Annotated in this window: 240 protein-coding genes, 16 pseudogenes, 2 riboswitches and 2 other annotated features (1 of these 260 cut by a window edge); of the genes and pseudogenes, 133 read left to right on the top strand and 123 right to left on the bottom strand. The window is 32.6% G+C overall.

Annotated elements, in window-relative coordinates; translation table 11 throughout:
• The 8 genes from BAQ44_RS20795 to BAQ44_RS20760 all read left to right on the top strand — a co-directional run.
• Window positions 1-1358: the 3' portion of an aldehyde dehydrogenase family protein gene (locus tag BAQ44_RS20795; RefSeq protein ID WP_061679720.1), read on the top strand. 127 nt of this gene lie to the left of the window's left edge; only the last 1358 of its 1485 coding nucleotides appear in the window; the start codon falls outside the window, past its left edge; it ends in the stop codon at window positions 1356-1358.
• Between the two features lie 130 nt (window positions 1359-1488).
• Window positions 1489-2979, top strand: a complete 1491-nt coding sequence (locus tag BAQ44_RS20790; protein WP_071723457.1) for an alanine/glycine:cation symporter family protein — start codon at window positions 1489-1491, stop codon at window positions 2977-2979.
• A gap of 102 nt (window positions 2980-3081) precedes the next feature.
• On the top strand, window positions 3082-3447 hold the full coding sequence (locus BAQ44_RS20785; protein WP_071723455.1) for a carboxymuconolactone decarboxylase family protein: 366 nt from the start codon (window positions 3082-3084) through the stop codon (window positions 3445-3447).
• Between the two features lie 218 nt (window positions 3448-3665).
• Window positions 3666-4169 (top strand): GNAT family N-acetyltransferase, encoded by a 504-nt coding sequence (locus BAQ44_RS20780; RefSeq protein ID WP_071723454.1) that lies wholly within the window; start codon window positions 3666-3668, stop codon window positions 4167-4169.
• Between the two features lie 399 nt (window positions 4170-4568).
• Window positions 4569-5084: a DinB family protein gene (locus BAQ44_RS20775; protein ID WP_071723453.1), complete on the top strand. Its 516-nt coding sequence runs from the start codon at window positions 4569-4571 to the stop codon at window positions 5082-5084.
• Window positions 5085-5331: 247 nt separating this feature from the next.
• Entirely contained in the window at window positions 5332-5997 is a 666-nt protein-coding gene (locus tag BAQ44_RS20770; RefSeq protein WP_071723451.1) for a lytic polysaccharide monooxygenase, read from the top strand.
• Window positions 5998-6158: 161 nt separating this feature from the next.
• The gene (gene ppaC, locus BAQ44_RS20765) at window positions 6159-7088 is read left to right on the top strand and encodes a manganese-dependent inorganic pyrophosphatase (protein WP_000416841.1); all 930 of its coding nucleotides are present in this window, start codon (window positions 6159-6161) and stop codon (window positions 7086-7088) included.
• 103 nt (window positions 7089-7191) lie between these two features.
• Window positions 7192-8838, top strand: coding sequence for a M3 family oligoendopeptidase (locus BAQ44_RS20760; protein WP_071723449.1), 1647 nt, complete (start codon window positions 7192-7194; stop codon window positions 8836-8838).
• Window positions 8839-8857: 19 nt separating this feature from the next.
• On the opposite strand, the gene BAQ44_RS20755 is transcribed toward BAQ44_RS20760, so the two are convergent.
• On the bottom strand, window positions 8858-9055 hold the full coding sequence (locus BAQ44_RS20755; RefSeq protein WP_063259916.1) for a DUF4017 family protein: 198 nt from the start codon (window positions 9053-9055) through the stop codon (window positions 8858-8860).
• A gap of 161 nt (window positions 9056-9216) precedes the next feature.
• On the opposite strand from BAQ44_RS20755, the gene BAQ44_RS20750 reads away from it, so the two are divergent.
• The 3 genes from BAQ44_RS20750 (at window position 9217) to BAQ44_RS30510 (ending at window position 11203) form a co-directional block, all read left to right on the top strand.
• Window positions 9217-10422 carry a peptide ABC transporter permease gene (locus tag BAQ44_RS20750; protein WP_071723447.1) on the top strand — a complete coding sequence of 402 codons (1206 nt, stop codon included), beginning with the start codon at window positions 9217-9219 and terminating at the stop codon, window positions 10420-10422.
• 20 nt (window positions 10423-10442) lie between these two features.
• Entirely contained in the window at window positions 10443-10892 is a 450-nt protein-coding gene (locus BAQ44_RS20745) for a DUF6884 domain-containing protein (protein WP_071723445.1), read from the top strand.
• Window positions 10893-11017: 125 nt separating this feature from the next.
• Window positions 11018-11203, top strand: coding sequence for a hypothetical protein (locus BAQ44_RS30510; RefSeq protein WP_002085081.1), 186 nt, complete (start codon window positions 11018-11020; stop codon window positions 11201-11203).
• 51 nt (window positions 11204-11254) lie between these two features.
• On the opposite strand, the gene BAQ44_RS20735 is transcribed toward BAQ44_RS30510, so the two are convergent.
• The 4 genes from BAQ44_RS20735 to BAQ44_RS31180 all read right to left on the bottom strand — a co-directional run bounded on the left by BAQ44_RS20735 (window position 11255) and on the right by BAQ44_RS31180 (window position 13797).
• A complete protein-coding gene (locus BAQ44_RS20735; RefSeq protein ID WP_061679728.1) occupies window positions 11255-11707 on the bottom strand; it encodes a hypothetical protein in 453 nt (150 codons plus the stop codon).
• Window positions 11708-11845: 138 nt separating this feature from the next.
• On the bottom strand, window positions 11846-12202 hold the full coding sequence (locus tag BAQ44_RS20730; protein WP_000606238.1) for a hypothetical protein: 357 nt from the start codon (window positions 12200-12202) through the stop codon (window positions 11846-11848).
• A 129-nt stretch (window positions 12203-12331) separates the two neighbouring features.
• Window positions 12332-12955, bottom strand: coding sequence for a hypothetical protein (locus BAQ44_RS20725; RefSeq protein WP_061679729.1), 624 nt, complete (start codon window positions 12953-12955; stop codon window positions 12332-12334).
• A gap of 680 nt (window positions 12956-13635) precedes the next feature.
• On the bottom strand, window positions 13636-13797 hold the full coding sequence (locus BAQ44_RS31180; protein ID WP_168216106.1) for a hypothetical protein: 162 nt from the start codon (window positions 13795-13797) through the stop codon (window positions 13636-13638).
• Window positions 13798-14081: 284 nt separating this feature from the next.
• Between BAQ44_RS31180 and recQ the strand changes: the two genes are divergently transcribed.
• The 3 genes from recQ to BAQ44_RS20710 all read left to right on the top strand — a co-directional run bounded on the left by recQ (window position 14082) and on the right by BAQ44_RS20710 (window position 17535).
• Window positions 14082-16199, top strand: coding sequence for a DNA helicase RecQ (recQ, locus tag BAQ44_RS20720; RefSeq protein WP_071723444.1), 2118 nt, complete (start codon window positions 14082-14084; stop codon window positions 16197-16199).
• Window positions 16200-16224: 25 nt separating this feature from the next.
• Complete coding sequence (locus BAQ44_RS20715; protein ID WP_063259912.1) at window positions 16225-16605, top strand: gamma-glutamylcyclotransferase family protein; 381 nt, start codon at window positions 16225-16227, stop codon at window positions 16603-16605.
• A 186-nt stretch (window positions 16606-16791) separates the two neighbouring features.
• A complete protein-coding gene (locus tag BAQ44_RS20710; RefSeq protein WP_063259911.1) occupies window positions 16792-17535 on the top strand; it encodes a class I SAM-dependent methyltransferase in 744 nt (247 codons plus the stop codon).
• A gap of 20 nt (window positions 17536-17555) precedes the next feature.
• Here the strand turns inward: BAQ44_RS20710 and BAQ44_RS20705 are convergent.
• Window positions 17556-18421, bottom strand: a pseudogene (locus BAQ44_RS20705) (CPBP family glutamic-type intramembrane protease).
• A 355-nt stretch (window positions 18422-18776) separates the two neighbouring features.
• Between BAQ44_RS20705 and BAQ44_RS20700 the strand changes: the two are divergent.
• From BAQ44_RS20700 to BAQ44_RS20660, 9 genes are all read left to right on the top strand, one after another.
• A complete protein-coding gene (locus BAQ44_RS20700) occupies window positions 18777-20852 on the top strand; it encodes a HelD family protein (protein ID WP_071723440.1) in 2076 nt (691 codons plus the stop codon).
• A gap of 82 nt (window positions 20853-20934) precedes the next feature.
• Window positions 20935-21267 carry a DUF952 domain-containing protein gene (locus tag BAQ44_RS20695; protein ID WP_061679734.1) on the top strand — a complete coding sequence of 111 codons (333 nt, stop codon included), beginning with the start codon at window positions 20935-20937 and terminating at the stop codon, window positions 21265-21267.
• Between the two features lie 169 nt (window positions 21268-21436).
• Complete coding sequence (locus BAQ44_RS20690) at window positions 21437-21784, top strand: PadR family transcriptional regulator (RefSeq protein ID WP_071723438.1); 348 nt, start codon at window positions 21437-21439, stop codon at window positions 21782-21784.
• A complete protein-coding gene (locus BAQ44_RS20685) occupies window positions 21771-22772 on the top strand; it encodes an HAAS signaling domain-containing protein (protein ID WP_071723436.1) in 1002 nt (333 codons plus the stop codon). Before BAQ44_RS20690 ends, BAQ44_RS20685 begins: the two co-directional genes overlap by 14 nt.
• Window positions 22773-22815: 43 nt before the next feature.
• Window positions 22816-23328 (top strand): GNAT family N-acetyltransferase, encoded by a 513-nt coding sequence (locus BAQ44_RS20680; RefSeq protein ID WP_063259907.1) that lies wholly within the window; start codon window positions 22816-22818, stop codon window positions 23326-23328.
• A 162-nt stretch (window positions 23329-23490) separates the two neighbouring features.
• Window positions 23491-24267, top strand: a complete 777-nt coding sequence (locus BAQ44_RS20675; RefSeq protein WP_071723434.1) for a serine hydrolase — start codon at window positions 23491-23493, stop codon at window positions 24265-24267.
• Window positions 24264-24635 (top strand): hypothetical protein, encoded by a 372-nt coding sequence (locus BAQ44_RS20670; RefSeq protein WP_063259905.1) that lies wholly within the window; start codon window positions 24264-24266, stop codon window positions 24633-24635. Before BAQ44_RS20675 ends, BAQ44_RS20670 begins: the two co-directional genes overlap by 4 nt.
• A gap of 32 nt (window positions 24636-24667) precedes the next feature.
• Entirely contained in the window at window positions 24668-25084 is a 417-nt protein-coding gene (locus BAQ44_RS20665) for a GNAT family N-acetyltransferase (protein ID WP_071723432.1), read from the top strand.
• 285 nt (window positions 25085-25369) lie between these two features.
• Complete coding sequence (locus BAQ44_RS20660; protein ID WP_071723430.1) at window positions 25370-26176, top strand: GH25 family lysozyme; 807 nt, start codon at window positions 25370-25372, stop codon at window positions 26174-26176.
• 62 nt (window positions 26177-26238) lie between these two features.
• Here the strand turns inward: BAQ44_RS20660 and BAQ44_RS20655 are convergent, their stop codons facing one another.
• Together BAQ44_RS20655 and BAQ44_RS20650 are read right to left on the bottom strand one after the other, a co-directional pair.
• Window positions 26239-26451, bottom strand: a complete 213-nt coding sequence (locus BAQ44_RS20655) for a DUF3006 domain-containing protein (protein WP_071723428.1) — start codon at window positions 26449-26451, stop codon at window positions 26239-26241.
• Window positions 26452-26453: 2 nt separating this feature from the next.
• A complete protein-coding gene (locus tag BAQ44_RS20650) occupies window positions 26454-27839 on the bottom strand; it encodes an S-layer homology domain-containing protein (RefSeq protein WP_071723426.1) in 1386 nt (461 codons plus the stop codon).
• A 299-nt stretch (window positions 27840-28138) separates the two neighbouring features.
• Here BAQ44_RS20650 and BAQ44_RS20645 point away from each other — a divergent pair, with 299 nt between their 5' ends.
• The 9 genes from BAQ44_RS20645 (at window position 28139) to BAQ44_RS20605 (ending at window position 35278) form a co-directional block, all read left to right on the top strand.
• The gene (locus BAQ44_RS20645; RefSeq protein ID WP_071723424.1) at window positions 28139-28543 is read left to right on the top strand and encodes a GNAT family N-acetyltransferase; all 405 of its coding nucleotides are present in this window, start codon (window positions 28139-28141) and stop codon (window positions 28541-28543) included.
• A gap of 15 nt (window positions 28544-28558) precedes the next feature.
• Window positions 28559-28912 (top strand): MmcQ/YjbR family DNA-binding protein, encoded by a 354-nt coding sequence (locus tag BAQ44_RS20640; protein WP_063263098.1) that lies wholly within the window; start codon window positions 28559-28561, stop codon window positions 28910-28912.
• Between the two features lie 21 nt (window positions 28913-28933).
• The gene (locus BAQ44_RS20635) at window positions 28934-29641 is read left to right on the top strand and encodes a class I SAM-dependent methyltransferase (RefSeq protein WP_071723422.1); all 708 of its coding nucleotides are present in this window, start codon (window positions 28934-28936) and stop codon (window positions 29639-29641) included.
• 65 nt (window positions 29642-29706) lie between these two features.
• Window positions 29707-30093: a ribosomal maturation YjgA family protein gene (locus BAQ44_RS20630; RefSeq protein ID WP_071723419.1), complete on the top strand. Its 387-nt coding sequence runs from the start codon at window positions 29707-29709 to the stop codon at window positions 30091-30093.
• A 26-nt stretch (window positions 30094-30119) separates the two neighbouring features.
• Entirely contained in the window at window positions 30120-31049 is a 930-nt protein-coding gene (locus BAQ44_RS20625) for a phosphotransferase enzyme family protein (RefSeq protein WP_071723417.1), read from the top strand.
• Window positions 31046-31564 carry a DNA topology modulation protein gene (locus tag BAQ44_RS20620; RefSeq protein ID WP_063263090.1) on the top strand — a complete coding sequence of 173 codons (519 nt, stop codon included), beginning with the start codon at window positions 31046-31048 and terminating at the stop codon, window positions 31562-31564. The genes BAQ44_RS20625 and BAQ44_RS20620 overlap by 4 nt, the downstream gene beginning before the upstream one ends.
• Before the next feature lie 32 nt (window positions 31565-31596).
• Window positions 31597-32274 (top strand): formylglycine-generating enzyme family protein, encoded by a 678-nt coding sequence (locus tag BAQ44_RS20615; RefSeq protein ID WP_169833834.1) that lies wholly within the window; start codon window positions 31597-31599, stop codon window positions 32272-32274.
• Between the two features lie 85 nt (window positions 32275-32359).
• Window positions 32360-33553, top strand: coding sequence for a macrolide family glycosyltransferase (locus tag BAQ44_RS20610; protein WP_071723415.1), 1194 nt, complete (start codon window positions 32360-32362; stop codon window positions 33551-33553).
• Between the two features lie 357 nt (window positions 33554-33910).
• Entirely contained in the window at window positions 33911-35278 is a 1368-nt protein-coding gene (locus BAQ44_RS20605; RefSeq protein ID WP_071723413.1) for a lytic polysaccharide monooxygenase, read from the top strand.
• 117 nt (window positions 35279-35395) lie between these two features.
• On the opposite strand, the gene BAQ44_RS20600 is transcribed toward BAQ44_RS20605, so the two are convergent.
• From BAQ44_RS20600 to BAQ44_RS20590, 3 genes are all read right to left on the bottom strand, one after another.
• Window positions 35396-35830, bottom strand: coding sequence for a GNAT family N-acetyltransferase (locus BAQ44_RS20600; protein ID WP_061679749.1), 435 nt, complete (start codon window positions 35828-35830; stop codon window positions 35396-35398).
• Between the two features lie 106 nt (window positions 35831-35936).
• Window positions 35937-36599 carry a ribose 5-phosphate isomerase A gene (rpiA, locus tag BAQ44_RS20595; protein ID WP_071723829.1) on the bottom strand — a complete coding sequence of 221 codons (663 nt, stop codon included), beginning with the start codon at window positions 36597-36599 and terminating at the stop codon, window positions 35937-35939.
• Window positions 36600-36603: 4 nt separating this feature from the next.
• The gene (locus BAQ44_RS20590) at window positions 36604-36924 is read right to left on the bottom strand and encodes a 2Fe-2S iron-sulfur cluster-binding protein (protein ID WP_063263086.1); all 321 of its coding nucleotides are present in this window, start codon (window positions 36922-36924) and stop codon (window positions 36604-36606) included.
• A 143-nt stretch (window positions 36925-37067) separates the two neighbouring features.
• Here BAQ44_RS20590 and BAQ44_RS20585 point away from each other — a divergent pair, with 143 nt between their 5' ends.
• Both BAQ44_RS20585 and clpP read left to right on the top strand, forming a co-directional pair.
• The gene (locus BAQ44_RS20585; RefSeq protein WP_071723410.1) at window positions 37068-37754 is read left to right on the top strand and encodes an RNA polymerase subunit sigma-70; all 687 of its coding nucleotides are present in this window, start codon (window positions 37068-37070) and stop codon (window positions 37752-37754) included.
• A 21-nt stretch (window positions 37755-37775) separates the two neighbouring features.
• A complete protein-coding gene (gene clpP, locus BAQ44_RS20580) occupies window positions 37776-38357 on the top strand; it encodes an ATP-dependent Clp endopeptidase proteolytic subunit ClpP (protein ID WP_071723406.1) in 582 nt (193 codons plus the stop codon).
• Between the two features lie 44 nt (window positions 38358-38401).
• Here clpP and BAQ44_RS20575 read toward each other — a convergent pair whose 3' ends face one another.
• On the bottom strand, window positions 38402-39259 hold the full coding sequence (locus BAQ44_RS20575; protein ID WP_061679754.1) for a glycine betaine ABC transporter substrate-binding protein: 858 nt from the start codon (window positions 39257-39259) through the stop codon (window positions 38402-38404).
• Between the two features lie 171 nt (window positions 39260-39430).
• Here BAQ44_RS20575 and BAQ44_RS20570 point away from each other — a divergent pair, with 171 nt between their 5' ends.
• Both BAQ44_RS20570 and BAQ44_RS20565 read left to right on the top strand, forming a co-directional pair.
• Entirely contained in the window at window positions 39431-40636 is a 1206-nt protein-coding gene (locus BAQ44_RS20570; RefSeq protein ID WP_071723404.1) for a quaternary amine ABC transporter ATP-binding protein, read from the top strand.
• Window positions 40629-41465 (top strand): ABC transporter permease, encoded by an 837-nt coding sequence (locus tag BAQ44_RS20565; RefSeq protein ID WP_063263082.1) that lies wholly within the window; start codon window positions 40629-40631, stop codon window positions 41463-41465. The genes BAQ44_RS20570 and BAQ44_RS20565 overlap by 8 nt, the downstream gene beginning before the upstream one ends.
• Window positions 41466-41513: 48 nt before the next feature.
• Here BAQ44_RS20565 and BAQ44_RS30500 read toward each other — a convergent pair whose 3' ends face one another.
• Window positions 41514-41750, bottom strand: coding sequence for a hypothetical protein (locus tag BAQ44_RS30500; protein WP_002147404.1), 237 nt, complete (start codon window positions 41748-41750; stop codon window positions 41514-41516).
• 217 nt (window positions 41751-41967) lie between these two features.
• Here BAQ44_RS30500 and BAQ44_RS20555 point away from each other — a divergent pair, with 217 nt between their 5' ends.
• The 7 genes and pseudogenes from BAQ44_RS20555 to BAQ44_RS20525 all read left to right on the top strand — a co-directional run bounded on the left by BAQ44_RS20555 (window position 41968) and on the right by BAQ44_RS20525 (window position 45294).
• Window positions 41968-42135, top strand: a complete 168-nt coding sequence (locus BAQ44_RS20555; RefSeq protein WP_071723402.1) for a glycine zipper domain-containing protein — start codon at window positions 41968-41970, stop codon at window positions 42133-42135.
• Window positions 42136-42235: 100 nt separating this feature from the next.
• Window positions 42236-42727 carry an HIT family protein gene (locus tag BAQ44_RS20550; RefSeq protein ID WP_312754010.1) on the top strand — a complete coding sequence of 164 codons (492 nt, stop codon included), beginning with the start codon at window positions 42236-42238 and terminating at the stop codon, window positions 42725-42727.
• Window positions 42711-43547: a PP2C family serine/threonine-protein phosphatase gene (locus tag BAQ44_RS20545; RefSeq protein WP_084669592.1), complete on the top strand. Its 837-nt coding sequence runs from the start codon at window positions 42711-42713 to the stop codon at window positions 43545-43547. Before BAQ44_RS20550 ends, BAQ44_RS20545 begins: the two co-directional genes overlap by 17 nt.
• 17 nt (window positions 43548-43564) lie before the next feature.
• Entirely contained in the window at window positions 43565-43927 is a 363-nt protein-coding gene (locus BAQ44_RS20540; RefSeq protein ID WP_063263078.1) for a DUF4181 domain-containing protein, read from the top strand.
• A 61-nt stretch (window positions 43928-43988) separates the two neighbouring features.
• Window positions 43989-44429 (top strand): NUDIX domain-containing protein, encoded by a 441-nt coding sequence (locus tag BAQ44_RS20535; protein ID WP_063263077.1) that lies wholly within the window; start codon window positions 43989-43991, stop codon window positions 44427-44429.
• Window positions 44430-44448: 19 nt separating this feature from the next.
• A complete protein-coding gene (locus BAQ44_RS20530) occupies window positions 44449-44829 on the top strand; it encodes a DUF4181 domain-containing protein (protein ID WP_063263076.1) in 381 nt (126 codons plus the stop codon).
• A gap of 85 nt (window positions 44830-44914) precedes the next feature.
• A pseudogene (locus BAQ44_RS20525) lies at window positions 44915-45294 on the top strand (DUF4181 domain-containing protein).
• 215 nt (window positions 45295-45509) lie between these two features.
• Here the strand turns inward: BAQ44_RS20525 and BAQ44_RS20520 are convergent.
• Together BAQ44_RS20520 and BAQ44_RS20515 are read right to left on the bottom strand one after the other, a co-directional pair.
• Window positions 45510-46016 (bottom strand): GrpB family protein, encoded by a 507-nt coding sequence (locus BAQ44_RS20520; protein ID WP_071723397.1) that lies wholly within the window; start codon window positions 46014-46016, stop codon window positions 45510-45512.
• Between the two features lie 39 nt (window positions 46017-46055).
• Window positions 46056-46901, bottom strand: a complete 846-nt coding sequence (locus BAQ44_RS20515; RefSeq protein WP_211274099.1) for an oxidoreductase — start codon at window positions 46899-46901, stop codon at window positions 46056-46058.
• A 136-nt stretch (window positions 46902-47037) separates the two neighbouring features.
• On the opposite strand from BAQ44_RS20515, the gene BAQ44_RS20510 reads away from it, so the two are divergent.
• The 7 genes from BAQ44_RS20510 (at window position 47038) to lpdA (ending at window position 54667) form a co-directional block, all read left to right on the top strand.
• On the top strand, window positions 47038-47997 hold the full coding sequence (locus BAQ44_RS20510) for an AraC family transcriptional regulator (RefSeq protein ID WP_071723393.1): 960 nt from the start codon (window positions 47038-47040) through the stop codon (window positions 47995-47997).
• A 110-nt stretch (window positions 47998-48107) separates the two neighbouring features.
• Window positions 48108-49304, top strand: a complete 1197-nt coding sequence (locus BAQ44_RS20505) for an MFS transporter (RefSeq protein WP_071723391.1) — start codon at window positions 48108-48110, stop codon at window positions 49302-49304.
• 41 nt (window positions 49305-49345) lie between these two features.
• Entirely contained in the window at window positions 49346-49825 is a 480-nt protein-coding gene (locus BAQ44_RS20500) for a DinB family protein (RefSeq protein ID WP_071723389.1), read from the top strand.
• Between the two features lie 169 nt (window positions 49826-49994).
• Window positions 49995-50993: an acetoin:2,6-dichlorophenolindophenol oxidoreductase subunit alpha gene (gene acoA / locus BAQ44_RS20495; RefSeq protein WP_071723387.1), complete on the top strand. Its 999-nt coding sequence runs from the start codon at window positions 49995-49997 to the stop codon at window positions 50991-50993.
• A gap of 17 nt (window positions 50994-51010) precedes the next feature.
• Window positions 51011-52045 (top strand): acetoin:2,6-dichlorophenolindophenol oxidoreductase subunit beta, encoded by a 1035-nt coding sequence (gene acoB, locus BAQ44_RS20490; RefSeq protein WP_061679768.1) that lies wholly within the window; start codon window positions 51011-51013, stop codon window positions 52043-52045.
• 27 nt (window positions 52046-52072) lie between these two features.
• Window positions 52073-53272 carry a dihydrolipoamide acetyltransferase family protein gene (locus BAQ44_RS20485; protein ID WP_071723385.1) on the top strand — a complete coding sequence of 400 codons (1200 nt, stop codon included), beginning with the start codon at window positions 52073-52075 and terminating at the stop codon, window positions 53270-53272.
• 15 nt (window positions 53273-53287) lie between these two features.
• Window positions 53288-54667 carry a dihydrolipoyl dehydrogenase gene (gene lpdA / locus BAQ44_RS20480; RefSeq protein WP_071723383.1) on the top strand — a complete coding sequence of 460 codons (1380 nt, stop codon included), beginning with the start codon at window positions 53288-53290 and terminating at the stop codon, window positions 54665-54667.
• 81 nt (window positions 54668-54748) lie between these two features.
• Here the strand turns inward: lpdA and BAQ44_RS20475 are convergent, their stop codons facing one another.
• On the bottom strand, window positions 54749-55345 hold the full coding sequence (locus tag BAQ44_RS20475; RefSeq protein WP_071723381.1) for a hypothetical protein: 597 nt from the start codon (window positions 55343-55345) through the stop codon (window positions 54749-54751).
• Window positions 55346-55566: 221 nt separating this feature from the next.
• Here BAQ44_RS20475 and BAQ44_RS20470 point away from each other — a divergent pair, with 221 nt between their 5' ends.
• Window positions 55567-56193 carry a DUF4085 family protein gene (locus BAQ44_RS20470; RefSeq protein ID WP_071723379.1) on the top strand — a complete coding sequence of 209 codons (627 nt, stop codon included), beginning with the start codon at window positions 55567-55569 and terminating at the stop codon, window positions 56191-56193.
• Window positions 56194-56242: 49 nt separating this feature from the next.
• On the opposite strand, the gene BAQ44_RS20465 is transcribed toward BAQ44_RS20470, so the two are convergent.
• Window positions 56243-56734 (bottom strand): hypothetical protein, encoded by a 492-nt coding sequence (locus BAQ44_RS20465; RefSeq protein WP_063263065.1) that lies wholly within the window; start codon window positions 56732-56734, stop codon window positions 56243-56245.
• 250 nt (window positions 56735-56984) lie between these two features.
• On the opposite strand from BAQ44_RS20465, the gene BAQ44_RS20455 reads away from it, so the two are divergent.
• The 6 genes from BAQ44_RS20455 (at window position 56985) to BAQ44_RS20430 (ending at window position 61460) form a co-directional block, all read left to right on the top strand.
• The gene (locus BAQ44_RS20455) at window positions 56985-57755 is read left to right on the top strand and encodes a DeoR/GlpR family DNA-binding transcription regulator (RefSeq protein ID WP_071723377.1); all 771 of its coding nucleotides are present in this window, start codon (window positions 56985-56987) and stop codon (window positions 57753-57755) included.
• 12 nt (window positions 57756-57767) lie between these two features.
• Window positions 57768-58310: a GNAT family N-acetyltransferase gene (locus tag BAQ44_RS20450; protein WP_071723375.1), complete on the top strand. Its 543-nt coding sequence runs from the start codon at window positions 57768-57770 to the stop codon at window positions 58308-58310.
• 27 nt (window positions 58311-58337) lie between these two features.
• Window positions 58338-58676, top strand: a complete 339-nt coding sequence (locus BAQ44_RS20445) for an NIPSNAP family protein (RefSeq protein WP_071723373.1) — start codon at window positions 58338-58340, stop codon at window positions 58674-58676.
• 314 nt (window positions 58677-58990) lie between these two features.
• Window positions 58991-60841 carry a sigma-54-dependent Fis family transcriptional regulator gene (locus BAQ44_RS20440; protein WP_071723372.1) on the top strand — a complete coding sequence of 617 codons (1851 nt, stop codon included), beginning with the start codon at window positions 58991-58993 and terminating at the stop codon, window positions 60839-60841.
• 112 nt (window positions 60842-60953) lie between these two features.
• Window positions 60954-61199 (top strand): DUF3977 family protein, encoded by a 246-nt coding sequence (locus BAQ44_RS20435; protein WP_071723370.1) that lies wholly within the window; start codon window positions 60954-60956, stop codon window positions 61197-61199.
• Window positions 61200-61220: 21 nt separating this feature from the next.
• Window positions 61221-61460 carry a DUF3953 domain-containing protein gene (locus tag BAQ44_RS20430; protein ID WP_071723368.1) on the top strand — a complete coding sequence of 80 codons (240 nt, stop codon included), beginning with the start codon at window positions 61221-61223 and terminating at the stop codon, window positions 61458-61460.
• A gap of 266 nt (window positions 61461-61726) precedes the next feature.
• Here the strand turns inward: BAQ44_RS20430 and BAQ44_RS20425 are convergent, their stop codons facing one another.
• Window positions 61727-62338 carry a TetR/AcrR family transcriptional regulator gene (locus BAQ44_RS20425; RefSeq protein WP_071723366.1) on the bottom strand — a complete coding sequence of 204 codons (612 nt, stop codon included), beginning with the start codon at window positions 62336-62338 and terminating at the stop codon, window positions 61727-61729.
• Between the two features lie 159 nt (window positions 62339-62497).
• Between BAQ44_RS20425 and kynU the strand changes: the two genes are divergently transcribed.
• From kynU to BAQ44_RS31850, 5 genes and pseudogenes are all read left to right on the top strand, one after another.
• Window positions 62498-63784, top strand: coding sequence for a kynureninase (gene kynU / locus BAQ44_RS20420; RefSeq protein ID WP_071723364.1), 1287 nt, complete (start codon window positions 62498-62500; stop codon window positions 63782-63784).
• A 2-nt stretch (window positions 63785-63786) separates the two neighbouring features.
• Entirely contained in the window at window positions 63787-64416 is a 630-nt protein-coding gene (gene kynB, locus BAQ44_RS20415) for an arylformamidase (protein ID WP_071723361.1), read from the top strand.
• A 32-nt stretch (window positions 64417-64448) separates the two neighbouring features.
• Window positions 64449-65288: a tryptophan 2,3-dioxygenase gene (kynA, locus tag BAQ44_RS20410; RefSeq protein WP_063263054.1), complete on the top strand. Its 840-nt coding sequence runs from the start codon at window positions 64449-64451 to the stop codon at window positions 65286-65288.
• A 117-nt stretch (window positions 65289-65405) separates the two neighbouring features.
• The gene (locus BAQ44_RS20405; protein ID WP_071723359.1) at window positions 65406-66323 is read left to right on the top strand and encodes a serine hydrolase domain-containing protein; all 918 of its coding nucleotides are present in this window, start codon (window positions 65406-65408) and stop codon (window positions 66321-66323) included.
• Between the two features lie 38 nt (window positions 66324-66361).
• Window positions 66362-66445, top strand: a pseudogene (locus tag BAQ44_RS31850) (Pr6Pr family membrane protein); the annotation flags it as partial.
• Between the two features lie 96 nt (window positions 66446-66541).
• Here BAQ44_RS31850 and BAQ44_RS20400 read toward each other — a convergent pair.
• Window positions 66542-66874: a DUF3889 domain-containing protein gene (locus BAQ44_RS20400; RefSeq protein ID WP_071723356.1), complete on the bottom strand. Its 333-nt coding sequence runs from the start codon at window positions 66872-66874 to the stop codon at window positions 66542-66544.
• 144 nt (window positions 66875-67018) lie between these two features.
• Between BAQ44_RS20400 and sleB the strand changes: the two genes are divergently transcribed.
• From sleB to BAQ44_RS20365, 7 genes are all read left to right on the top strand, one after another.
• Window positions 67019-67798, top strand: coding sequence for a spore cortex-lytic enzyme (sleB, locus tag BAQ44_RS20395; protein WP_071723354.1), 780 nt, complete (start codon window positions 67019-67021; stop codon window positions 67796-67798).
• A 15-nt stretch (window positions 67799-67813) separates the two neighbouring features.
• The gene (gene ypeB, locus BAQ44_RS20390; protein ID WP_071723351.1) at window positions 67814-69154 is read left to right on the top strand and encodes a germination protein YpeB; all 1341 of its coding nucleotides are present in this window, start codon (window positions 67814-67816) and stop codon (window positions 69152-69154) included.
• Between the two features lie 26 nt (window positions 69155-69180).
• Window positions 69181-69777 (top strand): YhcN/YlaJ family sporulation lipoprotein, encoded by a 597-nt coding sequence (locus tag BAQ44_RS20385; RefSeq protein WP_063263049.1) that lies wholly within the window; start codon window positions 69181-69183, stop codon window positions 69775-69777.
• Between the two features lie 107 nt (window positions 69778-69884).
• The gene (locus tag BAQ44_RS20380; protein WP_061679796.1) at window positions 69885-70241 is read left to right on the top strand and encodes a hypothetical protein; all 357 of its coding nucleotides are present in this window, start codon (window positions 69885-69887) and stop codon (window positions 70239-70241) included.
• 26 nt (window positions 70242-70267) lie between these two features.
• Window positions 70268-70765 (top strand): GNAT family N-acetyltransferase, encoded by a 498-nt coding sequence (locus BAQ44_RS20375; RefSeq protein ID WP_071723349.1) that lies wholly within the window; start codon window positions 70268-70270, stop codon window positions 70763-70765.
• A gap of 195 nt (window positions 70766-70960) precedes the next feature.
• Complete coding sequence (locus tag BAQ44_RS20370; protein WP_063263047.1) at window positions 70961-71419, top strand: GNAT family N-acetyltransferase; 459 nt, start codon at window positions 70961-70963, stop codon at window positions 71417-71419.
• A gap of 153 nt (window positions 71420-71572) precedes the next feature.
• Window positions 71573-72109 (top strand): DUF1697 domain-containing protein, encoded by a 537-nt coding sequence (locus BAQ44_RS20365; RefSeq protein ID WP_071723347.1) that lies wholly within the window; start codon window positions 71573-71575, stop codon window positions 72107-72109.
• 44 nt (window positions 72110-72153) lie between these two features.
• On the opposite strand, the gene BAQ44_RS20360 is transcribed toward BAQ44_RS20365, so the two are convergent.
• Complete coding sequence (locus BAQ44_RS20360; protein ID WP_063263045.1) at window positions 72154-72555, bottom strand: hypothetical protein; 402 nt, start codon at window positions 72553-72555, stop codon at window positions 72154-72156.
• A 209-nt stretch (window positions 72556-72764) separates the two neighbouring features.
• On the opposite strand from BAQ44_RS20360, the gene BAQ44_RS20355 reads away from it, so the two are divergent.
• Window positions 72765-73934, top strand: coding sequence for a ParM/StbA family protein (locus tag BAQ44_RS20355; RefSeq protein ID WP_063263044.1), 1170 nt, complete (start codon window positions 72765-72767; stop codon window positions 73932-73934).
• A gap of 11 nt (window positions 73935-73945) precedes the next feature.
• A complete protein-coding gene (locus tag BAQ44_RS20350) occupies window positions 73946-74281 on the top strand; it encodes a hypothetical protein (protein WP_061679806.1) in 336 nt (111 codons plus the stop codon).
• A gap of 117 nt (window positions 74282-74398) precedes the next feature.
• On the opposite strand, the gene mleBCA is transcribed toward BAQ44_RS20350, so the two are convergent.
• Window positions 74399-75253: a BCA family alpha/beta fold macrolide esterase gene (gene mleBCA, locus BAQ44_RS20345; protein ID WP_071723345.1), complete on the bottom strand. Its 855-nt coding sequence runs from the start codon at window positions 75251-75253 to the stop codon at window positions 74399-74401.
• A 197-nt stretch (window positions 75254-75450) separates the two neighbouring features.
• Here mleBCA and BAQ44_RS20340 point away from each other — a divergent pair, with 197 nt between their 5' ends.
• On the top strand, window positions 75451-76380 hold the full coding sequence (locus tag BAQ44_RS20340) for an NADP-dependent oxidoreductase (protein ID WP_071723342.1): 930 nt from the start codon (window positions 75451-75453) through the stop codon (window positions 76378-76380).
• A gap of 99 nt (window positions 76381-76479) precedes the next feature.
• Here BAQ44_RS20340 and pdxR (BAQ44_RS20335) read toward each other — a convergent pair whose 3' ends face one another.
• Window positions 76480-77910: a MocR-like pyridoxine biosynthesis transcription factor PdxR gene (gene pdxR, locus BAQ44_RS20335; RefSeq protein ID WP_071723340.1), complete on the bottom strand. Its 1431-nt coding sequence runs from the start codon at window positions 77908-77910 to the stop codon at window positions 76480-76482.
• A gap of 146 nt (window positions 77911-78056) precedes the next feature.
• On the opposite strand from pdxR (BAQ44_RS20335), the gene BAQ44_RS20330 reads away from it, so the two are divergent.
• Both BAQ44_RS20330 and BAQ44_RS20325 read left to right on the top strand, forming a co-directional pair.
• Window positions 78057-78974 (top strand): DMT family transporter, encoded by a 918-nt coding sequence (locus BAQ44_RS20330; protein ID WP_071723339.1) that lies wholly within the window; start codon window positions 78057-78059, stop codon window positions 78972-78974.
• 134 nt (window positions 78975-79108) lie between these two features.
• Entirely contained in the window at window positions 79109-80146 is a 1038-nt protein-coding gene (locus tag BAQ44_RS20325; protein ID WP_071723336.1) for a DnaA N-terminal domain-containing protein, read from the top strand.
• An 18-nt stretch (window positions 80147-80164) separates the two neighbouring features.
• On the opposite strand, the gene secY is transcribed toward BAQ44_RS20325, so the two are convergent.
• Window positions 80165-81469: a preprotein translocase subunit SecY gene (gene secY, locus BAQ44_RS20320; RefSeq protein WP_000490104.1), complete on the bottom strand. Its 1305-nt coding sequence runs from the start codon at window positions 81467-81469 to the stop codon at window positions 80165-80167.
• Between the two features lie 491 nt (window positions 81470-81960).
• The gene (locus BAQ44_RS20315; RefSeq protein WP_071723334.1) at window positions 81961-82233 is read right to left on the bottom strand and encodes a spore coat protein GerQ; all 273 of its coding nucleotides are present in this window, start codon (window positions 82231-82233) and stop codon (window positions 81961-81963) included.
• A gap of 233 nt (window positions 82234-82466) precedes the next feature.
• Here BAQ44_RS20315 and BAQ44_RS20310 point away from each other — a divergent pair, with 233 nt between their 5' ends.
• The 6 genes from BAQ44_RS20310 to BAQ44_RS20285 all read left to right on the top strand — a co-directional run bounded on the left by BAQ44_RS20310 (window position 82467) and on the right by BAQ44_RS20285 (window position 91560).
• Entirely contained in the window at window positions 82467-82997 is a 531-nt protein-coding gene (locus BAQ44_RS20310; RefSeq protein ID WP_071723332.1) for an RNA polymerase sigma factor SigX, read from the top strand.
• Window positions 82998-83984: a DUF4179 domain-containing protein gene (locus tag BAQ44_RS20305; protein WP_071723330.1), complete on the top strand. Its 987-nt coding sequence runs from the start codon at window positions 82998-83000 to the stop codon at window positions 83982-83984.
• Between the two features lie 450 nt (window positions 83985-84434).
• On the top strand, window positions 84435-86138 hold the full coding sequence (locus BAQ44_RS20300) for a M4 family metallopeptidase (RefSeq protein WP_071723328.1): 1704 nt from the start codon (window positions 84435-84437) through the stop codon (window positions 86136-86138).
• Window positions 86139-86623: 485 nt separating this feature from the next.
• A complete protein-coding gene (gene pulA / locus BAQ44_RS20295; protein WP_071723326.1) occupies window positions 86624-89200 on the top strand; it encodes a type I pullulanase in 2577 nt (858 codons plus the stop codon).
• A 465-nt stretch (window positions 89201-89665) separates the two neighbouring features.
• Window positions 89666-90265, top strand: a complete 600-nt coding sequence (locus tag BAQ44_RS20290) for an undecaprenyl-diphosphatase (protein ID WP_071723324.1) — start codon at window positions 89666-89668, stop codon at window positions 90263-90265.
• A 284-nt stretch (window positions 90266-90549) separates the two neighbouring features.
• On the top strand, window positions 90550-91560 hold the full coding sequence (locus BAQ44_RS20285; RefSeq protein ID WP_071723322.1) for an aminoglycoside phosphotransferase family protein: 1011 nt from the start codon (window positions 90550-90552) through the stop codon (window positions 91558-91560).
• Window positions 91561-91621: 61 nt separating this feature from the next.
• On the opposite strand, the gene BAQ44_RS20280 is transcribed toward BAQ44_RS20285, so the two are convergent.
• A complete protein-coding gene (locus BAQ44_RS20280; RefSeq protein ID WP_063263032.1) occupies window positions 91622-91804 on the bottom strand; it encodes a hypothetical protein in 183 nt (60 codons plus the stop codon).
• 244 nt (window positions 91805-92048) lie between these two features.
• Entirely contained in the window at window positions 92049-92585 is a 537-nt protein-coding gene (locus BAQ44_RS20275; RefSeq protein ID WP_071723320.1) for a DinB family protein, read from the bottom strand.
• A gap of 245 nt (window positions 92586-92830) precedes the next feature.
• On the opposite strand from BAQ44_RS20275, the gene BAQ44_RS20270 reads away from it, so the two are divergent.
• The 6 genes from BAQ44_RS20270 to BAQ44_RS20245 all read left to right on the top strand — a co-directional run bounded on the left by BAQ44_RS20270 (window position 92831) and on the right by BAQ44_RS20245 (window position 97666).
• The gene (locus BAQ44_RS20270; protein ID WP_071723318.1) at window positions 92831-93523 is read left to right on the top strand and encodes an HAD family hydrolase; all 693 of its coding nucleotides are present in this window, start codon (window positions 92831-92833) and stop codon (window positions 93521-93523) included.
• A gap of 202 nt (window positions 93524-93725) precedes the next feature.
• The gene (locus BAQ44_RS20265; protein ID WP_061679051.1) at window positions 93726-94094 is read left to right on the top strand and encodes a DUF4180 domain-containing protein; all 369 of its coding nucleotides are present in this window, start codon (window positions 93726-93728) and stop codon (window positions 94092-94094) included.
• A gap of 108 nt (window positions 94095-94202) precedes the next feature.
• The gene (locus tag BAQ44_RS20260; RefSeq protein WP_071723315.1) at window positions 94203-94706 is read left to right on the top strand and encodes a MepB family protein; all 504 of its coding nucleotides are present in this window, start codon (window positions 94203-94205) and stop codon (window positions 94704-94706) included.
• A 138-nt stretch (window positions 94707-94844) separates the two neighbouring features.
• Window positions 94845-95612, top strand: a complete 768-nt coding sequence (locus tag BAQ44_RS20255; protein WP_071723313.1) for an arylamine N-acetyltransferase family protein — start codon at window positions 94845-94847, stop codon at window positions 95610-95612.
• A 158-nt stretch (window positions 95613-95770) separates the two neighbouring features.
• Window positions 95771-96424, top strand: coding sequence for a YdeI/OmpD-associated family protein (locus tag BAQ44_RS20250; RefSeq protein ID WP_071723311.1), 654 nt, complete (start codon window positions 95771-95773; stop codon window positions 96422-96424).
• Window positions 96425-96550: 126 nt separating this feature from the next.
• Complete coding sequence (locus tag BAQ44_RS20245; protein ID WP_071723309.1) at window positions 96551-97666, top strand: NAD(P)/FAD-dependent oxidoreductase; 1116 nt, start codon at window positions 96551-96553, stop codon at window positions 97664-97666.
• Between the two features lie 67 nt (window positions 97667-97733).
• Here the strand turns inward: BAQ44_RS20245 and BAQ44_RS20240 are convergent, their stop codons facing one another.
• From BAQ44_RS20240 to BAQ44_RS20230, 3 genes are all read right to left on the bottom strand, one after another.
• Window positions 97734-97913 (bottom strand): hypothetical protein, encoded by a 180-nt coding sequence (locus tag BAQ44_RS20240; RefSeq protein ID WP_071723306.1) that lies wholly within the window; start codon window positions 97911-97913, stop codon window positions 97734-97736.
• Between the two features lie 84 nt (window positions 97914-97997).
• Entirely contained in the window at window positions 97998-98447 is a 450-nt protein-coding gene (locus BAQ44_RS20235) for an NUDIX hydrolase (RefSeq protein WP_071723304.1), read from the bottom strand.
• 154 nt (window positions 98448-98601) lie between these two features.
• On the bottom strand, window positions 98602-98859 hold the full coding sequence (locus BAQ44_RS20230) for a hypothetical protein (protein WP_071723302.1): 258 nt from the start codon (window positions 98857-98859) through the stop codon (window positions 98602-98604).
• Window positions 98860-99061: 202 nt separating this feature from the next.
• Here BAQ44_RS20230 and BAQ44_RS20225 point away from each other — a divergent pair, with 202 nt between their 5' ends.
• The 4 genes from BAQ44_RS20225 to BAQ44_RS20210 all read left to right on the top strand — a co-directional run bounded on the left by BAQ44_RS20225 (window position 99062) and on the right by BAQ44_RS20210 (window position 102259).
• Complete coding sequence (locus tag BAQ44_RS20225) at window positions 99062-100492, top strand: PQQ-dependent sugar dehydrogenase (protein ID WP_071723300.1); 1431 nt, start codon at window positions 99062-99064, stop codon at window positions 100490-100492.
• A 133-nt stretch (window positions 100493-100625) separates the two neighbouring features.
• Window positions 100626-101198 carry a hypothetical protein gene (locus BAQ44_RS20220; protein WP_071723298.1) on the top strand — a complete coding sequence of 191 codons (573 nt, stop codon included), beginning with the start codon at window positions 100626-100628 and terminating at the stop codon, window positions 101196-101198.
• A gap of 39 nt (window positions 101199-101237) precedes the next feature.
• On the top strand, window positions 101238-101801 hold the full coding sequence (locus BAQ44_RS20215; protein ID WP_071723296.1) for a GNAT family N-acetyltransferase: 564 nt from the start codon (window positions 101238-101240) through the stop codon (window positions 101799-101801).
• Between the two features lie 77 nt (window positions 101802-101878).
• Window positions 101879-102259: a nucleotide excision repair endonuclease gene (locus BAQ44_RS20210; RefSeq protein WP_061679041.1), complete on the top strand. Its 381-nt coding sequence runs from the start codon at window positions 101879-101881 to the stop codon at window positions 102257-102259.
• A gap of 50 nt (window positions 102260-102309) precedes the next feature.
• Here the strand turns inward: BAQ44_RS20210 and BAQ44_RS20205 are convergent, their stop codons facing one another.
• Entirely contained in the window at window positions 102310-102516 is a 207-nt protein-coding gene (locus BAQ44_RS20205) for a hypothetical protein (RefSeq protein ID WP_063263425.1), read from the bottom strand.
• Window positions 102517-102648: 132 nt separating this feature from the next.
• Between BAQ44_RS20205 and BAQ44_RS20200 the strand changes: the two genes are divergently transcribed.
• From BAQ44_RS20200 to BAQ44_RS20180, 5 genes and pseudogenes are all read left to right on the top strand, one after another.
• Complete coding sequence (locus BAQ44_RS20200; RefSeq protein WP_071723293.1) at window positions 102649-103428, top strand: undecaprenyl-diphosphate phosphatase; 780 nt, start codon at window positions 102649-102651, stop codon at window positions 103426-103428.
• Window positions 103429-103499: 71 nt separating this feature from the next.
• Window positions 103500-104817, top strand: a pseudogene (locus tag BAQ44_RS20195) (FAD-dependent oxidoreductase).
• A 63-nt stretch (window positions 104818-104880) separates the two neighbouring features.
• Window positions 104881-105379, top strand: a pseudogene (locus tag BAQ44_RS20190) (GNAT family N-acetyltransferase).
• Between the two features lie 16 nt (window positions 105380-105395).
• Complete coding sequence (locus BAQ44_RS20185; RefSeq protein ID WP_061679037.1) at window positions 105396-105917, top strand: YfiT family bacillithiol transferase; 522 nt, start codon at window positions 105396-105398, stop codon at window positions 105915-105917.
• Window position 105918: 1 nt separating this feature from the next.
• Window positions 105919-106392: a GNAT family N-acetyltransferase gene (locus BAQ44_RS20180; protein WP_071723291.1), complete on the top strand. Its 474-nt coding sequence runs from the start codon at window positions 105919-105921 to the stop codon at window positions 106390-106392.
• A gap of 121 nt (window positions 106393-106513) precedes the next feature.
• Here the strand turns inward: BAQ44_RS20180 and BAQ44_RS20175 are convergent, their stop codons facing one another.
• Window positions 106514-106891 carry a PH domain-containing protein gene (locus BAQ44_RS20175; RefSeq protein WP_000522465.1) on the bottom strand — a complete coding sequence of 126 codons (378 nt, stop codon included), beginning with the start codon at window positions 106889-106891 and terminating at the stop codon, window positions 106514-106516.
• Window positions 106892-107069: 178 nt separating this feature from the next.
• Here BAQ44_RS20175 and BAQ44_RS20170 point away from each other — a divergent pair, with 178 nt between their 5' ends.
• The 6 genes and pseudogenes from BAQ44_RS20170 to BAQ44_RS20145 all read left to right on the top strand — a co-directional run bounded on the left by BAQ44_RS20170 (window position 107070) and on the right by BAQ44_RS20145 (window position 111531).
• On the top strand, window positions 107070-107918 hold the full coding sequence (locus BAQ44_RS20170) for a patatin-like phospholipase family protein (RefSeq protein ID WP_071723289.1): 849 nt from the start codon (window positions 107070-107072) through the stop codon (window positions 107916-107918).
• Between the two features lie 15 nt (window positions 107919-107933).
• Entirely contained in the window at window positions 107934-108305 is a 372-nt protein-coding gene (locus BAQ44_RS20165) for a YxiJ-like family protein (RefSeq protein WP_071723287.1), read from the top strand.
• A 261-nt stretch (window positions 108306-108566) separates the two neighbouring features.
• Complete coding sequence (locus BAQ44_RS20160; protein ID WP_071723825.1) at window positions 108567-108932, top strand: hypothetical protein; 366 nt, start codon at window positions 108567-108569, stop codon at window positions 108930-108932.
• Between the two features lie 79 nt (window positions 108933-109011).
• Window positions 109012-110207: pseudogene (locus BAQ44_RS20155) on the top strand (alpha/beta hydrolase).
• Window positions 110208-110229: 22 nt separating this feature from the next.
• Entirely contained in the window at window positions 110230-110637 is a 408-nt protein-coding gene (locus tag BAQ44_RS20150; RefSeq protein ID WP_071723284.1) for a DnaJ family domain-containing protein, read from the top strand.
• 78 nt (window positions 110638-110715) lie between these two features.
• Window positions 110716-111531 (top strand): YwqG family protein, encoded by an 816-nt coding sequence (locus BAQ44_RS20145; protein ID WP_071723282.1) that lies wholly within the window; start codon window positions 110716-110718, stop codon window positions 111529-111531.
• A 709-nt stretch (window positions 111532-112240) separates the two neighbouring features.
• Here BAQ44_RS20145 and BAQ44_RS20140 read toward each other — a convergent pair.
• From BAQ44_RS20140 to BAQ44_RS20125, 4 genes are all read right to left on the bottom strand, one after another.
• Window positions 112241-112606: a RidA family protein gene (locus BAQ44_RS20140; RefSeq protein WP_071723280.1), complete on the bottom strand. Its 366-nt coding sequence runs from the start codon at window positions 112604-112606 to the stop codon at window positions 112241-112243.
• Window positions 112607-112674: 68 nt separating this feature from the next.
• Complete coding sequence (locus BAQ44_RS20135; protein WP_071723278.1) at window positions 112675-113262, bottom strand: histidine phosphatase family protein; 588 nt, start codon at window positions 113260-113262, stop codon at window positions 112675-112677.
• A gap of 36 nt (window positions 113263-113298) precedes the next feature.
• Entirely contained in the window at window positions 113299-114381 is a 1083-nt protein-coding gene (locus BAQ44_RS20130; protein WP_071723276.1) for a hypothetical protein, read from the bottom strand.
• Window positions 114382-114534: 153 nt separating this feature from the next.
• On the bottom strand, window positions 114535-115530 hold the full coding sequence (locus BAQ44_RS20125) for an LAGLIDADG family homing endonuclease (RefSeq protein WP_071723274.1): 996 nt from the start codon (window positions 115528-115530) through the stop codon (window positions 114535-114537).
• 296 nt (window positions 115531-115826) lie between these two features.
• Here BAQ44_RS20125 and BAQ44_RS20120 point away from each other — a divergent pair, with 296 nt between their 5' ends.
• A complete protein-coding gene (locus BAQ44_RS20120; protein ID WP_071723272.1) occupies window positions 115827-116789 on the top strand; it encodes an MBL fold metallo-hydrolase in 963 nt (320 codons plus the stop codon).
• Window positions 116790-116877: 88 nt separating this feature from the next.
• On the opposite strand, the gene BAQ44_RS20115 is transcribed toward BAQ44_RS20120, so the two are convergent.
• The 14 genes from BAQ44_RS20115 to BAQ44_RS20050 form a co-directional block, all read right to left on the bottom strand.
• A complete protein-coding gene (locus BAQ44_RS20115; protein ID WP_071723270.1) occupies window positions 116878-117390 on the bottom strand; it encodes an NUDIX hydrolase in 513 nt (170 codons plus the stop codon).
• Window positions 117391-117412: 22 nt separating this feature from the next.
• Window positions 117413-118543, bottom strand: a complete 1131-nt coding sequence (gene dnaN / locus BAQ44_RS20110; RefSeq protein WP_071723268.1) for a DNA polymerase III subunit beta — start codon at window positions 118541-118543, stop codon at window positions 117413-117415.
• A 30-nt stretch (window positions 118544-118573) separates the two neighbouring features.
• Window positions 118574-119017, bottom strand: a complete 444-nt coding sequence (locus tag BAQ44_RS20105) for an NUDIX hydrolase (protein WP_071723264.1) — start codon at window positions 119015-119017, stop codon at window positions 118574-118576.
• Window positions 119018-119273: 256 nt separating this feature from the next.
• Window positions 119274-119789, bottom strand: coding sequence for a DinB family protein (locus BAQ44_RS20100; protein WP_071723261.1), 516 nt, complete (start codon window positions 119787-119789; stop codon window positions 119274-119276).
• Between the two features lie 214 nt (window positions 119790-120003).
• On the bottom strand, window positions 120004-120420 hold the full coding sequence (locus BAQ44_RS20095) for a GNAT family N-acetyltransferase (protein ID WP_071723259.1): 417 nt from the start codon (window positions 120418-120420) through the stop codon (window positions 120004-120006).
• Between the two features lie 132 nt (window positions 120421-120552).
• Complete coding sequence (locus tag BAQ44_RS20090; RefSeq protein WP_061679022.1) at window positions 120553-121761, bottom strand: L-lactate MFS transporter; 1209 nt, start codon at window positions 121759-121761, stop codon at window positions 120553-120555.
• A gap of 283 nt (window positions 121762-122044) precedes the next feature.
• A complete protein-coding gene (locus tag BAQ44_RS31175) occupies window positions 122045-122188 on the bottom strand; it encodes a hypothetical protein (protein WP_061679021.1) in 144 nt (47 codons plus the stop codon).
• A 30-nt stretch (window positions 122189-122218) separates the two neighbouring features.
• The gene (locus BAQ44_RS20080; RefSeq protein ID WP_071723257.1) at window positions 122219-123235 is read right to left on the bottom strand and encodes a serine hydrolase domain-containing protein; all 1017 of its coding nucleotides are present in this window, start codon (window positions 123233-123235) and stop codon (window positions 122219-122221) included.
• A gap of 98 nt (window positions 123236-123333) precedes the next feature.
• A complete protein-coding gene (locus BAQ44_RS20075) occupies window positions 123334-123609 on the bottom strand; it encodes a heterocycloanthracin/sonorensin family bacteriocin (RefSeq protein ID WP_071723255.1) in 276 nt (91 codons plus the stop codon).
• Window positions 123610-123808: 199 nt separating this feature from the next.
• Complete coding sequence (locus BAQ44_RS20070; protein ID WP_071723254.1) at window positions 123809-124255, bottom strand: NUDIX domain-containing protein; 447 nt, start codon at window positions 124253-124255, stop codon at window positions 123809-123811.
• 25 nt (window positions 124256-124280) lie between these two features.
• On the bottom strand, window positions 124281-124619 hold the full coding sequence (gene cutA, locus BAQ44_RS20065) for a divalent cation tolerance protein CutA (protein ID WP_071723252.1): 339 nt from the start codon (window positions 124617-124619) through the stop codon (window positions 124281-124283).
• Between the two features lie 30 nt (window positions 124620-124649).
• Window positions 124650-125108, bottom strand: a complete 459-nt coding sequence (locus BAQ44_RS20060) for a GNAT family N-acetyltransferase (RefSeq protein ID WP_071723250.1) — start codon at window positions 125106-125108, stop codon at window positions 124650-124652.
• 76 nt (window positions 125109-125184) lie between these two features.
• The gene (locus tag BAQ44_RS20055) at window positions 125185-126108 is read right to left on the bottom strand and encodes a nucleoside hydrolase (RefSeq protein WP_071723247.1); all 924 of its coding nucleotides are present in this window, start codon (window positions 126106-126108) and stop codon (window positions 125185-125187) included.
• A gap of 195 nt (window positions 126109-126303) precedes the next feature.
• The gene (locus BAQ44_RS20050; protein ID WP_071723244.1) at window positions 126304-127215 is read right to left on the bottom strand and encodes a DMT family transporter; all 912 of its coding nucleotides are present in this window, start codon (window positions 127213-127215) and stop codon (window positions 126304-126306) included.
• A gap of 151 nt (window positions 127216-127366) precedes the next feature.
• Here BAQ44_RS20050 and norG point away from each other — a divergent pair, with 151 nt between their 5' ends.
• Window positions 127367-128800, top strand: coding sequence for an efflux pump transcription regulator NorG (gene norG / locus BAQ44_RS20045; protein WP_071723242.1), 1434 nt, complete (start codon window positions 127367-127369; stop codon window positions 128798-128800).
• A 212-nt stretch (window positions 128801-129012) separates the two neighbouring features.
• Here the strand turns inward: norG and BAQ44_RS20040 are convergent, their stop codons facing one another.
• Complete coding sequence (locus BAQ44_RS20040; protein ID WP_071723240.1) at window positions 129013-130251, bottom strand: family 8 glycosyl hydrolase; 1239 nt, start codon at window positions 130249-130251, stop codon at window positions 129013-129015.
• A gap of 75 nt (window positions 130252-130326) precedes the next feature.
• Entirely contained in the window at window positions 130327-131712 is a 1386-nt protein-coding gene (locus BAQ44_RS20035) for a sugar phosphate nucleotidyltransferase (RefSeq protein ID WP_071723238.1), read from the bottom strand.
• A 130-nt stretch (window positions 131713-131842) separates the two neighbouring features.
• Here BAQ44_RS20035 and BAQ44_RS20030 point away from each other — a divergent pair, with 130 nt between their 5' ends.
• Window positions 131843-132652 (top strand): GT-B fold glycosyltransferase domain-containing protein, encoded by an 810-nt coding sequence (locus BAQ44_RS20030; protein WP_071723236.1) that lies wholly within the window; start codon window positions 131843-131845, stop codon window positions 132650-132652.
• 39 nt (window positions 132653-132691) lie between these two features.
• Here BAQ44_RS20030 and galU read toward each other — a convergent pair whose 3' ends face one another.
• Window positions 132692-133564, bottom strand: coding sequence for a UTP--glucose-1-phosphate uridylyltransferase GalU (gene galU / locus BAQ44_RS20025; protein WP_071723234.1), 873 nt, complete (start codon window positions 133562-133564; stop codon window positions 132692-132694).
• 29 nt (window positions 133565-133593) lie between these two features.
• Entirely contained in the window at window positions 133594-134448 is an 855-nt protein-coding gene (locus tag BAQ44_RS20020; RefSeq protein WP_071723232.1) for a glycosyltransferase family 2 protein, read from the bottom strand.
• Window positions 134449-134635: 187 nt separating this feature from the next.
• On the opposite strand from BAQ44_RS20020, the gene BAQ44_RS20015 reads away from it, so the two are divergent.
• Genes BAQ44_RS20015 through BAQ44_RS20000 form a run of 4 tightly spaced genes read left to right on the top strand, consistent with a single transcriptional unit; the run spans window position 134636 to window position 137640 of the window.
• Window positions 134636-135823 (top strand): glycosyltransferase family 4 protein, encoded by a 1188-nt coding sequence (locus tag BAQ44_RS20015; RefSeq protein WP_249024751.1) that lies wholly within the window; start codon window positions 134636-134638, stop codon window positions 135821-135823.
• 32 nt (window positions 135824-135855) lie between these two features.
• Window positions 135856-136491, top strand: coding sequence for a DUF1796 family putative cysteine peptidase (locus BAQ44_RS20010; protein ID WP_071723230.1), 636 nt, complete (start codon window positions 135856-135858; stop codon window positions 136489-136491).
• Between the two features lie 18 nt (window positions 136492-136509).
• Window positions 136510-137073, top strand: a complete 564-nt coding sequence (locus BAQ44_RS20005) for a class I SAM-dependent methyltransferase (protein WP_071723228.1) — start codon at window positions 136510-136512, stop codon at window positions 137071-137073.
• Window positions 137074-137115: 42 nt separating this feature from the next.
• Window positions 137116-137640, top strand: a complete 525-nt coding sequence (locus BAQ44_RS20000; protein WP_071723226.1) for a PIG-L family deacetylase — start codon at window positions 137116-137118, stop codon at window positions 137638-137640.
• A gap of 167 nt (window positions 137641-137807) precedes the next feature.
• On the opposite strand, the gene BAQ44_RS30690 is transcribed toward BAQ44_RS20000, so the two are convergent.
• The gene (locus tag BAQ44_RS30690; protein WP_071723224.1) at window positions 137808-137999 is read right to left on the bottom strand and encodes a hypothetical protein; all 192 of its coding nucleotides are present in this window, start codon (window positions 137997-137999) and stop codon (window positions 137808-137810) included.
• Window positions 138000-138269: 270 nt separating this feature from the next.
• Here BAQ44_RS30690 and BAQ44_RS19990 point away from each other — a divergent pair, with 270 nt between their 5' ends.
• Window positions 138270-138713 carry a hypothetical protein gene (locus BAQ44_RS19990; protein ID WP_071723221.1) on the top strand — a complete coding sequence of 148 codons (444 nt, stop codon included), beginning with the start codon at window positions 138270-138272 and terminating at the stop codon, window positions 138711-138713.
• Window positions 138714-138757: 44 nt separating this feature from the next.
• Here BAQ44_RS19990 and BAQ44_RS19985 read toward each other — a convergent pair whose 3' ends face one another.
• Window positions 138758-139288, bottom strand: coding sequence for a DUF4269 domain-containing protein (locus BAQ44_RS19985; RefSeq protein ID WP_071723220.1), 531 nt, complete (start codon window positions 139286-139288; stop codon window positions 138758-138760).
• Between the two features lie 174 nt (window positions 139289-139462).
• Here BAQ44_RS19985 and BAQ44_RS19980 point away from each other — a divergent pair, with 174 nt between their 5' ends.
• Complete coding sequence (locus BAQ44_RS19980) at window positions 139463-139924, top strand: DUF2306 domain-containing protein (RefSeq protein WP_061679012.1); 462 nt, start codon at window positions 139463-139465, stop codon at window positions 139922-139924.
• 270 nt (window positions 139925-140194) lie between these two features.
• On the opposite strand, the pseudogene BAQ44_RS19975 reads toward BAQ44_RS19980, so the two are convergent.
• Window positions 140195-141058: pseudogene (locus BAQ44_RS19975) on the bottom strand (glycerophosphodiester phosphodiesterase).
• Window positions 141059-141103: 45 nt separating this feature from the next.
• A complete protein-coding gene (locus BAQ44_RS19970; protein ID WP_071723218.1) occupies window positions 141104-141904 on the bottom strand; it encodes a GNAT family N-acetyltransferase in 801 nt (266 codons plus the stop codon).
• A gap of 496 nt (window positions 141905-142400) precedes the next feature.
• Here BAQ44_RS19970 and BAQ44_RS19965 point away from each other — a divergent pair, with 496 nt between their 5' ends.
• Window positions 142401-143114, top strand: coding sequence for a hypothetical protein (locus tag BAQ44_RS19965; RefSeq protein WP_097863557.1), 714 nt, complete (start codon window positions 142401-142403; stop codon window positions 143112-143114).
• Window positions 143115-143163: 49 nt separating this feature from the next.
• On the opposite strand, the pseudogene BAQ44_RS19960 reads toward BAQ44_RS19965, so the two are convergent.
• The 3 genes and pseudogenes from BAQ44_RS19960 to BAQ44_RS19945 all read right to left on the bottom strand — a co-directional run.
• Window positions 143164-143460, bottom strand: a pseudogene (locus BAQ44_RS19960) (methyltransferase family protein); the annotation flags it as partial.
• Window positions 143460-144758 (bottom strand): MFS transporter, encoded by a 1299-nt coding sequence (locus BAQ44_RS19955; protein ID WP_071723216.1) that lies wholly within the window; start codon window positions 144756-144758, stop codon window positions 143460-143462. The gene BAQ44_RS19955 and the pseudogene BAQ44_RS19960, both read right to left, overlap by 1 nt.
• Before the next feature lie 111 nt (window positions 144759-144869).
• The gene (locus BAQ44_RS19945) at window positions 144870-146093 is read right to left on the bottom strand and encodes a MerR family transcriptional regulator (protein ID WP_063263431.1); all 1224 of its coding nucleotides are present in this window, start codon (window positions 146091-146093) and stop codon (window positions 144870-144872) included.
• 260 nt (window positions 146094-146353) lie between these two features.
• Between BAQ44_RS19945 and BAQ44_RS19940 the strand changes: the two genes are divergently transcribed.
• Entirely contained in the window at window positions 146354-146926 is a 573-nt protein-coding gene (locus BAQ44_RS19940) for a DJ-1/PfpI family protein (RefSeq protein ID WP_071723213.1), read from the top strand.
• A gap of 133 nt (window positions 146927-147059) precedes the next feature.
• Here BAQ44_RS19940 and BAQ44_RS19935 read toward each other — a convergent pair whose 3' ends face one another.
• From BAQ44_RS19935 to BAQ44_RS19870, 13 genes are all read right to left on the bottom strand, one after another.
• Entirely contained in the window at window positions 147060-147866 is an 807-nt protein-coding gene (locus BAQ44_RS19935; RefSeq protein ID WP_063263396.1) for a DegV family protein, read from the bottom strand.
• Between the two features lie 200 nt (window positions 147867-148066).
• A complete protein-coding gene (locus BAQ44_RS19930; protein WP_071723211.1) occupies window positions 148067-148573 on the bottom strand; it encodes a DUF3189 family protein in 507 nt (168 codons plus the stop codon).
• Window positions 148574-148652: 79 nt separating this feature from the next.
• Window positions 148653-149108 carry a CcdC protein domain-containing protein gene (locus BAQ44_RS19925; protein ID WP_071723209.1) on the bottom strand — a complete coding sequence of 152 codons (456 nt, stop codon included), beginning with the start codon at window positions 149106-149108 and terminating at the stop codon, window positions 148653-148655.
• A 152-nt stretch (window positions 149109-149260) separates the two neighbouring features.
• On the bottom strand, window positions 149261-149854 hold the full coding sequence (locus BAQ44_RS19920) for a GNAT family N-acetyltransferase (protein WP_071723207.1): 594 nt from the start codon (window positions 149852-149854) through the stop codon (window positions 149261-149263).
• Between the two features lie 4 nt (window positions 149855-149858).
• Window positions 149859-150881: a serine hydrolase domain-containing protein gene (locus BAQ44_RS19915; RefSeq protein WP_071723205.1), complete on the bottom strand. Its 1023-nt coding sequence runs from the start codon at window positions 150879-150881 to the stop codon at window positions 149859-149861.
• A 104-nt stretch (window positions 150882-150985) separates the two neighbouring features.
• On the bottom strand, window positions 150986-152224 hold the full coding sequence (locus BAQ44_RS19910; RefSeq protein WP_071723203.1) for an MFS transporter: 1239 nt from the start codon (window positions 152222-152224) through the stop codon (window positions 150986-150988).
• Between the two features lie 65 nt (window positions 152225-152289).
• Window positions 152290-152548: a binding site (T-box leader), on the bottom strand.
• A 177-nt stretch (window positions 152549-152725) separates the two neighbouring features.
• Window positions 152726-154864 (bottom strand): penicillin-binding protein, encoded by a 2139-nt coding sequence (locus BAQ44_RS19905; RefSeq protein ID WP_071723201.1) that lies wholly within the window; start codon window positions 154862-154864, stop codon window positions 152726-152728.
• 708 nt (window positions 154865-155572) lie between these two features.
• Complete coding sequence (locus tag BAQ44_RS19895; RefSeq protein WP_071723199.1) at window positions 155573-156172, bottom strand: undecaprenyl-diphosphatase; 600 nt, start codon at window positions 156170-156172, stop codon at window positions 155573-155575.
• A gap of 249 nt (window positions 156173-156421) precedes the next feature.
• Complete coding sequence (locus BAQ44_RS19890) at window positions 156422-157408, bottom strand: zinc-binding dehydrogenase (protein WP_071723197.1); 987 nt, start codon at window positions 157406-157408, stop codon at window positions 156422-156424.
• 104 nt (window positions 157409-157512) lie between these two features.
• Window positions 157513-158931 carry a HAMP domain-containing sensor histidine kinase gene (locus BAQ44_RS19885; RefSeq protein ID WP_071723195.1) on the bottom strand — a complete coding sequence of 473 codons (1419 nt, stop codon included), beginning with the start codon at window positions 158929-158931 and terminating at the stop codon, window positions 157513-157515.
• A complete protein-coding gene (locus BAQ44_RS19880) occupies window positions 158928-159602 on the bottom strand; it encodes a response regulator transcription factor (RefSeq protein WP_071723193.1) in 675 nt (224 codons plus the stop codon). The genes BAQ44_RS19885 and BAQ44_RS19880 overlap by 4 nt, the downstream gene beginning before the upstream one ends.
• A 12-nt stretch (window positions 159603-159614) precedes the next feature.
• Window positions 159615-160145, bottom strand: coding sequence for a hypothetical protein (locus tag BAQ44_RS19875; protein ID WP_071723189.1), 531 nt, complete (start codon window positions 160143-160145; stop codon window positions 159615-159617).
• 117 nt (window positions 160146-160262) lie between these two features.
• Entirely contained in the window at window positions 160263-160772 is a 510-nt protein-coding gene (locus BAQ44_RS19870; protein ID WP_071723187.1) for a GrpB family protein, read from the bottom strand.
• A 127-nt stretch (window positions 160773-160899) separates the two neighbouring features.
• Between BAQ44_RS19870 and BAQ44_RS19865 the strand changes: the two genes are divergently transcribed.
• Both BAQ44_RS19865 and BAQ44_RS19860 read left to right on the top strand, forming a co-directional pair.
• On the top strand, window positions 160900-161781 hold the full coding sequence (locus tag BAQ44_RS19865; protein ID WP_071723185.1) for a protein kinase family protein: 882 nt from the start codon (window positions 160900-160902) through the stop codon (window positions 161779-161781).
• 86 nt (window positions 161782-161867) lie between these two features.
• A complete protein-coding gene (locus tag BAQ44_RS19860) occupies window positions 161868-163136 on the top strand; it encodes a sensor histidine kinase (RefSeq protein ID WP_063263383.1) in 1269 nt (422 codons plus the stop codon).
• A gap of 92 nt (window positions 163137-163228) precedes the next feature.
• On the opposite strand, the gene BAQ44_RS19855 is transcribed toward BAQ44_RS19860, so the two are convergent.
• The 4 genes from BAQ44_RS19855 to BAQ44_RS19840 all read right to left on the bottom strand — a co-directional run bounded on the left by BAQ44_RS19855 (window position 163229) and on the right by BAQ44_RS19840 (window position 166524).
• Complete coding sequence (locus BAQ44_RS19855; RefSeq protein WP_000120182.1) at window positions 163229-163336, bottom strand: YjcZ family sporulation protein; 108 nt, start codon at window positions 163334-163336, stop codon at window positions 163229-163231.
• A 135-nt stretch (window positions 163337-163471) separates the two neighbouring features.
• Entirely contained in the window at window positions 163472-164272 is an 801-nt protein-coding gene (locus tag BAQ44_RS19850; RefSeq protein ID WP_071723183.1) for an energy-coupling factor transporter transmembrane component T family protein, read from the bottom strand.
• Complete coding sequence (locus tag BAQ44_RS19845) at window positions 164265-165965, bottom strand: ABC transporter ATP-binding protein (protein WP_071723181.1); 1701 nt, start codon at window positions 165963-165965, stop codon at window positions 164265-164267. Before BAQ44_RS19845 ends, BAQ44_RS19850 begins: the two co-directional genes overlap by 8 nt.
• A gap of 10 nt (window positions 165966-165975) precedes the next feature.
• A complete protein-coding gene (locus BAQ44_RS19840) occupies window positions 165976-166524 on the bottom strand; it encodes an ECF-type riboflavin transporter substrate-binding protein (RefSeq protein ID WP_071723179.1) in 549 nt (182 codons plus the stop codon).
• Between the two features lie 139 nt (window positions 166525-166663).
• Window positions 166664-166779: riboswitch (SAM riboswitch) on the bottom strand.
• A 150-nt stretch (window positions 166780-166929) separates the two neighbouring features.
• On the opposite strand from BAQ44_RS19840, the gene BAQ44_RS19835 reads away from it, so the two are divergent.
• Window positions 166930-167613, top strand: coding sequence for an aspartate/glutamate racemase family protein (locus BAQ44_RS19835; protein WP_116758395.1), 684 nt, complete (start codon window positions 166930-166932; stop codon window positions 167611-167613).
• 49 nt (window positions 167614-167662) lie between these two features.
• Here the strand turns inward: BAQ44_RS19835 and BAQ44_RS19830 are convergent, their stop codons facing one another.
• From BAQ44_RS19830 to BAQ44_RS19805, 6 genes are all read right to left on the bottom strand, one after another.
• Window positions 167663-168841, bottom strand: a complete 1179-nt coding sequence (locus BAQ44_RS19830; RefSeq protein WP_063262049.1) for a macrolide family glycosyltransferase — start codon at window positions 168839-168841, stop codon at window positions 167663-167665.
• Window positions 168842-169229: 388 nt separating this feature from the next.
• On the bottom strand, window positions 169230-171356 hold the full coding sequence (locus BAQ44_RS19825; RefSeq protein WP_071723177.1) for a peptidoglycan D,D-transpeptidase FtsI family protein: 2127 nt from the start codon (window positions 171354-171356) through the stop codon (window positions 169230-169232).
• 224 nt (window positions 171357-171580) lie between these two features.
• A complete protein-coding gene (locus BAQ44_RS19820; protein ID WP_071723175.1) occupies window positions 171581-173368 on the bottom strand; it encodes a PAS domain-containing sensor histidine kinase in 1788 nt (595 codons plus the stop codon).
• 414 nt (window positions 173369-173782) lie between these two features.
• Window positions 173783-174634 carry a Cof-type HAD-IIB family hydrolase gene (locus tag BAQ44_RS19815; protein WP_063262052.1) on the bottom strand — a complete coding sequence of 284 codons (852 nt, stop codon included), beginning with the start codon at window positions 174632-174634 and terminating at the stop codon, window positions 173783-173785.
• 162 nt (window positions 174635-174796) lie between these two features.
• The gene (locus BAQ44_RS19810) at window positions 174797-175375 is read right to left on the bottom strand and encodes a cysteine dioxygenase family protein (RefSeq protein ID WP_071723173.1); all 579 of its coding nucleotides are present in this window, start codon (window positions 175373-175375) and stop codon (window positions 174797-174799) included.
• A 322-nt stretch (window positions 175376-175697) separates the two neighbouring features.
• Entirely contained in the window at window positions 175698-176000 is a 303-nt protein-coding gene (locus BAQ44_RS19805) for a hypothetical protein (protein ID WP_063262054.1), read from the bottom strand.
• Between the two features lie 257 nt (window positions 176001-176257).
• On the opposite strand from BAQ44_RS19805, the gene BAQ44_RS30485 reads away from it, so the two are divergent.
• Both BAQ44_RS30485 and BAQ44_RS30480 read left to right on the top strand, forming a co-directional pair.
• The gene (locus BAQ44_RS30485) at window positions 176258-176488 is read left to right on the top strand and encodes a DUF664 domain-containing protein (protein WP_249024750.1); all 231 of its coding nucleotides are present in this window, start codon (window positions 176258-176260) and stop codon (window positions 176486-176488) included.
• A 29-nt stretch (window positions 176489-176517) separates the two neighbouring features.
• A pseudogene (locus BAQ44_RS30480) lies at window positions 176518-176598 on the top strand (PadR family transcriptional regulator); the annotation flags it as partial.
• A gap of 100 nt (window positions 176599-176698) precedes the next feature.
• Here the strand turns inward: BAQ44_RS30480 and BAQ44_RS19795 are convergent.
• From BAQ44_RS19795 to BAQ44_RS19760, 7 genes and pseudogenes are all read right to left on the bottom strand, one after another.
• The gene (locus BAQ44_RS19795; RefSeq protein ID WP_000046092.1) at window positions 176699-176854 is read right to left on the bottom strand and encodes a DUF1540 domain-containing protein; all 156 of its coding nucleotides are present in this window, start codon (window positions 176852-176854) and stop codon (window positions 176699-176701) included.
• Window positions 176855-176924: 70 nt separating this feature from the next.
• Window positions 176925-177557 (bottom strand): Vat family streptogramin A O-acetyltransferase, encoded by a 633-nt coding sequence (locus tag BAQ44_RS19790; protein WP_061678516.1) that lies wholly within the window; start codon window positions 177555-177557, stop codon window positions 176925-176927.
• The gene (locus BAQ44_RS19785) at window positions 177547-178830 is read right to left on the bottom strand and encodes an MFS transporter (RefSeq protein ID WP_071723171.1); all 1284 of its coding nucleotides are present in this window, start codon (window positions 178828-178830) and stop codon (window positions 177547-177549) included. Before BAQ44_RS19785 ends, BAQ44_RS19790 begins: the two co-directional genes overlap by 11 nt.
• Before the next feature lie 267 nt (window positions 178831-179097).
• Window positions 179098-180333, bottom strand: coding sequence for a cytochrome P450 family protein (locus tag BAQ44_RS19775; protein ID WP_061678514.1), 1236 nt, complete (start codon window positions 180331-180333; stop codon window positions 179098-179100).
• A 157-nt stretch (window positions 180334-180490) separates the two neighbouring features.
• On the bottom strand, window positions 180491-180895 hold the full coding sequence (locus tag BAQ44_RS19770; RefSeq protein WP_071723169.1) for a hypothetical protein: 405 nt from the start codon (window positions 180893-180895) through the stop codon (window positions 180491-180493).
• Between the two features lie 147 nt (window positions 180896-181042).
• Window positions 181043-181327 (bottom strand): annotated as a pseudogene (locus BAQ44_RS31470) (hypothetical protein); the annotation flags it as partial.
• A gap of 175 nt (window positions 181328-181502) precedes the next feature.
• The gene (locus tag BAQ44_RS19760) at window positions 181503-182504 is read right to left on the bottom strand and encodes a DUF1835 domain-containing protein (protein WP_071723165.1); all 1002 of its coding nucleotides are present in this window, start codon (window positions 182502-182504) and stop codon (window positions 181503-181505) included.
• 231 nt (window positions 182505-182735) lie between these two features.
• Here BAQ44_RS19760 and BAQ44_RS19755 point away from each other — a divergent pair, with 231 nt between their 5' ends.
• The gene (locus BAQ44_RS19755; protein ID WP_071723163.1) at window positions 182736-182948 is read left to right on the top strand and encodes a hypothetical protein; all 213 of its coding nucleotides are present in this window, start codon (window positions 182736-182738) and stop codon (window positions 182946-182948) included.
• A gap of 248 nt (window positions 182949-183196) precedes the next feature.
• Here BAQ44_RS19755 and BAQ44_RS19750 read toward each other — a convergent pair whose 3' ends face one another.
• The 3 genes from BAQ44_RS19750 to BAQ44_RS19740 all read right to left on the bottom strand — a co-directional run bounded on the left by BAQ44_RS19750 (window position 183197) and on the right by BAQ44_RS19740 (window position 184853).
• On the bottom strand, window positions 183197-183400 hold the full coding sequence (locus tag BAQ44_RS19750; RefSeq protein WP_061678510.1) for a hypothetical protein: 204 nt from the start codon (window positions 183398-183400) through the stop codon (window positions 183197-183199).
• Window positions 183401-183535: 135 nt separating this feature from the next.
• Window positions 183536-183952: a DUF3995 domain-containing protein gene (locus tag BAQ44_RS19745; protein ID WP_071723161.1), complete on the bottom strand. Its 417-nt coding sequence runs from the start codon at window positions 183950-183952 to the stop codon at window positions 183536-183538.
• Between the two features lie 127 nt (window positions 183953-184079).
• Window positions 184080-184853, bottom strand: coding sequence for a DUF3959 family protein (locus tag BAQ44_RS19740; RefSeq protein ID WP_071723159.1), 774 nt, complete (start codon window positions 184851-184853; stop codon window positions 184080-184082).
• Between the two features lie 1225 nt (window positions 184854-186078).
• Between BAQ44_RS19740 and BAQ44_RS19735 the strand changes: the two genes are divergently transcribed.
• Window positions 186079-186987, top strand: a complete 909-nt coding sequence (locus tag BAQ44_RS19735) for a VanZ family protein (protein ID WP_071723157.1) — start codon at window positions 186079-186081, stop codon at window positions 186985-186987.
• Between the two features lie 398 nt (window positions 186988-187385).
• On the opposite strand, the pseudogene BAQ44_RS31845 reads toward BAQ44_RS19735, so the two are convergent.
• Window positions 187386-187487, bottom strand: a pseudogene (locus BAQ44_RS31845) (replication-relaxation family protein); the annotation flags it as partial.
• A 2-nt stretch (window positions 187488-187489) separates the two neighbouring features.
• Between BAQ44_RS31845 and BAQ44_RS31465 the strand changes: the two are divergent.
• A pseudogene (locus BAQ44_RS31465) lies at window positions 187490-187630 on the top strand (YolD-like family protein); the annotation flags it as partial.
• Between the two features lie 96 nt (window positions 187631-187726).
• On the opposite strand, the gene BAQ44_RS19725 reads toward BAQ44_RS31465, so the two are convergent.
• Complete coding sequence (locus tag BAQ44_RS19725; protein WP_071723155.1) at window positions 187727-188713, bottom strand: S-layer homology domain-containing protein; 987 nt, start codon at window positions 188711-188713, stop codon at window positions 187727-187729.
• A 367-nt stretch (window positions 188714-189080) separates the two neighbouring features.
• On the opposite strand from BAQ44_RS19725, the pseudogene BAQ44_RS29875 reads away from it, so the two are divergent.
• The 3 genes and pseudogenes from BAQ44_RS29875 to BAQ44_RS19705 form a co-directional block, all read left to right on the top strand.
• Window positions 189081-189689, top strand: a pseudogene (locus tag BAQ44_RS29875) (S-layer homology domain-containing protein); the annotation flags it as partial.
• Between the two features lie 215 nt (window positions 189690-189904).
• A pseudogene (locus BAQ44_RS19710) lies at window positions 189905-190906 on the top strand (WXG100 family type VII secretion target).
• Window positions 190907-190920: 14 nt separating this feature from the next.
• Entirely contained in the window at window positions 190921-191199 is a 279-nt protein-coding gene (locus tag BAQ44_RS19705; RefSeq protein ID WP_071723819.1) for a hypothetical protein, read from the top strand.
• 90 nt (window positions 191200-191289) lie between these two features.
• Here the strand turns inward: BAQ44_RS19705 and BAQ44_RS19700 are convergent.
• The 8 genes and pseudogenes from BAQ44_RS19700 to BAQ44_RS19665 form a co-directional block, all read right to left on the bottom strand.
• Window positions 191290-191652, bottom strand: a pseudogene (locus BAQ44_RS19700) (GH25 family lysozyme); the annotation flags it as partial.
• Between the two features lie 12 nt (window positions 191653-191664).
• Window positions 191665-194052: an RNaseH domain-containing protein gene (locus tag BAQ44_RS19695; RefSeq protein WP_071723151.1), complete on the bottom strand. Its 2388-nt coding sequence runs from the start codon at window positions 194050-194052 to the stop codon at window positions 191665-191667.
• 306 nt (window positions 194053-194358) lie between these two features.
• Window positions 194359-194838, bottom strand: coding sequence for a homoserine dehydrogenase (locus tag BAQ44_RS19690; protein WP_116758393.1), 480 nt, complete (start codon window positions 194836-194838; stop codon window positions 194359-194361).
• Between the two features lie 328 nt (window positions 194839-195166).
• Entirely contained in the window at window positions 195167-195481 is a 315-nt protein-coding gene (locus tag BAQ44_RS19685) for a heterocycloanthracin/sonorensin family bacteriocin (protein ID WP_071723146.1), read from the bottom strand.
• A gap of 453 nt (window positions 195482-195934) precedes the next feature.
• On the bottom strand, window positions 195935-196624 hold the full coding sequence (tenA, locus tag BAQ44_RS19680; RefSeq protein WP_063260582.1) for a thiaminase II: 690 nt from the start codon (window positions 196622-196624) through the stop codon (window positions 195935-195937).
• A 122-nt stretch (window positions 196625-196746) separates the two neighbouring features.
• A riboswitch (TPP riboswitch) is annotated at window positions 196747-196852 on the bottom strand.
• Between the two features lie 72 nt (window positions 196853-196924).
• Window positions 196925-197839: a D-alanine--D-alanine ligase gene (gene ddlB, locus BAQ44_RS19675; protein WP_071723817.1), complete on the bottom strand. Its 915-nt coding sequence runs from the start codon at window positions 197837-197839 to the stop codon at window positions 196925-196927.
• 4 nt (window positions 197840-197843) lie between these two features.
• The gene (gene pdxR, locus BAQ44_RS19670) at window positions 197844-199292 is read right to left on the bottom strand and encodes a MocR-like pyridoxine biosynthesis transcription factor PdxR (protein WP_071723144.1); all 1449 of its coding nucleotides are present in this window, start codon (window positions 199290-199292) and stop codon (window positions 197844-197846) included.
• Window positions 199293-199416: 124 nt separating this feature from the next.
• The gene (locus tag BAQ44_RS19665; RefSeq protein ID WP_063260580.1) at window positions 199417-200460 is read right to left on the bottom strand and encodes a homoserine dehydrogenase; all 1044 of its coding nucleotides are present in this window, start codon (window positions 200458-200460) and stop codon (window positions 199417-199419) included.
• A gap of 308 nt (window positions 200461-200768) precedes the next feature.
• On the opposite strand from BAQ44_RS19665, the gene BAQ44_RS19660 reads away from it, so the two are divergent.
• Window positions 200769-201110 carry a DUF3914 domain-containing protein gene (locus tag BAQ44_RS19660; protein ID WP_063260579.1) on the top strand — a complete coding sequence of 114 codons (342 nt, stop codon included), beginning with the start codon at window positions 200769-200771 and terminating at the stop codon, window positions 201108-201110.
• A 65-nt stretch (window positions 201111-201175) separates the two neighbouring features.
• Here the strand turns inward: BAQ44_RS19660 and BAQ44_RS19655 are convergent, their stop codons facing one another.
• From BAQ44_RS19655 to abc-f, 6 genes are all read right to left on the bottom strand, one after another.
• The gene (locus BAQ44_RS19655) at window positions 201176-201847 is read right to left on the bottom strand and encodes a lipoprotein BA_5634 family protein (RefSeq protein ID WP_063260578.1); all 672 of its coding nucleotides are present in this window, start codon (window positions 201845-201847) and stop codon (window positions 201176-201178) included.
• Between the two features lie 66 nt (window positions 201848-201913).
• Window positions 201914-203845 carry an ABC transporter permease gene (locus BAQ44_RS19650; RefSeq protein WP_071723142.1) on the bottom strand — a complete coding sequence of 644 codons (1932 nt, stop codon included), beginning with the start codon at window positions 203843-203845 and terminating at the stop codon, window positions 201914-201916.
• Window positions 203820-204590 carry an ABC transporter ATP-binding protein gene (locus BAQ44_RS19645; RefSeq protein WP_071723140.1) on the bottom strand — a complete coding sequence of 257 codons (771 nt, stop codon included), beginning with the start codon at window positions 204588-204590 and terminating at the stop codon, window positions 203820-203822. Before BAQ44_RS19645 ends, BAQ44_RS19650 begins: the two co-directional genes overlap by 26 nt.
• A gap of 268 nt (window positions 204591-204858) precedes the next feature.
• A complete protein-coding gene (locus BAQ44_RS19640; protein ID WP_063260576.1) occupies window positions 204859-205401 on the bottom strand; it encodes a DUF3267 domain-containing protein in 543 nt (180 codons plus the stop codon).
• A gap of 397 nt (window positions 205402-205798) precedes the next feature.
• Window positions 205799-206392 (bottom strand): GNAT family N-acetyltransferase, encoded by a 594-nt coding sequence (locus BAQ44_RS19635; RefSeq protein ID WP_071723139.1) that lies wholly within the window; start codon window positions 206390-206392, stop codon window positions 205799-205801.
• A 20-nt stretch (window positions 206393-206412) separates the two neighbouring features.
• Window positions 206413-208041 carry a ribosomal protection-like ABC-F family protein gene (gene abc-f, locus BAQ44_RS19630; RefSeq protein WP_071723815.1) on the bottom strand — a complete coding sequence of 543 codons (1629 nt, stop codon included), beginning with the start codon at window positions 208039-208041 and terminating at the stop codon, window positions 206413-206415.
• A 499-nt stretch (window positions 208042-208540) separates the two neighbouring features.
• Here abc-f and BAQ44_RS19625 point away from each other — a divergent pair, with 499 nt between their 5' ends.
• The gene (locus BAQ44_RS19625) at window positions 208541-209530 is read left to right on the top strand and encodes an aldo/keto reductase family protein (protein WP_071723136.1); all 990 of its coding nucleotides are present in this window, start codon (window positions 208541-208543) and stop codon (window positions 209528-209530) included.
• A 72-nt stretch (window positions 209531-209602) separates the two neighbouring features.
• On the opposite strand, the gene BAQ44_RS19620 is transcribed toward BAQ44_RS19625, so the two are convergent.
• Entirely contained in the window at window positions 209603-210502 is a 900-nt protein-coding gene (locus tag BAQ44_RS19620) for a LysR family transcriptional regulator (RefSeq protein ID WP_071723134.1), read from the bottom strand.
• Window positions 210503-210869: 367 nt separating this feature from the next.
• Between BAQ44_RS19620 and BAQ44_RS19615 the strand changes: the two genes are divergently transcribed.
• On the top strand, window positions 210870-211496 hold the full coding sequence (locus BAQ44_RS19615; RefSeq protein ID WP_063260572.1) for a DUF6518 family protein: 627 nt from the start codon (window positions 210870-210872) through the stop codon (window positions 211494-211496).
• A 317-nt stretch (window positions 211497-211813) separates the two neighbouring features.
• Here BAQ44_RS19615 and BAQ44_RS19610 read toward each other — a convergent pair whose 3' ends face one another.
• The 3 genes from BAQ44_RS19610 to BAQ44_RS19600 form a co-directional block, all read right to left on the bottom strand.
• Entirely contained in the window at window positions 211814-212797 is a 984-nt protein-coding gene (locus BAQ44_RS19610) for a sensor histidine kinase (protein ID WP_063260571.1), read from the bottom strand.
• Window positions 212794-213501, bottom strand: a complete 708-nt coding sequence (locus BAQ44_RS19605; protein WP_061680220.1) for a response regulator transcription factor — start codon at window positions 213499-213501, stop codon at window positions 212794-212796. Before BAQ44_RS19605 ends, BAQ44_RS19610 begins: the two co-directional genes overlap by 4 nt.
• Window positions 213502-213628: 127 nt before the next feature.
• On the bottom strand, window positions 213629-214543 hold the full coding sequence (locus BAQ44_RS19600; protein ID WP_071723133.1) for an acetamidase/formamidase family protein: 915 nt from the start codon (window positions 214541-214543) through the stop codon (window positions 213629-213631).
• Window positions 214544-214700: 157 nt separating this feature from the next.
• On the opposite strand from BAQ44_RS19600, the gene BAQ44_RS19595 reads away from it, so the two are divergent.
• Window positions 214701-215129: a cell wall hydrolase gene (locus BAQ44_RS19595; RefSeq protein ID WP_071723130.1), complete on the top strand. Its 429-nt coding sequence runs from the start codon at window positions 214701-214703 to the stop codon at window positions 215127-215129.
• Between the two features lie 51 nt (window positions 215130-215180).
• Here BAQ44_RS19595 and lysS read toward each other — a convergent pair.
• Both lysS and BAQ44_RS19585 read right to left on the bottom strand, forming a co-directional pair.
• Window positions 215181-216729 (bottom strand): annotated as a pseudogene (gene lysS / locus BAQ44_RS19590) (lysine--tRNA ligase).
• Between the two features lie 83 nt (window positions 216730-216812).
• Window positions 216813-217069, bottom strand: a binding site (T-box leader).
• Between the two features lie 66 nt (window positions 217070-217135).
• Entirely contained in the window at window positions 217136-217306 is a 171-nt protein-coding gene (locus BAQ44_RS19585) for a DUF2197 domain-containing protein (protein WP_064774857.1), read from the bottom strand.
• Window positions 217307-217446: 140 nt separating this feature from the next.
• Here BAQ44_RS19585 and BAQ44_RS19580 point away from each other — a divergent pair, with 140 nt between their 5' ends.
• Entirely contained in the window at window positions 217447-218349 is a 903-nt protein-coding gene (locus tag BAQ44_RS19580) for an SMP-30/gluconolactonase/LRE family protein (protein ID WP_071723128.1), read from the top strand.
• Window positions 218346-219047 carry a class I SAM-dependent methyltransferase gene (locus tag BAQ44_RS19575; RefSeq protein ID WP_071723126.1) on the top strand — a complete coding sequence of 234 codons (702 nt, stop codon included), beginning with the start codon at window positions 218346-218348 and terminating at the stop codon, window positions 219045-219047. Before BAQ44_RS19580 ends, BAQ44_RS19575 begins: the two co-directional genes overlap by 4 nt.
• Window positions 219048-219202: 155 nt before the next feature.
• On the opposite strand, the gene BAQ44_RS19570 is transcribed toward BAQ44_RS19575, so the two are convergent.
• From BAQ44_RS19570 to BAQ44_RS19555, 5 genes are all read right to left on the bottom strand, one after another.
• Window positions 219203-220681 carry a UDP-N-acetylmuramoyl-L-alanyl-D-glutamate--2,6-diaminopimelate ligase gene (locus BAQ44_RS19570; RefSeq protein ID WP_071723124.1) on the bottom strand — a complete coding sequence of 493 codons (1479 nt, stop codon included), beginning with the start codon at window positions 220679-220681 and terminating at the stop codon, window positions 219203-219205.
• Window positions 220682-220967: 286 nt separating this feature from the next.
• The gene (locus BAQ44_RS19565) at window positions 220968-221591 is read right to left on the bottom strand and encodes a class I SAM-dependent methyltransferase (RefSeq protein ID WP_071723122.1); all 624 of its coding nucleotides are present in this window, start codon (window positions 221589-221591) and stop codon (window positions 220968-220970) included.
• A gap of 237 nt (window positions 221592-221828) precedes the next feature.
• Window positions 221829-222326, bottom strand: a complete 498-nt coding sequence (locus tag BAQ44_RS19560; protein WP_071723120.1) for a DUF421 domain-containing protein — start codon at window positions 222324-222326, stop codon at window positions 221829-221831.
• A 177-nt stretch (window positions 222327-222503) separates the two neighbouring features.
• Window positions 222504-222677 (bottom strand): hypothetical protein, encoded by a 174-nt coding sequence (locus BAQ44_RS31165; RefSeq protein ID WP_081110398.1) that lies wholly within the window; start codon window positions 222675-222677, stop codon window positions 222504-222506.
• Window positions 222678-222894: 217 nt separating this feature from the next.
• Entirely contained in the window at window positions 222895-223821 is a 927-nt protein-coding gene (locus BAQ44_RS19555; RefSeq protein WP_071723118.1) for a zinc-binding dehydrogenase, read from the bottom strand.
• A 110-nt stretch (window positions 223822-223931) separates the two neighbouring features.
• Between BAQ44_RS19555 and BAQ44_RS19550 the strand changes: the two genes are divergently transcribed.
• The gene (locus BAQ44_RS19550; protein ID WP_071723115.1) at window positions 223932-224174 is read left to right on the top strand and encodes a hypothetical protein; all 243 of its coding nucleotides are present in this window, start codon (window positions 223932-223934) and stop codon (window positions 224172-224174) included.
• 27 nt (window positions 224175-224201) lie between these two features.
• On the opposite strand, the gene BAQ44_RS19545 is transcribed toward BAQ44_RS19550, so the two are convergent.
• The 3 genes from BAQ44_RS19545 to BAQ44_RS19535 form a co-directional block, all read right to left on the bottom strand.
• Window positions 224202-224405, bottom strand: a complete 204-nt coding sequence (locus BAQ44_RS19545) for a hypothetical protein (protein ID WP_071723114.1) — start codon at window positions 224403-224405, stop codon at window positions 224202-224204.
• Window positions 224406-224556: 151 nt separating this feature from the next.
• The gene (locus BAQ44_RS19540; protein ID WP_063259899.1) at window positions 224557-224904 is read right to left on the bottom strand and encodes a hypothetical protein; all 348 of its coding nucleotides are present in this window, start codon (window positions 224902-224904) and stop codon (window positions 224557-224559) included.
• A 29-nt stretch (window positions 224905-224933) separates the two neighbouring features.
• Window positions 224934-226292, bottom strand: a complete 1359-nt coding sequence (locus BAQ44_RS19535; RefSeq protein ID WP_071723112.1) for an aminotransferase-like domain-containing protein — start codon at window positions 226290-226292, stop codon at window positions 224934-224936.
• Between the two features lie 127 nt (window positions 226293-226419).
• Between BAQ44_RS19535 and BAQ44_RS19530 the strand changes: the two genes are divergently transcribed.
• The 3 genes from BAQ44_RS19530 to BAQ44_RS19515 form a co-directional block, all read left to right on the top strand.
• Window positions 226420-227358 (top strand): DMT family transporter, encoded by a 939-nt coding sequence (locus tag BAQ44_RS19530; protein WP_071723110.1) that lies wholly within the window; start codon window positions 226420-226422, stop codon window positions 227356-227358.
• A gap of 17 nt (window positions 227359-227375) precedes the next feature.
• Complete coding sequence (locus tag BAQ44_RS19525) at window positions 227376-229067, top strand: M3 family oligoendopeptidase (protein ID WP_071723107.1); 1692 nt, start codon at window positions 227376-227378, stop codon at window positions 229065-229067.
• Window positions 229068-229390: 323 nt separating this feature from the next.
• On the top strand, window positions 229391-230686 hold a 1296-nt coding region (locus tag BAQ44_RS19515), incomplete at its 3' end, for an RNA-guided endonuclease TnpB family protein (protein ID WP_071723106.1).

Raw genomic sequence — 230686 nt, 5'->3', positions numbered from 1 at the left:
CAACAGAAGATGTTCTAGCTGTCGTATGCGAAGCGCAAGAAGGGGATATTGATGTAGCAGTAAAAGCGGCAAGATCTGCATTTGAATTAGGACCTTGGGCAGAAATGACCACTGCTGAAAGAGCGCATCTTATTTATAAATTAGCAGACTTAATTGAAGAGCATGGAGAAGAATTAGCACAGTTAGAAGCATTAGATAACGGGAAACCATATCAAGTTGCACTGGATGATGATATTGCAGCGACTGTAGAAAATTATCGTTATTATGCGGGATGGGCTACAAAAATTATCGGGCAAACTATTCCGATTTCAAAAGATTACTTAAATTACACACGCCATGAACCTGTTGGGGTTGTAGGTCAAATTATTCCTTGGAATTTTCCACTCGTTATGTCTTCTTGGAAAATGGGAGCAGCATTAGCAACAGGTTGTACAATCGTATTAAAACCAGCAGAACAAACGCCTTTATCGCTATTATATACAGCGAAACTATTTAAAGAAGCAGGTTTTCCAAACGGTGTTGTAAACTTTGTTCCAGGTTTTGGCCCTGAAGCAGGAGCTGCAATCGTAAACCATCATGATATTGATAAGGTAGCCTTCACAGGTTCAACTGTTACAGGGAAATATATTATGCGTCAATCTGCAGAAACAATTAAACATGTAACGTTAGAACTTGGTGGTAAATCTCCAAATATTATTTTAGAAGACGCTGATTTAGAAGAAGCGATTAACGGTGCATTCCAAGGCATTATGTATAATCATGGCCAAAATTGTAGTGCCGGTTCTCGCGTGTTCGTTCACCGGAAACATTACGAAACAGTCGTAAATGAACTAGTAAAAATGGCGAATAACGTGAAACTTGGAGCAGGTATGGAGAAGGAAACGGAAATGGGTCCACTTGTATCTAAAAAGCAACAAGAGCGTGTGCTACATTACATTGAACAAGGAAAAGCAGAAGGCGCTACTGTTGCTGCTGGTGGTGAACGGGCATTTGAAAAAGGATATTTTGTACAGCCAACAGTATTCATAAATGTTACTGATGATATGACAATTGTGAAAGAAGAAATTTTTGGACCAGTTGTCGTTGTACTTCCATTTGATTCAACAGAAGAGGTCATTGAAAGAGCGAATCGCTCTTCATACGGACTCGCTGCAGGCGTATGGACACAAAATATTAAAACAGGACATCAAGTTGCCAATAAATTAAAAGCAGGAACAGTATGGATCAATGATTATAACTTAGAAAATGCAGCTGCACCATTTGGTGGCTTTAAACAATCTGGTATCGGTCGTGAGTTAGGTTCATATGCGCTTGATAACTATACAGAAGTGAAAAGCGTTTGGGTAAATATAAAGTAATAGAGAACCTAACTGTTATTAAATAGCAGGATGAAATAATGAGAGATACGGACAACTGTAAGGTTTAATAATAGTTGTCCGTTTTCTTATATATAAAATAGTTTTCAAAAGAATGTTAAGGGGGATTTGGATGGAGCAATTAGTAGAGTGGTTAGTAGGGCAAGTATGGAGTATTGGGTTAGTTGTATTTGCATTAGGAGCAGGTGTGTATTTTACAATTGCAACTCGTTTTCTACAAATTCGTTATTTTAAAGAGATGATTAAACTATTATTTGAAGGGAAGAGCTCGGAGACGGGAATTTCATCCTTTCAAGCATTTTGTTTAGCGTTATCTGGTAGGGTTGGAATAGGTAATATTGCAGGGGTCGCGACAGCTATCGCTTTTGGCGGACCTGGAGCTGTATTTTGGATGTGGGTAATGGCACTTTTAGGTGCAGCGAGTGCATTTGTTGAATCAACATTATCTCAAGTATATAAAAGTAAAGTCGGAAATGAATACCGTGGTGGTACACCATATTTTATTGAAAAAGGCCTGAAAATGAAATGGTTTGCAGTCATTGTAGCGGTCGTTGTAACACTTTCATATGGCGTTTTATTACCAGGTATTCAATCTAGTAGTATCGCAGTTGGTTTTGAAAACTCTAATGGCATTAGCAAATATATAACTGGTATATTGTTAGTCGTATTATTAGCAGCGATCATTTTTGGCGGCGTAAAGAGAATTGCTGGCGTTTCGCAAATGCTTGTTCCATTTATGGCAATAGGTTATGTAATTGTTACATGTATCGTATTACTTGCGAATGTAACAGAGATTCCAAGTATGTTCGCTTTAATTTTCTCTAGTGCTTTTGGTGTAAATGAAATGTTTGGCGGAATCGTCGGCGCAGCAATCGCATGGGGAGTAAAACGCGCTGTATTTTCAAATGTTGCTGGCGTTGGAGAAGCGACGTATAGCTCTGCTGCCGCTGAAGTATCTCATCCTGCAAAACAAGGGTTAGTTCAAGCATTTTCTGTTTATATTGATACAATTGTTGTTTGTACAGCGACAGCTCTTATGATTTTAATAACAGGTATGTATAATGTTATACCGGAAGGGAAAATCGCTATTGTAAAAAATATAGGGAATGTTGATGCAGGTCCGATCTATACACAACAAGCAGTTGAAACTGTTATGACAGGGTTTGGTCCATTATTCATTTCAATTGCAATTTTCTTCTTCGCATTTACAACATTACTCGCATATTACTATATCGCTGAAACGACACTTACTTATTTAGATCGTGAGCTTAAACATAGATGGTTAAAACCAGTTTTAAAAATTGGATTTTTAATTATGGTTTACATTGGTAGCGTAGAATCAGCGTCGCTTTTATGGAATCTTGGAGATTTAGGAATCGGTAGTATGGCATGGTTAAACTTAATTGCGATTCTACTATTAAGTAAAATCGCTTTAAAAGTGTTAAAAGATTATGAAGCGCAGAAAAAAGAAGGGAAAGATCCTGTATTTGATCCTAAAAATGTGGGAATTGAAGGATTAACATTTTGGGAAGAAAGAAGTAAAGAGATTGAAAGGAAAAACTATAAGGAACAATCAGTAGTGGATGATAGTCTGAAATTGTAGTTACAATAAACTGAATATTCATTCTTTTCGTCAAGGTATATTGCCTTCTTTTCATCACATACTACAATAGGTACACATAATTTGAATGGGGGTAATAATAAGATGGAACACGAACAATATAGTTCAGTAAATGATGTTCTACATCATTATAAAGAAGGAATTGGTAGTTTTACAAACCAAATTCCTGAAATTGCTGAAACGTATAATGCATTCACGCAAGCTTGTTTTCAAGAGGGTTCTTTAACAAAAAGAGAAAAACAACTTATTGCATTAGGAATTAGTCTAGCAACGCAAGACGAATACTGTACTATTTATCATACAAAAGGTTGTCTGGATCAAGGATGTTCAGATAAAGAAATTCTGGAAGCATGTGGTGTATCAGCAGCATTTGCTGGTGGAGCTGCAATGAGTCAAGCTGTAACTTTAGTGCAGGAATGTTTAACAGAACTGAAAAATCAAAATCATTGAATGTAAAAAAACGTTTTAAACTTTATGTTTAAAACGTTTTTTATGTGAAATTAAATTTGTACTCACTTTAATATTCTATGTCTTTATAAATTGATTTCTCTACATCAGAAAGAACTTTGTATATGCTCTAACCAATTATAGATTCTAATAATTTCATCTTAGTATTTCATTGTTCCTTCGTTTAAAATTGGTACAATGAAACAAAAGGGGGATTAGTAATGCAAAATGTAGGAATTGAAGAGATTAAGCAAATAGAAGATGATGTGGAAGAGCTTTCTAAACTTTTGAAAACGGTTGTAGATGATGGGGCGTCAATTGGTTTTTTACCTCCATTGGAACTAAAAGAATCCGCGAAGTATTGGGGAACTGTATTAGCACCAGAAGTGATCTTGTATGTTGCTAAAATAAATAATGAAGTGGCAGGGAGTATTCAATTACATTTAGTTACAAAGCCGAATGGGATTCATAGAGCTGAAATTTGCAAGTTAATGACTCACCCGAACTTTAGACGTAACGGCATTGGACGTTCGCTTATGCAAAAAGCAGAGGAGCGAGCAAAGCAAGAAAATAGGTTTCTTATAGTGCTTGATACGAGAGAAGGAGACCCTTCTAATAGATTGTATAAATCATTAGACTATAAAGAAGCTGGAAAAATACCAGAATACGCAATTTCTCCGAATGGTGAGTTAGATGCAACGGTAATTTATTATAAGATGATTTAGTTTTTTTGTTTGGAAAGGTAAATAATTCCAAATAGAACATTTGTTATTATGTTTGTGTGTTGATTTATAAAAAATATTGATAATTTAAAACAATGTTTGATAAAACCTTGTAACTTCATCTGGAACGTTCAATTAAAGGGCTAGTTTGTAGGGGGGATAACAGGTTTTTTAGAGTTATTATTTAACGTATTATCCAAAAGAAGTCTCCTTCCTCAAGCGTGTTAGATCGACTGTCTGCCCTATGACAAATTCGTTAGCTGTCAAAAGTAGCGATGAACCGAGACGCCCCCACTTCGGGGTAAGCTCGTAAGTGATACTAAGTGGGTGGTAGTTCACATAGGAATTTTGAAGTCTTTTGGTGAATAGTAAATGTTAATCTAAAAGATGGAGGTTCCTGTAATGTTGAAACTGTTTCAATATAACTGGCAAGTTCGTAATGATTGGTTTATTTGGTGCGAAGACATCTCAGCCGAAGAACTGGTAAAGAAACGGGTCGGTGGGTTCGGCAGTATACTACATACTCTATTTCACATTGTAGATGTGGAATATATGTGGATCTTAGGGTTGCGTGGTGAATCAGTGCCTGAGGAGCCATCGTTTGAAGAGTATGCTAGCTTACAAAAAGTGAAAAATCTTTCAGCTCAATACCACGGGAAAGTGAAGCCATTTGTGACATCTTGGACAAATGAAATGGATTCTCGAAAACTTTCAAAAGCTGACTTCAATGAAGAGCCAATTAGCTCAAGAGACGCATCAATTAGGCGCCGAGTCATTGAATGTACACACGGAGAGTTAATACGTCATGTCATTGTCCACGAAATCCACCATATCGGCCAGTTATCTATATGGGCACGAGAGGTAGGAAAGGAGCCAGTTTCCGCAAATCTGAGAGGGAGAGGGCTATTTGATAACTAGACTAGCTTTGCCGATAGCGTAATTTATTTATAAATGAATAGTTTAATTGAGTATATTTAACACCGCCTATATTTCTCTAGCGGTGTTATTTGAATGTATCAATAAAATTTATTTAATGTACTAATTGAATTTGAGAAAGTTTTTAGAGGGTTCATTTCGTTATGCTACTCGACTTATAATGAATGTAGAGGAGATGACTAGGCAACTATAGTTGTTTTCGCTTTATTATGCGAAAGGGGATGTCGGGATGAAAGCGAAAGGTTTACAAAAGGTGAAGAAAGTTATATTAAGTGGTGGTATATTACTTACGGGATTGTTAACTTTCGGTTTTTCAGAAAAAGCTTCAGCTCATGGATATGTAGAATCACCAGCGAGCCGTTCTTATTTATGTAAGCAAGGGGTAAATGTGAATTGCGGTCCGATTCAATATGAACCGCAAAGTGTAGAAGGAATAGGTGGATTCCCTCTATTAGGACCTTCTGATGGACAAATCGCAGGAGCTGGCCATTTTCCTGCTTTAGACGTTCAAACAGTAGATAGGTGGAAGAAAGTTACGTTAAACGGCGGGACGAATACATTTAAGTGGAAACTAACCGCACCTCATAGTACGAAAGAATGGAAATATTATATTACGAAAAAAGATTGGAATCCAAATAAACCATTATCACGATCTGATTTAGATTTAGTACCATTCTATGTGAAAAATGACGGAGGAGTTAAACCAGGAACTTCCGTAACACATGAAGCGAATGTACCTACTGATAGAAATGGATATCACCTTATTTTAGCTGTATGGGAAATTGCAGATACGGGGAATGCATTTTATCAAGTTATAGATGTTAACCTTGTAAATAATGGTTTGGCATCGGATTTCGCGCTAAATCATGTAGTGCAAGTTCCTACACTATTTTAAATAAAATATACATTTTGATCATCTAATTCATTTTAGATGATCTTTTTTACGAAAAACGATGAAAAATATAGAAGAAAGTGCAATTATTTATAAAAAATTGGGCTTTAAATATTGTCATATTTGCTTCTTTAAGATATCCTTTTCATGAAGAGGTGGAAAACATGGAAAAAGTACTAGTTTTCGGGCATAAAAACCCAGATACAGATGCAATTTGTTCTGCAATTGCTTATGCAGAATTGAAAAAAGAATTAGGAATGAATGCTGAGCCTGTACGTTTAGGCGAAATCAGCGGTGAAACTCAATTTGCGTTAGACCATTTTAAAGTAGAAGGACCGCGTTTTGTTGAGACAGTTGCAAGCGAAGTGGACAACGTTATTTTAGTTGATCATAACGAGCGTCAACAAAGTGCTAACGATATCGAATCTGTTCGTGTGTTAGAAGTTATTGACCATCACCGTATTGCTAACTTTGAAACAAGCGATCCTATTTACTACCGTTGTGAGCCAGTTGGTTGTACAGCTACAATCTTAAACAAAATGTACAAAGAAAATGGCGTTACAATTCGTAAAGAAGTTGCAGGTTTAATGTTATCTGCAATCATTTCAGATTCTTTACTATTCAAATCTCCAACTTGCACAGAGCAAGACGTAGCAGCAGCTCGTGAATTAGCAGAAATCGCTGGTGTAGATGCTGATAGCTACGGCTTAGAAATGTTAAAAGCTGGTGCTGACTTAAGCGGAAAAACAATGGAGCAATTAATCTCTCTTGACGCTAAAGAATTCCAAATGGGTAATGCGAAAGTTGAAATCGCACAAGTAAACGCTGTTGATACAAACGACGTTCTTGTACACCAAGCGGAACTTGAAAAAGTTATCTCTGCAGTAGTAGAAGAAAAAGGTTTAGACCTATTCTTATTCGTTGTAACTGATATCTTAACTAACGATTCTGTCGGTCTTGCGATCGGTAAAGCAGCAAACGTTGTTGAGAAAGCATACAACGTATCTCTAGAAAACAACACGGCTACTTTAAAAGGTGTTGTATCTCGTAAAAAACAAATCGTACCAGTATTAACAGAAGCATTCCAAGCTTAATATTATTGAGTATGGTTTAACAAAAAAGGACAAGTAGTCAGATTGGCTACTTGTCCTTTTTTTATCTTCAAAAAACAGAAAATTAAAAACGGGAGGATTGTGTATGTTAAATGGTTTAGAAAGTAAATTACAGTCTCTTTTAGAGCGAAATATTAATTCTATTTCAGAGTTAGAGCGTTGGCTTTTAGAGGAACTGCGTGTAAACGCTGAAGTAGAAGAGGAGATAACAAGTAGTTTAATTGCCACTTATAGAGATACAAATGACAGAAATAAACGTAATTTACATATGTATAATCAAAATACAATTCAACCACTTTTAAAAAGATACAATGCAAAATTTGACCAGAAATTTAGAGAGTCCCCGTTTTCCGACTTATTAGATGAGCAGAAATACGGTTTTATGAAAAAAGCAAGATTGGTAAAAAATAAAATGTTTAATGAAAAGAACATTGCTCTTTCCATTAAAGAGCAAGAACTTATTACGAAATATAGAGAAATAATGTCTAATATTGTTATTAATTGGGAAGGCGAGCAAAAGACGTATGCATACATAAAAGCAAAGTTAGATAACCCTAATAGAGCTATTCGCGAAAAAGCTTGGTACGCTTTATGTGAAGCAAGAAGTGTAGTGAAAATAGAAATAGATTGTATTATGAATGAACTTATACAATTGCGGAATGAGATAGCTTTATATGCAGGATTTAATAATTATAGTGAATATGCTTTGAAACAAAAAAACAGAGATTACAGTATTGATGATTGCTATAAGCTCCATGAATCTATAGAAAAGTATGTTGTACCAATATGGGAACAGTTAGGAAGTCTTTCTAAAAAGAATCTCGGTGTAAAAACGTATCGCCCTTGGGATCTTACCCCATGTTATTTACTAAAAGCCCCGTTTCAAAATACCATTGATTTATTGAATGGGGTGGAAGAAATGTTTCAGAAGACGGATTTATATTTTTATGAGCAATTTGTTCATATAAGGAAAGCTGGATTCATTGACGTAGAAGAATGTGAAAATAAAGCGCCAGGAGCCGCTTGTTTTACTTTGCCTCATAGTAAAGAGGTTTTTGTTTATTCTAATTTTAGTCCATCATTTTATGCAATTAATGCACTCATACATGAAGTGGGACATGCCTTTCATTTTTATAAACAATTTAACAATGATAGTAGTATGCAAGAAAAATATCTTCGTGAAGAGGTGGCTGAGCTTTATTCCCTCAGTCTTGAGTTACTAGTAATGGATAAGCTGGATATCTTTTATAAGCAAGAGGGTGAATACAAAGAAGTGCAGCGCGTACAATTATATCGTGCTTTGTCTTTATTAATGTCGTCAATTGCAGGAGATGTATTTCAGCACTGGCTCTATACAAATCCAAATCATACACCAGAAGAACGTGATAAGAAATACGCTGAAATATGCAAAAGGTATCAATATTCATCAGTCGATATTACAGGATTAGAGAATGAAACCGGTGCAAGCTGGATAGAGTCATTTCACTATGTTCAGTTTCCTTTTTATAAAATTGAATACGCCATTGCACAAATAGGAGCAATGCAATTGTTTCAAATTTATCGGAAAGACCCAGAAAAAGCGATTGCTTTCTTTAAAGAGGGAGCGAGTGCAGATTGGAATTTACCTATACAAGAAATATATGAAAAAACAGGTGTCACGTTTGATTTTTCGGAAGAAAGGATAGAAAGTACTGCAAGTGTTATTTTGGATCTGATTAGCGAATTAAAATAAGGATAGCATTTAGCTATCCTTATAACTGTTTATTCGTAGATTTTTTCTTGTTTATATAAAATGTAATAATAGCTGCAATGATGAAAATAGGTATGGCATACGCTTGCCCAACAAACAACTTCCAGCCAATATGATTATAACCTTGGGATGCTGGAGCAATCATAGCGATTATGCAAACAATAATATAGAGTACTAGTGCAGGAATTATATTTCTCACTTGTTCACCTCCTTTTCATAAAATCATCACATGTATATTTATATAATACATTATAGTTTAAGAAAAGATATATACTTTTCTAACATTTATGTAAATAAAAGGGTTGTTTTTAAGTGGAATAGAATAGATGTATGTAGAATGATATAGGGGTGTTACATATAATGAACAATATATTAAATCGAATAAAGAAAGATGTAAATATAGAATTATTGAATACGCTATGGCCTGGTTTCAATAGGACTGCATTTGCATTATATGATGATAAGCATGTGTATGTATTTCATCATCCATTATTTTTGAAACCTGATAATGAGTACACTGTTTTAAAGTGGGATGAACAATTTAAGGGTGATACATTTATCCTATTCAAAGATTATCCGACTGCCATTGTGAATATGAATAGGCATAGAAATTATGAAAATTTACATGCAGTTGTGGTGCATGAACTTTTTCATTGCTATCAATATTTGAATAAAGAAAGTAAATTTCCAAATGAATCTTTAGGATTTCAATATCCTATAACAGAAGAAAATATAGAGTTGCGAAATAAAGAGCGAATTTGTTTATATAATGCTGTGCATTGTAAGTCACAAGCTGAGAAAAATAATTATATTAAGCAATTTATCGAATTAAGAGAACAAAGAACTCATTTTATAAAAGAAGAGTTTATAACTTATGAGTGTATGGTTGAAAGTATAGAGGGGCCTGCTTGGTATGTTGAAATGAACGCCCGCATTGAAGTATGTATAAATGATGAAAGTGAAACATTACGAAAATATAGCGGACTTATTTTAGATACATATGATGCTAATTATAACATTAGGAAGAGCTGCTATAGCTCAGGAATGCTTTTATGTTTATTATTAGATGAAATCCATCCTGAATGGAAAACGAACTTCTTTAATAGTGATAAATCGTTATATGCTTTTTTAAAACAAAATATGAATGTTGTTTTAAGTTTAAATAATGAATTTGCAATAAGCAAAGAAACGAAGCAAATCCTTCATTTTGTTCAAAACGAAAGAGACAAGGAATTTAAACAATTTTATAAGGAAAAAGGATATCATTTGTATATTGTAGGGAATATACAATTAAATTCGTTTAATCCAATGAATGTAAAATTAAACAAAAATAAAGCGTTACATAAAACCTTTTTAAGTGTAAGTATACATAATAAAACATATATGATAAATCAACCTGTTTTAGCATCTTTTGAAGAAGATTTTAAAAATATGACACAAGTTCATATTATAATGAATGAAAAGCCGATAGAAACCAATAATGGTTGGAACATAGTGGGTATTGGAGATATAGAAGCTGAGTATGAAGAAGTAGGGAATTCAATATTTTTATATTTAAAAAGTTAGAATTGAGGTAAGAAATAACGATGAAAAGGTTATGCATAATTCCATGCGGAAAAAAGAAAATTTGGGATAAGTATCCAGATTACGGGCCGATGGAGGCAAAAGATGTATATGTTAGCCCATTCGGAAAAGCATGTCAGGCGTATGCAACTATGTTTTTTGAGAATTGGGTTATATTATCAGCGAAGCATGGATTTTTAAGACCAAATGATATTGTACTAGAAAACTATGATCTTGCCTTTGATTCAAAGAGCGATGAAATTATTAGTATGGAACAATTACAACAACAATTGATTGAAAAAGACTTACTTCAGTATGATGAAATTGTTTTACTTGCAGGCAAGAAGCATAAGAAAGTAGTGACACAATTGTATCCAGTAGAAATCATTACGTACCCATTAGCTGGGTGTAAAGGAATTGGATATATGTTGCAGAGATTGAAGCGGGCAGTGGAGGCGCAGAAGGAAGTATAGGGATAAATTAGTAATATAGATTCAAATTATACCAAATGAATACATTTAAAATAGACTAGTAAACAAGCCTTTTTCGTTTTTAAACATAGAATATGATGAACGCTATAGAGGGGAGAGTCATATTCATGTGTAATAATTGTGGTTGTAGACGTAGAGATTGTAATAGATTTTGGGATGATTTAATGTTTGGAAGATGCAGACGCAGAGATTGTGATGATTGTGGTTGTAGACGTAAACGTGACTGTGATTGTGATGATTGCCGTCGTAATCGTAAACGTGACGACGATGATGATAAATGTCGTAAGTGGTAATATTTTCAAAAGAGTACTTTGAAGTAAAGTACTCTTTTTTGTATGAACCTTTTAAATTCCATCTTGAACAGATTTTTTTACGATTTCCCATGTGTCTTGTTTTTTAATCTGTATAGCTACATTAGTTCCGGTAGACTCCGTATAAAAGATATATCCATTGTTTTCATCCACATATGTTAATGGTTCACCTATGCAATCTCGCGAACAAGAAGTATTAATTAGCTCGATTAATGTTAGTTGGCTCGGATCGGTTTTACTTGAATCTATAATAGTATCAAGGTCTGTTTTACGATAACCTTGTAAGTTCACATGGAAATTCTGTTCAATTTCTCCTGTAATACTAGTATTCATTACTTCAACAGAATGTTTCTTTTCTTGAAGAAATCCGTTTTCATAAAGTAATTTTGTATATCCAAGCCATCCAATTAAAACTAGCATAATAAACATACTACATATTTTAAGTGTTCGAAGCCGTTTACTAACAATCGTTTCTGAGTATTTCATTCAGTTTAATCCTCCAATGTTTTTAATTAAAAGTATGCCTAGATACATACTTTTAGAAGAAAGATAGAAGTTAACGAGCCCTTGAACCAAAAAAGAAAGCATCCGAAGTTAGATGCTTTCTTTTTTGCGTATTATTCACTATCTGTTCGTTACTTGTTTCATAAGTGGTCTTATTTCTTTAACGGGTGGTTTTTTATCATAAGCATCAACGTAAGAGAAATAGTAATTTAAGTTTCTGAGAAGGCCTTTTCCTATTTTAGCGCTTAAGAATGGAAATACTTGTCCAGTATAATCGTCGAGAGATTTACAGTAGTATTTTTCATCTAAATATATACTGTATTTACATGTTAGTTCTACTAACGAGTTACCTTCATCATCAATTACTTCCTTAGAATCAATAATGTCTATTAATGCGAATTTTTCATTTAGATAAACTTTCTTTTTTTTCTCGTGTTTATTTGTGAGTATAAATACAAGTCCAATTGCGTTAATCAAAAGATTTCCTCCTATAAAAAACGGATATAAATAAAATATATCGATATACGTTAAATGTAAAGAGGAGAGGTGAAATTTCATTGACAGAAAGTTTAATAAGCCGATTTGTTTTTTCAAATCGGCTTATTATTATTGAAATACTTGCGGGAATTGCTTTACGATTGCATTTGTTATCATATCGGCCATTTCTAATGCCTCTTTTTCAATTTTATCGTATAGTTTTACGCTTGCTTCAAAATCTTTATTTAGGAAGGCAAGTGCTTCTGCTTTTGTTAAGGCTAAATGTTCATAAAACATTTTCCGAAATGCTTCTTTTTCTATATATGGGTTGATACTGTTAAGAAAATCGACAATTTGATCAGCGTTAGCGTACCATTTCTTCTCTATAGCGGCAGCGGCATTTTGGTCACCAGCTTTTGCGGCTTTAACAAGATCTGCTGCAATGACTAAGTGGTCTTTAATTAAAGCACTATATTTTTTTACAGCATCTTCACCATAGAATGGTTCAAGTGATAGTCCCATATGTGTTGCGTTTTGAAGAAGTCGCCCAACCGTAACGTTAACGTCTGGTAAATTAAAGACAATACTTATAATAGCTAATCTCGTCCAAGCAACGTGTTGTTCCCATAAAGAACGCATATAACCTTTTAAAAAGTTCTCGTTTTTACTAATTCGGTAATTACGGACAGATGTATCAAAGTGCACATAAGGATTATGATAGGGGGAATAATACGATTGCCAATAAGTATACATAAACGGTAACACTCCTTTGAACATGTATAACTCAAAGTATGATGGGAGTTTATTTTTAGTTACGCGTCCTAGATTAATTTCAAAAATTGACATGGAAAAAGATGAAGAATTTCATTGTGGTATATATAAATAAAATGAATATAAAGTAAAAGAGGCTCTGCAAGGGAAGTTGCAGAGCCTCTAAGGGTATTGCCGAGATGTCGGACTCGACTAAGTAATATTATCATAAAATTCTTTTAAAAAAACCTGGTAAATGTGTCCAAATGAAAGTGAATCTTTAATAAAGTCAAAGGGATCCGCTTCCCGCAGCAGATCCCTTTAACTAGATAATGTTGATGAGCAAAAACTTATCTGGAGTACTTTTATAGTAACAAGTGAAAACCGTTTTGTGTATTGAGAAAAAAAGAATTGAGTAATTAAATGTTCAGAATTTATATTTTACCTTTTGTGATTATCACCATTTGTGGCGAGTGGAGTTTGGTAATAAAATGGAGAAAAGACTTGCAAGCATTTACAAGTGTACTGAAATATATAATATTCAAAAAAAGACCTGCTAATATAGGCAGGTCAACTTAAGGGGTTTATAAAAGCAGAATATTTCATATGATAACAGCTGTATTATAGTAAGTCTATAAGGTATATATTGAGAAAATTATTATGAATGATATATCACACACACATTAACGTTTAAAAAGTTGAGAAAGAAAATGAAAAAGTTTTCTATAAGAAAATAATGGCTGGTATTTATAATACGATTCATATTTCCACGCATCATGATTTGAGAATTGGAGTTGGTTCGGTACTGTTTTCTGCTTGATGGAACTAATATTCTGTTCCTTCATATAGTAACCTCCTGAATTCATATGTATAAGATTAGTAGTATTCAAGGAAGAGTAATAAAATGTATAATTATTTTGTAATTCATCTTAGATGTGGTTGATTCAGGTTTTAAAATTTATAGACATAAATAGCAATTAAAACACCGCTGCTAAACAACATTTAAAACGTAGAGAAGCGTAAAATAATGAAAAGCAAGCTGTTAGTCATGTATTCATCACTTTCAAGACGCTTAAGTGATGATATAATAGGAATAGATGAAAGATATAGAAAAGCAGGTGACTCTTTTTTGTTTACAAAAGCACAAGAACTTTTAGCGTCTTATTTCGGTTATTCGTCATTCCGAAGAGGACAAGATGAAACAATTAAAAATGTATTAGATGGGAAAGATACAGTTTGTATTATGCCTACGGGCGGTGGTAAGTCAATTTGTTATCAAATTCCCGCATTAGTATTCGAAGGAACGACATTAGTTATTTCACCTTTGATTTCACTTATGAAAGACCAAGTAGATACATTAGTACAAAACGGTATTTCAGCTACTTATATTAATAGTTCTATTTCTATTACAGAAGCAAATCAACGTATTCAATTAGCGAAACAAGGTCATTATAAGTTACTTTATGTGGCGCCTGAGCGTCTTGATTCAATGGAGTTTGTTGACCAACTTATCGATATGAAAATCCCGATGATTGCAATTGATGAGGCGCACTGTATTTCGCAGTGGGGACATGATTTCCGTCCAAGTTATTTACATATACATCGCATATTAGATTATCTTCCAGAAAAGCCGCTTGTACTAGCATTAACTGCGACGGCAACACCGCAAGTTCGTGAAGATATTTGCAACACACTTGGAATTAATCAAGAAAATACGATTATGACAACGTTTGAGCGCGAGAACTTATCATTTTCTGTTATTAAAGGACAAGATCGTCATGCATATTTAGCGGATTATATTCGTCAAAATCAAAAAGAATCTGGGATTATATATGCAGCTACTAGAAAAGTAGTTGATCAATTATATGAGGATTTAATGAAAGCGGGTGTTTCGGTATCAAAATACCATGCTGGTATGAGTGATACCGATCGAAATGAACAGCAAGAACTCTTTTTACGTGATGAAGTGAGTGTAATGGTAGCGACATCTGCATTTGGGATGGGGATTGATAAATCGAATATTCGTTACGTAATCCATTATCAACTGCCAAAAAATATGGAAAGTTATTACCAAGAAGCAGGACGTGCCGGACGTGACGGATTAGATAGTGCATGTATATTGCTATATTCTTCTCAAGATGTGCAAGTACAGCGCTTTTTAATTGATCAATCGACAGGAGAGTCTCGTTTTTCAAACGAACTTGAAAAACTGCAAAATATGACTGACTACTGTCATACAGAACAATGTTTGCAATCATTTATTTTGCAATACTTTGGAGAAGAGCCGAAAGAAGATTGTGGCCGCTGCGGTAATTGTACGGATGACCGCGAGAGTATCGATGTGACGAGAGAATCACAAATGGTTCTATCTTGTATGATTAGAACGAACCAACGATTTGGTAAACAAATGATTGCACAAGTGCTAACTGGATCTAAAAATAAGAAAGTTATTGAATTTAATTTTCATACTTTACCAACATACGGATTACTATCAAATCGTAGCGTAAAAGAAGTCAGTGAATTTATTGAGTTTCTAATTTCAGATGAGTTAATTGCAGTTGAACATGGTACGTATCCGACATTAAAAGTAACGGAAAAAGGGAAAGAAGTGTTACTTAGTAAAGTGAATGTTTTACGTAAAGAACGAGTAGAGACAAGACAAATTGTTCAAGATCATCCTTTATTTGAAGTACTTCGTGAAGTACGTAAAGAAATTGCGCAAGGAGAAGGTGTACCTCCATTTGTTATTTTCTCTGATCAAACGTTGAAGGATATGTGTGCAAAAATGCCGCAAAGTGACTCTGAACTTTTAACTGTAAAAGGGATTGGTGAACATAAACTTGTGAAGTATGGCTCTCACTTCTTACAAGCAGTTCAGCACTTTATAGAGGAAAACCCAAACTATGCTGAAACAGTTAAAACAGAAGTGGTGACAGAGCGGAAAAAGTCAGGGAAAGCTTCAGCAAATTCTCATTTAGAAACGTATGAAATGTACAAGAAAGGCATTGATCTAGATGAAATTGCGAAAGAACGTGGCTTATCAAGACAAACGATTGAAAATCATTTAATCCGCTCTTTTGAAGATGGAATGGAAGTAGATTGGAACAGTTTTGTTCCTGCCAAATATGAACAAATGATTGAAACTGCTGTGCAAAATGCAGAGGGCGGCCTGAAATCGATTAAGGAACAACTTCCAAATGAAGTGAGTTACTTTATGATTCGTGCTTATTTACAAATTAGAAAATAGAGACATATAAAGGGGATAGGGATATATGCATCACGTTTTCGTGTATGGCACGTTAAGAAAAGAGCAAACGAATGCTCATTTTATGCAAGGTGCAATATGCATCGCAGACGGAGCATGGATGTATGGGAAATTATTTGATACAAACGAAGGGTATCCGGCGATGATTTGTTCAAATGAAGACAAAGTATATGGAGAAGTTTACGAAGTAAATGATGATGTTCTGCAAAAATTAGATGAACTTGAAGAATACACAGGTAATGCAGAGAGTGACCTATATGACCGAATCACCGAAACGATTTATTTAGCTGATAGAGAAATACGTGCATTTGTGTATGTTGCTCAAGATAAAGAGATGCTGAAGGAAGTTATCGTTTCTGGTGATTGGGTGAAGTATCAACAAGGATAATAAAGGCAGCGTAGAAGCAGATAGTGGGAACATCCATTATCTGTTTTTTTAAATTGATACTTTCAAAATTCTGATTATTTTGATAAACTGTAAATAAAGGGAAATCAAAAGGAGGATTTTTCATGGGGATCAGAAATTTAGTTTCTCACCTGTAGCAGAAAAATAATATACAGGAGGAGAATATTAATGAACGAATTAAATGTAAAAGAATTTTATAAAAAACAATTTGAACTACTAAGCTATGATGTAAATAATGAAGATTGGTTACAGGAAGTTGCTAAAGAAGTACAAGAACAAGTTGGATATACATTTCAGTCGATGTTAGAACTAGGAGCAGGAAATGGTGGATTTGCAAGAGCGATGTCTAATTTGAATGTAAAGATGACTACAGTTGAGCTAGTACGAGAGTTAGTTATGTTTGCGAAAGAACATTCTACTAATGATATTGTTATTCACTGTGCTGACTTTTATAAAATTAATTTTGAAGAAAAGTTTGATGTCGTTACTTATTTGGACGGATTTGGTGTAGGAACGGATGCAGAACAATTATTTTTATTAAAACGCATCCATAGTTGGTTGAAAGATGATGGGTGTGCACTTATTGATATTTATCAACCTTTATATTGGGAAAAAGCAAATGGACAAGAAATGCCGATTTATTCTGCAATGCGAAAATATGAATATGATAGTGAAAATGCTAGAATGCTGGACCATTGGTGGGAAACGGATTCTTCAAATGATATTGTGACACAATCTTTACGTTGCTATACTATAGATGAGATTAATAATTTATGTGCAGAGGCTCGCTTCAGTATAGTTGGGATTTTCCCAGGAGGGGCGTATGACTTTGAAGAGAGAGCGTATAAAGAGCAAGCGTCATTAAATGAATGTTTATCATATCGTATAAAAGTAAAAAAGAGTAAGGATTAATTCCTTACTCTTTTTTACTTTTATAGTGTGAATAATTGACTGTCTTTCGTATTTAATTGCCGTTCTTTTTTATCCTTATGGACCTTAGTACAATCCCGATGCCAAGAAATAAAACAGTGGCAACGAAACCATTAATAGGATTTAACCAAAAATCACTACTATTTGTAAGCGTAATAATACCGGTTATAGTTATTAAAACAGTAGGAACGGCATCTTCAATCGCATGCATGATAACACATGGCCATACTGACTTTGTAAGTCTATATATTTCAACATACATAATAGACCAAGAAACCATAAGTATGCATCCTGATAAAAGCATATTTAACCTGGAAATAGATTCAAAATATTCATTTGGTAAAAAAACTAAATAATAAGCGGCATGCCAAAGAGCCCAAATTAAACCAGAAATAATATAAATAAACCAATCGTTTAACTTTAGTTCAATCAGTTTTGGAGTTAAATAACCGCGCCAAGAGAACTCTTCGAAAATATTTTTAATAAAATTACCTATAGTAGACATGAGTATAAGAGAACATAATGAGGACATCTCAAAGTTAGATATGTTAACGACTCCGAAAAATAGAGCTAAGCATATAGTTATTAGTGTAACGAATGGATAAATAAGTATTGCTACGAAATACCATTTAAAGTTTCCTTTTAAATTTGGTTTGATACCAAAATCATTCCAATCTCGACCAATAATTCTAAGTAAGATACTTGCGAGAAAGGGTAATATTAGCCATAATCCCATACCTAAAGAGTTTCCTTCAGGCTGATCTATTAGAAGAGAATCAAGAAATACACCAATCCAGCCACTTGCTAGCACAATTAACACAAAAATAATTAAATGTAACTTTACATGCTTTCTATTGGTTGTAGTCATTTCGAATAAACTCCTTTTTTATTTTTGGTATTTATCTATTGACACTTCTCATTATTTTACAAGTGAAAGGAGGAAATCGATAGAAAGGGATATGAGAACTTTAGTAAGTTAGTGTATAATCGTTATTATTAATAGAAATAGCATTTATATGCATTATTTTATTATATGTAAAGTGTTGTAATTTAGATGTTTTATATTCTTATAATGTAAAAATAACAATAAGATTTCAAAATTAGAAAGATGAAAAGTGAGTTTTTTCGGAAAATTTAAATTGAAACTATTGACTTTATAAACGGGTTTTTAATACAATTGTATCTCGACTGAAAAATTAGAACGGACAGGAGGGAATCATCAAATGAACAACATTTTTGAAGAAGAGTTACAAAAAATGAAAGATACATTAAGTACGATGGATGATCAATTAGAACAGCTCGAAAACATTCCGGTTTATTATGGAGATGATTTTAAAGAACAAATTTTAGAAAGTATGAGAGAATCTAATAGACAAAACTTACGTATTGGAGTGCAAGAACCGTACTTTGGAAGATTAGATTTTCAAGAGGACGGCAAGGAAGATGTTATGCCGATCTACATCGGTAAAGTAGGTGTTTCACATAAAGACACAATGAAACCAATTGTAATTGATTGGCGGGCACCTGTCGCAAGTATGTTTTATTCATTTACCGGTGGGGAGGAATTAGCGTTTTATCAATCACCAGACGGATTAGTAGAAGGTGATGTATATTTAAAGCGAAACATCTCTATTCGAAAAAGAGAACTAGAACGTGTTGTTGATACATATGTAAAAGGAAATGAAGATGTCTCGCATGCCGATGATTTTCTTCTATATCGATTAGGTGAGAATAAAGATAATAAACTAAAGGATATTGTTTCGACGATACAATCGGAGCAAAATGATATTATTCGTGCGGAAAGAAACTTACCACTACTTATTCAAGGGGTTGCAGGGAGCGGAAAAACAACGATCGCTTTACATCGCCTTGCTTTTTTAATTTATGAATACCGTGAGCAATTAGAAGCTGAGAGAATGATTGTATTCGCTCCGAATAGTCTGTTTTTAGACTATATTTCGAGTGTGCTTCCGGAATTAGGTGTAGGGAATATTAGTCAAACAACATTCGCAGATTGGGCATTACGTACGTTAGATGATTCGGTGAAATTAAAGCAAACAGAAGAAAAGTTGAAAGAAGCATTTTCTATTAATCGTGATGAAGAAAAGGTAATGCTCGGTAAATTGAAAGGCACGCTGGAATTTAAGTCCTTTATTGAAGAGAGAATGGTCCAATTTGAAAAAGAATTGGTACCAACAAGTGATTTTGAGGCATGGGACAAAGCTATTATTCCAATAGAAGACATAAAAAAATGGATGCAGGTTGAATATAAACATTATCCATTAAAGAAAAGAAGAGAAAGATTAGTCGGCCGAATGAAGCGCTGGATTGAAATTGAACTGAAAAAGTATGGAGAAACAAACGAGAAGAAATTACTAAAAAAAGAAGCGACAAAGAGATTGAACACATATATGAAGTTTTGGCCGAAAATGAGCTCACTTTCACTATATAGTTCAATATTGAAAAGTAAAGAAATACTCGAAGTATTACCTGAAGATCTTGTGAAAGAAACTGAAAAGAATTGTCGTAAAAAAGAAGTGTATGTAGAAGATTTACCAGCTTTAATTTACATACATCACCGAATAACAGGTATTGAAATCGGACAGAAATTCCATCACGTCGTTATTGATGAAGCACAAGATTTCTCACCATTCCAAGTGTATGTATTAAAAGAAATTACACTAGGTAATTCTTTCACTATATTAGGTGATTTATCTCAAGCGATTTATGATTATCAAGGAATTGAAGATTGGAGTGCTTTTAAGGAAGTATTTCAAGAAACAGGTTATTATGAATTAACGAGAAGTTATCGTTCTACAAAAGAAATTATAGAATTTGCGAACGAAATAATTAAAAATGCAGAGATTCCAGTTGGACTCGCAACACCAGTTTTTCGTAGTGGTGAAAAGGTTAAAGTAATCCATGTAGAGGATCAATTTAATGAGATTATGAAGACGTTAAAACATCTACAAAATGAAGATGTGAAAACAATTGCGGTAATAGGAAGAACAGATGATGAATGCCGCGATATATATGAGAAATTAACAAATGCAGGATTAGCTGTAAACGTCATTGAAGCAGATCAAAGTAAATATGAAGGTGGTATTTCAGTAGTACCTGTATACTTGGCGAAAGGGCTAGAATTTGATGCGGTTCTACTAATCGACGTTGATGAAGAACATTATAAAAATACAAAACACGATGCGAAGTTATTGTATGTCGGATGTACAAGGTCGCTTCATGATTTATGGATTTTCCATAGCGGAGAAGCATCGCCTTTAATTAAAGGATTAAAATAAATATGAAAAACAAGAGGATTTTCTAGTAACAAAAAGAAGAACCTCTTGTTTTTCTATATAAAGACATGGGAAGAAACTAACTATGATTACAAAGGTAATAGCAAAAAGAAATTGGGAAATTGCAAAGATAAATGGAGAAATTAATGAAATGTCACTAAAAGAAGAGGGATTTATTCATTGTTCATTTTTAAAACAAGCTTTAGAAGTTGCTGAAAAACATTTTAGTCATGAAGAAGATGTTTTATTACTGACAATTGATCCATCCTTAATAAAAGCAGAAATAAAATATGAACTTGCTTCTAACGGTCTAGAATATCCGCATGTATATGGAGTAATTCATATTGAGGCGATTGTAGATGTTACCCCATTTATTAAAGAAAGTGGAGAGTTTATATTACAAGAGGTACAAAATTAAGATTGTTGTAAGTATTTAAATTAGCTAAAAAAGCACAAATAAGAAGTTTGTGTTTTTTTATTATCTATTTTTTGGTAATTAGTTATTGTTTTTATCACAACAATACTGTATGATACATAGTATAAAACACATACTGTATGACATATAGTAATGAAAATGAGGTGAGTGAATGGATGCTTTATTAAATTCGTTAATTACCGAACTAAGAAGAGGTACATTAACATTAGCGGTTTTAAGCCAGTTAAGAACACCGCAGTATGGGTATTCACTTGTCCAATTATTGGAGAAATCAGGGATTACAATCGATCAAAGTACGTTATATCCACTACTTCGCCGATTAGAAAAGCAGGAGCTAGTGACGAGTAGTTGGGATAAAACGGAGAGTAGACCTCGTAAGTATTATGTTTTAAGTGAATACGGATTAGAGATATTTTTACAGTTGAAGAAGGAATGGATAAAGGATTCGAAAGAACTTTATAAATTATTAAAGGAGGAGGACAAGAATGAATTTGATTGATATTTACGTCGAGGAAGTAGCGAAGAGATTACCTGAAAAAAATCGTGAAGATATTATTCTTGAACTACGGTCAACAATCGAGGATATGTTACCTGATGATTATAATGAAAACGACGAAAAAAGAGTTCTTGAAAAATTGGGAAGTCCCGTTTCATTGGCTAATGGATATTTGGATAGACCGATGCATTTAATTGGACCACGTTATTTTGATGTATATACGACATTATTAAAAATGATCATACCAATTGCAGCTGTTATCGCACTCATTGCAATGGTTGCAGAAAATTTTGTAGGATATAATGGTGAGCAAGCAGTATTAAATGTTATTTTAAATGTGATAGGTAAAGGAATTGGGGAAATTATCGAAGTAGGCCTCCATGTGTTTTTCTGGTTGACACTTGTATTTGCAATTTTAGAAAGAACAGATAAAGACAAAGGTACCCAACCGTTGACGACAAGTTTAAAAAAATGGACGCCTGATGATTTAAAAAATACTTCGTATGTCCCAAAGAAAAAGTCGATTTCAAAGTTCGAAGTATTTGGCGGGTTAATGTGGACTGCAATATGGGCATCACTTTATTTTTATGCGAATCATCTTGTAGGTGTATATCATGGTACAGAAAACGGACTGAAGTTTGTCACACCTACCTTTAATCAAGATGTGTTACTTCAGTATTGGCCAATCGTTGTAATTATAATTGTTTTTGAAATAGCTATATCTCTTTATAAGTTAGTACAGGGACAATGGACGAAAAAGTTGGCAATTGGGAATGCTTTTCTTCAAATAGCTGGAACAATAGTATTCATTGTAATTGTAGTAAATCCGCATTTATTTAACGAGGGATTTATTACGTTTATGGCAAATGTGTTTACTATTTCTCCAGAGGAATTTAAAACGTGGTTAATAGGTGGAGGTATTATCATTTACATTATATCTGCTGCATTAAATATATTTGATGGTTTCCGAAAAGCTCGTATTCGTATGTAGTAGTAAAAGGAAAGAAGATAAACTTTAGGAAAGGAAGAAAACGATGATAAGGGAAGCAAGGAAACAAGATGTAGCATACATGTTAGATATTTATAATGATGCCATACTGTATACAACTGCCGTATATACGTATAAACCTGTAACCCTTGAAAATAGAATAGACTGGTATGAAACAAAAAAGGCTGAAGGTTATCCAATTTTAGTATACGAATTAGATAATAAAGTAGTAGGGTTTGCGACATTCGGTCAGTTTAGAGCTTGGCCCGCCTATAAATATTCAATTGAGCATTCCATGTATGTTCATAAGGAATATAGAAAAAATGGGATAGGATCTGCTTTAATGAAAGCATTGATTGCAATGGCAAAAGAAAGGGAATATATGACCTTAATAGCTGGAATTGATGCAGAAAATAAGAAAAGTATTACATTACATGAAACTTATGGATTTGTTCATATGGGGACAATTAAAAAGGCTGGTTATAAGTTTAATAGGTGGTTAGATTTAGCTTTTTATCAATTGGAACTTAATGGTCCTAAAAAGCCTACGGAAGAGTAAATGTTTGCGTTATGCGAATTATGTATTTTAGAAGGGTAGCATGGAGAAATTTCATGCTATCTTTTTTATTGTATACATAAATATCATGTAACAAAAAAGGTTTTTTATATTCTATATCGAATTTTGAGAAGATGATAAAACTATATAAAAAGAGGTAAGAATATGGAGACTGTCATAGAAAAGATGAAAGAAATACAATCTGGTCAACTTGGAGTGGTTGTGTACTCAACAAAATATGATAATATAATTGCCTCCTATAATAATGAACTGTATGTTCCTTTAGCATCAGCAGCAAAAGTGGCAATTGGATTTGCAGTAGCAAACATGATAAAAGACAAACAAATTAGTTGGAATGATATACTTCACCAAATTAAATTTAATCCGAAAGAAGATAGCGCACAATTATATCCACATTTGCAAGGGAGAGATACATTAACACTTAGTAAAGCTGTTGAAGTGATGATAGCGTGTCATGATAGTTATATTGCAAAGTCGATTATAATGTACTGTGGAGGATGGGATTCTATTAGAAAATATGTTTCAACGTATTTTTCCAAGATACATGTTCAAGAAAACCCTAGAGATGAACAAAATGTTGGAGAGTTAAATCAAGTACATTCACTGTTAGTACATATTTTTAAATGTTATAAAAGTGATCCGAAATTATGGGAACCAATAATAAATGGAATGGTAAGGCAACAAGGAGAATATGAAGGGATACCTTATTATCATATAGCTCATATGACAGGTGGATTGCCCACAGCAATAATAAATATTGGTATAATGGGAAAGTTCCATGAATTTCCGTTTCTTTATGTTATTGGAGGCAAAGATTTGCCTAATCGATTTGATAATAACAAAGTAGATGAAACCGTTGTATCGACTTTGAAATGCATATACAAAAAATATAATGATGGCCTGCTAGGGGTGAGAGATTGAAACGAAACTTAAAAAATTCAACAATAATCATATTAATCTTAACAATTATTGCTTTGGAAGTTGGAATTGCGATTTACAATCATAATTTGTCATTAAATACAATTTACTTCGCAGCAATCCTTATTTGTATTGTATTACTTTTTGGTACACGTGTTTCTGAAGAGAAAAAAAGTACATCGGAAGAGAGACGAAGAAAAACAGCTCTTATATTTTGGCCATCTATTTTATTGTCTATCGCTTGCTTTGCCGTTATTAGTTATATAAGAACAGGTTATGTCTCTGTGCCAGGGATAATTGGTTTTTCATGCTTTGTTACTTATGGTGGTTTCGTGTTTATTAGTATTTTAAAAAGGAAAAGTAAAAATTAAAGGTAGCTTATTAAGTTGAAAGGAAGAAAGATATGAAACACATAGAAAATGGTACTCGTGCTGAAGGAGAATACATAAAAAATAAAGTAATTCAATATAACATGTCTATTTTAACAGATGAAGCAAAACAGCCGATGGAGCAAGTAAGTTTCGTAGTGAAAGATGAGGATGGAAAAATATTTGGTGGGGTAACAGGAACGATGTATTTTTATCATCTGCATATAGATTTTTTATGGGTTGATGAAACAGTTCGTCATGATGGTTATGGTAGTCAACTGTTACATAAAATCGAAGACATTGCGAAGGAAAAAGGTTGTAGATTAATATTATTAGATTCATTTAGTTTTCAAGCACCAAACTTTTATAAAAAGCACGGCTACCGAGAATACGGTGTTGTTGAAGATCATCCTAAAGGACATAGTCAACACTTTTTAGAGAAGAGGTTATAGGAATCGTATTCATGCTCTAGAAGAAAAGTGGATTTTAAAAGCATCACCAAATAAGGTGATGCTTTTTTCTTTTGTATATAGCAACTACTTAATCTGATGCAATTTTGGGAACAAATAGTGCGGTTCGTAAAACTAGGATTTTCTTTTTTATTGGAAATGAGTTACTGTCTTTGTAGAAGACACTTGTAGTATAGGTTTTTTCTAACTAATGCTGTTGAATTTTTAAGAGCAGAAGAGCAATAAGACGAGCTCTGAATATAATACTAATAAAGGAGGTGTTAAGCAATGGGTTACATTGTAGATATTTCAAAATGGAACGGTAACATTAACTGGGATGTAGCCGCTCCACAATTAGATTTCGTAATCGCTAGGGTACAAGATGGATCAAATTATGTAGATCCTTTATATAAAAATTATGTCCAAGCAATGAAAACTAGAAATATTCCATTTGGGAACTATGGATTTTGTCGCTTTATTTCAACTGCTGATGCGAAGAAGGAAGCGCAAGATTTTTGGAATCGCGGTGATAAGAGCGCTACAGTTTGGGTGGCTGATGTAGAAGTGAAAACAATGGATGATATGAGAGCTGGTACGCAAGCTTTTATCGATGAGTTACGCCGACTAGGTGCTAAGAAAATTGGTTTATATGTTGGGCATCATGTATATGAGCCTTTCGGTATGGCGAACGTAAAAAGTGATTTTTTATGGATTCCTAGGTATGGTGGTAATAAACCAGCATATCCTTGTGATATTTGGCAATACACGGAGACAGGTAATGTACCTGGTATCGGTAAATGTGATTTAAACCAATTGATAGGAAATAAGCCCCTGTCTTGGTTTACTGAATCGGTACCAAAACAAGAAAACATACAAGCACAAGTTTCGAAACAAAATATCATTCAATCTGGAGCCTTTTCACCTCATGAAACTCCAGATGTTATGGGAGCATTAACTTCTTTAAAAATGACTGCGACCTTCATTTTACAATCAGATGGCTTAACGTATTTTATTTCCGATCCAACTAGCGATGCGCAATTAAACGGTATGAAAGGTTGGCTTGATAGGAAGGGTTGGTGGTATGAAGTTAAATAATAAAAAATAACTAGCTACTATGTGTGCAAAAAAAGAGCCCTCCAACAGGATGGCTCTTTTTTCTATTCAAATAGCTTATTCATTAAATCTTGGATTTCACGTCTTCTTTTATCCGTTTCGTCCTTATCAATTGTATACGTATCATCCTCGATTATAAGAACATCACCTTCTTTTGCAGTGGAAGGGAGTTTGGATTTAGGTACATCAATTGTTACGTTATTCACTTCAATAACTGCTAGTTCACCTTCAAAACGGTCAATAATACCTTTTTTCATAATTATCTCTCCGTTCTTACAGAAATATTTGAACCATCACTATTAATAACTACAGTACCATTTAAATCTGTTCTATATACCTTAACAGACATTGCATTTAACTTTGCTAAAGTTTCCTGCGTAGGATGGCCATAGCGGTTACCTGCACCTGCACTAATCACAGCGATACTTGGCTTCACTGCATCTAAAAATGGCTGAGAAGAAGAAGTCTTACTTCCGTGATGACCTGGTTTTAATACATCTGATTTTAGGTTAGTACCATGTGTTGCAAGCATATCTTTCTCACTTTTAGATTCAGCATCACCTGTGAATAAGAAGGATTTGCTACCGTGTGTTACTTTTAATACAGCACTCCACTCATTTAGATCGTTACCGTATTCTTTAACCGGAGCTAAAAACTGTGAGTTTAAACCGTTGATTGGTAAAGTTACACCAGATTTCGCTTCTTTAATTGTTAATCCTTTGTTTGCTACTGCAGTTAGGAAGTCTTTAAACGTTTGTGTCGTATGACTTACTTTAGGAGCGTAAACGTTTTTTACATTCATAGAATATAGGACTTCATCTAATCCACCTACATGATCAGCATCAGGATGCGTAGCAATCATATAATCAATAGTTTGGAATCCTAATCCTTTTAAATAATTTGCTACTACTTTACCTTTTCCATTGTTACCAGCGTCAATAAGGATAGTTTCTCCACTTGGAGATTTAATAAAAGTAGCATCACCTTGTCCGACATCAATATAATGAACCTCTAAATTACCTTTAGGCTTAGGAAGAGCTGGACGGAAATTCGGTTCTAATACACGAGCCAAGAATGCAGCGAATTGCTCACGAGTTACTTTTACACCTGGACCAAATGTACCATCAGGAAATCCAGTAGTGATATTATTTTGAGCTAAAATTTTGACATAATTGTAACCCCAGTGATTAGATGGAACATCAGGGAAATTGACGTCTGCTCCTGTAGGCTTTAAATTAAAAGTTTTAACAAGAACTACTGCCATTTCTGCACGAGTTAATGAGCGGTCAGGGAAATAGTTTGTTTCACGTTGTACAATGTTATTATGTGCTAACTTATGTACAGAATCATAGTAATAGATACCTTTGGTTACATCGGAAAAAATATGATTATAGCTAGATGGTTTTTCTAATTTTAATGATAAATCTAGCATTAAGGCCATTTGTCCACGAGTTACATCATCACTTGGTTTAAAAGTTCCTTCTGGCGTACCTTTAATGATACCTTTATCCGATAAATAGTTAATTTCTTTAATTGCCCAATGATTAGATTGGACATCAGGAAAAGCTTTAGCACTTGTAAAATTAGGGATGCATAACGATAAGATTATGACAAATGCTGTTAGTAATAAACTAAACTTTTTCAAAAAACCGCCTCACTTTATGTATTTTTTACCTAATTAACTTTACCAGTTCTTGAAAGAAATTCAAGCTTTAATAGTTAAATAGTATGTGAGAAATGCTTTTGGTATTTTATTCACTGGTTTTCTTTTATTCTGTATATTTAATATGAAGAATGTGAAAAGAAGAGTAACGATTGCAATTGTAAAATTGATATTATAAATTAATCTTATGTAGGTTTTCATAACAAGCTGGATTCTAAAGTTTTATATTGAAGAAAGTAAGACAAATTAAATATAATGAGCAGTTTGATGGGAGAAAGAAAATGTACACGTATAAATTGCAACATGAACAGCCAATCTGCGTAGGCAAAATAAAAAAACTTTATGACTCTGTCGGTTGGTGGCCAGAAAGAAAAGAAATCGATATTCAAAATATGTTAAAGCATAGTATAGCGATTGGGGTATGGGAAGAAAATGAATTAATCGGATTTGCTAGAGTTGTTTCTGATGGTGTTTTTCGAGCATACATAGAAGATGTTGTCGTGCATGAGAGTGTAAGAAATAAAGGTATCGGGGAGAAGATGCTTACAATATTACTTCAAGAGATATCTCATGTTCATATTGTTAGTCTATTTTGCGGAGAGAAATTAATAAAGTTTTACGGCGAACAGCAATTTCAAGCGACGAAACAAATTGTAATGCATCGTAATCAAACTGTGAAAGAATAAGAGGTGTTAATGAGAATGAATGCAACAAGAATATATTGTTTATCGAAAAGAAAAGCGACAGAAGATTCACCAGATGGTTGGAATGCAACATGTATGAGGCTTAATAATAAAATATTTGCGATAGTAAACGATGAAGAAGGAGAAAAAGCTGCGATTACATTAAAATGTGATCCAGAACTTGCACTAAGAGTAAGAGAAGAGTATCCAGAAGCAATCATTCCGGGGTATCATATGAATAAAAAACATTGGAATACAGTGTATATACATAAAGATGTAGAGCAAGAGCAAATTAATAAGATGATTGATTGGTCATATGATTTAGTTTTACAATCATTTTCAAAGAAAAAGCAGCAAGAGTTATTAGATTAGTATGTATAAGGAGTGAGCGTATTGAAAGACACGATCAAAGGTACATATGATAAATTAGCGAGTACATATAAAGAAAATCTAGACTCGGCAAATCCATATAACAGTTATTATGAAAGGCCAGCGATGATGGAGATGATTCCAAAGAATTTAGAAGGGAAGAGTATACTAGATGCTGGATGTGCAGCTGGATGGTATACTTCTCAATTTATAGAAAGAGGGGCAAACGTTACTGCAATTGACGTAAGTTCTGAAATGATAAAATCTGCAAAGGAAAGTATGGGTGATAATGCAACGTTTCTTTGTCATGACCTGCAAGAAGTATTACCATTTGCAGATAATACATTTGATATTATTGTAAGTTCGTTAACGCTTCATTACTTAGAAAATTGGAATAAAGTATTTAAGGAGTTTCGCCGAGTATTGAAGCCTGGTGGAGAATTTATATACTCCATTCATCATCCTTTTATGGACTTTACAAAGTTTACTAGTGAAAATTATTTCGAAAAACAATTATTAGTAGATACTTGGGTTAAACCAAATATTACAATAGAAGTTAGCTTTTTTAGAAGGGCACTCCAAGACATAGTTAATGAAACAACAAATTATTTCGTGTTAGAAAAAATGGTGGAACCGAGGCCAGTTGAAAAGATGAGAGAAGTAAATGAAAAATCATATCATTATCTAAATACAAATCCACATTTTCTTATTATGAAAGCCATTAAAAAATAGGTAGTAAAATAATTATATTTTACTACCTATTTACAATTTTAAATTATATATTAGGAGATCTTGAAATGAAAACGAAGCGAAATAGACTATTGTATGCACTGTTTACTATCTTTGTAATTATTTTAGGTCTTAGCTCAAGAAAGTTAGCTTTTGCGTTACCTCAGCTATTAAACGAGTACTTAGGCGATGCTTTATGGGCATTGATGATTTTTACTGGATTCGGATTTTTATTTCCTAAAATAGAAACGAAGAAATTGGCTTTTATAAGTTTGCTATTTTGCTACGGGATTGAAGTGAGCCAATTGTATCATGCTGAATGGATAGATAGTATTCGTGCAACGACTTTAGGTGGACTTGTATTAGGTTACGGATTTTTGTGGAGTGATTTAGTTGCTTATACAATTGGTGTTGGAGTAGGATTTCTTTTTGAGTTTATATTACGGGAGAAATAAGAGATTTGGAAAAGGGGTATTCGTATATGAAGGGTATATTAGAAATTGTGAATTTTTGGTTTCTTGATAAAGATGTCACAATTACTAAACTACAATCAAACGTAACGAAGGTTCTTTGTAAGAATAAAGCATATATTCTAAAGGAAAAGGGATCAATAGAACAGCTTTTAGTTGAAATAAATGTATTAGAACAACTTGATGAAAAAGGAGTTAAATTACAAAGACTAGTGAATACGAGTAATAACGAAAGGTATGTATTTTATAAAGAGAAATATTATTGTGTGTATGAATACGTTGCTGGAAATGTGCTTGAAATAAAAGATACAGAAAATCTGAAACAGCTTGGAAGCACAATTGGAGAAGAAATAGCGTATTTACATCAAGCGCTTAATTCAATGGATAGTGAAAACGGGTTCGTAAAACGAGATTTATACAAGGTAGTATATGGTTGGGCTTTACCTATTTTAGAAAAGAATGAACATGTTCATCAGGATGTAATTCGAAAAATGAATCAAGTACATACAGATGTCAAGAAAAACGTCCACCCATTACGAAAACAAATCATTCATCGCGATATGCACTTATCGAATGTAATCTTTAAAGATAATGAATTTCAAGGATTTATAGATTTTGAACTGGTAGAAAAGAATATTAAAGTATTTGATTTATGCTATTGTTGTACGAGTATTTTGAGTGAGTTATATAGAGATGAAGAATTAAGAGGGAAGTGGCAACATATCATCAGCAAAATCTTTGAAGGATACAATAAACAATGCACTTTAACGAGAGAAGAGCTACAAGCGATTTGGTATGTTATGCTTTCTATTCAAATTATCTTTATTACTTATTTTGTTCAGATAAAAGATTTACTAAAATTAAATGAAGAGATGTTCTTTTGGATTTTTGCAAATAAAGAAGTTATTGAGGAATCAATAGAAAGGTTAGTACGAAAATGAAAAAAATAATATTAATAGGTTCTGGTGGTTCAGGAAAATCTACATTAGCAAGGCAATTAGGAAATAAATTAAATATTAAAGTACATCATCTTGATGCGTTATTTTGGAAACCAAATTGGGAGGGTGTACCGAAAGAGGAGCAAAGAAGGGTTCAAAATGAATTAGTTAAAGAAGATGAGTGGATTATTGATGGGAATTATGGCGGGACAATGGACATAAGAATTAACGCAGCTGATACAATTATCTTTCTTGATATTCATAGAACAATATGTGTTTATCGTGCTTTTAAAAGGATTGTACAATATCGGAATAAAACAAGACCGGATATGGGGGCTGGATGTGAGGAAAGGTTTGACTTGCAATTTTTTAAATGGATATGGGAATATCCTAAGACGAAACGACCTTCAATTTTAAAGAGGCTAAATCAATTGAGTAAAGATAAAGAAGTTATTATTTTAAAATCCTCAAATGAAGTAAGACTATTTTTAGAGAAGTACGATACCATAAATAGTTAGATTATAAAAAGAAGTAACATGGGGGGATCGGATTGAATAGATTCATCGGCCCGGTTGATTCTAATATGGTGAAAATTCCAGAAGGAAAAGTAGTATTAAGAGATGATCGAATTAAAAAAGAATGGCAAGTCCAAGTTAAACCATTTCTTCTAGCAAAGTACGTTGTAACGATGGAAGTATATGATGCGATTGCGAATCATAAACCAAATTTATTCAAAGATAAAAATAAACCAGTTGTAAATATTTCTTGGAATGATGCCATTGTATTTTGTAATTTACTTTCAAAAAAAGCAGGATTAAAAGAATATTATTCTATTAGTGATGATGGTCTAATTGTTAGTTGTAATTTAGATTCAATTGGCTACCGATTACCTTTTGAAGCAGAGTGGCAATATGCATGTAAAGCGGGAACTACTGGATACATATATGGAGATCTGAAAGGAATTGCTTGGTATAATGAAAATTCAGATGGACGTATTCATGAGGTCGGAAAAAAAGAGCCGAATGCATGGGGCTTGTATGATATGTTAGGAAACGTTTGGGAATGGTGCTATGATTTGTATGATGAAAAGGTATATGGATCGTACCGAATTTTCCGAGGCGGTAGTTGGGCTGAAGAAGCTAGAGGTTGTGGGGCGACTTGTCGCCGGCGTAGTCATCCTACATTTCATATAGATGATCTTGGATTCAGGCTTGCAAGGTCAATTTAATAAGAGCATGGTATATAACAAAGTGTTTGGAGAGTATTTATATTCTTAACATAATAGACAAGATTTGACGTAAGGAGTGTTCATAATGGCACGTGTTTTATTCATTAATACTGGATCAGAAGGACATATAAATCCAACATTGCAAGTCGTAGAAGAATTAGCTTCACGTGGGGAAGAGGTAATTTATTTTTCAATAGAATCTTTTAGAGAGCGTATTGAAAAGACAGGTGCTACTGTACGAACAATTGACGAGCAAAAGTTTATAAAAGCTTTTCTTTCCGGTGGTCGAAATTATTTATTAGAAAGAATTAACGGCCTTTTGCATACAGTGGATGTTGTGATACCTAGTGTTCTAGAGCAAATTGAAGGGGAACATTTTGATTATATTATTCACGATTCGATGTTTGGCTGTGGCCATATAATTTCTCAAATTCTAAAGCTTCCAGCAATAAATTCTTGTACATCTTTTGCACAGGATGAAAAAGCATTTGAACAAATGTTAGCCCACTTGTCTAAAAATATCCCAGTAGAAGATCAAGATAGGATATATAATGATTTTGAAAGCTTAACTAAGGGAATTGCGGAAAAATACGGAGTTAAAATAAACTCGCCGTATGAAGTTTTCTGTAATCCAGCGCCACTTACTGTTGTGTATACAATAAGGGAGTTCCAACCTTTTGGAGATATGTTTGATGAAACTTTTACATTTGTAGGTCCATCTATCTCTACGCAAGTAAAAAATGAAGAGTTTGATTTTACTGCAATTGAAGAAAAAAGCCCGATTTACATTTCACTAGGTACTGTTTTTAATGAATCGCTTGATTTTTATAAACTATGTATGAAGGCGTTTGAGAATAGAGATTATACAATTGTGATGTCTATTGGCAATAAAACGAAAATAAGTGATTTAGGTAAAATTCCTAAAAACTTCATTGTGAAAAATTATGTACCACAAACAAAACTACTTACATATACAAAGTTATTTATTACACACGGCGGGATGAACAGTACACATGAAGGACTATATAATGGGATTCCGCTTATTGTAATTCCGCAAAGTGCAGATCAGCCAGTTATCGCAAAGCAAGTGGAGAATCTTGGAGCTGGGGTTAAGTTGTCAATGAAGGAACTAACTGAAGAACAACTACGTGAAAGTGTAGAACTCATATTAAATAATCCGTCATTTAAAGAAGCTGCTTTGAATTTGAAGGAGTCTTTCCGAAAATCCGGTGGGTATAAACAAGCTGTTGATGAAATTTCTACATTTTTAGGTCAGTAATAAATAGAAAATTATACATGAGAAGAGTGTCTATATGAAATGATATAGACACTCTTCTTTTATATGAAGCGGAGAATTCGTTGTTTTGAAATGCTGAATATTCTGTTTTATAAATTCGGACCATAGTTTTACGTGTTACTAATGCTTTCATCATTTCTGCGCAACTTCTGCACATACTTTGATGATTTCTATGTCATGATATATTTATCAAGTGAAATATTTCACAAGAAATGAAATGTATTTTCACTGCGTTGTATACGTAATTAACACATACAACGATACAAGATTGTCTCTTGTTATTCTTTTACATCGAAGCCCACATTACACTACAAAGTATAACAAGAAGGGGACAGGAACATGAATAATCGATTTTTAAAACAACTACAAAGTATGAAAATGAACAAAAAAAGTCTAGGAGTTGTTGCATTAACAGCCGGAATTATTGGCTCGACACTTATTCCTCAAAATGCATACGCGCACGGTTTTGTTGAAAAGCCTGGCAGCCGATCTGCTTTATGTAGTCCAACTTATGGCGCACTAAATGTAAACTGCGGAAGTGTTATGTATGAACCGCAAAGCTTAGAAGCACCAAAAGGATTCCCGCAAGGTGGCCCAGTTGATGGACAAATCGCTTCTGCAGGCGGAAAATTTGGCGGTATTTTAGATCAGCAAACTGAAAATCGTTGGTTTAAAAATACAATCACAGGCGGGGAAAATTCTTTTACTTGGAAGTATACAGCGCCTCACTTAACGAGCAAATGGCATTACTATATTACAAAAAAAGGATGGAATCCCAATAAAGCGCTCACAAGGGCAGATTTTGAACCAATTGGAACTGTACAACATGATGGTTCTGCAGCCTCAAATCATTTAACTCACAAAATCAATGTACCTACTGATCGTAGTGGATATCATGTGATTTTAGCAGTATGGGATGTAGCTGATACAGCAAATGCATTCTATAATGTAATTGATGTTAATCTTATCAATGATGTGAAACCAGATATAGAGGCTCCAAGTAGTCCAAATGGAATTCAGGCACAAAAAGTAACAGCGAATAGTATAGAACTAACATGGAACCCTTCTACGGATAATGTAGGGGTAAAAGGGTATCAAATCTTCCGTAACGGAGAGATGATTGACACAGTACCAGGAACTCATTTTATTGATAAAAAATTAAAACCAAGTACAGAATATTCGTATACTGTAAAAGCAATTGACGCAGCTGGAAATGTTTCGAAAGAAAGTACAGCACTTACAGTGAAAACAACAGTTGAGGCTCCTGATACAGAAGCACCAACACAACCAAAAGGATTACATAGTATGGGAACGACAGTGTCAAGTGTAGACTTAATGTGGAGTCCATCTGACGATAATATTGGTGTAGACCATTACGATATTTATAGAGAAATAGAAGGATCAATGAAAAAGATTGCAACATCCAATACTACTTCTTATATGGATAAAAATTTACTCTCCAATACTACTTATAAATATGTAGTGAAAGCAGTTGATGTAGCTGGAAATGAATCTGTACAGAGTGATATTTTCACAATCACTACTAAAAATGAAAGCGTTTCATATGAAGAGTGGGATGCGAAGAAAGCATACGAAAAGGGAGATAGAGTACTACACGAAGGAAAAGTATATGAAGCAGTCCAGGGTTATCAAGGAAATGGGGATCCAAACTGGATTTATGCCTTATCATTATGGAAAACAGTGTAAGCTTTATCTAGGTATAAACTAAGAGATGTTGGGCTTTGATGCAAAAGGAAATCTTGAGAATTTACTTTTCTATCATTAAAAAAGGGTAATATATGAATTCATATATTACCCTTTTTATTATGATAATACTTTCGTCATGAGAACGTGCGGAATACCATCTTCCATAAATACTTCAGATGAGGTTTGATAGCCTAATTTTCCATAAAACCCTTCAGCTTGTGTTTGACCGTGTAGTTTTACTTTTGTGGATTCTTTGTCACGAGCAATTTCTTCTAACGCCTTAATTATTACTTTTCCTAATCCGTATTTACGATAGTCTTTTAATATACAAATACGTTCTAATTTTCCTGCGCCGTCAACAAATCGTATACGACCTGTACCTACAGGAAGCTCGTTATAATAAACTAAAATATGTTTACATTCCTCACCGATTTCATCGAATGTATCGAATTCATCCTCCAGAGGGACATTTTGTTCTTTTACAAATACTTCTTTTCGAATATGAAAGGCAGTTTCTAAATCTGTGAGTTCTGTTATGAGTTTGGAGTGCAATTTGTTCAGCCCTTTCTAATGTGATGTGCGTTTGTTTTCATAGTATATCATAATGCTACGCTATAAAGAGAAAATATAAAAAGCTGACTGTAAGAGTCAGCCTTCATTATAATTGCTTTATTCCATTTTTTGTTCCAATAATCGCCTTACTAGTCATATTAACAAATAACCCTGTTTCAACTACGCCTGTAATCATTTTTAATTGAGTATGTAAGTTGGCAGGATTAGATATGTCATGAGGGAATACACAATCAATAATCAAGTTATTATTATCGGTAATAAACGTTTCATTATTTTTTAAACGTAACGTTGTTTGACAACCTAAAGCTTGAATTTTACTTTCCGTTTGTTTCCATGAAAAAGGTGTAATTTCAACAGGTAATGGGAAAGTACCTAAATGCGTTACAAGTTTTGATTCATCAGCAATGATAATTAGTTCTTTAGAGGAAGTGGCAACGATTTTTTCGCGAAGTAATGCGCCGCCACCACCTTTTATTAATTGTAAATTTGAATCAATTTCATCTGCACCATCGATTGTGAGATCGAGTATACCAATTTCATTTAAGGGGATTAATGGAATAGATAACTGTTTAGCTAATACTTCCGTTTCTTTTGACGTTGGTACAGCTTGAATTGATAATCCTTCCTTTACACGCTCACCTAATTTTTGTATCAACCAATATACAGTAGAACCTGTACCAAGTCCAACTTTCATCCCATCTTTTACAAAGTTAGCAGCATATTCACCAGCAAGCTGTTTTAAATTCATCATATTATTCTGCTGGACGCGGGCCTGCATCAAGACCTGAATTTTCTACTGTAAGTATAGGGCGAACGACTATATCTTTATGTACGTGCATTTGGCATGATAAACGTAAGTGATCTTCAATTCCTTTTTCCGTAATCGCATTTTTTTCATTAGAATTCGCTTCACAAAACTCACCTGCTATAATTTCTACTCTACAAGTTGTGCAGCGGGCTTTCCCGCCGCAGCGATGGAGAATGTGTACACCGTTATCTTCAATCGCTAATACTAACTTTGTGCCTTCTTTTACATCAAAAGTTCCCGCACCTTCAATTGTTAATTTTGGCAAATTTGTTCCTCCTCACGTAATATTGTACATAACATATTTATGACCGCGAATTATTAAACATAAACATAATTTTTTTATATGCCCCGTAACTTTTTTATTTGTTGAATCGTTTATTAAGTAAGCGCTGAAAAGGAGTGGTTATTTTGTGCACAAAAGTAACTCATATTTTTAAAAATCATATCGATATGAATCATTCAAATATAAATTTTTTAATTGAGCAATACGGAGAATTGAAAAGGTACTGTACATTTTTAACGAAAAACAAGTGGGACGGCGAAGACCTTGCCCAAGAAACTGTTTGTAAAGTTCTTCAAAAATATAGTAATAAAGATATTTGTATGACACTTGTATATAAAATAGCTCGCAATCGCTGGATAGATCAGATGAAATCAAAATCAGTTCATGAAAAAATAAAGGGACAAATTACTTTTGAAGAACCACAAGAGAACATTGCAGATTTGCATGAAATGGTAGGAAAAGTATTATCGTCACTCAATGTACAACAATCCGCAATTTTATTATTAAAGGATGTTTTTCAATATAGTATCGCTGATATTGCTAAAGTATGTTCCATATCGGAAGGTGCAGTAAAAGCTTCTTTATTTCGGAGTAGAAATAGGCTGAAAACTGTAAGTGAAGAAGGGATTGAGATAGTCGAATTCACAGATGATATTGAAGTTGTAGTAACGTCTATTCGTGAGGAAAAGCCGGAATTGTTAACAAAGCTTCTTCCGACAATAGATTTTACTAAGTTACCATCTAAACAGCCAGTCTTATTATTTAATGCAAAAAAACCTTCTTCCTACAGTTGTATGCTTTGCGTGGCATAACAATTATTGGAGGGATTAAAAATGAATGCAATTCCATATGTAGTAGAACAAACGAAATTAGGAGAACGTTCCTATGATATATATTCAAGGTTATTAAAAGACCGCATTATTATTATCGGTTCAGAAATAAATGATCAAGTAGCAAGTAGTGTCGTAGCTCAATTATTATTTTTAGAAGCGGAAGATGCCGAGAAAGATATATTTTTATACATTAACAGCCCAGGCGGCTCAACGACAGCAGGTTTTGCCATATTAGATACGATGAATCTCATTAAACCAGATGTACAAACGCTATGTATGGGATTTGCAGCATCATTTGGTGCATTGTTATTATTATCAGGTGCAAAAGGGAAACGGTTTGCACTCCCTAATAGTGAAATTATGATTCACCAGCCACTAGGAGGTGCGCAAGGTCAGGCAACGGAAATTGAAATAACAGCAAAAAGAATACTAAAGTTAAAGCGTGATATTAATAAAATGATTGCAGAAAAAACAGGGCAATCAATTGAAAGAGTAGCACATGATACAGAAAGAGATTATTTTATGACTGCAGAAGAAGCGAAAGAATATGGGATTGTAGATGATGTTGTTACGAAAAAATAAGATAAAACAGGCTAGAGGATATGCTAATCCTCTAGCCTGTTTTGTTAATCTTTTACCCATTCATCAACTAGCGCTTGATTCTTTTTAATCCATTTTCGTGCCGCTTCTTCGGGATCTTTCGTTTTATTTAACTCGACCATTAATGTACCAAGTTGTTCATCATTCATTTTCCATTTGTCAAAGTATTTTATGATATCCGGATGATCTTTTTCGAAACCTTTACGAACAGAGTAATAAATGTCATCTTTTTCACCATATACTTTCTTAGGGTCTTTTAAATATTTTAAGTCAAATTCCGAAAAGCCCCAATGCGGATTCCAAAGCGTAACAGCGATTGGTTTCTTTTTCGTATATGCTTTCTTTAGTTCACTCATCATCGCAGCTTCAGAAGATTGGACAAGTTTTAGTTTAATATCATATTCCTTCATTGCTTTGTTCGTTAAATTCATAAGACTACTACCGGGTTCGATGCCAACAATTTTGTTATCTAGCTCATCTTTATGTGCATTTAAATCCTCAATACTGTTAATGTTTTTCATATAAGAAGGGACGACGAGGCCAAGTCCAGTACCTTCATACCATTTGGATTTTAAGACAATATCATCTTTATAACGAGCATTTAACGGTTTATCCGTAACGGGTAGCCATACTTCTAAATTAGCATCAACATCACCGCGAGCAACACCAGTCCAAATTGCTGCTTTTTCTAAATACATGAGTTCAACTTTGTAACCTTTTTGTTCTAATAAAACTTTCCACATGTTTGCCGTGGCAATGTTTTCTTTCCAACTTGTTACACCAAGTTTAATTTTTCCTTTCGAATTTGCATTTGTTGCATTACATGAAGAGAAAATCATAGTAATAAATAACGAAAGGCATATAAGCCATATTTTCTTTCTCATTGAAACCCTCCTAAGAAACGTTTGCCTTTTTAAATAAATGTATAAGTAAGCATTCTTATTATGAACGGAAACGAGAATTTTAAAGAAATCTTATGAATGTCATTTTTATGTAATATTTCTTTGCAAAATCGCAACACTATGTGAATAGATGGGTAGAAAAGGAGTAGTGACATGGATAATACAAAGGTGCGTGTTGAAAACGTAACAAAAGTATTTGGGAAACACCCGCAAAGAGCGCTTACTTTATTAAAAGAAGGAAAAAATAAATCGGAAATTTTGAAAGAGACAGGAATGAATGTTGGTGTAAAAAAGGCAACGTTTGAAGTATATACGGGAGAAATTTTTGTGATTATGGGGCTGTCTGGTAGCGGGAAATCTACGTTAGTTCGGATGTTAAATCAATTAATTAGACCAACAGCAGGGCATATATACATAGATGGTGAAGATATCGCGACGATGGGGAAAGAAGAGTTACGAAGAGTGAGAAGAACGAAAATGAGTATGGTGTTTCAAAAGTTCGCTTTATTTCCGCATCGTACAGTGATACAAAATGTTGCGTACGGATTAGAAATTCAAGGAGTTCCAGTAGAGGAACGAGAGCATAAAGCATTAGAATCGCTACAGTTAGTAGGACTTGATCATCATAAAGATAATTATCCAAGTCAACTTAGTGGCGGTATGCAACAGCGTGTTGGAATCGCAAGGGCATTAACAAATAATCCCGATGTATTGTTAATGGATGAGTCATTTAGTGCATTAGATCCACTTATTCGAAAAGAAATGCAAGATGAGCTGTTAGAATTACAAGATAAAATGGAAAAAACAATTATATTTATTACACATGATTTAGACGAAGCGCTTCGAATTGGAGATCGGATTGCATTAATGAAAGATGGAGAGATTGTTCAAATTGGAACGCCAGAAGAAATTATGATGAGTCCTGCCAATGAATTTGTCGAGAAGTTCGTGGCGGACGTGAATTTAGGAAAAGTCATTACGGCGGAATCTATTTTAAAACGACCAGAGACATTATTGATTGATCGTGGACCACGTGTAGCACTTCAAATTATGAGGAACGCTGGTGTATCAACTGTATATGTTGTTAACAAAAAGTATGAGTTTTTAGGTATATTAACTGCGGACGATGCAAGTAAAGCCGTTCAAAAACAGTGGCCAATTGCTGATTTATTACTTAACGATATCCCGCATGTGTATGTAGATACCTTACTTGAGGAAACATATGCAAAAATGGCAGAGATGAAATATCCGTTACCCGTAATTGATGAGAAGAAAAGACTAAGAGGAATTATTAAACGTGAAAGTGTCATTCAAGCTCTTGCAGGAAATATTGAGGAAGAGGTGAAAGACGATGAGTAGTATACCACGTATTCCATTAGGTGAATGGGTTGATTCATTTGTTGCAAGTTTATATGAGCACTTTGAAGGCTTATTCCGAGGGTTCTCTTATATTATCGGCGGATTCGTAGATTTACTCACTAATTTTTTAACAATAATACCAGCCATATTGATGATTATCATCCTTTGTTTCCTCATTTGGTACACAACGAGAAAAGTATCTTTAGTTATTTTTACACTGGTCGGTTTATTATTTATTTTAAATATTAACTACTGGGCACAAACGATGCAGACATTAGCACTCGTACTTACATCTGTTATTATTTCAATCATTGTAGGAATCCCAATCGGAATTTTAGCTTCTCAAAATGAACGCTTCTCAAAATTTTTAAAACCGACATTAGATTTTATGCAAACAATGCCGGCTTTCGTATATCTCATTCCTGCGATTACATTTTTCGGAGTAGGTGTAGTACCTGGGATTATTGCATCCGTAATCTTTGCAATGCCCCCGACAATTCGGTTTACTGACTTAGGAATTAGACAAGTTCCAGAAGATTTAATAGAAGCAGCGAATGCGTTTGGCTCTACCGCATCACAAAAATTATTTAAAGTACAATTACCACTCGCAACTGGAACGATCATGGCTGGTGTGAACCAAAGCATTATGCTTTCCTTATCTATGGTAGTAACAGCATCTCTTGTAGGGGCACCAGGTCTTGGGGTTGATGTATACCGCTCTGTAACACAGGTAAATATCGGAATGGGATTTGAAGCCGGACTAGCTATTGTTGTCATTGCGATTATATTAGACCGCATTACACAAGGATTTCATCAAAAAAGAAGATAACAAAAAAACACACTTTATTATACAAAGTGTGTTTTTTATTTGAATAAATTACATACGAACAATGACAGAACCACCAGCTGGTGCACAAACTTGGTTTTGTTGCTGTTCCATTGATTTAATTAAATGATTATTTTCTTCGATTAATGAGATTAATTTCGCTAATTGGCTTTCAAGACTTGCGATACGTTGCATCATATATTGTGAATCATGATGCAATGTATTCCTTACGGGATGGGGGGAATACACATATTGTTGATTTATATTTGGATTCCAATGAGGATGCATTTGAATCGTTCCTCCTTAAATAAATTACTGGTCTTTCTTATAGTAAATGCCTATATATATTCAATGGTTACTTGAATTTTTTTCATTATAAAAGGAGTATGTACAGAAAATAGAAAATATTATAAGTGAAGTTAAAGTAGATTTTTTAGAAATATTCAAGTGAGATAGTGAGTATATTAATACATTCAAGTAAGTGTATGTTATTTAGGGAGAAATGATGGGAGGAGATGCAATTTTGGCTAAAAATAATAAAAGAAATGACGCATTGGCAATAGGTATCGGTATAGGGGTTGTAATCGGTGTGTTTCAAGGGTACTTTACAAATAATTTAGTAATCGGAATTGTGATAGGGATTGTAATTGGCGTTGCATTTTTGAAGAAATAGTGAGCATTAAATTTATTTAAAAAATCGCTTCATTAAAAGAAAGAATTTTCGGAATGCAAATCCTGTTTTTCCTTTTTTTGTGATATTATAAATAAAAAGGATGGTGATGGATATGTCAACAAACAATCAAGTAGAGCAAAACTGCTTTATTTGCGAAAAACATAGAGGAAACATTACAGTTCCAGGTGGAGCTATTTACGAAGATGAACTCGTTTACGTTGGACATGTCCACTGGGATAGGGAAGAAACATACCTTGGTTATGTAATGATAGATATAAAAAGACATGTACCTGGCCTTGCTGAACTAACAGATGAAGAAGCAAAAACGTTCGGACTTATAACAAGTAGAGTAAGTAAAGCGCTAAAAGAAAGTGAAGGTGCAGAACATATTTACACTTTTGTTTCAGGGAATGGTGTACCACATATGCATATGCACATCATCTCGCGTTATCCAAATACACCCAAAGAGTTTTGGTCACCAACTGAAGTAGCGAAATGGACTGGTGCGCCATACGGTGACGCAGAGAAAATCAAAAAACTATGCGAAAGAATACGAAAGTATATGGTGAGTGAATATGCATACAACAAATAATAGACAATATTCATGGGTTGGAAATAAGAAGATGTATTTAGACGAAGTTTCAGTAAAACAATATGGTGATATCGTACTCGGTACATATGGCGGGAATATAAGTGCCGGAGCAAAAAAGAATGAAGATGGTGCGTTAGTTTGGTCGAATGATGATTGGGAATTTGCAGCCATTTTAGATGGACATAATAGTGTGGAAAGTGTTGATTTAGTAGTAAATACAATCCAAAAAGAATATGAAAATATAAAAGCAATGATGAATGAATCAATTGATACAGTATTTCGATCTGTTGAAAATCATATACTTACAATTTTTCAGTCCTCTTCCTTTAAAGAAAAGTGCCAAAAAATTAAAGGTGAAACAGCTTGCTTAATATGTGTAAGAAAAGAAAATTATATATGGTGGTTATCTATTGGCGATTGCCTCATTTATGTATTTCATGAAGAATTACATAAGTTAGGACAATATGCATTAAATCAGCGTCATTTTTATGAATGGATTGGAAATGTAAACACATTTCATTTACCAGTTCCTTGCTATTCAACAGGAGTTCGTGAATTACGTACTGGAAAGAATCGAATTGTAATGGTTACAGATGGAGTATTAGAATGCGGGAAACGACACTATGAAACACCATTAAATCTGTATAACGATATGAATAGAAATATAATAGAGCTTGAAGAAAGTGTTCAGCATGTATTAGAACATGTTCATCATCAATTCGGACGAGATAGTGCGACAATTATTAGTTGGGACGTAGAGAACAAAATGAGTACTACGTATCCGAGTGATCAGCCGGAGAAAATCCAGACTATAAGATAAAGGAGGTGATCTCTCTAATGCATGTGAAAGTAATTGTATTAGTTTTATGGATCATATTCTTATTTGTTTTAGAAAATATAGTGAGAAAAAGGCTAAATATACCGAAACAAACAGGATGGAATAATAAATATGTAAATAAGCTGCATAAATGGGGAAACAGGATTATTATTTTTTCGTATATAGTGGTTATAATTATATGCTCTTCTCTTTCGAACCCTCTCTACATGGGCTTCCTACCCTTTCTGTTTTTAATTACGTTGTATAGTTTCGAATCGTATATGGAATGGAAATATGATAGAGAATCAAGGGAGTTTTTGATGTCCTTAGGCGGAGTTGTATCACTATTGATAACGGGGATAATTCTATATTTCCTTATTTAATACGTATTGATTAAGATACTCTGGCAATATCATAAAATGAGCAATTATAGGGAGAGAAGAAATGAAAAGTCCTCAATTACGTGCTGAAGTAATGATTTTAAATGAAGATCGTTCTGAAGTACTTGTACAATGTGATTTAAGTGAAACATTTTATCGTTTTCCAGGCGGTTCTATCGAATTTGGTGAAACTGTAAAAGAATCGATAATACGAGAATTAATGGAAGAATACGATTTGAAGATTTATGTTCAAGAATTAGCCGTTGTAAATGAGCATATTTTTGAGTGGAACAACGAAAAAGGACATCATTGCACATTGATACATTGGGGGACTGTTAAAGAGAGAATTACAAATGAAATAAGACATAAAGAATATGAGGATATTATATTAATTTGGAAAAGTATAAATGAATTAAAGGAGAAGCGCACATATCCTGAAGGGATTGTAAGCTATTTAGAAGAGGATAACCGTAATATAGTCCACTTTATTTCTAAAAATATATAAGGTAATAGGGGGGATCACTATGGGAAGCTCTACTTTTTGGATACTAATTTTCGTTTTTTGCATAGTTGGCTATTTTTTCGATAAGTACTTGAGAAAAAAATTGGATATGCCAAAGAGTCGTTTTTGGGGATATAAGCATGTGAATAGCCTGCATGTAAAATTGGAAGTAGGACTATTTATAATTTATTTAATAACTAGTTTTATTTATATATATAAATTCGAAAACGCTAATATTGGATATGCTATTATTACTTATTTAGGGGTAACATGGATTTTAAGATCATGGATGGAATGGAAGTATGATAGAGAGTCGAAAGAATATATATTTTCGATAATCGGACTAGTTTCATTTATAGTTATGTTCTTAATATTATTTTATATCGTTCCACCTGCTGCATAATAAAGTGACTATTTAGAAGATACTAGCTATCATGTAATCCACTTTACTTTAAATAATGCAACGTAGTAATAGGAGGGGATTAAACATGTGGAATTCTACAGTTTGGATAATCATTATAGGAATTGCTATAGGTGGTTATTTTTTAGAACAATTTTTAAGAAGAAAGTTGAATATGGAGAAGAGAGGTTTCTTTGGATATAAGCATGTAAATAGCTTGCATGTAAAATTGGAAATTGGATTATTTATAATTTATTTTGTAAGTAGTATGATTTATGTTAATAGCGATGAAAATGCAAACATAGGGTATGCCTTTTTCATTTTTTTACAACATTATGGACGTTACGCGCATGGATGGAATGGAAATTTGATAGAGAATCGAAAGAATACATCCTTTCAACAATCGGTTTACTTGCATTTGTAGTTATGATTTCATTGCTACTTTACTTCGATCCAATTTCAGTATAAAAGTAAGTCTATAGAAATAAATAAGAAACCATTTACTACTAAATGGTTTCTTATTTAAATTCATCATTTATCCCACTTTAATGGGCAGTAAGACCCCCACCTCAAAATTCAACGTAAGCAAAGAAGTTAGGTGGGGGATCAACTGCCCATTAAAGTCCGATTGGTGAGGGCTAATAATCAGTGGGGGATGAACAAAACCCCCACTGATTAAAGTTTCACTTTATTTTGGATAATATGGATGTAACGAAATTAGTTTTATCCTCTGCATATTGATGTTTATCATTAGGATTTGCCTGTGAAAGTTGAATCTTTAACTGTTCATACTGTATACGAGAAGTTTTGTTGTTTATTAAGTAATCTCTGAATTGTAATTGCTCTAATAAATATGTATTTCCTTGTTCATACATATGAATTTGATGAGTTCTTGGCTCTCCTTTATTAAAATAGTATCGTTCAGGTAGTACATCTTTTCTATATTTATAGTTAAGTAATTCTAACTTTTTAATGCATTTTAAGCCATCCTTATAATCTTCTAATTCGATTGCTATATCAATAATAGGTTTTGCGCTTAAATGTGGAATAGAGGTACTACCAATATGGTGTATCGCTAAAATATGTTCGCCAATTTGTTCCTCAATGAATTGTTTCTCTTTCATAAACTCAATTTGCCATTCTTCAGTCCACGGAACTAAAAACACTTGTCCAAATGGTAAACCTAGCATTTAATTCGCACCTCTTTCAAAATGGTTTTCAAAAGTCTATTACATTTTCTTAAAGGTTCTCAAAACAATGTATTCCCACAATCCCCAAGGAAGAATCTTCTTCGAAAAGATCATGAATTTTACACCTTTTCCAATTGGATAGCGTAAATTCGTACGCTTAGATTCAGCGATTTCTACGATTTTATTTGCAACATCTATCGGATTACCAAACGTATCACTACCGCTATTAATATGTTTTTGTATTTTATCCATATATTCTTTGTAAGGAGAAGATGTATCAGCTTGGTTTTTAGCTAGTTGTTTACCAACTTCCCAAATATTTGTGTTATAAGAACCTGGTTCTATTAAAGCAACATCTATTCCGAACGGTTTTACTTCTAAACGAAGAGATTCACTCCAGCCTTCTAATGCATATTTTGAAGAAACGTAAGGAGATAGACCAGGGAATCCAACTTGACCACTGATGCTGCTTATATTAATGATTTTTCCACTTTTTTGTACTCTCATATAAGGTAATACAAGTTGAGTAATTGATATAGCTCCAAATAGATTCGTTTCAAATTGTTTACGGTATTCCTCTACTGGAATTTCTTCTACAAAGCCCCCATTTGCATATCCTGCATTATTAATGAGAAGGTCTACTCTGCTTATTTCTTGTAAATACAATTGAAAGTTATGTATAGAGTTTTGGTCGGTTACATCTAATTGCTGAATTTTTATGTTTTGTTGTAAGTTGAGTTTAGTAGCTTGAGATATTAAATCTTCTTGTTTATTAAGGTTTCGCATTGTAGCAATGACTAAATAGTCTTTTTTTGCAAGTTCAAGTGTAGTTAATAGTCCGAATCCACTTGAGGCTCCTGTAATAATTGCGATTTTTTTATTCATTTTTTGCTCGCTTTCTTTTTCTTTTATCATAACGAATTGTATAGCGAATAGCTATTTATTGTATAAAGACATTTGTTATAATTGAAAAATATTATCAATTAATTAATGGTTTATTTATAAAAGGAGTGTGGATTTCATGAGGACTAACGGTTTTCATGATATTTTTCATAAATATTTTCATGAATTACAAATGGAAGATGAGAGACATATGTATGTACCAAATATATTAGGTAAAGGAGAAATACGAAGATGGACGTCGTTTTCTGGAATGGAAATTGTGTTATCAAACTTTCAATTCCATAATAATCACCATATTCAGTTTGCATCAGATGCAGCAATGGTGGAACTTAATTTTTGTTTGCAAGGTTTTGCGGAGGTGCAAGTAGGTCATTCTTCGTATGAATTAAAGACTGGAAATAGCTATTTATATTTTATGAATGATTTTGAAGTGTTATTTGAATATGAAAATGAGAAGCCTCTATATTCATTAGCTATTGGAATCCCTGTACCATTATTTAATCATTTTATGTTGGATTATACGGATGAAGGAATGCTTAATTTTTACTCTATATTAGGTAATAACTCATTTAAAAAGTTGCAAAGTCCAATTGACTCTCTATCAGCTAATATTATTTCAAAAATGATAGATTTTCCACATCAAGAACGTATATATCAACTAGAAATGGAAAGTAAAGTGCTTGAATTACTCTCCATACATTTTGGTAAGTTTTTGTTAAAGGATCGTAATGAAATAAAAAGAAGAGTTTTATCAAAAAGTGATATAAATAAAATAAAACGTGCTGAAGAAATATTAATGCAGCGGATGGAATTACCACCATCATTATTAGAACTAGCTAAGTTAGTAGGATTAAATGATTATAAATTAAAACTGGGATTTAAAGAGTTATTTGGTACATCTGCATTTGCATATTTAAGAGAACAGCGAATGGAACGGGCAATGTTTTTATTACGTTCCGGAACTAGTAATGTAACTGAAACGGCAATCACTGTTGGGTACAAAAATATAAGTCATTTTTCAGAGTCATTTAAAAAGAAATATGGAATAAAACCTTCTGAAATTTTACGTATATATTAAAAATCCGCTATACCGTAAACTCCTCCGTTATTTGGTAGTTGTATTTTGTATTGGTCAGTATAATTACATTCAACATCCAATTGCAAATAACTATTTATGGAGGAATTTAAATGAATGAACGGAATGAACATCACTTTTGGGTATTTGTATTAATAGGAATGTTCCTTATTATAACAACAACCGGTTTTGCACGTATGGCATATGGAATTATATTGCCATTTATGCAAGAGGGACTTCACTTATCTACAGCCCAATCAGGTATGTTAGGAACTATACTTTTTTTAGGCTATTTATTAACTGTAGGAACATCTGGAATATTTACTATCCGTTTTGGCGCAAAATCCATTTTATTAATAGGGAGTTGGCTTGTTGTTGTAAGCTTATTGGGATTAGCTTTTGTTTATTCATTTTGGCTAGTCGCTATTTGTATGCTATGTGCTGGAGCTGGTAGTGCTTTAGTATATACACCACTCATGTCAATAACGGTAGGGTGGTTTCCAGGTAAAAGAGGAACTGTAATGGGGCTGTTACTAAGCGGTGCTGGAATAGGTATGCTATTTAGTGGAATAATTGTTCCTTATGTAGTACGTGCATTTCCCGAGTATAGTTGGCGCGGTGTATGGTTTTTGTTTGGAGTTATTACATGTATCGTAGTATGTATCGCTTCAATTATTTTGAAAAATCCTGATGTAACCGAAGATGAGGAGAAAAGGAATCATAAATCGTTTTTATGGAAAACAAAAGAACTATATGTTATTGCATGGATGTATTTTATTGTGGGCATTGTTTACTTAATCCCGAATTTATATCAAACTAGTTTTATGATTGATAGTGGTATTTCGGCATCAATGTCAGGAACCATTTATGCAATTGCCGGTATGTTTTCAATAGTAGGAGCTCCTATCTGGGGATTGATTTCAGATCGGATTGGCATAAAGAAAACGTTATGTAGTGCACTTTTATTAGCGGTAATAGGTGATGTGGTGCCAATTCTTTTTGAAAACATAATGGGTTTTATCGTATCGGCAATAATTTGGGGTTCTAGCCTCGGTGGTATCCTTTTATTAATACAAGTTGCAGCATCAAAGCAAGTATCCCAAAAGTATGTATCAATGGCAATTAGTTTTATATCTGTTTTTTATGCAATTGGTCAAATGATTGGACCAGGACTTGCAGGCTGGATTATTGGAACAAGTGGCTATACAGCTGCTTATGGATTAGGTGCGTTTGGTTTCTTTATATGTATATGTATGGGATTGCGTTTAAAAAGAGGAAATCTTACAAACTCAGCGTATTTAGAGAAGTGAGTATTGTCATAAAATGAAGCTTTTTTAAGGAGGGACGTAAAGTGGTACATGTGAAAGATGTATTAGCAGATCAATTATTAGCGAATGCGAACGATCCCAGTTGGTATATGCCATTTTCAGATGCTGTGAAAGATCTATCTGAGAGAGAAGCTTTCTGGAAACCGAATGAAGAGAGTAATAGTATAGCTGAAATTGTACAACATTTATTGTATTGGAACTCAACGTGGCAAACTAGGTATAAAGAATCGAATGTGAATGCCGTGCCCGCTATTGGTGATAATAACAAAAGTTTTATGCTTTCAGATAATCAATCATTCGATGAGTTAAGAGAAAAACTACTAGAGAAACTGTTACAATGGCAAAAGCTTATAAATGAAGAGAAGGTTGAAAGCGATGTAGTTGGATTTCCCGTAAATGCGAAGTGGTGGGAAGTGCTTAGTAATGTAACGACTCATAATGCTTATCATATTGGTCAAATTATTTACATCCGAAAATTACAGAAAAGTTTTGATAATGAATAAGATCGTAATTCTCAAATTAGGTGAACAAAAGTGGACAAAACGAGACATAAGTCTCATTTTGTCCACTTTTTTATTTTGAAAGGAAAGAGAAAAGCCATGAAATCAATGATTAGAATTTGGCACAGTACTTGCAATATAAAAGATGAACAAGAAAATAGGAGGGCTGGACATGTTAAAAACAACTGAAAGTAAAGGGAATGAAATTACGAAAGAACAAGCTCGTTGGATGTATGAAAAAATGTTAGAAATTCGTAAGTTTGAAGATAAGGTACATGAATTATTCGCGCAAGGCGTTCTGCCAGGTTTCGTTCATTTATACGCAGGTGAAGAAGCGGTAGCAGTTGGTGTATGTGCCCACTTAACAGATAGTGACAGTATTACAAGTACGCATAGAGGACATGGGCATTGTATCGCAAAAGGCTGTGATTTAAATGGGATGATGGCTGAACTTTTTGGGAAAGCGACAGGGTTATGTAAAGGTAAAGGCGGTTCCATGCATATTGCCGATTTAAATAAAGGAATGCTTGGTGCAAATGGGATTGTAGGCGGAGGTTTTCCACTTGCTTGCGGTTCAGCATTAACAGCTAAATATAAAGGTACGAAAGATGTAAGTGTTTGCTTCTTCGGTGACGGAGCAAATAATGAAGGGACATTTCACGAAGGGGTTAATTTAGCGGCGATTTGGAAGTTACCAGTTATTTTTATCGCAGAAAATAACGGTTACGGTGAAGCAACAACATTTGAATATGCTTCAAGTTGTGATTCGATTGCAGATCGAGCGAAAGCTTACAATATTCCAGGTGTTCAAGTGGATGGAAAAGATTTACTTGCAGTATATAAAGCAGCTGAAGAAGCGGTGGAGCGCGCACGTAATGGCGGTGGTCCAACAATAATTGAATGTATGACATATCGCAATTACGGTCATTTCGAAGGTGAAGCGCAAACATATAAAACTTCAGAGGAAAAAGAAGAACATTTAAATGAAAAAGATGCGATTGTGAATTTCCGTAAGCATTTAATTCATGAAGCTTTATTAACTGAATCTGAACTTGTGGATATGGAAAAGGCAGTAGATGAAGCAGTACAAAAATCAATTGAATTTAGTGAAAATAGTCCATATCCAGAGGATGAAGAATTATTAAAAGATGTATACGTTTCTTATAAATAAGAGGAGGGTGAAAAATAATGACTAGAACAGTAAGTATGTCAACTGCAATCAATGAAGCGATGAAAATATCAATGCGTCGTGATGAGAACGTAATTTTAATAGGAGAAGATGTTGCAGGCGGTGCACAAGTGGATCACTTACAAGATGATGAAGCGTGGGGTGGTGTACTCGGTGTTACGAAAGGGCTTGTGCAAGAATTTGGCCGGAATCGTATTTTAGATACTCCAATTTCTGAAGCTGGTTATATGGGAGCAGCAATGGCAGCTGCGGCAACGGGATTACGTCCGATTGCTGAATTAATGTTTAATGATTTCATCGGAAGTTGTCTTGATCAAGTATTAAACCAAGGTGCAAAATTCCGCTATATGTTCGGTGGTAAAGCGAAAGTGCCAGTTACAGTACGTACGATGCATGGTGCTGGTTTTAGCGCAGCAGCGCAGCATTCACAAAGTTTATACGCTTTATTTACGAGCATTCCAGGTATTAAAGTTGTCGTTCCTTCCACTCCATATGATGCAAAAGGCTTATTATTAGCAGCAATTGAAGATGACGATCCAGTAATCTTCTTTGAAGATAAAACACTTTACAATATGAAAGGCGAAGTACCAGAAGGGTACTATACAATTCCTTTAGGGAAAGCAGATATGAAACGCGAAGGTTCTGATGTAACAATCGTCGCAATTGGAAAACAAGTTCATACAGCACTTGCAGCTGCTGAGCAATTATCGAAAAAGGGACTTGAAGTAGAAGTAATCGATCCACGTTCTTTATCACCACTGGATGAAGATACGATTTTAGCATCTGTTGAAAAAACGAATCGCTTAATTGTTATTGACGAAGCAAATCCAAGATGTAGTATCGCAACAGATATTGCGGCAATTGTAGCAGATAAAGGATTCGATTTGTTAGATGCACCTATTAAACGAATTACAGCACCACATACACCAGTTCCGTTCTCACCACCACTTGAAAAGTTATATTTACCAACGCCGGAGAAAGTAATTGAAATTGTATCTGAAATGATCGGAGACCAATCTTTATTACATGTGTAATGAAACGATGAGAAGGGAGAGAGAAACATGGCTGTAGAAGTTGTAATGCCGAAGTTAGGTATGGCGATGAAAGAAGGTATTATTACGAGCTGGAATATTAAAGCGGGTGATCATGTAGCAAAAGGTGAACTAATTGCTAGTATTAACTCGGAAAAAATCGAAACTGAAATAGAGGCACCGGCTGATGGAACTGTTCTTGATATAGCTGTAAGTGAAGATGAGGGAGTTCCACCCGGCACTGTAATCTGCTACATCGGTAAGCAGAATGAAAAAGTAGAAGTTCATGAAAGTACACATGTTGTAGAAGAAAAAATACCTAATTTAGAATCTAAAAATGTACAACATCCAGAACCATATGCGAAAGAAGTAGCAAAGCAAAGAATTAAAATTTCACCTGTAGCGAAGAAAATTGCAAAGTCTGAAAATCTGGATATCAAGGTATTGGTTGGTACAGGTCCTGGCGGAAGAATTACAAAGGTAGATGTGTTAAAGGCGCTTGAAGAAAGAGTACTGACTCCAGAAGTACTTGAACAAGAAGAAAGTAAAGTCATTCCTGTTACTGGTATGCGTAAAGCAATCGCAAACCGTATGCATGCAAGTTTACAAAATAGTGCGCAATTAACATTAACGATGAAAGTAGATGTGACAGATTTAGTGGCTTTACATAAAGACATAGCGGAAGCTGTACAAAAACGATACGATAACAAACTAACCATTACGGATTTTATTTCTCGTGCTGTAGTATTAGCGCTTGGGGAGCATAAAGAAATGAACAGCGCATATATAGATGACGCAATTCATCAATTTGAACATGTCCATTTAGGCATGGCAGTCGCGTTAGAAAAAGGATTAGTTGTCCCAGCTATTCGCTTTGCAAATAATCTATCTGTAGTAGAGTTATCTAAAGAGATTAAGAATGCGGCTCAAAAAGCACGAGCAGGCAGTTTAAGTAGTGATGATATGCAAGGGACAACATTTACAATTAGTAATTTAGGTAGCTTCGGTATTGAATATTTTACGCCGGTATTAAATACACCTGAAACTGGTATTTTAGGTGTAGGTGCAATTGAACATGTTCCTGTATATAAAGTGAAGAAATTAAGAAAAGGAAGTATGTTACCTTTAAGTTTAACATTTGATCATCGTGTATTAGATGGTGCACCAGCAGCTGCATTTTTACGCACAATTAAACGTTATTTAGAAGAACCTGTAACAATTCTTTTATAAAGAGAAGGTGAGAGAATGAGTAAATTAGTTGTTATTGGGGGCGGTCCCGCTGGCTATGTAGCAGCAATTACCGCGGCTCAAAACGGAAAAGATGTCACTCTTATTGATGAAGCTGATCTTGGTGGGACTTGTTTAAAGGTTGGTTGTATGCCTACAAAATCATTGTTAGAAAGTGCAGAAGTGCATGACATTGTGAGAAAAGCGAACCACTATGGAATTGCGCTTAACGAAGGAAGTATTTCAGTTGATTGGAAGCAAATACAGGTGCGGAAATCACAAATCGTAACGCAGCTCGTGCAAGGAATTCAATATTTAGTGAAGAAAAATAAAATACAAGTTATACAAGGTAAAGCGAGATTTGAAACGGATCACCGAGTGAGAGTTACACATGGTGATAAAGAAACCGTAGTAGATGGAGAGCAATTCATTATAGCTGCAGGTTCAGAACCAACTGAATTACCTTTTGCTCCATTTGATGGGAAGTGGATTTTAAATAGTAGCCATGCGATGTCCCTAGAAAATATACCAAAATCATTATTGATCGTTGGCGGTGGTGTAATAGGGTGCGAGTTTGCAAGTATTTATAGTCGTCTTGGAACAAAAGTTACGATTGTTGAAATGGCACCGCAATTATTACCTGGTGAAGATGAAGATATCGCACAAATATTAAAAGAGAAATTAGAAAGTGATGGCGTAGAAATATTTACAGGAGCTGCTTTAAAAGGATTAAATAATTATAAGAAGCAAGCTTCATTTGAATATGAAGGAAATATCCAAGAAGCCAATCTGGAATATGTACTTGTTTCTGTAGGCCGAAAACCACGTGTACAAGGATTAGATTTAGAAAAAGCAGGTATTCAATTTTCAAATAAAGGGATTGCTGTGAATGAACATATGCAAACAAATGTATCACATATTTACGCAGCAGGTGATGTGATTGGTGGGATCCAGCTTGCTCACGTTGCTTTCCATGAAGGAACGACAGCAGCATTACATGCGAGTGGAGAAGATGTGAAAGTTAACTATCATGCAGTACCTCGATGTATATACACATCCCCAGAAATCGCAAGTGTCGGTTTAAATGAAAAAGATGCAAGAGAGCAGTACGGTGACATACAAATTGGCGAATTTCCTTTTACAGCGAACGGAAAAGCGCTTATTATTGGAGAAAAAACGGGGAAAGTAAAAGTTATTGTGGAACCTAAATATCAAGAGATTATAGGGATTTCAATTATCGGTCCTCGTGCAACTGAACTGATCGGACAAGGAACCGTAATGCTTCATACAGAAGTTACCGCTGATATAATGAGAGATTATATTGCAGCGCATCCAACTTTATCTGAAGCGATTCATGAAGCGTTATTGCAAGCGATAGGACATGCTGTACATGCTTAATGAAAATATAATAAACCACTATTCTCTAAATGAATAAGAGAATAGTGGTTTGAATTTTTACAGAAAAAATTGAATATCCTATTATTTTTTTACGTCAATCGCTGAAGTAATATCGTTCCAATCAGCAGCTAAATTAGCAGTTTTACCGTACCAATCAGCATGTTTAAATACAACACCTTTTCCATATCCTTGTGTAGAAGTATGCTCCCAAAGTGTCGTTGAATAACTTGCTGAAGGCGATGCTGTACTTACAGAAGAAATTCTATCATTCCAGCTAGAAGGTAGGTTTTTAAAACCGCTGCTCCAGTAAATATATTGGCCACCTTTATCTTTATGTTCATAAAAATCAGTACTACCAGCACCGCTACCTAAAGGATTAATTTTATTTTTAAGTGCTTTTTTATCCTTTTCAATATAAGCATCTAATATTTCACGGCTAGTAAAACCATAAGCTAGCCAATCTCCATTTTCATTTTGCTCAGGTAATACCATTGTAATTTGGATGTTTTTCTTATCCTGATCACTTAATTTTGCAAATGAATTAACATTCTGTTCATCCACTTTTAAATAGTCAAATGACTTAATTGTGTTACTTTTTTCTTCAGCACTTACTGCACCTAATCCTCCAGTTAATGCAAATCCCGCTACTAGTGTACCTGCTACTAATTTCTTCAACATATAACCATCCCTTTTTGTTTAGATTTTTGTACAGGTGAATCTTTGTACTATTAAAATGTATTCCAATCGAGAACTATTGTAAATATTCTGAAGTTTTAGAAATAAAAGGCGGAATATTTACAGTTTTGCATTTTTTCTTTAGAAAAAATAGTTATTGGAATGATATAATAAATAGATATATCGCTTTTGTTGGATGTTAAAATGTTTTAGGAGGGAAGCTATTGAAGTATTTCAATAAAAATTGGTATAAAGAAATGCAAATTATAGAATTTGTAAGTTATATAGACTCTATAAAAGAATGGTCAGAAATGGATATACAAAGTTTAATTGAGGAAATAAAGGAAAGGAAAACAGATTTATTAAAATTCCTTCCTGAATCCATACATCCATTTATTCATAGCATCACAATTAATTCAGAATATCCTTCTAGTGAATTGAAAAAACTTATGAAAGTATGGATAGGGGATTGTGAGAAAAGAAGGGCTCATTTAGATCGATTCTATTTAGATCACTTCCATTCAATTAAGAAAAAACTCCCAACAAATGTTATTCAGTTACATGAATACTCACTACATGACAGTGTATTAAAATCAGTAGAGAGAAGATCAAAAGATACGCTAATTATTACTTTAGATTGCAGTGGTACTTTCAGTGAATTTGATAAACTGCAAGTAACTTTTACAGGCGTAACGAAGTGTTCAATTCCGGAAAATTTTGAAGGTGCTTTGTGGTTAAGTCATGAAATAGATCTTACTAATGAAGGGTTCGAATTAGGTGTTTTATTTGATTGCCCATTTGAAGAAGTGACAATTTGTGCAAAAGACGTATTGCTTGAGATAGGTAACTAGTAAACTTTATAAATTTACAAACAAAAAAACAGTCTTATAAGACTGTTTTTTATTTAGATGCTAAATTATCAAGTTTCCAAAATGTATCTGTTAACGGTGCAGCTTTACTATCTATGTATAAATACATAGAATTTAAATCTTTTGGTGAAGTTTTCATATTAAATACAATGTCGCTAGTTAAAGAAAACTCAGAAGGAACCTTTTTAGCATTTTCATTTTGTATAACTTCACCTTCGTATTTTTCACCCGTTTTTTCATCTTTTATGAAATATTTTATTTCTGAAAGATCTATCGTTTGTCCGTCAGTACGAGCATTATTTATAGTAACGCGAGCTGTGAGACGCCACTCTTTGTCTATTTTCTCGAATTTTGCATTTTCAACAGTTGCTCTATAGTATTCATTTTTATATATTTCCCCATAGTGCATTGCATCCTTTTCAAGAGCGCTCTTTTCTTGTTTTGGTGTAGTATTTCCATTACATCCTGCCATTAGTCCTGTGAATAATAATGCTGTACAAGTTACTTTAATTATAGATTTCATAATAATTCCTTTCTGTGTTAAAAAATAAAGCATAGGAATAATTTTACATGAATAGGAAGGTAAATGAAAGTATATTTATGTAATATACAGATATGCATTTATTTAGTTGTCAAGTTAATGGGATAGAAAGTGGGCGAAAACGGTATAAATCTGAATAAATAAGAATTGAAAATATTGTAATACAGAAAAGGCATGCATATAATTAAAATAAAGATAAAATTTCAGAATCTTCAATGACGGTGGTGGGTACATGTTTACTGAAGAGCGTAGAGAGAAAATTTTAGAGTTACTTAAGAAAGATGGAAGAGTAATCGCTAAGGATCTTGCGGAAAGTTTTGATATGTCTATTGATTCGATAAGAAGAGATTTGTCTATTATGGAGAAGGACGGTTTACTAAAAAGAACACACGGAGGTGCAGTTGAACTTACGCGAGTGAGAAACTTAGCTACTGAACCATCGAAACGTTATCGTGATAGTTCAATAGAGGAAGATGCGATTGCGAAAATTGCTACATCCTACATACAAGAGGGAGATTCTGTTTTTATTGGCGGAGCTTCTATTCATTATGCCATGTTAAAATATTTACCTAAAATGTCATTTACAGTGATTACGAACTCTTTAGAAATTGCTAGTAAGTTACGGGATTATAAGAATGTAGATACGTACTTAATTGGTGGAAAGGTGAAACCATCAGGAAATATGACAGATACACTTTCCTCAGAATTGATCAGTAGATTCTCTATTGATCTGTATTTCTCTACAGGTGGTGGCATTTCATTGAATGGTATAAGTACTGCAACACCAGAAGTTGCTTATTTTGGAAAAACAGTAAGTAATATTGCTAGAAAAAACATTTGTTTAGCTCCGCATAATAAACTCGGAATAGACTGCTTTATAAAAGGTGAGTCAATAATAGAAATTGACCTTATCATAACAGATGAAGAGTCTAGTAAAGAAACGATTCAACAATTTGAGAAACAAGGTAAAGAAATTGTAATAGCGTCAATACACCTCATTTAAAAGGAGTTTAAGATGATTATAAAAAGACAAGAGTTTCATATAAATGGATTAACTTATACAATTCGTTCTGCATCTGAAACGGATGCGGAGCAGTTAGCGGAAATTAGAGTGCAGATCGATGGCGAAACTGAAAATATGGATAGAGAAGCAGGAGAGGGATTTATAGATAAGATAGGTTTTCAAAAAATAATAAAAGCAGATAGTGAAGAGATAAAGAATCTCTTTTTAGTTGCAGAAGTGCACAACCAAATCGTAGGATTTTCAAGATGTGAAGGTTCTAATTTGAAAAGATTAACCCATAAAGTAGAGTTTGGTGTTTGTATTTTAAAAGAGTTTTGGGGATATGGAATGGGTAAGAGTTTACTGCAACAATCTATTCAGTGGGCTGATGAAAATGAAGTGAAAAAGATATCATTACAAGTGTTAGAGACAAATGAAAAAGCCATTCAACTTTATAAGAAATTAGGTTTTGAAGTAGAAGGTATTTTGAAAAATGATAAAAGACTGTCGGATGGGAAGTATTATAATACGGTAGTAATGGGAAGGTGTATTTGAGGCTGTTCATAAAAGAGGTGGAAATGTATGTTTTATAGAAGAAAGTACTATATAGTAAAGAATGAATTTATAGAAATATTTAATGAGCATTTTACTAACACGAACTTACCTAATCAATTAAAGCATGGTTCCAGGCTAATAGGACGCTGGATGAAAGATAACAATGATGGTACAACTGAAATATTCGCCATATGGGAATATGATAGTTATGATGAGTATAAAGAAATAGAATCGAAAATTAGAAGCGACGAGAAGCATGCTAAAAGAATACATGATTGGTATGAAAAACATGGCGGAAGAGAATCTGTTTTACAGAAGTACATAGTAGAGTTAAAAAATGAAGAGTTAGTATGTACTGTAAAGTGATAGAGGAGTGAGGAATGATGAAAATTAAAACAAAATTATATTTTAGTTTAGCATCTACCATTTTATTTTCAATAGCGGTCATCATTTTCTTTATAAATGATACTCCACAAAAGTGGTTTTGGTTATGTATTTTCTTTGCTTCCATTATACAAAATATAGTTCTACTAAAAAAGAATAAAGAAGTTCATTAATATATACTAATTATTAACATATTTGTGTCGTCTTTCTAGTTTTATTGAAAACGCTTTTATTCAGTTTTATAATAAAAGTATATTTTTACAGATCTCCAAAACAATGAATAGGGAGATGATACAATGTTAGCTTCACCGTTTTACTTACATACATGGAAAAAGTTTGTTGATGAAGGTGTTCTTGATTCGAACCGTATAAACGAAAGGATTTCAGAGTCATGGTATCGATGTAAACAAGCAAATGTGAATCCTCATATGAACAAAGGTCAGAAAATTTTGTCTTCTAATATTTTTCAGGATCAAAAGAAAAAGAGTGAAATCTTCCTTGATATAGCAATACCTCAAATACAAAATATGAGAAAAACCATTGATGAACTGCAAATGATGGCATTATTAATCGATCCAGATGGTTACGTTCTATCGTTAAGTGGAAATCAACAAACGTTGAAACGAGCGAAACATATTAATTTTATTGAAGGTGTGAAATGGACAGAAGCAGCTATTGGTACAAATGCGATAGGAACCGCGTTACAGATTGAAGAGGCCATTATGATAAGTGGTACAGAGCATTATTCTATCGCATCTCATAGCTGGAGTTGTGCGGCCGCTCCCATCCATAATGATGATGGGAAATTAATTGGAGTTCTAGATTTCTCCTGTCCAATTGAATTTTCACATCCATATATGCTCGGAATGGTAACTTCGATTGCACATGCAATTGAACGTGAATGTAGTATTCGAGTGCATCAAAATGAACTACACTTAATCCATCGTTTTTTAGATGTAATTGACAGTGATGAACAGGTTGTTATATGTAATCATCGTGATGTTATTGTTTCTGCAAGCAAGAGTGTACGGGATCGAGTTTCGAATTGGTCACGAATGAAACTTGAAGATTTAATGCAAAATGGATTGAAACCTAAATTAGAAGTACCAGTATATAGTAATGATAGAATGATCGGGAAATGTATGTATGTAAAGGAAAATAAAGAGGGGAATGTATTTTCAACGCCCACATTTATAAGCGGAATCACTTTCCATGGCGTTATTGGGACGAGCAATGCATTTCAACATACTTTAGAAGAAATTAAGCTTGTATCTCCAACTGACGCTAGTGTATATGTTTGTGGTGAAACAGGTGTAGGGAAAGAATATGTAGCGAGAGCGATTCATGAAAATAGTCCAAGGAAAAATGGTCCTTTTATAGCTGTTAATTGCGGTTCATTGCCGAAAGAATTAATGGAAAGTGAATTATTCGGTTATGCTGAAGGAGCGTTTACAGGTGCGCGGCGCCAAGGATATAAAGGAAAATTTGAACAAGCGGACGGAGGTACAATATTTTTAGATGAAATTGGTGAAGTACCGCCAGAAATGCAAGTAGCATTATTGCGTGTTTTACAAGAACGAACAGTAACCCCAATTGGCGGTTCAAAAGAGGTACCGGTAAATATTCGTATTATTACTGCGACACACAAAGATTTACTGCGATTAGTAGAAGAAGGGAAATTCCGTCAAGATTTATATTATCGTTTACATGTATATCCGCTGTATGTTCCATCGTTAATGGAAAGAAAAGAGGATATTCCGTACTTCATACAACATTTTTGTGAACGAAAGAATTGGAATGTTGTATTTTCAAAGAGCATTTGTAATCAATTTTCACACCATGCATGGCCAGGAAATATTCGAGAATTATTAAATGTATTAGAACGTATTTACATTTTGTCGCAAGGACGGGAAATATGTGAAAAACAAATCTCTTTTTTATTACAAACAATGATGGGAAATCACCATCAACTTGCATTGCAAGCAGAAAATAAAACAGAGCATGCATTAAATTTCCGTGAAAAAATACAGCGTGATAGTATGATTGAAGCGTTAGAAAAGACGAACGGAAATGTATCGTTAGCTGCAAAATTGTTAGATGTACCTCGAAGTACATTTTATAAACGAATGCAAAAATATAAGCTATAAAGTAGATTTTTGTAATCTACTTTTTCTTTGTGGGCTCATGTTCTGTCGGAATGTGCGCTTACCGGGGAAATAATAGAATAGTTAGAAGTTAATTCCCGGAAGGGGGACTAATGTGAAGTATATTGAAATTGGCATCGGAAATAAGTGGTTCGTTCGAACGGAAACTGAAAATAAAGATGGAACTGAATTTGAAGAACGCGGAATTATAAAACCTATTTATTTTGAGTCTTTATATGTACGAATTTGGTTTCGGAAAACTTGTTTTATTTTTGATACGAAAGAAGGGTTTAAGAAAGTAAGAAAGGGTAGAGATGAGTATAAGTTTATTGTTGGAATTGTAAGTAGGTTAAAACAATAGAATTAAATAGGGGGTGTTTTTATGATTAGAATTACTACATTCATACTCGCTATTATTGTAATGGGCTATTCTATTTACAGTTGGAATGATGATTCGAAGCAAAGTATGCTTATTTTGCAATTATTATTAGGTTTTATGCTTTCTGGTATGGGGATACAGAATGTTAAGAAGGATGAAAAAGAGAATAAGAATATGGGACTGTTGCTTTTACTTACATCGCTAATTTGTATCATTGTATCGGTAATAAAATATTTAAAATAACCTGTTACTTAATTTGTTGAGTAACAGGTTATTTTTTTGAAGCTTGCTTATTAAAAATTTTAATTGCTGTTTGGTACATCTTTCTATCAATACAAAATCGTAATGTTATCCAAGAAGTAAGTTTAGAAGAGGTGAGAATATATTTTTCTTACCTTGGAAATATTGCTAAAACATTCCCGCTATTTTAAAAAACTTTTAGCGTTACCATACCCAGATAAAATATTTTTATAGAGGTAAAATAGCACACCTTACTTATTGAAGGTGTGCTATTTATATAACCCAGTCGTATACATTTCCGTCAATGTATGTACTATCTCTTCTAACCCTAATTTTCTATCATTTTTCACAATCGTCCAAAGAAACATCTCATTCATCGCGAACCAAGCACGTGCTACAATTTCTTTATTTAATTCAGATTGTGCTAATCCACTTTCTTGAGAGTAAGTAATATCCTGCGAAATACTGTTTATAAAGCGTTCACGTATCTCGTCCCATTTTTGACGTATCTCTTTTGATAATCCGATTGCTTCCTGCACAACTTGCAATATAGCACGTTCTTCTTCAGCTAATTGTAGGAATGCTCTAACTTGATTTTGAATCATGATACGCGCTTCTTCTTTTGTTTGAGGGGAAAAGGAGCGATCAGCAATATCATAAAATTGATTCATGACATCTTCCATTAAAACGATGAGGAGATCATCTTTGTTTTTAAAGTATACATATGCGGTTCCATAACCAGTTTCTGCATGTTTAATAATTTGTGTAATTGTCGTTTTTTGAAATCCGTTATGTATAAAAATCGTGTAACCAGCGTGTAATAGTTTCTTCTTTGTTTCTAAGGAGCGGTGTTTTCTCGATGAAAGAGTACTGTTTTTCAAAGAATCACCTCTTTATACTGAAATATCTGAAAATATAACTGTATTGTAAAAGAAATGCATATATAAAGTCAACTGACATAATATCATTGACGTTATATCAACTAAGGTGATATATTTCAATTAGTTAGAATAAAAAGAAAATTAAAAGAAGGTGACACCATGTATAAAGAACCATTTCAACCAACTTATGAATATGTGCTTGAATGTGATAAACATGATGAACTGAAAGATTTTCAAACTGAATTCTATAAAAAAGAAGGAACAATATATTTAGATGGAAACTCATTAGGACTACTATCAAAAAGAGCAGAGAAATCGTTACTTGCGTTGCTAGATTCATGGAAAGAGTATGGCATAGATGGTTGGACAGAGGGGGAGCATCCCTGGTTTTTCCTTTCGGAGAAATTAGGTGAATTGACAGCGCCTCTTATTGGAGCGTTACCAGAAGAAACAATTGTAACCGGTTCCACGACGACGAATATACACCAAGTGATTGCAACATTTTATGAACCGAAAGGAATACGTACAAAAATTCTTGCTGATGAATTAACATTCCCGTCAGATATATATGCACTTCAAAGTCAAATTCGTTTAAAAGGATTAGATCCAGATGAGCATTTATTACGAGTGACGAGCCGAGATGGTAGAACACTTTCTGAAGATGATATTATTCACGCAATGACAGATGATATCGCGTTAATTTTATTGCCTTCTGTACTATATAGAAGCGGCCAAATTCTTGATATGAAACGTTTAACAGCGGAAGCACATAAACGTGGTATTCATATCGGATTCGATTTATGTCATTCAATCGGTTCTATTCCGCATCATTTCAAAGAATGGGATGTTGATTTCGCTATTTGGTGTAATTATAAATATTTAAATGCAGGACCTGGTGGAGTTGCGGGACTTTATGTAAATAAAAAGCATTTTAATAGACTTCCAGGATTATCAGGTTGGTTTAGTTCTAGAAAAGATAAGCAATTTGATATGGAACATACATTAACAGCTGCTGATCATGCAGGTGCTTATCAAATTGGTACACCGCACGTATTAAGTACTGCACCGTTAATCGGTTCTCTTGAAATCTTTAAAGATGCTGGTATAGAACGTTTACGTGAAAAATCGCTACATATTACAAGATACATGCTTAATTTAATAGATCATGAATTAAAAGATTTTGGATTTACAATTGGCAATCCATTAGAGGATGAAAAAAGAGGCGGACACATTTATTTAGAGCATGCTGAAGCAGCACGTATTTGTAAAGCGTTAAAAGCAAATGGAGTTATTCCTGATTTCCGTGCACCTAATGGAGTAAGACTTGCGCCGGTTGCTTTATATAACACATACGGAGAAGTGTGGCATTCTGTTCAAATTTTAAAGAAAATCATGAAAGATGAAGAATATAAGCAGTTTGAAAATAAGCGAGAGGTTGTGGCATAAGCATGAAAAATTCAGAGTGGATTGATATTTCACAACCGCTAAATAATGATATTGCTACTTGGCCAGGAGATACACCGTTCTCGTATGAAGTTTCATGGTCAAAAGAAGAGAGTGGGTCAGTAAATGTCGGAAAGTTATCGATGAGTATTCATACAGGTACTCATATTGACGCACCGTTTCATTTTGATAGTGATGGGAAAAAAGTAATAGATTTAGACGTTCAAGTTTATGTCGGCCCAGCGCGCATCATAGATGTTTCTAATCTAGAAAGCATTGGGAAAAAGGAATTAGAAAGCTTTCATTTAGAAGGCGTAGAAAGATTATTGTTACGCACATCTTCACATGGCAAAGCGAATGAATTCCCAGATGTAATCCCGCATTTACGTGCAGATATAGCACCGTTTCTTTCAGAGAAAGGTATCCGTTTAATCGGGGTAGATGTACCTTCAGTAGATCCATTAGATGATAAAGAGTTAGCAGCGCATCATCAATTGTTTAAACACGGCATACACATTTTAGAAAATGTCGTACTAGATCATGTAGCAGACGGCGATTATGAATTAATCGCATTACCACTTGCTTTAACAGAAGCAGATGGAAGTCCAGTTCGAGCAGTTATTAGACCAATTTAAGTAGAATTATATAAAAGGGGCGTTTGGCTAATATGAAAGAAAACGAAAAGGTAATTATGGAAAAAGGGATTCATACGGACTTTAAAGAGAATATGACGTACGGGGAGTATTTACAATTAGATAGTTTACTATCTTCTCAAAAGAGATTATCAGACCATCATGATGAAATGTTATTCATCGTGATTCACCAAGCAAGTGAACTTTGGATGAAGCTTATTTTACATGAGTTAAATGCAGCAATCGAATCTATTAAAAATGATAAATTACAACCAGCTTTTAAAATGTTAGCACGTGTATCAAAAATTCAGTCGCAAATTATTCAATCTTGGGATATTCTTGCGACATTAACGCCATCAGAGTACATTGAGTTTCGTGATTCACTCGGTCAAGCTTCAGGTTTTCAATCATATCAATATCGTATGATTGAGTATGCGCTTGGCTATAAGACGCCGCATGCATTAAAAATTTATGAAAAAGATCCAGAATTACACGCTCGACTTCATACAGCGCTACATACACCAAGTTTGTATGATGTCGCAATTCAAGCTCTTGTAAAAGAAGGATTCCCGATCCATCAAGATGTGTTAAACCGTGACATTACGCAGCCTTATGAAGAAGATGCAACAGTAGAAGCAGCTTGGATTGAAGTGTATGCGGATGTGAAAAAGTATTGGGATTTATATCAACTCGCTGAAAAATTAATCGATATTGAAGATTGGTTACAACAATGGCGTTTCCGTCATATGAAAACGGTAGAACGTATTATCGGACATAAAATGGGAACAGGCGGATCTTCTGGTGTATCTTATTTAAAACGAGTACTTGATCAACGATTCTTCCCAGAACTTTGGAATGTTCGTACAAAATTATAAAAAACAAACCTGTCAGTTCATAACTGGCAGGTTTGTTTTTTATTTGAACGCAACTATGTTTTAATGAAAGCTACAAGTTATAATAAATCAAGTAACAATCTAATTGGAGGTAAAGTTTTGGATTTTAAACAACTAGAAAATAAATTTGAAAAGAAAAAAGTAAATACATTTCTTGTTTATCAAAAAGGTGAGTTAACAACTGAGTATTATAAAACGTTAGAATGTGAAAATAATCTATTTAAAATAAATTCGATTACAAAAAGCATCGTATCTATATTAATTGGTATTGCAATAGATAAAGGCTATATAAATGATATACAAACACCGATTACAGCGTGGATTGAAAATGTATCTGAGGAAAAGCAGGATTTGACTCTGTATCATTTATTAACGATGACTACAGGTGAGGATTGGAAAGAGTTTGGAAATGGAGTAGTGTTCCCAAATGATTTTGTAGAATCGGAAAACTGGGTCCAGTACATATTAGAAAAACCAATAATTGAAGAACCCGCTACCAAAATGAATTATAACTCAGGTTCTTCGCATTTGCTCAGCTACATCATCCAAAAAGCTACTGGAATGTCGACAGAGCAGTTTGCGAAAAGGTACTTATTTAATCCGTTAGAAATTACAGAATATGAGTGGCAACAAGATCCCCAAGGAATACATGTCGGCGGGTTCGGCATGAAAATGAAATCTAAAGATTTATTAAAGCTCGGAATATTATGTTTGCAGAATGGATATTGGCAGGGGAATGAAATTGTATCATCGAAATGGTTAGAAGAATCAACTACAGCTCTATTTGAAACGTATGAACATGTCGGGGCGTATGGATATCACTGGTGGGTTTTGAATAACGAAAGATTTCACATACCGTATTGTATATATTTTGCCATGGGATACGGCGGACAATACATCGTTATCATTCCGCAGTTAGAGCTTGTTGCTGTCATAAGTAGTCATATGCCAAAACGCGGACTTGTTCCATTGAAATTGTTTATTGAGCATGTACAGGAGAATAATAAGTTTATATAAGAAGAGGAGAGAATGTATGAAAGGTGTAAAAACATTATCTTTATAGACTATGTTTAAGTCTTTTAGCATGGAGCGCTATAATAAGAGCGCAAGTGAAACCATTCACTCCAGTTAATTTGTATGTTAATAAGATTTTTAGGAAATCGAAATTTTGAGAAAGAATTTTAAAAATGAAAGAAACCTCCACTGTTCATATGCTAAACAGTGGAGGTTTCTTTTTATCTACTCGTCTTCTGAAACGACATTTTTATAAACTTATCCGTCTTCGTTTCAAACTCTACATCAACAAAAACACCATATTCTTGCCCATTCTCACGTAGCCACAATTTAAATTTTTCGATTGTTATTTGAACGGTTTTTGGTTTTCTACCTATATGAAGATAATCAATAATCTCAGCTTTTGGGTATTGTTCTTTCGTCTTTTCTACAGCAAGTTTCCCCCATTTGGCATACGGAGGCTGCGCATGAACAATTGATGGACCAGTATATATGTTAGAACATGTTGTTATGAACAGGATGACGAGTGCGATACGTTTTAACAATTTCTTCATAATGAACTCCTTTTATCTTTTTTTATATTGTTTACATATTTTTTTAACGATATGAGTTTGGATTTTTTTGTCTTCTTTACATAAAAGCGAGCCTTTTACAAAACATAACCAAGAAATCATTTCTGTAATCAAGGAGGGAAAATTATGCGTCAAAAAGCTATTTTTAAAATAGCAATTTTACTTGCGTTCATCGGACTATCTTTGATGGTAAGTAGTATACAACTAAAAAATGTAGAAGCTTTTTCTAATCAAGTCATTCAAAGAGGAGCATCTGGTGAAGATGTCATTGAACTGCAATCTCGTTTGAAATATAACGGGTTTTATACGGGAAAAGTGGATGGGGTTTTCGGATGGGGTACATACTGGGCACTTCGAAATTTTCAAGAGAAATTCGGATTACCTGTTGATGGTTTAGCTGGAGCTAAAACGAAGCAAATGCTTGTGAAGGCAACGAAGTATGACAAGTCGACTGCTAATAAAGGAACAACAACGAATAAAGGAAATAGTGGTGGTACTGCACAAGAAAATAAACCATCTCAAAATAAAGGGACAAATGTTCCGAATGGTTATTCTCAAAATGACATTCAGCTCATGGCAAACGCAGTATATGGAGAATCTCGTGGAGAACCGTACTTAGGGCAAGTTGCTGTAGCTGCGGTTATTATAAACCGAGTTACAAGTGCATCATTTCCAAATACTGTTTCAGGAGTAATATTTGAACCGAGAGCCTTTACGGCGGTTGCAGATGGACAAATATATTTAACACCAAATGAAACAGCGAAAAAAGCTGTATTAGATGCACTAAATGGATGGGATCCAACAGGAAATGCATTGTATTATTTCAATCCGGATACAGCGACAAGTAAATGGATTTGGACTCGTCCACAAATTAAAAAGATCGGAAAACATATTTTCTGTAAATAGAGCGGAGGTGGAACTATGTTACGAGGTATTATAATCGTATTATTAACAGTCGGTGTAGTTGGAACGGGTTACTGGGGCTATAAAGAGCACCAAGAGAAGAATGCAGTATTAATTCGAGCGGAAAATAGCTATCAACGAGCGTTTCATGATTTAGCGTACGAGGTTGATTTGTTGCACGACAAAATTGGAACAACACTTGCGATGAATTCGCGTGCGTCTTTATCACCTGCATTAGCAGACGTATGGAGATTAACATCTGAAGCTCGTTCGGATGTAGGACAACTTCCTTTAACATTAATGCCTTTTAATAAAACGGAAGAATTTTTAGCGAATATCGGTGATTTTAGTTATCGTGCAGCGATTCGTGATTTAGAAAAAGAGCCGTTAAATGATCAAGAATACAAAACATTGGAAACTTTATATTCAAATGCAGGAAATATACAAGATGAGTTACGAAAAGTACAACATCTAGTATTGAAAAACAATTTACGCTGGATGGATGTTGAGATGGCACTCGCATCAAATCGTGACCCTGCAGACAATACAATTATTGACGGTTTAAAAACAGTAGAGAAAAACGTAACATCGTATTCATCTACAAACTTCGGACCTACCTTTACTAGTGCACAAAAAAATAAAAAAGGTGGATTTGAAGCAGAAGGGAAAGCAATTTCTAAAGATGAAGCAGCGAAAATTGCAAAATCGTTTTTGAACTTAAAAGGAAATGAAAAAGTAGATGTTGAGAAAAGTGGAAAAGGTGCGAAAGAATCTTTCTATAGTGTGAAAATAAAAGATCCAGCAACGAATAATGAGTTTTATATGGATATTACCGGAAAAGGCGGATATCCAATTTGGGTTATGAATAATCGAGATATTAAAGAACAGAAAATTAGTTTAAACGATGCAGGAAGTAAAGGTTTGACATTCTTAAAGGATCATAAGTTTAATAATATGGAGCTTTTTGATAGCTCACAATATGATAATGTTGGTGTATTTACGTATGTTGTAAATGAAAATGGCGTACGAATTTATCCAGAAGCAATTCAAATGAAAATTGCTTTAGATGACGGTTCTATCGTTGGATTTTCCGCAAAAGAATATTTAGCATCACATCAAAAGCGAACAGTTCCATCAGCAAAGCTAACTGCAGCAGAAGCAAGAAAGAAAATCAATCCAGATGTTAAAGTTATGGAAGAACGAAAAGCTGTCGTAGTAAATGATTTGCATAATGAAGTACTCTGCTATGAGTTTATAGGTACTTTAGGAAAAGATACGTACCAAATTTTCATTAATGCAAATAGCGGTGCAGAGGAAAAAGTGAAGAAAATGCAAGCTGTTGAAAAAATTTATGATTAAATTTTAATAGTAAAGTGGTGAGAATAATGAAGAGCCTAATATATATGTTGATGCTTTGCTTTTTAATAACTGGATGCAGTATTGGAAAAAAGGACAATCCAAATGAAAAACCAGAGCAAAAAAATGTTTCGACGAAAAATGTTAATTACACGAACAAACCAAATAAGCCAAATGAAAAAGCAGCGGATCATTTAGCTTCTTTAGCCGCTAGTGTGCCAGGTGTGAATGATGCAACTGCCGTAGTAGTCGGCAAATATGCAATTGTAGGTATTGATGTAAAAGCGAAACTTGATCGAACTCGCGTTGAGTCTATTAAATACTCTGTTGCAGAAAGTTTGAAAAACGATCCTGATGGTGCTAATGCAGTCGTTGTAGCAGATGTTGATACGTATGAACGACTGAAACAAATTGGAAAGCAAATTAAAAAAGGAAAAACAGGTGAAGGTATACTTGATGAGTTAGCTGCAATCGTTGGCCGAGTAATGCCACAAGTTCCTAATGACATGATTGAAAATCGAGAAACGAATCCAATTAAAGATAATGATAAACAATTACCAAAAGATGAAGAACAAGAACTAAGAAAAGAACAGAATGACCAATCAAATAATCATTTGAATAAATAAAATTAACCCCGTACTTAATTGTATGGGGATTTTTCAATATAATATTTAATATTCAGTTTATTTTTAAGGAAATATATGGTTTAATTATGATGGGAGGGACAACTGTTATGATGAAAAAAAGCGCATTAATAGTATGTAGTTTATGCTTAGGTTTCAGTATGACAGCGTGTGAGCAGAAGAAAGAAGTGAAAAAACAAACAGCGACTTCTTCTACTGTGATGGAAAGGCAGCAGAAAGATTCTATCAATATAAATCATTTCTTGAATATAAATGAAGGAATGACTTATACAGAAGTGAAAGATTTAATTGGCTTTGATGGTAATTTACTTATAGAAGAAGGTGTAGAAGATTCTACACAAATTAAACAAATTTTTTCTTGGAAGGGTAGCGATCCAACTTCATTAGTTGAAATTACTTTTTTAGATGGAAAAGTGCATTCAAAAGCGCAGCAAGGTTTAAGTTAATATGTTGAAAAATGGGAGAGTTTCGCATGAACATACATACAGGGGAAATTCAATTAGTTCCGTATAAGGAGAAATATAAAGAAGTTATACAAACATTTACTTTACCAAGTGAACAAGTTCAATTCACATCAGATCCAGGCGAATTATTGGAGAAAGCAAAAAGTGATCGAACAAAAAATGTGATTGTTATTTTAGATTACAATGGGTTACCTGTTGGTCTTTTCGCATTGCAAACAGGGGATAGAGTACAGGAATTCACAGACAATCAAGATGCTTTACTTTTAACATCATTTTCTATAAATCACAATAGACAAAGAAAAGGATATGCTAAAAAGTCATTGGCATTATTACAAGAGTTTGTAAAACGTTATTTCCCGATAAAAAATGAGGTTGTACTTGCTGTAAATGAAAAAAATATTTCTGCACAAAATTTATACGAAAAAGTCGGTTTCCAAGATCAAGGTTTTAGAAGAATGGGACCAATTGGTCAACAAATTATAATGCATTTACCTATCATAAAATAATGAGAAGAAAACTTACTCTTGCATAACAAAGTAGTAAGTTTTTTTATTTAGAACGATAAGAGAATATATGTTAAAAGGCTTTATTTAAGAGTAAAGAAATTATAGATAGATACATAAAAAATAAAGATATTTGAAAAACATTAAATTTAGTTAGTTCGACAATCATTAAATAATACTTTTTGGGGGCGTAGCTGTATGGAAATTATTCAATTACTAAAGAAGGATGACTTATTTAATAAGGCAATAGATGTTTTTTGGAAAGAATGGGGTGAGGAAGGTGGGCGGGCATTCTATAAAGATTGCATGACTAATGCTTTAACTGATCCAAATGACATACCGAGTTTTTACATTGCAAAAGTAGATGATAAAATTATCGGAACATATGCATTAATTCGCAATGATTTAAATAGTCGTCAGGATTTGAGCCCTTGGCTAGCATGTTTGTTTGTAGATGAAAAATTTAGAGGTAACTCTATTGGTGAAAAATTGTTGAATCATGGACTGCTAGAAGCTGCAAAAAGAGGGTACCATTTTCTTTATCTTACGTCAGATCTTAACGGCTATTATGAAAAATATGGATGGGATAAAATTGGAGTTGCTTATGGGCCTAGTGGAGGGTGCATACCTTTGTTTAAAAAGTCAACGGCTCTATAACGAAAGCACTTTTTATTCAACAAACAGATGCTTTCGTTGAATAAAATTTAACCGCTATAAGAACCTTACTATAATAAAATGTAGTAAGGTTCTTATAGGGTATTAAATATCTTTACATCAACTTTGAAACACATTTAAATGAGGAGAAATGATATGACAATTTATATTGCATTACTAAGAGGAATCAATGTAGGCGGGCATAAGGTAATCCAAATGGCGGATTTAAAACAAATGTTTGAATCCATAGGGTTAAAACAAGTAAAAACATATATTCAAAGTGGTAATATCGTATTTGAATCTGATGAAGATATAAGATCTCTAAAGGAACGAATACAATCTGAAATTAAAATCACTTTTGGGTATGATGTTCCAGTCATATTAAGTACACATGATGAATTTATAAACATTATAAAAAGATGCCCCTATGAAGCTGATTCATTGCTAGAAGGTGAGAGTATTCATGTTGCCTTCTTAGTAAATGAACTTTCTGAAAAAGAAAAAGATCAGCTGCTTATGCAAAAAAGTGAAACTGAAGATTGTTATATAGATGAAAAGGTAGTGTACTTGTTTTTCAAAAATAGCATTCGAAATTCTAAATTAATGAGTCAATTTCAGAAGCTACATACAGCATCTACAGTAAGAAATTGGCGGACAGTGAATAAATTAAAAGCGATAGTTGAGGGTATATAAACTTAAAAAGGTGAGATTTTCTGTATATAGAAAATCTCACCTTTTTATTTATATTGTTTTGCGACTATAAGTTCGACAATAGGATAAATAAAGAAAGAAGAACAAAGAGAGATAAAAAGAGGAAGATTCTTTATTTCATCGAGTAATAGGAATGCAAATCCTTCTGATGCTATTAAAATAAAAAACATAAGGCCTATTAGTACAAAATAAGCAATTTTAAAGCTTTTATATTTAATTTGTTGTCCCATTTCATCTTGGCTTTCTTCTGATACTCCGTTTGGATCTCCCCAAGTAATTTGATTAATTAAATTACCAAGTATTAACGAAAAAGCGAATATTGTCCCTCCAAAAATCGAACCTTCCGTTACATATTTATATGCGCCATATATAAGGACTCCGATTAATGATAAAACGATAATTATGAAAATAAATTTTTTATGATTCAATTTAGAAATGACACCTCCTATTATGTAAAAAACTCTTTACATCCATAGTATAAAATTGGGAAAGTTTTATGTCAAATACTTTTTACATTAAGGGGCGATAATGTGATATTTTGTTTTTACGATAAACAAAAAATTACATTACATTTGAATGTAAAAGAATGGGCTCGCATATATTTGGAAGGGATGTCAGATTAATTTAGGGGGTAGTTATGTCTATTCTATTAAAAGCTGGTGCTGATGCAGGAAATAACGGTTTGAAGTTAATGGTGAAAGGGCAAGACCCTATTTTTATTCCGAGTATATATTCTTTATATATAGGAGAGCCTACAGGATTGTTAGATGAGGGGGATATTTCATTATCTGAATTAGAAAATCACATTGACGTGACCATTAGTTCTCCATCGCTAATGTTAAATAACGTTCGGTATATTGTTGGAGAAAAAGTCATTCAAGATCAATTAAAAGGTACTGAGGTTGAGAAGAAATCGAATAAGTCAACTGATGAGTTAATGGTTATTACAATTCTATCTGGTTTAGCGGTAAGTGCTATGCGTCAAAGTCCAACTTCTAGTCATATTAATATTCGTTACGATTTATCTGTTGCTCTTCCTATGCAGCTTATTACACAAGAAATAGCTGCGGAAAATGCGAAACGTTATATGGGTAATCATAAAGTTGTGTTCCATTATCCAAACGGACGTGATGTTACGATTAATGTATCTATCGAGTTTTGTAAATGCCTACCTGAAGGTGCTTCCGGGACGTGGGGCATTGTATATGATGAAGAAGGAAATGTTGTGAAACATAAAATAGAATGTGAACAAAATCAAGTTTCAGAAATTGATTTTGTTGATAAAACACTATTATCTTTTGATATTGGTGCAGGGACGACAGAAGAAGTAGTTTCACTAGGTGTGAACTTTAGGCCACAACTAAGTAAGGGCTTATCATATGGTGTGAAAGAAACGTTGCTACAAATTATTACGAGATGGAACCGGAAGTATCCAACAAAAACGATCGATAGCATTACAGAGTTTAACCAAATTTATTTACATGAAAAACATCCAAGAAATGCGTTGTTAGTTGAAGAATCACAACCAGCATTATTAGGTTTAGCAGCGCGTGTCGCAACGGATATCATAAATAAAATTGATGATATGAAAGACGATCCATACGTATTTATTTATGGCGGGGGCGCAGTAATTATTAAAAACAGTTTGAAAATGATTTTAAAACAAAAAGGACGATTAACAAATGTAATTTTTGTAGATAATCCGTTATTTACAAATGCACGTGGATTATTAGTATACACTTGTTCACCAAAATATAGAGAGCATAAGCAAAAAGAGTTAGGGTTTACAAACTTAACGATAAGTTAGTTGGTGGAAGCATGCGATCTAGGCGATATAAACGTGGTGATCGAGTAAAAATCAATATTCATAAGTCAGTATCACCTGAAATGCTTGCATGGCTAAATAAACAATCGAACCCAACGAATTTCTTTTTCTTTGCAGCGCAGCAACTTTTTAAACAAGTAGGAGATATTGATGTGTCAAAAGCTATACCTAGTAGCCATGTTTTCTCATTATACGTAGAGCCATCTTCCATATTAAAAGTTGAAGTAAACCCTTTTAAAAACGTACCACTAGAAGCTAATAAATCCACCGAAAATATAAAAAAAAAATCATGGGAATCTGTTGATCAATTAGATTGTCCGTTTTTTTAAACATAGAAAAATATAAGAAGTGCCCATCACTATACATATGGATACAGTGATGGGCTTTTTTCATGTAACGAATAAAAGGGCACAAATTGTGGTGTGCCCCTTCTATACGTTATTCACCTATATTTTAGAAGTATGTTCAGTAACAGCATGAATTATGTCTTTCCAGTCATCAGGATGAATCTCATGTCCTGCGCCTTCGAGGGTTAATAGGACTGAGTTAGGAATTTCATCAATAAGTGCGAGAGCATGTTCAAAAGGGAGTGCGGTATCATCTGTTCCGTGAATGACTAATGTAGGTGCTTGTATGGAGTAAAGCACATTTTCATATGCATCATCTCCTTGTAGTAGAGCGTGATTAAACATACTTAATAAATTGTTAGCTCGTTCTATTTCTTGTTTCACTTGTTTATAGACCCTTTTTTCATCAAATGTTCGTTTTAATCCACATAATAGCCGGGATCCTGAAACTAAATATTCTGCTACAACTTTTTCATTTGTCCAATCTAAATGTGTGCCATTAGCGTGATGTGTTAAAATTCTTTCATCCATCGGAGGTAAATCACGCGTATTATCGTCAGAGCCTATTACACTTGTAGCTAGTAATGTTAACGACAATATTCTTTCAGGATGTATTACAGCAGCAATTTGAACTATCATACCACCTAATGACATACCAAATAGATGTGCTTGATCAATATGATAAGCATCAAGTACTCCAATTGCATCTTCTGCCATATTTGTAACTGTATAATTGGAAGTACCGGGTTCATATGCAACAGAGCGCCCTACATCACGGTTATCAAAACGAATAACAAATTTCCCTGTGTTAGCCAACTGTTCACAAAATTCTTCATCCCAATAAACCATTGAACACGTAGCGCCCATAATTAATAAAATAGCTGGATTTTTAGGGTTCCCAAAGCTTTCTGTACATATATCAATCCCGTTTATTTTAAATATCTTTTCAGTCATAAATTTATCCCCATTTCTTTTTTAATGTAATTAAAAATAAAGTGTTGAATGATTCTAAGGTGTGTGTAAGATTCATTTTGGAATTCATAATGTTTCTTACGTAAATTACCTCCAAAAATAAGTTTATGATAATTCAAGGCAAAAAATTTTGAGAAATATTTGTATGTTATTAAAATAAACAACAAGGAGGAGTGGAAATGAAAGCAATTGTTATAGATCAATATGGTAGTGTTGAAGAATTAACAGAAAGACAAGTTTTAAAACCGGTTGTTAAAGATAACGAGGTATTAATACGCATTATCGCAACATCTATTAATCCTGTTGATTGGAAAATAAGAAAAGGAGACTTACAACAACAGTTACGATTTTCATTTCCAATCATTTTAGGGTTAGATGTAGCTGGAATTATTGAAGAAGTTGGGGAAGAGGTAGAGTGTTTCAAAATAGGAGATAAGGTGTATACGAAACCTGAGAATATAGGACAGGGCTCTTATGCTGAATTTATCACAGTAAAATCGGATTTAGTATCCTATATGCCTACAAACCTAAGTTTCGAAGAGGCAGCTTCTATTCCTCTTGCAGGACTTACAGCGTGGCAAAGTCTTGTAGATTACGCAAAAATAAAAGAACATGACCGAGTACTTATTCATGCTGGAGCTGGCGGAGTTGGAAGTTTAGCTATCCAAATCGCAAAATCATTTGGAGCTTTTGTTGCGACAACTGCAAGTAGTAAGAATGAAGAGTTTTTAAAGTCTTTAGGAGCGGATCTTGTTATTGATTATAAAAAAGATAAATTTGAAGAACTACTATCAGATTTTGATATTGTGTTAGATACAATTGGTGGCGAAGTACAAGAAAAAAGTTTTCAAATTATAAAACCTGGTGGTGTTTTCGTTTCGATTGTTCATGAGCCAATTCAAAAAGTAAAAGGAATAAAATCAGGTTTTTTATGGCTAAAACCAAATGGAAAGCAACTAGAAGAATTATCAGATTTAATTGTACATGAAAAAATAAAACCAATCATAAGTAAAATTGTTCCGTTTAATGAAGCAGGGGTTAGAGAAGCTCATATTTTGAGTGAAGGTCAACATGTTAGAGGTAAGATTGTAATGAAAGTCGGAGGATAATGTTTGAACCACGAAAAAACTTAGAAACAAATACTATCCCAAAAGTCACATTTTCATTTTGGGATAGTATTTCTTATTGGACATGTAATGTTATCTCTATTATATACAGTTTCGTATTGTATCATGTAATCTCTCTAAACCAATTAACATATCTTTTTCATTTAACATAGAATAGCTAATCCTTAATTGGTGATTATTTATTTCGGGATTTAATAGACAAGCTGTTCCTGGTAAAAAAGAGACATCTACTTCATTTGCTTTTTGTAATAAGGTAAAGGGATCTATCGAATCAGGAAGTGTAATCCATAAATTAAAGCCACCATTTGGTATTTCAAATCTTATTTCTTTAAGTGGTAATAACAAATCAATCGTTATATCACGTCTAATTTGTAAAGCCGTACGCAATTTTTCTAAATGGTTTTTCATACGTTCTGCACGCAGGAAAGGTAGAAGTGCTTTTTGTGTTAATAAAGGGCTACCGATATCCATTGAACCTTTGACAGCATATAACCATTCAAAAATAGGACCATCTGCAATAAGTGCTGCAATACGCAGTCCAGGGGCTAACGTCTTACTAAATCCTTTTATATATATTACGTGGCCATTCGTATCAAAGTTTTTGATAGGAGGAGGAACAGTCGCACCCTCAAAATATATCTCTCCGAAAGAATCATCTTCAATTATAAAAAACTCATATAGCTCCGCTAGTTCTATAAGTTCCATTCTCCGTTCTTTACTCATTACGGTACCTGTTGGGTTCTGGAAAGTTGGATTCGTATACAATAATACGGGATTTTTACTTTGACAAATATCATCTATTAAGTCAGAGCGAACTCCTTGATTATCAAGAGAAACTGGAATAATTTGAGCACCTTTATTGATGAAAATATCAAGTGCAGCACTGTAACACGGACTTTCCACTAATACAGTATCACCAGGTTTTAATAATGTTTGAGCAATTAAATCAATTCCTTGTTGTGCTCCGCTTGTAATTAATAATTGAGAGGGATCTGTCACTAATTGCTGATGTTCTTTTAAGTAACTTGCTATTTCAACTCGCAGTTCATAATCGCCTTGAACTGGACCATACGTTGCTAGGAGAATTTGGTCTTTATTCAGTATTTTATGCATTTCATCGGCTAAGAATGGATTTGGTAATAAGCGAGGATATAAAATTGCTTGTGAAAAATCGTAATATTTCCGGTGCTGATTCATTGTATATTGAGATCGCATAACATTAATCGTTTTCGTTTGTTGCCATTTATACGTAATTGGTTTGAAGTCTTTCTTTCCATGTTTATGTATATAAGCACCTTTTCCTTGCTCAATGCGTATATATTCTTTCTTTTCTAGCTGCTTATATGCTTTACGAACTGTTAATAGGCTAATCTGTAAATCTTCGGCCATAGTGCGTAAAGATGGAAGTGCGTCACCATGTGAAAGCATGCCACTTTGTACTCTTTCAACGATTTGCATATATATTTGCTTGTAATACGGTATGTTGGATTCTTTATGAAGGACAATCTTCATGGTTTCACCTTCTTCGTTTTTATTTAATTAAAGCGAAAAATATATAGAGAATCAACTACAATTTTAGGCAACTGTTATATACATAGTTACACTGTTATACACCATACCTTCTATACTCATGGTAAGAGTAAAAAGGAGGAAGAAAAATGGTCATTTTCAATTATATTTTAGTATGTATTATTTTCGGAACAACATTTTTAACGATAAAAATCGGAATTGAAGCAGGAGCACCTCCATTATTTTCAGCAGGCATTCGTTTCTTTTTAGCAGGAGTAATTCTGATGATTATATTTAAGTTAAAAAGGAAAGAAATTATGCCACATGTATTTTCAAAACGAATTATGTATGCTGGTTTTTGTTTAACGTTTATGACATTTGCATCACTGTACTGGGCAGAACAATTTATTTCTTCGGGATTAGCTGCTGTACTTTCTGCAACGGGACCGATGATGATTTTGTTTTTACAGGCAAGGAGAAATAAGACGAAATTACAAAAGGAGCAACTACTAGCTTTAATTATTGCACTAATAGGTGTTGTTTTTGTTTCTTTACCAGGAATGCACCAAGAAGTAAGTTTCATATGGAGTATTGCTTGTGTTGTTTTAATAATAGGAGAGTTATTTTACGGAATAGGCTCTATTCGCTCAAAAGAAATACTTTCGGATTTACAAAATGTCTCACCATTTCTCATAAATGGTATTCAAATGTTTTATGGAGGAGTTTTACTATTAATCGTGTCTGCCGTAGTAGAACAACCGAATGTATCTGTATTAGCCTCTTGGAGTGTACAGTGGCCTATTTTATATCTAATCTTTATCGGATCAATTGGTGGGCATGGATTATATTATTGGCTCTTATCAAAAACAAATCCTGTATTCCCATCAACGTGGTTATATGTCTCACCGTTAATTGCTATTATAGTAGGCTATATCATATTAGGCGAACCTTTAAACCCCGCAATGGGAATAGGTGCATGTTTTATTTTGACTGGTGTATTTTTAGCTAATCGATCCACACTCCGTACTTATTTTAAACAAGGGAGATTATTTGAGAAGGAAATGTAGTGGTATAAAGAAGCAGCTCTGTATAAAATAGAGCTGCTTTAATTTTATTAAAGATACGGATTGACTTTATTTATTGGAAAGTCGTAATATTATTAAGCTATATGAAAGAGAACTATAAAAGAGGGGGAGTTATTATGAAAATAAATTGGACTGAAGTAAAGCGAAAAATTCGACCGCAAATTTCAAAACCATCATATGAAACTTGGTTTACGAATACTACTGTTTATTTAGAGGATGATTTATTAACAATTTACTGTCCGAATGAATTTGCACGTGACTGGTTAGAATCTCATTACAAAGAATTAGTATTTAATACATTAAGAGAAATGTTTAATACGACGTTTGAAATTCAGTTTGATCTATGTAATGGCGAACCACATAAGTTGAATGATATTCAAAAAGAAAGGCTTAATAGCTGGGATGACGTTAAGAAAGCATTAAGACCAAAATTAGCAGAGAAAACTTTTATGACGTGGATTAGAAATACAAATGCTACGATAGAAGATAATACATTAATAATCTTTTGTGAAGATGCGTTTCATCGTGATTTGCTTGAAGGAGAGTATAAAAATATAATTTCAAGTACCGTACAGAATCTTACAAATAAAGAATATCAAATTTGGTTCGAAATAGAATCAAAAACCACTTCTATAGCACAGATTCTTAACATGCAAAATCATCCACTCACTTCTGAACAAGAGGAATCCAACACGATTTGGGATGAAATAAAAGATAAAATCCAATTAACAATTTCAAGACCTTCATATGAAACGTGGGTTAAAGAAACGACAGCCAGAATAAATGAAAATTCATTGATCATTTATTTTGAAAACGAATTCCAACAAGGATGGGTTGAAAAGTCTTATAAAGATTTAATTTCGCAAATAGCTAAAGAATTAACTGGAAATACATATGAACTTCAATTTGAATTAGAATCAAATAAAGATGCAAACATTAATGATGAAAAATTAAAATTACCTACTGAAAATATTATTTTCGAATTATGGGAGCAGTTCAAATCGTCCAATGATGAGTTAAAATATAATAATGTACTGGATAGCGAAAAACGCATTCAGGCATTAGAAGAAAAAATAGTGAACTTAGAAAAAGTGATTGATACATTAGTGGGAAAATTAGATGTAGCAGAATCAAAAACACAGTTGGAAAAATAACCAACTGTGTTTTTTTACTTAATTTACTTTTTTTATAAATCCTTTATAATGACGTTTCACAAGCTGACTTTCTAACGTCTTCATTGTTTCAAGTGCTACACCTACGATGATAAGTAAGCTTGTACCACCAATTTGTGCAGAAGGTGGTAACGTAGCAATTTTCGTGAATACGAGCGGTAAGATTGAAATTGCACCTAAGAAAATTGCGCCAATAAATGTTAATCGATATAAAATCTTAGTTACATATTGTTCTGTTGATTTACCAGGGCGAATACCAGGCACATATCCATTTTGCTTTTTCAAATTCTCAGCCATTTGTTCAGGATTTACTTGAATAAATGCGTAGAAGTATGTGAAAGCAACGATAAGACCGACATAAAGTGTCATTCCAAATGGATGTGCAAAATCAAGATTTGCAACGATCCATTTTGAGACGCTTGAATCAGGGAAGAGCTGCGCAATTGTACGCGGCGTCATTAAAAATGCGGAAGCAAAGATTACTGGAATTACACCAGCACTATTTACTTTAAGAGGTAAATGAGTGTTTTTTGCTCCTTGATATTGATTATTTCCTGAAACAGCTTTTGCATATTGAATCGGTATTTTACGCACAGCTTGTTGTATGTAAATTACGCCAACAACTATCGCTAAAATTACGAGGCCAATTAAAACCATCTTTATGATATGCATGAATAATTGATCGCCTGCATTTTGGAATTGTTGTAAATAAATTTGGTTCGCAACATTTGGAATCGCTGCAACAAGTCCTGCAAAGATAATCATCGAAATACCATTACCTACTCCATTAGCAGTAATTTGTTCACCTAACCAAAGTAAAAATGCAGTACCTGCAGTTAAAACTGTCGCAATAAATAAGTATGTAGTCCAGCTTTGATCTGTTATTAATTGTCCACCTGCTATATTATTAAAACCATAAGACATCCCAATGGCTTGTATGAATGCGAGAATGATTGTAAAGTATCGAGTGAATTGAGCTGATTTCTTACGGCCCATCTCTCCTTGCTTTGCCCATTCCGAAAATTTAGGTATAACGTCCATTTGTAGTAATTGTACTATGATGGAAGCTGTAATATAAGGTGTAATACCTACAGCAAAGATTGAGAAGTGTTGTAGTGCTCCTCCGCCAAATACGTTTAGCATACCTAAAACGTTAGCTTGATCTTGTACTTTTAATACCTCTGCGTTAGTATGAGGAACTGGAATAAACGTGCCAATGCGAAAAACAATTAGCATCGCTAGTGTAAAAAGAATTTTGTTTCTTATCTCAGCTACTCTCATGAAATTTGAAATCGTACGAAACATTATGTCGCCTCCTATATTTTTATCAGTGTAAAACTGATTATTATATCCCGATGAAGTAACCACAAACCTCCTTCCGCATTAAATTCATTTGACAAATGGATTTACATACATTTTGTAGTTTTCATGGATATAAAAATATAAGGTTTTTTAGCGACCTATAAACTTTTCATAATCATTCAATACACATAATATATCGAATAAATTAACAAATGTACATACATACGCATGAAAAATGAATGAATAGGGTCATTTTTTTACAATTATTTAATATTAAATTGAATGGATACGTTTTTAATCGTCGGAATTTTCTTGATTATTATTTTCACATATAAATCGCAAAGCTTATTTTTAAAGTAAATGCTATGTGAAGAATGAATATCTGGACTGGACAATGAGTAGCGTATTTTGAGAAATAGAGGAATGAAAAAAAGCACCTTTAATAGGGTGTTTTTTATTTATACTCACAAGTTCATAAAACTTTTATTAAATATTTAACAGCACCATTTTGGTTTATTAATAGTTTGACTGTTAGGAAATTCTATATAATCTAGGTAGATTCGTTGTAATAGATACAATTTACCGCTGGCTGGATCCTCAATGGTAAAATAGTCAGTTCCAGCTGCTGTAAGAATCCCTGTGTACGATTGCGTACCAAGTGATGAATCTCTTGCATATGTCAAAACCGCCGTAATTTGTCCACCTATATTGGTGCATAAAAAATCTTGAATGCTACAATCGTAATCATTATACGAGTTTTTTTGCATTAATATGTCTCCTTTAGTTTTTAATATACTATTAAAATTTCTAGTAATATGCTTGGACGATGAAAAGGGTTCTATTAAGTTATTTAGTATAAAAGAATGTATTTTGTGAACTTTATTTAGAAGATAAGCGGATGTAGTAGTACATAATAAAAAATATTATTTTTTTGTCACAAAAATGAGCATTCTGGTTTCTCTATAATGCAGGCATCAAATGAGAGAGAGGTTTTACTTACATGCAAATAATAAAAAGTGAAGAGAGGAATGTTTCACATATAACATTTGAAGAGTTGTTTAAACAAAACTATACGTATGTTGTTAAACAAATCATATGGATCATAAAAGAACAGACAATTGCAGAGGAATTAGCGCAAGAGGTGTTTTTACAACTATATCATTCAGATTGGAAAGCAATAGAAAATTTACGTGCTTGGCTTATAAAGTCGTCTACTTATGTCGCCTATAACTACATTCGCTCTGAAAAGAGACATCAGGCAAGAATCGATAAAGAAGCTCAATATCAAGAAGTTCAAATTGATTCGTCACTAGATGATGAATGGATTAGAAAAGAAGAAATTACAAAAGTACAAATGGTGTTGCAGCAAATGAAGGAACAAGAAAGAACGATATTGTTAATGAAATTTTCAGGGTTTCGATATAAAGAAATCGCGCAAGTACTTCAAATTGACGATTCATCTATTGGAACATTGTTGGCACGAGCTAAGCTAAAGTTTCGGAAAATTTTTGAACAAATGGAGGGGAACTAAATGACCTGTTATGAAATGGGATCCATTCAATCATATATTGATGGCGAACTTTCCCGTGAGGAAAGAAAACAATTTATAAAGCATTTAGACAAATGTAAGGAATGTCAAAATTTATTAATTGAGCTAACGGAATTAAATCAATGGGAAAATTCAACACTTGCCGAGGAGAAGCTTCATGAGACTCCAGAAATAAATATTGATGTCGAAAAAGCATGGCAAACATTTAATAGTCATAACCAGTCTAATAATGTACTTACTACAAATCAAATGATAGAAAAAAAGCAGGGAGTATTTTCAAATATGAATAAAAAATCAAAACGTTTCATGTATACGGCGGTTGCTGCGGTAGGTATTTTTACTATATCTATGATTCCGCAAGTTCAAGTTGCAGCAACTAATATTGCTTCTTACTTTGCTAATGAGGTTTTAAATGATTCAGTTGTAAATGAAGGAAGTAAAGATGAAAACGGTGTACAGCAAGAAGGTATGTTGAAAGGGCAGTTTATCCCTATCGATGAAAAAATAACGGATCAAGGAATAACTGTACATCTTAAAGAATTATATGTGGCAGATGCGCGCATATCTGTTCATTATAGAGTTGAAAAAGCTGATGGAACTCTTATGCCATTTGAATTTGATACAAATGGATTAGATATAAAAAGTGATGGGAAAATAAACGGACAACAAGAAGAAAATCCTGAGTATAACATAGGAAATGGTATGTTTTCACAATTATCATTTATTCAAAGTGAAGACAATTTACCATTCGAATTAATGTCAGAAGGAAAAAAGTTAGAGCATGTAGGCATACGTGATAAAGACAGACCAGAAGGTGTCATTACATTTGTTGAAGGTTCTGAAGGAAAAGGTTCCTTTAAACAACCTTTAACATTAGATGTAAACATAAATAAAATAGGAAAAATAGCTGGATCTTGGAAAGGGCAACTTCAAATTAATCCTGAAATGTTAATAAATAAAACAAATTAATATGAAAAAAAGAATAAAACAATACATGTCGAGTGCTATCTTTATCTATTGTTTTGCTTTCATCATGTTTGTTTCTTACATTATTTTAACTATCTCTATTATTTACTAATCAAATAGTACCGGAGAATTTCAATGTATTAGATAACGAATTTTTAAAGGTTATTGTGCAGAGAAACCACTAAATAAACAATTGAATGAGACGAGCATATACTAATAAATGACACAATGCATTTATGATTTTTAATCGTATGTAAAGAGCACCTTAGGGAGCTCTTTTTTTATTGAAATTAATGCACTTATATGAGTTGTTCTTTATTTATATCATCGTCCTTGCAATATGTAATTATGCATAATATTACATAAATTGTGTATTTTCTCTTTTTTTCGACAGAAACAGCAAGTATACTTTGTACAAGCTTTCTATTTCAAAAATTATACGAGGTGAAAAAAATGAAAAACAAAAAGACATTAACTAAGGTAGCTTTAACAACTGGCTTAGCTTTAACAGCTGTAGCACCATACGGAGTAGGTCATGCAGAGGAAACAGATCAACTACAAGTTCAAATTCAAGAAGAATCGTTCCGTTCAGGTAAACTTACACAACCGTCACAAAAGGCACCAGAGAATGTAGTACAAGATGCTCTGAAGGAGAAAACAGAACAAGCTCTTTCTCCAAAGCAAGTCAATGGGGAAACAGGAGTAGATTATAAAGTTCTTCAAAAACGTGGTTCATATGATGGGACTACACTTGTACGTATACAGCAAACATACGAAGGAAAAGAAGTATATGGTCATCAATTAACTGCACACGTAGATAATAAGGGCGTTATTAAAAGTGTTTCAGGCGATAGCGCGCAAAATTTAAAACAAGAAGAATTGAAAAAACCTATCAATCTATCAAAAGATGAAGCAACACAATATATTTATACGAAGTACGGGAACGATATCAATTTTATTGCTGAGCCAGAAATTAAAGAAGTTATTTTTGTTGATGAAAAGAATGGACAAGCTAGCAATGCATATCAGGTTACATTTGAAGCTGCAACACCAAACTATGTTTCCGGAACTTATTTAGTAAATGCACAAAATGGTGATATGTTAAAAAATATGGTACAAGAATCTAACTTAAAAGCAAGTGAAAAACTAGTTGGCGCATTAAAGAAAAGTAAAAAAAGCAATCTTACATCATTAACTGGAACAGGAAAAGATGATTTAGGTATATCACGTACATTTGGTATCTCTAAACAAAGTAATGGCAAATATGCCCTTGCTGATTATACAAGAGGCCAAGGAATTGAAACATATGATGTAAATTATAGAGACATTACTAAAGAAGAAAGCTATTATCCTGGTACATTAGCAACTAGCACTTCGACAACATTTAGCGATCCAAAAGCAGTAAGTGCTCATTACTTAGCAACAAAAGTATTTGATTTTTATAAAGATAAATATAAACGTAATAGCTTTGATAATAAGGGACAAAAGGTAGTTTCAGTTGTACATGCTTGGGATTCTGGAGATACGAATGATCCGAAAAATTGGCAGAATGCTTTAAGTGCGAATAATGGAAGTATGCTTGTATATGGAGATCCTATCGTCAAAGCATATGACGTAGCTGGCCATGAATTTACACATGCTGTTACTTCTAGCGAATCTAATCTTGAATACTACGGTGAATCTGGTGCGATTAATGAGGCGCTATCTGATATTATGGGAACATCTATTGAGAAATACGTAAATAATGGAAGCTTTAACTGGACGATGGGAGAACAAACTGGATCTATTTTCCGTGATATGGAAAACCCGGCTTCTGTTCCATCTTCACTTGGTGTACCTTATCCAGATGATTACAGTGAATTTAATGATTTTAATGGATGGGATCAAGGTGGCGTTCATTTTAATTCAAGTATTATTAATAAAGTTGCGTATCTCATTGCAAAAGGTGGAACTCATAACAGTGTAACTGTTAGAGGGATTGGTGAAGATAAAATGTTTGATATCTTCTATTATGCAAATACAGATGAGTTAAATATGACTTCTAATTTCAAGGAATTGAGATCAGCATGTATTCGAGTGGCAACGAATAAATATGGAGCGAATACAGCTGAAGTTCAAGCAGTTCAAAAGGCATTTGATGCAGCAAAAATTAAGTAAGTTAGAAATATAGTTTTCATTCATATATTATTACATTATGAAAAACAACTACTGTCATTTTAAAGATAGTAGCTGTTTTTTTATGCAGCAATGTATGAGTGAAAATAAACTTACTAAGCGATAATGAGGCCGTCTATCTTCAATAAGTTGTGACAAATATATAAGGATTAAAAATAAAAAACTGAAAATTAATAATATATTGACCTATTAATAGGAAGTACTATAGAATGAAAGCGATAACAAACGATTGCTTTAAAATAATTTCCCTGATCTTTTAGTAATTACGAATATGTGTAGACGGAATCAAATATATTTTTTTAACAATTAATGCAAACGTTTTCGTAATAAAAAAGATCATTGAAATACAAATGTGAAAATAGCCAATATGGGGGTGAAGTAAAAGAGATTTCTAGATTAATTTAAATAGTGTAATTTAGTACGAGCATAATAAATTGTGCCTACTATTTAAAGAAAGGGTGTATGTGGTGAAAATGATAAAAAGATTAGTTAACAAATCAGTTTTATTACTTACTATAATCGTTATGTTATCATCTGTTTTCTCTTTTCAAAGTGTAAAGGCAGTTTTAAATTCGAAAACAACTGAAGTTATCATTCATTACAAAGAGCAATCTGGAAATACAAAGAACTGGAACCTTTGGACATGGGGAGAAAATGCAAATGGTAAATCATATGAATTTACTGGTGAAGATGAATTTGGAAAGTACGCTAAGATTAATATAGATGGTGAATATAATCGTGTAGGATTTATCATTCGTACAAATGATTGGGAAAAAGATGGTGGCGATCGTTGGATTGAAAATATAAAGGACGGTCGCGCTGAAGTGTGGATTCTTTCTGGTGATGATAAAGTATATAACTCTAAGCCTTCTTCGGATCTATCAATTCAAAAAGCAACTATTGATAGTTTCAATGAGATTACTGTAACGACTAATGTCCCGTTTCATATTAAGGAACGGAAAATTGAAATTGAAGGCATTAAAATAAAGAATATTAGTCCTTATGATAGAAACAGTGGAAATGTTACGAATAAGTTTAAAATAATTACGGAGCAGAAAATTGATTTAAAACAATCATACAAAGTGAAAATCGAAAACGTAGCTGATGCGTATACGGAAATCGGTAAAGTAATTCGTAGTGAGGAATTTGATCATTCATTTTATTATGGTGGTAACGATTTAGGGAATGTATATACGCCACAATTTACTAAGTTCCGTGTATGGGCTCCTACTGCGAGTGAAGCGAAGTTAGTTACATATGAAAAATGGAACGATAAAATAGGTACTGAAATAAACATGAAACAAGCTGAAAAAGGAACTTGGAAAGCAGAACTTAAAGGGAATCAAAAAGGGCTCTATTACACATATAAGGTAAAAATTGGTGATAAGTGGACTGAAGCAGTTGATCCGTATGCACGTGCTGCTTCTGTAAATGGAGATAAAGGTGCAGTTGTTGATTTAGAAGAAACAAATCCGAAAAAATGGAAAGCAAACAAAAAGCCAAAATTTAAAAATCCGGAAGATGCTATTATTTATGAATTGCATGTACGTGATCTTTCTATTCAGCCCGAAAGTGGCATTAAGCAGAAAGGGAAATATTTAGGGGTAACAGAAAAAGGAACAAAAGGGCCTGAAGGTGTGAAAACAGGACTTGATCATATAAAAGATCTTGGTGTTACGCACGTTCAGCTTTTACCAATATTTGATTATGCATCAGTAAATGAAGAGAATTTAAACGAACCACAATATAACTGGGGATATGACCCGAAAAACTTCAACGTTCCCGAGGGATCCTATTCTACAAATCCATATGAGCCTACTGTTCGAATAACTGAATTAAAGCAAATGATTCAAACACTGCATGATAATAATCTTCGTGTTGTGATGGATGTAGTATATAACCATATGTATAATGCTACTGAATCTAATTTTCATAAGTTAGTTCCAGGTTATTATTATCGTTACAATGAAGACGGAACATTTGCAAATGGAACTGGAGTAGGAAATGATACAGCTTCAGAACGAAAAATGATGAGGAAATTTATGGTGGATTCGGTCACATACTGGGCAAAAGAATATAATTTAGACGGATTCCGTTTTGATTTAATGGGTATTCATGATTATGAAACGATGAATGAAATACGTAAAGCTGTAAATCAAATTGACCCTTCTATTATATTGCATGGAGAAGGGTGGGATTTAAATACACCTCTTGCAGCTGAGTTGAAAGCAAATCAAAAAAATGCGAAAAAAATGAAAGGGATTGCTCATTTTAACGATAATATACGAGATGGATTGAAAGGTAGCGTATTTGAGGAAAAAGAAAATGGCTTTGTAAATGGGAAGGAAAACATGGAAGACCGTATTAAAAAAGGGATTACAGCAGGCATTGACTACGATATAAATTCGTCTACATATCAAGATCCGGAGCAGGTGCTAACTTATGTGGAAGCACATGATAATCATACATTATGGGACAAACTTGAGTTGACGAATCCAGGTGACAGTGAAGAAGTGCGAAAACAAATGCACAAATTGTCTTCTTCGATTTTATTAACATCACAAGGTATTCCATTCTTACATGCAGGACAAGAATTTATGCGCACGAAATATGGTGATCATAACAGTTACAAATCTCCTGATTCAATTAACCAAATGGACTGGTTACGCCGTGCAGCATTTAATAATGAAGTAGATTATATGAAGGGCTTAATAGAATTACGCAAAAAGTATCCAGCATTTCGAATGACATCTGCAGAACAGATAAAAAAGCATATAACTTTTATTGATGTTCCAAAAAATGTTGTCGCATATTCAATAAATGGAAATGGAAACGGCAATGGGAATAAAAACGAATACTTTATGGTGGCTCACAATGCAAATAGGGAAGACATTGACATAACGCTTCCGTCGAAAGGTCCTTGGAAAGTACTCGTGGACGGTAAACTAGCAGGTAGTAAAACACTTTATGTTGTCCATGATAATAAAATTAAAGTTCCTGCGTTAAGTTCATTAGTTTTAAAAACAGAGAAACCAATTAAATAAATTCAAAAAGCGGAGTGAATGTTGTTTTCACTTCGCTTTTAAAGTTAAAGTACTATAATTTCACGTACTGTAATTTTATTACAATTCAATAAAAACATAAGTAAAAAGGAGAAGACTTACCAAGGTTCTTCTCCTTTTTACTTATGTGATCATTGCTACAGAACTAACCGTTGCATACTGAAAGAACAATATAAACCTAGAGTTACAAGAGTTTTGAAAATAACGAAAGGCAAGACGACGAATTCATTTGCTAAGTGACGAGAAAATGACAAAACTGTAAGAATGCACGAATGTTTGTAAGAAAGTTCGATGTTTTCCTTTTTCTTTTTTTATTAAAGTGAAAAAGAAGAAAGCGATGTCATAAAAGGTTGATATTTTCAGATGAGTACAATAATCAAAATTATTTATGTAATGAAGGTATATGGCAATCAGTAAAACACCTTATAAAAAAAGAGGGCTTTGAACATGTCTTTTTCTCAATTCAATATTGATATTTTTCGAGCAATTAATGAATTAGGTAAACAATATTCATTCCTAAACTCAACCATGGTGTTTTTGGCAGAATATATGGTGTATATTTTTGCTTTAATTATTTTAACTTATTGGTTTACTGGGTCCAGAAAAACTAGGATGATGGTTATACAAGCGATGGTTGCTTTTGTAATTGCTGAGGTGATTGGAAAAATAGCAGGGAAATCCCATCTAAATTATCAACCGTTTGCAATATTGCCTGATGTGAATAAACTTGTCGACCATACTGTAGATAATTCATTTCCTAGTGACCATACGATTCTCTTTTTTTCAATTTGTTTTTCGTTTTGGCTTGTTCGTAATAAAGCTGGTTGGTTATGGCTTATACTTGCATTTTGTGTAGGAATCTCTCGTATTTGGGTAGGAGTTCATTATCCTTTTGATGTTGCAATAGGGGCTTTAATAGGATGTGTTTCAGCATTGTTTTCTTATTGGTTAGTACCGAAATTTTCTTTTATCAAGAAATTACTTACTCTATATGAAAGAGTAGAAAAACATGTTTTATCATCCAAAAATAATTCAAAGGGATTGTGAGTATCCCCCGTTTTCATCCTCATTACTATTTTCCGCAAGATACAATTATTTATATCCACAACGGTGATAAGGAGTATGTGTACGTGTACGTCCAAGTAATAAAATATCTTATTTGATTTAAGCATGACTGTAAATCAAATGTGTCCAGAGCACCTTTATACAGAAAGTTAATAGAAATGAACAATTAGCTAATCTTTATTCTGCTAAAGGGTATTTTTAAATGGTTAACGAAATCATTGTTATATGAAAGTTTATTTAAAGATAAAGCGGATTGGAGGCCTCATATGACTGCGGAAATAATCTTTGCATCTAATAAACTAGGAATAGTAAATGATAATCAATTACAATCGATGCTCAATAAATTTAATTTGGGTAAACTCATTTCATCGAAAAAAACAGCAAATGGAGCTATGGGCCAAACTATGTTTGTCTCGTCAACAGAAGGAGAGTATGTTTTTAAAGGAAACCCACTTTATGCTGGTCAATTGGTTGAGGAAAAATTTTTTGTAGAAAATATCCATAAAAGAACAAACGTGATTGTCCCTATGCCATATATAATTGATGATTCGGATGAAATTTTTGGTTGGAGTTATTCACTAATGCCTTGTCTTCAAGGCGAACATCTAAACTCAAAATATCTGAAAGCTAAACTCAAATTAAATGACAAGTTTAAAATAGCCGAATTAATCGCTAAAACATTATCTGAATTTCATAATTGGAAAGTCAACGAATTTGGTGAACTTAATACGGAAAAACTCATGATAATTCCCTTTAAAAATTCATACACGCAATGGCTTTTCAATAGAATATTATTTTGGTTAGAGGATGCCAAAAAATACTCGAAAATTACGGATAAGGATTTCAAATGGGTGGAAGCTTTATTAGACGAATCCAAGGGGGCTTTTAAAAATTTATCTACTCCAACTTATGTGATGGGCGATTTTAAGCCTGGAAACTTCTTAATCTATTTAGGCGACAATGGATGGGAATTTGGTGGTGTTTTTGATTTTACAAATTCATATTTTGCAGATCCTGTTTCTGATCTAATTAAGATGATTACTTACTATTTAGATAACAATGAAGGCAATATCGCAAAACATTTAGTTAATTTGTATTGTAGAAATTTAGAAGGGAAAGAGGATATAAAAAAACGTCTTAAAGTACATATGCTTCATCAACGACTTCTAGATTGGGGTTGTGCAAAAGCAATGAATATGGTCACCTGGGATAATGAACTTTCATTTTATGAATGGGTAGAATCATACACAGATTCAGTAGCAGGTCTTATTGATTAAAATAGTTTATTACCTAGACTTATGATCTAAATACTTTCCCGTAAACATTTTATAAGTATCGTTACTGCAGAATTAACCCTACGATCATAATGAAACTAAATAGTATCAACCAACCAAATGCACAATAGCCGAAAATTCTAATCCATTTAGGTAATTGATTCATGTTAACTCTATTTGTGGGAATTCCTTGCATTGAAAACATCATTTTTTGATCTCTATCCCTATTATTTTGTTGTTCATACATAATATCATCACCTTTCTAGAACTATTGTGTTTATAGTATACCAGTTTGAAGAAAATTATGTACCAAATAAAAGTGGCTAGCCTGCTGAATTTAATAAAAATTGCTCAAGGCTCTAAGAGCTAACCATATTCTCTTTTTACATTTAGAAAATTAAATATTATATACTTAAATATAATATTTAACTCTAATCCTTTATAAATACTGAAAAAGAGCCCTACATAAATAGGACTCTTTTTTTCAAGTATTAACTTAATGGATATGCATTAGAACCAAAATAACGTTCTTTTATAATTTGAAGATGATGAAGCTCATGACCAGCAATGATGTATGCTAATGCACGAACTGTAACTGTAGATTTATTCGCATTTCCTCTTTGTAACCAAGCGTCTTTATCTAAACTTTTAAGTAAATGTACGGTAGATTGACGAACAACTATGAAATTCTCAAGAAGATCTTGCATAGATTGCTTATCAAAAGCAGCTTTAAGAACATACATTTCATCGTTATACCCAGGAAGTTCTGCTTTCTCGCCTCGAGCGATAGATAGCAATCGATACGCCATAATCCGTTCTGTATCCGCTACATGACCGATTACTTCTTTTATACTCCATTTAGTAGGAGCATATCGGAAAAGTCCCTCACTATCAGAAATCCCCTTTAATAAAAGATTCGTTTCCTGTATCTGTTGTTCTAGAATATGTATGATATTTCCGTCTGATATCAAGTTAATATACGTTGCATAATAGAGGTTATATTCACTTGCCTTGGGTCTTATTTGCATACGAATCCTCCTTTGTTTTTAATCTTTAAGTACAGATTATCATAAAATGTGTTCCGATTAGTCTGATAATTATAAATTAAAATCAAAAAATTCATCTATTACCTTAGTCGAAATAGTGTACTGTCACATCAATTAATAAACAGAAAAAGGATTTTTGATTTAACTCTTCGAATATCGTCCTATTACGAGTTTTTGATTACTTTTGATAATATCTAGGAAATATAGAAAGGTTGTGAAATTATTTGATGGGTTATAAAGCGATGCTGTTTGATTTAGATGATACGTTACTTGATAGGGATAAAGCAGTAGATAACTTGTTTTTATTAGTTTTAGAAAAGTGTTATGAGGATGTTAGTGATACAGTCAAAAACAATATGTTACAGAAATTTAAAGGGTACGATAAAAGGGAATATGGCATTAGTGATAAAACGATAGTTATAGAATCATTATTTGATGAATTCGCGCCGAAATATAGATTGCCGCGCAAGTATATCCAAGATTTTTGGAATGAAAATTTCCCTAAATGTTTTTCAATTGACCAAAATACTATTCATTTCTTAAATCATATAAAGAAACACTTTAAAGTGGGAATAATAACAAATGGCTCAACTCAGAGGCAAAAGGCTAAAATAATTAATACGAATTTAAACAATTACTTTGATACAATCATTATTTCGGAAGAAGTGGGATTGAGTAAACCTGATAAACGTATATTCGAACTAGCATTAAGTAAGCTAAATGCACAGCCGGAAAATACCTTATTTGTTGGGGATGACTTAGAAAAGGATATTGCTGGTCCTCAAAATGCAAATATAAAAGGTTTGTGGTTTAACCCTCAGAAAATCAAGAATACTACCCAAATACAACCATATGCCGAGATTAACACTTTGGATAGTTTGTTAAGTTATGTTACTCCACAATATTTTTATAACAAGTAAAAGCAATTTCATATATATATTTAAAAATATAAAAAAGAGAAACTATCATTAATTTCATTGACCGTATTAATAATAAAAAGTATATATTTACAATAAAAAATAGAGGCGATTTTAATAGCTGCGGCTAATTTAATCTATGATTAATACGAAGTTTTGTAAAACGATTTTACTCATACTGTGTAAATTATATAGGGGTGGGACTATGAAGATAAAGAAAGTAGTAGTCGATGGAATCAATATTGCGGTCATTAGAAACGATAAGGTATTAATATCGGATGTTCAGTCTGCATTAGATACTATGGCAACAGTTCAATATGAGGTAGATGCGAAACATATTATTATCCCAAAATCTTTAATAAGCGAAGACTTCTTTGATCTAAAGACACGTCTTGCGGGCGATATTCTTCAAAAGTTTATAAACTACAAGGTAAAGTTTGCTATTGTTGGGGATTTCTCTATGTATACTAGTAAAAGCTTAAAGGATTTTATTTATGAATGTAATAAAGGTAGAGATATATTTTACTTATCAACTGAACAACAAGCAATTGAAAAACTAAGTACATTAAAGTAATAATTATATCCTGCTAAATTCCCTCATTTCACTTAGTTCATGATTATATACGATATAGAAGAACTGATGTTTGTGATAAACTAAGAGGTGAATAAAGGGGGAGTTTTCTTGAACAAATTTAATGATGTAATTGGAAATTTAAACAATATAATTTACAAACCTAACAAATTAATAATCACGAATCTAAAAGAAGAACAGCAAAACGCAGAATATGCCGGTTGTTTATTTCACTTAAATAACAAAACTATCCGTTTTAGAGTATCAAAAATTACGCCTAATAAAATCGGGCAATTTGTTTCTTTTTGGGAGAAAGATGACAATATGCAAAATCAAGCATTTTCTTATGACGCTGCTCCTAACTTATTAGTTATCACTTGCATTGATGATAATAAACTAGGACAATTTGTTTTCCCTAAAGAAATTCTTCTTAAAGAAAAAATATTGAAAACGCAAAGTCAAAAAGGCAAGATGGCTATGAGGATTTATCCGCTTTGGGATACCCCTGTTAGTAATCAAGCGAAAAAGAGCCAATTGTGGCAACTTCAATATTTTGTTGATTTAAGTGATCCTTATAATTTACCTATAGATAAACTATTAAATTTATATTTGTAGCTTCTTTTCTTATGTAATTTAGTGAGTTGGACTTTTTGTACCGGTACAGTTAAATGAAATGTACATTGTTTCAGTACCCCATCAAATTTACAATCAACATATACTATTTTAACTTATACATGTTAAGGGGTGCTGACTATGACAAGTCTACAACATAAGCTTTTTACAAGATTGAATCTTGCAAACCGTACTGAAGTGAACTTTGAAGAATTAAACACAATTCTCTTTGCATTCGCACACACTATACCATTTGAGAATTTAGATGTTATAGCACGTAATGCGAATACAATTACTATAGAAAATTTACAGAATAAAATTTTAAATACGTCCCGCGGCGGACTTTGTTATGAATTAAATACTCTTTTTTACTACTTTTTACAAGATTGTGGTTATGATGTACAACTTGCACTTGGTACCGTATATAAAAATGAAATCAACGCATGGGCACTTGAGGATGGACATATAACAATTATTTTAAACTATGATAACATACGATACTTAATTGATGTAGGTATTGCTTCCTTAGTACCTCTAGTCCCTGTACCTTTTACTGGTGGGGCTGTTTCCTCTAAAAATGGTACGTATCGAGTGAGACGAAAAGATACGAGTAAAGGAAATTACGTTCTAGACAGAAAAGATACGAACGGTGAGTGGAAAGTTTGTCATGCGTTTTATAATCGTATCATTGATGAAACAGTAGTGAATGATGTTCAAAAAAGAGTAATAGAAGATGAGAAATCTATTTTCAATAAAGGACCAATTGCAGTTAAATTGACGGTCTCTGGCCATGTCTCTTTAACGAATACGAGTTTAACTGAAATGATTCATGGGGAAAAAACAAAATGTGAAATTACAGAAGATCAATATAGAGAGCTTTTAAATACTTTATTTGCTATTGAGTTGTGATGACACGAATAGCTAGCCGGTTCTTATGCAGAATCGGCTATTTTTATTAACTTTTATTTAAAATAACTATTAAAGTTTGATTTTCTAATTAGATATAATACACTAGAACAGTATGAAAAATTATAAACAATGAATTTTGAATGTAAAGGAAGATTTTTATGTCAATTATTGATAAATTGAAACTTAATAAGTATACAAATATGGTCGTAATTAATGAACCTAATGATTATGACATTTTTACAGGAAAAGAAACTACATTTTCAAAAGAACACGATGCCATTTTTGTTTTTGTAGAAACACTTGATGAAATGGTGAAACAAACGAATTATATTATTAGTAATGAAGAATTACTAATTGAAAAAGGCTACATATTCTTCGCGTATCCGAAAAAAGGGAATTCTCGTTACAGTACGTTTATTCACCGTGATGAGATGTTTCCTGCATTAAGCGTTGGCGAAGATGGGTATGTAGGACAGAGTGATATTAAATTTGCACGAATGGTGAGTATGGACGACGTCTTTACTGTTGTAGGTTTAAAGCTTGAAAAGAAAAAAGAGAAGAAAACACCTGCTATGAGTCAATGTGTTGCCGATTATGCAGATCGTATTAAAGATGTAGAAGCCCTATTGGCTAATCATCCAAATGAACTTAAATTTTATCAAAGTTTAACACCTGGATATCAAAAAGATTGGGCACGTAATTTATTTTCTGTAAAACAAGAAAAAACACGCGATAAACGTCTTGAGAAAATGATTGAAATCCTTTCGCAAGGCTATAAAACAATTGAATTATTCCGTAAGAAGAAAAAATAATGGTTAGGAACGTCACAATGATGCAACAATTAATGACACTTTGCACATTGAAAAAAGAATTCCTTTCAGTATACTAAAGTATGTTCTTATATTTAAATAATTAGTAAAAGAGAAAAGGTGTTTGAAATGAAATCGTATATTGTAGTTGGAGCTGGTATTTTAGGAGCGTCGACAGCTTATCACCTTGCTAAGGCAGGTGCGAATGTTACTATCATAGATCGCCAACAATTAGGTCAAGCAACTGATGCAGCAGCAGGTATTGTATGTCCTTGGCTTTCACAGCGTCGTAATAAAGCGTGGTATAAAATCGTTAAAGGCGGTGCACGTTACTATTCTTCGTTAATCCAACAATTAGAAGAAGACGGTGAAACGGATACAGGTTACAACCGTGTAGGTGCAATTAGTTTACATACTGACGAGAAAAAACTAGATCAAATGGAAGAGCGAGCTTATAAACGACGTGAAGATGCGCCAGAGATTGGTGAAATCACTCGCTTATCAGCTGAAGAAACGAAAAAATTATTCCCAGCATTATCAGAAGAATACAGTTCTGTTCACATTAGTGGCGCTGCACGAGTAAATGGAAGATTATTACGTAACGCATTAATAAGTGCTGCGAAAAAACATGGTGCTACTTTTATAAAAGGAGATGCTGTATTAGTTCGTGAAGGTAATCGTATTACTGGAGTTACAGTAAACGATGAAACAATTGTAGCAGAAAAGGTAATTGTAACTGCAGGCGCATGGGCGAATGAAATCTTGAATCCGTTAGGAATTAATTTCTTAGTTACATTCCAAAAAGGACAAATTGTTCACCTGCAAATTGAAAATACAGCAACAGAAAATATGCCAGTTGTTATGCCGCCAAATGATCAATACATTTTAACATTTGACAATGGTCACGTCGTAATTGGTGCAACACATGAGAATGACACTGGTTTCGATCACCGCGTAACAGCAGGTGGTTTACATGAAGTATTCCATAAAGCATTAACAGTTGCGCCTGGTTTAGAAGATAGTACTATGCTTGAAACGAGAGTTGGATTTAGACCGTTTACTCCAGGATTCTTACCTGTTATCGGACCGCTGCCTAACTTTGAAGGCATTCTCGTTGCAAACGGATTAGGTGCTTCTGGTTTAACTGCTGGCCCATATTTAGGATCAGAATTATCTAAACTAGCACTCGGCCAAACAATAGAATTAGATTTAAACGATTATGACGTTGCGGGTGCAATTGAATAATAAAAAAGATTAGGATTCGCTCCTAATCTTTTTTTATTTATAGTTAATTTGGTTAGTTAGATCATTATTAATTCCAAAACGGGACATTTTGAATCAATGAAATCGTCAAAATAAGCGTTGATAGTGAACCAGCAGATAATAAAGTTACTATTTTTCGTCCGTTTTGTTCTTTTGAAGGTTTTATCAGTTCTGTAATCAACACAATCCAAATTATTATTGATACAATTGAGATAACATTTATGGACATATGTAACACCTACCTTTATTAATTAGAAATAACAAGAACAAAATAATAGTTTGACGTTTTTTGAAGTTGTTTAGGCTTTGTTAGCTAATACTTTAATTGTTTTAATAGCCTCTTGTTTAATTCCCATAATGCTGTTTTGTTACTATCCCATTTCAAAAGGGTTACTGCATCCTCAAAGCATAACCATTTATAATTGAGGTGTTCTTTTGATAATAATATGTTTTTTGTAGGAACTTTAACTCCAAAAGAAAATTCTTTTATTACATAAACATCTTCTCCCCAAAGAAATTTCCCAACTACATCCTCTACAGGTAGTGAAGACACAGAATCTAATTTAATATAAGGATATTCTCTTAAAATACCAGCCTCTTCAAATGATTCTCGTTTTGCTGATTCAATAGGGGTCTCACCATCTTCTCCACCACCAGCAATTCCTTGCCAATAACCATAATCACTTCGGTTAAAAATAGCATATTGAATAGAATCATCAGTTATTATATAAGGAAATATCAATACTTGATAGGGTGCTCTCATTGCATAACTTCCTCCACAAAATAATCTTTAAATAAATATAAATAATTAATTGTTCATAAACATGTTTAATCATAACTGGGCAAAAACTGCTTTTTACCTATCGAAATTTACTTAGCGTAGTTTTTCTCCGAACTGCTATCGATACCCCTTATAGTTAATTACTATATGGAGTGGGTGTTCTTTTGAATAAAAACACAACTGATAAAACAAAGATTACAGCCTTCAAACCACCCCAATATGGATAAACAGCATGATCTGTTAAACTAGCATATTGAAAGATATTCTCTAAACCAAAAATCCCAATAACGACTGCTAAGAGAAAAGCGGCTTTTCCAATTGTACTATTACGATAGAGGGTAAATAAGTATATTGCACATATAAGTGGTACGATGATTTGTAGTAAGATTGCCATTGATTGTCCCCCTAATTTATATTTTATACTTGTATCATATCAAAAAATGTAATAAAAAGGAATGTAAGTTAATTGATGCTAAATAGAAAACAGAATTATACGAATAGGGATATCACGCTTTCACGTCTATAGTTTTGATACTAATTGAACTACTCTAATCATATTCTTCTATTAAAAAGAATAAAAAGAGGTGTACAGTTAATTGACAAAAGTTAAGGTTCGTTTACAGCCCATCGTTCATAACTTAAATTTACCAACTGTAATAAAAGCAGCTATACTTCCAGGTGAATCGACCGAAAGGCTATTTATCGCAACTCAATTAGGAGAGGTTTTTTACATAGGAGACGGAGCTATAAAGACATTTTTAAATATTCGTCACCGAATTATTAAATTAGGCACATTTGAAGAAGGTGTTGCTAGTAGCGGTTATGATGAACGCGGATTGCTGGGATTAGCGTTTCATCCGCACTTTAATCATAATGGCTTATTTTATCTTCATTATTCAATGACTGGGACTCAAGGACCAGGTGCACTTTCAGAACAATTTAAACCGAATTCGTGTGACCCGAAAACTTTAAACTTAAAGTGGATAAATAGAGATACTCAATATGATCATATTGATACAATTGAAGAATGGATTTTACAATCAAACGGTCAACCTCAAAAGCGACGAACATTACTGAATATAAAACGGCCATTTTTTAATCATAATGGAGTAAATAGCTTAAACTTTTCACCTGAGACTGGAAAACTGATTTTTACAAATGGAGATGGCGGTTCAGGCTATGATCCATTTAATTTAAGTCAGGATGATTTAGAAATAGCGGGTAAAATAATTGAAATCGATGTAAGTAAAAATACGTCCATAAACAATCCTCCAGTAGTTACACGCTTTAATGAACTTCCTTTATCTATACAAGAAACACTTACGGTAATTGCAAAAGGCGTTCGAAATATAACAGGCATTTCATTTCAAAGGTTTTATAATCAATATATCAAATATGCCGGAAATGTCGGACAGGATATTGTAGAGTCTATTTTTTCTTTTGTTCAATATAAACCAATACCAGTTACCGAACTTGTTCAAAGTCATTTAATAAGAGATACTCCCGATCAATATGGATTTATTAATTTTGGTTGGAGAGGGTGGGAAGGAGAATTACCTACTTCTTTTATAAGGCACTGTTCTGAGAATCCTACTTTAGATGAGAGAACAATGGCTTATTATAATGAAACAATAGAAACATCCGCAAAGCGAATCCAACCTCTAATCAGTTATTTTCATAAAGATTCTAGACCAGATAAATTTGGAGGAACTTCACTTACAGGAGTCCAGCCATATATGGGAACTGCAATACCTAATTTAACGGGTAGTATCGTGTTTACTGATCTTGCCAAGAAAGAAAAATCTCAGTCTCCAATAAAGGGTGCGTTAGCTTATTCTAGAGCTGGTATAGATGGGACACGTAATGATTTTCAAGTTATTGAAACTAATTATAATTTTGGTGAACAAGCAGCTTATTTTATGAGTTTAGGAACAAACTTAGATCAAACTAGATTATATTTAGGAGTTTACGGTTCTATGAAAGTAACTGATTTTAACAAAGGTACTATTTTTGAAGTTGTTCCTTAATATGATATAAACTCGCAGATTCATTCTTAATACAATAATTATCTATGGTTTACTTGAAGAAGGTAATAAATAAACAAAATGTGTATGAATAAAAATAGAAAGTGATAAATTATATATCTTTAGGGGGATTTTGATGAATCACTTTAGAAACTATTGGTCTCAACCGATGATCGCGCATGATACGAATTTTGTTCACAAAAGAAAGGTGACACCAGCAAAGAGGTTAGTTATTACAGCGTTACTTGGTTCACTTGCTGCTATTTTTCAATCCGCGGGGAATTTAATCCCTGGTATTGGCTTATTTATTAGCCCTTTTGCTACGTTACCGATTTTTTTAGCTATTTGTTATTCTATTCGCGAGGGAATACTTTCTTATATTCTTACTATTCTCCTAATATTTATTATTGAGCCAAGTGAATTAATTGTCTTTCCTTTTACTACAGGTTTATTAGGTATAGCGTTAGGAGTATCCTTTATACAATTCAAGAGGAGGATTTGGGTGGTTTCCTTTTCAGCGATATGTTTACTTATAGGAATTATGGTCGTTCTTGATGTCTTTCGATTTCCTGTATTAGGTCCTACTGTTCATACAACTATGGATATAAAAATTATATTATCGATATTTATACTGAGCTTTCTATATTGTTGGTTCTATGCAGGCCTTTGTAGAATAATGTTGAATAGAGTATATAAAGTATTGTCTTAACATTTTCATATGTATTTTCAAAGATTGGAGATTTAAGTCGTGTATAACGTTAAAATAAGAAGGCCAAATTCGGATGATTTAGATGAACTTAATTTGTTTTTTCGTCTTGTTATTACTCATACATTTAAAAATGAAGGGTTATCAAAATTATTGAATGACATAGAAAATGAAATACATACGAAAAAGCAGTATTTGAAAAATGATTTGGAGAGTAACGGAGAAAGTCGTTACTTTTTATTAGCAATTGATACAAGTAACGATAAAATCATTGGAACAATTGAAATCGGTCCAGCAAGTACATTGATTCATAGTTGTACAGGCGGTGTTCTTAAAGATTTATATGAAATAGGAACCGTATTTGTACTACCTGAATATCAACGAAAGGGCATAGGAAATGTATTACTAAATGCAATGTATATTACATTACTTAGCAGAGGAATAACAGAATACTGTTTAGATAGTGGATACAAAAAAGCGCAAAGTATATGGACAAAGAAGTTTGGAGAGCCTAGTTATGTACTGAAGGATTATTGGGGAGAATCAAGTGATCATATGATTTGGAAGAAGAGTTTACATGATACTCCTATAATATTTGAATTATAAAATGAAATATGCCTCTGAACGTAGCTTTTCTTACATATGTATGCTATTATTTATATTTATAATAAAAGAGGACGTGAATGAACTTGATTAAAATTAATATTCCTGAAGCTAACGTTTCAATTACTGAACGTAAACAAGTTTTTAAAGGAGACGAGCCAATAATCACTCCAATTAATGGTTTTATCGATTTCCACTTGTTCCCTAGAGATAAAGGCGGCATTTTTATGTTTTACAATATTAATGACGAACTTCTTTTCGTAGGTAAAGCCCGTAAAATTAGACAACGTATTAAGAAGCATTTTGAAGACAATGTTTCACCAATTAAAAATCACCGTGATGAAGTATACCGCATTGATGCATGTATCGTAGAAGATCCAACAGAAAGAGAAATTTATGAAACATACATTATTAATGAATATAAAGCAAAATATAACGTTGATAAAGTGTTTTATAAATAAGTAACAAAAAACAATCCTAGCACATATACTAGGATTGTTTTTTTATTGTTTCATTCTTCATTTCTTTCTCCTTTTTTAAAATGATTAGCAGCAATTAAACAGAAAAGCCCTATAAATAAAATTATAATTCCAAGCGTTTTATGTTTCCCTTCAAAAAAAGGAATATCTGAAATAACATTTGTCATACATAACCCCACAAACACAAAGATTGGTCCTATCCAAAGTAATACATTGCCGAATTTCGTATGTTGCCACATAGTAACCCTCCTGACCTCTTTTTACATATATATCCATAAAATGAAAGTAAATTCATAGAGAAATATAGTTTTTTTCATATCGAAAATTTAACCTTCATATATTGGTACAAGCAAACGAGAAAGGGGACTATCATGAATTGGTTAGAAGCTTTTATATTAGGGATCATACAAGGTTTAACAGAATTTTTACCGATAAGTAGTACAGGTCATCTTTATTTAGGAAGACATTTGTTTCAATTAGATGAAGCCGGATTGTTTTTAGATACGATGCTGCATATTGGGACTTTGCTTGCGGTGTTTATTTATTACAAAAAAGAATTTATATATTTAATTAAAAATCCATTTTCAAAACTAATGCTATTACTTATTGTCGGAACGATACCCGCAGTTGTAATTGGATTGTTATTTAAAGACTTCTTTGAAGATATTTCTAAAACAGGTATTACGATTGGTTGGGAGTTTTTAGTGACAGGTTTATTTCTATATATGGCCGATAAACAAAAAAATGGTCGTAAAAAAATGGATGACATTACATATAAAGATGCATTAATTATCGGTTCTTTTCAAGCAGCTGCTATTTTCCCGGCAATTTCTCGTTCTGGAATGACAATCGTCGCTGCATTATGGAGGAAGTTAGACCGTGAAACTGCTGCTTACTTTTCTTTCTTGTTATCAACTCCAGCCATTGTCGGAGCTATCATTTTGCAATTAGCAGATGTTTATCAAGGGAAAGCAGAATCTATTTCCAGTACATCTTTAATCGTCGGAACGTTATCAGCAGCATTTTTCGGTTACATAGCTGTTTCATGGATGATTCAATACTTAAAACGTCACTCTTTAAAAGTATTCGCGTACTACGTATGGGGATTAGGTATTTTAATTTTAACGTTGCAATATACTAACGTGTTTTAATGTATTAACTATTCGTTTAGATCCTGTTTCATTCATACAAGGCAGGATCTTTTTTCATTAAGGAGGAAAATATGTTTAATAAGGCTATTGTGATTGGCGGAAGTATCGCAGGGAAACTCGCAGCAAAAGCATTATCAACTACTTTTAAAGAAGTAATCATTATAGAAGCTGGTGAAAGATGGGATGGAAAAGCTTCGAGAAAAAGAGTTCCGCAAAGTAGTCATCCCCATGTGTTATTAAAGGGTGGAGAAAAAGCAATTGAGGAATTGTTTCCTGCTATCACTAATGAACTAATTGAAGCCGGTAGTATCGTAAATAATTTTACTCGTGATATAAAATGGCACCAATTTCGTTTATGGAAACAGCAATTCATAGGAAAAGTACATATGATCCAACAAAGTAGGTTTTTGCTTGAATGGCATATCCAAAAACGAATTGATGGTATTTCCAATGTTACGACTAAATATAGAACATCGGTTGAAGGGTTATTAGTAGATAGAAATCTAAACAAAGTATGTGGAGTAAAAGCTAAATGTATAGAAACTAGCTCGCAGGAAGAAATCCAAGCAGATATTGTCGTTGATGCGAGTGGATTTGGTTCAAAAAGTATAGCTTGGTTAGGCGAACACAATATCGAAGTGCAAGAAGAGAAAGTGCGTATTGATTTATTTTACGCAACTAGACTGTTTAAACTCAAAGAAAATGAGAAATTTGACTGTTGTAATATGCTAATGTCTCCAAGTTTCCCTGACAATCCGTATGGTGTTCTTATTCAAACAATCGAGGATCATCGTTATTTTATTACTTTCAGCGGGTACGCAAATGAGAAAGCACCACAAACTGATGAAGATTTTTATAATTTCGCTGAAAACCTATCAATCTCTAATGTTACAGATTTTCTAAATAAAGCAGAAGCCATTTCAGATATCAAAACGTACAAAATTCCTTATCAAGTACGTCGGCGATTTGATTTAGTGAATGATCTACCCGAAAGACTGTTAGTAGTTGGGGATGCACATTGTCGTTTCGATCCTGTTTTCGGGCAAGGTGTTTCAGTTGCTGCTATGGAGGCTCACCAATTACAGTTACTTTTGCAAAGAAGACAAAAGCAAAGCATTTACACAGCAGTTTTATAAAAGGACCGCTCATATCATACAAACGCCGTGGGAAATGACTACAACGGAAATATCACGTCATCCTCAGCTAAAAAGAGAATTAACGATAAAGCAAAAATTTCAGCTATGGTATACGAAACAAATATATCAACTATCTGCAACTGATTCTGACGTTTACATTCGATTGGTAAGAGTAATGAATTTAATTCGTAGTCCATTGCACCTATTTCATCCAAAAGTGCTACTTGCTGTGTTACTGAAGCGAAAGAAATAGAAGGAAAATAGTTGATTAAAAAAGAATATATAACAGTTAGTAGATATAGAAGGGGTAAGCGAGATGAAAATATATATAGAACAATTAAAGAAACACGATGCGAAAGATTTATTTACGTTTGAACTTACGAATAAATCTTTTTTTGAAACAATGGTACCAAATCGTGGCTCGCAATATTTTGATTTTGAATATTTTCAAAAACTACTAGATGATTTATTAATAGAACAAGCGGATGGAGATTCTTATTTCTATTTAATTCGTAATGAAGAAAAAGAAATTGTAGGACGAATAAATTTAGTAAATATAGATACGGAAACTCGAAGTAGCTCGTTAGGGTATCGAGTCGGAGAAAAGTTTACTAAAAAAGGAGTTGCAACAGCAGCTGTACAATTAGTGTTAAAAGTAGCGAAAAATAATGAAATTAATGAAGTTCTTGCTAAAACAACTACTAATAATCTCGCATCACAAATTGTAAAACGAAGCAGATACAAATTCTGTAGAATTAAACGGGGAACATGTGAAGTTTGTACATTATATATGGAGAAATACTTCGCGCTTATAATAAGGGGGACTTATTCATGAATGATTTACGTTATCCAATTGGCCAATTTACTTACAAACGTCCTATAACTGAAGAAATGATTGATACATGGATTCAAGAAATTGAAGATTTACCTGATGAACTAACAAAGGCAATCAAAGATTTAGATCAGAAGCAGTTAGACACACCGTATCGAGTTGGTGGATGGACAGTACGTCAAGTTGTACATCACGTTGTTGATAGCCATATGAACAGCTACATACGTTTTAAATTAGCACTAACAGAAAAGAATCCAACGATTAAACCATATAAAGAAGAGAAGTGGGCAGAACTACCTGATTCTAAATTACCAGTAGATGTTTCACTAGTAATGTTAGATTCATTACATAAAAGATGGGTTAACCTTTTATATTCTCTAGAACTGGAAGATTTAGAAAAGACATTTAACCATCCAGATACCGGTGAAACAAAACTTGCTGCTGCAATTGGACTATATGCATGGCACGGACGTCATCATACTGCTCATATAACTTCATTAAGAAAACGACTAAATTGGTAACATGGAGATTAGTTTAAAGAAGGCGATAGAAAATGATGCAGCAGTTTTATTTCAAATGCAAAAAGACTCATTTAACCCTTTATTAAATAAATATAAAGACTATAATACAAATCCAGCAAATGAATTCATTGAAAAAACTATTTTAAGGATAAATAATCCCAGCAGTAACTATTATAAGATCATAATAGATTCTAATCTTGTTGGAGCGATATGTATATCTCAAAAAGAAATACCATATAAATTTTGGATTAGTCCAATGTTCATTCATCCAAACTATCAAGGGAAAGGAATCGCTCAGAAGGTACTTATTCTAATTGAAAAGATGTTTCCAGAAGTACGGAGTTTTGAACTTGCTACGATTTTAGAAGAAGAAAGAAATTGTTTTCTATACGAAAAGATGGGGTATAAAAGAACGGAAATAATAAAGAAATTAAATGATAAAACTACACTTATTTATTACAAAAAAGAAAGGTAAAGCATTTAAAATACGCTTTACCTTTTTATGTTATTTAAGATTAAATATACAAATTCAATGCATATTCTTCCAAAATACTCGGGTTAGTAATTTCAGATGTGAATAAACATACAAAAAGACGTTATTTTGTCGTATATGTTACTAACGCTTTTTGAATGCTTAAAACACTATCGTCACCTTTAAATTCTTTCGTAATTGGCGTACTCAAACTAGATACCCAAATTTTTAGCTCAGCATCTAAATCGAAATGCCCAGCTGTTTCAATGCTAAATTGTGTAATGCTTTTATAAGGAATTGAATGATACTCTGTTTTTTTACCAGATATCCCTTGTTTATCTACTAAAATAAGACGACGGTTTGTAAATACGATTAAATCACGAATTAATTTATAAGCATGCTCAACTTTCTCATCGTCTAGCATAATCTTTTCTAAATCACGTTCTACACTTTCTGTACTCGCATTTGATGCATTTCCTAAAATACCGCTAAATAAACCCATATAAAATTCCTCCTCCATTATTTATGGATAGTGTTACTTATATTGTACCATGTTATTTACTAAGAAATTATGTCATTGCTTTAGTAGTTTCTGGTTATAGTTGCAAGTGTTTTTATAACCTCATCTTAAAATCTTGTGCTAATATGTAAGTAAGAAAAAAGAAGCAGAGGGATATAGCATGAAAAATATCGGTTTAGTATTAGAGGGCGGAGGAATGAAAGGGTTATATACTGCGGGAGTACTCGAATATTTTATGGAAAAGAACTTATACTTTCCTTATGTAGTCGGCGTATCCGCTGGAGCCTGTATGGGAGCCACTTATTTATCACGCCAACAAGGAAGAAATAAAAAAGTAAATACAGAGCTAGTATCAGATCACCGATATATATCTTATCGAAATTTGATCCGAAAACGTGAATTATTTGGAATGGACTTTTTATTTGATGAGGTGCCTAATCATATTGTTCCATTTGATTTTCAAACTTTCTTAAACTCAAGTGAACAGTTTGTCATAGGAACGACTGATTGTGATTCAGGAAAAGCAGTTTATTACAATAAAACAGAACATGGAAATGATATTTTAAAAATCATTCGTGCATCAAGCTCTGTCCCGTTTATAGCACCTGCTGTAGATTATGATAATCGAAAATTACTAGATGGAGGGATTATAGATCCTATACCGGTTCTAAAAGCGCAAACTGATGGTTATCAAAAGAACGTTGTGATTATGACAAAGCCAGAAGGATATGAGAAGCAGCGTAACAAATTTTCAGGTCTGGCTAAAATGTTATATAGAAAATACCCGAATATCGCAGAATCTTTAGTAGAACATTATCGTTTTTATAATGGGACGATATCTTATATGAATCATAAAGAACAAAAAAACAACTTTTATGTCATTCAGCCTAGCGTACAGCTTCCTATAAGCGGAATAGAAAGAAATAAAGAAAAACTCGTTAATTTATATAATCTCGGCTATACAGATGCTCAATATCATTATGAAAAATTATTAAGTTGGATAGAGTAATAAAGGGATGGAAAGTTGCTATTAGGTAAAAAGATTATTTTTAATGAATTACAGAAAATGCATAGTGCATTGCATAAACCGTTCCCGTATCGTGCTATAGGAAAATTGCAGCGAGATTTAAAAAGTAAATTTACCGAAGATGACTATATAAATGCTGATTTTAATCATTATTGGATGCATACAGCAGGCACTTTAAGTTCTGTACTAAATGGAGACGAACAGAACATTACGTATCAGCAAATAAAGTGGCTAAGGAAATCGTTTTTTGAATGGTTTCCACAATATCGTTCTATAGAATCAGAAATTGTAAAGTATCCCGTTTTGTATAGAGATTTCATGAATTGTGAGAAGACCCGAAGACTATTACTATATTATCTTACTGAATAAAAATCAAAACGTACAAGTTATTCTGCTTGTGCGTTTTTTGTTCATAAAAAAGACAATATTTATAACTTGTTTATATAGGGATTTTAATGTGCAGAAAGAAGTACTTATAGAATGATGTAAGGGAGGAGAGAGACATTTAACGATTGTATTCCGTTAATGCATTGTCCAACTCAAATAAAGTTTGTTATTTATGTTAAAATATTTCGAGTAAAATTAAGTGCTTATTTTATCAATAACAAAACTAGAAGGGACAACATTAAAATGGATAACGTATCAAATATAGATAAATTGGAATCAATAAAATCTTTACAATCAACAATTCGTAAACTTGAAAACGCACTATTACAGATGACTGAAAAAGGTGCCAATACTACATTAGTAAAAAAACGACTTAAAGCCGTTTGTGTAGGGTTAGCAGTACTAGAAAACGTTTGGAATCAAGAAAGTCACCAGTATAGTCAAGAAGAGTTAGAAGAAGCTCGTAATGTCCTTGCTGGTTTACTTCCATCAATAGAGAGGGCCTATGATAAGTCTAAAGCTGGAAGTCCTCAAAGAACACTTTTAACAAGACGGATAAAAGCATTGGAACTTTCTATTCAAGCAATTGATAAACTTTCTAATAAATAACTCATCTAAATACATAACATCCTAATCCTAAATTTTATAAAAGCAATCTAGTGAAAAGAAATACAAAGGAGGAAGATGGGTGACTTCAATAATTAGTCCTAAGTTAGAGGAGCTTAATAATCAATTAAAGAATGGAAACGAGAAAGCTTTTTATACTTTTTTGCATGAAATAAAGTCGAATCATACGCCACTAATAGAACAATGTCCTCTAGATAATAAGTATAGGCATATAACGTATATTTGGTTAGGGGATCGAAAAACTGAAAACGTTTATGTATTCGGTAGTTTTCCTGGTTGGGATCTGTCTGTAAATCAATTAAAACGATTGTTACAGACAGATATTTGGTATGCGACGTTTAGGACGGATAAGAGTTTTATTTCAACGTACTATTTTTCAGTAAACGATGTTTTCGAAAATGATTGGATAAAGCGTAGTGAACAGTACGAACTAGACCAATTTAATAGAAATACATTTGGAGAAGGCGCCCATAAAGCGTCTGTGTTAAACATAGGCATGGAAGTGCAGTATAGCAGTCGTTTTCCTTCAAACCATTATCCACCTGGCAAAATTGAAACATATTCTTTTCATAATTTAAATTTAAATAATACACGTAAAATTCATGTTTATACGCCTCATGATTATTCTCACATTTCACACCTTCAAGAACTTCTCATTGTATTTGATGGGAATTCATTCATTAATGACTTTTCAATCGCAAGAACACTCAATTATTTAATTCACGAAAAAGAAATCCCATCTTGTATTGCTGTTGCAATAGATCCTGTTGATCGGCTAGAAGAGCTAACTTATAACGATAAAATGAATACATTTTTAACAGAGGAATTACTTCCATGGATTCAGGCGAAGTATCGTGTGCATCAAGAAGCGAAACATACAACAATTGCTGGGTTCAGTCTTGGTGGCTTAGCAGCTTGTTATGCAGCGCTTCAAAATCCACACATTTTCGGAAACGTGTTGTCAATGTCTGGATCCATTCATTGGAAAAAAGATGGTCATGAAAATAAAATTCCTTCGATTGAAAATCAAATTTCAACTATTGGTCCAAATGCAACTCAACCTCATTTTTATATAGCAGCTGGAGAGATTGAAAACGAACCTCTTTTAACAGCTAATAGACGCCTATATAAAGCTTTAAAAGAAAACGATACCAAATTACTTATGAAGAGTTCCAAGGCGGTCATGACGGCATTTGGTGGCGAGAAAAGTTATTTGACGGGTTGAAAGCTTTAAAACTTACAAAAAACACACTATAAAAATAAAAAGGAGAGAGAATCTATGAATCAAGAAGAACTAGATAAAAAACTAAAAAAACAAGAGATTTTAGTAAAAGATGAGAAAGTTTGGTCCTTTACGTATGAGGATCATATTAGTTCTATCGTTAAAGAAGCAGAAAAGAAAGGGTCTTTTGATAATATGCCTGGTAAAGGGAAGCCTCTAAATCTAGATAAAGACCTTTCGTACAATCCTGAAAAGCAACTGTATAGAACGTTAAAGAATAATCATGTTTTACCTAGGTGGATTGAGCTTTCAAAGGAAATTGATGATTTAAAAGAAAGGCTAAAAGAAAATACAAATACTGCAGAAGCAGCGGATTTAATTCGGACTATTAATAAAAAGGTTTTAGAACATAACTTACTTTGTCCACCAAGTGCGCAAAAAACAAGGGTGAAAACGGACTTTTAACAATTTTCAATGAAACTATCTCTTGCTATATAATTAAACAAGGCATTTTCAATTCATTATTAAAGGGAGGCAAATGTAATGAAGAATACGTATCAACTTCACATTCCGAAAGAACTAGAGCAGTATCGTAGTATTTTAGAAGGAAGTGTGCAACCGTATATAAACGTGTCTGGAACATTAGCAGAGACAACGCTTTTTGAGAGTAAGTTTGGTGGTTATCCGTATTTACCTATAGATCAAGAGCATCCTAAAGATTCAAACGGACAACCTATGATGTTACTTGCGCAGCTAAACTTTAAAGAAATGCCGCATGTTGAATATATGCCTCAAAAGGGAATGTTACAATTTTTCGTAAGTGCTGATGACGAGCTTTACGGAGCAGATTTTGACCATCCAACAACCCAAAAAGACTTTCGAATTATTTATCATTCTACAATTATAGAAGATTTAAATAATGTTATTACTGATTTTAGTTATTTAAACACATTAGAATTAGAGGACTTTATCATACCCGAAGCAGCAAAATTAAATTTCGAATTAGGTTATCAACCAGTAACACCAAGGGATTATCGATTTGAAAAGATGTTTAGTGAGGAAATTGATTGGGAAGAAATTGTTGATGAAGAAAATAATACAGAATTAGGCGAACTGTATGATGATTTATGTAAAGATCAAGGGCATAAAATTGGTGGTTATCCATTTTTCACACAGACAGATCCGAGAGAATGGGAAGAAAAATACCAGCAACATGATGTATTATTGCTACAAATCGATACAGACGATTCATTAAATATTATGTGGGGAGATTCTGGTGTTGCTAATTTCTTTATAAATAAAGACGATTTATTAAATCTAGATTTTTCCAATGTTATTTACAATTGGGATTGTTATTAAAAATATAGAAATGAAATACTAGCAAGTTAAAAAATCTTCCTGAAGGTAAGGGAGATTTTTTTATGTTAAAAATAAACGTTATGTTAACTAGAATAAAGAACAATGTATGTAATGAAAGTCAAGCGTAAAAAACATAAATAACTACAAATAAAGTAACGTTATCAAATGTGTGTAAATAGCAATAAATTCATTAAGTAAAACATAAAATGAATTTAATAATTTATATTTTGTATAGAAATAATTTTTCTGTATAAAAATTTCTTGCCGATCAAAAATATTTTTGTATCGTTAAACCTTAAACGATTATTGATTAAGATTTGCTGTGATGGATTTATAACAAAAAAAACGATAAAAACTGTAGAAATTCGTTTAGATAAGATTTTATGTGAATCTCACTAAAAATCTCTGTTTCGTCTCATTAAGTATAGTTTACTTGGTTTTTGATACCTGATATCACTTTGTTTCTATAACTGCCTATAATATATATTATGTTAACTAACTAAAAATAATAAACTTATTAAATGTTAGTTTGTGTTGTTAGGCTCCCCTTTTCATTGGATTTATTCTGTGTGATCGATTGTGTGCTTATTTGTTGTTGTTTTATGAGTTGTTGATGATGTCTCCAGAAATAAATCATATTTAAGACAATAAAAAATGCAATTCATTTTAAATGAATTGCATGGATATGATTCATAATAAGTTTTTATAATTAGTTTGCTACAGCAATTGCTTCGATTTCAATTAATAAGTTATCGTTAATTAACTTACTAACTTCTACAGCTGAACTTGCTGGTGGATTTTTAGTATCAATGTATTGATCTCGTATATCTCTAACAATGGCCATTTGAGAAATATCTGTTAAGAAAAATGTTAATTTTACTACATCATTAAATTTTAATTCCGAAGTTTCTAATGCACTTTTGAGGTTTTCGAATACTTGTCGCGTTTGCGTAGCTAAATCGCCAACGCCAACTATTTGACCATCAGCATTAATCGCTACTTGTCCAGATATGTAAATTGTTCGTTTCGCGTTACTAACTTCGACTATATGTGAGTATCCAAAAGTTGGTGGCATCGTTTCTGGATTGATAAATTTCTTTTGCGAGATTCTTCTCTCCTTTTATATCGTACTTTCTATATATTTTATAGATTATCTGTTTGTAAATGATCAATTTTGTTATATTTATGTATTTTCCATTGTTCTTGATTATAATAGATGCTACTTATACAGGCAGTAAAAAGTTTTGTTTTTCCTGATCCAATTTCATTATTTGATATTAAAGCTAGAATTGTATTTATGACGGCACTATGAGTAACTAAAATAACATTACTATTTGCATGTTTTTTCAAAATTATATTTAAACCGGTTATAATTCTTGTTTTTAATAGTTCTCTCGGTTCTTGATTTGTATAATTACGATTTGGAAACATTTTCACCCGGTCTTCTGTCGTTAATCCTGAAGCCATACCATAATCACGTTCTATAAAATTTTCCATTTCAATGATTTCAACTGGTTTTAACATGTACTGATTTATGATTTCAGCTGTTTGTTTTGCTCTTGATAAAGGACTACAAATAATTACATCCCATCGGTTTTCGCGCAAATACAAACCGCATTTTTCGGCTTGTTGCTTACCGGTTTTATTTAGATCAATGTTCTCACGGCCTTGAAGCTTTCCAATAGCATTCCATTCAGTTTCACCATGTCTAATTAAGCATACAACAGTCATATACATACACTCCTGTTACTTATATGAAGGTCAAATTTAATAAATTATATATGTCTGGTTCTTATGAGAACTGATTCTAATTACACCTTGTTTTATTAATTCTTCAGTTACTTTTGTATAGAAAAAGTGATACCACCAGATAAAAAACTCTTCATAAGTTATTTCTTTTGAGTATCTGCTGCTTACAAAATATTCTTTTAAAGGTTTATCGTTTTCTTTAAACAATAAGACTAAATCTTTACTGATTGTGTTCGCAATTTCGTTAAGTATAGATAAGTCTGTTGATTTAAATACAGGGATAACAGGTTGTGAATTTTGATATAAACCTAATTTTTCGTAAACTATATTTAAATGTAAATCTATTTGTCTATCTGCTGCTACGAAACCTTTTACTAATTGCTTTTTCTTATAATTAATATCAATATTAGTGTTTTGAAAATATTCTTCAAATGTTTCGTTATCTGCTGTAATTAAATTTAATGTTGAATATCGAGAATTTCCATAAAGACCAATTTGAACTTCTTCTAAATCTAAATACGTATTACCATACATCCCGAAAGCCTCTATATCTGTTCGTTCTTGTTCTTGAATTGCATAATAATATCGTTTCTTATTTCTTAAAGGTCGCTTCTTTTTTAAATAGTTTCCTTCAATGTTATTTATTTGTCCAAAATCTAATAACACTCCACTATATAGTAAAAGACTATAAGATTCTTTACATAAATGATTAAGCGTCTCTATTCTTTTAGAAATAACATCAATTTGATTTGAATAATTTTCAATGATTTTAAGTGTTGGTTTAATTAAAGGTTCACATAGGTTGTACAACTCTTTTCCTTCATTAACTGTTATAATCATACACGTTGGATAGTAGCTCTCTCCTATCTTTTTCAACAAACCTTCTAGTTCTAATGCATGTAATTGTTTTTCGAATTCTTCGTTCGTCCAATTTAGTTTCGTTTTTATTGTCTTTGACTCAATTCCAAGATGAAACATGACAAGTAAGTATTGAAGGTTTGTCCCACTTATCTTTATAGTTGGATAATTGTTACCTGATGAAATCATTTTTGCCTCATAAGATGTTTGAAGTATTTCCTCTGAAGTATAATTAGCGAGCATTTTAAAATCCCTCCTTTTTTAGTAATTTAATTGTAAAATCTATGTATTTACTATGTTCCATAAGCAAAAATAAGAATCCTTTAATGATTTCAAATTAAAAACCTTAGTATAGCTATCTTCATACCTATACTAAGGTTTTCTAAAGTTTTATATTTAGTTATCGCTAGTGGAACTTGTCAAATTAATCTTTTCATACTCTCTTTTAAATTGCTTATCATTTGTTAACCAACGTTTAAAAGTTGATTCGCTTATTTCTAAATTTGAACAAGCTGAAGTAATACATTTATCTTTCATGTATTCTTTAAGGAAATTTTGTTTTCTTTGTTTAACGGCAGTTTGAGTTTGTTTTAGTTTTCGATCTTGTAATTGGTCTAAACTCAGACTTTCTTTCTGAAATACTTCATATTTTCTATGCAAATAAATATCTTTGTCTTTATAAATCCAATTTGAAAATAGTTGTATTGATTTTCTTCCAGATAAAATAACGCGATAATGTTTGGTTTGATTTAGTAAATCGGCTCGTAAATTGTGATTTTGAAGAATTTGATGTAAAGAATCCATAAATCTATATGATCCTCCTACAAAGCTTACTATATAATTTTCATACTTGACGTAACCATCCCCATCAAAATATCCACGAACAAAATGATGTAAATATTCTTCTGGTACAAATGGAAATTCAATGTTAAAAGATTTACACGGCTTAATTCCGTGAATGTTCATAAGGTCGTCTTTTATTGTTTTGCTATTTATGTTTAGCATATATACGCCTGTTTTTTTATTTTGATATAATGGCTGATTGGTGTTTAGTTCTTGTTTTATATCTTCTAAAATGTAATTTTCTTTTTGAGATATACTGACACATTGATTTTCTTTCTGTATAACACCATCTGCTGCTATAAACCCTAATATATAAGCCATGTTATTTGACCACATTTTAAAATAATCTTCTGTTATGTCATACTTTCTCTTCCAACTCCCTATAGCGCGCCTTGGAACGTTATTGTCTGTTAAAACCATACGAATATACCTAGCAGACACATTAGCAAGCGTAGCTATTTCTGAGGTACTCTTCCCTTCTGTATATAGCTGTGTTATTTCAGATTTTGATAGTTTACATTTTGATTTCTTGTTTCTTTCTGTTTGCATTTACAACTTCTCCTTCCTTTTATTATTTAGAGATCTATTTACTTCTATAACATATAACGAAACGTATGTTCTTTGTTGCGTATAAGAATGAATTTACTAAATCACAACAATTTACATTTACTTCATATTAGTTTCCTCTGCTGCTATATGATTTTCATTTTATATATAAGAATAATGAATTTGACAAATTTATGAAATGTACTGCATATAAGATGAAAGGCAAGATAATTTCGTCTACACTACAATTAGATACAATAACAACATACGTATATTGTTAAACGTAAAAAGGAGAACGAATGAAAAAGAAATACATAAATCAAATTCATACTGATGTAAGTTTTAAACCGAAAGATATTATCGGTTTAATGACTGATTACTTAAAAATGAAATCAAAGCTGCGTCCTTTAAAGAATTTACCTATTCTTTTATCAGATAAAAATAATGAGTCTTTAGAGAATGTGACATGGTTTGGGCACTCTGCTTCCCTTTTGAAAATAGAAGGTAAAAAATTGTTATTAGATCCGATGTTTGGAGATATATCTTCCCCATTTCCTGTGTTTACTAGTAAACGTTATAGTGGTGTTTTTTCTTTAGAACGTGAAGATCTTCAAGAAATTGATGCGATTATCATTTCTCATAATCACTATGACCATTTGAATTACAAGAGTATTATGCTGTTGAAGGATCGTGCAAATCATTTTTATGTTCCAACTGGAGTTGCGCAATATTTAATGAAATGGGGCGTTTCACCTAGTAAAATTAGTGAGCATAATTGGTGGGACGAAATTACGTTTGATAATATAAAATTAGTTTGTGCACCTGCAAGGCATTTCTCAGGACGAAGTATGACAGATAGAGATTGTTCTTTATGGTGTTCATGGCTTATTCTTGGGCAAGAGACTAAAGTTTTCTTTAGTGGTGATAGCGGATATGCTCCCCACTTTAAGGAAATTGGTGATAAATACGGTCCATTCGATCTTACATTGATGGAATGCGGACAATATGATCCGAGATGGTCTGCTATTCATATGTTGCCAGAAGAGACGGTACAAGCACATATTGATGTAAAAGGAGAATTACTTCTTCCGATTCATTGGGGTGCTTTTACATTAGCATTACACGAATGGAATGACCCTATAGAACGTGTTACGAAAGAAGCTAACCGTTTAGGAGTTAAAATTACAACGCCTCAAATTGGCGAATCTATTGCGATAAAATCTACAGACTATCCTTCATTAGTATGGTGGAGAGAAATTTAATTATAAATAAAAAAGAGCGAACCTTCTTATAAGTGATTCGCTCTTTTTCTGTATTCTACTTGTTTGTACAGAGGTGCATTCCTGCTTTTTACAATCGAATTATATTATCTATAGAACTATCCTGCTTAATCAATTCTGCATTCCTATAATCTATTAATTTATGATTAGATAAAACAAAATTGTGCTCTAATATTAATTCATTGTGGAGTAATTCCGGTAAAAAATTAGGTATCATCTCTCCTACGCCGTAATTATAGTCACTTAGAATCCAAGAAATCTCTTTCCAGTCTAGAATTCCTTCTGAGACCTTTTTTGGAGTGTGATATGTAAATTCATTCAGTAGCTCTATTAGATAAACATACATGCCGCCAGAATATGAAGAGTCCTCCCATTTAATAATACCTTTAAATTGAATGTGGTCATACGTAACTTCTATATTAGTCTCTTCTTTTATTTCACGAATTGCATTTTCTAAAGGTGTTTCTCCCTTTTCAATCTTTCCTCCTACTCCATTCCACAATCCTTTTACAGGGTCATATTCTCTATTTAACATGAGTATCTCTTCATTTCTTTTTATAAAACATAAAGTATGATTGTACATAATGTGATTCCTTCCTACGTTTTTAATTAGCTCTTACTGGTGATATAAGATGTACTGCTGCAGATTGCGTCCCTGCTTCAATTAATATTGGTCTCATAGAACCACTGAAACTTAAAGTAACCGTTTCTTCTTTTATCGCCTTTAAAGCATCTATCATAAATCGCCCATCAAAAGATATATTTAATTGTTTTTCACCTTGAATCGCATCTATCTGTTGCGTCTCGGATATTTTACCAATCTGAGAAGCGTTAGAAGAAATTTTCAATGTGGATGCGTCTATGATTTCTAAGTTGACATTGTTATTTGCCCATTCACTTGCTAATAAGTTTGATCGATCTACACCTTGTAAAATCTTTTTTCTATTTATGCTAATGACTGTCTGAAAATCATTTGGAATTAAACTAGATATATTAGGATATTTCCCTTCAATTAGTCTTGAATATAAAGTAGTTGTGCCGAATGTAAAAATAATGTGACTTTCTGAAAGATAGATGTATACGAATTCTGAATTACTGCTCATTAATTTTAAAAGTTCACTAATAGTTGCACTTGGTACAATACAACTTGCTTTCACATCTGTAGATATAATCGTTTCGCGTATAGCAAGTCTATGTGAATCAGTTGCTACGCAAATTAATTTATTATGATCTAACTCTAAATGAACACCAGTAAGAACCGGTCTTGATTCATTTTTAGCTACTGCAAAGACAGTTTGTTTAAATACTTCAATTAATCGTTCTGTTTCCACTTGTATTTTTGTATGACCGTCTATAAGTGATATATTCGGAAACTCATATGCTGGAAGTCCATTTAAGTTTAATGTAATTTCTTCTGATTGTATCGTAATGATTTGCTCATTCGTACTTTTTATTGATACATCACTTGGCATTTTCTTTATAATTTCAATGAAATATTTTGCAGGTACTACAATAGTTCCTGCTTTTACTATAGTTGTAATTTGGTCGTCTTCGTTGGAACTAGGGATGAACTTTTCAATAAAAATATTTGAATTACTTGCGATTAAAGTAATTCCAGATTGATCTGCAGTTATTTTTATACCAGATAATATAGGTATTATAGCTTTAGTAGATACAGCTTTACTTACTTCTGAAAGTGCTTGAGTTAAACATTTATGATTTACGATAAATTCCATTCTTCCCCCGCCTTACATGAAATGATAATGTTATGAAGATTGATGAACGATTGTTCCGTTAAAAAAGTAAGGTACTGTTTCTTTCCTTTGTAATATATTTAATAAGTGTTCTGGTATACGTAAATGTGGTGCTGCTCTATGTAATTCCATCCAAGTAATCTCTTCAATTTCTTTTGGCCTTGTTATATTTGTCTCCCCGTCAATTATTTCACCTAAAAAATTAAAGAAAATTGCATGGTGTCCTCTCTCTTCGAAAAAAGCTTCGCTAATGTAACAAATGCCGTTTACAGTTATATGGAGTCCGGTTTCTTCTTTCACTTCCCGAATTACTGCCTCTTCTAACGTTTCTCCCAGTTTAACTGCGCCACCTGGTAGCGTGTAATATGAACCATTCTTCCCTTTGTTTTTTACCATTAAGATTTTTCCGTTTGTTTTATCGTATAAAAGTGCATATGTAACATTTACTTTTTTCATACGTACCTCCTCTGTTTTTAATAAAAGGAATTTTCTGTCTGTTTATCATTCTATCATTAACTCGGTTTAATAGTAAGTTCCCTAAGTAATACTAAATGAAAATCCCAGAGTAGCTCCAAAATTAATAAAACCTCGCTCTCATTTTGAGACGAGGTTAAACTTATATAACAAACGGATTCCAAATTAACGTTTCTTTAGATCAATTTTAAAAGTATACATATGAGACCCGTATTTTTTGTTAATAGCCAAAGATTTTTTACTTCCCAATTTCACAAAGTAGTTTTATCTCTTTGATTTGTTCTATATGACGCTGTTCATGCAAATAGATCAGTTCTATCCACTGATCAAGAAGTAATTCTCCAAGAGCTGGATGCATCACTGATTTTTTCGTTAATATAGATTCATCTTCTATTGTACTTAGGAAACGCATTAATTCTTTTCTCGATTCGTTTAACAAATTGACCATTTGCTGCACTTCAAATCGTTCTAAACTGGGTTCAATCATTTCTGGAGCTGCAAATTTTATCGCTCTATCTTGTAATATAGAGTGAATTTCTCGACGTTCTTTTAGGGTACTATCAATCTTTTTTAAGCCAGATGAAATAACCTTTATAACCACTTTATCCAATAAAACTAAGTGATGACATACTTGTGCTATACTCCATTTATTCTTACCTGGATTATTGTTGAATTGCGCATCGTTCAACATCGTAATTTCCTCGAATAGATTTTTTCTTATTTCATAAAACTTGTCATTCACAAATGAATTCATAAGAATTTCCCCCTTTATTTGAATGTCCACATTTAGATTCCTATTTTAAATATATTCGCTATAAAAAATAGTTTCCCATCACTACGATTCTAATCCTATCTTTTTTGCTTTAGAAGTGCCTCTAAATATGAATTGCCTCTAAATTTTCTTTTAAATGCATAATCCAAAAGGATAAATTTGTATTCCAAATACTAACGTTAATTCTATATACACTTTATAAACGTTTTTCTAAATAGTAATGATTATGTCCTTTCGGATGATCTTCACTTACTCCAATCACTTTATATCCATGCTTTTTATAGAAATCAGGTGCTTGAAAGCTAAAAGTATCTAAATTGATTAGCCTACACTCATTTTCAATTGCAAATTCTTCAATAAGTTTTAATAACTTGCTTCCGTAGCCTTCGTGTCTATGCTCTTCAGAAACCCAAAGGAAATCTACATGTACGTGGTGCCAAAATGTAATTGCAGTTATTCCGCCTACAATTTCTTCCTTTTCATTTTTTACTATAAAACTAATTTTTTCTGAAGGCTTTTTCTCTTCATCAGCAATATGTTTTTGGTTATATTCAATTACTTTTTCTCTTATGTAATCACTATCTTCTTGGACCCATTGCTGTACTATTTTCATTTTAATTATCACGCTCCTCTTTACTTATTTATTCAATCACTTAATGATATTGTCCTGTCTTTTAATAAAAACGGGAGCAAAGTTAACGTTACATTGAAAAAAGAGCCCTATCATGAGGACTCTTTTCCAGAATTAAGCTACTTTTCGATATAAATGTTGTGTTTCTTTTTTCTTTTTTGCTTTTGGAGGACGAATTAATATCGAAATAATAAAGGAAATAACGCTTAAAACACCAATTATAATAAATGTCGGTTGAAATCCACCAAGTAACGCTCCGATGAACGCTCCTGCAAGTGCACCAAATCCGAAACCTTGATATACAATCCCATAATTTGTACTATGGTTTTTTAATCCAAAGAAATCTCCGACAATGGCTGGGAAGATTGTGATATTACCACCAAAGCAAAAGGCAACACTTGCTACACAAGCGAAATAAATTCCGTAATTTAGAGGAATGAAACTTAAAGTAAAGACTGACAATCCAATTATTATAAACGTTGCAGAAACAATTTTCATTCGGCCAATTTTATCTGATAACGTTCCAAGTACGATTCTACCTACTGTATTAAAGATTGCGATCATTGCAACTGCATTAGCTGCGGTTGCTGCGCTAAGTCCAACGAGCTGTACCCCAATATCTTTTACCATACCGATTAAATATAGACCGCCCATACACGATGTAAATAACATAAAAAACAAGAGATATACTTGTTTCGTTCGCATCATTTCACGAGGTGTATAGTCATTTTGTACGGATTCAGTTACGGTGTTACTTACGATTGCTTCACGTAAGAAGAACGATCCGATTAAAACTAAAAGCAAGACGATGATACCCCAATATAAAAATGCTTGTGATACACCAAGACTATCAATAAGACTTCCGTTTATATATCTAAAGATTAAGCTACCCATTCCATATGCAGAAACAGATATGCCAGAAATAAGTCCTTTTCGATTTGGAAACCATTTAATTAAATTAGATAGTGATGTAATATAGGCAGTTCCATCTGCATAACCAACAACGACACCAGCTAATAAATATAGTAATGGTAAGGAAGAAACTTGTGAGCTAAGTATTAACCCAAGTCCCAGAACAATCCCTGCCGTAGCGATGAGTTTACGAAGTCCTAACTTTTGCTGCAACTTTCCTGCAAATAAGGTTGAAAATGATAAAGAAAAGCTTGTTATGGAGAAAGTTATCGCAACGGCATTGAGGTTCCATCCAAACTTACTGACAAGGGGTTGATTAAATAAACTCCATGTATAAATTGTCCCAAGGCCAATTTGAACAATGATTGTACCTAGAACAATTAGTAACGGATTTATAGAAGTTTGTTTCATACTAACTGTCCCCTTCTTTAATCATGACATGAATTTTCACAGTTAGTATATCCATCATAAATTGCAAAATACTGTACGGAAAATGGTAATTCAGTTCATGTACACAAAAAGACACTCCATAATGAAGTGTCTTTTTGCAGGTTATATCAGATTTACTTAAAGAAAGCTTTGTTAAGATAAGACATTTTCAAATGCTTATGTATATATGATATCAAAATACTTCTGTCATGTGATGGGACTTAAGATGTATTTTTCATTCATCATATAGTCGGATGGATAAAAATTAATATTCGATTTCATCAAAATCCTTCGGCTGCGGTACCGTCTGCATATTAGCTGCGTCTTTTGGATCGCTATAAATTGCATTTTGTTCTGTTTTTACATCTTTAATGTTTTGCTTTTTGTTTGTATTCATTTTATCTTTCACTTTTCTCACTCCTTTTCATTATAGGAGTAATTATGCCCTATTACTGTTACGAAATGTATCTGCGACTAAATTGCTAAATTCACGTAAATAATATAAATAATTATCACCGCCGTAGTTATATCTTTTATTATACATTTTCGCAACAACTACATTATATTCAGGTATTACTAATAAAGTCGGTCCTGTAATTCCTAGTATTTGATATGATCCTTTTGGAACTCGTTCACCAAGTTCACTTGAAAGCGCAGGTTCATTTTGAATGAACCAAAACAACCCGTTTTGTGGTAGTTCTTTGTTTATATATGTTGGACTCTGCAAGCTCGTAGCAATTTTTATAACTTCTTTTGGAACAATTTGTTTACCGTTTATCATACCTTGATTTAAATGAAGATTGCCCCAATAAGCAAATTCTCTAGCTGAAACAAACAGATTTTTTTCAGTACCATCATCTACCGTACCAATTTCACTGATTGCGTCTTTATTTGGGTCATTAACTACTTCAACTAAATTTTCATCTTGCTGAATTCTCCAACCTGTTTCTTGAAAATTAGCAGGTGTAAACACACGCTCTTTTAATAATTCAGGAAAACTTTTGCTATATAGCTGATAAATAAGACGTGTTATCATTCTTACATTAACATCTCTATACGCCCATGCTTGTCCAGGTTCAAATTCACGAAAAATTGTTCCGTCATTCGTTTCTCCTAAACCGTGCGAATGGGTTACTAAATGTCTTATCGTTGTTTTACCAAGTAATACAGGATCAAAGTCTTTAAAATACTTTATCGCTTCATCATCAATAGAGTTTATTTTCCCCTCGTTAAGCGCAAATGCTACCATTAAACCTAAATAACTTTTTCTAGCAGAAGCAACATTGAACTGTGAAGATGCGGTCACTTTTTTATTAGTCGATGTATTTGAACGATATCCACTATAATGCTCTAATACAATTTTGTTATCTTTTATAATACAAAGTGCTGTTGCAGAACTATGATTTTTTTCTTTTATATTTTCTACCCAAGAAATTAACTTATCGTAAGTATACAAATAAATCCTCCTTAATACGCATAACAATTACATTTGAAAGAAAAGTGCAAAATAATTTTCACACCTTTCTTTCAAGTAAAATAGTTTTCTTTCTATACTTAAATGATCCACCAGTTCCAGCAGTTCCAGCAGTTAAAACAACCGAAACATCCAGCACAGCCTACACAACGACCGCCACCACAACCTCCGCATCTTCCGCCGCCACATCCACCACAGCGTCCACCACAACCTCCGCATCCGCCGCAACGACGCGCTTCGTCTTGAATGTAATAGTATGGATATTGATTTTGTTGTAGTTGATCCCAATACACAACATTACCAGATTGATAATCATTAAGGTTTAATGATTGTAAGTCTTGTTGAAACTGATTCATTACGAAACCCTCCATTTATAAAAATAAATTCCGTCCAAATGTTAAAGTTTATATATTTTTGCAAACAAAGTAGAAATAAGACTATAGACTAAATGCGTACATCAACAAAATATGAACTTACACTAGGTGATGTACCTTGTTTTTTAGCCTATTTTCTTAATCTGCTTTCGGTGGACGTATTTACTATTAATAGAGGTGCTTAAAAATTGCTAATCCAACAGTTTAGTAGTTCATCGCTTAATTTTCTTTCTAATAACTCTTTAACTGATGGCGCTGGCATGATTTTATACGTATGTAAAGCTTCTTGATTATAATCTATCCAGTGAAACGCCAAATGAGATTCTTTAGATTTTGGTATGAAATCAATATGTAACTCTTGCGAATCTACTTCAAAAATGTGATTGATTTCATGATGAAGAACTTCACGGTCTTGCCATTGGTTTTCTATTACTCCTAAAAATTGTTTTATGCTACAGTTTATCCCGAGTTCTTCTCTTAGTTCTCTTATTAATGCATTCTCAGCTGATTCGCCAACTTCAACATGACCACCTGGTAAAAAATAATGATGGCCAATATATTCAGCCAATAACAATTTATTATCCTTTAACATTACAGCTCGTACAATGTGATGAAATTTATTTTCCAATTGTTATTCCTCCCAGTCATTAATTTTATATTTGATTAAAATAGCCATTTAATATTGGGATAATATAAATCATAGGTGTTTCATACGGGTGAATTTCATTAATCACTTCAAGGGCATCCTTTACAAGGTCCCGTTTACACTTTATTTCAATTTTACATTCTTGCCCTTCGCATATGTGGCCTATTTCTCCATTAAAAGGTGATGCATCATCTAATGGTCTCCAGTATCCTTTCACGGAACTATAAGAAAGACAATGGTCATTTTTTCCCGTTTTACAAGCACCAATTTTATTTAGTTCATTCCGTAATGTCTCAATGTATTCTTCAGGAATAAATACTTCGATTTTCACTTCCGAAAATTGCATCTTTCTTTTCACACCTTTACTTCATAATATTTAAACGAACAAACGATATACTTGCTCACCATCATAATCAAGTCCCAATGATTGAAAACCGTAATGTTCATATAATTTCTTTGCAGAGAGATTCTCTTTATGTACGGTTAATTTTATTTCTTTACACGCCTTACATGTATTTTTTATTAAGTAAATACTTTCTTGTAACGCCGCTTTTCCATAACCATTCCCTTGCTGCTTTTGATCAATAATAAATCCATTTATCCAATACATATCAGTTGTTTCTCTTATAACAGCATGCATAATAAAACCAACCATTAGATTGCCGTCGTATATCGCAAATGGTATGTACTCCACATTGTCACCATCTGGTTTTATATATACTTTAGCAAGTGAAACTGCTACAGCTGGAACAAATTTCGTTTGATTTTCTTTAACTTGTAGCTTTAAAGCATCTTCCCAATTCTCTCTTGTAACAACCTTTAACTGGACATTCAATATTGTAAGCTCCTTTATAAAGGGAATGTATTTATATATTCAACGTAGTGAAATAAATCCCTGTTTCGGCATCGACTTATAGCATCGTTTTAATAAAATCTTGAATAAATTTTTCTTCATCTATTTCTAAAGCTATACTGGCTCCTTCTGATATAGAACTAGGTCGAAAATCAGCAAATGTTTGTCCTTTCGTATCTCCGTATGTATCTACATTCACTGTACGATTTACAAATTCGAAAAAACCTGGATTTACTAATCCACTTATAGCAACCACATCATGAAGCAATGGCCCTTCGATAGATGGATTAAGTTTTTGGTATGCAGAAAAATAGTAATCATACATTGGTTTCATTATCGTATGAAATGGATTCTTTGAATTAGCTTGAATATAGTCAAACATATTTGGCGTTAACACAGCTTTGTTTGTTACATTTAAAGGAAATATAAATAAATTATTTGCTTGCTGAAAAACAATTTTACTTGCAATAGGATCTCCATACACATTTGCCTCTGCTAATGGCGTAACGTTCCCTACTTCTAAAAAGACACCACCCATGAAATATATTCCTTTTACATTTAGCATTAAATCATTCCATAAATTAAAAGCAATCGCTAACGAGGTAGATCTTCCAACATCGACAATTGTTAAGTCCTTTCCGTACTTTACAAGAATCGAGGCAATACTACCAAAATTGTATATCGGGATAGACAATACACTTTCTGGCACATGAATAGGCCCTAATCCTTCTGGTCCATGAATTTCAGGATAATATGTAGTAATTTCTTCTGTAAGTGGTTTTGTTGCACCGCTAATCACAGGAATGTCTTGTCTATTTGCTAACTGTAAAATATACGCTGCATTATGTGCAGCATGTATATGTTCAACATTTCCATATCCAGTTACAATACCGACAATTTCAATTTCAGGATGCAGTAAACCAAACATAATGGCAAACGAGTCATCAATACCTGGGTCTCCGAAAAATAATACTTTTTCCAAAGGATGCCTCCTTTCATATAGTAAATAGCAGTTGATAACTATGTATATGTAAAAAAATAATTAAACTATACAATTTTATATGGATGTTACTAGTAAGAATTGTATAAATAAAAAGGATTAACATTATGCTAATCCTTCCACTAATAAGAAATCTAATAAACAGTTCAATTACATCTCTTGCAAATACTAACCAAACTACCTTGCTGTATTGCGGTACTCTTCACTTTGCATTTCTTTTTTTAATGATACATGTGCAATTAAAACCCCAAGTATAGTAATTCCCCCGCCAATTATCGAAACAACTGTCGGCACTTCACCTAACCATAACCACGCAATAAAACATGCAGTTACTGGTGTTAAATATAGAGAACTTGTTGCCTCAGCAGCACCAGAATGAGAGATGATATAAGCCAATGCGATATATGGGAGTACTGTTGGAAATAAACCTAAATATAAAACACTCATATTCACTTCAAGAGGAGCTGCTAGTATTTCTGTATACATTCCCGGTAAGAAAATAAGCATACATACAGTACTAGATAAAATTGTATATATGGTAAATGGTAAGAAGCCGTATTTTTTTAAGTAAGAAGTTTGGAAAACGAAAAATAGGCTTTCTGAAATCGCTGCTAATAATATAAATAATCCTCCACTATTCAATTGAATAGCATCTCCTTGACTAAATGATATGAAAGCAATTCCTATAAAACTAATTACACCACCAATCCAGCCATTTACTTTCATTTTTTCGTTCAAAAAAACAGAAGCAAAAATAGCCGTTACTATAGGTGTGACTGAAACAATTAAACTTGCAGATCCAGCATTTACTGTTTTTTCACCGTAGTTTAATGCAATGTGATAAATAGTAAACCCTAAAGCACCAAATATAAAAATTGCTGGGAGATCCTTTAAATCTGGTAGCCGCAACTTATATATACAGGAAAACAAAAGAAGTATAAATGAAGCAATTAATAAACGTAGTAGAGTAAGGTGCTCTGGTGTATAAGATTCGAGTCCCATACGAATTGCCGGAAAAGCGGTTCCCCATATTAAAATCGTAAAAGCGTGAGCACATATGATGCGTAAATCCCATTTTTTATTCTGCATGTTATCTTTCCCTCCCTAATAAACCAACCACTTTCAAATTACCAATTATTTCTTTTCATCATATTTAATAGTTGTTACAATGTCTTCAACCAGTTATTTATTGTAAAAACCAACCACTTGGCATTTTTAAAGTGAACGAGGGAGTTTTTTTATGACAACTAATAAAAAACTGCCTAAATATCGGCAGATAGTAGACTATATGAAAGAAAAAATCGAAAACGGAGAATGGCCTATTGGAAGTAAGGTCCCTAGTCAACGGCAGTTAGCCAAATTATTTCAAGTAAATCGTAGCACTGTAATAACTGCACTAGATGAACTTATGGCAGATGGATTGATTCAAGGGAAAATTGGAGCAGGAACAATTGTAACAAATAATACATGGTCATTATTAGCGACGAATCCCCCGCCTGATTGGAGTGAATATGTAAAAGCTGGTATTCATAAACCTAGTAAGTTATTGGTACGAGACATAAATGAAGCAGAAGCAAATAAAACGCTTATCCATTTAAGTAAAGGTGAACTCGCGCCGCAACTTTTCCCACTAGAAACTATGCAGTCCATTATGAAAAGTGTAAGTGACGAATTAGATTATTTTGGATACGAAGAACAAAAAGGGTTTTTACCGTTACGTGAAGCAATTAGTAAATACGTAAAATCATTTGGAATACATGCATCAGCCGGTTCTATATTAATCGTTTCTGGTGCGTTACAAGCATTGCAATTAATATCAATTGGTCTTTTGCATAGAGAATCAACCGTTTTACTCGAGCAACCTTCTTACTTATATTCACTTCATGTGTTTCAATCAGCAAATATAAATCTAGCTGGTATATGTATGGATCATCACGGTATCTTACCTAACGAGTTATTAAACCGAATCAAATATAGTCAAAAGAAAAATATTTTATATTCTATCCCTTGTTTTCAAAATCCAACAGGGATATTAATGTCTCAAGAGCGAAGAAAAGAAATATTAAAAATATGTGAAAAGGAACAGTTACCTATTATTGAAGATGATATTTATCGCGAATTATGGATTGATGAACCACCTCCAGCTCCTTTAAAGTCGATAGATAAACATGGACATGTATTATATGTTGGTAGTCTCTCTAAAACACTTACTCCTGGTCTTAGAATTGGATGGATTATTGGACCAGAACCTGTAATTGATAGATTGTCAGATATAAAAATGCAAACAGACTATGGATCGAGTTCATTATCCCAAAGAGTTGCTGCTGAATGGATACATAAAGGTTTTTATGCAGAACATGTTGCAAACGTAAGAATTCAATTAAAAGAACGAAGACAAATCATGATACGGGCTTTAAATAAGTACTGTGCAGATGTTGCATCGTGGGATATTCCTACTGGCGGATTTTTTATATGGCTAAAGATTGTACCTAGCATTCCGATGAAAAAATTATTTTCAGAGGCACTGTCAAAAGGAATTCTTTTAAACCCAGGGCGTATCTATGAAGAAGAATCAGATCAGTATATTCGTTTATCATATGGATATGCTTCTCCAGAGCAAATGACTAACGGGATTAAAGTATTAGGTGAATTAATCCGTAAGTTAATGACATAACAAAAACTCCTCTTTTATTTATAGAGGAGTTTTTGTTATGCTTTTTTACATAATCCCATGTCCTATTCTAATAAAATAAGTTCGTCATAAAAAAATCTCTGTTAATCCAACATTCCCTTTACAAAAGTATAAATCACAACATGAGTAAATTTTCTTGCTTTAAATTCCAAATGCGAATTATTTCATTAGTAAATCCCCAAATTTATTAGAGTTTAAATTTGCCTATCCCCTGGTATTGGCTTCCACCAATTACCTGAAATAAACAGCATCGTTAATAAATTATAACTATCACTATAGTAGCTCTCTTTCTTATTCTTCATCCAATCCCAGCCACAGTTTACCCAATCTTGATTAATGCTATTCGTAATACTTGCAGCAATAAACGGGGAAACAAATACAGCAGTTGCATAACTACCAATAACAGCCCCATTTAGATGATACCCATCTACAATATTTGATGGATCATCATTTGTTTGATTTCGAATCCAAGTTGAAATTTTATCAGAAATGATTTTACTTCTCTTTTCACTGTACATTGCATAGTCCATCACGATTCTTAAAGGGACACGGCTAGCATTATAATAATGTGCACCCGTATACTCTGATTCATTTAAAAAATTTTCAGGTGCTGGCTGCGGAGGGCTGTCTACTACAAAATCTGAAACAAGTCCTGTATTTGGAGAATATTTAGCACTAAACTCTTTATATATGTTGTACAAATTATCAATTATATTAAGCCAGATTTGATCATTTGTGAATTCATAAAATGCTCTAAAATGTGACATCATCCAATCTGATGATCTTGTATTTAGAGTAGAGTTCTTATCCCAATCTCCTAAATTCAAACGATTATTTATAGTAACAATACTTTTTTTTATTCCTTCTGTAATCATCTGCTGAGCTTCTTTTAAATAATTTATTGCCCCTGTAGATCCCCATTGAGTATGTGCAAGAAGTAATGAGTATGCGATATCTAAATCTCCATCTGTAGCTGAAGGGAAATATCCAAAAGCTTTTTTATCATCAGTAACAATCCACCCCATTAAATTTGGATTTCTAGAACTTATAAAAGTTTTTACAGTCTTAAACAAACCGTTATAAATACTCTGTGCAGCAGAATCATAACCCGCCATTAAAACTGTTATAACCATCCCATATCCTTGTCCTTCTGAGGTTCCAAGTGGAGTAAAACCTTCTGGATTCCCAGTAATTTCACCTTTTACATAGTAGCCACCTGGTAATGAGGTTAGGTCGTTTTTTAAATAATTCATTTTCCAATGATTATAATAACTTTTTACTGATTCATTTAGTTCTTCTTGGCTAATATGATTAGGTTTCACAACGCCTGGATGAGTAACTTGCTGTGGGAATGGATTATGGATAGTATAGATCGATTCGACTTTTTCTAGCCACTCTTTATCTGAACCGTTAAAATCATGATTTCTTCTCATATTCTCACCTTCTTTAAACCTTTTAATGTAATCCAATATATTAGAAATATAATAGATTTATCTAATATAAAATTTCTATTGTTTGATATTCATACAGTATTTTTCAACTTCATCCCATTTATAAAAAAGACGGAATATATCTTCCTCACTCAGTTTCGAACCCATTTGAACTTCAATAAATTCTAAATTGGTAGTTGCTTTTATACTATGCAAAGTGCCAACAGGAATTTTGATCACATCACCAGGTTTGACGGACCAAATTTTTTTCTCCACCACTACTAATCCTGTTCCGCACACAATTGTCCATACTTCTTCTCTGTGAAAATGTTTTTGATAGCTAATGTTTTTTCCTGACTCTACAAAAACTTTTTTTGTTAATACTTCCTTTTTATTTTGAGATGTAAAATAATCTAATACTCTATATGATCCCCATCTTCGCTCATCATACATTGGACGTGAATCGAACTGACAAAAGCCCCCTTTTATTTTCTCGCTGTCTTCTTTATTTGCTATAAGAATACCATCAGAACCGACTGCTATAACTAGGTTAGATACCCCTACAACCGATATTGGATACTCTAATTCATTTATTATATTTACATTTTCAGAGTTAGAGCTTATATGTCCCTTTCCAAGTACTTGGCTATTTACTTCTTCCGTTAAACTTTTCCATGTCCCTAAATCTTTCCACTCACCATCGTAAGGTATAACAATAGTATTATGATTTTTTTCAACAAACTCATAATCAAAACTGTCATAGGGTAATTTGTTATAAAACCGTACCATTTCATCAAAATCAATAGGATAATTTTTGTGTTTTATATGTTCTAAAATACATCCTAGTTTAAATGCAAATATACCAGAATTCCAAAAGGCACCTTTATCAATTAAATCATTAGCTTGTTTTAAATTTGGTTTTTCTATAAAAGAATCAACTAGTTGATATTCATTTTTAATTAATGTTGAGTGTTTCGGAATTATATAACCGTATCTATCAGCATTTGATGTGGGCTTAATTCCAATTAAAGCAATATCTGCGTTTGAATCTTTAAGATAAGCTGAAACAGATTTTATATGTTCAAAAAAATCATCTTTCACATAGAAATCAACAGGTATTACAATGACGATTTCATCATGACTAATTTTTTTTATAGAGTTTAAATATAAGGAGGATAATAAAATGGCGGGATAAGTATTTCGTCGCTCTGGTTCAATTACAAGTGGTATATTACTACCTAATTGATTTTGAATAATCTCCACTTGTAATTTATTTGTTGCTATTATGGAGTTTTCGGAAAGGTTTGCATTACATAGTTGCTGCCATATTCGCTGAATCATCGAAATTTGCTTGTCAGTTTTATGGCTTGATGATAATAGTTTTAAAAATTGTTTTGAACGAACATTATTTGACAACGGCCATAAACGTTTTCCAGCTCCTCCTGACAACAAAATAATATGCATATATATTCCTCCAATTGGTTTATTAATAGCGTTATGTTTTTATTTTTTACCGAATAATAATAATAATAATATGACGCAATCAAAATCACACTTAAATAAATCTGTTTTTTTGAATGTAGGAGGGATTATTTTGTCAAAAATTCTAATTACATGTTTAGGCGAAAATAATGAAATGTTTCATTTTAGAATTTTAACTTTATTTAAGACATTAAAAGCATTTGGTGGTCAATTAGCAGATGCGAAATTATTAGCAATCTTTGTTGATAATGTTGATGAACCAATTTACAGGGAATTAATTGCGATGGGTGTACAGGTAAGAATAGTCAAACCGTATGATAGTAAATTACAACGTCATTGTAATAAAATTAGAATGTTAGAAATAGAAGCTGATTATGATGTTTTAATAGCCTTAGATTGTGATACTGTAATTACACGTGATTTTTCATCTGAAATATCTACTTCCCGTATTCGACGTTGTGATTCTTTATTAGATCCCCTTACTATTGATGAATGGAAATATTTATATAACTATTTCAACTTGACTATACCTAAAGTTGAAAATGAGATACATGCTAATAGTGCTGTACTTTTTATACCTAAAAGTCATGTGAAACCACTTAGAGATGTATGGTTACACTACGCTAATGTAATTACCGATTTGTTTTTTTCGAATGAAAAGTGGAATGTTATTGGTCAAAATAAATATTATACAGATCAATTTGCACTTTCTTTAGCACTTGCTGATCAAAAATTAAATGTGGATTTATTACCTGCTGAATTTAATATTCATATCAATGGTTCATATCAAGCATGGGCGGAATCTTTGCACCCGTATATTATTAGTTACCATCATAATGTTACTCCAGACGGAAAATTAGTAACTACTGGCATGACTGTTCCTGATCAATATATACAAAAAGTTAATAACGAATTAGTTTAATACCTTTTGTGATTTTTCAAGTTTTGTTTTTTATTTTCATTAACTATTACCCATTAATATTTTTAAGTACTCCATCAATTCTTCTTTTAATTTAGGTCGTTGCATTGCATACTCTAGATTAGCTTTAATAAATCCAAATTTATCTCCAATATCATACCTTTCTCCTTCAAAATAATATGCATAAACATTTTGTTGTTCGGCCATAATACGGATCGCATCTGTTAGTTGAATTTCCATACCATTAATTTGCGGGAGTCTAGGAATTATTTCTAAAATGTCAGGAGTTAATATATACCTTCCCATAATTGCTAAATTAGAGATACATTTATGGGAAGGTGGTTTTTCTATTAATGTCTCTATTTGAACAAGATTTTCGGTAATTATATTTCCTGGTACTACTATTCCATATTTTGAAACATCGTTTAATGGAACCTTTTGAACAGCGACTATGGGAGACTTTAATTTCAAATAAATATTCATTAATTGTTTTAGACAAGGAGTTTTAGACTGAATAATATCATCCCCTAATAATACAGCAAATGGTTCATTTGCAATAAAGCTACGTGCACAATAAACCGCATCACCCAGCCCTTTTGGTTCTTTTTGGCGAATATAATAAATGTTTGCAAGCCTAGAAATTCTTTTTACATCTTCTAAAATTTCATCTCTCCCACTCTTTAACAATATTTCTTCAAGTTCATATGATTTATCAAAATGATTTTCAATTGCACGTTTTCCTCTTCCGCTTATTATTAATATATCTTCAATACCAGATGCTACAGCTTCTTCAACGATATATTGAATTGTTGGCTTATCAACAATTGGTAGCATTTCCTTTGGTAAAGCTTTAGTCGCGGGTAAGAATCTAGTTCCTAGTCCTGCCGCTGGAATTACAGCTTTACGAATTTTCATTATTAACTTCTCCTAACTCTTTTAACTTTTTATACTAATATATTATGCCTATATGGGGGAGTCTTTGAAATAATTGAACACCATTTTAGAATTGTTTCATCTTGTTCTTTCCATGTATGATTGTCTTTATTACTTCTCCTTAAATAGGCGAGGTTATATTTATCTGCCGAAAAAATTTTAAACCCTTTTTCCATACTATCTTGACAAAAATAAACATCTTCTAATAAAGATACATCGCGAAAATTTACCGAATCAAAAACCTTTTTCTTAACAATCTTCTTCCCACCATCTAAAAACGAGGTTTTATCTAAAAATTTATATTCTTGAAAAGGGTTACGCAGTGCCAGAATATCCTTTTCTTCAAAATATATAAAATATGTTAATTTCCCCACTATATCTGCATCCGTATATTGAAAAGCGCACATCAAATCAGCTAAATAATTCGGGGCATAGTAATCATCATCATCAAATGTAGCAATAAAATCATAATTCACTTTATCTACTGCTAAATTGTAACAATTCCCTAAAGATGTTCCTTCAGGAATTTGGTATATGTGAATATTTTCAAACCGGTTTGCTTTTTTTCGATAATAATTAATATCTAAATCATCTTTATTTAATATGAGTATAAGTTCTTTATTTTGCCACGTTTGATTTGCATAGTTCAACAATATATTTTCTATAAATTGGGGTTTATTTGTGCAGGTTACAATGGAGACTTTTTCTTTGAAGTTGTTAATAAATTTTTTTCTTAATCCAAGTAAAAAGTTTTTGTTATACTCAGCTATTTTTAATAATTCCGATATAGGCTTATATTGTTCTTCTTTTCGAATTTGAACAATGCTGTTGAATAGGTCTTGGATATTTTCAGGGATACTATTCATACTGTAATCACCTCTTGAAAAATTCAGTTATTTGCAGTTTATGTAGCTCCCAAAATAATGGACACTAAAAAATTGATGAATATCCTCTCCTAATGCATTTCATGTAACAAAACTAATCTTTTGAAATACCATATATTATGCGTCTCCTTTAATATCTATATAGTCAAAATGCCAGAGGTGTATAAAAATGAAACTATTAGTTTTGAATCACTTCCCGACAATCCTTCCTCCAAATACTGGTGGAGTACTTCGATACTTTCACATATATAATCAACTAAGTAAATTTTATGACGTGACTTTATTGTCACAAAAATATATTCCTGAGGTAGAAGAAATTGAATACTCACCTACATTTCGAGAAGTAAAAATTCCGACCAATGACGAACAACATAAAATTGATAAACAATTAATTTTAGAAAAGATGGAGCCTAGATTTTCTACTCATGCAGCTTTAAGTTGTGCATTAATAAAAAAAACACCACCTATATTTCTTAATTATTACAATAAATTTTACAAAAACACTGATTTTATTTTCCATGAATCACCCTTTACACTTAAATATGATATAAATTTCGATTTAGGGGATAAACCTAGGGTATACAACAGCCATAATCACGAAGCTATATTCGCTAAAGAAGTTTGGCACGGAAAAAATGCACGTAAGTATATACAATATGTTACCCGAATGGAGCAATACCTCGTTGAAAATGCAAATTTAGTTTTTGCGACTTCCGAAGAAGACAAAAATAGTTTTATTAATTCATTTAATGTTAGTTCAAAAAATATTAAACTAGTACCGAATGGCATAAATCCTAATGTATGGTATAAAAGAAAAAAAGCTAATAGTAACGGCTCTCGGAAAACAGCACTTTTTATCGGGAGTGTGCATGAACCTAATATTGATATCGTTAATTTTATAATTTCACATTTAGCTCTTAGATGTGAAACAATTGATTTTATTATAGCGGGGCAATGTGGAAGGAAATTCTCTAATTGTAAATTACCAAATATAAAAATTATGGGCGAAGTAAATGAAGAACAGAAACTAAAATTGTTTTCTGAATCCGATATAGCAATTAATCCAGCATTTTTTGGAACTGGAACAAAAATTAAAACATTAGAGTTCTTATCAGCCGGGATTCCATTAGTATCGACTGCTGTTGGTGTTAAAGGAATGTATCTTCAAAGTGGAAAACATTATATTCACTCAACTCATGAGGATTTCTCATCTACACTAAATAAAGAAATAGTAAAAACAGATCAATTAGAAGCCATTTCACTACAAGGACAAGAACATGTAAACAAATTATTTTCATGGGAAAATATTGCAAAGAAAATTAAAATTCATCTTGACGTTTTAGGTTCTACTAAATAAAAATTAATTTTAATATAGGGAGTTACGTAATTATGAACCTAAAAAAAATGAAGGGTTCTTATGATGCTGTAATTAGTTTAGGAGCTTATTGTCAAACTGCATATCAGTTAAAAAGAAAAAAATTAAGAGGAACGTCAACACCTTTAGATTGGATGATTTCTCCTAGTTTAAAAGATATAAATTGTTTATTAAAAAATCACTTTATGGATTTTATGAAGTATAAAAATTTAAAGATTAGTGATGTAGCCAATCAATATTCCCACCTAATTATTGATGAATTATATCACATTGAATCACATCATGATTTTCCTATTGTAGGACAAAGTCAAGATCCGTTATCTTTTTATCCAAAATTCAAGAAAAAATTAGATAGCAAAATAGACAACTTTAATAAACTATTATTGAATAGCAAAAAAATTCTATTTGTTAGAATGGTTGCTACTCATTATGAAATAGTTGAATTAAATACCGTTTTACAGCAGTTAACTAACAGCGATTTTTTTATTCTAGTTATTAATTTTTCAAAAGATAATAGTTTTGTAGAACGTTTTTGGAATATTGATAATGTATGTTCTGTAGAAATAAGAAATACTTTTCCAGGCCGCTGGGAAGGTTGTGATTTGTCATGGGATAAAATTTTAAATGGGGTATCTATTAGTCATTCATAAAGGAAGTGAATTTACTATATGCAGAAAGGAAAAAGTATCTATGAATTATTATCTATCGTAGATAATATTGAAGGATGGTTATCTAACTACGAACAGTTTATTTTATTGCATTTACCTGGACTAGTTGATCACTTATCGGGTAGTATTGTTGAAATTGGCTCTTATAAAGGAAAAAGTACAATTGCATTGGCGCTTGGAAGTTTACAAATAAGTAGTAAGAAGCGCCCAATCTATGCTATTGATCCATTTGTCGTACCACCTTTTCAATACTTTCAAGAAAATATTGAAAAGCATGGATTAGAGAAAATGATCATCCCAATAAAAAAACACAGTGAAGAAGCCTATGATGACATCCCTGATACTATTGCCGCGATATTTATCGATGGAAATCATGATTATGATTACGTGAAACAGGATATTATTAATTATTCACCTAAGGTAGTCAAAGGTGGTCTTGTAGCTTTTCATGACTACTCTAATTATTTCCCAGGTGTATGCAAAGCTGTAGAAGAGCTTTGTAACAATGATAACTTTAAATATATAGCTCTATACGATTCATTATTAATAGTTCGAAAAAATTAAATAATAGATTAGAATGTCTTTATGGAATAGGAGCGCTGTTAAGTGTTGGATAAATTAATGATTGTAGCACACCCAGATGATGAATCGATTTTTGGAGGTGCTACATTAATAAGAGAGCCTGGATGGAAAGTAATTTGTTTAACGAATGGAGATTATCCCATTAGAGCAAATGAATTTTATACAGCTATGAAACTCATTGGTGTTTCTTGTGAAATATGGGATTATCCTGATCAATATGATGGAAGTTTCAATAAATTGCAATTAATGAAAGATTTATCAAAGGTTTTTCAAAAAAACAGTTTTAATTGTATTGTGACACATAATCTTCAAGGTGAATATGGACATAGTCAACATAAATCACTGTCAAAAATTTTACATGAACAAAATTATGATAATTTATATATTTTTAATAAATCCAGCGCTATCCTTCCATATAAATTACTTAGAAAAAAATTAAATTTACTTTCAATATATAAAAGTCAAATTAAGGGTAATATTGAACAATTGATGGATTATATTGTTTATGAAAGTATCGTTTCATCTGTTAATCATGGTATTAAGTTATGAAATTTCAATTAACTCAATATTTATTGTTGGAATTTGCAAAAGAGATTACTAGTTATAATTTACATTCGTAAGATAGAAAATCTTTAAAGCGAAAAAATATAGCAGAATCAGCTTGTTCTAACCCTATTGTTATAGGAGTAAATATACTGCCAACAATAAGTGACATTTCAAGCAATCCACAAATTGCGAACCAATTTGTGGGGTATATCATAAAATCTTCTTGGACTGATGTATTTTTTTGAATAAAAATCAGCGTCATCAAATTTAGCTATAAGTTTATGTTTAACTTTTTGAATACCACAATTTAAACACTCACCTAAGGTAATTTTCCCTAAAAATATATATACATTTTTAGACATAGATTCTCTAAGTCCCTTTTCCTCTTTCTTTTTGTCATCTTTATTTAATATTATAATTAACTCTTTATCCTCTATATCTTGTTTAAGACTGATTTTTGAATTTTTATCACAGTTTATTTGTATAGTTAATAAATTTATATTTAAATAAATTTCACATTTTAATAATTCTCCCTCTTATTTATACAATTATGTAAAGTTGTACAAACATAATTTATTATAAATTCATATACTATACAGTATGGACAAGCTAAATAGAAAGGAAATGAACATATGGCTGGTAACTATAAAGACAATAAATATTGTTATGAAAGTTTGAAAAAGGTAGCATCTCAAAGTTCACAACAAGAGTGTTTTATATCTACACATTTCGCTGCTGGACCTGGTGATAATACACCAATAGATTATTTGTTAAATCCAGGTGAAAGGAATGTAACCTTATACCAAAGTTTTACAAATAATCAATCTAACTCCCTAATACAAATTTCTGTACCACTTAGTACTACTCCAAACGGTCCACTATTTATTACAATAGAAAGTAAAACTAGTAACCAATCAATAAATGATGTCATTAATGCGGGGCAAACAAAATTATATGAAATAGCAGATCTTAATAATATAATTGCTACTAACGGGAATGCTGACGCTACCACTTTCTTTACTTTATCTATTCAAAATACTTTTTGTCTATGCTGTAATAACTCTAATTGTGACTAAAATAAATAAAGGAGCTCCTCAATTAATGAGGAGCTCCTTTATCTTTACCACAACCGCATTTCCTGCCCTAATACAATAAGCTCTTCATAAGGATCTCCGTCGATATTTAATACTTGAGCAAAAGCAGGTTCTGTTTTTAAACCGTTCTCTTTTAAGTGAAGAATTTCTTCCCTTATATGTGGATGCTGCATTAATAGCATGTGCTCTACGATCATATGTCTATATGCATTTTGGTTACGTACTGGCTTAGGCTGAGCAAATAATTCAAATTCAAAATCTTCAAATTCAAAATTTACCTTTATCGATTCGGTAGTTTTAATTTTTTTCTTTTTTATTTTGAATCCTTTATAAGAACCGTATAAAGATCTCATTTCCTGTTCAAAAACATCAAAGTTATGTACTTCCATTACTATATCTAAGTCGGATTGAATTGTATCAATTCTTATAGGGATTGTCCCGCAAAGAACGGGACTATACAAAGTTAAATCCTCCATTATGTTTAATTTATTCAAAACATCATACACTTTTTGTTGCTTCTCATTCCCAGATTGTAAATATGTAATAGATGTAAACATGGAAGTCTCTCCTTCATTTCACGTAATACGTGACTCACTAAATTCAAGAAAAATTTGTCCGTTTAAATTTGTTCTAGAAGTACCTTTATTTCAGTATATTAAGGCGAATAAACAATATGTTTCAACTTTTCTCCTATACTGCAATATTATAAAAATAAAAAAGGAGGAATTATTATGAGCATTTTCAACGTTCTTTTAACCATCCACATATTATTTGGAACAATATGTTTAATCACCGGTATTGTAGCGATGGTTGCTCAAAAGAAGAAAGGAAAACATACGGAATGGGGTGAAATATATCATGCATCCTATGTTGTGATCACCGTTACTGCAATTATATTATCCATTATGAACTGGGATAAAATCGCATATTTATTTTATGTAGCAATTTTCTCTTATTCATTTGCGATTTATGGCTACCTAGCACGAAAAAAACGTTGGAAAAATTGGCTGCATCACCATATTAGAGGTATGTTAGGTTCTTATATTGGTGCCGTTACCGCGCTATTAGTAAACGTCGGTATTCATATTCCCTTAATTAATTTACTGCCACCTATATGGTTTTGGTTTTTACCTACATTAATCGGTATTCCTCTCGTAGCCAGTGTATCAAAAAAATATAAAAAACGTAGTTAAAATTCATTACAATTTCGTTACTTTCTGATGGTAATTATAAAAAATCATACTCAATGTAATATTTTATTAACAAATTCAAATTCATATCGCTTTAAGTTCGTCACTTAGAGTTAAATAAAAAGAATCCAATAAAATATTGGATTCTTTTTCGGATTTCATTTCAATATCAGCTCTATGTATTCAATGATGTTACCATTTGGACCACAAACCATCTTTGTATAATTGAGGCTACTTGTTTTATTGGTTCAGTCATAATTACACTATTATAGTTTAAGATTGTAATAACGAATGTAAACAATCCGGGTAATTCGTAAACATCCCGTCAACTCCCCATAAAAGTAACTTTTACATGTCTGTTTCATTATCTACAGTAAATGGATGAACTTCTAATCCGTGTTTCTTTATTCTCTTTACATAAGCTGAATCAATATATTTATAGTTCATCCCAAGGCCGATACAGTATGTTTTATACTTTTTTATCTCTAATTCAGTTAATTGAACTGCCTTTTTGTAAGATAATAATTGTACTAGAGGTATAGTAACATCTAAACTATGAATTTTTTGCAGACTTTCTTTACTAAATGATTGAATAAGAACGTTATCACTTATTTCGTAGTGCTTTATAATTTCTAATAGCTTTTCTTCCATACCAGCATATTCATCTGGCGATTTTGTTTCAATGTAATAGTTTGCACCATTCCCGAACGTTTCAATAATTTCTTCTAGTGTTGGAACTTTAGCATCCTCAAATTCTTTCTTTGCTAAACTTGGATGATTTTCATTGAAAAAGGAACCTGCATTTAGTTTCTTTATTTCTTCTAATGTTTGTTCCTTAACTAATCCCGTACCGTTTGTAGTACGGTTTACTGTTTCATCATGCATAGCTACTAAATGTCCGTCTTTTGTCATTTGAAGATCAATTTCTATATAATCTCCTTTAAATTGTTGTCCTAATTTATAAGCTGGTATTGTATGTTCCGGCGCATACGCAGAAGCGCCTCTATGTGCAATATTTTGTATATGATTTAATTGATTAATAGCTTTCGTGAACTTAAGTTCATCTACTTTATAAAAAACAAAACTATCTATTACTATAAAGGTACAAAGTGTTGTAATAATATATATCTTTTTCATAATGATGTATTAACCCCTACATGAAAGCAATTTGGATCGAATAATTTATTCAATTAAATGCCGATTTTCAAATACTGTCATTTGTCCAACAGATTGAAAGCCCGATTTTTTATAAATATTAATTCCATCAGGTGAAGCTTGTAATACGCATTGAGCAACTTTCAATTCTTTTGCTTCTTGCAGCAAGTAATTAAACATAGTGGAGCCAAATCCTTGCCCTCGCATTTCTTGTTTAGTTGCTATATCATAAATACCAATACTATCTTTTGTACATACTAATGAACCAACAGATACGACTTCATCTTTAAAAATCCCTAAATATAGTTTCATATTTTCACTATTCCATAAATCGAAAGAAGCAGTTTCATTGTAAAATGTTTGCACATGTATACCTTCCTCTGACGTACCAAATAGATTAGCTAACGTTTCCCCAAACTTTTTAATTTGTCCTAACGAAGATGCTCTTTGTATCGTAAAACCTTCTGGCATTTTTATTGTTGGTTGAATTGTCTTTAAGTCTGCTACCATCGCGATATTTTGTTCTGCTTCTTTTAAGCCAAGTTTTATTAATTCGTTTTTTATAGTTTGCTCATGCCTATCATCCCAAAACCAAATACTCATTGGAAATTTCTTTTGATTATATGCGCTTACCACTTTATATATTTTCTCAATACCTTCCGTTACATCATTGTTTAGTAAAGTAATGATATTAAATGTATCTGCAGGTAAACCACAGTCTACAGCAATATAATCCTTCGTTTCTTTTACATTCATTCCACGTACCTGTCGCGCAATATATGACGTTTTATATGTGAAGTTATCTATTAATAACTGTTTATAATTCATTCTTTTTTCTCCTTTCATAAAAATTCGTATTCGAATCGTTCAGTATTAAATATAACATATATGAAATGTGCTTATTTCTATAAAAATAGCTCTATACATCACTCTTTTCACCCTAAAAGAATTAAAAATGATATAACGTTGTCGGAATGAAAAAAGTGGTATATAATAAATATTAACATTACTAGTAATTATTTTAGGTATTCCTAGAATAAAGGAGCGATACATATGAAAATTACTATTTATTTCGGAAGTCATGAAGATCAAGATGTTCGTACTATGGACTGTCATTTAGATGTAGAAGATACAGAAGAGATTGTTTCTGTATCATAATATAAATTGTAGGGATGAACCCTCTTCCCTACAGCGTTTAAGGCACCTTTTACAGGTGTCTTTTTTGTTGTTTTTTTCGTCAAAAACCCTTTACTTTATAGCGTTTTAATAGTAAAATATAAATATACGAACAGACGTTCTTTTTATTTTAATTGTACATGAAGGGATGATTTTTACAATGGCTCAAGCAAAGCGCAGAGGAAGAAAAAAGCAAACACCTATCATTTCAAATACAGGCTTTATCGGCTCTGTCTTTATTGATACATTGGAGTTACAAAAGAAATCCTATTATTTCGCTCGTAAAAAACTTCAAATTGTTCATCACGTACTTGATGGCCTCTCTGGGGCAACAAGTTCTCTATTTAAAGAACATAACATTTCAGCATACATGTCATGTGTGTATTTACATAAACAAAAGAAAATCGGCTTTGTTCTTTCAACGAAACCATTTGAACAAAGTGATGGCGTTGCTTATTTTGTAAATTATTTAATCGAAAAGGATTTTTACGGTAATGATGAAGAAGTAGAATATCAAGAAGTATTTAATACAGGTTTTATCGGTGTAGTATTCGCTGATTTATGTAGCATAGATCGCTTTAATTTCGAGTTTGAAATGGGTATGTTAACGAAATTAATGAAAGATATGATTATTCCGGTTAAAGAACTCTTTTTACGCCACAATGTACCGGCTTACATCTCCACTTCTCATTTAGAGGAACAAAACAAATTAGGTTTCGTTCTATCTGTAAAACCGTATGATGAACGTGCAGAAGCAGATTTATATTTTGAGGCGTATTTAAAAGAACGCGGGTTATTTATCGGTGATGAAGAAGATGATATTGATAAGATTGTTATTAGAAAAACAGCTGAATTACGATAGAAAAGCGCAGGATATGAATCCTGCGCTTTTTATAATTTATGAAGTTGATTTACCAAATAAACGGTAGTAGTTTTTTTGTTTTCTGTTTATACACTGTAAATTGTTCCCCATACTTGTTCTGTAAGTAATCATCAGATTTTGGAATATAGTCAAAAACAAATACTAAGAATAGGCCTAGCGGGATAAATAAACTAAAAATATTGCAAGAGATTAATGCTAAACCAAGCACCCAAATGCAATCCCCAAGATAATTAATATGAATCGCATATTTAAATAAACCACCTGTATATAGCTTACCTTGATTTACAGGATTGTCTTTAAAAGGTTTTCTAAGTAGCTCTGAAACTACGAAGCACTATAATCTTTCGAATGAACTTCTAATGTGAAACGATTTGATGAAATTTTAATTACTATTAAATATAAGATTCCACCTGCAATTGGAATGATGTAGGCTGGGATATAATTTAATAATAGACCTGATATTGCGAGTGCTATTGGCTGCATCATTTTCCCTAAGCTTAATCCAATACTAAGCACTCTTCCCCTATATTCATCAGGAATCTCTTTTTGCATGAAATAAATTAAAGGAATATCAATTAGCGCTATAATAATCCCTAAAAAGATCATAACAACACAATACGTAATAACGAATACAAAATCATTCACTTCAAAGCTTTTGAATAAAACTGGAATTCCTGAAAAAATCATAATAACTGACAACATAGAACTTAGCTTTTTCAAAAGATAAGAGTAAGAAAAACGATTAGTTATCTTTTTTACTACAATTGCACCAATTATCATCCCTACTGGAAAGGTCCCTTGAATGATACCAAATTGCTTAGAACTAAGATTGAGTACTGTGTTAATAATGTATGGCAATGGAACGGTAACAGCAAAGCCTAAGAAGAAATTAAACGAAATTAAAATATGAAACGTATTCTTTAAACTTTCCTTTTCAAGTAAGTAAGAAAACCCCTCTTTTATATCTTTAATAAAATTAACTCTTCTTTTTGAATTTCCCCCATTTATATTACACTCGAACAGTTTAAAGTGAATAAATAGTAATGCTATCCCTGAAAGAATAAATGAAATACCGTTTATAATGATAAAAGTTTTAATATCAAATACTGAAAAAACGATACCACCTAACATGGGTCCAAGAATTAGAGATACAGAATCAATAATTTTACTTATAGAATTAATACTCATAAGCCTCTCTTTAGAGACGATATTCGGTTTCGCAGCTTCTAATCCTATTCCAAAAAAGGTTGAAAAGACCGTCATTAGAAAGGTCGTAGTATAAATGATGAATAAGTTTAATCCATAACGGCTGCTTACTATATAAACAGCTATTAATAAGCAGCCACTTAGTAGATCCATACAAACAACTAGTTTCTTTTTATTAACTTTATCAGCAATTACACCAGCAAATGGATTCATAATAATCATTGGAATTGTTCCTAATATGAGCGTAATCGCGAAATTTAACGCTGATCCAGTTATTTGTAAAACATATAAACTTAATGCGAAACTATACATAGAGGTCCCGAATATTGATACTGTTTTTGCGATTGAATATAAACAAATATTTCTTAGTTCCGGGTTTCTATTTTTATTTTCTATATGTAATCGTAAACTTCCCATAACAATTCCCCCACTATTCTTTGTATTACATTAAGTGTAAGTTCTTGGGTTAACCCAATATCAATATGTACTATTTGAAAAGTTTTAAGGGGAAATAAATAAAAGATGGGGTTAACCCCATCTTTTTCCGAAAAATGAATATGTATAAATTTCTTCTCCTTGAACAAAGAAATCCTCGTACTTACCTCCTCGTTTCAAATAGTTTGAAGTACTTTCATCAATCGAATGAAACTGTAGATTTTGGATCTCTTTCGTTACTTTTGAAAGTGTAAAATTTGCTCGAAATTTATTTGTAATTTGGCTATTTGAGCTGAAATTTTTAAATAAAATAAATAAACTTAATAAAAAGCAATCCATTTTAAAAAGCGGATTTAACTCGTGAAGTAAAAAATTTTCATGCTCAAAACTATAATTGCTCGTACCAGAATGATCAATTACAATATCAACAGACTGATTCTGAATAGGGATGTTCAAAAAATCAGCACAGATAAAGAGTATGTTTCTTTTCGGATTTCTTCTTGCTAATACATTTTTTAAAAATATAAGTTTATTTAAATCTCGATCCACTGCAATGTATAGGCAATCTTCGGGTAGGTCTTCATAAATGTTTCTCAAAAAGAATCCAAGTCCCGATCCTATATCCAGTATTAATTTGTTACTTAAATCTAAATGTATTAGTTTCTTTTTCGCCCATTCCCCTTCTTTAAGCATATTTTCCAAATATGCCTTATCAGTTTCATAAATATAATCCGAAATAGTATCTTCCAGTGCCGTTTGCCCATTTACTTTAAATGTTTTACCAGCAGTTATAATTCCTGAAGTAATACTATATTCTTCACCACAATTACAAATTAACTTCCCCTCGGTAATTTGATTGTTAGTAATAATTCCATCTTGAAGAATTAATTTTTTGCTACACTTAGAACATGTCAGTAAATGTAGTACACTTAAATCTATTCCTATAATTGAATTAGAAGTTTCACTTGTTAATAATAAATCATGTAACACTTCCTTTAATTTATCCCGTTTTTTCTCCAAAAGTTCTATTTCCTGTTCCAACTTGTCATATTTCAGCTTAAATAAAGATTGGTAAAAAGTATCTTTTTTGTAATTCATAGATTTCGCTAAATTTTTATAAAAAAATAGTTCTTTAATTTCATTCAAGCTAAACCCTAGTTCTTTGTAATGTAATATAAGTTTTAAATCTGTTTGACAATACTCATCAAAAAAATAATGCCCTCCCTTTTTTTCAGGAATAATGAGACCCAGGTCCATATAATGTCTAATTGTATCAATACTTATGTTATTTAATTCTCCAAATTTACCTATTTTCATAGCATCACTACCATTTGTATATTTTTTTATATAGATTTCTATTTTTATATTTAAAAACCCTTTAAACTTTCGAAACAACATTATTTACGTTATCTATGAGGTATTTGGATGCCACATATTTTATAGGTGTATAATCCTTTTATTTAATTAAATTTCCATCGCATAGAATATACAGGAATTTATAACTTAATATAGAAAATTAAAAGGAGAAGTTTATATTCTAAATAAGGGGACATACATACGGAATGAGGGATTAGAAAATGAAAATTGCAATAGTCTGTTTCGATAACTTTACTGATATAGATGTTTTTTTACCATGGGATTTATTAAATCGTGTACGTTTAGTTGGCGGTGTTTCTGATTGGAACGTTCAACTATTAGGAACGGAAAAAACTCATATATCCATGTCTGGTTTACGTATTCCCATGACAGGAAGCATATCTGATATTCCTACTGCTGACGCAGTAATATTTGCAAGCGGTAAGGGTGTACAAGATTTATATAAAAACCAAGAATATATTAATAGCATTCATTTAGATCCTCAAAGACAATTAATAGGATCTATGTGTTCTGGTTCATTATTACTAGGAGCTAAAAAATTGCTAACAGGTAAAAAAGCGACTACATATCCGTCCGTAGTAGAACAGCTTAAAGAATTCGATGTAGATGTTATTGAACAAAGTTTCGTAAACGAAGGAAATATCTCCACTGCTGCAGGTTGTTTTGCTGCTCAAGATCTCTCAGCTTGGATTATAAGAACCCTAATCAATGAAACAATGGTCGATACTGTACTAGAAACTGTTCAGCCAGTAGGAAAAGGTTTATATTTTTAATTTTAAATCTAGTTGAGAGATTGGTTGCTCCTAAAAACGTTAAAATGAGCTTTTTACTTAATGGCGACGTAATATGCCTCCATTTTCAATTTAATTAAATAAAAAACCCGCGAATCATTCACGGGTTTTTCTCTTAATAACTAATTGCTATTGTACCTTCACCTGCATGAACCGCAAATGAAATTGGTAATGGATATAGTTTGAAATCCATTTCAGGGAATGCTTGTCTAATATCTGAAATCCATTCTTCAGCTCCATCTTTATCGTTAGCATGGAACATATGAAGTACTTTTGGTAATTCTTTTTCAAGTTCATTTTTAATGTATTCTCGACATTTTTGGATTTTGCGAACTTTCTTTTCAAGTAAAAGCTCTCCACCTTTTACTTCTAATATTAAGTTGACACTTAATAAACTTCCAAGTAAAAATTGAACCCCTTTTACACGTCCACTTGCGTAAAGGCCTTTTAAACTTTTCGGGAACACGTGGAAAGGTCTTCTTTTTTCATCTGCTAATGTATTGTGTATATCTTGTAACGTCATACCATCATTGTATAACGATTTCGCTTTTCTAATTAGTTCATCCATTGGATAGCTTGTTGTTTCGCTATCTAATACCGTTAATGGGAAACCTGCCATGTCTGCAGCTAACTTCATGTTTTGATAGGTTCCACTTACTTTTCCGCTAATAGCAACTGCAAATCCCTCTTCATATTCTTCTTTACATTTCGAAAATAACTCTACCATTTCCCCTATGTTAGGCTGTGATGTAGTGACAGTTTTACCTTCGTTTAACGCATTATAGACGCGCTCACGCACACCTTCTTCACAATCTTTGTACGACACACCATCAATAATAACTTCAATTGGGATAACAAAGTTATCTCCTTCTGTTGTAAAACTCGCAGTTGTACTATCAGTAATCCAAGCAACACGCTTCATGTTGTTCCTCCCTTAATTCAATTCCTCTTTTCTGACTTTTCTATATATTTATGTTACGAAAAGAGAATATCCCTGTAATAGTAACAGGACTTTATTGTTTTGGCTATAGTAGATGCATATTAAATGTGAATATTTTTTGTCATTTTCACGAAAAAAAGAAGAAAACCGAAGTATTTGCCCCATTTTCTTCTTATCGTGCATTATTTAAAAGTATCATTATCTAAAATTACAACATAATCATTCGTCAATCGGCCAGCTTCTTTCGTATAACTAACCAGTCTTTGTATGTTATCACAGCTAAGTTTTGCTCCCCATACAAGTAACGGTACACCGATAAAATCGATGTGGAATCTTCTAGAAAACAGCCCCCCAAAAGTCATAGGTAAAGGAACTGTTGGTGATGTATTAGAAAAAACAATCTTCTCATGACTTTGATAATGTTTTTGCAGAATCTCTCCTAAATGCTTCATCGCAGGTACGACGACTTTAGATGCCCCGCACCCAATTGTATATACGGGATTCCCATATTCATCTACTCCATGAAAAATGATTTTCCCCATATCCTCTGTTTTCAATTTATTAAAGTAATCTACATTTAATATTTCTTCTTTCGTTAACTTACGATCCGTTGGTAATTTATTTAAATGATACGCTGCAGCGAGTGCAGTTGAATGCGTTCCGCCGAAATCTGTGTAAATGAATATCATATTATCATCCCTTGTTGTAAAAATTCAATGTTATTTAGTATTACCGTTCACAGCATTGTTAAACAAGGGATACATGTATTTATACTTTTTGTATTAACTGATTATATTTTTTCCAAATATAATATCGTCTACTTATTACTGTACCTAATGTAATGCATAAAAAGGCATTCGTTACAACCATTAATGTGTTATGAGTGCTTCCAGAAAACATACTTTGCTTTATTACAATTTTCGCACCTAAAATAATAAGAAGAATTATTGCGCTTAGCCAATTTCCTTTCCGTAATACATGACCCGTTTCACTATCTATTCGAAATGTTAACGCTTTTCCTCTAATAACCCCAAGAACCAATCCAATTCCAAGCATGGAAACGAATAATAGTAATTGTAATATAGTTAATTGTTCCATATGAATAATGGACTGAATTGTTACAAAGCACAACAAAGTCGGAACGAGCCAAATGCGATTAACTTTTACTTTACGTTCCTTACTTTGCATTAATACGATAATAAGAATAACAAGTAAAATATCCATTTAGTATCCTCCTTTATACTTGTTTATCTATAAAACTATATTCAGCTCTTTTTACTCCATACTTGAAATACGATAGCTACTTTAAATTGTAAAATATGGAATGTGATTCCCCTTCAGTTTGAAGCATTATTTTATTAATAAGGATTTTCTAGTTAGCTAAAGTACTTTTCAAAACAAAAACAATCATGAACTCGTTTAAATTGTTTTCTTATCTCTTCATTATTTTCACCTGTATAATGAGCAAATGTTTGAACTGGATATAGCCGATCTATATTACTTTTCATTACACCTTTGATCTCGTCTGTATGATCGGAGTATACGTGTAAATATGAATCTACGTTTACGAATCCGTTCTTTTCATACCATCCATGTACCCATAGGTTGTCCCTAGTCCATGCTTCTAATCGATTTAGGTTATGTTCTTTCGCTAGCTTTTCCGCTTCATTTAATAGTTGATCACCAATTTTCATTCTACGAAAATCCGGATGAACTGCAATATGCCAAATCATGCCACCAAGACCAGTCCCTCTTGAACAAACTGTACGTTCTTCTAATTCATATTCAATATCTATTAAACCCACAATTTGATTTTCAAATAGAGCTACTAATTCAATAGCAGGATTTTCATATTTTGCTTTCTCCTTAAATACATTATCGTAATACGCTGTATCTAAAAAAGATAACACACGGCAACGTAGCCATCCTGTTTCATCCGATTTGTTATAAGCTCTAATTTCTATATTCATATAATTAAAAAGCTCCTTCTATTTCTGTCATTAATTTTTCGGGTCCTGTTCCTTTATTTGATGGAATAACTAAAGTAATTCCTAAGTCTGGATATACGGCCGAGCGAAAACTGACTCCTGGATCATATCCCATTACATGATATTTGAATATCTTATTTTCTCTTGTTTCAATCCATATTCCATAGCCGTAAGACTGATTATTATTCACTTGAATGTGAGGAGTTAAAAGTATCTTTGTATATTCTCGGCTTACGATTTCATAGTTAAACAACGCTTCCCAGAACTTCAGCATGTCTGGCGCAGTAATAAAAGCTCCACCATCAGATCCTCCTATTATTGGTATAGAGTAAATGTTTGTCCTCCAATTTTGGTTAATTTCATCTTTTATATATCCGAGAGCTGTGTGCCTTGGTAATGTATCTAAAGAAAAATAGCCAGAATCGTTCATACCAATTGGATTAAATATGTTTTTTTCTATATACTCCGTAAATGTAAGTCCTGTCTGTTCTTCTATAATTAATCCAAGTATGATAAACCCAGCATTGTTGTAGTGAAACTTACTTCCAGGTGCAAACATCATATTTTTATTTTGAAATAGTGGTAAAAAGTCTTTTAAACTTTTTAATAGATACATAGGAGTTTGTTTCCATAGATCTTCGAAGTTATCCATAATACTTTCATCAAAATAATCTGGAATACCCGAACTATGCGTCAATAGATGATGTATTGTAATATCTTCATTGAAGTTTGGAAAGTTACTACTTAAACACTCTTTTAACTTTGTTTGAAAAGTAATTACCCCTTTTTCAACAAGTTGACAGATACCGATAGCAGTGAATATTTTACAACCGGAGGCAATCCCGAACTTTGTTTGTAGCGTATTGTTTATACATTCATTTCGATTTGCGTAACCAAATGCCCCTTCATAGACTAAGCCTTTTTCTTCTTTCACTAAAATCACCCCAGAGAAATCTATATGTCGATGTATTTCTTTTACAACGCTCTCTATTTGATCTTTTGTTTTCATTACAAAAACCACCCTCGTTTATCAATATTGTTCACCCTTCTTATATTTCCATATATAGGAGGGTGAACCCTCCTATTGAATATCATAAATCAAAACCAAGCGAACTATTTGGAATTAATTGACTCAGAGGAATGTACTTTAGACTGTGATGGTAATAAAGTAAACACACACAATATGATAGTAATAAGTAGCATTACGAATGATCCTACGATAACGACAAGTTGTATAGAAATAAATTGAGTTGTAACTCCGAACAATATCGTAATTAAAATGGTTATGACCGCAATCACAAGCTCATAAATACTCCCAATCCGTCCCATCATATGGACAGGTACATTATTTTGATAAAAGGTGTTAAATCCTGTATTTGCATATGCCATAGAGAAAGATAAAATAAAGAATCCGATAGTAGCTATTAAAAACTCATTTGAAAAAGCATAAATTAAATAACCGATAGCGATGAATAATGATCCTATTCCAATTAAAAATGAAGGTGTTAATTTTCTTGATAATATTGTATTTGTTATGGCTCCTAAAATAAACCCGGCTCCAGCGATACTAACTAAAAAGCCATATTCACTATTTGTTAACAATAAAACTTCTTTCGCAAATGACAATTCAAGTGAATCAGTTGCAGCAACTAAAACCATCATCCCTTGAAATAAGAAGTACACAAAAACGATATATAAAGATTTCTTACTGAAATTTAAAACGATGTTCCAATCTTTTTTTAATACAGCTAAAGATAACTTGTCATTTGACGTAGTAATATCGGATTTTATATCAAGATTAGGTAACAGTAATGTAATTACTCCTGCTAAGAGAAATGCTATAGCATTTATATATATAGCAAACTCTGGTGTACTTGCAATTAACAATACTCCCGCTATCGCTGGGCCAATTAAAAATGCACCAGATCCTATTAAACTACGTAATGAGTTAAAATGTTGTCTTTGCTCAACTGGAATTAATTTCGTCATATACGTCATAGCAGTTGGCTCATAAATTGCACTGGCCATACTAATAAAGAATACGAACACATAAACAATCCAAAGTGATGGAACTAAAGGTAAAATAGCGATAAATACTGCACGATATATATCGAGGTGAATCATTAACTTCCGTTTATTTAAACGATCAATCATACTTCCTGACCAAGCGTTTGTAAATAAAGCGGCTAATGGTTGAATTACATATAAAGTAACAACAGCTAAGGCTGAGCCCCCCATATTATAGACAAGTACATTCAGTGCTATTAAGTAAATCCATGCCCCTAAATTTGCAATACCAACTCCGGACAGTAGTAATAAAGGATATTTCCAATCTTTAAGTAAGTTTTTCATTTTAGGCCCCCGCTTTCCAAATTGTTTTAAAACAATAAAAAAATCCCACCCCCAAGACTTTTAGTCTTAGGGACGAGATTTATCATCGCGGTGCCACCCTAGTTTGTTAATATGTCGCCATATTAACCTTATCAGGTACTGCATTGTAATTCATGCTTATACCATAGCTCTATAACGGGAGCTCCCGTCACACCATCCCCTCATAATAAGTTCCGATGCGCTGCTCAGAGACTTGGTTCAATAAAGAATTTTTACTCCTTTTCAGCTAAATGGAGCTCTCTGTGAAAAATTCATTTTATTTACTCTTCTCTTCACTGCATTTGATTTTTTCCATATTATCACAATTATTTTTAACTGTAAATAAAAAATAATCAGATATTTAACAGGCTGCTTCTGTTAATTCACTTATTTATTATTTTTTCTAAAAATTACGGTGCGTGAAATTACTTTAATTTATAAAATAAAGAGCCTATTGTATATAGACCCTTCACTTTGTCCGAATTAATTTGTATTTGCCTCTACTAACGGTTGTAAAGGTGGTTCTAAGTTTAGTTCTAGTGCATCGCCTTCTTGTATATCTTGTCCCTTTTCAATGCTTTGACTCGTTACGTATCCTGTACCAGTAGTTTTTAAATCTAATTTTAATAACTTGGAGAAATACATAACATCACGCATAGACCAACCTTGTAAATTAGGCATTTTTGCGTTGTTTCCTAATAAAAATATACGATCCCCTTCACTCATTACTTCACCTGACTGCGGATATTGTTTTATTATTTTTCCTTCGCCTAAAATGATCGGTTGAAGCTTTTCTTTTTTCACACTATTCTCTACCGTATCCATGGATTGATTAACATAGTTTTGTACTTTTAATTGAGATTTTTTCGTTGCATCGGCCATTTGTTTTTCTGTATATGGTTTCACTTTTAAATATTCAAGGCTATTTTTCACAACAGGTTTAAATATTTCAGCAAGTGGCTTAGCTCCATACTCGTCTCCCTTTAACTTCGGCTGCTTAATAGCTAAGTATACAATTAATTCTGGGTCATCAATCGGAGCCATTCCTAAAAATGAAAAAATATAATTTTCTTTTCCTTCCATATAACGTCCATTTTCAGGATTCGGAATTTGCGCTGTTCCTGTCTTACCTCCTATTGGATAACCATCCACTTTATACATTGTACCGGTACCTTTTGAAGATGTAATAACACGTTCCATTAAGTTCCTTACCTTGTCCGCTGTCTCTTTTTTTATCGGATTCCCAGTTTCTTTCGGTTGATTTTCCATAATAACTTGTTTGTTAGTTGGATTTACAACTTTGTCAACGATATATGGTTGCATCATTTTCCCGTCATTAGCTATAGCAGTAGCTGCTTGGATTAATTGAATCGGAGTTACTGTAGAACCTTGCCCGAAAGAAGTTGTAACTTGTTGAATTTGTGTATTTAATAATAAAGTATTTTTACTTTCACCAGGTAAATCTATTCCGGTTTTTTGGTTGAATCCAAATTTATTCATATATTGCTTAAATTTATCCGGTTTTAATAACTGATCTTCTAAAATAGAAAAAGCTACGTTTGATGATCTTTCAAAGCCTTCATCAAATGTAATAGATCCCCATCCAAATCCACCGTTATGATCTTTAATATCAGATGAACCAACGGAATATTTTCCGGATTGGAAATATTCTTTCCCGTTATATACTCCTTCATTAATTGCAGCAGCTAGCGTAAATATTTTCATTGTTGAACCTGGTTCGTATGCATTTGCGATTGGATCATTTAAAAAATATTCGATATCGCCTTTATTAGGATTAAAACTAGGCTTACTAGACATTGCTAAAACTTTTCCTGTCTTTGGATCCGCTATGATTCCTACTAACATAGAAGGATCATAGTGCTCTTGTGCCTTATTCATCGCTTCTTCTAAAAAACTATTAATTTGTTTATCGAGCGTAAGATATACGTTATTCCCATTTTTAGCGGGTTCTATTTTCCCTATATCATTTGTAAGCGGGATTCCTCTTGGTGCTCCCACATATTCTATTTTCCCATTTGTCGAGCGCAAATATTTATCCAGACTCTTTTCAAGCCCAAATTTCCCTTCTGTATTTCCTTTATCATCAGGTCTAGCAAAACCAAGTATATAAGATGCAAAATCTTCATTTGGATATACTCTTGCTTTCTCTGTCATAAAGGATACACCTGGGATTTTTAATTGCCTAATTTGTTCCTTCACTTCTCTAGATAAATTCCGGCCAACTTTTCCAATTTCAACTTGCGTACGTCCCTCATGAAAATTTTTTAATACATCCTCTTTATCAATTTCAAGCGCATCAGCTAATTGTCTTGCAGTTTCCTCTTTATTTTTCACCTTATCTGTACCTTTCAAATTTACAACGACACGATACGTTGTGGAATCTTGGACTAGTACCTTTCCATTTTGATCATATATAGTGCCACGATTTGCTTCCAAAACACCATTTTTATTATGTTGCTCGTTTGCAAGATCCTTTACATTCACATTATGCAAGACTCCTACTGCCTGAATATAGAAAAACCGCGAAAGCATAATAAGAAACAAAACAATAAAAGCAACCATAAAATACCGCGCGCCTTTATTCGTTTGAAGTTTATGCATATTTATCCCCTTTCTTTCACAAATAATTACTGCGATAGTGTGCTAGAAATTATGTAGTTTTTGCTTTCAATACTATAACTTTCGAACTTTTCCTTTTAATTCCTTTAAATCGTTCTGAATGTAGCTATTGTTTCTGCTTTTATTTTATTTTTCTATTTATATTACGGTGCGTGAAATTTATGAATATTCCGCCGTATGATGATTAACTTATAATAAGCTACAAATTTAACGAATTCCCCGAAAAAATTCTCCTTCCTCAAACATGTGAAGGGCGTAGCCCAACGATAGGTGGGAGATGAATTTCGGTTTGGCAGTAGTCAAAAAATTTTGATAAAGTAGCTCTATGAGGTTCTTTGATAACTTGATATAGAAGGTTGCAGGAAGAAAATAGAGTGCGAAAACCAAGCCATTCGGTTCCTGCGTAAAATATCAACCGTATAAAGAGAACATCCAAGCGTTGGTCATCTAGGGATGGAACGCCCCGAAGTAACGCTCAGGGAGACGAAAGGTTGCTTTCGTCGTGGAACTGAGAAGCTCCCACTTCAAGCTTTGCTAAGTGGTGAGTAGTTCACTAGGTGCTAACTCAGTTGTACTTTCGCAACTCTTTTAATGCATATATATCCTTTTCTTGTGCACAATAAAAAAGTTCTCCTCTGGATTTCCAAAGAAGAACTTTTAAACAAACTTACAAATAGTTATTTATAAGAATTAAGCTATATGATTATATTTCGCTAAAAAAGGAATTCGTTTCGCTACTAATGCGTACATTTTAAATACAAATTTCGCTATCGGTTCAAACATACGTGTACTTTGCACTACTAAACCGCTCGTAATAAATGTTAAGAATGCAGCACCAAGTATATCTAGAGGATAATGAACACCTACATACATGCGTGAAACACCAACTAATACTGCCCATATAAGAGCGATATATTTAAGTTTTTCACCCCTAAGTAAAAATACAAATGCAATAGAAAATACAAGTACAGAATGATCACTTACAAATGATGAGTCTGCTGCATGTGGCACTAATTGATGTACATCATGCGATACAAACGGACGTGGATGGTAATATACCGCATGTATCACAACATTTACTAGTAATGCGATAATGACTGAAAGTGTCGTATATAACACTGTGTATTGTTTTTTAATGGCATTGACTTTCTTTCCATTATTAAACCATAAGATAAACATAAACAAAATTGCTACATATACAGCACTATTTGTAATTGCAATCATTAGCGTATCTAATAGTTTGGACGATCCAGCAAAATTATTAAACCATTGAAATACTGTGTAATTCATAATACTCTCTCCTTACATAAAAGCATTCTTGATTTACACAGTATACAACATCAATATGAAAATGGGCTTAAACTTTTCTCATCTAATTCTCATTTTACTAGTAGTCATTTGACAATAGTAAGACTAATTATAACGGCTAATTATGTATAAAGCTGAAAAACCTTTAAAACAATACGAATCATACGCTTTTTATGTATAGAATACATAACATAGTTATTTAAATATACTTGTTGCGAAATCATATTTTTATTACATACGAAGTGCGATATTACCAAATTGTTCTCCTTGTTCCATACGATTTAACGCCTGAATGGCTTCATCTAACGAATATACTTTATCAATAATTGGTTTAATTTTATGTTTCTCTATAAACTTAACCATTTCGTGAAATTCCTCACGACTACCCATAGATGTTCCCATTATATCGATTTGATTATAAAATAATGCTCGTAATGGTAATTCAATTTTATCTCCTGAGCTTGCACCGAAATTAACAATTCTCCCATTTGGTTTTAATACATCAAAGTATTTTAAAAATGTTGCTGGACCTATACTATCAATTATTAAATCTACTTTCTTTCCGCTTAAACTCTCTTCCCAATTTCCAGAACTATTAAAAGAAAAGTCTGCACCGTATGTTTCGGCAAACTTTCTTTTACTCTCTACTCTTGAAGTAACACTTACTTTTGCACCAATTGCTTTTGCAAATAACATAGCAAATGTCGCTACACCGCCACCTATCCCTGGAATTAAAACATGTTCTCCACACTTTAATCTACCCTTTGTAAAAAGTGCTCTATATGCAGTTAGTGCCGATAAAGATAGAACCCCAGCCTCTTCCCAAGTAAGATATGACGGTTTTGCCACTACATTTTCAGCTGGCACAATAACATATTCTGCAAACGTTCCATCTTTCGGTCCACCTAACACCTCTGGTAACTCAGGTATTTCAGCAATATTATCCCATCCGATACTAGGATTAATAATAACCTCGGTTTGCAATAAAGCACCTGAAACCCCTTCTCCAATTTCCGTAACAATACCTGCACCATCTGATCCTAGAACTAACGGTAATTGCATTTCTTTTCTATTATTCATTATAAATAAATCACGATGATTTAAGCCGGCTGATTTTAATTTCACTTTCACTTCTCCAGCATTGGGTGTTATCTCTGGTAATACTTTATATTCTACCCCTTCAAATCCAGATTTATATTGTTGTACGATCGCTTTCATTATTATTCCCCCTTAATGATTCTAATGTACTAGAAAGTTCGGGATAAACAAAATAATTTGACCATAAAAAAGAAGGAATGCACAAAACATCCCTTCTTTCCGAATTATTTAAGTGAAACGGTAGGCAGTGTAATCGTAACGATTGTTCCATCGCCTTCTTTGCTCTCTATTTGTATCGTTCCGTTGTATTTCTCTATAAGTCGTTTTGCAATAGACAAACCTAGACCATTTCCACCCTGTTTTCGACTTCTTGCTTTATCCACACGATAAAAGCGGTTAAGAACAAAAGGTAAATCAGCTTCGGGTATTCCCGCTCCACGATCTATAATACGAATTTTAACTTTCCCTGATTGTACACTAGATTCAATACAAATATATTTATTAACTTCTTTTGTATATTTCACTGCGTTATCCATTACGATAATAATAATTTGTTCTAAGTAAGATGAAGGTATTGAGACATATGCCGCATCTCCACCTAGTTTCATATCAAATTGAAATTCAGTTTGAAGTACGCCAAAGTTTTGTGTAACTTGTTTTAATATGCTATTTACATGGACTGGATCAGCTGCGATTGGATGCATCTGTTCTGATTCAGCTCTTGATAGTTCTAGCAATTCTAAAACTAACTTATTTAAACGATCAACTTCCTTTAAACTGGATTGAAGCGATTTATCTAAAACTGCTGGATCATTTTTCCCCCACCGATTTAACATGGACAAGTGTCCTTGAATAATTGTTAGTGGTGTTCTCAATTCATGGGATGCGTCTTCTACAAACTGTTTCTGTTGTGTAAAAGAAGTTTCTACCTCATCCATCATTTCGTTAAAAAGAAACGATAATTTTGCAAGTTCATCATTATTTTCACGTACTGGAACTCGTTCATTTAGTCCATTTTTCTTAATACGTTTCATCGTATCCGTTATATTTTGAACACTTGATAATAGTTTTTTCGTAATTAGTAAACCACCTAAAAAACTAAATATTAGTCCACATATTCCGGCAATAACCATTACCACTAGAATAATTTTTAATAAATGATCGAAAGCCTCTAAGTTTTTCGTAAGTTCAATAGTACCAGTGAACTCTTTTGTTTGAATTGGTATACGCTGAACTAATATGCGATCTTCTACATGTCTTTTTATAAATAATTCCTCTTGTGTAACTTGTTTTGGTTTTATCCACGCTTCATTAAACTCTCGCGAAACAGTAACAATTGTTTTCCCGTCCATACCGATAATACGAATCATTTGATGTTTATCAATCATATTGTTTAAGAAATCTTTACTGTTTTCAAACGTTTCACTCGAAAGGTTATCATTTTTATCTTGGAAATAGGCCGCTATTTCTGTCACTTGTCTATTTATTTGTTTCTGTTCATAGTCTATAGTCCACTTATTTATTACAATAAACTGCAGAGCACTATATAAAATGAATAAAATAAATACTAGAGTCGTCGACCAAATTGTTAGTTTCCACTTTATAGGTAGATTTCGAATTCGATGCACAATATTTTTAATCATTTCATTATATATCCAGCACCGCGGACCGTTTGGATATATTCTTCCTTATCCACACTATGTAACTTGTTACGTAAATAACGAACGTATACATCAACGATATTTGTCTCAACCATCGCGTCATATCCCCATACTTGATCCAATAAAACATCACGAGTAAGTACTCTATTAATATTTTTCATAAACATCAGTAATAGTTCAAATTCTTTATTTGTTAGTTCGATTTCTTCATTTCCTTTCGTAATCGTTCGCGATTCAATCTGGAGCTGTAAATCTTTGAATGTAAGAGATGAAACATGTTTATTTTCTATATGTTCTTCTCGTCTAAATATAACTCTCATTCGCGCTAACAGCTCTTCAATTGCAAATGGTTTCGGAAGATAATCATCGGCTCCGCTATCTAATCCTGTCACGCGGTCCATAATACTATCGCGTGCAGTCAACATAATAATAGGTGTATTTTTAGTTGCCCTTAATCTACGACACACTTCTAGTCCATTTAACCCAGGCAGCATTAAATCAAGTAAAATAAGATCATAATTTGTTTCAAGTGCGGCCTCTAATCCCTTCCTTCCATCAAACTGAATGTCTACCTTATATCCTTCATACTTTAATTCTAATTCTAAAAAATCAGCTAAACTTTCCTCATCCTCAATAATTAATATGTGTTGCAACAGTAATTCCTCCTATACAGTTAAATGAATGAGTAATCCTATCCCAAATATAATTGCAATGATTTGATGTGCTTTTCTATACAATATCAAGTTTGTTTTTTTATTATGTTTCTGTAAGAAAAATCCAACGATTCCTAGTATGATTAAAATGAAAAGAGAGAATATACCACTATAAAATATAAGCAAATGCCTACTTCCTTTTACTAAGAAATAAATGCCGTGAGTAATTGATACAGCTAATACAGTATATCCAATTAACACGTGAAACTTTTTAATAAAAAGATATACATCCTTTATCAATTTAAACCCAATTATATTTTTCTTTTTTAAAAATAACCATATATGACGTAAAATCCATAACGATGCAGCTAAAATTGCGCCGTATTCACCGAAAGAACCTAATTTCTTATTTAACCCTTTCATATTTAATGCGTTGCCGTATATTACATTAATAAATAACAATGCTATACTACAAAAAATAATAGTAATGCCTGTAATTTTAACATACAAATGAAAATATTTATTTCTTAGTAGCTTCTCCAATTCATTCAAGCTCCTTCCTTATAAACCTTCTGTAACAAGCAGAATATCAAATTAAAAAGAAAGGAACATGAGAGAAAGATTAAAATAAAATGAGAATTTAAAGATCACTTGAATTTTTTAGTGATCACTTTTAGCTAATTTTATTATATTTTGAATAAACGGCGCTTTTGCACTTGTATATGAAACACGATCAAACGGATATGTAGCTGCAAGCTTCTCTTTTAATTCTCTATATTCAATTTGTGCCCATTTATGTTCTATAAGAAAATCACGAAATAAAATGTTATTCTTCCACTCCTCACTATTATAAATATAGACATGTAAATGATGTGTACCAGCTCTCCATTTGCCCTTTCTAAAAAAACGCCAATTAGGTGTTTCTTTTGGAACATATTCATATCCAATTTTTATTAGTGCTTCAATCCACTTTTCGGTAATTTGCAAATCCGTTACACCAATCATCATATCTATTAGCGGTTTCGCTCCTAATCCCTCTACGGATGTACTTCCTATATGTTCAATAGCAATATAATCTCCTCCGAGTAAAGAAATAAATTTCTCTTTTTCTATTACATACTCATCATGCCATTCATTTTGATATGGTTTAATTACGATTTGTTGTTCCACTTTTTCCACCTTCTTATAATTATTTATTATTATATTCATAAAATTTCATGTGATTAACATAGGATTTTCACAAAATATATCGAATACTGAAATATACAACTTAATTATAATAAATGCGAGGTATATTATGAAAGCTAATCCAGTTGAAATTCAGTTGAATCAAATAACATTCCAATTAAAAGAACATCATAATTTTGATTGGCTTACGAAATTAGGAACCGTATTTGCGGTTTTTGACCAGCAAGATTCAGGTAATCTATCTTTCGGTGTAGAAAAAGATGGGCATAAGAAATTTATTAAATATGCAGGAGCAAATACAATTGCATATAACGGTAAAACCAGTGATGCTATTGATAGATTAAAAAATTCAGTTTCCCTATATGAGACATTAAAGCACGAGTCGCTTATACAATTAATTGAGCATTTTCCCGTTCAATCTGGATATGTTTTAATTTTCGATTGGTTTGATGGTGAATGTCTTCATTCGCATTGGAGTTTTCCGTCCCCTGAGAAATATAAAAATCCAAACTCTCCATTTTATAAATTTAAGCAATTATCAGTTATGGAACGCATTCAATCCTTAAATTCAATTTTTTCTTTCCATACATATGTCGAAGAGAAAAACTATGTAGCAATAGATTTTTATGACGGTAGTATTTTATATAATTTCCATACAAATGAAACGCTGATTTGTGATATAGATTTATACAATAAGAAACCCTATGTAAATACAATGGGACGGCTATGGGGATCCTCGCGTTTTATGTCCCCTGAGGAATTTCAGCTAAACGCTATGATTGATGCGAGAACAAATGTATTTAATATGGGGGCAATGGCTTTTGCTCTTTTAGGTGGTGAAAAAGATCGTTCTTTTATAAAATGGGAAGCAAGTAAGGAGTTATATGAGATAGCTTTCCGTGCTGTAAGTGAAAACCGTACGGAACGATATGCATCAGTTGAAGAATTTTATGAAGAATGGTTAAACGTAGCAAATGCTAAAAAGATATAAACTTATATTATTAAAAGCAAAACGTTTCTACTATAATCATGTATAATACATATGAAATAGAAATTAAAAATAATGAGGCAAATATTATGAACTTTGTTTATATTAATCAAAACGTATTAAATAATCTTCTTTATATTTTAAGTAGTATATTTATTTTCTATTTTATATATGATAGCGGGCGCTATTTGAAGAAATATAAAAAGCTACTTATTATCCTTTGTACGAGTATCCCTCTTATTTTATGTATGCGCTATCCGATTTATATGGATGAAAATTGTATTCATGATTTAAGACAAATACCAGTTATAGTTGGTACACTTTATGGTGGATTCCCTGTCGGTATCATTTTGTTTGCTATTTTATTAATTACAAGAATTTCATTTTATGGATTTAGTATGTTAACCATACTCGTGTATGGCACAATGTTTATCATTACAGCATTCGCATCCGCAAAATTTAATACGTATAATAGGAAAATTAAAGTAGCTTATGCAATGTTTTTAACATTTTTTCTAGCAATATTTACAACTGTAATTGTATTAACTTTATCGGATTTTGAAGTGAATAATTTATACATTATTTATTTCATAATATTACCGACTATTTTGATGTTATTTGCAATTTATTTTAATGAAGTTTTAAAAGATGCAATATGTATGCGAGCGAAGCTGATAAAAATGGAAAAAATGGAGATTGTTAGCCAACTCGCTGCTAGTATATCGCACGAAGTAAGAAATCCCTTAACTGTCGTAAAAGGATTTACACAGCTTTTAAAAACACCGAATTTAACTCCTGAATCGAGAGACGAGTATATTAAACATATACTTGAAGAGTTAAATCGTGCCCAAGAAATTATCGATGATTACTTAACGTTTGCCAAGCCTGCTCCAGAAAAATTAGATCATATTTCAGTAGAACAAGAGTTAAATCGAGTTATTAATATGATTTTGCCATTATGTAATATGAATACAATACATATTACAAAAGATTTCTCTAAGGCAACGATTGTTGGTAATAAACAGCACTTTCAACAATGTTTTTTAAACTTAATAAAAAATGGTATTGAAGCAATGCCTAATGGTGGTACTTTAAATATCTCTTCATCTATTAGTAATAATAAAGTTATCATACGAATTGAGGACAGCGGCATTGGTATGTCACAAGAGCAAATAAATCGATTTGGCGAACCATATTTTAGTACAAAAACGAAAGGTACAGGTTTAGGTACCATGGTTGCTGTTAAGATTATTGAAACGATGCAAGGTAGTTTAAAAATCCGAAGCGTTATTAATAAGGGTACATCTTTGACAATTACATTCCCAAAATGGAATACGAACTCATCTGAATACAAATAAAAAAGGAGCATTTATGCTCCTTTTTTATTTGTATCGATACATAAGTATCTTCTATGTTTTTTAAGTTTACACTTGTGGAGACTAATTAGAAATTAGTACCCTCCGCCCCAGCAGCTGCATCCAACGATAATTAATAAAATAAATAACACAACTAATAAAGCGAAACCTCCACCAAAACCACAAGAACCACCGTAACTCATAATTTCTCCTCCTTTTGGTTTGAAAACTAATAGGTAGTTGATCATTTTAACTGGTTCGTATTATACATTATGTAAATATCCCTTTTTTGAGCATGTCTACAAAAAAATAAGTAAAAGCACTCATTTGAGAGTGCTTTAAAATGGATACCAAAAGTTTTGAAATACATGTAACTTTAAATATACTGCTACAATTAAAATAAAAACACCTACAAATAAAGCAATGAAATCTCCGCTTTTTGCTTTATTTGTATAAAACCACGTACGTTTATCCTTTTTTCCAAATCCTTTTAAATCCATTGCATTTGAAACTGTATCGATTCTCTCTAGTGAATGAATAATTAAAGGCCAGAAAATTAAGACACGATTTTTCATACGAGTCCATAAACTTGCTTCTCCTTTTTCAAAGGCTACTCCTCTCGCCTCTTGTGCATGTTTAATAATTTTATATTCAGACTGAATATCAGGTATATAACGTAACGCAATTTTTATTGCATAGGTTATCTTATAATGAATTCGAAATTTACTTAAGCTACTTACAAATTCACTTGGATCAGTCGTATAAATAAAAATAAGTGTAAATGGTAATAACGTAAAATATTTTAATGAAAGTGTAGCTGCATAAAATAATGTTTCATAAGTAATTGTCGCATATCCGATTTGTAAAAACGAAGTATATGATTCAGTTAATTCAGATCCATGTGTTGGTGTAATAAATAAAATCATGACAGAATTTAATAAACTAAATGTAAATATAACACTAAAAACAATTAAAATTTTACGAAATGGAATTTTTGCAATTAGAAGTCCGATACAGCCAATCATAAATACAATAAACAATATACGAAAATCAAAAAACAAAAAAGTAAGCGTCATACAAAAAATAAATAACAATAATTTCACTGCTCCATCCATACGGTGAAAGTATGTACTATACATGTTCCTCCCTCCTAGTAACCTCAAAATAAAGTTCTATAAACCTTTCAGGATAGGCAATCCCACTAAAATTAACTAGCTTGAATAAAGAACTTTCCCTTAGGTTCGCTCTTTGTAGCGTTTTTGAATGACCTAATACGATAGACGCAGTATTATTTGCAATAATTTCCCCTTCGTGTAAAACGATTGCTCTATCTGCGTATTCTAATGCGAGATTCATATCGTGTGTGATAAAAATAAAAGATATTCCCTTTGCAGCTAGTTTTTTAATACACGACATAAACTGTTTATAATGATAATAATCTTGTCCCGCTGTCGGTTCATCTAAAATGATCAGTTTCGGATTTGTTGTTAGTACAGATGCAATCGTTACTCTCTTTTTTTGTCCATAACTTAATGCCTGAATTGGCCAATTACGAAATGGATACAAACCACAAATTTTTAATGTTTCTTCCACTCTAAGCTTAATTTCTTCCTTTGAAACTTTTTTTAATTTTAATGAAAATGAAACCTCTTCTATTACAGTAGGTTGCGTAATCATATGATTTGGATTTTGCATCACATAAGATATAATCTCTCCACGTTTACGAATAGACCAAGAATTAATATTTACTCCATCAAATAAAATCCTATCATTTTGTGTTTTGTTTATGCCTATAAGACTATGAGCTAATGTTGATTTTCCAGCGCCATTATGACCTAAAAGTGCTACAATTTCCCCTTCTTTTATTGAGAAATTTATATTTTCTAATATTTTTTGTTTATTAGGATAGGAGAACGATAAATTTTCTACTTTTAATAATTCTTTATTGGTAGGAGTGCTTTTACAAAAAACTTGCTTCTCCATCCACTCATTTATTGCGCTACTTACACTTTCTCTTTGAAGATTTTCGAGTGGATATATTACGCCATTATTACCACCAAAAGGTAATCTCTTTAATCCTTCTATGTACATAGGTTCTCTTAAGCCGATAGATGGTAATATATTTGACGTTAAAATCTCTTCTGGAGTTCCTATCGCAACAATTCTCCCGTCATCCATTAAAATGATTTTATCTAAATCCAGATTTAACATTTCTTCTATTCGATGTTCAATAATTACAATTGTTTTATTATATTGTTTATGTATATCTTTAATAAGTTCTATTGTATGTAAGCTACTTACAGGATCTAAATTCGCTAAAGGTTCATCAAATAATAATATATCGGCATTCGTTGTTAACAACCCTGCTAGAGAAACAGATTGTTTTTGTCCCCCTGATAATTCATGTGGACTTTGTTTATGAAAAGAATGCATCTTTACCTTTTTTAATGAGTCTGAAACAATTTTTTTCATAGTGTTTTGATTTACACATTCATTTTCTAAATAAAAAGCTACATCCTCTTCTACTGTAAGACCAATAAATTGAGCATCTTGATCCTGCAAAATTGTTCCTACCTGTTTACTCTGTTCAAAAATACTCCCTTTCCTCGGGTCTTTTCCGGCAATTAAAATATTTCCAGTACTAATCCCCCCATAAGAAAACGGGATTAGCCCATTAATACAATGAGCTAACGTTGACTTCCCTGAACCACTACGTCCAGCAATTAATACTTTTTCCCCAGGATATATATGAAACGTAATGTCTTTTACAGTAGGCTGCGCCGCATGCTCATATTGAAAGCTAAATTGTTCAAAAGAAATAATTGGTTGCATGTTAACATCCCTACTTTTCAATTTTTAAATGTGTATGTTTCTTATTAGACTTAGCTAGACCTATTGTAATTGGTAACCCAAGTACTAAAAATACAATAACATCCGCAATTGTTGCTCCTAATACTTGTATAAAAATTTTGTCAAACGGTTCTCCCATCACAATAATATCGAATGCACCAGCAAATATAATAGCAATGACAATACCAAGTAACCCCGCAATAGCTAAATAAGAAATATTCGCCTTATTATACGTCCCGTTTTTCACACTAAAGCCAACTCTTTTTTGAATGAGTCCCATTGCAAAGCCGATAATGCCTGAACTAATAACCCATCCCCACCAAATACCCCAACCAGCGATTGTATCCGTTACGGTATGACCGATAAGTCCTATTAGCAGTCCTGCCACTGGGCCAAATAACGCTCCAAAAACAGTTAAAACAGCTAATGCAGGTTTAATAAATGTATTTGGTGCAATAGAAAATCCCCAAAGTCCTAATATGCCGTATAATGCTGCTCCAATTCCGATTGCCACTACTAACTTCGTTGATAATTTGTTCATTACAATTCCCCTCTCATATTAGTCAACTTTAATTACTCTATATTTATTTTAAAATTGAATTATGCATCGACACTCCCTTTCTATACAACAAAAAATGACCCCTTATATAATAGGTCATTTTCTTTCACGTTCAAGAATCCTCTTATCTTCCAAAAAACACATCGTGTCCTCTGCGGAATTAGCACCTTCCTATAAATGTACATAGGGGTTGCTGAGGTTTCATAGGGCCGTTCCCTCCACCTCTCTGGATAAGTATTAATTTGTAATTCGTATTATGGCACTAAGAAGAATAAATTTCAATACTTTTCTAATTATTTTTATTTTTTGTTAAATGATACATTTAAATCATTGTATTCTTATCGGAATTATGAAATAATGAACTCAAAATTGTTTCGGGAGGAATGTATGATGAAAGTAATTGGTTTAATTGGTGGACTAAGTTGGGAATCTACATCGTTATACTATAAACATATTAATACACTTACACTCTCTCAATACGATCAAAATGCAAAGCTTGTTTTATATAGCATGGATTTTGGTGAGGTAACTACCTTACTACAAAATCATCAATATGAAGAAGTGAAAAACGAATTAGTCACCGTTGCAAAAAAGGTTGAAAATTCCGGGGCTGAATGTTTATTAATGTGTTCCAATACGGTCCATTTATTTGCTGAAGAAGTAGAACAGGCAATATCAATACCACTCCTTCACATCGGTGATGTAAGTGCAAAAAAAATGGTAGAACAGAATATAAAACGTATTGGACTATTAGGAACAAGACAAACGATGGAACAAGACTTCTATAAATCTCGTCTAGCGAATTATAACATTGAGACAATCATCCCAATTAAAGAAGAAAGAGATTTTATACATCATGTTATTTTAAATGAATTAAGTAAAGGAATTATTTCAGAATCATCAAAAGAAAAGCTATTACAAATTGCAAAATCATTAATTCAAAATGGTGCAGAAGGCATATTACTAGGGTGTACTGAAATTCCTTTGCTTATTTCTCAAAACGACCTTACTGTACCTGTTTTTGATACTGCTTTAATACACGCAAATACTGCTGTGCAGTTTGCAGGATAATAATATAAAAGCATAAAGGTTAAGCCTCTATGCTTTTATATTGTCCAAACTATTTATTTAAAAGAGCTTTAATAACTTCGATTGCTTCTTTTGAACCACCGCATTCTAAAAAACTATCATTCAGTTTTCGTATACCATGTTTATACTTTTCATTTGAAAGAACGTCTATTACCGCTTCATTTAGAGTTTGCACATTAACATGCTCTTTCAATAATCTATGTGCTGCTTCCAGCTCAGTTAATCTTTGTGCTATCATTGGTTGGTCTTTATCATGTGGAATTATGACAAATGGGACATTAAAATAAATAGCATCGTGCACACTATTCATGCCGCCATGTGTAATAAAAACATCTGCTTCACTTAATATTTCTGATTGGGGTACGTATGAAGCAATTATAAAATTGTCTGGCGCTTTCTTAATTTTAGAACGATCATTTCTATCACCAATTGCCATTACAACTATTCCATCAAAATCTGAAAAAGTATCAATGCAAGTATTAAAAAATGGTTCGAGTCCTTCAAGCAGTGTTCCCATTGAGATATAAATAACTTTCTTATTTTTAAGTAATTCAAGTGGAAACTCTACATTAGTTTTTCGCTTTGAAATACTCGGTCCAATAAAAATGTTATTTTCTCCGAACGCATCGCTATTAGGTTGAAAATAACGACTTGTGTACACGAGAGAAATATCACCCTTATTATGCATAAATTGAAGATTATTTTTGGGCTTTACTCCAAATTCGTGTTCTATTTGATATAATAACTTTTCAGAAAGTTCATCAGGTTGAAATTGTATTTCTGCATTTGGATGAAAAGGTAAAGTTTCCAAAAATTCTGGAGGAATTAAAAATATAGGAGAAGAAACTACGCCAGGAATTTGTAAATACTCCTTTACTAACTCTCCAGCACCAAATATATCATAAATTACGAAATCAAAATTTATTCTTTCACATAATTGTTTTGTAATTTTCAATATATATAAAGAAGTTTGAACATGTACATGAAAGAAAGAATTCAGCCCAGATGAAGTTTCATTATCAATAGAAATCTCCTTTAATAAATCTGGATGAGTATATACAGTCGCTCCCAAATCTTCAATTCTACCTTTAAAGTGTTCTGTTGTAATATAATGTACATGATCCCCCCGTTCAGTAAAGGCATTGACTAAACCCAATGTAGGATTTACATGTCCTTCTGCTGGAAAATTAACCACTAAAATATTTAGCACTTATTTCTCACTCCTTACATTTCAATACTCTTATTAATCATACTGTAAATATTACCGTCAATCTTCACCTAATAGTCCTAATATGCTTGCTACTTAAGGTTGATAAATAATTGTCAGTTAATAACAAAAAAAGCATCTACATAAGTAGATGCCTAACCGTGATAAGGAGTGTTCTGTGAGGATAGAATAAGCTTTTCAGCTTGTCCTATGCTATCAATATATGATTTATTTTATAAAAGGTGAATAATTGATAGAATTATTTCACCCATTTTATTCACTAAAATAGATAATATACTATTTCTACTTTACCTATTATACCTCGTTTCTAATTTATTCCTATGAAAAAACGCCTCTAGTTCACATGATTGCTAGAGACGCTTCGTACATTTTAATTCTCTTTAGGATCATCTATTTTTGGCGATTCTCCACTTAAACGCTTGTTTTTCAATTCGAAATAAGCATCTAAAACTTCTTTTCCAATATCAGAGTTAATGCCAGATTTATCATTAATAACCCATGGTACAACAACAGAGAACGCTACTTCTGGATTATCATATGGCGCATATCCTGCTAACGTTAAATTATAACATTCCCTTCTCTCGCCTTTTTCATTTCTTCCGATATCACTTTCACCACCGTAAACTGTCTGTGCTGTCCCTGTTTTACCTGCTGGTTTATACGATGCTTTTTGGAACGCCCTTACCCCAGTTCCATCACCTTCTTGGAATACCTTTCTAAATCCTTCCTTTACTTGATTTATATATTCCTCTTTCATATCTATTTTATTTAAAACGATTGGCTCTACTGAATGTACTACTTTACCAATTTCATCTTTTTGCGACGTTTGCTCTCTTACCTCTTGAACAATTTGCGGCTTCATTCGATATCCACCGTTTGCGATAGTTGAAATATACTGTACAAGCTGAAGCGGTGTATACGTGTCATATTGACCAATTGAGTAGTCTAATAAGAAACCTGGTTGGTTATCTTTTTTACCAATTTGTCCAGCTGTTTCATTTGGTAAATCGATACCCGTTGGAACACCTAATCCAAATTGCCTAAAATAATACCTCATTTTATCAAAGTACTCCTGTTTTATATTTAATGAGCTATTTTTCACATAATCCACACCTGCAATTTTTAATGCTGTATGAAACATATAAACGTTTGAAGAAACTTGTAACGCTCTTAAATCATCAATATTTCCGAACTCTTTCCAAGACTTTTTTTCCTTAGTTCCCTTAAACTTCATTGGTGCATCATAAAAATAAGTACCTGGTGTTATAGCTTTCGTTTCAAATCCAGTTAAAACTGTCGCACCTTTCACTGTTGATCCAAGCTCGTACGAACTAGTCATTGTGCCTAATGCGTAGTCTTCAACTTCTGTTTTCCCATCTTTTTCTACAAGTCTTTTCCCAGCCATTGATAATACTTGTCCGTTTTTCGGATTTATCATTACAACGAAAGCACGGTCCAACATCGATTCTGAACCTTTATATGCTTTTAATATTTTTTCAATACTTTCTTCTACTTTTTTCTGCAGCTCCATATCTATTGTTAAAGTTAAGTTCTTACCGCTTTTCCCCTCAGAAACTGTTTCCGTTCTAATTGTATTATCTTGTTTATCAGCAACGCTTCTTACTTCTCTTTTTGCCCCATGAAGTACATCTTCATATTGCTGCTCGATATAACTTTTTCCAACCCTATCATTTCGACTATAATCACGTACCAAGTAGTAATCTAATCGTTCACTTGGTAATCCTTCATCAGAATTAGAAACATTTCCAAGAACGGATCGGAATAATCCATCATTTACATACACTCTTTCCCAATCAACCGATACGTCTACTCCTGGAAGATTCGCTAAACCTTCACTAATTATAGTAAATTCCTTTTCACTAACATCTTTTTTAATAATTTGAGGAGCCATTTGATAGCCTGCAGTCATCTTACTTTTAATAGCTAACACTTTTATATCTTTATCTGTTAATTCCTGAAGATTTTTATTTGTAACTCGTTTTCTTTTTAACTCTTCTATTTTTTTATTTAGCTTCTTACCGCTAATATCCTTCTCTCTAAATGTATCTATTTCTTTTTTTGATACTAGATTTTCAGCCAGTTTCGGATTTGATTGCATCCAAAAATCTTTCTTATCTGTCTCAGTTAACTTAGTAATATCTTCTTGCGGCATTTCAATTATATCTGCAAGTTGTCTTGCAGTTTTTAATATATCTTCTGATTTTACACCTTTCATCTTTGTGTACGTGACCGTTCGTAAAGATTTATTATCAACAACCGGATTTCCTTCACGATCAAATATTTTCCCGCGCGGGACGGAAAGACTCACAGTTGCATTTTCTCTCTTTTCTACTTCATTTTTATACGTCTCTCCATCGAGAATTTGCACTTTCCCTAACTGTATAATCATTGCAGAAAATAATAAAAATACACAAAGAAATAAAATGTTTAACCGCTTCGGTATTGCTCTACCACTTTTTTTCTCTTGCTTATTCACTTTGTCATAATCTCCTCCTTACAGTATTCCTCATAATAATAGAATCTATATATTAAAAGTAATGCACATTTTCTATACAGTACTTTATACAAATATTAATATACCGATAAAAACTTAATAGAAATTAAAACAAAGGTAAAGAAAAGGTAAAGTTTACTAAATTAAATATAAAAATCCCCAATGAAAAAGTTTAGCTTTTTTTCATTGGGGATTTAATCATTTATTTAAGAATGAATGCTAGAACGTATCGATATACATCTATCATCACAATTTGATAGATGTTCTTTACTCTGAACTTTCGGCAAGTAAATCGTTACTGTTGTCCCGACACCAACCTCACTCATAATACTTATATTTCCTTGATGGCTTTCAATAATTTTATAACTTAACATTAATCCAATACCGGTACCTTTTTCTTTCGTACTATAAAAAGGCTCACCTAATCTCTTAATTCTTTCTTCAGGTATTCCTATTCCTTCATCAATTACATGAATAATGACACCATCATCGTTTATTTCTTTTATGTGGATTGTAATTTTCCCACCATTTGGCATAGCTTCGATAGAATTTTGCAAAATATTAATAAACACTTGTTTCAATTGATTTTCTGAGCATTCAATACTTATATCGTTGGATTCTGCATATAATTCGACTTGAATATTTGTCATAATTGCTTTTGTATTCATTAACGATACGACATTTTTATAAATTTGATAAATATTTTTTTGTTCTGTATTCATTTCATCTGTTTTAGCAATTGACAAAAATTCTTGGAGGATCGACTCTATTCTTTCAATTTCCGAAAGCATTAGATCAAAATATTTTTCTTGATCCTCTTTATTAATTTGGAATAACTGTATAAACCCTTTAATGACTGTTAATGGATTCCGCACTTCATGAGCTACACCCGCTGCTAATTGACCGATTGCTGCAAGTGTGTCTGATTTATTTAGTAATTCTTCTGTCTTTTTCCGATCTGTAATATCACGTACAATGATCATTATTTTATCATGTAATAATGGTAAGCATCTAGCTTCAAAGAAATCAATACTCCCATTAATTGTAAGTGGATATTCCACAATTACATTCGTTCCTTTTTCCTTCACTTGATGAATTGCTTCCTGAAACTGCTGTGCTACTGGAGAAGGTAATACTTCGAAAAACTTTTTTCCCATAAAAGCTTCTGCCGGTACGTAAAATTTCGAAGGGGATCCTGCTTTATAATCTATAATTGTGCCATCATCTTCTGTTAAAAAACATAAATCTGGTAAAGCCTTAAAAATTAATTCCAATTCAGACGTTTGTTGTTTTAACTGCTCTTCTATCGCTTTTAAATGTGTAATATCTACACCGACAGCCCAGTAGCTATACCCCGTTACAGGAAACTGTTCCGATATATTGGACCACATGATTGTTTTAATTTCACCATTTTTACATGTTAAGTGCATTTCCCAATCTCTGAAATTTTTTCCACAAGTTAAAAATTTCGTTTGTATTTGGTGACGATAATTATGATCTGGGTACAATAATTGAAGGGCATTTGGATTTCCTATTATTTCTTCAGCGGTATAACCTGTTACAATTTCACACTCCCGATTCCACAAAACAAAATCTCCATTATAATCAAGCGCATCAACCATAACAGGCATGTTTTGTAAAATCGTATGTAGTTCCTCCTCTTTTCGAGTAAACAACATTGTATTTTTACTTTGAAATACATTTGTTGCTCCATCAATAATTAGATTTGAAAGCATTTCAAAGTATTTTTGACAATTGTAAATTTCGCTTTTGTTGGACCATACTACAAAAGATCCTAAATGTTGATTGTATAAAAAAATGGGGATTTCAATTTTGGGAAGTTTACATATTTTCGTCTCATTTATTCCAAAAGAAAATATACATTCTTTTTCAGCATCAAGAAGTTGATGTGATATGTTGGTTAATTTATAAAACTGTTCTGCCATGGTTTCTATTGTACTCACATCAATAAGTTCCATTAGCCGCGCATTCATTCCTTTTTCACCTCAATATGTAAAATTAATACAAATTCAAAATTTATACTTCTCCATTATACGAAGAATGTGCCTTTAGGTATATAGTTGTAGAATAATTATTCGAACAAATTTTATTTTTCAATTAAAAACAGAAAAGAATTCGCATGAAAAATGAACTTTTAATCCATTTGTATTTACTCATCTCATACATGGTTTTCATATGAGAGTAATACATATCATCTTTAGTTGTATAAAAATACAAAAAAATATAAAGTTCATAAAATTTTCACAATTAACATGAAAAATATAAACATTTATTCCAATATATTCTATATAATAAAAAGTAATAAGGCTTCTATGAATCTCATAGAATACCTTACCCCTAATAAAAAGAAAAAAAGAATCTATTTGGATTCTTTTTTTCTTTTTATATTACATTACATATTTATTTAAGGCATGTGCAACACCGTGTTCTTCATTTGATAAGGTTTCGTATTGACACATCGCTTTTATTTCTTCCACTGCATTCCCCATTGCAATTGATATATTCGCTTTTTCCATCATGGAAACATCGTTTAGCCCATCACCAATCGCTACAGTATTTTCGACTGGAATATTCAGATGTTCTGCTAAAGTATATAAGCCATTTCCTTTTTGGGCATCACGATGATTAATCTCTAAATTATGCCAATATGAAGATGTAATTGCTAAATCAGTATTATGCAGAAACGCTGCTTTTAACTTTTTTAATTTTTCTATGTCATAAGAAAATGGTAAAAGTTTATGCACATGTATATCAGTTTCTACAATTGGTTTACAACTTTCTGCACTATGAAATGCTGTATGTTCAAGATATAATGCTGCAATCGTTTCTAACTCTTTCACATCAAAACTTTCTTTTGAATTCTTCACATATTCGATCTCATTACGCACACTCTCTACGCCATAATCTGGTACATATACACCTTTATTAGTATAAAGCTGATAATATAAGCCATTCTCTTCAAGATAGTCTACAATCTCAAGTGCCTGCATATTTTCAATTGGATATCTCTTCATCATTTTTTTATCTTTATATATAAGCGCACCATTTTCCGCAATAATTGGACAGTCTAAATTAACTTCTAACAACAATCTTTCAATATCAACGATAGAACGTCCTGTACAAATTGCTACAACATGGCCAGCTTCCTGGCATTTTCGAATTGCATCTGCATTCTCTTTACTAATCAGTTTATTCCCTGAAAGAAGAGTTCCATCTAAATCAATTGCGATTAATTTCATTATTTCTTCACCACTTTCTTTAAATACACGAGTTCAATTAAACAAAAGGTATCGTTTTCATAATGATCTCGTGAAGTACTCCTTATTTATAATTTATGAAAAGCGTTTCAGGTCAAGAAATAATTATAAATAAAATCCAAAGCTTTTGCTTTGGATTTTAAACTATGAATTATAACTAATATATTTTGTCTCACACATGTATACATTTTTTTCTTCAGTTGGGACATATACTTTAAACTTTTCTAAACGTTTTCCGTAAATATGAATCGTGACAACGCTTTCGTTTTCAGCTATTTCAAGAATATGACAATCTGCTGGTGGAATGACTGTATCTGTTTCTCCTTCTCCCAAATAAAGATTTCCTGTATGCGTTAAATAAACAAGTGAATTTTCAATCTGCTTAGTTTGTATAAAATTCTGCACCATTATCCTTCCTGTAAAAACACCTTCTACTCCCCATGTACCATCATGATCATGTAAAGGTGTAGATTGTCCATCTTTCCATACAAGAGCTAATACTTCAAACCGCTTTAAAGGATCTTCATATAATAGGTGTCGTGCATATTGAGCCGAATTCGCCTTCTGTTTTTCTAGTGGAAGCCATGTTTTCTTTTCTAAAAGTTCTTCTAGTAATTTTTCAATCGCACAAACAATTTGATCTTCTAACAAATTACTATCCATTAAATCCGTTACAGCTTTAATAAATGTTTGAAACGTTTTACTTCCATTACACGTTAACATAAGCATCCTCCTCTACTCTTTTCACACACTTCCATATTAAATAGGTCACCAAAAATTTACAATTGAGAAATAAAAAAACAAGGTACAATAATTTTGCACCTTGTTGATTAGGTTATTGAGTTGTCAAGCGAATAGGTAAGAATTTCAAAGTTTGTTCATTAAACTCTTCAACGATATTAACCTCACTATATTTCCCGATATGTTGTACAAGTTCATTTGCGATAGACTGATATGTAAATATAATAAAAAACGAATGATTAATAGAAATATTCTACGCCACTCATTTTTTATCGGACTTCTTTTTACTGTACTTTTATTTTCTTTATGAGTTATTAGAAAAATAATTGTCTATATAAGTCTTTATTTTTTCAAAATTCTTTTCCATAAATAAGATTGCTGGTACTTCAATTATTGGAAGATTATTTTCATTATCAAAAGGTGGACACGGTTTGGGAACTACCAAATAGTCAACTGAGTTTTTATCCCTAATATAATTAATTGAAACATCATAATACTTAGAAAAATATCCCTTCAAATCATCCTGATTCCTTAAAAATGGTAGAGAAAATATTGAACCATAATTTATACCAGCGTCGACAATTAATACAAAGCATATTTTTTTCATGATACACCCTCCTCGTATAATAAGTTTTAAGTTAATAACTGTTCCTTGAAAATTAAATAGTTTTTATCTTCAAGAGCTACATCAAAAAAAATGATGTATGGGGAAAATTTAGTCTTGGATAAGGTAACACTGATAAAAACAGGTTTCCTTTTTCTTTATATTCAATTAAATCATATCATTATTTTACATGAATTTCCAGAATTTGTTTTTTTATTTTATTGGTAAACTTATACTTAGCATGAATTGGAGGGATATATATGATAGATTATAGAATAATTTCAAGAGAAAACTATTCAAATAAGATTGGAGAGCTTGTAACAATGCTTGAACATAAAAGAGATGTTACATTGAGCGAAATCTCCAATTTAAACCAAAGTGATTTAGATTTCTTACCAAACGGTAGTTCAAACACTATTGGTACTCTCTTATCACATATTGCAGCGATGGAGTTTGTTCATCAAGTTATCTCGTTTGAAAAAGAGATTTAACTGAAAGTGAATATCTAAAGTGGCGAATTATTACAGAAGTCATTGAATTTAGTAAATCACGTATTGAACATGAATTGCTCTGGATTACATCACTTATGAAGAAAATATGAAAAAATAAAAAAAAGTTAAAAACAATGAATGAAAATGAGATTTATTATCAATACTATAATTAATAAAAGGGCAACCACGATTTGGCTACCCTTCAAAATTTTATATTTCTGGATCGAAAGTTTTGCAATCTGTTTCTTCAGTAGTTGATGCATGTTTCCCTTTATTACTTACTACATAAATTGCATCTGCACTACATTTATTGCCGTTAGCCCAAAATTTACAGTTGTTTACTTCACATAAAACGTCTTGTGCCATAGTATCACACCTCCTTGTTCTATTATCATTAACAAAATTCGGAGGTATGATACTCTTTAGACTGCATTTTTTATTCCCTTTTTAGCTTTCTTAATGATTCAATATCTCCTTGTACAATCGCATCTATATTTTCAGTTATTTTTTTAATGTCAAAATGCCACCATTGAATTTGCAACAATTCTTCTATTATTGTATTTATAAATCGGTCCTTTATTTTATTTGCAGGGTTACCACCGACAATTGTATATGGTGCGACGTTTCTAGTCACAACAGATTTAGCTGCAATAATTGCACCATCCCCTATTTTTATTCCGGGCATAATCGTTGTATCCATACCTATCCAAACGTCATTTCCTATAACTGTATCACCTTTGTAGGGCAAATCAGACAAATTAGGTGTATACTTCTCCCACCCATTTCCAAATATATTAAATGGATATGCCGAAAATCCATCCATCCGATGATTCGCTCCGTTCATAATAAAGGTAACTCCATTTGCAATACAACAAAACTTTCCAATGGTAAGGCGATCTCCAAGAAATTCATAATGATGTAATACACGATCTTCAAATGTTTCTCCATCTTTCGCATCATAATAAGAATAGTCACCAACTAGTATATTAGCTTTTGTTACTGTATTTTTTATAAAATGGACATTTTGATTTCCTTCAATAGGATATTTAACATTTGGATTAGGATTCATGTTGCGCAGCACCTCCTTTATCATTTATTTCACTTTCTACTGTTATTACTGGTTTTAAATTATATATAGGTAAAATACATAATAATCCAATTATAAAAAGTAAAGCTGTACCTTCATACATCGTACTTAATGAGAACATCGCCTTCAATGAGCCCGCAATACTCATCGTTACTACCATTGATCCTGTAAATAATGGACTTAAAATACCGTTTACCCTTCCAATAAAATCTGTATCGCTATTTTGAATAATGAGCGTATTAATGCCTATTTGGATACATGGGAGAGCTAAACCACTAAAAAGTTGTGCTGTAAGTGTCACCCATAAATTTGTCGAATAACCAATAATACCAATGCCAATCGCCTGACCGAGCATCCCTACAATTAACATCTTTTGCGGTGCAACATTTTTCGCAAATACCATTGCTAAAGCACCGCCAACAATCATTCCTGCACCATTTACTGTTAGTAACCATTGTAAACTCTCTTTTGATAGCCCTAACTGCTCAGTTACAATAAATATACCCAGAGGCTGAATTAAACCGATACCCAGTCCTGCTGCCATAAAACAAAGCCCTAGCAAAGTTAATGCTTTTTTCTTTTTTACATATTTAATACCGTCTAGCATTTCCTGTAATAGCGTGATTTCTTTCTTCTCATTATCGTTCTCAAGATCTTTCGGAAGAAATAACAACACTGCTGCTGCAAGTAAAAAAGCGATACCTGTTATGATGATTGAAATATAAATTCCAAAACTATGAAAAATAAACGTTCCTAGTATTGGCCCTAACACCATAAAAATCGCAAATATTGTTTGATATATAGACATCGCCAATTGGATTTGTTCCGCCGATAAATGTTGTTTAAACAACTTCATACCCGATGGTTGAGAAAACTGCGAAAGGATTGCAGAAATAAGCGTGACAAAAAATACGATTTTCCATGTTCCAAACATAAGTGTAATTAATACAGCGAATACTGAAATAGAACTTAACGTTTCACACCATATCATTGTCTTCTTTGGCTTCCACCTATCAGCAAACGTTCCACCAATGAATGAGAAAATAAAAATGGGAGCAAATTCAGCTACTGAAATCATTGAAATAGCAAAAGCATCACCTTTCGTCATTTCCATTACATACAGTAATACGGCAAAGTTTCGAACCCATATTCCAATTTGTAAAAATAATGCTGAAGCTAAAATTCCCTGTACAAATCTATTTTTCAATACTTGTGATACCCCATTATTTTGTTTCGTTACTACATTTTTCGACATAAAAAGGCCTCCTATTTCGTGTTCTGAACAGGAGGCAGCACAAATCATATAAAAAGACTATATATTCGCAGAGCGAAATACATCCCTTTTCTATACATGTACAGACTAACCCTATTCAGAAGAATATTTCGTTTTTTAACGAAGATCTCTTACAAATAGAATTAGTTGATCATTGGGATGTTTTCACCCTTCCGTTTCGAATTTAAATAACACATACATACTCTATGTAAATCATTTTCTATGTATGCATGTCTAAAAATAAATATTCTAGAATGTTAATGGTAATTCCTCTAAAGAACGCATTAAATAATTCCCCTGCCATTTAACATCTTCACGATTCCCTTTTATTTGTAATTCAGGCATCCGATTAATCAAAGTAGTAATAGCAATCTTCGCCTCCAACCTAGCAAGTGGGGCGCCTAAGCAGAAATGGCTACCATGTCCAAAGGCAATGTGACGATTATTCTCCCGAGTAATATCAAATACTTCTGGGTTTTCAAATACTGTTTCATCGCGGTTTGCCGAAGCTAATGCAATGACAACCATATCCCCTTTTTGGATTGTTTGTTCGTGAATTTGAAAAGGTTCAGCTGCCCATCTTGCAGTTGTAACCTCAACTGGAGAATAATAACGCAATCCTTCTTCAATTGCAGAATCGATTAATTTTGGGTTATCTTTTAACAACTGTAATTGATTTGGATTTTCAAGAAGTGCTAATACCGTATTCGTAATTAAATTCACTGTTGTCTCATGTCCTGCTACGATTAATAGCATTATCATTGAATATAGCTCTGGAGCACTAAGTTTATGTCCTTCATTTTCTGCAAGTATTAGCGCGCTAACCAAATCTTCTTTTGGATCTTTTCGTTTTACATCAACTATATATTGAAGATATGTAATAAACTCAGATAGTTGTTTTTCGGTTTCTTTTATTTCTTCAGGTGTTTCTGGCGATGCAATAACAGCATGAGACCAAATTCTAAATTTCGCTTGATCTTCTTTTGGAATACCAAGCATTTCACTTATTACAATAATCGGTAAAGGGAACGAATAATCATCCACTAGATTTAATGTACCTTTTCGCTCTATCTCACTTATTAAATCATCCGCTATTCTCTGAATTCTTCCGTCTAATTGTGTAATCATCTTCGGTGTAAAAGCTTTTTGAACTAAAGATCGTAAACGACTGTGATTAGGTGGATCTGAATTTAACATGTGAGTTGTTAAATGATCACTATTGTCAACGGAAAGATACATGTTCGTTGTATCTTGAGGAAACACATTTGTCATATCTTTTTTCAAACGATTATCTTTTAAAAGTGGCAGAGCATCTTCATATCTTGTAATGAGCCATTCTTTACCGAGTTCAACTTCATTTACAAATAATATAGGTTGTATTTTTCGCGATTCTTTATAAATTTCATAAGCATCTTCTTTAAACTGCGCTGAAGCTAAATTAATACCATCCTCTATTCTTTGCCCAACTTTGTTTTTCATTGACATTGTATCCCCTCACTCTCATTTTTTTGAAAACGAACCAACAGTTGCATTATACTCTAATAAAAACGTGAAAATTGTAAATTTTTAATCAAAATCTTACTTCTTATATTGAAAAATAAAAAAGTGAGAGAGTAAAATCCTTCTACTCTCTCACTCTTATTTACGCAAAACACATGAAATTACTAATTTGTTGATAGCGATAACTTACTTTACGACGGCGACCACCTTGCCAAGTGTAACCTGAAACCCCATTTCTCCTCACTTCAGTCGGGAAGAACCATAAGTCCCTTCCGAAAGGTCCAGGACGATGCAAACGTAAATAGCCCCATCTTCCTAGACAGTTACACATCCAGGATTTCATATTTCCTGGCTGTGCTGGCGAAGCAAATGTCGATGGTAACGATGGAGCTTGAGATGGTGGTGGTGACGTTGGAGCATCTTCCGCATCATCTGGTCTATAATCTTCTTGTTCCATATCTCTCACTTCATTTACAGGTTCATACCCGTAGTTTTGTGGATTATAATACATCCCTTGATCATATGGATAATTTTGCTGGTTATACATATTAACAAATCACCTACTTTTCATTCAGTACCTTTAACATTCATATGTGATAAGCCCTCTATAGGAAGCTTATTTATAGCCTAAATTCATAAAAAATGTTGTAAAATACAAATAGAATAGATCTAAAATAAATCTCTCCTATTTGTACTAAGCAAAGCACATATAATTACTAATTTGTTTATAATGGTAAGTTACCTTAAAACGACTACCATTTTGCCAAGTATATCCTGATACATCACACCGCCGAACTTCTGTTGGGAAAAACCATAAATCTCTCCCAAAAGTACCAGGTATATATAACCTTAAATAGCCCCATCTTCCTAAACAATTGCACATCCACAATCTCATTTGGCCTGTTGTTATAGAATTAGCAAATGTAGAGGGTACATTGGGAGGGCTAGATGGAGGTAGTAACTTTGGTGCATCATCTGATTGACATGAACAAGACTGATTGTTCAATGAACGATTCCTCCTAATTATTAGTAAACTCTATATAATATATGAGCTTTCTTTTTATATGAAACTTCCAAAAAGGAAAAATTTCTCTATTATCCCCAACAAAAATCCCCTTCTAATTATTTATTAGAAAGGGATTTTTGTTTAATTGCTATTTCAACTTCACACTATAAAAACGCATTTCATTTAACGAACCTTCAAATTCAAAAACTTCTTTTTTTATTAATTCCTTTAAGCGATATTCTAAAAATGTATCGCCAACTGATTGCTCTACAAGACCAAGTACCTCACCAATTACTCTAGGAGCTTTTAGGAACTCACGATCAGCACCTGCACTTTTCGCACATTCAATCATAAATTGATCAAAATAATCTTCTTGTACAGAATGCACTTCATTTTCTTTCCAAACTCTTAAAAACTCCGTACTTTTCGATAGACTATCCCACTCATGTTCAAACTGCATACGTTTCTCTACAGTTAAATATAGCAATTCTACAAAACTTTTTTGAATTAGAGCTAAACTTTCAGGTGCTAACTCTCCAGTTCCACGAATATCATATTCTTGTTTTAATATTTCTTTACTTGCTTCAGACGTATTCATAACGCGAATGTTTTTCTTATCTTTTAATTGTGCAATTACAAAACTTAAGCCTACATGTTCATGTGCATTATCTGCCTTCCAAATGGTAATTGGTGTTTCATTTGGAATTGAATGTAGAACTTCTAAAGTTTCCTTAAATTTTGGTAAATACTCTTCTTCAAAATAACAATCATAAGAAGTTAAGTTATTTAATAACCACTCTTTTCTTGCTAATTGACCTTCATTTGTATGTAATTGATGAACAGGCCCAATTGAAAAGAATTCAGAGAATGAAACTACACTCTCCTCAAGTAATCCTTCCTGTTTCAACATATATTTTAAACAACCAGCTGTTGAATCATCAAAGGCGATATGAATGTGTATACTTTCTCTTACGTTCTTTTCCTGAGTCGCATGACTTGTCAATTGCTTAGGAATACTCGTTAAATTTTTTATCATATCTTCGTTATAATTCCCGTCTAATACATCTAATTGTATTAGAATACTTTGAAGTAAATGCTTTGCTTCCTCTTCATACATATCCTCTACAACATTTTTGATTTTCTCTATCACACAAATCCCTCTATTCATTTCTAAAATAACGTAGATTATAGTGTATCATTTTAGTATCGTTCTTTAAAAGTTTTTTAAAGTAAAAGCATTTATTATTCAGATTGCTACAGGTATCTATTTTTCCGCCAAAACCTCTCCCTACAATTCTTAATTGTTAAATATCCCTTTGTAAATCTTATTATTAAAATGTATAATTATATAGAAAACAAAAAATACAGGAGCTATATATATATGGATAAAGTATTCACTACTTATAAACATTATCTAAAAAATTGGAGGTTTATATTTATTTGTATATTACCTACCATCGCCTTATTATATGTTTTCGATGTCATCTTTGAATTACTATTTCATCAAGATTTCTATTTATCTAACTTAATTTTTGCTATTATATTATTTTTAATATTTATTAACATCAAAGATATGTTTAAAATTGAAAGTTAAAGAACGGGATAAAAAAAGAGCACCCTGCAATTGGATGCTCTCATGTGATAGAGGTTTTTTCTGAGTATTAAGTAGGACACGAAGGTCTTGTCCTACAATATAATCTATGCTTGTACTTATTTTATTGTGCATCTATTACACATCAAATGTATGCGTATTGCTAAAAATTTTGCTCATATATTCATTGTACAATTATCATATTTATAAATAAAAAAACATCCCTATGGATGTTTTTTATGTACCGATTTTTAAGCTTCCATAAATTTAGCCGGTACACCAATTTTTTCAACTACAGAAGATATATTAGTAGGATTAATCATTACATTTTCAATACTAACTAATTTATTTTCTAATAGTCCATTCTCTGTAGTAATAAGTTCTTCAAACCGATCTAGAGTCATCGAGAATTTGTGTTCGCTTCCACCATTCATACTTACTTTTACATACTTCATAGTGTCACCGCCTTTCATAATAATCTATATTTCGATAAGAAGACGCTTACATCCTTTTTATTTACTACTAGATTTCTCACTTTTACTCCTTGCTAATTCACGTTTATTTTAAAGAAAGCAGGTACTATTTTCTGTTCACGATATTATTGCTAGTAAGAATGATAAAGATAAAAATGCACAAAGTGGTATATATAAAACAGTATCCATTTTAGCAAATTGCGTATCTTTTTTTCGCTTAAAGATACCAAAATAATGAAACTCACCAATCACTCTTATTAAAAACACAATCATACAAATCCAGGATCCTATTTGAACAATAATATTAGGAAATGCAAAATGAACAACATTGGTTTGTTGTAATAAAATTATTGCTGCCATACTTAATAATAACGCAATGAACAATGTCATTCCTGTACCTGGTATAAACGCCTTTTCTCCAGATTTTGTTGGAATGACACTATTTGTCGCCCACTTACCTCCGAAAGCCCAGTAAACATGTAAAAAACTAACTAAAAATAATATACAGACCGAAATGGATGTAATAATAAGCATTTTATCCTCCCATTATTTTATTTAAGTCCTCAACTTTAGAGTATGCTACAATTTCCACATTAGTAATCTATAAATCACATAAAAAACCCCTTTAATGATACATCATTAAAGGGGTTACTGAAATATTTTATACATTATACCTATTCCTACGACGTTCCATCCTCGTTTGTCCTTGAGCAGTACCTTCTTTATATTGTTGTATTTGCTCTTTCATTTCATATGTTGCAGCTGAAGCTGGTTCTTCGTAATTATGCTCACGAATGTTTTCTGGCGTTTTTCGTTTTGATGCTTTTCCACCAAACTTAAATAATTTTATCTTTACTTTCGGTAATTTTGGAAGAGGAATCTTAAATGATAATTTTTTGCGTTTCTTTTTTTGTTGAAATAGATTTATATTTTCTTTATTTTCATCCTGCTCATTACGATGTAATAACATCGCAAGTAATCCACCTACTATTAGTCCTCCAACTAACAATAGAAGGTATAAGTAATGACCTGTCATTAAAATTGACATACGTTCAAGTATAACTAACGACTGTACTTCTTTAATATCCCATAGTAAAGCCGCCCATAATGAGAATAAGCCTAAAGTAAGTCCATATGTACGAAAACGAAATAAACATGGAATTAAAGCGATACAAGCGGCAATTTTCGCATTCGCTATTATGGAACTTATTGAAATATCTTGATGCCAAATGACTAACAGTAGTGTTATGAATGGCGCGTACGCTATCCAACTACATATACGTGAATATATTTTTTTCGCGAAATAACTACCGAAACTAGTAAAAAATAAAAGGCCTCCAATATATAAAGATTGTTCTAGTGGGATTTGCTTCATAATTCCTGCAACTGGAAAGAGGCCGCTTAATAGCATTAATAGCACATCTAATTTCTTCACAATTCCTCATTCCTTTCAAATTTCTTTTGAATCAATTCATATAGCTTTCTTAAATGATGCAGTTTTTTATTTCTAAAAAATATCTTAATCCTGTATGTAAATAAAGTAAATACGTAAAAGAGAAGATACATGACAAAAGATATCCTTATTTACATGAAAAAATGACAAATCCTGACCGATATAATGAGCAAGATTTGTCTATTATTATTTACAGCAGAATAATTGAATCTTTCTTTTCTCCTTTTATTATATCTACATCCAATTCATCATCAAACTCTTTAAACTCTCTTGCATCTATATCCGTCATATCGCGAATATTTTTATAAGCAATTCGTATAAGTGTGATCTCTTTAATTAAAGCTGTTTTAAAGAAGACATATCAGCGATAATTTATGTCTATTCTGTATAAGTGTTAGTAAGTTCGTTTGCAAACTTGTTAGCACTTTTTTATTTTCTTCTGTTAAAAATCTTCATTGTATTTTTTCTTTTACACATCAATCAAACTTCCACTATGACCAAAATCATTAATTAAAGAAAAAATAATAATAGTCGCGTTCATAACTTGCAAATTTCAAAAAATTCTTCTTAGGCTGTAAAATTCGTGCTTTGTTGGTACTCCCCCTTGCCCACCAACCTAAGAAAAGCAAATACCCCAAAACGAGAAAATTGAGCTGAATTCTCATAAATAACTGTAAAAAGCTAAAATTTTGTTATAAGGGTCTCAAAATCTTAGCTTGATAGCAATGGGGTCTTCTCCCTATTAAGTAGACAATAAGAAAAAGACTAAATTACCAGTGTATTTCGATATTCGATCGAAACACACTGGTTTGATTCCTTATTAATGTGGAACAAATTTATTACTTAGATTGTCTATTAAGTGTATTCCTAAAAATATAGGCAAACAGCATAAGGGGGATTTCTGCTGAAAATTAATGTGATAAGAACAATATTTGAAGTTAGGTTATCAAAAGAAAAGGCTTCAAATATTTAATAAAAATTTAAAGTTTACCCTACTTTTTATTTTAATAGTTCCTTATATCCTATATGTATATGTGTACATCTCTCGCACTACACTCTTTATGAACAGCAAAATTTACAATTTACAAGGAGTAGACTTTATGAATAAGAGAATCAAAGAATTAGAATCCCAAGTTGTTAGAAAAGTAATCCCAGGCTATGCAAGATTTATCAATGGACTAGGCGAAATATCTAAAGTAGGTGTAAAATGAATTTTATCAATAAACGAGAAAAGAAATTTACTAAACGACAAGTTATATTATTTATATTAATTATAGGATATTATTCCCTTTTAATGATAGCTACCACATTTGGGCGTTCAGCTGAGAATATCTTTGTAAGAACTATTGATTTCGATGTACTAAGCCAGTATCAACAAGCATGGAATCAATTTTCATTTAATTCTTTTTTTCATATATTTGTTAATATAGGTATGCTGTTTCCGTTAGGGATTTTATTACCTTTATTTAATGAAGTTTTTTTAAAAGTAAAATGGATGTTAATCAGTTCAATTACAACATCTTTATTTATTGAAACTCTTCAATTTATAACACTTCGTGGAAGTGCGGAACTAGACGATTTACTTCATAATACTATTGGAATGATGCTAGGGTATTGTATATTCAATATAGTTCTTATTCTTCTCAAAAAAAAGGAATCACACACATATATAGTCAAATATTTAATCTTACCAGCTGCTGTAAGCTTCTTCGCACTTGGAATAATTATTTCGTATGAAATGAAGGAATTTGGTAATATGCCATTTGATCCTTACAGAAAAACAGATATGTCTCATGTCTCTATAAAAGCATCACTAGAGTTAAGCGATGAAGGTAAAAAAATGCCTGTTTACGATTCTAAAGGTGAAAAAGTGCGAGACGTCAAAATTATTTCTCCAAAAGAAGCATTTCAAAAGCTGAAACAAGGAGATATTTATCCTATGGGAGCTTTCGGAGCGGGTGAAGAATTTGAAGGTGAGACTTTAGTCATTACGGAATATAATTTAGAACGCGTCACGGATACAAAAGGTTTTTCTCAACCAGTATATATCTTTCGCGTACAGTTAAAAGATCATGACGTAGTTCTAACGAGTCCACCTATTTCCGCAAGGAGATAATGTGAATTTTCATTTTATACGCATATAATCATAAAGTGAACTTCCCCCCGATTGTTAGACACAGGGCAGTACCACACACCCATCGACTTAAGTTTTTGTTGCATCCCCAAGTGTAAAAAAACGTTATTTTCTAAAGTTAATGAATTCCAAAAGCTTAATTTGTTTTTTTCGTTATTTCTCAGTTACTTAATTTTCAAAAAAAGACTATCTTCTGGCTTGTGCACAGGGATAGTCTTTTTAATTATTAATTAGTTAGAACAGCCTTTACAAACGGTGAGAGCTTATCTTCATAGATGCCTTAGCCTTCAAAACTATATTTTTGATGAACTAGAATTGTTTTCTAAAAAGTTGCAACGATATATGTCACCTTAGAAGGACTGTTATTTTTTATTTCGCTATTAAATACTTGCAATCACATAAACCTTCACAAAAACATCATACATTCTCGCTAACTCTTCCAGCTTCTTTTCTCTGTATTTTGTAACCGTAAAAAAATAAATCTTCTTATTACTGCGATGGTTTGATTAATAACATGCACATAAATGTTCAACATATAGAGCCAATGCTAAAAACTATTTATTGTACAGATGCATTTGGACTAAATCCGGAAATTAAACTCAATGAATTAATTAATATCCATTAAAAAAGAGCTGTCCCAGAAGTCGGTGACACCGACTTCTGAGTAGCCCTTTTAAATGCCCCATGCAAAGGGAACATTTAAATCATTTATAAGTAACTTTTAGTATTTTCGTTTTCCAAGAAAAGCATATATATCATTGCCATCCCTATAAGTTTCAACTTTGCGACCATCTAATTCTATTGTTCGAGAGCTTGCAGTAGGATTTTTCATTATATTGTACAGATAATCTCCTTTAGTTGGTAGTAGGGTTTTTAAGATTTTTTTCACAGGCTCATTTAATACAGGGTCATCACTATACATAAATATTTTATATGCTCTGTCATCGTTAGAAGAGAATTCAAAAGACATAAGGTTATCATAGTTTTTATTATATCTGTAGTTATATTGGGTTTTTTCAAATCCATAATCAATCAGTATATTCTGAATTTCTTTATAATTTTGCTCATCCCCATCTTTCTCAGGAATAGACTCAGGAACAAAGTTAGGGTTTACAAAAATTGCATTATACATAAATTTTGCAAATTGTTCCCTTGTTACACTCATTTCTCCGCCATATTGATAGTTTCCAATTCCATTTGTGATGCCATTACTATACAATGAACGAACAGAGTCTGTTGCCCAATGATTATTTGAAACATCATAGAAAAGGTCGTTTGTTTTTACAGCTAAGTGAAAAGCTTTTTGTAAGATAACAGCCATTTCGTATCGAGTTAATGTATCATCGGGTCTGAATTTGTCAGTGCTGTCTCCTGTCATGATCCCTGCTTGAGCAACTGCTTTAATACTGTTTTCAAACATATGCCCATGAATATCAGAGAAATTTTTGATTGTAGATCCATTATTTTCTAGTTTTAGGTATCTTGAAATAATCGCAGATACTTGTCCACGAGTTACATTGTCTCCAAAACCAAATTTCCCGTTGCCATAACCACTTATTACCTTTTTATCTGCTAAGTAGTTGATAGAACTTTCAGACCAATGCCCACTTGGTACATCAGTGAAATCTGCAGTTTGTGCATGAGCATTCGTTGCACCGAATAGTGTGGCGGTAATTAAGCCTGTTACAAGTACATGTTTAAAATTCATTATGATTCCTCCTATGTATATAACTCTCACTTATATCCGTTGTTTTTAAGTGATTATCATTTTTTGTTATATTAATATATAATAATTATATAAAAAACGTCAACTGCTTTCGTACTACAACGGATATTATGGTATCAGCAGTTAAAAATAATCCTGCAAATAAAAGACCGACTCATACGAGTTAGTCTTTTATTCATTTTGACTAAACGTTATCTCTTAGATCTTTATAGAAATACCGCTAATTGTTCACGCGTTACTGTACCATCTGAATTAAAGTTATTATTACCTACACCACCAGTAAATCTACTTTATTTAATTAATATTTAATGGTAATATATAAATAAAAAAATATAAAGAGGTGTTTTTAGTGAAAAAAGCAAGTCTGTTACTAACTACTTTTGTAATGATTCTGTCATTTTTTATTCCTAATCTTGCAAGTGCTAAATCATTCCCAGATGTACAAACTACTAATTGGGCGTACAAAGAAATTAACTATTTAACTGAAAGAGGAATTATTAATGGTACTCCAGAGGGTTATTTCAAACCTAGTGATAATGTAACTCGTGGTCAAATGGCTGTAATGTTAGATAGAGCATTAGATTTAAAAATGCCATATAACTATAAGGACACATTCCAGGATATCCCGGTATATTCCTATTACTATGATGCTGCGCATAAATTGATGCATTACGGCTACATAGCTAATTCTTTTAATTTCTTTGGTGAACGAGAATTAACACGCGCAGAGATGGCTGTAGCACTCGTTAAGGCTTTTGATTTAAAATCAACTGGCGCACACGTTAGATTTAAAGATGTTTCACCTACTCAATATTGGTCATATGACTATATTGTCATTTTAGCTCAAAATAATATTACTGTTGGATTCCCGGATGGTACATTTGCGCCTACAGCCAAAGTTACTCGTGAACAGTTTGCTGCATTCTTAACACGTGTGCAAGAACCAAATTTCCGTCCAACTCGTAATTAATGGCCATTATTAAATAAACGCCCCCAAAAAGGTCTGCTCTAGTCTGAGCAGACCTTTTTTACCCTACATTACATACACATAGGCTTTATTTACAATTATGCAGATTTTATTTCACATAAATATTATTATACTAATCTAAAATTTCCATATTTACATTTTTTTCTTTTTATCTCATAATTTAAATTGGAAAAGGGAGGAAAAAAATGGTTCAAATCAAAGTAACACCTGAAATGCTAGAAGAAGTGGCTAATCGTACAAATAATACCAGAATCGCATTAGAATCTATACATAATAATTTATGTAATGAAATAGATCAATTGTGTTTTCAATGGATTGGTGCCTCTAATCAACAGTTCATTTAAATGTTCAATGATGCGAGACCAAAAGCTTTTACATCTATTAATTCACTTGTAAAAGTAGAAGAAGACTTGAAACGGATTGCTGAAAAATTCCGCAATGCAGATAATCAAGATGTTACAATGGAAGAAGGTGCAATGTGTGGTAAACCTTCCTCTGAAGAAAAAGGTTTTGATGGCGGTAAACTAGCTCGAGATATAGCTGGTGAAATAAGTGGTGAGTATGATATTAAAAGAGCGTGGGATGGTGTTGATCCATCTACTGGTGAAAAACTATCAACCTGGGATAGAATCTTTGCGGGTGGGATGGCAGTAGCTGGTCTTACACCAGTTGGGAAACTTGCTAAAGTGGGTAAAGGCGTTAAGATGACGCATGCTGCAATAGAAAGTAAAAACCTTTTACGAGGAGAAGATTACTTAAAAGCAGCAACAAGACCAAATGGTATCGGTAAACCACATATTGGTGAGAACGGAAACTTAATCCCAGCAAATAAAGAAGGAATGTATAAAGGCCGACAAGTAACTGTAACTGAACATATCTTAGGTGGATATCGCAGAGGAGCAAAACATAATAGTCCTTATACTAGTTTCTCGATAAAACCTGAGGTTGCAAGTAATTATGGTAAAAATATTATTGATATTGATTTACCTGCTCTAAGAAAGGGAATTAGGGAAGGTGAAGTAAAAGATGTTGCTATTTTAAGCCCTAAGAAAATAGAGCGTTTAATAAAACAAGATTCCGCAACTACAGATCACTGGAAAAATCTCGCTTTAAATTGGACTAAAAGAGATACTGAATACCTTATTAGAGGAGAAATTCCTGGTAAATATTTTAACATTAAGAAATGAGAGGGATATTCGCTATGAAACTATACTTTAAAGATATACATTTAGGAGACATTTCAAATGCAAATGGTGATGGTTTTTGGATGTATGGAAATATTAATTTCACTAATAACATTTCTGATTTCAAAGAGTTTCTTAACAAAATGGTAGATGAAAATAATCCGCCTTTAGATGATGTAAATCCAATCCTATTGGATGAAAACAATTGGTTTGTATCTAAAAATAATCAATTAGAGGGAATTGGAATACCTGCCGTCTACTTTGATTCAAACGAAATAGAATGGCGTTGGAGATAAATATAAAGGTTCTCAGTTAAGAGAACCTTTTTCACTTCACTCACATATACATAGGTTTCATTTGCTATTACATAGTATATTTCACTTAACTTCATACGGTGAAAAAGCGCCTGATTGGATGATGTTTTGTTTAGGTTTCTCCGCTTGTATTTGCTCCTGCTTCTGTTCTGCTCCAGTAAACCAAGAAAGTGGCTTACTCCCTACAAGCGAATTCAAGTCACACTTACCGATACCAGGTACATTTCCTGTTTCTGTGTACTGCCATATATCACAAGGATATGCTGGTTTATTGCCACCATATCGAGGAATCCAAACGAAATCACATTTCACATTTGCCATTTTAAACGGTGCGTACATATGATGCCCAACATATAAACCGACTTTCTTAGCACCTAAACGGTATAACTCATCGATAAAGGCTTGTGTGCCGGCTCTCAAATCCCCCATCGATTTGTCTACTATTATTTAAAGCAGAATAATTGAATCTTTCTTTTCTCCTTTTATTATATCTACATCCAATTCATCATCAAACTCTTTAAACTCTCTTGCATCTATATCAGTCATATAGCTCTTTATTACTTTCGCCATATGCATAAAATACGGCATATGTATATTTTTTTCCTGAAGCATACTTGAATTACAGCACATATAGTGTATCATTTTAGCGATGTAATTCCTTTCTACAGGTTTTACACCTAGCGTTAATATTTCAAGTATGTATCGCTGCGATGTTTCACTACCATTTAGCGAATATTCACCAGTACTATAATACATCCCTTTTTGATCTACATATAAACTTGTGCCCTCAGGAACATCATCACGTTCTATCACACCGTATTTTGGTGTATCAAAAGATGTATTTATTCTTATAAAATTTAAATTAGGAACCTTTAGCACATCAGGAACAATCTCCGGTAAAATATCTATATCAATTTTTTTATTTTGTAACTCTTTCATCCAATATTTTCTTAAATGCGCATCTACAATGAAATACACTTGTTCATTTTTCTCTTTTGCACGTTGTAAAATTCCCTTTAATGTTTCAAAAACAAATTGTTTAAATTGAATTCCCATATCATTTCTTTTTGAAGGTTGTGGTAAAAAGGTATTATGTTTATTTACATTTAATAACAAGCAATCAATCGTTTGCCACTCTGTATTACCATATAATTTATATGAAATTTCTTTTCCTTTTATTTGTGAAATAATAGGTAAGAAATCAAATTTCGAGATTCGTTCAATTGATAAATTAACATATGTACAAGATAAATTTATTTTATTCCAACTACGTTTCAAAAATCCTTTTTGTTCTAATAAACTAAGAATACAATTTATTATTGTTTTATGGGTTACACTTTGGCCTATAAATAAATTAATAAATGCTGAAATACGGTTTGTTCGTGCAAACCCTTCTCTAACGATTTGCTTTGGATCGATTTTTTCACGCCCATCACAATTTTTCATTGCGATTAACGCCAATGTCGCATCATTGCGCTCACCTGCAGTAGCATAAACCGCTTTCATAACATCCTCTACTAAATTTGTTTTGTATTTCTGGCAATATTGCATTTTATATGGATTTTGCAATACTTTTTCAATATTATATCTTACTATTTTTAACAATACTGGAGAATCTGCATTTAAAACATATAATGACTCACCGATTTGAGCTAACACTATTTCACTTTCAAATAACGCTTGTTCAACTTCCAACGAGATTTTTTCAGACCATATTTCTAACGTTATAGTCTCTAATCCTTTTGGTGCAATTAAAGGGAATAATTCATTTTCATTATTTGTTGCTACCTTTTTACATTCTGGTAGTAATGTGAAATTAGCGAATTTTTGCTGAAACCCTTTAAATAGATGCTCTCTTTCTTTTACTTTTATACCAGATTTTATTTTAGTACCTTGAACTTTATATATTCTCTCATTGTATGGAAGCAACACCCTAATATTTGTTCCTATCATATAATCTTTCGGATATTGAAGAATATGCTCTAATTCAACTTCTCCACCTATACGAAAATCATCTTTTAAATTTCTAAATATCTTAATCCATTTTATGCCGTTTATAGCCTGCTGAACTTTTAGTTTTACAAATCGTAATTTCTTATTATTCGATGCAAATTCTGGAGTAGAAACCAATATCATGCCCCGTTTTCGTCTTAATAGCAAAGGAATATCTGGATGGTTATATTCTTGGTAAAACCTCCGAATTCCTATAGAAACATTTAATAATGGAATATTTTCGCCCCCGCGCGTGATACATTCGAAACGATATACATAGGCGAAATAATCTTGAGTTTTTTCATCTTTAATAGGCTCTGACATTGCCTCACAAATATTTTGTGATCTAAGAGGAGAAAAATATATATCTTCTTCATTGATATTCTCTATCCGTACAGGTTGTTCACAAAAAATATGAGAAATTAAAGCAGGCACCCACTTAGAATATATTTCATTATCATGTAGTACTGTTAAGTTAGAAATTAAATCATAATGCCATTCATATTTTGGCAATTCTATTAATTTATTAGGTTTCCAATCATGAATTAACTCATACCAACTTTGGAAAATATAATCGAGTTGTTCTTTTCTAATAGGTTCTTTCGATACAATCCATGGTGTATTTTCACTTAATACATACGGATTATGCTGAATAAATAATATATCAGAAAACATATCATATAATCTTTCATTCAATCGTTTCAACTTACTTGTTAATAAAAATGTCTTATAATGTATCTCTACAATATCAATCCAATCAATAGGGAAATATATAAATGACACACTTTCGTTTAAAAGAGGTTCTACTATATTTTCAAATGTTAATAACTTTAATTTTTCCATAAAATGATTACTTCCTTTCTTCATTTTTCTTGATCACAAAAAACTAGAAAAATTATCACTTAATCTAATCGATTTATACCAAGTATTTAAAAGAAAAGTATAAAGATTCCTCCGAATAATAAATTATTAAAAAGACTGATTTAAAAATTAAAAGTAATCATATACGACACCTCTAACATCTTTATTTTAATACATTCAAATTATACAATATTATTAATATAATGTATTTATTATTTACAGTAATTTTACAATAATACTAAAAAAGAACACCTTAAAACGATGCCCTTTTTTTACAGATATCAACCTTTATGTAATTGAACATACAGATAACACTAATCCTCCAACTGTAACTACACCTAGTAATCCTAATACAAATCCAGTTATACAAACACAATCAGCAAGACAAATGGAAGACTGCGATAATGGAACAAATGACCTACTTGTACTCGATCCATATTGTTTTATTTTCTCATAATTTATATCTAACATTAATTGTAGACATGCTATACCTTCCTCAATAGAATAAAAAGATTCTTTTTCTAATCGATCCAATAATTTACTATTAAAAGTAATTGGAAGAGGGTACCGTTTATCTAATTTCATATTTTGATAAATTAATTGTAAACGAGATAATATATTATTTTTCTTTTTTTCACATGTTACTGTGTGTTTCATTTTATTACATTCATTTAATAACAGTGTCAATTCATCTCTGTTTCCGTATAAATCCCTTGCTATTTTTCTCTTTAGTTTATACGAATGGATCATAGATTTAATTTCAATCATTCTAATACACTTCCTAATAAAATTTTACTTACCCCAATATTTTAAAATACACTCAAGTGTCTTCATTTACTATCGATTAACATTACATTAATCTTACATAGTTGTAATAATTTCTTTCGCTACCCACTAACTAGAAGCAACAGATTCCTTAATTGATGATAAAAATATAAAAAAGCAATGATTAAACTTTAAATCTAATCATTGCTTTTTCTATCTTATCTTGATTTACACCTAAATATCATTCTTTCACTTGAGTGCTACATCAGTTTTTATCAAATTCTTTTATAAAAGTTATATAATGCTTCACAAATGGACTCATTTTTTAATATTAATATTCATATGTTACAATAGTACCAGTTGTATCAGTAGTACCACTAAAACCATTAAAACAATTTGAACAACTACCACAGCTACCACAACCTCCGCAGCCGCCACAACCAAAACAACCGAAGCAACCAATACAACGGAATCCACCACAGCGACCTGCACAACCTCCACAACGCCCTCCACAGCCTCCGCAGCGACGAGCAACATCTTCAATATAGTAATATGGATTTTGGTTTTGTTGGTCCCAATATACGATATTTCCAGGCTGGTAATCATTAAGGCTTAACGCTTGTAGTTCTTGTTGAAAATTATTCATTTTCATGCCCTCCGTTTATAAACTTCAACTTTTTCAATGCTTTCTTATATTTCTGTTCGTTAAATCTAAGTAAAAATAGCGCTATAAAGTGAAACTTTAATCAGTGGGGGTTTTCTTCATCCCCCACTGATTATCAGCCCTCACCAATCGGACTTTTATGGGCAGTTGATCCTCCACCTAACTTCTTTGCTTTCGCTGAATTTTGAAGTGGGGGTCTTACTGCCCATTAAAGCGGGATAAACTAAGTTCAATACGTACCCCTACAAAATATGACCTAACACTATATGATGCACCTTGTTCATACACCTATTTTTAGGTTATTTTTTCCATGGGTTCATTTTTATAAATTGAAAAAAGACGCACTTAGATTAATGCGTCTTATTGCGATACTTCTTTGGTGAAATCCTATTCATAAGTATTATTCATACCTGTGAATAGCAATACCTCTACTCATTATCCAATTACATTTTTTATTTCTGTATTCACCGGCCACTTTTCTAAAGTATAGGCCATTTCCCAAAATGAATATTCATATTGACTGCTAATAATAAAGTGCTGTTTCATTCGATTTCGGTCTGCCTCTGTTACTTTTTCAGCTATTGCATCTAATCGTGTAATTTGCTCTTCAACTAATGTACGGAACCAATCAGATCCGTAAGCAGAAATCCATTCGTTATAAATTGGCTCTTCTGGCTGACACTCTTTTAAACGTTCACCAATTTCATAATACAACCAATAGCAAGGTAAAATTGCCGCAATGATATCACCTAAATGTCCTTCATACGCAGCACGATACATATGTGAAGTATATGCATATGCAGTTGGAGCTGGGATAAAATTCTCTTTTTCTTCTTGTGTAATCCCTAGTTTTTTCGCAAAATTCTCATGTAAAGATAATTCTGCTTCATATGTATTTTGAGCATGGTGTGCCATCCGAGCTGTCGTTTCTAATTCTAGAGCCTTTGCAGCACCTAAAGTTTGTACTCTAGCGAAATGACTCAAATAATATGAATCTTGAAGCACGTAATAGCGAAAACTAGCTAAATCTAACGTTCCTTCACCAAGTTTTTTTACAAAAGGGTGTTGAAAACTAGCTTCCCAAATTGAATCTACTTCTTTACGTAATGATTGTGAAAAAGTCATTTAAATCCCTCCAATTATGTATAAAATTTAAGTATTTACCCACAATTATTAAATCTGTAAAACAAAAAAACTTTCTTTACAGGCGTAAAGAAAGTGAAATTGACAGTATTTATTCATAAAATAGTAATGTCTTCCCACTTCCCTACGCTAGTATTAACCAGATCAGGTACTAAGAGTCTCAAATTTGCATTTAATCTCAGCCTATAATAGGCCCCCCTAGTGGATAAATATTTAATTTTCGTATTGTATTCATCATAACATACTTCATGTTACTGTCAAAAGTATTCATGCTACCACTACTTAAAATCCTTCTTCTTGTCTTACTCTTACTGAAGTTTCAATAATCATATCTAATAGTTTACTATAATGAATTCCAGCCGCGTCTGCACTTTTTGGTAGTAAACTTGCTTGTGTCATTCCTGGTAAAGTATTAATCTCCATTACATATGGAATACCGTCCTTCACCATCATATCAACTCTCGCATAAACGCTGCATTTCAAAGCTTTATAACAAGCCAGTGACGCTTTGTTTACACGTTCCTTCAATTCAGCTGGAAGTTCGATAACTTCTTCAATTGTACTAACATCATCATATTTCGCATTGTAATCAAAGAACTCCGCCGCATGTCGAATTGAAATGATAGGTAACTGTTTTCCATCAAAAATTGAACATGTAATCTCGTCACCTTTTATATACTTCTCTATTACAACTTCAGAATCCCATTCGAACACAGTTTCCAGCATCGAGATTAATTCGTCTTTATCATAGACAATTTTCACCCCAACACTTGAGCCACCAGAGTTTGGTTTTACCACTAACGGAAACCCTAAATTATCTAATTCATCAAGATTTAGATCTTCCATTTTTGTAAGTTCGATCCAATCTGGTGTTTCTATACCTTCATAACGTAAAATCTTTTTCGAAATATTTTTGTCCATACATATACCGCTAGATAACATATTGCTTCCGCTATAAGGAATACCTAAACTTTCAAGTGTTCCTTGAACTGTCCCATCTTCTCCGTATTTTCCGTGTAATGCGAGCAGCGCGAAATCAATGTCCTTCGCTTTTTCGATTAAATCCATTTTTGCATCTAACGTAATTGGAACTATTTCATACTTACTTTTATCTAAATGTGCAATCATTTCATTTCCAGTCATAATTGATACTTGTTTTTCAGAAGATACTCCACCCATAATAACGCCAATTCTCATTTCCTCAACTCCAAATTTCATTTTTTATTGTATCACCAATTATTTTGATTCCCCGAACTATATCTTCTTCTTTCAGACGTGAAAATCCTAATCGAAAAGTGTTCGCTCCTCCTCCATCAGAATAAAAAACATCTCCTGGAGAAAATGTAACCCCTTGCTCATAACACTTTTGCAAAAGCGTACGGGCATGAATTTTTTCTTCTAACTCTATAAATAAATGGAGGCCACCATCACCGGTCATTCTTTGAAACGGAATGTACTCGTTACACGCCCCAACAGCTAACTCATATTTTTTCTTATAAACTGATCTTGCCTTTTTTAAATATTTTTCAAAATATCCTTCATGTAAATATTGAAATAGAACAGCTTGATCTAACGTAGATGTGTGAATCGTTCTTGCTCTTTTTACACTTTCTAAATGATGAATCAGCTCTTTATCTGCAATAATCCATCCTACACGTAAACCAGGGAAAAGTACCTTCGAAAAGCTACTAATATAAATCACATTATTACCAGCGCCAGCAAAGGTTAATAATGGTGCTAAATGTGAACCTGAATAACGTAGTTCTTCATTAAACCCATCTTCTATAATAGGAATTTTATATTTTGAAAATAATCTCATCAGTTCCGTTCTTTTCTCCGAACTCGTAACAATACCAGTTGGATTATGATAAGAAGGAATTAAATACGCGAAATCAAAATCTTTTTCACGCAAACTTTTTTCTACTTCGTTCGTATCGATGCCATCTTCATTCATATTAATTCCATGCACTTCAAGTCCATGTAAACGGAAAAGCTTCAGTGCAGCATGATGCGTCGGGTTCTCACAAATAACCCGCCCCGATTTTTTGGATAACGAGGAAAGTACAATATCCAATCCTTCAGTAAACCCATTTGTAATTAAAATATCTTTGTTCGAAGTATCTACGCCTTTCATTTCCATGTAATGAAGTAGATAATTCATTAACGGTCTATAACCTTTAGCATATCCGTAGTTTAATACAACATCACCTTCAATGGACATACGAGTAAGAAAAGCTCTTTTGAAGTTTTCCACATCAAATAGCTTTTCGTCCGGAGCAATGCTGTTAAAAACAATCATTCCTTTTTCCCAGCGAACACCATGTTTCATTAAATCTAATTCATCCGCTAATAAGGTAACTGTATTAAGTTTATTTTTCCAATCTATTTCAACTGACGAAGTGTTCGATATATCAACCTTCGCAACAAAATTTCCTTTTCCTTTAACTGCATAAATGAGTCCTTCTTGCTCTAAATCGGCATAAGCAGCGAGTACTGTATTTCTGCTCACACTTAGTAATTCGCTTAGCTCCCTTGTTGAAGGAATTTTTTGATCCCCAAGCAAATGCCCTTTCATAATCATCTTTTTCAAATAATCTTTCAATTGAATATAAACGGGACGATCTTTGACAACTTTAAAATCTTTAAACAATTCCTTACCCCCTGCAATCATTTTTGCATAATTATTTCATTCTCAAAAGGTCCACTACATATGTATTTTTTATAAAGGGCGGTACGGTATTATAAAAATAAAGGCTAATAATCAATGGTGGATGTCACTCCTCACTAATACGGTACAGATCTTTACGATATAAGTTAATAATATCTTTTAAAGCTGCTGCTGCGGCTCCGCGTGGATTAGAAGCACCACCAATTGTAGTAACTTGTCCCATCGTATCTGTAAAGAACGTAATCCCTTTTTCTGTCCCATTTACATTTGCTAGCGGATGATCCTTATCTATTTCGTACGGTTCTACTTTAAAAGCAACTTTACCATCCTGATCCTTATATGCTGAAGCTATTAATTTAATATATTTATTATGTTCCTTAGCATTTCGAATTTGTTGTTGTGTAACATGTTCGATTCCTTTTATATGTATATCTGCAAGCGTATTTTCTGTTCCCATTAAACTGTTTGTCAAAAGTAACAATTTACAAGCACTATCAGAACCACTTACATCTAATATTGGGTTCGTTTCAGCAATTCCTTTACGTTGCGCATCTTTCAGCGCTTCTTCAAACGTAATATCTTCCTCATTCATTTTCGAAAGAATATAATTAGTAGTCCCGTTTAATATTCCTTCTATTTTTTCAATATGGCAACCAGCTAAACTAAATTGACCAATATCAAGTGTCGGTAATGCGGCCGCGGTCGCACCACTATATCGAATTCGTACATTTGCATTTTTTGCTGCTTCATTTATTTCTCTCCAGTTTGTAACGAGTGCACCTTTTGAAATTGCTACTATATCCATTTGTTTCTCAATCGCTTGTTTTATATATTGTTTTCCTGGATTTCCATCTTTAAGATTTGTAACAGTCGATTCCACCAGTACAGTACCACTTATGTTATCTGTTACTCGTTCCTTCGGATAATGTTCAATATACTTTTCAATTGCAGAGCTACCGCCACCATACCTTAATAAGTGATGAATAGATAAGCCATCCTCATTATGTATTGCAACATTTCTACCTAACACGCCACTTACAATTAATTGAATCCCATATGTTTCATATATATATGAATATTTTTCGTTTAATAATTTTACAAACTCTCTGCCAACTGTTCCATATCCTGATAATACAACTTGAATTTTCATAATATCCCCCCATATTTTTCTACCAAATCCCTCTTTCAATATAATATATAGCGCCCTCGAATTCCATTGAGAGCGCCTTATTAATATTTATTTTGATAATCATGATAGTTTCCCTACAATTATTCTATCGATATTTACTATTCCATCATTTAATCAACAAAAAATATAAATAGACGATCATGTTCATCATGATGACTTGTAAATCTGATTATTTGAATTTATAATTGATTATAGTTTCCTCATATGTTAAACCAATCTATACATTATAAGAAAACTGCCTTCATTACATAAATAGGAGGAAAAGCGCTATGCAAATCGGGTTAAATATGAATAGATTATCTCAACCTACTAAAATAACCACCTCTAGTCTTGAGCATAATAACACCACTTCTACTAAACTTGAAGATAAAAAATCAAATGATCCAATCAAGTTTGATATTCGTTCATCTGAAAAAGAAATGAAACAACCTGAGCATAAATTTAATGAATTAGATTTATGGAAGATGTTAAAGGATAAAGGTGTTCCTTTATGGATTATACTTGAAATGCTACAAAAGGCTCGTAAAGAGAAGGAAACTCAAGATAGTTCGGTTCAATATGCAAATGGTATTGAAGAAACGAACGGGACACGGTTAAATGAAGTAATGTAAGTTATTTATATGGTATTAAAAAGAGTTCGAGGTTGATAAAAATTCTATCAACCTCGAACTCTTTTTTAAGATTTTTCTCCAATCGTTACAAACTGAAATGATACTTCCCCTTTATAACCTTCAATTAACTTGTCTACTTTTACCTTTTCATTAATCAATGTATTATCTGTCGACATTTTAGGTTTTTCATCACCTAAAGACTTTTTCAAGTGGAGCAGGTGCATTTTCGTCTCTTTTGCATTTATTTCTTTATACACGCTATCTTTTGCTACAATTACATAATATTGGGTTGGATATTTACGAGTGTTACCTATCCAAGCATCACTACCGTATTTAACAGCAATCTCCGTTTCTTCTAATTCAATACTTTTCAATTTTTTTTCATCTTCACTTGCAAACAAAAGTGATCCTTCTTTTGGTAAATTAGGTAACGTATCTAAAGGTCTAAATTTGGATCCATTCTCTCTTTCACGAAAAACCTTTGTTTTAATCAACGCTTGCGCTGTAGATTCATTTAAAATTACTACTTGTCCTATTCCAAATGTATCTATTTTTACAGAAAACACTTCATTTTCTTTCGTAATCTCCTTATAACGATTAATAATCGGTGAAGTATAATTTTCGTCTCCGATTATTAATACACCGTTGGCTGGAAGTCTGTTTTCATTTTTAGAGCAAGCACTAAAGCTTATTAAAAGTATTATAATTAACATAAAAATGGTTAATGTTCTTTTCATCACAATTCCTTTCTTAATTCACTTCTTTTTTATATACTTTTGTGCAATCTTATAAGCTGATATACTCTATTGCTCCATAGTTTTATAAAGCTTTTGTAAATAACGCCAACGTGTTATAAAGAAATATAAAACCTGTATACATATAAATGAAATTAAAATAACGATAGAGCTATTTAAAATGGAAAAATCGACTAATTGTTGTAATGCGGTATAAGCAACTACAGTATGAATCACTGCAATAACAATCGGTAAGAAAAACATTAATACTAACTGTCTCGTTACAACTTTTTTTAATTCTCGTTTACTTAATCCCATTTTCGAAATCATTTTATATTGCTGTTGATCACGATCCAAATCCGTATATAACCGGAAGTAAATAAAACTAGCAGCAAATGTAAAGAAGACAATTCCAACTAGAACACTTGCCATAAGTAATAATCCATTTGTTTGTTTTGCACGTAACAAATCTAATGTTAGAGCTTGAAAATGGAAATCTCTTTCTTTAACATCTTTACTAAATATACTATTTAATTGGTTTGAGATCTCTTTCGTTTTCAACCAGTCATCTACAACAAATCCGTAAGTACGATCTCGAACAACTATATCATTTTGATTAACATTAAAAGGAATCCCATCATATATATGATCTTGAACAGCTATATAAATACTATTAGAATCATGTGGTAAAACTAAATTTTCTAGAGCTTTTTTAACACGAAATGTCTTTGTCCACTCTCCTTGAATGACCTCAATATCCTTTTTATAGTCACCATTTTTAAATTCTTGTTTCTGCGATACCATTCCAGGGATTAGTAAAATTTCATCTTCTTTTTCAATCGTTTCTTGTTGATAACCGAGTGCTCTCGCAAGATCGTTATATTCACTTAACTTCATTACACATACGTTACTTTCTGTATATATATATGAAGATGAAGCCATTCGATATGGAATATTAGCATCAGAAAGGTTTTGTTTTATAATAGAAAGATGTTCGTCCACCATTTTGTCTTTTTCAGGCCCTATATATAGAAATGTATATGGGTTTGTCATTCTTACCAAATCTTTATTTCCAATAGCAGCTGTCGTTCCAATTGCTGTAAAAGCAACTGCCGAAATAATAGATACTATAAAAAACATCGTTGCATTATCTTTCATACGGTATATTAATTCTGAAAATGTTAATATATTTGTTCTCTTTAAAAAGAAAGATTCACTCCTTTTTGCAAGGTACAATATATATACGCTACACTGTGTATATAAAAAGTACGTTCCTATAATTACTAGGAGCACACCTATTCCGAGCGTAATAAAACTATAATTTGAGATAAAGCGAAATACTAAAATATAGCCATATCCTATACTAAATAATGAAAAAAGTGATAATAAAATTGATGATTTCGGTTCAGGTTTTGGCTTTTCACCAGCTTGCATAAGTTCCACAAGTTCTGTTACTTTAACCGTTTTAAATGTAACTAACGAAACGATTAAAAATAAGAAAAGAAACGTGACAATTGTTAATAATACAGCCTGTACTGGTATATAAAAAGGTAAACCGTTATTTATCATTAATACATTGGCACTTATTAATAAAACTAGTTTAGAAAATATGAGACCGATGAGGATCCCAATACAAATTGAGCCAAGTCCAATTAGCATATTTTCAATTAACAATAACTTCTTAAGCTGCCTCATTGACATACCATGCATCATTAAAATACCAAATTCTTTCTTACGCGTTTTTAAAAACGAACTTACTGAATATAGAATGAAGAAAAATGAAAATACAAAAATCAAACCTTGCGAAACTGAAAATCCCAATGTACCAAATGCACTTATTGTTGCACTTGTCGACTGTAACTCACCTTGTAAATCAGGATGAAATAATAAAAGAGCATACGTAAAGAAAATCATAATCGAAAATGCACTGCTTAAAAAATGAGCAGCATATGTACGCTTATTGCGAAAAATATTATTAAATGCGAATTGACGAAAAGTCATGCCTTTTCCCTCCTAACAAAGAAAGGACATCCATAATCTTTTGATAAAATGCTTGCCTACTTTCACCTCGGTAAATTTCATTATATAATTGACCATCTTTTATAAAAATAACTCTGCTACAATAACTCGCTGCATACGGATCATGTGTAACTAACATCATCGTTGCCTTTTCTTCCTTGTTAAGCGTATCAAGCATCTCCATTACATCATTTGAAGATTTAGAATCTAAATTCCCGGTTGGTTCATCTGCAAGTAATAATTGCGGCTTATGAACAATTGCACGAGCGATTGCTGTTCTTTGAGCTTGTCCCCCTGATATTTCAAATGTTCTTTTATTTAATATATCTGTAATATTTAATTTCACTGCAATTTCTTCCACTCGCTTGTTCATTTCTTGCACAGAAACACCATCTAATGTCATCGGCAATACGATATTTTCCTTCACTGTAAGCGTGCTAAGTAAATTAAATGATTGGAATACAAATCCTAATTGCTTTCTACGGAATAAAGCTAAATCTTCGGATGATAATTGAAAAGGATTTGTACCATTTATTACTATTTCTCCTGAGGATGGGGAGTCGATAGTAGATACCATATTTAATAACGTTGTTTTTCCACTACCTGATGGCCCCATGATCCCTATAAATTCACCTTCTTGAATTGATAAATCAATATCCACTAATGCTTTAAAAGGTATTTTCCCTTTATATACTTTACTAATATTTTTCGCATGTAAAATTTCCATTTCTATTCTCCCTTCATTTGCACTTCTCATAATAGAGTGTAAATGAATTGTCTTATAGCTCATATTGATTCATCTTTCATTTATCTTACACGCTTGTAAGATTTCTGAAAAAACCGATAATAAAACTATTTACAAATTAAAATTAACGCATAACTATCTTATAATAATTGTATAGTGATAGGAAATACAATTGTATATCAAATCTTTATTATAAAAACGAGAAAAGACCGATTGCTTGATCGGTCTTTTACTTCCCAAAGTTATATTTTTAACTAATGCCTTTAGTTGAAATTTTTTTGAGATACCCTTTTTTATTGTCTTCCACTTTATAATAACCTCTACAAAAAATTGATTTCTTCGGTTTAATCGCAATTAATAATGAATTATATATATCTGAAGCAGAAATTATTGCGTTTATCCAACATACAAATAATAAGATTGATTTAATATTGCCTGATACAAAAGATGATATAATGGCCGGTATTACCGATAGTACAATAATAGGAAAACTCATAAAGATCCAAAATCTCGCTTTGGATAGAATTGCATTCGTATTTAGCCAAAAAAATATTCCACTACAAGTTAAGCTAATATCACCTTTATTATTTATAACAATAATGTGTAGGCATTCATGAATAATGAAGACCAAAATGCCTATGATGATGAGATATAATATATTAAGATCGGTGAAGCTTGCTCCAAAATAATACGGTATTAGAAAAATAATGATTTGAAGTACATATACAAACTTCATATAATGTTTTCGGTGCCAATCATTTTGTATAAAAGGAGACCATTCTGACCAATCCATACTTATTTGTGGTAAGTGACGAAACCAAATGATAATACGCTTTCCCCCCCATTTAAAATTTCATATTTTAAAACATGCAATCCACTTACACTCAATTATTAATTTTAAATGCAAATCTTTGCTGCCTTCACTTTTGCCGTGCATTCTTCTACTAAACCATGTGTAGGATAATTTGAGTGAGAAATTAGTGTTTTCATAGATACATATATTCGACAAAATTTTCTAAATACCTTTTGGATATACTGTTTATGAAATAGTTCTCGCATGTACTACTTGCTACATTTGTTTTTGGTGAAACGCACATCCAGAATCTACACATAATTTGGTTAACTAGTACTTTAAAATGCAAAAAAGCTTAGAATTTTAACTCTAAGCTTTTTGCATTGCATGATCCCCTTTAAAGAGCACTATTTTTTACCCATTCGGATTTACTCAATACATAATGATTATAAATTTGGTTTTCTATCGTCTGTTGACTCAAATAAACGAACCCGCATTTTTCAATCACTTTATTTGACGGTACGTTATTAATTAATGCAGTTGCGTTAAGGACATCCACATTTGTATTTTCAAACAAATAGCCGATCAAGCCTTGTGTCGCTTTCGTTGCATATCCATTATTATGATATTCACTTGAAACAGCATACATAATTTCTCTATTCGGTGCAGGAAGCTCATCTTTCAGACTTGTGCAGCACCATCCAATAAATTCATTTGTGGTTTTCTTAAATATTCCTAGCCTCAATATGTGATCATCTATGTTAGTCGTAGTTCTCACTGCATCAAGAAATGCTTTGTTTTCTGGTATTTCATCATTTGTAACCCAATTAACTCGTTGTTCTTTCGTTGATTTCCAGTCGGGTAAAAACTTTTCTATTTCTGGTTGATTTGCTATTTTATAAATACTCTCTGCATCTTTGACCGTAAACTCTTGTAGGTATATATCACCACAATCTATTTTAAATAACTTAGTCAAACTCTCTTTTCCCATATTAATCCCCCTTATTTACGTTAAAGCGCCTTGATCTGCTTCGTAAGCTCCATAAACCGTTCGTCCAGTTCTTTATATTCTTTGTCTTTAGAAGTTAAAAAGCTTAATTTACCTAATACTTCTTGTCTCTCTGTTTCTAGCGTTAAACGTAGCTCTTCAATTTCATCTCTTGTTTTCGTAGGTTCTTCGAGCTGCTTTTGTATCGTATTGTTTAAAAACACAAGTTTTACGTTAGTTGTTTTCTCCAGAAAATATCGATCGTGAGAAACGATAATGAGTGTTCCATTATACTCAGCTAATGTATTTTCAAGCTGTTCACGTGAAGGTAGATCAAGGTGATTCGTTGGTTCGTCTAAAATAAGTACATCTTTTTCATCTAAAATATAAGCCATGAGCTTACATTTCACTCTTTCCCCCATACTCATATACTCAATTGGCTCTTTCCATTGAGTAGCTTGGAACCCTAAATGTTTCATTAAATTTTGGACTTTTCCTCTTTCTTCAAATGTCTCTTTATAAAATAAATCTTCTGGTGTTTTATCAAGCGGTAAATCAAATACTTCTTGTGTTAAATATCCAATGTTTGCTGATGGTGAAATCCATACTTCTCCTTCGGTAGTTTCTGTTCCCATAATCATCTTCAATAACGTTGTTTTCCCGCTACCATTTGCTCCAATCATCGCAACCTTCTCACCGTGCTGGATAGTAAAATTAACGTTTTCAAATAATATACGTTTATTAAATTCTTTCCGCAATTGTTTTACTTCTAAGAAACGTTTTCCTACTTTTTTACTCGCTTGAATGGAAAATTCAACTGAATACTCTTCTTTCACACGTTCTACCTTCGTTTTCTCCAGCTCTTTTTCGAGACGCTTTCGTTTCGATTTAACTTGCGCGTCCATTCGCTTCGCCTTTACACGATAAAATTCTTTCACTCCTTCTTGTTTTGTAGACTGTGCATGTGCCTTTTGTGACCATGAACTTAATTCTTTTATATGAGTTTCTACTTGTTCTATCTTTTTTTGTTGTTTTTCATATTCACGCTGCTGCGTCATTCTTTTATGCTCACGCGCTTTCATATAACTTGTATAATTACCGCTATGGTCAATTAATTTCTTATCCTCAATTGACCATATTCTAGTCGCAACAACATCTAAAAAGTATCGATCATGCGATACGACGATAACTGTACCTTTTATATTTTTGATTTGTTTTATGAGAAATTCCGTACTCATCTCATCTAAATGATTTGTCGGTTCGTCTAAAATTAAGACATTAGGATTTTCAGCAAATCCTTTTGCTAATCGAACTTTTAGCTTTTCACCACCACTTAAAGTTAGAAAATCGTTCGTTGGCACGCCCCATTTAGCAAGAAGTTCGGCTTCTTTTGCAATCATATCCTTACTAACAAAAGATTCTTTTTCTTGTTCAACATATGCTGTTGTCATATTCATTTGCATCCATTCAACAGTACCTTTTGATGGTTCAATCTTCCCATTTATTAATTGAAGTAACGTTGATTTACCAGCCCCGTTTTTACCAATTAATCCGATAACATCCCCTTGCCTTACTGTCACATTCATTTTCTCTAACAAAGTGTTTTCCTTTATTTCAACATAAACATCATTTAATTTTAATAGTTCTTTCATAATACCGATCCCTTTCATTAAGGGAGAATAAAAAAATCCTCCCAAATAAATTTGGCAGGATTAGTCGTTAAAATATTTATACCCAAATAAGCTATTGCGCAACATAAATAGCAATACCGTTGTATGGAAATTGGGCAGACTAATCCTATTTTTTAGAAATTGAAATTTATTGAATTTCAACATTTAAAAATAAGATTAGTTAATCATCGTCCACCCATCATTCCTTTCCGTCGTTAGTAACCATATTGTACCATGATAGTACTGTATGAGTAAATGCAATTATATGTGCTATTATAAAGATTGTTTTCTTCTAGGTCTATTTATCATTTCTTAACTTCAAATTGAACAAGCATACTTTATTTTAAGATTCCCCTAATAATCCCCTTCTAAGCACGCCCTCTTATATAAATTTTATATAACTGTATGATTAATTTTATATTATACATACTACATTTCAGTTTTTATAATAAAGTTATCATTTTTAAGGAGGGATTCTACAATGGAATTTAGCAAACTCGGAAACAGTGGATTAACAGTAAGTAAGATTGCATATGGGAACTGGATAAACCATGGCGGAAAAGTAAATGAAGATACTGCAAATGAATGTGTGAAAGCCGCATTAGATGTTGGAATTACAACGTTCGATACTGCAGATGTTTATTCGGACACTATTGCTGAGGAAATACTTGGTCGTTCTTTGAAAGGAATACGCCGAGAAAGTATAGAACTTTGTACAAAAGTATGCCATCCGACCGGACCTGGAAAAAATGATCGTGGATTATCACGAAAACATATTATAGAAAATTGTAATGCATCGTTACAACGGCTACATACAGACTACATTGATGTCTATTATGCACATCGATTCGATACAGCAACTCCTCTTGAAGAAACGATGTTAGCTTTCTCAGATCTTGTAAGACAAGGTAAAGTCCTTTATTTAGGCGTAAGTGAATGGACCTCGGAGCAAATTACACGCGGTGCAGCACTTGCCCGAGAATTGAATATTCCTCTTATTGCTAGTCAGCCTCAATATTCGATGTTGTGGCGAGTGATCGAAACAGACATAATACCTATATGTCAACGTGAAGGACTTGGTCAAGTTGTTTGGTCTCCCCTCGCACAAGGCATTCTCACTGGAAAGTATCAACCGGGCAAACCAATCCCTACCCAATCACGAGCTAATTCAGATGCGGGAAAACCGTTTTTTAACAAACTCGTACAACGTTGGATGAGTGATAATGTACTTAATGCTATACAAAAACTTAATCCTATTGCACAAGAAAATCATCTCACCCTACCTCAACTTGCAGTTGCTTGGGTACTACAAAATCCAGCTGTTTCCTCTGCTATTATTGGCGCTTCCAATCCGGAGCAAATAAGAGAAAATGTAATTGCTTCTAGTGTTACATTGTTACCTGAAATTATGGGTCAAATTGATAGTGTGCTAAAAGGTTTCATTGAGTATGATTCAAGTAAAACAGGTTGATTGATTAGTGACTTAACAATAAATATAGTATCTTTCCAAGTTCATTACTGCCCATCCATTCAAGATGGGCCTTTATTTTTCAAATTCAAATTGTGAAGTCTTATAAATCTCTCTAACAACTGCTAAAAAGTTCTCGAGTACGATAGACTTTTCATCTTGTCTCCATCCAGCGTATAAGTTTATCTCCGGTGTATGTTCCTGAATGTCTTTATACGTGACTCCCGATTTTTTATAACTTTCCACCGAAGATGGAACGACAGAAATCCCCATTCCTGCTGCAACTAAATTTACAATCGTCTGCATTTGAATTGCTTCTTGAACAATATTTAAACTTACTCCATGTTCCCAAAAGTAACTAATAATTAAATCATAAAAGTTAGTACCGAAATGACGAGGAAATAAAACAAATGATTCATCTACTAGTTCTCTAATAGGAATATTGGGTAACGAAACTAATGGGTGATCTTCATGTAAAACCAATTTTAAACGTTCTTTAGAACAAACTTCAGAATACAATATTTCATTATTCTGCTTAGAACGAATAAATCCAATATGAATTTGTTTTTCATAAAGTGCCTTTACTTGCTGGTCTGTTGTCATCTCGCGTAATATAAGCTGAATTTTAGGAAACCGCTCTCGAAAGGTTTTTAATATGTTTATAACCGTTTCTGTAGAATCGACAAAACCGATGATTATATGTCCGATCTTCCCTTCATCCGCGAGCTGTGTTTCTTTAATGGTTCTATCTACTTGAAGTAACGTTTGTCGCGCACCTTCTAAAAAGATTTTCCCCGCATCAGTAAGTTCAACCATCCTTTTTGTCCTGTGAAGAAGTTGAACACCTAATTCTTCTTCCAACTTTCGAATTTCTTGACTTAAAGGCGGTTGTGCCATCATTAGACGTTCTGCCGCACGACTAAAGTTTAATTCTTCTGCCACCGTTATAAAATATTTCATTTTTCGAATATCCATTACAATCCCCCTAACATTCACAACTAGTAACAAAGCCCTCCTTCTAATAAATTATAAATAAAAATAGGAGGAAACTATATCAATTCCTTTTCGTTTCTTTTTTATCATAAATCATTTCGTAAAAATACGAGAGATTTATACTAAATTGAATTACATGTTTTGGGAAATTCCATTACTTTCATATATTATTTGATTTACCATTCTGTTGAGTAACGAGTACTTGATATTTTATTCATCTAATTATAAAAACAAAATGTTATTCGTTATCCAATAATCAATTATTGTTTTTCGATAAATTTTTATTGATTATACCCTTACAATAAGCTATTATATGTTTGTAGAAAATTTTAATGTAAGGATTGAATTTATGGACAGGACATTAAAAATCACAAAGTTAAATATGTTTTTAAGGATTTTTCTCATCCCGATTATAGTAGGGATTATTGTTGGTATACTAACTAAATTGGGGCAAGGTATACTTCCAGGACATTGGAATTCATTAGCTAATCTAGGAAGCGTTTGGTTAATTCCATCCTTTTTTGTGGCTAGCTTTAGTTATTCTAAGCGTACAGCTATACTTTCTGGTATCCTTGCACTACTCGGTATGGTATTAGGCTATTATGGTTATGCAATAGTTATTACAAATGTAGCTCACTCTATTTATTTTATATCTGTATGGATTGTATGTGCATTTATAGGCGGAACTATCTTTGGAATTGCAGGTTTTCTATGGAAAGATACTACAAATCCACTTCATAAATTCGGAAGCGCACTTATTAGTGGAGTTTTTGTAACGGATGGACTTCACATTCTTTTAAATTTTGAAGACTATAGTCACATGTTACCTGTTGGATATACCGAAGTGATAGTCGGGATTATATTGATTCTTGTATTAGAACGCTCTAATGCTAATCGAATTTCTTCTTTCTTAATGATGGTCCCTATCACTATTTTAGGATTAATTGGATATAAATTATTAAGTTTGTTTACTTAATTACAATACTGTATCATGAAAAAACAAAAGACAAATTCTATTATAATCTACAAAACATATTACGAATTCGAAAATTATACTTATTAATGTTGATACACTTATTCATAGGATGGATTCATAAAGCTATCTCTTTCAAAGGGATGGCTTTTTTCTTACAAAAATATTTATCAGCTTTTTATTAAATACTTCTAATTTAACAATCGTATTTATTAGTGTGTCATCATACATGCTAAGATGACCTTTTACCATTTCATATAATCACTATAAAATAAGGCTAAAAAACTTATCTCCAAAGTTCTTTAGCCTAGTTCACTTATTTACACATTAAAAAATATAATGCGTACAACGGTACCTTTACCAACTTCTGAATGGATTTCTACACTATGTCCTAATTGTTTCGTAATTTCATATACAAGATATAGCCCCATTCCAGTTGATTCTTTAAAATCTCTACCATTTTCTCCTGTAAAGAAAGGTTTAAACACTCTTGGTAAATCTTGCTTCGGAATTCCTACACCACTATCGATAATTTCAAGTATGACGTTATTACCTTCCTTACAAGCATTTACTTTAATCTTCTCTCTACTACCAGATGAATATTTAATCGCATTCGATAGTATTTGTCCAATTAAAAATTGTAACCATTTTGCATCACTTTCCACAGTAATACCCTTATCAATTTTAAGCTCTGGATATACAAAATTCCGGATAAAGAAGCGTTTATGTTCATGCACGGAATCATTCACTATTTTATGTAGCTGTACTTTTTCCACATAAAAATCTTGTGTAAATGCTTCTAAACGTGCGACATACAAAGCCATCTCTAACCCCTTTTTCAACCTATCTGTTTCCTCATTTATACTTTCAAAACGTGGGTCTACTTCATCCTGTGTAATTAATTCTATTACAGATAGAGGTGTTTTCATTTGATGTATCCACTGGTTCATAAAGGTTAAATGATCACTATTTTTTCTCTCTTGTATTTGCAGCTGATTTTGATAATGGCGATATTGCACCTCAAGTAGGTCTTGAAGCGCAGTAGATACAGCTGAAAAATCAGATTTTTGAACAGATTCATCCAAAGATTCAAGCGGATTTGCTAATCGTTCATAAAAAGAGCGATGTGTAAAGTAACGAAATACTAAATAACTCAACATAAAAAATGCACCTAAAAACATTGCATATAATGCCGTTGCAATATGGTTATGCCCATCAAACCAATATACAAGAAATATGGCTAGTAGTTGGATTGCTGTAAAACAAATAAGTGGTATATGATCTCGAATAAACAATCTTATCATTTTTCCATACCAGTATCCCAAGTAATATGTAATCTATAACCGACACTACGAATCGTTTCAATCGCATCTTCAATCTGTAACGTTTTTAACTTTTTACGAACACGAGTTGTATTTACGCTTAAAGTATTATCGTCAACATAAGATTCGCTATCCCATAATTTATTTAATAACACTTCTCTACCCACAACACGCGGATAATTTTTCATTAACATCTCTAATAAAATAGCTTCATTTCTTGTTATATCAATCTCTTGATTCTTAAGCTTTAATACAAGCCTTTCGGGATATAAACAAAGACCGTGTTGCTCAACCATCCGCTCTTCTACTTTCGGTGCATAATCTCCGTAAGCACGTCTTAAATGACTACGAATTTTAGCCATTACAACTTCGTAATGGAATGGCTTTGAAATAAAATCATCGCCACCGTTTTCAAGCGCCATAACTTGATCCATCGTGCCTTCACGAGCCGAAATAAATAGTATCGGACATGTAGAAACTCCGCGAATTTGACGACACCAATAGTAACCATCAAAACTTGGTAAATTAATATCTAATAAAACTAACTCTGGTTGTTCTTCTAAAAAAATGTTTAATACATTTTGAAAATCCGATACAATAATTCCTTCGTATCCATATTTCGCGACATGTGTTGATAATAGTTCTGCAATTTTCATATCGTCTTCTACAATCATAATTTTAACCATGTGATTACTCCTTTTTCGATCCACAATCTGATATTCAATTATATAAAATAAATACTACCTTTTTTTATATAATCCGTAAATCAAAAAAGGATACTTTTATACAACAGCATCCTTCTTCTATTATTTCTTATTTAATATAAAATTCACTCAAAGTAAATCCCAATTGCTCCACATAATTCATACCTAATTCCATCCGAGCAGTCTTCAGCGGATCCACAACTTGGCAAATTTTCAAATTACCTGCAGCAGATAATAAAAGCGTTGCATCAGCTTTAGACATTTCTAATTCTTCATGTAAAAATGTCACCATATTACGTACAGCGCGATTCGCTGCATCATCTAACAATTTCTCTGAAGCAATCGTCATTACTTTTTCTTTTTGGATAGCCATTGGTAGTGGCCATTTCTTTCCTTTTATAACTTGAACTGTTACGGTTACCTCACCAGCAACCTCTACTCCACTAACACCAATTTCACCATCACCCATAGCCGCGTGTAAATCGCCTAATGCTAATAGAGCACCAGGAACATTTACAGGTAATAATAACGTTGTCCCTTCTTTTATCTCTTTACAATCCATATTCCCGCCGTGATCATGCGGTGTGCCACATGAAATGCTCTCTTCTTTCGGCGCAGTACCAATTACACCGATCATAGGATGAATTGGGATTTGTAGTTCATTTGAAAACAAAACATGCTCATTATGTATTGGGACGATTTTCACTGTATTTTCGTTTAGATCTTCACCCATTACGCCAAGATTCGCTCCTGTAGTTAAAACACCTTGCTCTGCAATTTTAATCTTTTCAATCGATACGACTAAAATATCACCGGGTTCTGCACCATTAATAAATACTGGACCAGTCGCTGGATTAATTCGGTTCCAATCTAATTCTTGAAACACAACATCTTCAGATTCAATTTGATTTTCAAAGCAATCATATGTTTCAAATACAAGACGACTTCCTATTTCTACTTCCATACATGGCTTATTATCTGGTGACATTGCGTATATGATATGTTCTTTATAAATTCGATACATGTTATCTCTCCCCTTTTATATTGGTCTACAATTACTAATTAGCTTTTTTCATACAAGCTCCTCTTCATATTTGATGATATTTGCACGTGAAAAAGCACCTAGCTTATTTTCATACATACACTCTTTACTATAACAGGTAAAGAAAGGTGGTAGCACTATGCCCCTTATTCCATATAACGAAAGCGATGTTGATTTACTAGCTCGTTTAATTCGTGCTGAAGCAGAAGGAGAAGGTCGACAAGGTGAACAACTTGTTGGTTGCGTAGTAGTAAATCGTGTATTTTGTGATTGCTTAGATTTTAAACAACTTCGAACTGTACGTGATGCAGTATATCAAAGTCCTGGTGGATTTGAAGCAGTGCAATACGGATATTTTTATCAACGCGCACGTGAATCAGAAAAAGACATCGCAAGAAAAGTTTTACAAGGTGAGTGGCGCTGGCCAGCAAGGTGGGCTCTTTGGTATTTCCGTCCAGTTGGTACTTGTCCACCTGAATGGTATAACCAGCCGTTTGTAGGACAGTTTAAAAGCCATTGTTTTTATGAACCTAGTGGTGATGAATGTCCGAAAATGTATTCACGGTAGTAAAATGTGAAACGCAAATACTTAGCTGAGTATTTGCGTTCCCTTTATTTTTTAGAAATCTAATAATGTGATAAACTTTTCGATGCCTACTACATGTATTAATAACGGTATTCGAGGGCCACTGGACTGATTCATAATGAGCTTATATATAATAATAAATAATTGTTTTTGATTTTCTTTCATTATTTTTTTATTTTCATCATGACAAATCGAATACAATTTTTCCATTAAGTTAGAGTAATCTTTGTTAGAACGAAGTATGTTGCAGACTTCTACTAACCATTCTTTCTGTCTTTCATCTAATGTGTTGTAAAACTCTGTATTTCTCTCTAGATTTACCGCAATTAATTTTTCAGATTGAAAGTTTCTTATCCAATACTCTGCGCGGTTACATATCGCTATCATAGCACCTAATGTATAACTTCTATCTATTTTTTCTAATGTATCTTGTAAAATAGATGAATCAAAATTTAATAGCGGTAACGTTCCTGCTACTTGATTAAATTTCGGATATTCTTTAATTCTGCTATCAACTCTAGAAAGTTTAATTGCATCAAATAAATCTTCATTTTTTAGCGTTTTATTCTCATAACTATCTTTTAATCGTTCATATTCTGTATAATTGCGAATTACATCTTCATCAAGACCGATATGAAAAGCTGCGTTTGGTCTATATTTAGCAAACATAAAAAGAATCACTTCTGGTAAATACACTTTTAACAACTCACTGGGTGTAATACTATCCCCTGAAGAACTAGACATTTTTTCGTGATGCCCTTTTATTCCTATGAAATCATACGCAACGTAATGAGGAGCTTCACGATTAAATATTTCTTTTGCGATTTCCTTGGATACATTATAACTACCCGTTTCCGATGAATGATCTCTTCCACCCGGTTCAAAAATAACATCCTCTATCATCCACCTCATCGGCCAATCGATTTTCCAATTCAGTTTCATTTTATTTGTATTTAATACTGATAATTCATTTTGATTTCCACATACACATTCATACTGAACTGATTTTAATACTTCATCAAAATGTGTAATCGTTGTTGCATCTTTCCCGCATTTTTCACAATATAATGTAACTGGATAAAAGCTCTCTCGCTCTTCTTCACTACACTCTCCTGTTTTAAAACTCATTAAAATATCATATATTTCTTTTATATAAAGCCTCTAATATGTTTTTGTTATATCTTCCACTTCTATATTCAGCATGTTGATATATGAATTCCACTTCAACCCCAAATACTTGAAGCGATTTCTCAAACTCTTTTTCAAAATGCTCTGCATAGGAGTTATGACAACCATATGGATCTGGAATATCACAGTATGGCATACCAATATATTTTGCAAAAGATGGATCAATATTTTTAGGGACTTTTCTAAACCTATCATAATCATCCCATGAAAATATAAAACGAGTCTTTTTTCCTAAATCTTGAAGTGCTCTTACAACGAAATAAGTCGTTATTATTTCGCGAAAGTTTCCGATATGAACAGATCCAGATGGACTGATTCCAGATGCGCAAACAAAAGTTTCTTTGTTTGGATGTTTCCTTATTAATTCATGTGCTACTTCATACGCCCAATGCATATATTACTCACCTCAATTGTTTTTTTGTTTTCACATTTTCAAATTTATGCAATAAAAAAACTCCCACCCCCAAGATTATTCATCTTGAGGACGAGAGTTGTTAGCTTCGCGGTACCACCTCAGTTTGTTAATACGTCGCCATATTAACCTCTTCAGGTACGGCAAAATATGCTTATACCCTATCTCTATAACGGGAGAACCCGTCGCACCATCCCTAAACAAATTAGTTCCTTGCGCAGCTCCAAGTCTTTTTTCATTAAGATGTATACCGCTCTTTCTCAGCTACCAGAGCTCTCTGTACGTATTCTTTCTTAACTACTCTTCTCTTCCATGCCATTTTAAATATTAGTTTTTTCATATGATAATTTATAATACTTTTATTGTCAAACTTTTCCGGACAAAAAGACTATCTAAATAAATGCTTTATTGCTTCTAATTGAATTTTATGACTACATTCATCACAACAATATGTCCCTTTCGGTTTCTCTTTAAATCGCTTATATTTTTCGCTTCCTTCGTATACACGGAATATATTTTTACAAGAAAAGCAAACAATTTCATAAAACATCATATGCATTTTCCTCTCCATGTTTATACATTTTTTAATCACTTGAGAAAATCAGTTTTCCAAATTACAAATCTTAATATCTTCTGACTAAAGGTTTACCTCTATTCTTATCGAATTATATAAATATCTTATAAAGCGAGGTGAACATCTTGATCAGTAATATAGAATTAGTTTTAGATGCTAAAGCAAGTTTAGCTGAAGGGCCATGTTGGAATGAAAATAAACAACTTTTATACTGGGTTGATATTATGGAGAAACAATTATGCATATTTAATCCTACTACTAATACAAACCGAGTAATCGCTCTTAATCAACAAATCGGCTGTGTTGTTCCATATTTAGAAGACGTACTACTCCTAGCTATGGAAAATGGCTTTTATTCTATTCATGTAAAAACAGAAAAACTGACACATATTTTTGACCCTGAACCACATTTATTTGAAAATCGTTTTAACGATGGAAAATGCGATCCAGCAGGACGTTTTTGGGCAGGCACTACAGATACATACGGTATTAATGCTGCAGGTTCCTTGTATTGTTTAAATAATAATTTAAGTGTCGAGAAAAAAATTGCACATGTAAATACATCAAATGGCATTGCTTGGTCACCTGATTATACATACCTTTATTTTATTGATACACCTACTAAAAAAGTAGTTCGTTTTCATTATGATATAAGTACTGGAGAAATTCGTAATCCAAATGATGTAATCATTTTCCCTGAAAATGACGGTCTACCTGATGGTATGACAATAGACGAAGAAGGTTGTTTATGGATTGCACATTGGGGCGGTTCAAAGATTACTAGGTGGAACCCTTTAACTGGAGAGCAAATATTAAGTATCCCAATCCCAGCGTTATATGTAACGTCTTGTACATTTGGAGGGCCTAATTTAACAGATTTATATGTTACAACAGCCAGAACAAGAATGACAAATAACGAATTAAATCAATATCCACATGCTGGTGGTATTTTTCGAATTCAAACGAATATAAAAGGTTGTCCTACCCATTCATTTCGCAATAATAATATTGGAGCTGAAACTATATGAATCGTATCGATTACATAAGACACGAAGAAAAGAAATATCATGACCTTTGCTATGAACAATATAAACTATTCGAAACTGGCTCTTGGCTTTACAAACCGGTTAAAACAGTTATGGACTTAATGGAGTACTTTGAAGGACAAAATAACTTACAAGTGCTTGATCTCGGCTCTGGCGTTGGAAGAAATAGTATTCCAATTGCACAAAAGATACAAAATGGTAGTGGTACTGTTACTTGTGTGGACTTACTGGATTCCGCTTTAACAAAATTACAAACGTATAGTAAAGAACATGATGTATTTCAAGTCATACAAACAGAACAAGCAGCAATTGAAAACTACTACATCCAACCTGATACTTATGATTATATCGTTGCAGTATCAAGTTTAGAGCATGTCAAATCAGAAGAAGATTTAAAAAACGTGCTCCATTCTATGAAAAAAGGTACAAAAGTTGGTGGTATCAATTGTTTCATTATTAACTCGAACATACAAGAAATAGACTTACATACGAATGAAAAATTAGATGCTTTAATTGAAATTAACCTTCCTACTGAAGAGATGATATATCTATTAAAAAGCATTTATAAGGAATGGAAAGAAATTAAAGTTGAAGTAAAAGAATTAGTCTATAATATTGTTCGCGATGAAAGGCATATTCAATTAAATACAAATGCTATAACATTTGTTTTTCAGAAATAAAACTATAAAAGGTAAGGTTTTCCCCTCATATATTCATAGAAACACCCTTACCTTTCAATCATAAATTCTTTATAAAATTGCTTCGTTATTAGTTTTAGCTTTTTCTAAAACATTATTTTTATTAGAAATACTATTCAGCTATTAATTGAATTCATTCATTTATCAATAATTGCTTGTCGAGCTTTTTCTTTATCATCAAAATGAATAGTCGAATCCTTTAAAATTTGATACGTTTCATGCCCCTTCCCAGCAATCAAAACAATATCATTAGCAGATGCCATGTTTATTGCATGATTTATAGCAAGTTCACGATCTACTTCTACTTTATAATTCAAATTATTATTCTGTGAAAACCCTTTTTCAATATCTTTCATTATTGCCTGCGGGTCTTCCGAACGTGGATTATCAGAAGTAATATAAACAAAATCACTATAACTTCCAGCAATTTCACCCATTATAGATCGTTTTTTTGTATCTCTATCTCCACCGCAACCGAAAACAGTAATAATTTTACCTTTTGAAAACTCGCTAATTGTAGAGAGGACATTTTCTAACGCATCGGGTGTATGAGCATAGTCCACAATTACAAGGAAATCTTGATTTTCGTCTATGATTTCCATTCTACCTTCAATGCTCTTTACATGAGATAAACTGTCACTAATGTTTGTAAGCGGAATACCTTCAACCAATGCAGCTGTTATTGCTGCTAATGCATTATAAACATTAAAATGGCCTACTAGATTTAGATTGATTTCTTTTTCCCCATTAAATGTAGAAACTAAAAACTGAATTCCTTTTGGGCTTAAAGTTATGTTCTTCGCTTGAACATCCGCTCCTTTATGTATCCCATACGTAATCACTTCAGCAGAAGTAACTTTTTTAAAGTATTCTACTGATGGATCATCTGCATTCAAAATAGCAATTTTTTTATCTGTAGTAGAAAAATCATTTCCTAATCTAGAAAATAGAAGACCTTTTACATGCTTATATTCCTCAAATGTTCCATGGTAATCCAAATGATCTTGCGTTAAATTTGTGAAAACAGCTATTTTAAAGTTACATCCTTTAACTCTCTCCATATGTAAGCCTTGTGACGTAACTTCCATAACACAATAATCTGTATTATGATTTTTCATCTTCTGCAAATTCCGTTGAAGTGTTGGAGGTTCTTGCGTATTAATTTCAGTCGGATACCATTTCGAACCAACTTTCACTCCGTTATTCCCCATGAGCCCTGTTTGAAATCCATAGTCAGTTAAAATTTTTTCAATTAAATAGGAAGTAGTCGTTTTACCATTAGTTCCTGTAATTCCAATTAGCTTCATTTTATTAGATGGATAACCATAGAAATGTGACGCAATAACTGCGATAGCATACCTAGCATCTTTTACAATTATTTTAGGTATTTCAATGTTTACATCTCTTTCTACAATTAACGCCACAGCTCCATTTTTCACTGCATCTTCAACAAATTGATGTCGATCTTCAAGAAAACCATCAATACCTGATACACATATAAAAAGATTTCCGCTAGTGATCTTTCTAGAATCCATTTCTAATCCCGTAATTTCTACATTCATATTCCCAATGGTATCTTTAATCAATAACAAATCCGCCAGCACTTTTAGTTTCAAATCCCTCGCCCCCTTACACATTTACCCTACTTATTTTACCACTTCATATAAAATAATGGTTTAAAATTCCATATCAGTCGAACGAATTTTAATTATCTTCAATATACATAAATAAAAGAGCGCTTGTTTCCGCAAGTGCTCTTTTTGGGGATTTTGAGATATCCTATTAAAGAAAGTTAAGGTTACTTAAAGTTAATAGGTATTTCTATTATATGCTTGTCCTTTTTATTTGTGCATTATCAATATATAAACATTCTTAATAATATTTAATAACTATTAATTATAGTTATTTTTTACATTTTATCATTAAGAAATTAATTGAAGGCTTATTTACTATGTTCTTATTTGGTTCGTCAATTTCTAAAACTTGTACTAGTCCATATTTATTAAAATCTTGTTTTACAGATTCAGAATCATAGAAGAACATTTTTACGCCTTCCATTACCTCATAATAGTCTTTATCCAACTGTTTTCCTTTTCCATACATTGGCGCTTTTTTAGAAACTGTTGTAAAAACCAAATACCCGCCTGGTTTTAACTGATTATAACAATCTTTAATAAATTTCTCTCGCTCCTGCTTATTCAACAAATGGAGAAGTGCATGACTAAATATCCCATCATATAGTTTATTATCAAAAGGCATCTCGTTTACTGAGCCATGATACATACTAACATCTTCTAGCCCGTTTTCTCTTGCTAAATCGATGGCTGTTTTTGAAATTTCAATACCTGTTACATTTATACCATTTTCGATAAACACCTTTGCATTTCTTCCATATCCAATACCCGGAACTAATATGTCCTTAACGTTCTTTTCCACAAAAAAATCTTTTGTCAAAATTGCAGATTCAGTAGGTTCAAATCCCCACATTGTTTGTTTCTCAATAAAACTTGATTCCCAAAATTCCATTTTATTTTTATCTCCTTATTCTTATCTCATGTATAGCATCACATGAAAGACCTATTAATTTTTTACGCTGCTTTTTCCCCCACAGTCACTATAGGTCCATTGAATATAGCATATTAATAAGCCTATATCTAATTTAAAGATTGGCTGAATATCTATTCTAATTATTAACCATTACGTTTAGAGAAAATATAAAAAAGCTAATACTTCCGTTGTATTATTGGCTTTTCTAAAGAGAAATTATTTTTTTATTTTGTGCTGATCTAATATTTTTTCTAACATTTCTAAAGTTATCGGTTGAGCTTTCTCTATTAATCGATAACCAATACGTCCATTCGGTTCGGCTGTAACTTGCTGTAAACTCTTCAAATCATGAATTCCTTTTTCTCTTAATTGCATATATAGTTGTTGTTCTGACATTTTTGCCTTTATCAAGTTCGCTTTTATAATCTCACCGTTTTCAACAATTACAAAGCTACTGCCATTTAGGAATTGTTCCGCCTTCCTTGATTTCAGTTCAAAGAAATGAATGATAAAAAGTACGCTTGCAAATATTACAGCTGCAAATATAGATGGGATCACTTTCCTACTTAATACAGGCTCTACAATAATACGTGCAATTGATACTACTATAATGATTTCTGCTCTTGTCATTTGGCTAACAGATTTACTCCCTGTCATTTTTAATGCAAGAATCCCAGTGAGAATTAAAATAATGCTTTCAGCAATAATATGCATAATAGCCCAATCCTTTAATGGTAAATGTTATTAGCATTCCCATTTCATATAGCATTCTAAATGAATTTTAATTAAACTTTTTTGTGAAAATCATACTTACATATTCTGAAAAGAATCTATTTTGATCAATCTTCCATTGCCCCCAAAATAAAAAGCACCCGAATGGATGCGTATAGATTAAACTAATTCATTATTACTTTCTCCACTTTTATCATCAACTGATTTCAAGTCTAACATGCTGCCTATATCAGGTGGTAAAGCTAACTCTATACCAGCTACTGGTTGATTATCTTCATTAAACCATTGTTTCTTAAATTTACTCAATGCTTCACTTTTCTTTTTCTCATCCATATTAGCCCGCCTTTTATGTACATGATATTAAACACTTTACTTAATATGTACATTGAGAAAGATAATATACTATTTGTTCATAATGAAAGAGCAAAAAAACTTCTTTGTTTACACAAAACGTTGCACCTGTAAAAAATCCCTATAGTTGTTATCCCTCGTTTTATTATCATATTCATGACGAAACATACGTGAGCTATGTGACATGTACATGATCATTTTATTCATATGAGACAAATACTTTTAAGGGGGTAATTATCCCTTCACTCAATTCTTCAAAACATTTTTCAAGAGCAGTATAATGAATCTCATGTTGAAAAATCTCTTCTATCCATGTTGTTCTTTCTATCTGATTAAAAAACCAATCTGCATGTTTTTGATAATCATATCCGTCACTTGAACCAATGATCTGCAATTCTTTTAGATAAAAGTCGGCGGTTAATGTTAAGTCTTCTATATTACCATCAGAAAGAATGCATATAGCCCCATTACTTTTAATAGCCTTTTGCAATGTGTGAAACCCTCTATTTGTAGCAGAACATTCCAAACCGTAATTATATGTTTCTATTATTTGCTTTTCTGAATCAAAGAGGTTTTTCGCACCAAACTTCTTTGCAAATTCTTTTCTATTTTTATTAGGCTCAACAACATCCACATGTTCCACACCTACATAGTATTTTAAGAAATAACAAGCGAGTAAACCGATAACTCCCATTCCAGTAATAAGTACTTTTTCATCCTGCCGTGGGTCTAGCTTCAATACCCCTTTAGCAGCATCACACGAAAGAATACATAATAAAGCAACTTTAGATTTTATATAACTAGGAACTTGAATGACTTTATCTCCCTTAACTATTCCTACCGTTTCATGTCCATAAAAAGAGACTACTTTATCCCCTACGTTTAAATTTGTTACTTTATTACCAACTTGAATAACTTCACCATAACTTTCATATCCAGTTTTTCTTGGATAAATAGGATTTGTATCTGAACCATCCGATTCTTTATACTGTGGTAACTCTGCTCCAATACTTATTGCACCTGCGATTGTTTTAACAATAATTTCATCATCCTGTATGGACTTAATTTTATCAGTTTGCCAATTCAATTGTTTAGGTCCTTCTAAAACTAACTTATATTGTTCCATAGCTTCCCTCTCACTTTATAAAAATATATTCTCACTAAATTGCAAACCATGTATAATAGATTCATCTAAAATTTAAGCTATAAAGTTGGTTAGCAACCAACAGTGATAATATGATAATTGAATTTGATGGATATGGAATTAATGAGTATGTTATTGGCCTTAACTGTTCTCTAAACGAATTAAGAACAATGTATTTAACTTTGAAAAATGAAGAGATATCTAACGAAGAGCTTCTAAGCTTATTTTGTGTACATTACCATTATGAAAAAATCCCAAAATTACTACGAGAAGACATCATGAGCGATGTTGTCATTGATTTAGATACGGACTATATTTATATCCCTAATAGATAACAATACATTAGATTAAAAGAATAGGAATTACGATTCAGCTAAGTGTTTAATGAAATAAGTAAATGCCCAAATTAATGTCGCAAATTGAGTAACAAAATACATGGTCCATTCAAAACCAGTCAATTTTCTCTCTCGTCTAACCTTTTTTAAATATCTGTAAAATATAAATGTACTAAAAAACATTAGTAACAACGATAACTGCTGTAAATCATCGACTATACGTCCCCCCATAGACTCGATCACCTTCCTATTCAAAATAAATGCTATACTTTAAGGATATCATTTATTGGTAGTTTATTTCCATTTAAAACAATTATATCCTAAACAAAAAGAGCACTCAACAATTGAGTGCTCTAAAAAGTATTAACATAACACTTTTCTTCTACTTTTTATCACTAAGTTCTATCACTTCCGGTATATGATTACTATCATATTTTCTCGTATAGATTTCACCATCTGGAGTAACTAACTGTAATGTAATTTCACCACAAACACCATGTGGTATTTCAAATTTACCTTCTGCATTTGAAATACTACGTTCCTTACTTTCGATTGTGTCTTCATAAATTTTCACATTAGATATAGGTTCGTTATTTTGATCTACGATAATACCTCTTGAATACTTACCAACCGCAATGCATTGATCATCTTTTTTATAATAATTAGTCACAACAATAGCTCCAATTATTATAGCGATACACACAAACAAGAGTATTATTTTGCGTCTCACACCAAACCTCCTTATTCGTTTTTTTCTTTTTAAAATTGAAAGGTTATACGCTCCACTTGTTTGATTTCCTCAATTACTTTACGAATTCCTTCTTCAATTCTATCTTCCTTCACATTCGATACGTTTAACTTTAATAGTCTTTCTTTCGGAAAACCTCTCACATAATTTTTATCAATCGTATCAATGCTTATTTGCATTTCACCTAGTCTTTGTAAAAGCATTTCTGAAATACTCGTTTTATGTAATTCTAAACAAGTGTGGATTCCAATTGTGTTTTGCTTTGTATATGTAAAAAGCTGATTTTCATTATGCATTCTTTCTAATGTTTCTGCTAGTTTTTTAGATCTATCGTGATAGGACGATTTAATTTTGTTTTTATGACGTTCAAACATACCGCTCTTTATATAAATTTCTAAAGCCGCTTGAGAAATCATCGGACTATCAATATCTAATATCTTTTTATATGTATGGAAATCATTTGCGATAGATGGTGGAATGACCGCAACTCCAACCCGTAAACCTGGAAAAATAATCTTAGAGTAACTTTTTAAATATATTACGTGATTACAATTATCCAAGCTATATAACGGATCTGCTTTTGAATCTGTTTCTAAATCTGCTAAATAATCATCTTCCACTATAAATACATTATATTTCTTAGCCAATAACACAATTTTTTCTTTCTCATCTTTAGAATAAGAAGTTCCAAGCGGATGATGATATCTCGGTATCGTATAAAAGAATTTTATTTTACCTGTTCGAAATATACGCTCCAATTCATGCAAGTCAATACCTTCATTCGTACGTTTAATACCAATTACAGGAATTTTATTTATTTCTAGATACTCAATATATAAATGATATGTTGGCTGTTCAATTAATATCGTTTCATTCTCATTTGGAAATGGTATAGAAGTTAGTATAGCTAGCGCTTGTTGTACACCTGACGTTATAAAAATATTTTCTTCTTTAGTGAAGACTTGATAATTTGCTAATTGTTTTTGAATGACCGGAATTAAAGACGGTAAACCTTTCGGTGTTCCATATACGAACAAGTCATTTTTATACGTATCAATGGCCTTATTAATACAATGCTGAAAATCTAAATATGGGAAAACATCTGGATCTGGTGCTGAGGAAGCAAAATCAATTATCTCGTTATTTTCTATGGTATTCCCAGATTTTTTAACAACGTAGTACCCACTTTGAGGCACAGAATAAATAATATGACGCTTTTCTAATTCATGTAGCGCCCGTATAACCGTTGCCTTATTACACTCATATTGCGTAACTAGTGTCCGAATAGACGGTAGTTTCTTACCTTCTTTTATCTCCCCATTTTGAATCATACTTTCTAAGTCGTTGAAAACATGTAAATATTTATACATCATTACCACCTCATCATTTAATTTGTACCGGTACAGTTTGTATTTGTTCACATTGTAGCACTAGATCAGGAAGTTTACTATGTACGTATGCTGGCCAGTAAGAAATCAACTACTATGAGGTGAAATTATGAAAAATACAACAAAAGCATATATATCAGCATTACTCTATTCATTTATTATTGGATTTTCCTTTTTATTCGTGAAACTAACACTAACCATTACAAGCCCTCTTGATACTCTGGCTCATCGTTTTACAGTTGCTTTCATAGCAGCAAATATTCCGGTTATTTTTGGATTCATAAAGTTAAATATATCATTTAAAAATATACTTTCTCTTTTACCAATTGCGATTTTTTATCCAGCACTTTTTTTTGCTTTTCAAGCTTTTGGATTAGTGTATACAAGTTCATCTGAAGCAGGAATTATACAAGCGGTGATCCCAATATTTACGATGATCTTAGCTTCCTATTTTTTGAAAGAGTATACGAATACATCACAAAAAATCTCTGTACTCATCTCAGTCATCGGTGTCATTTATATATTTATAATGAATGGTCTAGGGGCTTACGAAACTAGTATCATCGGCGTTATTCTTATTTTGTTATCGGCATTATCATCTGCTTGCTATAATGTATTAGCACGGAAAATGGCAAATAATTTCAAGCTAATGGATTTAACTTATACAATGACAGCGATTGGTTTTATTAGTTTTAATTTAATTGCTATCGTCAGCCATATAAACAAAGGGACATTAACTATATACTTTAAACCATTTATGAACGGAACATTTCTTATCTCCATTTTATATTTAGGTTTGCTATCTTCTTTACTAACAGCATTGCTATTAAACTATTCGTTATCTTATATTGAAGCAGCTAAAATAAGTGTTTTCAGCAACTTATCTACACTTATTACAATTATCGCGGGTGTTGTATTCTTACACGAACAAATCGCATACTATCACATCATCGGAACAATTTTGATTGTTCTTGGAGTAGTGGGCACAAACTTCTTAGGAAAAAAAGGGATTGTAATAAAGAAGAAGAATACTTCCTTAAGTAAATAAAAAGTGAGGGATATATATTGCAACGTGTAAATACGATTGATATTAGTAACATTCTAGAATTAGAAAAGACTCTTTCTACTTTATTAAATGAAGCGATTTCTTCAAAACTAGAGCTTGAAAACTGGTTAAAAAAACAATCTACAGTCATTTGGAAAATTGAAGAACAATTAAGATCACACTATATCGCCTTTCAATGTAATACGGATAATAAAGAAATAAAAGATACTTTTGAATATGATCAACAATTTGTAAGGCCTCTTTTGAAACATTATCAGAATTCATTTGATAATAAATATTTAGAGTCCCCTTTTCGAATGGAACTTGATCAAAAAACGTATAGCTTACTAGATAAAAAAATAAAGAATGCGCAAACATTATTTTGTGAAAAGAACATTGATTTAGAGGTAATTGAAGACAAATTAGTAACACAGTACTTCGAAATTACAGGTGGTTTAACTGCGCTATGGAACGATGAAGAAAAGACAATTACCGAACTACAGTCTTACTTACAAGATCCGGATCGTCATATACGAAAAAAAGCAAAAACGCTCATTTCTGAAACATTCTTATCTGTTGAAGATACATTACAACATATATTAAATGAATTAATCGCAATCCGTCACCAAAAGGCGCAAAACATTCGATTAGATAATTATTGTGATTATATGTTTAAGAAATATGAACGATTTGATTATACACCTGATGATTGCTATGAGCTGGCTGAATCTATTCGTAAATACGTATTACCACTTATCGATAAAATATTGAATGAGAAAAAATCTGAACTTCAAGTAGATAGTCTTGGTCCATGGGATCTAAAAGCAACCGCACCAAATCAAAAAGCGTTAAAACCTATCGAAGACGCGAGCGATTTAATCGAAAAAAGTTCTCATGTTTTACACAAACTAGACCCTGAATTTGCAACATTACTGGACCGTATGCATAAAAATAATTGCTTAGATTTAGAAAGTCGTAAAGGAAAAGGACCTGGAGGATTTTGCGAACACTTACCTGCTTCGCAACTATCTTTTATCTTCATGAATCTCAATCATACACATGATGACGTTACTACTTTCCTCCATGAAATGGGCCATAGTATTCATAATGAATGTATGAAGCAACTAGAGCTACAAAAATATTTAGAAATCCCTTCAGAATCAGCTGAGCTTGCTAGCATGACAATGGAATTATTTTCGATGGAGTATTGGGATACATTTTATGAGAATACGGAAGAATTTATAAAAGTAAAATTAGATTTCTTTAAAGATATTGTTAAGTATTTACCATCAATACTTATCGTTGATCAATTCCAGCATTGGATGTATGAAAATCCTAATCATACCGCTAAGGAAAGAAACGAAAAATATTTAGAATTACATAACACTTACCAATCAAAAGTCGTAAATATCGAAGGCTATGAAAATTGGATAGCAACTGGCTGGTTACCTGTATTGCACATATTCGAAATACCATTCTATTACATCGAATATGCTATCGCACAACTTGGTGCGTTGCAAATGTATAAACTATATAAAGAAAATCCTAAACAAGCAATAGAAAACTATAAAAAAGCTTTATCATTAGGTAGCTCTAGATCTTTAACGGAAGTATATGAAGCAGCTGGCATTCGTTTTGATTTTTCTGGAGAAACGATTAAAGAACTAATGTTATTTGTAGAGGGCGAATTAGAGTCACTTGAACAATTGTAAGAAGGAAGCTGTTCCTATATTTTAGGTTCAGCTTTCTTATTTATTTTATCTTTTTCGGCAAGAAGACTCCATCTGATTTGTGTTACGGGTGAAACACAACAATTCAGGTGGAGATGAATTGCCGTCAGTCAATAGGGCTGAACTCTTTCGTTTCGCTTATAACAATTTTCCCGGGGGAATGTTGGTTTCTTTTTGTCTTACGATATGTCGGAAATAAGGAGGGAATATATCTTAAGGTAACGAAATTGGATAATCATAATCCTTTTGTTACTTGCACCAAAAGGAATGAATAAGTTAATTCTTTAAGAAAGGTGGTGAAAACAATGGCTAAAAAGAAAGCGGTGAAAGTATTACGGAAACAAAAGAAAAGAGAAACGCTGCAACGATTCACGCAGAAACAAAATATCGGACGAGCTTGTCTTACGGCTAAAGAATTTCGTTTACTTCAGCGTATGTCACATAGTTCAAAAGCGTTGCGAAATGTTGGATTGTATACGATGAAACAAAGTTACCTGAATAATAACAGGATGGCTACTGTAAAAGAAGTGGACACTGCCATGCAAGCCGATATGAACTACTGGGGCATGCAATCAAACTCTGTTCAAGCCATTCGTAGAGCCTTGTATGCAGAAGTAAAGAGCTTTTTTAAAGCAATGGAACAGTGGAAGAAACATCCTGAGAAGTTCACAGGTCGTCCTAAGTTTCCGAATTATTCTCGTTCTACTGATAAACGAATTATTGAAATCTATCAAGTTCCAAAAGTGGATGAGAACGGGTTTTGGATGATTCCGATGAGTGTGGCATTCAGAAAAAAATTCGGTTCCATTAAAATACGTATGCCGAAAAACTTAAGACATAAAAAAATTTCATACATTGAGATTGTACCGAAGCAAAAAGGTCGGTTCTTTGAGGTGCATTATACATATGAAATGCACGTTTCTCAAATGAAGCAACAATCCACGACTACGAGTAACGCTTTGAGTTGCGATTTAGGTGTAGATAGATTAGTAAGTTGCGTAACCAATACAGGTGATGCATTTTTAATTGATGGGAAGAAATTAAAATCCATTAACCAGTACTTCAACAAAATGATACGTCATCTCCAACTGACAAATATGGAAAACGGACTTTCTAAGCGAGTTGTAACGAATAAAATGGCTGCACTTTGGCATAAACGGGAACGACAAATAAACGGTTATATTTCACAAACTGTAGGTCTGTTGTTCAAAAAAGTGAAAGCATTTGGCATAGATACAATTGTCGTAGGGTATAACGCTGGCTGGAAACAAAAATCTGATATGGGAAAAAAGAATAATCAAAAGTTTGTTCAAATCCCGTTTCATAAACTGATTGCGGCAATTGAGAATAAATGTATAAAAGAAGGTATCCGATTTTTGAAACAAGAAGAAAGCTATACTTCAAAAGCTAGTTTTCTGGATAAAGATCCGGTTCCGGTTTGGTCTAAGGATGATAAGACCCATTATTACTTTAGTGGCAAACGAATCACGCGCGGTCTGTACCAAAGTAAATCAGAGAAATGCATTCACGCTGATATTAATGGTGCGCTGAATACATTGGAAAAATCAAGAGTGGTAGAATGGGAGGACAATCTCAAAGTG

The sequence above is a fragment of the Bacillus mobilis genome (genome assembly GCF_001884045.1).
Lineage (GTDB): Bacteria > Bacillota > Bacilli > Bacillales > Bacillaceae_G > Bacillus_A > Bacillus_A mobilis.
The sequence above is the reverse complement of the archived record's forward strand: the minus strand, read 5'-3'. Positions and strand labels throughout refer to the sequence as shown.

What these genes read in the sequence shown, in the direction of transcription:
- BAQ44_RS20790 (WP_071723457.1), top strand. Translation starts at nt 1,489, where the DNA reads ATGGAGCAATTAGTAGAGTGGTTAGTAGGGCAAGTATGGAGTATTGGG.
- BAQ44_RS20785 (WP_071723455.1), top strand. Translation starts at nt 3,082, where the DNA reads ATGGAACACGAACAATATAGTTCAGTAAATGATGTTCTACATCATTAT.
- BAQ44_RS20780 (WP_071723454.1), top strand. Translation starts at nt 3,666, where the DNA reads ATGCAAAATGTAGGAATTGAAGAGATTAAGCAAATAGAAGATGATGTG.
- BAQ44_RS20775 (WP_071723453.1), top strand. Translation starts at nt 4,569, where the DNA reads ATGTTGAAACTGTTTCAATATAACTGGCAAGTTCGTAATGATTGGTTT.
- BAQ44_RS20770 (WP_071723451.1), top strand. Translation starts at nt 5,332, where the DNA reads ATGAAAGCGAAAGGTTTACAAAAGGTGAAGAAAGTTATATTAAGTGGT.
- ppaC (WP_000416841.1), top strand. Translation starts at nt 6,159, where the DNA reads ATGGAAAAAGTACTAGTTTTCGGGCATAAAAACCCAGATACAGATGCA.
- BAQ44_RS20760 (WP_071723449.1), top strand. Translation starts at nt 7,192, where the DNA reads ATGTTAAATGGTTTAGAAAGTAAATTACAGTCTCTTTTAGAGCGAAAT.
- BAQ44_RS20750 (WP_071723447.1), top strand. Translation starts at nt 9,217, where the DNA reads ATGAACAATATATTAAATCGAATAAAGAAAGATGTAAATATAGAATTA.
- BAQ44_RS20745 (WP_071723445.1), top strand. Translation starts at nt 10,443, where the DNA reads ATGAAAAGGTTATGCATAATTCCATGCGGAAAAAAGAAAATTTGGGAT.
- BAQ44_RS30510 (WP_002085081.1), top strand. Translation starts at nt 11,018, where the DNA reads ATGTGTAATAATTGTGGTTGTAGACGTAGAGATTGTAATAGATTTTGG.
- BAQ44_RS20735 (WP_061679728.1), bottom strand. Translation starts at nt 11,707, where the DNA reads ATGAAATACTCAGAAACGATTGTTAGTAAACGGCTTCGAACACTTAAA.
- BAQ44_RS20725 (WP_061679729.1), bottom strand. Translation starts at nt 12,955, where the DNA reads ATGTATACTTATTGGCAATCGTATTATTCCCCCTATCATAATCCTTAT.
- BAQ44_RS31180 (WP_168216106.1), bottom strand. Translation starts at nt 13,797, where the DNA reads ATGAAGGAACAGAATATTAGTTCCATCAAGCAGAAAACAGTACCGAAC.
- BAQ44_RS20715 (WP_063259912.1), top strand. Translation starts at nt 16,225, where the DNA reads ATGCATCACGTTTTCGTGTATGGCACGTTAAGAAAAGAGCAAACGAAT.
- BAQ44_RS20710 (WP_063259911.1), top strand. Translation starts at nt 16,792, where the DNA reads ATGAACGAATTAAATGTAAAAGAATTTTATAAAAAACAATTTGAACTA.
- BAQ44_RS20700 (WP_071723440.1), top strand. Translation starts at nt 18,777, where the DNA reads ATGAACAACATTTTTGAAGAAGAGTTACAAAAAATGAAAGATACATTA.
- BAQ44_RS20695 (WP_061679734.1), top strand. Translation starts at nt 20,935, where the DNA reads ATGATTACAAAGGTAATAGCAAAAAGAAATTGGGAAATTGCAAAGATA.
- BAQ44_RS20690 (WP_071723438.1), top strand. Translation starts at nt 21,437, where the DNA reads ATGGATGCTTTATTAAATTCGTTAATTACCGAACTAAGAAGAGGTACA.
- BAQ44_RS20685 (WP_071723436.1), top strand. Translation starts at nt 21,771, where the DNA reads ATGAATTTGATTGATATTTACGTCGAGGAAGTAGCGAAGAGATTACCT.
- BAQ44_RS20680 (WP_063259907.1), top strand. Translation starts at nt 22,816, where the DNA reads ATGATAAGGGAAGCAAGGAAACAAGATGTAGCATACATGTTAGATATT.
- BAQ44_RS20675 (WP_071723434.1), top strand. Translation starts at nt 23,491, where the DNA reads ATGGAGACTGTCATAGAAAAGATGAAAGAAATACAATCTGGTCAACTT.
- BAQ44_RS20665 (WP_071723432.1), top strand. Translation starts at nt 24,668, where the DNA reads ATGAAACACATAGAAAATGGTACTCGTGCTGAAGGAGAATACATAAAA.
- BAQ44_RS20660 (WP_071723430.1), top strand. Translation starts at nt 25,370, where the DNA reads ATGGGTTACATTGTAGATATTTCAAAATGGAACGGTAACATTAACTGG.
- BAQ44_RS20655 (WP_071723428.1), bottom strand. Translation starts at nt 26,451, where the DNA reads ATGAAAAAAGGTATTATTGACCGTTTTGAAGGTGAACTAGCAGTTATT.
- BAQ44_RS20645 (WP_071723424.1), top strand. Translation starts at nt 28,139, where the DNA reads ATGTACACGTATAAATTGCAACATGAACAGCCAATCTGCGTAGGCAAA.
- BAQ44_RS20640 (WP_063263098.1), top strand. Translation starts at nt 28,559, where the DNA reads ATGAATGCAACAAGAATATATTGTTTATCGAAAAGAAAAGCGACAGAA.
- BAQ44_RS20630 (WP_071723419.1), top strand. Translation starts at nt 29,707, where the DNA reads ATGAAAACGAAGCGAAATAGACTATTGTATGCACTGTTTACTATCTTT.
- BAQ44_RS20625 (WP_071723417.1), top strand. Translation starts at nt 30,120, where the DNA reads ATGAAGGGTATATTAGAAATTGTGAATTTTTGGTTTCTTGATAAAGAT.
- BAQ44_RS20620 (WP_063263090.1), top strand. Translation starts at nt 31,046, where the DNA reads ATGAAAAAAATAATATTAATAGGTTCTGGTGGTTCAGGAAAATCTACA.
- BAQ44_RS20610 (WP_071723415.1), top strand. Translation starts at nt 32,360, where the DNA reads ATGGCACGTGTTTTATTCATTAATACTGGATCAGAAGGACATATAAAT.
- BAQ44_RS20605 (WP_071723413.1), top strand. Translation starts at nt 33,911, where the DNA reads ATGAATAATCGATTTTTAAAACAACTACAAAGTATGAAAATGAACAAA.
- rpiA (WP_071723829.1), bottom strand. Translation starts at nt 36,599, where the DNA reads ATGAATTTAAAACAGCTTGCTGGTGAATATGCTGCTAACTTTGTAAAA.
- clpP (WP_071723406.1), top strand. Translation starts at nt 37,776, where the DNA reads ATGAATGCAATTCCATATGTAGTAGAACAAACGAAATTAGGAGAACGT.
- BAQ44_RS20575 (WP_061679754.1), bottom strand. Translation starts at nt 39,259, where the DNA reads ATGAGAAAGAAAATATGGCTTATATGCCTTTCGTTATTTATTACTATG.
- BAQ44_RS20570 (WP_071723404.1), top strand. Translation starts at nt 39,431, where the DNA reads ATGGATAATACAAAGGTGCGTGTTGAAAACGTAACAAAAGTATTTGGG.
- BAQ44_RS20565 (WP_063263082.1), top strand. Translation starts at nt 40,629, where the DNA reads ATGAGTAGTATACCACGTATTCCATTAGGTGAATGGGTTGATTCATTT.
- BAQ44_RS30500 (WP_002147404.1), bottom strand. Translation starts at nt 41,750, where the DNA reads ATGCATCCTCATTGGAATCCAAATATAAATCAACAATATGTGTATTCC.
- BAQ44_RS20555 (WP_071723402.1), top strand. Translation starts at nt 41,968, where the DNA reads ATGGGAGGAGATGCAATTTTGGCTAAAAATAATAAAAGAAATGACGCA.
- BAQ44_RS20550 (WP_312754010.1), top strand. Translation starts at nt 42,236, where the DNA reads ATGGTGATGGATATGTCAACAAACAATCAAGTAGAGCAAAACTGCTTT.
- BAQ44_RS20545 (WP_084669592.1), top strand. Translation starts at nt 42,711, where the DNA reads ATGCATACAACAAATAATAGACAATATTCATGGGTTGGAAATAAGAAG.
- BAQ44_RS20540 (WP_063263078.1), top strand. Translation starts at nt 43,565, where the DNA reads ATGCATGTGAAAGTAATTGTATTAGTTTTATGGATCATATTCTTATTT.
- BAQ44_RS20535 (WP_063263077.1), top strand. Translation starts at nt 43,989, where the DNA reads ATGAAAAGTCCTCAATTACGTGCTGAAGTAATGATTTTAAATGAAGAT.
- BAQ44_RS20530 (WP_063263076.1), top strand. Translation starts at nt 44,449, where the DNA reads ATGGGAAGCTCTACTTTTTGGATACTAATTTTCGTTTTTTGCATAGTT.
- BAQ44_RS20520 (WP_071723397.1), bottom strand. Translation starts at nt 46,016, where the DNA reads ATGCTAGGTTTACCATTTGGACAAGTGTTTTTAGTTCCGTGGACTGAA.
- BAQ44_RS20515 (WP_211274099.1), bottom strand. Translation starts at nt 46,901, where the DNA reads ATGAATAAAAAAATCGCAATTATTACAGGAGCCTCAAGTGGATTCGGA.
- BAQ44_RS20510 (WP_071723393.1), top strand. Translation starts at nt 47,038, where the DNA reads ATGAGGACTAACGGTTTTCATGATATTTTTCATAAATATTTTCATGAA.
- BAQ44_RS20505 (WP_071723391.1), top strand. Translation starts at nt 48,108, where the DNA reads ATGAATGAACGGAATGAACATCACTTTTGGGTATTTGTATTAATAGGA.
- acoA (WP_071723387.1), top strand. Translation starts at nt 49,995, where the DNA reads ATGTTAAAAACAACTGAAAGTAAAGGGAATGAAATTACGAAAGAACAA.
- acoB (WP_061679768.1), top strand. Translation starts at nt 51,011, where the DNA reads ATGACTAGAACAGTAAGTATGTCAACTGCAATCAATGAAGCGATGAAA.
- BAQ44_RS20485 (WP_071723385.1), top strand. Translation starts at nt 52,073, where the DNA reads ATGGCTGTAGAAGTTGTAATGCCGAAGTTAGGTATGGCGATGAAAGAA.
- lpdA (WP_071723383.1), top strand. Translation starts at nt 53,288, where the DNA reads ATGAGTAAATTAGTTGTTATTGGGGGCGGTCCCGCTGGCTATGTAGCA.
- BAQ44_RS20475 (WP_071723381.1), bottom strand. Translation starts at nt 55,345, where the DNA reads ATGTTGAAGAAATTAGTAGCAGGTACACTAGTAGCGGGATTTGCATTA.
- BAQ44_RS20465 (WP_063263065.1), bottom strand. Translation starts at nt 56,734, where the DNA reads ATGAAATCTATAATTAAAGTAACTTGTACAGCATTATTATTCACAGGA.
- BAQ44_RS20455 (WP_071723377.1), top strand. Translation starts at nt 56,985, where the DNA reads ATGTTTACTGAAGAGCGTAGAGAGAAAATTTTAGAGTTACTTAAGAAA.
- BAQ44_RS20450 (WP_071723375.1), top strand. Translation starts at nt 57,768, where the DNA reads ATGATTATAAAAAGACAAGAGTTTCATATAAATGGATTAACTTATACA.
- BAQ44_RS20445 (WP_071723373.1), top strand. Translation starts at nt 58,338, where the DNA reads ATGTTTTATAGAAGAAAGTACTATATAGTAAAGAATGAATTTATAGAA.
- BAQ44_RS20440 (WP_071723372.1), top strand. Translation starts at nt 58,991, where the DNA reads ATGTTAGCTTCACCGTTTTACTTACATACATGGAAAAAGTTTGTTGAT.
- BAQ44_RS20430 (WP_071723368.1), top strand. Translation starts at nt 61,221, where the DNA reads ATGATTAGAATTACTACATTCATACTCGCTATTATTGTAATGGGCTAT.
- kynU (WP_071723364.1), top strand. Translation starts at nt 62,498, where the DNA reads ATGTATAAAGAACCATTTCAACCAACTTATGAATATGTGCTTGAATGT.
- kynB (WP_071723361.1), top strand. Translation starts at nt 63,787, where the DNA reads ATGAAAAATTCAGAGTGGATTGATATTTCACAACCGCTAAATAATGAT.
- kynA (WP_063263054.1), top strand. Translation starts at nt 64,449, where the DNA reads ATGAAAGAAAACGAAAAGGTAATTATGGAAAAAGGGATTCATACGGAC.
- BAQ44_RS20400 (WP_071723356.1), bottom strand. Translation starts at nt 66,874, where the DNA reads ATGAAGAAATTGTTAAAACGTATCGCACTCGTCATCCTGTTCATAACA.
- sleB (WP_071723354.1), top strand. Translation starts at nt 67,019, where the DNA reads ATGCGTCAAAAAGCTATTTTTAAAATAGCAATTTTACTTGCGTTCATC.
- ypeB (WP_071723351.1), top strand. Translation starts at nt 67,814, where the DNA reads ATGTTACGAGGTATTATAATCGTATTATTAACAGTCGGTGTAGTTGGA.
- BAQ44_RS20385 (WP_063263049.1), top strand. Translation starts at nt 69,181, where the DNA reads ATGAAGAGCCTAATATATATGTTGATGCTTTGCTTTTTAATAACTGGA.
- BAQ44_RS20380 (WP_061679796.1), top strand. Translation starts at nt 69,885, where the DNA reads ATGATGAAAAAAAGCGCATTAATAGTATGTAGTTTATGCTTAGGTTTC.
- BAQ44_RS20375 (WP_071723349.1), top strand. Translation starts at nt 70,268, where the DNA reads ATGAACATACATACAGGGGAAATTCAATTAGTTCCGTATAAGGAGAAA.
- BAQ44_RS20370 (WP_063263047.1), top strand. Translation starts at nt 70,961, where the DNA reads ATGGAAATTATTCAATTACTAAAGAAGGATGACTTATTTAATAAGGCA.
- BAQ44_RS20365 (WP_071723347.1), top strand. Translation starts at nt 71,573, where the DNA reads ATGACAATTTATATTGCATTACTAAGAGGAATCAATGTAGGCGGGCAT.
- BAQ44_RS20355 (WP_063263044.1), top strand. Translation starts at nt 72,765, where the DNA reads ATGTCTATTCTATTAAAAGCTGGTGCTGATGCAGGAAATAACGGTTTG.
- BAQ44_RS20350 (WP_061679806.1), top strand. Translation starts at nt 73,946, where the DNA reads ATGCGATCTAGGCGATATAAACGTGGTGATCGAGTAAAAATCAATATT.
- mleBCA (WP_071723345.1), bottom strand. Translation starts at nt 75,253, where the DNA reads ATGACTGAAAAGATATTTAAAATAAACGGGATTGATATATGTACAGAA.
- BAQ44_RS20340 (WP_071723342.1), top strand. Translation starts at nt 75,451, where the DNA reads ATGAAAGCAATTGTTATAGATCAATATGGTAGTGTTGAAGAATTAACA.
- pdxR (WP_071723340.1), bottom strand. Translation starts at nt 77,910, where the DNA reads ATGAAGATTGTCCTTCATAAAGAATCCAACATACCGTATTACAAGCAA.
- BAQ44_RS20330 (WP_071723339.1), top strand. Translation starts at nt 78,057, where the DNA reads ATGGTCATTTTCAATTATATTTTAGTATGTATTATTTTCGGAACAACA.
- BAQ44_RS20325 (WP_071723336.1), top strand. Translation starts at nt 79,109, where the DNA reads ATGAAAATAAATTGGACTGAAGTAAAGCGAAAAATTCGACCGCAAATT.
- secY (WP_000490104.1), bottom strand. Translation starts at nt 81,469, where the DNA reads ATGTTTCGTACGATTTCAAATTTCATGAGAGTAGCTGAGATAAGAAAC.
- BAQ44_RS20315 (WP_071723334.1), bottom strand. Translation starts at nt 82,233, where the DNA reads ATGCAAAAAAACTCGTATAATGATTACGATTGTAGCATTCAAGATTTT.
- BAQ44_RS20310 (WP_071723332.1), top strand. Translation starts at nt 82,467, where the DNA reads ATGCAAATAATAAAAAGTGAAGAGAGGAATGTTTCACATATAACATTT.
- BAQ44_RS20305 (WP_071723330.1), top strand. Translation starts at nt 82,998, where the DNA reads ATGACCTGTTATGAAATGGGATCCATTCAATCATATATTGATGGCGAA.
- BAQ44_RS20300 (WP_071723328.1), top strand. Translation starts at nt 84,435, where the DNA reads ATGAAAAACAAAAAGACATTAACTAAGGTAGCTTTAACAACTGGCTTA.
- BAQ44_RS20290 (WP_071723324.1), top strand. Translation starts at nt 89,666, where the DNA reads ATGTCTTTTTCTCAATTCAATATTGATATTTTTCGAGCAATTAATGAA.
- BAQ44_RS20285 (WP_071723322.1), top strand. Translation starts at nt 90,550, where the DNA reads ATGACTGCGGAAATAATCTTTGCATCTAATAAACTAGGAATAGTAAAT.
- BAQ44_RS20280 (WP_063263032.1), bottom strand. Translation starts at nt 91,804, where the DNA reads ATGTATGAACAACAAAATAATAGGGATAGAGATCAAAAAATGATGTTT.
- BAQ44_RS20275 (WP_071723320.1), bottom strand. Translation starts at nt 92,585, where the DNA reads ATGCAAATAAGACCCAAGGCAAGTGAATATAACCTCTATTATGCAACG.
- BAQ44_RS20270 (WP_071723318.1), top strand. Translation starts at nt 92,831, where the DNA reads ATGGGTTATAAAGCGATGCTGTTTGATTTAGATGATACGTTACTTGAT.
- BAQ44_RS20265 (WP_061679051.1), top strand. Translation starts at nt 93,726, where the DNA reads ATGAAGATAAAGAAAGTAGTAGTCGATGGAATCAATATTGCGGTCATT.
- BAQ44_RS20255 (WP_071723313.1), top strand. Translation starts at nt 94,845, where the DNA reads ATGACAAGTCTACAACATAAGCTTTTTACAAGATTGAATCTTGCAAAC.
- BAQ44_RS20250 (WP_071723311.1), top strand. Translation starts at nt 95,771, where the DNA reads ATGTCAATTATTGATAAATTGAAACTTAATAAGTATACAAATATGGTC.
- BAQ44_RS20245 (WP_071723309.1), top strand. Translation starts at nt 96,551, where the DNA reads ATGAAATCGTATATTGTAGTTGGAGCTGGTATTTTAGGAGCGTCGACA.
- BAQ44_RS20240 (WP_071723306.1), bottom strand. Translation starts at nt 97,913, where the DNA reads ATGTCCATAAATGTTATCTCAATTGTATCAATAATAATTTGGATTGTG.
- BAQ44_RS20235 (WP_071723304.1), bottom strand. Translation starts at nt 98,447, where the DNA reads ATGAGAGCACCCTATCAAGTATTGATATTTCCTTATATAATAACTGAT.
- BAQ44_RS20230 (WP_071723302.1), bottom strand. Translation starts at nt 98,859, where the DNA reads ATGGCAATCTTACTACAAATCATCGTACCACTTATATGTGCAATATAC.
- BAQ44_RS20220 (WP_071723298.1), top strand. Translation starts at nt 100,626, where the DNA reads ATGAATCACTTTAGAAACTATTGGTCTCAACCGATGATCGCGCATGAT.
- BAQ44_RS20210 (WP_061679041.1), top strand. Translation starts at nt 101,879, where the DNA reads ATGAACTTGATTAAAATTAATATTCCTGAAGCTAACGTTTCAATTACT.
- BAQ44_RS20205 (WP_063263425.1), bottom strand. Translation starts at nt 102,516, where the DNA reads ATGTGGCAACATACGAAATTCGGCAATGTATTACTTTGGATAGGACCA.
- BAQ44_RS20200 (WP_071723293.1), top strand. Translation starts at nt 102,649, where the DNA reads ATGAATTGGTTAGAAGCTTTTATATTAGGGATCATACAAGGTTTAACA.
- BAQ44_RS20185 (WP_061679037.1), top strand. Translation starts at nt 105,396, where the DNA reads ATGAATGATTTACGTTATCCAATTGGCCAATTTACTTACAAACGTCCT.
- BAQ44_RS20180 (WP_071723291.1), top strand. Translation starts at nt 105,919, where the DNA reads ATGGAGATTAGTTTAAAGAAGGCGATAGAAAATGATGCAGCAGTTTTA.
- BAQ44_RS20175 (WP_000522465.1), bottom strand. Translation starts at nt 106,891, where the DNA reads ATGGGTTTATTTAGCGGTATTTTAGGAAATGCATCAAATGCGAGTACA.
- BAQ44_RS20170 (WP_071723289.1), top strand. Translation starts at nt 107,070, where the DNA reads ATGAAAAATATCGGTTTAGTATTAGAGGGCGGAGGAATGAAAGGGTTA.
- BAQ44_RS20160 (WP_071723825.1), top strand. Translation starts at nt 108,567, where the DNA reads ATGGATAACGTATCAAATATAGATAAATTGGAATCAATAAAATCTTTA.
- BAQ44_RS20150 (WP_071723284.1), top strand. Translation starts at nt 110,230, where the DNA reads ATGAATCAAGAAGAACTAGATAAAAAACTAAAAAAACAAGAGATTTTA.
- BAQ44_RS20145 (WP_071723282.1), top strand. Translation starts at nt 110,716, where the DNA reads ATGAAGAATACGTATCAACTTCACATTCCGAAAGAACTAGAGCAGTAT.
- BAQ44_RS20140 (WP_071723280.1), bottom strand. Translation starts at nt 112,606, where the DNA reads ATGCCACCAACTTTTGGATACTCACATATAGTCGAAGTTAGTAACGCG.
- BAQ44_RS20135 (WP_071723278.1), bottom strand. Translation starts at nt 113,262, where the DNA reads ATGACTGTTGTATGCTTAATTAGACATGGTGAAACTGAATGGAATGCT.
- BAQ44_RS20130 (WP_071723276.1), bottom strand. Translation starts at nt 114,381, where the DNA reads ATGCTCGCTAATTATACTTCAGAGGAAATACTTCAAACATCTTATGAG.
- BAQ44_RS20125 (WP_071723274.1), bottom strand. Translation starts at nt 115,530, where the DNA reads ATGCAAACAGAAAGAAACAAGAAATCAAAATGTAAACTATCAAAATCT.
- BAQ44_RS20120 (WP_071723272.1), top strand. Translation starts at nt 115,827, where the DNA reads ATGAAAAAGAAATACATAAATCAAATTCATACTGATGTAAGTTTTAAA.
- BAQ44_RS20115 (WP_071723270.1), bottom strand. Translation starts at nt 117,390, where the DNA reads ATGTACAATCATACTTTATGTTTTATAAAAAGAAATGAAGAGATACTC.
- dnaN (WP_071723268.1), bottom strand. Translation starts at nt 118,543, where the DNA reads ATGGAATTTATCGTAAATCATAAATGTTTAACTCAAGCACTTTCAGAA.
- BAQ44_RS20105 (WP_071723264.1), bottom strand. Translation starts at nt 119,017, where the DNA reads ATGAAAAAAGTAAATGTTACATATGCACTTTTATACGATAAAACAAAC.
- BAQ44_RS20100 (WP_071723261.1), bottom strand. Translation starts at nt 119,789, where the DNA reads ATGAATTCATTTGTGAATGACAAGTTTTATGAAATAAGAAAAAATCTA.
- BAQ44_RS20095 (WP_071723259.1), bottom strand. Translation starts at nt 120,420, where the DNA reads ATGAAAATAGTACAGCAATGGGTCCAAGAAGATAGTGATTACATAAGA.
- BAQ44_RS20090 (WP_061679022.1), bottom strand. Translation starts at nt 121,761, where the DNA reads ATGAAACAAACTTCTATAAATCCGTTACTAATTGTTCTAGGTACAATC.
- BAQ44_RS20075 (WP_071723255.1), bottom strand. Translation starts at nt 123,609, where the DNA reads ATGAATCAGTTTCAACAAGACTTACAATCATTAAACCTTAATGATTAT.
- cutA (WP_071723252.1), bottom strand. Translation starts at nt 124,619, where the DNA reads ATGCAATTTTCGGAAGTGAAAATCGAAGTATTTATTCCTGAAGAATAC.
- BAQ44_RS20050 (WP_071723244.1), bottom strand. Translation starts at nt 127,215, where the DNA reads ATGCAGAATAAAAAATGGGATTTACGCATCATATGTGCTCACGCTTTT.
- norG (WP_071723242.1), top strand. Translation starts at nt 127,367, where the DNA reads ATGACAACTAATAAAAAACTGCCTAAATATCGGCAGATAGTAGACTAT.
- BAQ44_RS20040 (WP_071723240.1), bottom strand. Translation starts at nt 130,251, where the DNA reads ATGAGAAGAAATCATGATTTTAACGGTTCAGATAAAGAGTGGCTAGAA.
- BAQ44_RS20035 (WP_071723238.1), bottom strand. Translation starts at nt 131,712, where the DNA reads ATGCATATTATTTTGTTGTCAGGAGGAGCTGGAAAACGTTTATGGCCG.
- galU (WP_071723234.1), bottom strand. Translation starts at nt 133,564, where the DNA reads ATGAAAATTCGTAAAGCTGTAATTCCAGCGGCAGGACTAGGAACTAGA.
- BAQ44_RS20020 (WP_071723232.1), bottom strand. Translation starts at nt 134,448, where the DNA reads ATGAATAGTATCCCTGAAAATATCCAAGACCTATTCAACAGCATTGTT.
- BAQ44_RS20015 (WP_249024751.1), top strand. Translation starts at nt 134,636, where the DNA reads ATGAAACTATTAGTTTTGAATCACTTCCCGACAATCCTTCCTCCAAAT.
- BAQ44_RS20010 (WP_071723230.1), top strand. Translation starts at nt 135,856, where the DNA reads ATGAACCTAAAAAAAATGAAGGGTTCTTATGATGCTGTAATTAGTTTA.
- BAQ44_RS20005 (WP_071723228.1), top strand. Translation starts at nt 136,510, where the DNA reads ATGCAGAAAGGAAAAAGTATCTATGAATTATTATCTATCGTAGATAAT.
- BAQ44_RS30690 (WP_071723224.1), bottom strand. Translation starts at nt 137,999, where the DNA reads ATGTCTAAAAATGTATATATATTTTTAGGGAAAATTACCTTAGGTGAG.
- BAQ44_RS19990 (WP_071723221.1), top strand. Translation starts at nt 138,270, where the DNA reads ATGGCTGGTAACTATAAAGACAATAAATATTGTTATGAAAGTTTGAAA.
- BAQ44_RS19985 (WP_071723220.1), bottom strand. Translation starts at nt 139,288, where the DNA reads ATGTTTACATCTATTACATATTTACAATCTGGGAATGAGAAGCAACAA.
- BAQ44_RS19980 (WP_061679012.1), top strand. Translation starts at nt 139,463, where the DNA reads ATGAGCATTTTCAACGTTCTTTTAACCATCCACATATTATTTGGAACA.
- BAQ44_RS19970 (WP_071723218.1), bottom strand. Translation starts at nt 141,904, where the DNA reads ATGAATTATAAACAGTTATTAATAGATAACTTCACATATAAAACGTCA.
- BAQ44_RS19965 (WP_097863557.1), top strand. Translation starts at nt 142,401, where the DNA reads ATGATTTTTACAATGGCTCAAGCAAAGCGCAGAGGAAGAAAAAAGCAA.
- BAQ44_RS19955 (WP_071723216.1), bottom strand. Translation starts at nt 144,758, where the DNA reads ATGGGAAGTTTACGATTACATATAGAAAATAAAAATAGAAACCCGGAA.
- BAQ44_RS19945 (WP_063263431.1), bottom strand. Translation starts at nt 146,093, where the DNA reads ATGAAAATAGGTAAATTTGGAGAATTAAATAACATAAGTATTGATACA.
- BAQ44_RS19940 (WP_071723213.1), top strand. Translation starts at nt 146,354, where the DNA reads ATGAAAATTGCAATAGTCTGTTTCGATAACTTTACTGATATAGATGTT.
- BAQ44_RS19935 (WP_063263396.1), bottom strand. Translation starts at nt 147,866, where the DNA reads ATGAAGCGTGTTGCTTGGATTACTGATAGTACAACTGCGAGTTTTACA.
- BAQ44_RS19930 (WP_071723211.1), bottom strand. Translation starts at nt 148,573, where the DNA reads ATGATATTCATTTACACAGATTTCGGCGGAACGCATTCAACTGCACTC.
- BAQ44_RS19925 (WP_071723209.1), bottom strand. Translation starts at nt 149,108, where the DNA reads ATGGATATTTTACTTGTTATTCTTATTATCGTATTAATGCAAAGTAAG.
- BAQ44_RS19920 (WP_071723207.1), bottom strand. Translation starts at nt 149,854, where the DNA reads ATGAATATAGAAATTAGAGCTTATAACAAATCGGATGAAACAGGATGG.
- BAQ44_RS19915 (WP_071723205.1), bottom strand. Translation starts at nt 150,881, where the DNA reads ATGAAAACAAAAGATCAAATAGAGAGCGTTGTAAAAGAAATACATCGA.
- BAQ44_RS19910 (WP_071723203.1), bottom strand. Translation starts at nt 152,224, where the DNA reads ATGAAAAACTTACTTAAAGATTGGAAATATCCTTTATTACTACTGTCC.
- BAQ44_RS19905 (WP_071723201.1), bottom strand. Translation starts at nt 154,864, where the DNA reads ATGCATAAACTTCAAACGAATAAAGGCGCGCGGTATTTTATGGTTGCT.
- BAQ44_RS19895 (WP_071723199.1), bottom strand. Translation starts at nt 156,172, where the DNA reads ATGAATTACACAGTATTTCAATGGTTTAATAATTTTGCTGGATCGTCC.
- BAQ44_RS19890 (WP_071723197.1), bottom strand. Translation starts at nt 157,408, where the DNA reads ATGAAAGCGATCGTACAACAATATAAATCTGGATTTGAAGGGGTAGAA.
- BAQ44_RS19885 (WP_071723195.1), bottom strand. Translation starts at nt 158,931, where the DNA reads ATGATTAAAAATATTGTGCATCGAATTCGAAATCTACCTATAAAGTGG.
- BAQ44_RS19865 (WP_071723185.1), top strand. Translation starts at nt 160,900, where the DNA reads ATGAAAGCTAATCCAGTTGAAATTCAGTTGAATCAAATAACATTCCAA.
- BAQ44_RS19860 (WP_063263383.1), top strand. Translation starts at nt 161,868, where the DNA reads ATGAACTTTGTTTATATTAATCAAAACGTATTAAATAATCTTCTTTAT.
- BAQ44_RS19855 (WP_000120182.1), bottom strand. Translation starts at nt 163,336, where the DNA reads ATGAGTTACGGTGGTTCTTGTGGTTTTGGTGGAGGTTTCGCTTTATTA.
- BAQ44_RS19850 (WP_071723183.1), bottom strand. Translation starts at nt 164,272, where the DNA reads ATGTATAGTACATACTTTCACCGTATGGATGGAGCAGTGAAATTATTG.
- BAQ44_RS19845 (WP_071723181.1), bottom strand. Translation starts at nt 165,965, where the DNA reads ATGCAACCAATTATTTCTTTTGAACAATTTAGCTTTCAATATGAGCAT.
- BAQ44_RS19840 (WP_071723179.1), bottom strand. Translation starts at nt 166,524, where the DNA reads ATGAACAAATTATCAACGAAGTTAGTAGTGGCAATCGGAATTGGAGCA.
- BAQ44_RS19835 (WP_116758395.1), top strand. Translation starts at nt 166,930, where the DNA reads ATGATGAAAGTAATTGGTTTAATTGGTGGACTAAGTTGGGAATCTACA.
- BAQ44_RS19820 (WP_071723175.1), bottom strand. Translation starts at nt 173,368, where the DNA reads ATGAATGCGCGGCTAATGGAACTTATTGATGTGAGTACAATAGAAACC.
- BAQ44_RS19815 (WP_063262052.1), bottom strand. Translation starts at nt 174,634, where the DNA reads ATGAAATTAATCGCAATTGATTTAGATGGAACTCTTCTTTCAGGGAAT.
- BAQ44_RS19810 (WP_071723173.1), bottom strand. Translation starts at nt 175,375, where the DNA reads ATGTTAACGTGTAATGGAAGTAAAACGTTTCAAACATTTATTAAAGCT.
- BAQ44_RS19805 (WP_063262054.1), bottom strand. Translation starts at nt 176,000, where the DNA reads ATGAAAAAAATATGCTTTGTATTAATTGTCGACGCTGGTATAAATTAT.
- BAQ44_RS30485 (WP_249024750.1), top strand. Translation starts at nt 176,258, where the DNA reads ATGATAGATTATAGAATAATTTCAAGAGAAAACTATTCAAATAAGATT.
- BAQ44_RS19795 (WP_000046092.1), bottom strand. Translation starts at nt 176,854, where the DNA reads ATGGCACAAGACGTTTTATGTGAAGTAAACAACTGTAAATTTTGGGCT.
- BAQ44_RS19790 (WP_061678516.1), bottom strand. Translation starts at nt 177,557, where the DNA reads ATGAATCCTAATCCAAATGTTAAATATCCTATTGAAGGAAATCAAAAT.
- BAQ44_RS19785 (WP_071723171.1), bottom strand. Translation starts at nt 178,830, where the DNA reads ATGTCGAAAAATGTAGTAACGAAACAAAATAATGGGGTATCACAAGTA.
- BAQ44_RS19775 (WP_061678514.1), bottom strand. Translation starts at nt 180,333, where the DNA reads ATGTCAATGAAAAACAAAGTTGGGCAAAGAATAGAGGATGGTATTAAT.
- BAQ44_RS19770 (WP_071723169.1), bottom strand. Translation starts at nt 180,895, where the DNA reads ATGTATAACCAGCAAAATTATCCATATGATCAAGGGATGTATTATAAT.
- BAQ44_RS19755 (WP_071723163.1), top strand. Translation starts at nt 182,736, where the DNA reads ATGGATAAAGTATTCACTACTTATAAACATTATCTAAAAAATTGGAGG.
- BAQ44_RS19750 (WP_061678510.1), bottom strand. Translation starts at nt 183,400, where the DNA reads ATGAAGTATGTAAAAGTAAGTATGAATGGTGGAAGCGAACACAAATTC.
- BAQ44_RS19745 (WP_071723161.1), bottom strand. Translation starts at nt 183,952, where the DNA reads ATGCTTATTATTACATCCATTTCGGTCTGTATATTATTTTTAGTTAGT.
- BAQ44_RS19735 (WP_071723157.1), top strand. Translation starts at nt 186,079, where the DNA reads ATGAATTTTATCAATAAACGAGAAAAGAAATTTACTAAACGACAAGTT.
- BAQ44_RS19725 (WP_071723155.1), bottom strand. Translation starts at nt 188,713, where the DNA reads ATGAATTTTAAACATGTACTTGTAACAGGCTTAATTACCGCCACACTA.
- BAQ44_RS19705 (WP_071723819.1), top strand. Translation starts at nt 190,921, where the DNA reads ATGAAACTATACTTTAAAGATATACATTTAGGAGACATTTCAAATGCA.
- BAQ44_RS19695 (WP_071723151.1), bottom strand. Translation starts at nt 194,052, where the DNA reads ATGGAAAAATTAAAGTTATTAACATTTGAAAATATAGTAGAACCTCTT.
- BAQ44_RS19690 (WP_116758393.1), bottom strand. Translation starts at nt 194,838, where the DNA reads ATGATTGAAATTAAATCTATGATCCATTCGTATAAACTAAAGAGAAAA.
- BAQ44_RS19685 (WP_071723146.1), bottom strand. Translation starts at nt 195,481, where the DNA reads ATGAATAATTTTCAACAAGAACTACAAGCGTTAAGCCTTAATGATTAC.
- tenA (WP_063260582.1), bottom strand. Translation starts at nt 196,624, where the DNA reads ATGACTTTTTCACAATCATTACGTAAAGAAGTAGATTCAATTTGGGAA.
- ddlB (WP_071723817.1), bottom strand. Translation starts at nt 197,839, where the DNA reads ATGAGAATTGGCGTTATTATGGGTGGAGTATCTTCTGAAAAACAAGTA.
- BAQ44_RS19665 (WP_063260580.1), bottom strand. Translation starts at nt 200,460, where the DNA reads ATGAAAATTCAAGTTGTATTATCAGGATATGGAACAGTTGGCAGAGAG.
- BAQ44_RS19660 (WP_063260579.1), top strand. Translation starts at nt 200,769, where the DNA reads ATGCAAATCGGGTTAAATATGAATAGATTATCTCAACCTACTAAAATA.
- BAQ44_RS19655 (WP_063260578.1), bottom strand. Translation starts at nt 201,847, where the DNA reads ATGAAAAGAACATTAACCATTTTTATGTTAATTATAATACTTTTAATA.
- BAQ44_RS19650 (WP_071723142.1), bottom strand. Translation starts at nt 203,845, where the DNA reads ATGACTTTTCGTCAATTCGCATTTAATAATATTTTTCGCAATAAGCGT.
- BAQ44_RS19645 (WP_071723140.1), bottom strand. Translation starts at nt 204,590, where the DNA reads ATGGAAATTTTACATGCGAAAAATATTAGTAAAGTATATAAAGGGAAA.
- BAQ44_RS19640 (WP_063260576.1), bottom strand. Translation starts at nt 205,401, where the DNA reads ATGGATTGGTCAGAATGGTCTCCTTTTATACAAAATGATTGGCACCGA.
- BAQ44_RS19635 (WP_071723139.1), bottom strand. Translation starts at nt 206,392, where the DNA reads ATGGGAAAAGAGAGTTTGACTAAGTTATTTAAAATAGATTGTGGTGAT.
- abc-f (WP_071723815.1), bottom strand. Translation starts at nt 208,041, where the DNA reads ATGAAAGAACTATTAAAATTAAATGATGTTTATGTTGAAATAAAGGAA.
- BAQ44_RS19625 (WP_071723136.1), top strand. Translation starts at nt 208,541, where the DNA reads ATGGAATTTAGCAAACTCGGAAACAGTGGATTAACAGTAAGTAAGATT.
- BAQ44_RS19620 (WP_071723134.1), bottom strand. Translation starts at nt 210,502, where the DNA reads ATGGATATTCGAAAAATGAAATATTTTATAACGGTGGCAGAAGAATTA.
- BAQ44_RS19615 (WP_063260572.1), top strand. Translation starts at nt 210,870, where the DNA reads ATGGACAGGACATTAAAAATCACAAAGTTAAATATGTTTTTAAGGATT.
- BAQ44_RS19610 (WP_063260571.1), bottom strand. Translation starts at nt 212,797, where the DNA reads ATGATAAGATTGTTTATTCGAGATCATATACCACTTATTTGTTTTACA.
- BAQ44_RS19605 (WP_061680220.1), bottom strand. Translation starts at nt 213,501, where the DNA reads ATGGTTAAAATTATGATTGTAGAAGACGATATGAAAATTGCAGAACTA.
- BAQ44_RS19600 (WP_071723133.1), bottom strand. Translation starts at nt 214,543, where the DNA reads ATGTATCGAATTTATAAAGAACATATCATATACGCAATGTCACCAGAT.
- BAQ44_RS19595 (WP_071723130.1), top strand. Translation starts at nt 214,701, where the DNA reads ATGCCCCTTATTCCATATAACGAAAGCGATGTTGATTTACTAGCTCGT.
- BAQ44_RS19585 (WP_064774857.1), bottom strand. Translation starts at nt 217,306, where the DNA reads ATGCATATGATGTTTTATGAAATTGTTTGCTTTTCTTGTAAAAATATA.
- BAQ44_RS19575 (WP_071723126.1), top strand. Translation starts at nt 218,346, where the DNA reads ATGAATCGTATCGATTACATAAGACACGAAGAAAAGAAATATCATGAC.
- BAQ44_RS19565 (WP_071723122.1), bottom strand. Translation starts at nt 221,591, where the DNA reads ATGGAATTTTGGGAATCAAGTTTTATTGAGAAACAAACAATGTGGGGA.
- BAQ44_RS19560 (WP_071723120.1), bottom strand. Translation starts at nt 222,326, where the DNA reads ATGCATATTATTGCTGAAAGCATTATTTTAATTCTCACTGGGATTCTT.
- BAQ44_RS31165 (WP_081110398.1), bottom strand. Translation starts at nt 222,677, where the DNA reads ATGGATGAGAAAAAGAAAAGTGAAGCATTGAGTAAATTTAAGAAACAA.
- BAQ44_RS19555 (WP_071723118.1), bottom strand. Translation starts at nt 223,821, where the DNA reads ATGGAACAATATAAGTTAGTTTTAGAAGGACCTAAACAATTGAATTGG.
- BAQ44_RS19550 (WP_071723115.1), top strand. Translation starts at nt 223,932, where the DNA reads ATGATAATTGAATTTGATGGATATGGAATTAATGAGTATGTTATTGGC.
- BAQ44_RS19545 (WP_071723114.1), bottom strand. Translation starts at nt 224,405, where the DNA reads ATGGGGGGACGTATAGTCGATGATTTACAGCAGTTATCGTTGTTACTA.
- BAQ44_RS19535 (WP_071723112.1), bottom strand. Translation starts at nt 226,292, where the DNA reads ATGTATAAATATTTACATGTTTTCAACGACTTAGAAAGTATGATTCAA.
- BAQ44_RS19530 (WP_071723110.1), top strand. Translation starts at nt 226,420, where the DNA reads ATGAAAAATACAACAAAAGCATATATATCAGCATTACTCTATTCATTT.